183 protein-coding genes and 25 pseudogenes (2 of these 208 only partly in view) are annotated in these 230686 nt (G+C 60.1%); 93 read left to right on the top strand and 115 right to left on the bottom strand.

From position 1 onward, the window contains the following. The 3 genes and pseudogenes from A9K65_RS33835 to A9K65_RS33825 all read left to right on the top strand — a co-directional run. Window positions 1-857: the 3' end of an adenylate/guanylate cyclase domain-containing protein gene (locus tag A9K65_RS33835; RefSeq protein WP_064994108.1), read on the top strand. Its footprint begins 868 nt before the window's first position; 857 of the gene's 1725 nt are visible here — the last part of the coding sequence; its start codon lies off the left edge, out of view; the stop codon is at window positions 855-857. Window positions 858-1469: 612 nt separating this feature from the next. Beyond that, window positions 1470-1961, top strand: coding sequence for a hypothetical protein (locus tag A9K65_RS33830; RefSeq protein ID WP_245322212.1), 492 nt, complete (start codon window positions 1470-1472; stop codon window positions 1959-1961). A 37-nt stretch (window positions 1962-1998) separates the two neighbouring features. After that, a pseudogene (locus tag A9K65_RS33825) lies at window positions 1999-2354 on the top strand (IS5 family transposase); the annotation flags it as partial. Here A9K65_RS33825 and A9K65_RS35815 read toward each other — a convergent pair. Beyond that, window positions 2330-2752: a hypothetical protein gene (locus A9K65_RS35815; protein WP_198327717.1), complete on the bottom strand. Its 423-nt coding sequence runs from the start codon at window positions 2750-2752 to the stop codon at window positions 2330-2332. The pseudogene A9K65_RS33825 and the gene A9K65_RS35815 sit on opposite strands and share 25 nt — an antisense overlap. 1 nt (window position 2753) lies before the next feature. Continuing rightward, window positions 2754-3332, bottom strand: a complete 579-nt coding sequence (locus tag A9K65_RS33820; RefSeq protein ID WP_084015876.1) for an adenylate/guanylate cyclase domain-containing protein — start codon at window positions 3330-3332, stop codon at window positions 2754-2756. Between the two features lie 357 nt (window positions 3333-3689). On the opposite strand from A9K65_RS33820, the pseudogene A9K65_RS33815 reads away from it, so the two are divergent. Then, window positions 3690-4122 (top strand): annotated as a pseudogene (locus tag A9K65_RS33815) (adenylate/guanylate cyclase domain-containing protein); the annotation flags it as partial. A gap of 181 nt (window positions 4123-4303) precedes the next feature. Here A9K65_RS33815 and A9K65_RS36720 read toward each other — a convergent pair. Continuing rightward, window positions 4304-4450 (bottom strand): annotated as a pseudogene (locus tag A9K65_RS36720) (phage integrase N-terminal SAM-like domain-containing protein); the annotation flags it as partial. Between the two features lie 435 nt (window positions 4451-4885). Here A9K65_RS36720 and A9K65_RS33805 point away from each other — a divergent pair. From A9K65_RS33805 to A9K65_RS33780, 7 genes and pseudogenes are all read left to right on the top strand, one after another. Then, window positions 4886-8047 carry an AAA family ATPase gene (locus A9K65_RS33805; protein WP_064994111.1) on the top strand — a complete coding sequence of 1054 codons (3162 nt, stop codon included), beginning with the start codon at window positions 4886-4888 and terminating at the stop codon, window positions 8045-8047. A gap of 19 nt (window positions 8048-8066) precedes the next feature. Continuing rightward, a complete protein-coding gene (locus tag A9K65_RS33800; protein WP_064994112.1) occupies window positions 8067-9221 on the top strand; it encodes a YcaO-like family protein in 1155 nt (384 codons plus the stop codon). Between the two features lie 5 nt (window positions 9222-9226). Then, a complete protein-coding gene (locus A9K65_RS33795; RefSeq protein WP_064994113.1) occupies window positions 9227-9949 on the top strand; it encodes a TfuA-like protein in 723 nt (240 codons plus the stop codon). Between the two features lie 78 nt (window positions 9950-10027). Then, the gene (locus tag A9K65_RS33790; RefSeq protein WP_064994114.1) at window positions 10028-11209 is read left to right on the top strand and encodes a hypothetical protein; all 1182 of its coding nucleotides are present in this window, start codon (window positions 10028-10030) and stop codon (window positions 11207-11209) included. 33 nt (window positions 11210-11242) lie between these two features. Next, window positions 11243-11956, top strand: coding sequence for a hypothetical protein (locus tag A9K65_RS35545; RefSeq protein WP_157678609.1), 714 nt, complete (start codon window positions 11243-11245; stop codon window positions 11954-11956). Between the two features lie 217 nt (window positions 11957-12173). Beyond that, window positions 12174-13122, top strand: a pseudogene (locus A9K65_RS33785) (3-hydroxyacyl-CoA dehydrogenase). Further along, a pseudogene (locus A9K65_RS33780) lies at window positions 13119-14076 on the top strand (3-keto-5-aminohexanoate cleavage protein). The pseudogenes A9K65_RS33785 and A9K65_RS33780 overlap by 4 nt, the downstream one beginning before the upstream one ends. A 130-nt stretch (window positions 14077-14206) precedes the next feature. On the opposite strand, the gene A9K65_RS33775 reads toward A9K65_RS33780, so the two are convergent. Together A9K65_RS33775 and A9K65_RS33770 are read right to left on the bottom strand one after the other, a co-directional pair. Beyond that, window positions 14207-14455 carry a conjugal transfer protein TraD gene (locus A9K65_RS33775; RefSeq protein WP_064994115.1) on the bottom strand — a complete coding sequence of 83 codons (249 nt, stop codon included), beginning with the start codon at window positions 14453-14455 and terminating at the stop codon, window positions 14207-14209. Between the two features lies 1 nt (window position 14456). Further along, complete coding sequence (locus A9K65_RS33770) at window positions 14457-14783, bottom strand: conjugal transfer protein TraD (RefSeq protein ID WP_198327700.1); 327 nt, start codon at window positions 14781-14783, stop codon at window positions 14457-14459. A 172-nt stretch (window positions 14784-14955) separates the two neighbouring features. Here A9K65_RS33770 and traA point away from each other — a divergent pair, with 172 nt between their 5' ends. Next, entirely contained in the window at window positions 14956-18003 is a 3048-nt protein-coding gene (gene traA, locus A9K65_RS33765) for a Ti-type conjugative transfer relaxase TraA (RefSeq protein WP_064994117.1), read from the top strand. A 130-nt stretch (window positions 18004-18133) separates the two neighbouring features. After that, window positions 18134-18349 carry an AlpA family phage regulatory protein gene (locus A9K65_RS33760; RefSeq protein WP_084015884.1) on the top strand — a complete coding sequence of 72 codons (216 nt, stop codon included), beginning with the start codon at window positions 18134-18136 and terminating at the stop codon, window positions 18347-18349. Between the two features lie 201 nt (window positions 18350-18550). On the opposite strand, the gene A9K65_RS33755 is transcribed toward A9K65_RS33760, so the two are convergent. Together A9K65_RS33755 and A9K65_RS36385 are read right to left on the bottom strand one after the other, a co-directional pair. After that, a complete protein-coding gene (locus A9K65_RS33755; RefSeq protein ID WP_064994118.1) occupies window positions 18551-19195 on the bottom strand; it encodes a hypothetical protein in 645 nt (214 codons plus the stop codon). 196 nt (window positions 19196-19391) lie between these two features. Further along, the gene (locus A9K65_RS36385) at window positions 19392-19802 is read right to left on the bottom strand and encodes a LysR family transcriptional regulator (protein ID WP_084015886.1); all 411 of its coding nucleotides are present in this window, start codon (window positions 19800-19802) and stop codon (window positions 19392-19394) included. On the opposite strand from A9K65_RS36385, the gene A9K65_RS33745 reads away from it, so the two are divergent. Next, entirely contained in the window at window positions 19785-20615 is an 831-nt protein-coding gene (locus A9K65_RS33745) for a methyltransferase domain-containing protein (protein ID WP_157678607.1), read from the top strand. The genes A9K65_RS36385 and A9K65_RS33745 overlap by 18 nt on opposite strands. A 195-nt stretch (window positions 20616-20810) precedes the next feature. Here A9K65_RS33745 and A9K65_RS33740 read toward each other — a convergent pair whose 3' ends face one another. After that, complete coding sequence (locus tag A9K65_RS33740) at window positions 20811-21056, bottom strand: helix-turn-helix transcriptional regulator (protein ID WP_031252501.1); 246 nt, start codon at window positions 21054-21056, stop codon at window positions 20811-20813. A gap of 118 nt (window positions 21057-21174) precedes the next feature. On the opposite strand from A9K65_RS33740, the gene A9K65_RS36380 reads away from it, so the two are divergent. From A9K65_RS36380 to ampH (A9K65_RS33705), 7 genes are all read left to right on the top strand, one after another. Continuing rightward, a complete protein-coding gene (locus tag A9K65_RS36380; protein ID WP_245322210.1) occupies window positions 21175-21549 on the top strand; it encodes a hypothetical protein in 375 nt (124 codons plus the stop codon). A 365-nt stretch (window positions 21550-21914) separates the two neighbouring features. Continuing rightward, window positions 21915-22442: a helix-turn-helix transcriptional regulator gene (locus A9K65_RS33730; RefSeq protein ID WP_157678605.1), complete on the top strand. Its 528-nt coding sequence runs from the start codon at window positions 21915-21917 to the stop codon at window positions 22440-22442. Window positions 22443-22800: 358 nt separating this feature from the next. Next, window positions 22801-23028 (top strand): hypothetical protein, encoded by a 228-nt coding sequence (locus tag A9K65_RS35535; RefSeq protein WP_064994121.1) that lies wholly within the window; start codon window positions 22801-22803, stop codon window positions 23026-23028. Then, the gene (locus tag A9K65_RS33720) at window positions 23025-24719 is read left to right on the top strand and encodes a recombinase family protein (RefSeq protein WP_084015878.1); all 1695 of its coding nucleotides are present in this window, start codon (window positions 23025-23027) and stop codon (window positions 24717-24719) included. The genes A9K65_RS35535 and A9K65_RS33720 overlap by 4 nt, the downstream gene beginning before the upstream one ends. Before the next feature lie 161 nt (window positions 24720-24880). Then, window positions 24881-26137 carry a M23 family metallopeptidase gene (locus A9K65_RS33715; protein WP_198327713.1) on the top strand — a complete coding sequence of 419 codons (1257 nt, stop codon included), beginning with the start codon at window positions 24881-24883 and terminating at the stop codon, window positions 26135-26137. 61 nt (window positions 26138-26198) lie between these two features. Next, a complete protein-coding gene (gene ampH, locus A9K65_RS33710) occupies window positions 26199-27347 on the top strand; it encodes a D-alanyl-D-alanine-carboxypeptidase/endopeptidase AmpH (RefSeq protein ID WP_064994128.1) in 1149 nt (382 codons plus the stop codon). Window positions 27348-27392: 45 nt separating this feature from the next. Beyond that, the gene (ampH, locus tag A9K65_RS33705) at window positions 27393-28550 is read left to right on the top strand and encodes a D-alanyl-D-alanine-carboxypeptidase/endopeptidase AmpH (RefSeq protein WP_064994122.1); all 1158 of its coding nucleotides are present in this window, start codon (window positions 27393-27395) and stop codon (window positions 28548-28550) included. 27 nt (window positions 28551-28577) lie between these two features. Here the strand turns inward: ampH (A9K65_RS33705) and A9K65_RS33700 are convergent, their stop codons facing one another. After that, entirely contained in the window at window positions 28578-30293 is a 1716-nt protein-coding gene (locus A9K65_RS33700) for a ShlB/FhaC/HecB family hemolysin secretion/activation protein (protein WP_064994123.1), read from the bottom strand. 109 nt (window positions 30294-30402) lie between these two features. Then, window positions 30403-32565, bottom strand: coding sequence for a serine hydrolase (locus A9K65_RS33695; RefSeq protein ID WP_084015880.1), 2163 nt, complete (start codon window positions 32563-32565; stop codon window positions 30403-30405). A gap of 477 nt (window positions 32566-33042) precedes the next feature. On the opposite strand from A9K65_RS33695, the gene A9K65_RS33685 reads away from it, so the two are divergent. Together A9K65_RS33685 and A9K65_RS36375 are read left to right on the top strand one after the other, a co-directional pair. After that, window positions 33043-33273: a hypothetical protein gene (locus A9K65_RS33685; RefSeq protein ID WP_245268655.1), complete on the top strand. Its 231-nt coding sequence runs from the start codon at window positions 33043-33045 to the stop codon at window positions 33271-33273. 2349 nt (window positions 33274-35622) lie between these two features. After that, complete coding sequence (locus A9K65_RS36375; RefSeq protein ID WP_245322246.1) at window positions 35623-35823, top strand: hypothetical protein; 201 nt, start codon at window positions 35623-35625, stop codon at window positions 35821-35823. A gap of 669 nt (window positions 35824-36492) precedes the next feature. Here the strand turns inward: A9K65_RS36375 and A9K65_RS33650 are convergent. After that, window positions 36493-37380: an ankyrin repeat domain-containing protein gene (locus A9K65_RS33650; protein WP_245322245.1), complete on the bottom strand. Its 888-nt coding sequence runs from the start codon at window positions 37378-37380 to the stop codon at window positions 36493-36495. Between the two features lie 267 nt (window positions 37381-37647). Between A9K65_RS33650 and A9K65_RS35530 the strand changes: the two genes are divergently transcribed. Continuing rightward, window positions 37648-38190: a hypothetical protein gene (locus A9K65_RS35530; protein WP_157678603.1), complete on the top strand. Its 543-nt coding sequence runs from the start codon at window positions 37648-37650 to the stop codon at window positions 38188-38190. A gap of 190 nt (window positions 38191-38380) precedes the next feature. After that, the gene (locus A9K65_RS33640) at window positions 38381-38653 is read left to right on the top strand and encodes an ankyrin repeat domain-containing protein (protein ID WP_276325712.1); all 273 of its coding nucleotides are present in this window, start codon (window positions 38381-38383) and stop codon (window positions 38651-38653) included. A gap of 24 nt (window positions 38654-38677) precedes the next feature. Here the strand turns inward: A9K65_RS33640 and A9K65_RS33635 are convergent. The 3 genes and pseudogenes from A9K65_RS33635 to A9K65_RS33620 all read right to left on the bottom strand — a co-directional run. Next, window positions 38678-38824: pseudogene (locus A9K65_RS33635) on the bottom strand (conjugal transfer protein TraD); the annotation flags it as partial. Between the two features lie 241 nt (window positions 38825-39065). Further along, a pseudogene (locus A9K65_RS33625) lies at window positions 39066-39400 on the bottom strand (DUF5939 domain-containing protein); the annotation flags it as partial. A 210-nt stretch (window positions 39401-39610) separates the two neighbouring features. Then, window positions 39611-39913: a DUF2182 domain-containing protein gene (locus A9K65_RS33620; RefSeq protein ID WP_245322244.1), complete on the bottom strand. Its 303-nt coding sequence runs from the start codon at window positions 39911-39913 to the stop codon at window positions 39611-39613. A gap of 207 nt (window positions 39914-40120) precedes the next feature. Here A9K65_RS33620 and A9K65_RS33615 point away from each other — a divergent pair, with 207 nt between their 5' ends. Both A9K65_RS33615 and A9K65_RS33610 read left to right on the top strand, forming a co-directional pair. After that, the gene (locus tag A9K65_RS33615) at window positions 40121-41266 is read left to right on the top strand and encodes a PHB depolymerase family esterase (protein WP_064995301.1); all 1146 of its coding nucleotides are present in this window, start codon (window positions 40121-40123) and stop codon (window positions 41264-41266) included. 140 nt (window positions 41267-41406) lie between these two features. Next, a complete protein-coding gene (locus tag A9K65_RS33610; protein ID WP_064995298.1) occupies window positions 41407-41595 on the top strand; it encodes a tyrosine-type recombinase/integrase in 189 nt (62 codons plus the stop codon). 873 nt (window positions 41596-42468) lie between these two features. Here the strand turns inward: A9K65_RS33610 and A9K65_RS33600 are convergent. The 3 genes from A9K65_RS33600 to A9K65_RS33585 form a co-directional block, all read right to left on the bottom strand. Further along, the gene (locus tag A9K65_RS33600; RefSeq protein WP_013525235.1) at window positions 42469-42732 is read right to left on the bottom strand and encodes a hypothetical protein; all 264 of its coding nucleotides are present in this window, start codon (window positions 42730-42732) and stop codon (window positions 42469-42471) included. A gap of 123 nt (window positions 42733-42855) precedes the next feature. After that, window positions 42856-43047 (bottom strand): hypothetical protein, encoded by a 192-nt coding sequence (locus A9K65_RS33595; protein ID WP_082827649.1) that lies wholly within the window; start codon window positions 43045-43047, stop codon window positions 42856-42858. A gap of 517 nt (window positions 43048-43564) precedes the next feature. Beyond that, window positions 43565-44461: an Abi family protein gene (locus A9K65_RS33585; protein WP_245322243.1), complete on the bottom strand. Its 897-nt coding sequence runs from the start codon at window positions 44459-44461 to the stop codon at window positions 43565-43567. 298 nt (window positions 44462-44759) lie between these two features. Here A9K65_RS33585 and A9K65_RS36370 point away from each other — a divergent pair, with 298 nt between their 5' ends. Further along, window positions 44760-45101: a hypothetical protein gene (locus tag A9K65_RS36370; protein ID WP_013525238.1), complete on the top strand. Its 342-nt coding sequence runs from the start codon at window positions 44760-44762 to the stop codon at window positions 45099-45101. 127 nt (window positions 45102-45228) lie between these two features. After that, complete coding sequence (locus A9K65_RS33575) at window positions 45229-45570, top strand: hypothetical protein (RefSeq protein WP_013525239.1); 342 nt, start codon at window positions 45229-45231, stop codon at window positions 45568-45570. 71 nt (window positions 45571-45641) lie between these two features. On the opposite strand, the gene A9K65_RS33570 is transcribed toward A9K65_RS33575, so the two are convergent. Both A9K65_RS33570 and A9K65_RS33565 read right to left on the bottom strand, forming a co-directional pair. Continuing rightward, window positions 45642-46037, bottom strand: a complete 396-nt coding sequence (locus A9K65_RS33570; RefSeq protein WP_013525240.1) for a response regulator — start codon at window positions 46035-46037, stop codon at window positions 45642-45644. Between the two features lie 109 nt (window positions 46038-46146). Then, window positions 46147-46395, bottom strand: a complete 249-nt coding sequence (locus A9K65_RS33565; RefSeq protein ID WP_245265376.1) for a hypothetical protein — start codon at window positions 46393-46395, stop codon at window positions 46147-46149. Between the two features lie 463 nt (window positions 46396-46858). On the opposite strand from A9K65_RS33565, the gene A9K65_RS33560 reads away from it, so the two are divergent. Next, window positions 46859-47725, top strand: a complete 867-nt coding sequence (locus A9K65_RS33560; protein WP_086081394.1) for an RNA ligase family protein — start codon at window positions 46859-46861, stop codon at window positions 47723-47725. A 553-nt stretch (window positions 47726-48278) separates the two neighbouring features. Here A9K65_RS33560 and A9K65_RS36715 read toward each other — a convergent pair. Continuing rightward, window positions 48279-48524, bottom strand: a complete 246-nt coding sequence (locus A9K65_RS36715) for a hypothetical protein (protein WP_013525243.1) — start codon at window positions 48522-48524, stop codon at window positions 48279-48281. Between the two features lie 10 nt (window positions 48525-48534). Further along, window positions 48535-48768 (bottom strand): hypothetical protein, encoded by a 234-nt coding sequence (locus tag A9K65_RS33545; RefSeq protein ID WP_013525244.1) that lies wholly within the window; start codon window positions 48766-48768, stop codon window positions 48535-48537. Window positions 48769-48843: 75 nt separating this feature from the next. On the opposite strand from A9K65_RS33545, the pseudogene A9K65_RS33540 reads away from it, so the two are divergent. From A9K65_RS33540 to A9K65_RS33530, 3 genes and pseudogenes are all read left to right on the top strand, one after another. Then, window positions 48844-49559, top strand: a pseudogene (locus A9K65_RS33540) (SOS response-associated peptidase). 68 nt (window positions 49560-49627) lie between these two features. Further along, window positions 49628-49861 (top strand): hypothetical protein, encoded by a 234-nt coding sequence (locus A9K65_RS36710; protein ID WP_013525245.1) that lies wholly within the window; start codon window positions 49628-49630, stop codon window positions 49859-49861. A gap of 525 nt (window positions 49862-50386) precedes the next feature. Then, complete coding sequence (locus tag A9K65_RS33530) at window positions 50387-50671, top strand: hypothetical protein (RefSeq protein WP_013525246.1); 285 nt, start codon at window positions 50387-50389, stop codon at window positions 50669-50671. Between the two features lie 94 nt (window positions 50672-50765). Here the strand turns inward: A9K65_RS33530 and A9K65_RS33525 are convergent, their stop codons facing one another. Next, window positions 50766-51056, bottom strand: a complete 291-nt coding sequence (locus A9K65_RS33525; protein ID WP_063170623.1) for a hypothetical protein — start codon at window positions 51054-51056, stop codon at window positions 50766-50768. Between the two features lie 512 nt (window positions 51057-51568). On the opposite strand from A9K65_RS33525, the gene A9K65_RS33515 reads away from it, so the two are divergent. The 3 genes from A9K65_RS33515 to A9K65_RS33495 all read left to right on the top strand — a co-directional run bounded on the left by A9K65_RS33515 (window position 51569) and on the right by A9K65_RS33495 (window position 57919). Beyond that, on the top strand, window positions 51569-51847 hold the full coding sequence (locus A9K65_RS33515; RefSeq protein WP_082826764.1) for a DUF488 domain-containing protein: 279 nt from the start codon (window positions 51569-51571) through the stop codon (window positions 51845-51847). A gap of 126 nt (window positions 51848-51973) precedes the next feature. Further along, window positions 51974-53548, top strand: a complete 1575-nt coding sequence (locus A9K65_RS36365) for an alpha/beta fold hydrolase (RefSeq protein WP_245322242.1) — start codon at window positions 51974-51976, stop codon at window positions 53546-53548. Window positions 53549-54529: 981 nt separating this feature from the next. Next, window positions 54530-57919: a DEAD/DEAH box helicase gene (locus A9K65_RS33495; RefSeq protein WP_064994883.1), complete on the top strand. Its 3390-nt coding sequence runs from the start codon at window positions 54530-54532 to the stop codon at window positions 57917-57919. Between the two features lie 77 nt (window positions 57920-57996). On the opposite strand, the gene cyoD is transcribed toward A9K65_RS33495, so the two are convergent. From cyoD to A9K65_RS33440, 11 genes are all read right to left on the bottom strand, one after another. After that, window positions 57997-58407 (bottom strand): cytochrome o ubiquinol oxidase subunit IV, encoded by a 411-nt coding sequence (cyoD, locus tag A9K65_RS33490; protein WP_013525252.1) that lies wholly within the window; start codon window positions 58405-58407, stop codon window positions 57997-57999. Then, a complete protein-coding gene (locus A9K65_RS33485; protein WP_082826763.1) occupies window positions 58404-59090 on the bottom strand; it encodes a cytochrome (ubi)quinol oxidase subunit III in 687 nt (228 codons plus the stop codon). The genes cyoD and A9K65_RS33485 overlap by 4 nt, the downstream gene beginning before the upstream one ends. Next, complete coding sequence (gene cyoB / locus A9K65_RS33480) at window positions 59087-61090, bottom strand: cytochrome o ubiquinol oxidase subunit I (RefSeq protein ID WP_064994886.1); 2004 nt, start codon at window positions 61088-61090, stop codon at window positions 59087-59089. The genes A9K65_RS33485 and cyoB overlap by 4 nt, the downstream gene beginning before the upstream one ends. Before the next feature lie 2 nt (window positions 61091-61092). Continuing rightward, on the bottom strand, window positions 61093-62115 hold the full coding sequence (cyoA, locus tag A9K65_RS33475) for a ubiquinol oxidase subunit II (protein ID WP_064994882.1): 1023 nt from the start codon (window positions 62113-62115) through the stop codon (window positions 61093-61095). 357 nt (window positions 62116-62472) lie between these two features. Next, window positions 62473-63342, bottom strand: a complete 870-nt coding sequence (locus A9K65_RS33470) for an MBL fold metallo-hydrolase (RefSeq protein ID WP_064994881.1) — start codon at window positions 63340-63342, stop codon at window positions 62473-62475. Window positions 63343-63876: 534 nt separating this feature from the next. After that, window positions 63877-65508 (bottom strand): ABC transporter ATP-binding protein, encoded by a 1632-nt coding sequence (locus A9K65_RS33465; RefSeq protein WP_064994880.1) that lies wholly within the window; start codon window positions 65506-65508, stop codon window positions 63877-63879. Continuing rightward, complete coding sequence (locus A9K65_RS33460; RefSeq protein ID WP_064994879.1) at window positions 65498-66382, bottom strand: ABC transporter permease; 885 nt, start codon at window positions 66380-66382, stop codon at window positions 65498-65500. The genes A9K65_RS33465 and A9K65_RS33460 overlap by 11 nt, the downstream gene beginning before the upstream one ends. After that, window positions 66379-67425 (bottom strand): ABC transporter permease, encoded by a 1047-nt coding sequence (locus A9K65_RS33455; RefSeq protein ID WP_063173936.1) that lies wholly within the window; start codon window positions 67423-67425, stop codon window positions 66379-66381. The genes A9K65_RS33460 and A9K65_RS33455 overlap by 4 nt, the downstream gene beginning before the upstream one ends. 88 nt (window positions 67426-67513) lie before the next feature. Then, a complete protein-coding gene (locus A9K65_RS33450) occupies window positions 67514-69121 on the bottom strand; it encodes an ABC transporter substrate-binding protein (protein ID WP_063173935.1) in 1608 nt (535 codons plus the stop codon). 120 nt (window positions 69122-69241) lie between these two features. Further along, the gene (locus A9K65_RS33445; protein WP_023809364.1) at window positions 69242-69595 is read right to left on the bottom strand and encodes a Rieske (2Fe-2S) protein; all 354 of its coding nucleotides are present in this window, start codon (window positions 69593-69595) and stop codon (window positions 69242-69244) included. Window positions 69596-69606: 11 nt separating this feature from the next. Beyond that, entirely contained in the window at window positions 69607-70689 is a 1083-nt protein-coding gene (locus tag A9K65_RS33440) for an amidohydrolase family protein (RefSeq protein WP_027162027.1), read from the bottom strand. Between the two features lie 134 nt (window positions 70690-70823). On the opposite strand from A9K65_RS33440, the gene A9K65_RS33435 reads away from it, so the two are divergent. The 3 genes and pseudogenes from A9K65_RS33435 to A9K65_RS36355 all read left to right on the top strand — a co-directional run. Further along, window positions 70824-71681, top strand: coding sequence for a LysR family transcriptional regulator (locus A9K65_RS33435; RefSeq protein WP_027162028.1), 858 nt, complete (start codon window positions 70824-70826; stop codon window positions 71679-71681). 205 nt (window positions 71682-71886) lie between these two features. After that, window positions 71887-72843, top strand: coding sequence for a hybrid-cluster NAD(P)-dependent oxidoreductase (locus A9K65_RS33430; RefSeq protein ID WP_161491092.1), 957 nt, complete (start codon window positions 71887-71889; stop codon window positions 72841-72843). Between the two features lie 222 nt (window positions 72844-73065). After that, window positions 73066-73242 (top strand): annotated as a pseudogene (locus A9K65_RS36355) (peroxidase); the annotation flags it as partial. 323 nt (window positions 73243-73565) lie between these two features. Here A9K65_RS36355 and A9K65_RS33420 read toward each other — a convergent pair. The 8 genes from A9K65_RS33420 to A9K65_RS33385 form a co-directional block, all read right to left on the bottom strand. After that, window positions 73566-74027 (bottom strand): DoxX family protein, encoded by a 462-nt coding sequence (locus A9K65_RS33420; protein ID WP_348629622.1) that lies wholly within the window; start codon window positions 74025-74027, stop codon window positions 73566-73568. A gap of 97 nt (window positions 74028-74124) precedes the next feature. Beyond that, complete coding sequence (locus tag A9K65_RS33415; RefSeq protein WP_027162031.1) at window positions 74125-74604, bottom strand: tetratricopeptide repeat protein; 480 nt, start codon at window positions 74602-74604, stop codon at window positions 74125-74127. A 28-nt stretch (window positions 74605-74632) separates the two neighbouring features. Then, window positions 74633-75604 (bottom strand): MBL fold metallo-hydrolase, encoded by a 972-nt coding sequence (locus A9K65_RS33410; protein ID WP_027162032.1) that lies wholly within the window; start codon window positions 75602-75604, stop codon window positions 74633-74635. A gap of 94 nt (window positions 75605-75698) precedes the next feature. Then, on the bottom strand, window positions 75699-75926 hold the full coding sequence (locus A9K65_RS33405; RefSeq protein ID WP_027162033.1) for a DUF680 domain-containing protein: 228 nt from the start codon (window positions 75924-75926) through the stop codon (window positions 75699-75701). Between the two features lie 59 nt (window positions 75927-75985). Then, the gene (locus A9K65_RS33400; RefSeq protein WP_027162034.1) at window positions 75986-76231 is read right to left on the bottom strand and encodes a DUF680 domain-containing protein; all 246 of its coding nucleotides are present in this window, start codon (window positions 76229-76231) and stop codon (window positions 75986-75988) included. Between the two features lie 281 nt (window positions 76232-76512). Then, window positions 76513-77355 carry an anti-sigma factor gene (locus tag A9K65_RS33395; protein WP_063173933.1) on the bottom strand — a complete coding sequence of 281 codons (843 nt, stop codon included), beginning with the start codon at window positions 77353-77355 and terminating at the stop codon, window positions 76513-76515. Beyond that, entirely contained in the window at window positions 77352-77894 is a 543-nt protein-coding gene (locus tag A9K65_RS33390; protein ID WP_027162036.1) for a sigma-70 family RNA polymerase sigma factor, read from the bottom strand. Before A9K65_RS33390 ends, A9K65_RS33395 begins: the two co-directional genes overlap by 4 nt. Before the next feature lie 559 nt (window positions 77895-78453). Then, the gene (locus A9K65_RS33385) at window positions 78454-79035 is read right to left on the bottom strand and encodes a GNAT family N-acetyltransferase (RefSeq protein ID WP_198032098.1); all 582 of its coding nucleotides are present in this window, start codon (window positions 79033-79035) and stop codon (window positions 78454-78456) included. A gap of 132 nt (window positions 79036-79167) precedes the next feature. Between A9K65_RS33385 and A9K65_RS33375 the strand changes: the two are divergent. Further along, window positions 79168-79530, top strand: a pseudogene (locus tag A9K65_RS33375) (homospermidine synthase); the annotation flags it as partial. A gap of 682 nt (window positions 79531-80212) precedes the next feature. After that, window positions 80213-80437: pseudogene (locus A9K65_RS33365) on the top strand (cytochrome ubiquinol oxidase subunit I); the annotation flags it as partial. A gap of 371 nt (window positions 80438-80808) precedes the next feature. Here the strand turns inward: A9K65_RS33365 and A9K65_RS36595 are convergent. Both A9K65_RS36595 and A9K65_RS33360 read right to left on the bottom strand, forming a co-directional pair. Next, entirely contained in the window at window positions 80809-80940 is a 132-nt protein-coding gene (locus A9K65_RS36595) for a hypothetical protein (protein ID WP_276327777.1), read from the bottom strand. A 114-nt stretch (window positions 80941-81054) separates the two neighbouring features. Then, window positions 81055-81957: an ankyrin repeat domain-containing protein gene (locus A9K65_RS33360; protein WP_027162038.1), complete on the bottom strand. Its 903-nt coding sequence runs from the start codon at window positions 81955-81957 to the stop codon at window positions 81055-81057. Between the two features lie 228 nt (window positions 81958-82185). Between A9K65_RS33360 and A9K65_RS33355 the strand changes: the two genes are divergently transcribed. Then, window positions 82186-82662 carry a helix-turn-helix domain-containing protein gene (locus tag A9K65_RS33355; RefSeq protein ID WP_157678601.1) on the top strand — a complete coding sequence of 159 codons (477 nt, stop codon included), beginning with the start codon at window positions 82186-82188 and terminating at the stop codon, window positions 82660-82662. Between the two features lie 2058 nt (window positions 82663-84720). Here A9K65_RS33355 and A9K65_RS33345 read toward each other — a convergent pair. Both A9K65_RS33345 and A9K65_RS33340 read right to left on the bottom strand, forming a co-directional pair. Continuing rightward, entirely contained in the window at window positions 84721-84957 is a 237-nt protein-coding gene (locus A9K65_RS33345; protein WP_063173931.1) for a hypothetical protein, read from the bottom strand. Window positions 84958-85179: 222 nt separating this feature from the next. Beyond that, a complete protein-coding gene (locus A9K65_RS33340) occupies window positions 85180-86571 on the bottom strand; it encodes an FAD-binding oxidoreductase (RefSeq protein WP_063173930.1) in 1392 nt (463 codons plus the stop codon). Window positions 86572-88070: 1499 nt separating this feature from the next. On the opposite strand from A9K65_RS33340, the gene A9K65_RS33320 reads away from it, so the two are divergent. After that, window positions 88071-88967 carry an ATP-dependent DNA ligase gene (locus A9K65_RS33320; protein WP_338039912.1) on the top strand — a complete coding sequence of 299 codons (897 nt, stop codon included), beginning with the start codon at window positions 88071-88073 and terminating at the stop codon, window positions 88965-88967. Between the two features lie 44 nt (window positions 88968-89011). On the opposite strand, the gene A9K65_RS33315 is transcribed toward A9K65_RS33320, so the two are convergent. Beyond that, window positions 89012-90430: a caspase family protein gene (locus A9K65_RS33315; RefSeq protein ID WP_245322250.1), complete on the bottom strand. Its 1419-nt coding sequence runs from the start codon at window positions 90428-90430 to the stop codon at window positions 89012-89014. 227 nt (window positions 90431-90657) lie between these two features. On the opposite strand from A9K65_RS33315, the gene A9K65_RS33310 reads away from it, so the two are divergent. The 4 genes from A9K65_RS33310 to A9K65_RS33295 all read left to right on the top strand — a co-directional run bounded on the left by A9K65_RS33310 (window position 90658) and on the right by A9K65_RS33295 (window position 97305). Further along, window positions 90658-91383, top strand: coding sequence for a hypothetical protein (locus tag A9K65_RS33310; RefSeq protein ID WP_013525277.1), 726 nt, complete (start codon window positions 90658-90660; stop codon window positions 91381-91383). A 238-nt stretch (window positions 91384-91621) separates the two neighbouring features. Further along, window positions 91622-94801 (top strand): autotransporter domain-containing protein, encoded by a 3180-nt coding sequence (locus tag A9K65_RS33305; protein ID WP_064993472.1) that lies wholly within the window; start codon window positions 91622-91624, stop codon window positions 94799-94801. 132 nt (window positions 94802-94933) lie between these two features. After that, complete coding sequence (locus A9K65_RS33300; protein WP_013525279.1) at window positions 94934-96043, top strand: OmpA family protein; 1110 nt, start codon at window positions 94934-94936, stop codon at window positions 96041-96043. Window positions 96044-96063: 20 nt separating this feature from the next. Beyond that, window positions 96064-97305, top strand: a complete 1242-nt coding sequence (locus A9K65_RS33295) for a caspase domain-containing protein (protein ID WP_245322249.1) — start codon at window positions 96064-96066, stop codon at window positions 97303-97305. A 45-nt stretch (window positions 97306-97350) separates the two neighbouring features. On the opposite strand, the gene A9K65_RS33290 is transcribed toward A9K65_RS33295, so the two are convergent. Further along, the gene (locus A9K65_RS33290) at window positions 97351-97962 is read right to left on the bottom strand and encodes a hypothetical protein (RefSeq protein ID WP_244507016.1); all 612 of its coding nucleotides are present in this window, start codon (window positions 97960-97962) and stop codon (window positions 97351-97353) included. Window positions 97963-98110: 148 nt separating this feature from the next. On the opposite strand from A9K65_RS33290, the gene A9K65_RS33285 reads away from it, so the two are divergent. Continuing rightward, window positions 98111-98641, top strand: a complete 531-nt coding sequence (locus tag A9K65_RS33285) for an OmpA family protein (protein ID WP_013525282.1) — start codon at window positions 98111-98113, stop codon at window positions 98639-98641. 101 nt (window positions 98642-98742) lie between these two features. Here A9K65_RS33285 and A9K65_RS33280 read toward each other — a convergent pair whose 3' ends face one another. From A9K65_RS33280 to tagH (A9K65_RS33250), 7 genes are all read right to left on the bottom strand, one after another. Further along, a complete protein-coding gene (locus A9K65_RS33280) occupies window positions 98743-101073 on the bottom strand; it encodes a M23 family metallopeptidase (RefSeq protein ID WP_063173928.1) in 2331 nt (776 codons plus the stop codon). After that, window positions 101070-101480 carry a DUF1036 domain-containing protein gene (locus A9K65_RS33275; RefSeq protein ID WP_024504491.1) on the bottom strand — a complete coding sequence of 137 codons (411 nt, stop codon included), beginning with the start codon at window positions 101478-101480 and terminating at the stop codon, window positions 101070-101072. Before A9K65_RS33275 ends, A9K65_RS33280 begins: the two co-directional genes overlap by 4 nt. A gap of 84 nt (window positions 101481-101564) precedes the next feature. Continuing rightward, window positions 101565-103973: a serine/threonine-protein kinase gene (locus A9K65_RS33270; RefSeq protein ID WP_027163198.1), complete on the bottom strand. Its 2409-nt coding sequence runs from the start codon at window positions 103971-103973 to the stop codon at window positions 101565-101567. Window positions 103974-103978: 5 nt separating this feature from the next. Next, window positions 103979-104752, bottom strand: coding sequence for a protein phosphatase 2C domain-containing protein (locus A9K65_RS33265; protein ID WP_013525286.1), 774 nt, complete (start codon window positions 104750-104752; stop codon window positions 103979-103981). Between the two features lie 166 nt (window positions 104753-104918). After that, entirely contained in the window at window positions 104919-108482 is a 3564-nt protein-coding gene (tssM, locus tag A9K65_RS33260) for a type VI secretion system membrane subunit TssM (RefSeq protein WP_064993474.1), read from the bottom strand. Between the two features lie 19 nt (window positions 108483-108501). Then, the gene (gene tssL / locus A9K65_RS33255) at window positions 108502-109998 is read right to left on the bottom strand and encodes a type VI secretion system protein TssL, long form (protein ID WP_063173925.1); all 1497 of its coding nucleotides are present in this window, start codon (window positions 109996-109998) and stop codon (window positions 108502-108504) included. Between the two features lie 292 nt (window positions 109999-110290). Continuing rightward, window positions 110291-111331, bottom strand: a complete 1041-nt coding sequence (gene tagH, locus A9K65_RS33250; RefSeq protein WP_064993475.1) for a type VI secretion system-associated FHA domain protein TagH — start codon at window positions 111329-111331, stop codon at window positions 110291-110293. A gap of 365 nt (window positions 111332-111696) precedes the next feature. Here tagH (A9K65_RS33250) and tssI point away from each other — a divergent pair, with 365 nt between their 5' ends. Genes tssI through A9K65_RS33235 form a run of 3 tightly spaced genes read left to right on the top strand, consistent with a single transcriptional unit; the run spans window position 111697 to window position 115538 of the window. Beyond that, window positions 111697-114024 carry a type VI secretion system tip protein TssI/VgrG gene (tssI, locus tag A9K65_RS33245; protein ID WP_064993476.1) on the top strand — a complete coding sequence of 776 codons (2328 nt, stop codon included), beginning with the start codon at window positions 111697-111699 and terminating at the stop codon, window positions 114022-114024. Window positions 114025-114027: 3 nt separating this feature from the next. Beyond that, the gene (locus tag A9K65_RS33240) at window positions 114028-114453 is read left to right on the top strand and encodes a DUF6484 domain-containing protein (protein ID WP_013525291.1); all 426 of its coding nucleotides are present in this window, start codon (window positions 114028-114030) and stop codon (window positions 114451-114453) included. Beyond that, window positions 114450-115538: a hypothetical protein gene (locus A9K65_RS33235; RefSeq protein ID WP_164752018.1), complete on the top strand. Its 1089-nt coding sequence runs from the start codon at window positions 114450-114452 to the stop codon at window positions 115536-115538. The genes A9K65_RS33240 and A9K65_RS33235 overlap by 4 nt, the downstream gene beginning before the upstream one ends. Window positions 115539-115583: 45 nt before the next feature. Here A9K65_RS33235 and A9K65_RS33230 read toward each other — a convergent pair whose 3' ends face one another. The 18 genes from A9K65_RS33230 to tssA all read right to left on the bottom strand — a co-directional run bounded on the left by A9K65_RS33230 (window position 115584) and on the right by tssA (window position 135900). Beyond that, window positions 115584-116381: a hypothetical protein gene (locus A9K65_RS33230; RefSeq protein ID WP_013525293.1), complete on the bottom strand. Its 798-nt coding sequence runs from the start codon at window positions 116379-116381 to the stop codon at window positions 115584-115586. Then, the gene (locus A9K65_RS33225; RefSeq protein WP_013525294.1) at window positions 116369-116938 is read right to left on the bottom strand and encodes an SMI1/KNR4 family protein; all 570 of its coding nucleotides are present in this window, start codon (window positions 116936-116938) and stop codon (window positions 116369-116371) included. The genes A9K65_RS33230 and A9K65_RS33225 overlap by 13 nt, the downstream gene beginning before the upstream one ends. A gap of 15 nt (window positions 116939-116953) precedes the next feature. Beyond that, window positions 116954-117715 carry a PAAR-like domain-containing protein gene (locus A9K65_RS33220; RefSeq protein ID WP_013525295.1) on the bottom strand — a complete coding sequence of 254 codons (762 nt, stop codon included), beginning with the start codon at window positions 117713-117715 and terminating at the stop codon, window positions 116954-116956. After that, a complete protein-coding gene (locus tag A9K65_RS33215; RefSeq protein ID WP_164753876.1) occupies window positions 117715-118647 on the bottom strand; it encodes a beta-ketoacyl synthase N-terminal-like domain-containing protein in 933 nt (310 codons plus the stop codon). Before A9K65_RS33215 ends, A9K65_RS33220 begins: the two co-directional genes overlap by 1 nt. Before the next feature lie 115 nt (window positions 118648-118762). Further along, window positions 118763-119824, bottom strand: a complete 1062-nt coding sequence (locus A9K65_RS33210) for a DUF2169 domain-containing protein (protein ID WP_013525297.1) — start codon at window positions 119822-119824, stop codon at window positions 118763-118765. 3 nt (window positions 119825-119827) lie between these two features. Continuing rightward, entirely contained in the window at window positions 119828-120370 is a 543-nt protein-coding gene (gene tagF, locus A9K65_RS33205; protein WP_024504484.1) for a type VI secretion system-associated protein TagF, read from the bottom strand. Then, complete coding sequence (tssM, locus tag A9K65_RS33200; RefSeq protein ID WP_064993478.1) at window positions 120352-123891, bottom strand: type VI secretion system membrane subunit TssM; 3540 nt, start codon at window positions 123889-123891, stop codon at window positions 120352-120354. Before tssM (A9K65_RS33200) ends, tagF begins: the two co-directional genes overlap by 19 nt. Before the next feature lies 1 nt (window position 123892). Further along, window positions 123893-125215 carry a type IVB secretion system protein IcmH/DotU gene (icmH, locus tag A9K65_RS33195; RefSeq protein ID WP_027163187.1) on the bottom strand — a complete coding sequence of 441 codons (1323 nt, stop codon included), beginning with the start codon at window positions 125213-125215 and terminating at the stop codon, window positions 123893-123895. Between the two features lie 4 nt (window positions 125216-125219). After that, window positions 125220-126554, bottom strand: coding sequence for a type VI secretion system baseplate subunit TssK (gene tssK, locus A9K65_RS33190; RefSeq protein ID WP_013525301.1), 1335 nt, complete (start codon window positions 126552-126554; stop codon window positions 125220-125222). A 40-nt stretch (window positions 126555-126594) separates the two neighbouring features. Further along, window positions 126595-127047 carry a type VI secretion system lipoprotein TssJ gene (gene tssJ / locus A9K65_RS33185; protein WP_024504481.1) on the bottom strand — a complete coding sequence of 151 codons (453 nt, stop codon included), beginning with the start codon at window positions 127045-127047 and terminating at the stop codon, window positions 126595-126597. Between the two features lie 3 nt (window positions 127048-127050). Further along, a complete protein-coding gene (gene tagH / locus A9K65_RS33180; protein ID WP_064993504.1) occupies window positions 127051-128523 on the bottom strand; it encodes a type VI secretion system-associated FHA domain protein TagH in 1473 nt (490 codons plus the stop codon). Continuing rightward, window positions 128520-129587 (bottom strand): type VI secretion system baseplate subunit TssG, encoded by a 1068-nt coding sequence (gene tssG / locus A9K65_RS33175; RefSeq protein WP_024504479.1) that lies wholly within the window; start codon window positions 129585-129587, stop codon window positions 128520-128522. The genes tagH (A9K65_RS33180) and tssG overlap by 4 nt, the downstream gene beginning before the upstream one ends. Next, window positions 129551-131425: a type VI secretion system baseplate subunit TssF gene (tssF, locus tag A9K65_RS33170; RefSeq protein WP_013525305.1), complete on the bottom strand. Its 1875-nt coding sequence runs from the start codon at window positions 131423-131425 to the stop codon at window positions 129551-129553. The genes tssG and tssF overlap by 37 nt, the downstream gene beginning before the upstream one ends. A 1-nt stretch (window position 131426) precedes the next feature. Further along, a complete protein-coding gene (gene tssE / locus A9K65_RS33165) occupies window positions 131427-132182 on the bottom strand; it encodes a type VI secretion system baseplate subunit TssE (protein ID WP_013525306.1) in 756 nt (251 codons plus the stop codon). Then, on the bottom strand, window positions 132169-132627 hold the full coding sequence (locus A9K65_RS33160) for an Hcp family type VI secretion system effector (protein ID WP_013525307.1): 459 nt from the start codon (window positions 132625-132627) through the stop codon (window positions 132169-132171). The genes tssE and A9K65_RS33160 overlap by 14 nt, the downstream gene beginning before the upstream one ends. A gap of 46 nt (window positions 132628-132673) precedes the next feature. After that, window positions 132674-134179, bottom strand: a complete 1506-nt coding sequence (gene tssC, locus A9K65_RS33155; RefSeq protein WP_024504477.1) for a type VI secretion system contractile sheath large subunit — start codon at window positions 134177-134179, stop codon at window positions 132674-132676. A 2-nt stretch (window positions 134180-134181) separates the two neighbouring features. Next, complete coding sequence (gene tssB / locus A9K65_RS33150; RefSeq protein WP_013525309.1) at window positions 134182-134721, bottom strand: type VI secretion system contractile sheath small subunit; 540 nt, start codon at window positions 134719-134721, stop codon at window positions 134182-134184. Window positions 134722-134727: 6 nt separating this feature from the next. After that, window positions 134728-135900 carry a type VI secretion system protein TssA gene (gene tssA, locus A9K65_RS33145; RefSeq protein WP_064993479.1) on the bottom strand — a complete coding sequence of 391 codons (1173 nt, stop codon included), beginning with the start codon at window positions 135898-135900 and terminating at the stop codon, window positions 134728-134730. A 327-nt stretch (window positions 135901-136227) separates the two neighbouring features. On the opposite strand from tssA, the gene tssH reads away from it, so the two are divergent. Further along, window positions 136228-138993: a type VI secretion system ATPase TssH gene (gene tssH / locus A9K65_RS33140; protein ID WP_064993505.1), complete on the top strand. Its 2766-nt coding sequence runs from the start codon at window positions 136228-136230 to the stop codon at window positions 138991-138993. A gap of 421 nt (window positions 138994-139414) precedes the next feature. Here the strand turns inward: tssH and A9K65_RS33130 are convergent, their stop codons facing one another. Continuing rightward, a complete protein-coding gene (locus A9K65_RS33130; protein WP_064993480.1) occupies window positions 139415-139630 on the bottom strand; it encodes a hypothetical protein in 216 nt (71 codons plus the stop codon). A 118-nt stretch (window positions 139631-139748) separates the two neighbouring features. On the opposite strand from A9K65_RS33130, the pseudogene A9K65_RS36350 reads away from it, so the two are divergent. Beyond that, window positions 139749-139958 (top strand): annotated as a pseudogene (locus A9K65_RS36350) (terminase small subunit); the annotation flags it as partial. A gap of 200 nt (window positions 139959-140158) precedes the next feature. Here A9K65_RS36350 and A9K65_RS33120 read toward each other — a convergent pair. Beyond that, window positions 140159-140341, bottom strand: a pseudogene (locus A9K65_RS33120) (helix-turn-helix domain-containing protein); the annotation flags it as partial. A 458-nt stretch (window positions 140342-140799) separates the two neighbouring features. On the opposite strand from A9K65_RS33120, the gene A9K65_RS33115 reads away from it, so the two are divergent. Together A9K65_RS33115 and A9K65_RS33110 are read left to right on the top strand one after the other, a co-directional pair. Then, entirely contained in the window at window positions 140800-141000 is a 201-nt protein-coding gene (locus A9K65_RS33115) for a hypothetical protein (RefSeq protein WP_064993483.1), read from the top strand. Between the two features lie 491 nt (window positions 141001-141491). After that, on the top strand, window positions 141492-144047 hold the full coding sequence (locus A9K65_RS33110; protein WP_032809299.1) for an EAL domain-containing protein: 2556 nt from the start codon (window positions 141492-141494) through the stop codon (window positions 144045-144047). Between the two features lie 262 nt (window positions 144048-144309). Here A9K65_RS33110 and A9K65_RS33105 read toward each other — a convergent pair whose 3' ends face one another. Continuing rightward, the gene (locus A9K65_RS33105; protein ID WP_245265372.1) at window positions 144310-144516 is read right to left on the bottom strand and encodes a hypothetical protein; all 207 of its coding nucleotides are present in this window, start codon (window positions 144514-144516) and stop codon (window positions 144310-144312) included. Between the two features lie 236 nt (window positions 144517-144752). Between A9K65_RS33105 and A9K65_RS33100 the strand changes: the two genes are divergently transcribed. After that, window positions 144753-146966 carry an EAL domain-containing protein gene (locus A9K65_RS33100; protein WP_064993484.1) on the top strand — a complete coding sequence of 738 codons (2214 nt, stop codon included), beginning with the start codon at window positions 144753-144755 and terminating at the stop codon, window positions 146964-146966. Between the two features lie 202 nt (window positions 146967-147168). Here the strand turns inward: A9K65_RS33100 and A9K65_RS33095 are convergent, their stop codons facing one another. The 10 genes from A9K65_RS33095 to A9K65_RS33050 all read right to left on the bottom strand — a co-directional run bounded on the left by A9K65_RS33095 (window position 147169) and on the right by A9K65_RS33050 (window position 157165). Beyond that, window positions 147169-149064 carry a hypothetical protein gene (locus A9K65_RS33095; RefSeq protein ID WP_245322241.1) on the bottom strand — a complete coding sequence of 632 codons (1896 nt, stop codon included), beginning with the start codon at window positions 149062-149064 and terminating at the stop codon, window positions 147169-147171. An 80-nt stretch (window positions 149065-149144) separates the two neighbouring features. Beyond that, window positions 149145-150239 carry a sn-glycerol-3-phosphate ABC transporter ATP-binding protein UgpC gene (gene ugpC, locus A9K65_RS33090; RefSeq protein ID WP_064993485.1) on the bottom strand — a complete coding sequence of 365 codons (1095 nt, stop codon included), beginning with the start codon at window positions 150237-150239 and terminating at the stop codon, window positions 149145-149147. Between the two features lie 12 nt (window positions 150240-150251). Next, complete coding sequence (locus tag A9K65_RS33085; protein ID WP_064993486.1) at window positions 150252-151100, bottom strand: carbohydrate ABC transporter permease; 849 nt, start codon at window positions 151098-151100, stop codon at window positions 150252-150254. Then, entirely contained in the window at window positions 151100-152041 is a 942-nt protein-coding gene (locus tag A9K65_RS33080) for a sugar ABC transporter permease (protein WP_013525322.1), read from the bottom strand. The genes A9K65_RS33085 and A9K65_RS33080 overlap by 1 nt, the downstream gene beginning before the upstream one ends. Window positions 152042-152145: 104 nt before the next feature. Beyond that, window positions 152146-153801, bottom strand: coding sequence for an extracellular solute-binding protein (locus tag A9K65_RS33075; RefSeq protein WP_024504468.1), 1656 nt, complete (start codon window positions 153799-153801; stop codon window positions 152146-152148). 114 nt (window positions 153802-153915) lie between these two features. Continuing rightward, window positions 153916-154923, bottom strand: coding sequence for an NAD(P)-dependent oxidoreductase (locus tag A9K65_RS33070; protein ID WP_224673562.1), 1008 nt, complete (start codon window positions 154921-154923; stop codon window positions 153916-153918). Window positions 154924-154982: 59 nt separating this feature from the next. Continuing rightward, complete coding sequence (locus tag A9K65_RS33065; RefSeq protein ID WP_013525325.1) at window positions 154983-155759, bottom strand: aldolase/citrate lyase family protein; 777 nt, start codon at window positions 155757-155759, stop codon at window positions 154983-154985. A gap of 50 nt (window positions 155760-155809) precedes the next feature. Then, complete coding sequence (locus A9K65_RS33060) at window positions 155810-156115, bottom strand: putative quinol monooxygenase (protein WP_013525326.1); 306 nt, start codon at window positions 156113-156115, stop codon at window positions 155810-155812. After that, a complete protein-coding gene (gene nanR, locus A9K65_RS33055; protein WP_013525327.1) occupies window positions 156112-156822 on the bottom strand; it encodes a transcriptional regulator NanR in 711 nt (236 codons plus the stop codon). Before nanR ends, A9K65_RS33060 begins: the two co-directional genes overlap by 4 nt. A 52-nt stretch (window positions 156823-156874) precedes the next feature. After that, complete coding sequence (locus A9K65_RS33050) at window positions 156875-157165, bottom strand: hypothetical protein (protein ID WP_064993487.1); 291 nt, start codon at window positions 157163-157165, stop codon at window positions 156875-156877. Between the two features lie 431 nt (window positions 157166-157596). On the opposite strand from A9K65_RS33050, the pseudogene A9K65_RS36345 reads away from it, so the two are divergent. The 6 genes and pseudogenes from A9K65_RS36345 to A9K65_RS33015 form a co-directional block, all read left to right on the top strand. Next, a pseudogene (locus tag A9K65_RS36345) lies at window positions 157597-157882 on the top strand (type IV secretory system conjugative DNA transfer family protein); the annotation flags it as partial. Between the two features lie 939 nt (window positions 157883-158821). Then, window positions 158822-160024: a plasmid partitioning protein RepA gene (gene repA, locus A9K65_RS33035; protein WP_013525328.1), complete on the top strand. Its 1203-nt coding sequence runs from the start codon at window positions 158822-158824 to the stop codon at window positions 160022-160024. A 77-nt stretch (window positions 160025-160101) separates the two neighbouring features. After that, the gene (repB, locus tag A9K65_RS33030) at window positions 160102-161067 is read left to right on the top strand and encodes a plasmid partitioning protein RepB (RefSeq protein WP_013525329.1); all 966 of its coding nucleotides are present in this window, start codon (window positions 160102-160104) and stop codon (window positions 161065-161067) included. Between the two features lie 153 nt (window positions 161068-161220). After that, a complete protein-coding gene (gene repC, locus A9K65_RS33025; protein ID WP_064993488.1) occupies window positions 161221-162426 on the top strand; it encodes a plasmid replication protein RepC in 1206 nt (401 codons plus the stop codon). A 186-nt stretch (window positions 162427-162612) separates the two neighbouring features. After that, window positions 162613-163002: an MbcA/ParS/Xre antitoxin family protein gene (locus A9K65_RS33020; RefSeq protein ID WP_013525331.1), complete on the top strand. Its 390-nt coding sequence runs from the start codon at window positions 162613-162615 to the stop codon at window positions 163000-163002. Then, a complete protein-coding gene (locus A9K65_RS33015) occupies window positions 162999-163517 on the top strand; it encodes an RES family NAD+ phosphorylase (protein ID WP_064993489.1) in 519 nt (172 codons plus the stop codon). The genes A9K65_RS33020 and A9K65_RS33015 overlap by 4 nt, the downstream gene beginning before the upstream one ends. A 23-nt stretch (window positions 163518-163540) precedes the next feature. Here the strand turns inward: A9K65_RS33015 and A9K65_RS33010 are convergent, their stop codons facing one another. Beyond that, window positions 163541-164713 (bottom strand): site-specific integrase, encoded by a 1173-nt coding sequence (locus A9K65_RS33010; protein WP_063170581.1) that lies wholly within the window; start codon window positions 164711-164713, stop codon window positions 163541-163543. A gap of 125 nt (window positions 164714-164838) precedes the next feature. Between A9K65_RS33010 and A9K65_RS33005 the strand changes: the two genes are divergently transcribed. The 3 genes from A9K65_RS33005 to A9K65_RS36590 all read left to right on the top strand — a co-directional run bounded on the left by A9K65_RS33005 (window position 164839) and on the right by A9K65_RS36590 (window position 167003). After that, window positions 164839-165792, top strand: a complete 954-nt coding sequence (locus tag A9K65_RS33005) for a DUF1403 family protein (protein ID WP_064993490.1) — start codon at window positions 164839-164841, stop codon at window positions 165790-165792. Between the two features lie 2 nt (window positions 165793-165794). Next, entirely contained in the window at window positions 165795-166517 is a 723-nt protein-coding gene (locus A9K65_RS33000) for an SMC-Scp complex subunit ScpB (RefSeq protein WP_064993491.1), read from the top strand. Window positions 166518-166841: 324 nt separating this feature from the next. Then, window positions 166842-167003, top strand: a complete 162-nt coding sequence (locus A9K65_RS36590) for a hypothetical protein (RefSeq protein WP_198327721.1) — start codon at window positions 166842-166844, stop codon at window positions 167001-167003. A gap of 265 nt (window positions 167004-167268) precedes the next feature. On the opposite strand, the gene A9K65_RS32990 is transcribed toward A9K65_RS36590, so the two are convergent. The 5 genes and pseudogenes from A9K65_RS32990 to A9K65_RS32970 form a co-directional block, all read right to left on the bottom strand. Beyond that, the gene (locus tag A9K65_RS32990; protein WP_064993493.1) at window positions 167269-167520 is read right to left on the bottom strand and encodes a GlsB/YeaQ/YmgE family stress response membrane protein; all 252 of its coding nucleotides are present in this window, start codon (window positions 167518-167520) and stop codon (window positions 167269-167271) included. An 88-nt stretch (window positions 167521-167608) separates the two neighbouring features. Next, a complete protein-coding gene (locus tag A9K65_RS32985; protein WP_064993494.1) occupies window positions 167609-168058 on the bottom strand; it encodes a DUF4112 domain-containing protein in 450 nt (149 codons plus the stop codon). Window position 168059: 1 nt separating this feature from the next. Further along, on the bottom strand, window positions 168060-168551 hold the full coding sequence (locus tag A9K65_RS32980; RefSeq protein WP_064993495.1) for a YidB family protein: 492 nt from the start codon (window positions 168549-168551) through the stop codon (window positions 168060-168062). 105 nt (window positions 168552-168656) lie between these two features. Next, complete coding sequence (locus A9K65_RS32975; RefSeq protein WP_064993496.1) at window positions 168657-168959, bottom strand: addiction module antidote protein; 303 nt, start codon at window positions 168957-168959, stop codon at window positions 168657-168659. A 2-nt stretch (window positions 168960-168961) separates the two neighbouring features. Next, window positions 168962-169248, bottom strand: a pseudogene (locus tag A9K65_RS32970) (type II toxin-antitoxin system RelE/ParE family toxin). 582 nt (window positions 169249-169830) lie between these two features. Between A9K65_RS32970 and A9K65_RS32960 the strand changes: the two are divergent. Continuing rightward, on the top strand, window positions 169831-170070 hold the full coding sequence (locus tag A9K65_RS32960) for a hypothetical protein (protein ID WP_086081392.1): 240 nt from the start codon (window positions 169831-169833) through the stop codon (window positions 170068-170070). On the opposite strand, the gene A9K65_RS32955 is transcribed toward A9K65_RS32960, so the two are convergent. The 3 genes from A9K65_RS32955 to A9K65_RS32945 all read right to left on the bottom strand — a co-directional run bounded on the left by A9K65_RS32955 (window position 170067) and on the right by A9K65_RS32945 (window position 171508). Continuing rightward, the gene (locus A9K65_RS32955; RefSeq protein ID WP_064993508.1) at window positions 170067-170780 is read right to left on the bottom strand and encodes a Crp/Fnr family transcriptional regulator; all 714 of its coding nucleotides are present in this window, start codon (window positions 170778-170780) and stop codon (window positions 170067-170069) included. The genes A9K65_RS32960 and A9K65_RS32955 overlap by 4 nt on opposite strands. A gap of 120 nt (window positions 170781-170900) precedes the next feature. Then, window positions 170901-171155, bottom strand: coding sequence for a hypothetical protein (locus tag A9K65_RS32950; RefSeq protein ID WP_064993498.1), 255 nt, complete (start codon window positions 171153-171155; stop codon window positions 170901-170903). A 113-nt stretch (window positions 171156-171268) separates the two neighbouring features. Then, entirely contained in the window at window positions 171269-171508 is a 240-nt protein-coding gene (locus tag A9K65_RS32945) for a hypothetical protein (RefSeq protein ID WP_027162342.1), read from the bottom strand. 145 nt (window positions 171509-171653) lie between these two features. Between A9K65_RS32945 and A9K65_RS32940 the strand changes: the two genes are divergently transcribed. The 3 genes from A9K65_RS32940 to A9K65_RS36335 all read left to right on the top strand — a co-directional run bounded on the left by A9K65_RS32940 (window position 171654) and on the right by A9K65_RS36335 (window position 174111). Continuing rightward, on the top strand, window positions 171654-172796 hold the full coding sequence (locus A9K65_RS32940; RefSeq protein WP_245322240.1) for a DUF2213 domain-containing protein: 1143 nt from the start codon (window positions 171654-171656) through the stop codon (window positions 172794-172796). A gap of 199 nt (window positions 172797-172995) precedes the next feature. Further along, a complete protein-coding gene (locus A9K65_RS32935; RefSeq protein ID WP_064993500.1) occupies window positions 172996-173220 on the top strand; it encodes a hypothetical protein in 225 nt (74 codons plus the stop codon). Between the two features lie 747 nt (window positions 173221-173967). Beyond that, window positions 173968-174111 carry a DUF982 domain-containing protein gene (locus A9K65_RS36335; RefSeq protein WP_245322239.1) on the top strand — a complete coding sequence of 48 codons (144 nt, stop codon included), beginning with the start codon at window positions 173968-173970 and terminating at the stop codon, window positions 174109-174111. Window positions 174112-174525: 414 nt separating this feature from the next. On the opposite strand, the pseudogene A9K65_RS32910 reads toward A9K65_RS36335, so the two are convergent. The 6 genes and pseudogenes from A9K65_RS32910 to A9K65_RS36585 all read right to left on the bottom strand — a co-directional run bounded on the left by A9K65_RS32910 (window position 174526) and on the right by A9K65_RS36585 (window position 178247). Further along, a pseudogene (locus tag A9K65_RS32910) lies at window positions 174526-175043 on the bottom strand (Hsp20/alpha crystallin family protein). Between the two features lie 27 nt (window positions 175044-175070). Then, a complete protein-coding gene (locus tag A9K65_RS32905) occupies window positions 175071-175547 on the bottom strand; it encodes an Hsp20 family protein (protein WP_064993502.1) in 477 nt (158 codons plus the stop codon). Between the two features lie 354 nt (window positions 175548-175901). Continuing rightward, window positions 175902-176036: pseudogene (locus A9K65_RS36330) on the bottom strand (Crp/Fnr family transcriptional regulator); the annotation flags it as partial. 649 nt (window positions 176037-176685) lie between these two features. Beyond that, window positions 176686-176994, bottom strand: a complete 309-nt coding sequence (locus A9K65_RS32900; RefSeq protein ID WP_064993509.1) for a hypothetical protein — start codon at window positions 176992-176994, stop codon at window positions 176686-176688. A gap of 659 nt (window positions 176995-177653) precedes the next feature. Beyond that, on the bottom strand, window positions 177654-178115 hold the full coding sequence (locus A9K65_RS32895) for an SOS response-associated peptidase family protein (RefSeq protein WP_084015728.1): 462 nt from the start codon (window positions 178113-178115) through the stop codon (window positions 177654-177656). A 9-nt stretch (window positions 178116-178124) separates the two neighbouring features. Further along, the gene (locus A9K65_RS36585; RefSeq protein WP_280953821.1) at window positions 178125-178247 is read right to left on the bottom strand and encodes a hypothetical protein; all 123 of its coding nucleotides are present in this window, start codon (window positions 178245-178247) and stop codon (window positions 178125-178127) included. Window positions 178248-178657: 410 nt separating this feature from the next. On the opposite strand from A9K65_RS36585, the gene A9K65_RS32890 reads away from it, so the two are divergent. The 4 genes from A9K65_RS32890 to A9K65_RS32870 all read left to right on the top strand — a co-directional run bounded on the left by A9K65_RS32890 (window position 178658) and on the right by A9K65_RS32870 (window position 184292). Continuing rightward, complete coding sequence (locus A9K65_RS32890) at window positions 178658-179608, top strand: hypothetical protein (protein ID WP_086081390.1); 951 nt, start codon at window positions 178658-178660, stop codon at window positions 179606-179608. A 1428-nt stretch (window positions 179609-181036) separates the two neighbouring features. Then, window positions 181037-182332, top strand: coding sequence for an efflux RND transporter periplasmic adaptor subunit (locus A9K65_RS32880; RefSeq protein ID WP_064995502.1), 1296 nt, complete (start codon window positions 181037-181039; stop codon window positions 182330-182332). Next, entirely contained in the window at window positions 182332-183054 is a 723-nt protein-coding gene (locus A9K65_RS32875; protein WP_064995503.1) for an ABC transporter ATP-binding protein, read from the top strand. Before A9K65_RS32880 ends, A9K65_RS32875 begins: the two co-directional genes overlap by 1 nt. Next, window positions 183054-184292 carry an ABC transporter permease gene (locus A9K65_RS32870; protein ID WP_064995504.1) on the top strand — a complete coding sequence of 413 codons (1239 nt, stop codon included), beginning with the start codon at window positions 183054-183056 and terminating at the stop codon, window positions 184290-184292. The genes A9K65_RS32875 and A9K65_RS32870 overlap by 1 nt, the downstream gene beginning before the upstream one ends. Before the next feature lie 621 nt (window positions 184293-184913). Here the strand turns inward: A9K65_RS32870 and A9K65_RS32865 are convergent. The 4 genes and pseudogenes from A9K65_RS32865 to A9K65_RS36325 form a co-directional block, all read right to left on the bottom strand. Next, a pseudogene (locus tag A9K65_RS32865) lies at window positions 184914-185143 on the bottom strand (hypothetical protein); the annotation flags it as partial. 232 nt (window positions 185144-185375) lie between these two features. After that, window positions 185376-185660, bottom strand: coding sequence for a DUF1330 domain-containing protein (locus A9K65_RS32855; protein WP_064995506.1), 285 nt, complete (start codon window positions 185658-185660; stop codon window positions 185376-185378). A 356-nt stretch (window positions 185661-186016) separates the two neighbouring features. Further along, window positions 186017-186613 carry an ankyrin repeat domain-containing protein gene (locus tag A9K65_RS32850; RefSeq protein WP_245322238.1) on the bottom strand — a complete coding sequence of 199 codons (597 nt, stop codon included), beginning with the start codon at window positions 186611-186613 and terminating at the stop codon, window positions 186017-186019. Further along, window positions 186610-186915 (bottom strand): hypothetical protein, encoded by a 306-nt coding sequence (locus A9K65_RS36325; RefSeq protein WP_245322237.1) that lies wholly within the window; start codon window positions 186913-186915, stop codon window positions 186610-186612. The genes A9K65_RS32850 and A9K65_RS36325 overlap by 4 nt, the downstream gene beginning before the upstream one ends. 363 nt (window positions 186916-187278) lie before the next feature. Here A9K65_RS36325 and A9K65_RS32845 point away from each other — a divergent pair, with 363 nt between their 5' ends. From A9K65_RS32845 to A9K65_RS32820, 5 genes are all read left to right on the top strand, one after another. After that, window positions 187279-187485, top strand: a complete 207-nt coding sequence (locus tag A9K65_RS32845) for a hypothetical protein (RefSeq protein ID WP_064994385.1) — start codon at window positions 187279-187281, stop codon at window positions 187483-187485. A 466-nt stretch (window positions 187486-187951) separates the two neighbouring features. Continuing rightward, window positions 187952-189307, top strand: a complete 1356-nt coding sequence (locus tag A9K65_RS32840; protein ID WP_064994412.1) for an FAD-binding oxidoreductase — start codon at window positions 187952-187954, stop codon at window positions 189305-189307. Window positions 189308-191474: 2167 nt separating this feature from the next. After that, entirely contained in the window at window positions 191475-193739 is a 2265-nt protein-coding gene (locus A9K65_RS32830; RefSeq protein WP_064994388.1) for a hypothetical protein, read from the top strand. A gap of 77 nt (window positions 193740-193816) precedes the next feature. Then, window positions 193817-195580 (top strand): type I secretion system permease/ATPase, encoded by a 1764-nt coding sequence (locus A9K65_RS32825; RefSeq protein WP_064994389.1) that lies wholly within the window; start codon window positions 193817-193819, stop codon window positions 195578-195580. 3 nt (window positions 195581-195583) lie between these two features. Beyond that, on the top strand, window positions 195584-197125 hold the full coding sequence (locus A9K65_RS32820; protein ID WP_064994390.1) for an HlyD family type I secretion periplasmic adaptor subunit: 1542 nt from the start codon (window positions 195584-195586) through the stop codon (window positions 197123-197125). 353 nt (window positions 197126-197478) lie between these two features. Here the strand turns inward: A9K65_RS32820 and A9K65_RS35505 are convergent. The 3 genes and pseudogenes from A9K65_RS35505 to A9K65_RS32795 form a co-directional block, all read right to left on the bottom strand. Continuing rightward, window positions 197479-197790, bottom strand: a pseudogene (locus tag A9K65_RS35505) (terminase gpA endonuclease subunit); the annotation flags it as partial. Between the two features lie 577 nt (window positions 197791-198367). Beyond that, window positions 198368-198891, bottom strand: a pseudogene (locus A9K65_RS32805) (Tn3 family transposase); the annotation flags it as partial. 1356 nt (window positions 198892-200247) lie between these two features. Beyond that, entirely contained in the window at window positions 200248-201084 is an 837-nt protein-coding gene (locus tag A9K65_RS32795) for a methyltransferase domain-containing protein (RefSeq protein WP_084015960.1), read from the bottom strand. A 575-nt stretch (window positions 201085-201659) separates the two neighbouring features. Between A9K65_RS32795 and A9K65_RS32785 the strand changes: the two are divergent. Further along, window positions 201660-202331, top strand: a pseudogene (locus tag A9K65_RS32785) (DUF4158 domain-containing protein); the annotation flags it as partial. A 271-nt stretch (window positions 202332-202602) separates the two neighbouring features. Here the strand turns inward: A9K65_RS32785 and A9K65_RS32780 are convergent. Next, window positions 202603-203073 (bottom strand): OsmC family protein, encoded by a 471-nt coding sequence (locus tag A9K65_RS32780; RefSeq protein WP_064994396.1) that lies wholly within the window; start codon window positions 203071-203073, stop codon window positions 202603-202605. A gap of 30 nt (window positions 203074-203103) precedes the next feature. Further along, on the bottom strand, window positions 203104-203418 hold the full coding sequence (locus tag A9K65_RS32775) for a DUF1272 domain-containing protein (protein WP_084015962.1): 315 nt from the start codon (window positions 203416-203418) through the stop codon (window positions 203104-203106). A 62-nt stretch (window positions 203419-203480) separates the two neighbouring features. Here A9K65_RS32775 and A9K65_RS32770 point away from each other — a divergent pair, with 62 nt between their 5' ends. The 3 genes and pseudogenes from A9K65_RS32770 to A9K65_RS36705 all read left to right on the top strand — a co-directional run bounded on the left by A9K65_RS32770 (window position 203481) and on the right by A9K65_RS36705 (window position 205008). Next, window positions 203481-204503: a GlxA family transcriptional regulator gene (locus A9K65_RS32770; RefSeq protein ID WP_064994397.1), complete on the top strand. Its 1023-nt coding sequence runs from the start codon at window positions 203481-203483 to the stop codon at window positions 204501-204503. An 81-nt stretch (window positions 204504-204584) separates the two neighbouring features. Further along, window positions 204585-204755, top strand: a pseudogene (locus A9K65_RS32765) (leucine zipper domain-containing protein); the annotation flags it as partial. After that, window positions 204673-205008: a CGNR zinc finger domain-containing protein gene (locus A9K65_RS36705; protein WP_084015966.1), complete on the top strand. Its 336-nt coding sequence runs from the start codon at window positions 204673-204675 to the stop codon at window positions 205006-205008. The pseudogene A9K65_RS32765 and the gene A9K65_RS36705, both read left to right, overlap by 83 nt. Window positions 205009-205374: 366 nt before the next feature. Here A9K65_RS36705 and A9K65_RS35500 read toward each other — a convergent pair whose 3' ends face one another. Further along, a complete protein-coding gene (locus A9K65_RS35500) occupies window positions 205375-205659 on the bottom strand; it encodes a hypothetical protein (RefSeq protein ID WP_157678599.1) in 285 nt (94 codons plus the stop codon). 156 nt (window positions 205660-205815) lie between these two features. Between A9K65_RS35500 and A9K65_RS32750 the strand changes: the two genes are divergently transcribed. The 6 genes and pseudogenes from A9K65_RS32750 (at window position 205816) to A9K65_RS32720 (ending at window position 217411) form a co-directional block, all read left to right on the top strand. Further along, entirely contained in the window at window positions 205816-206208 is a 393-nt protein-coding gene (locus A9K65_RS32750) for a low affinity iron permease family protein (RefSeq protein ID WP_064994399.1), read from the top strand. Window positions 206209-207079: 871 nt separating this feature from the next. Further along, window positions 207080-210075, top strand: a pseudogene (locus A9K65_RS32745) (TrlF family AAA-like ATPase). 298 nt (window positions 210076-210373) lie between these two features. Beyond that, a pseudogene (locus A9K65_RS32735) lies at window positions 210374-211632 on the top strand (DNA repair exonuclease). Then, window positions 211629-215096: an AAA family ATPase gene (locus A9K65_RS32730; RefSeq protein ID WP_064994402.1), complete on the top strand. Its 3468-nt coding sequence runs from the start codon at window positions 211629-211631 to the stop codon at window positions 215094-215096. Before A9K65_RS32735 ends, A9K65_RS32730 begins: the two are co-directional and overlap by 4 nt. 227 nt (window positions 215097-215323) lie before the next feature. Beyond that, window positions 215324-216212: pseudogene (locus tag A9K65_RS32725) on the top strand (tyrosine-type recombinase/integrase). Between the two features lie 32 nt (window positions 216213-216244). Then, window positions 216245-217411: an IS91 family transposase gene (locus A9K65_RS32720; protein ID WP_245322248.1), complete on the top strand. Its 1167-nt coding sequence runs from the start codon at window positions 216245-216247 to the stop codon at window positions 217409-217411. A gap of 449 nt (window positions 217412-217860) precedes the next feature. Here A9K65_RS32720 and A9K65_RS32715 read toward each other — a convergent pair whose 3' ends face one another. The 5 genes from A9K65_RS32715 to A9K65_RS32695 all read right to left on the bottom strand — a co-directional run bounded on the left by A9K65_RS32715 (window position 217861) and on the right by A9K65_RS32695 (window position 224256). Beyond that, window positions 217861-219519: an ABC transporter substrate-binding protein gene (locus A9K65_RS32715; RefSeq protein WP_064994404.1), complete on the bottom strand. Its 1659-nt coding sequence runs from the start codon at window positions 219517-219519 to the stop codon at window positions 217861-217863. 102 nt (window positions 219520-219621) lie between these two features. Continuing rightward, window positions 219622-220761: an aromatic ring-hydroxylating dioxygenase subunit alpha gene (locus A9K65_RS32710; protein WP_198327709.1), complete on the bottom strand. Its 1140-nt coding sequence runs from the start codon at window positions 220759-220761 to the stop codon at window positions 219622-219624. Between the two features lie 31 nt (window positions 220762-220792). Beyond that, window positions 220793-221581: a 2OG-Fe(II) oxygenase gene (locus A9K65_RS32705; RefSeq protein WP_064994405.1), complete on the bottom strand. Its 789-nt coding sequence runs from the start codon at window positions 221579-221581 to the stop codon at window positions 220793-220795. An 86-nt stretch (window positions 221582-221667) separates the two neighbouring features. Next, on the bottom strand, window positions 221668-222723 hold the full coding sequence (locus tag A9K65_RS32700; RefSeq protein WP_064994406.1) for an Ldh family oxidoreductase: 1056 nt from the start codon (window positions 222721-222723) through the stop codon (window positions 221668-221670). A gap of 69 nt (window positions 222724-222792) precedes the next feature. After that, window positions 222793-224256: a trimethylamine methyltransferase family protein gene (locus tag A9K65_RS32695; protein WP_245322247.1), complete on the bottom strand. Its 1464-nt coding sequence runs from the start codon at window positions 224254-224256 to the stop codon at window positions 222793-222795. A gap of 234 nt (window positions 224257-224490) precedes the next feature. Here A9K65_RS32695 and A9K65_RS32690 point away from each other — a divergent pair, with 234 nt between their 5' ends. From A9K65_RS32690 to A9K65_RS32670, 5 genes are all read left to right on the top strand, one after another. Beyond that, window positions 224491-225387, top strand: a complete 897-nt coding sequence (locus tag A9K65_RS32690) for a LysR substrate-binding domain-containing protein (protein WP_064994407.1) — start codon at window positions 224491-224493, stop codon at window positions 225385-225387. Between the two features lie 665 nt (window positions 225388-226052). Beyond that, window positions 226053-228020 (top strand): hypothetical protein, encoded by a 1968-nt coding sequence (locus tag A9K65_RS32685; protein ID WP_157678593.1) that lies wholly within the window; start codon window positions 226053-226055, stop codon window positions 228018-228020. Continuing rightward, window positions 228017-228781, top strand: coding sequence for an AAA family ATPase (locus A9K65_RS32680; protein ID WP_157678591.1), 765 nt, complete (start codon window positions 228017-228019; stop codon window positions 228779-228781). The genes A9K65_RS32685 and A9K65_RS32680 overlap by 4 nt, the downstream gene beginning before the upstream one ends. A 375-nt stretch (window positions 228782-229156) precedes the next feature. After that, on the top strand, window positions 229157-230416 hold the full coding sequence (locus A9K65_RS32675; protein WP_064994410.1) for a DNA repair exonuclease: 1260 nt from the start codon (window positions 229157-229159) through the stop codon (window positions 230414-230416). Continuing rightward, window positions 230413-230686, top strand: partial view of an AAA family ATPase gene (locus tag A9K65_RS32670; protein ID WP_064994411.1) — the 5' end (the start) only. Its footprint extends 3194 nt past the window's final position; only the first 274 of its 3468 coding nucleotides appear in the window; its start codon is at window positions 230413-230415; the stop codon falls past the right edge of the window. The genes A9K65_RS32675 and A9K65_RS32670 overlap by 4 nt, the downstream gene beginning before the upstream one ends.

Here is a 230686-nt window from a genome sequence, read left to right as displayed (position 1 = left end):
GATTTGACCGCGAAACACACAACATTTTCGCGGTGCAGGATGAGGTCGTCTCGGCGATAGTTGCGACGCTCGAAGGGCACATGATGAGCACCGCCGTAGCGCAACTGCGCAAGAAGCCAACGTCGAGCTGGACCGCCTACGACTTCTTCATGCAAGGTAGAGAAGTCGCCCGCCGGGCCAGCGACAGGGAAGCTGCACCCTTCTTCGCTGGTGCAATTTCCATCGATCCGGGATTTGCCCAGGCTCATGCCTGGCTCGCAATCGGGCACCTCGGCAACTACTGGGCCGATGCCGATCCATCGACTCTGGAAGAGGCCCGCCTTGCCGCGCAAAGGGCCTTGGAACTGGACAGCAACGATGCAGCCGTTCAGCAGGCCAACGCGATGGTCGCGCTCTGGCTGGGACAGCACGAACGTGCGAGCATGCACTTCAACCGCGCCGTCGATCTCAATCCCGCTGACGCGGAGATACGCTCCGACCGGGCGGAAGGGATGCGATTTGCCGGCCAGCCAGAACAGGCGTTGATCGAGATCGACGATGCGCTGCAGAGGAGCAAATTTCCACCGAATTGGTTCTGGTGGATTCGCGGTGGAATCTTGATCGACCTGGAGAGATACGACGAAGCGATCGCCGCCCTCGGCAATATCGCACAGAAAGAATACGGCGCCTGGCTTCAGCTTGCTGCCGCTCACGCCCAACTTGGCCATGCATCCGAGGCTGCCCAGGCCTTGGCGATGGGACGGAAACTCAAGCCGAACCTCTCTTTGCGAGATGTCGTCGCGATGAGCCCGTATGCGCACAGGGAAGCGGGCGATCCGCTGTTCAACGGATTGCGGAAGGCCGGTCTAGCGGCGTGAAGCGGGCCACCGCTGTTTGAACGGCTGTCTTAGCGCCCCCCATTTGCCCAGCTTACCCCCTGTAAGGATTAGGGTGCCGAGCCGCGACGCCTGTTGATCCGGGCATCCGTGCCAGGCCGGATCGGTTTCCGGGGAGCCTCGGGGGAGCGGCAGCTCCTTTTCAGCGACCATGGCCTTCCCTGGGAGGGGTCAGGTGACTGCCTTGCCATTAATCCGGAGCGCCATGGGGGCGCGGCCCATTCATCGCGTGCATCGCGACAAACGGTCCGGTCCGATCAGTCCGATCATTTTCTATTTCTAAGCGCGAACGAAACAGCCGACTAACGACGATGTATTGGGCAGGGGTAGTAAGGAAGAGAATAGGGATTATGTTGGACCGACCGGACCGGACCGCGCTCCTGCCTGGGCAGCCGGAGCCGTTTCTCAGAAGCTGGTACCGAAAATCTGACGATACGATAGGCTGATTTCAAAGACGACATCTGCGGACGCTCGCGCCGACCTAGGCCGTAAACTCATAAACTGTGGACCAGCGACGCAGGCGATGGCAGGTGGTGTTTGATTGTGAGGCTTTGGAAGGTAGGATACCCTGATGCTCTCACTTGAAGACCACCGATGGGGCGAACTGCAGCACGCATACGGCCGCGCCGTGAAGTTCCAGGTCTGCTGCGGGAATTGCGCTCAGCCACCAGTCCTAAGAATGGCTATCAGGAAGAGCCGTGGTATAGCCTCTGGTCGAGTCTTGTCCATCAAGGTGACGTTTATACAGCCTCTTATGCAGCTGTTCCGCACATCGTGGAAATCGCAGCTGAGACGCGAACGCCCATCGACTCTTCATTCTTCCAGCTACCTGCAGCTATTGAAGTTGCCCGGAGAACAGGGCGCGGACCTGAGATCTCCACCGAATGCGCCGACGACTATCACCGCGCTTTGGCGAGCCTTGGAGAGGTCGTAAGTCTCCATCGAAATGATGCTTGGGATCAATCGATGCTTTTGTCGGCGATGGCTGCTCAGGCCGTTGCTAAAGGTCATGTCGATGTCGCGGAGGCCATGCTGAATTTGGACAGCGATCTGATCGCCAAAATCAACAGGCTTGAGTTCAATTAGACTTTCCTTCGACCGCTCAAGCTGATTCATCGTTGGCATGAGCCGATACGACCTGACCGACTTCGAGTGGCGCGCAATCCAGCCTCACCTTCCCAACAAGCCACGTGGTGTGCCACGCGTGGACGATCGGCGCGTGCTCAATGGCATCTTCTGGGTGTTGCGCTCCGGAGCGCGCTGGGCCGACTTGCCCGGCCGCTACGGCCCGCCAACGACAATCTACAACCGCTTCAACCGATGGCGCAAAGCTGGCGTTTGGGACCGCCTCATGGACGTGATCACCAAAGCCTATGACGGCAAGGTGCAAATGATAGATACCTCAATCGTCCTCGTCCATCAGCATGGCGCGACAGCAAAAAGGGGGATCGCGATCACTGTCTCGGTCGTTCCAGAGGAGCGGCATTGTTGGCGATATCCATCCTCAAGCGCGATCCGAGCGTCACAACGATGGTCCGGACAACTTCGTCTTGGACGACGAAGATACCTTCAAATTCGCGAGCATAGCGTTCGGCCCAGAGTTCCTGACCAGTAGTGCTATGGATAAGTTGTGCCGCCACGCGGACGCGTTTGCCGATACGCCTCACGCCACCGGCAACGATATATTCGACATTCAGTGCCTTTGCGATTTCCTGAGTACCGAGGTCCTTCCCCTTGAATGAGAAAGATGAATTTCGGGCAATCACGAACAGGTTTCGGAAGCGCGAGAGCTCAGTCAGAATGTCTTCCGCAATGCCTTCGGCGAAGTAATCCTGTTCCGGATCTCCTCCCACGTTGGAGAAGGGCAGCACGGCCACGCTACCTTTGGTCCGCGTTCCCGAACCGTGCGTCATGGCGGCAGTCTTGGGCAACACAGCGTCCAAAACGACGTTGTACACACGTATCGGCCGTTGGATGTTCTTGAGGCTGTGCTTGCCGGTATCCTCGAAAACCAGTTCGAGCTTGTTGGCGATTTTTTCCCGGACGGTAGCGGATCGACACGCCGCCGGGCTTGGCGATAGCCTCGATCCGCGCGGCGATGTTCACGCCGTCACCGAAAATGTCATCGCCCTCAACTATGACGTCGCCAAGATTGATGCCGATGCGGAACTGAATTGGGACGCCAGCGATGAGATTGCGCTGGCCCATTGCGCGCTGGATCGCCGCCGCGCATTCCACAGCGCTCACCACACTTGGAAATTCGGCTAGCGCTCCGTCGCCCATCATCTTTACGATTCGGCCGTGACGCGCGGTGAGAGCGGGATTGAAGGTTTCCTGCCAAACCTGTCGCAGCGCCGCAACGGTACCTGCCCCGTCGATTCCCATCATGCTGGAGTAACCAACAACGTCGGCTGCGAGGATGGCCGATAGCCGGCGCGTCGTCTGCTGTTCCGCCATACCGATCCCACAGTCGATGCGCTGAGGAGTGCTGTACACTACGAACTATTCTTCGTGTCGGGAAGTGCGGCACAAGCCCCTTCGTGCCGTCTGACTCGAAAAGACTCCATCCTACTCAAAAAGGGGCATGGACGGCGTGCGGCAAACGGCGGCCGCTCAACGCCTCGTCTGCCACAGCTGCCGTGGTGGCACCGCAGTAAGAGGCATCGACTGTCTCAGAGTGTAAGGTCACTGCTCGTCGATCCGAAGTCCCTTGCTGCTTCGTTGGTTTGCATATGGATTGCAATCCTTTCCCGCATGCCACAAAGTCCGCGACTATCCCGACCGCAGCTGTGTTAGGCTTGGGTATGGCAGGCAATTATCGAACTACGCAAGCTCGCGGCAATCCTGGTGGCGGACGTCGTCGGCTTCAGCCGTCTGACGGCTAGCGACGAGGATCGTACGCTGGCACGCATCCGCGCGCTGCGAAGTGATCTCGTCGATCCGAGCATCTCAGTTCATCGAGGCCGGGTGGTGAAGGGCACCGGCGATGGCGTGCTATGCGAGTTTCGGAGCGGCGTCGACGCGGTTCGCTGCGCTATGGATTTCCAGGCGGGGATGATCGAGCACAATTCCGGATTGCCGGCAGAACACCGAATCGAACTGCGCATAGGTATCCATATCGGAGATGTTGTCGAGGAGGCTGATGGCGACTTGATGGGAATAGCGTCAACATCGCTGCCCGTCTGGAGGGCATAGCGAAACCAGGACCCATAGGCCCGAAGATGCCTACCTTCAGGTGCGGAGCCGGACCCGCAAGCAGCGCTGAGAGCTTGCGCAGAGGCGCTGCGCTGCGCCGCTTCCTCCACGCTCAGCACGTCCGGCAGCTTGCGTGGATAGCGCATGATCACCAGCACACGTGCCAGATCCCGCCGCTTCAGCGTCACCAGGAACAGGAACCGCAACGCTGAGACCGCGCCGTTGATGGTCGCAGGCCCGACGCCGTTCTCATGCTGATACAACTGGAAGCCACGGATGTCCTCGGGCGTCGCAGTATTGGGAGAGCGTCGGAGGAAGGCTGCGAAGCGCCGGACGTGACGAACGTAGTCCTGCTGGGTATGGGACCCTAGGCCCCGCATGAGCATATCTTGCTGCATGCGCTGGCGAAGCGGCGTGATCGGTGCATCGGTCGACAGAGTATCCATGGCAAGTTCCTCTCGTTGAAGGACCTCCATGGTCGGATCGCAGCTTCTACCAGCTCAAGACCAATGCCTGTCGTACCATCTCAGAATGAGGCGCCCCTCCCGCGAAGCGGGTTCCTGCATGAGAGGCTTTCGTACGCCTGACGGCACCCGAAACCCTTCAGCATGTCAGTCATCGAAGTCATCCCGGCCGCCCACCAAAAGCGGTCACAGCTGGTGTTAACGCCACGGGGAGTTTGCGCTGTGAGCATTTCTCTCCATAATGATCCCAGCATCGGCTTTTTCCTGCCATGCCCACCGATCAAGTGTTTTGTGAACAGCATCGCACTTTGCTAGTATTGCCGTCACTGTGCGCGGCGAGGAAATCGCAGGATGTCGGAGAAGAGTCCGGTCGCGTTGCCGGCGGCGTCGGTGGCAACAGGTTTTCTGGGCGGCAACGGCAACAATACGTCCGAAGCCCGGCATGAGCGCCGGATCCTGACCGCGCTCTGCTACGACCTGGTCGGATCGACGGACCTTCTTGGCATCCTGGACATTGAAGAGTTCGAGGAACTGATATCAGCCTTCCAGCGGGCAGCGAGACAGGCGGTCACGTCGTGTTCGGGTGCCGTTGAGGTCGAGGTCGGCGATGGCGGCGTTGCTTTGTTTCCTGCCAAAATAGATGCCAAAGATGCGGCATCGCTGGCGATCCGGGCCGGGCTTGAAATCATCGACGCCTGCAGGCGCGTCGGTTCGGACCAAGGCCGCGCCGATTTGCATGTCCGGGTCGGAATCGCAACATCGATGACCCTGATCCAGAAGGGTGACGCAGACACGGGTCGTGACAATGTCACCGGCCCTGCCTTCGCGATGGCCACGCGGCTCCAGGCCATAGCGCAGCCGGATACGGTGGTGGTCTCGGACGCGACGCGTAACCTGGCGCGACGGTCACATGTGTTCAGCTTTAGGGGCACCCATGCGATCAAGGGATTTGCCGAGCCGGAGCTGGTCTGGCGCGCGCTGAGTCACAAGCGCGAGGTCGACCGCTTCTTCGCCTTTGGGCGGCTGAGCAGTCCGCTCGTCGATCGCGAGGCTGAGCTCGCCACGGTCGCCGAAGCATGGGACAGCGCCGTTGCAGGAAACGGCGGCGTGGTAGTGATCGAGGGCGAGGCCGGGATCGGCAAGTCGCGCATTCTTCACGAAGTGCGCCGGCGCACGCGTCACCAGCGCGCGAAACTGCTGCTTTTCCAGTGCACGCCCGGCGGCTTGCGCTCGGCGCTGCATCCGCTGCTACAGAACGTACGCGGCGATCTCGCCGGCAACGAAGGACAGCTGAGCGCTGCGGCTGTGGCCGAAGTATTCCGCGATAATGACGTCCGCGATCCCGAAACCATCGACATCTTCTCGTTCCTGCTCGGCGCTGCGGGAGCCAATCCGATGCTCAAGGAAATCGACGCCGAGGCGATGCGCGCGAAAGCCAATTGGGCGGTTCGCCGCTCGCTCGAAGCCCTATGCGCCAGCGGACCGATCGTCCTGGTGGTCGAGGACATCCATTGGATCGACCTGACGTCGAGACAATTGTTGGCTGAGCTTGCACAGTCGGCCCGTCACTTCCGGGCGCTTGTCATCGTGACCACGCGCCCTGAATCCGGGAGCTGGCTGGCAGCATCGAATCCAAGGCATATCTCGCTAAAGCCGCTCAACCGCGAGCAAACGCGGCTGGCGATCGCGGCCATGTTGCCGCAAGGCAAGCCGTCAACTTCCCCCGAATTGCTCGACGTGGTGGAACGCGTGACCGGAGGCGTCCCGCTGTTCATCGAAGAAATCTGCCAGTGGATGGCCGAGAACGCGGCCTCGGCAACGGATGTGCTGGCGCAGACCGCGACGCGCAGTCATGCCTCGGTGTTTGAAAGCGTGATCGAAGCCAGGCTCGAAACGCTGGGGCCGGCACACGAAGTCGCGCGTGCCGCGGCCGTCGCGGGCAATCGTTTCAATCAGGAATTGCTGCGGGCGCTGTTGCCGGAGCTCGACGACGAAATCATCGCAAATGCGCTGGATTCACTGAGCGAGGCCGGGTTCCTGATCCGCGTGCGGCCTTCCGTCGTTCCGGTCTATGGCGTGCGCCATGCGCTTATCCAAGAGACGATCTACAACGCAACGCTGCGCAAGAGACGGCAGGCCTTCCATCGCCGCCTGTTTGCCGCGGTGAGCCGCAACCGAAACCTGGCCGGGTGGCTGGGCACCGCCGAGGTCGCCGAGCACGCTGAGCGCGCAGGCCTTCTGGAGGACGCGATCGCTCAGTTCGTGATCGCAGGCACGGAAAGCTCGTCCCGCTCGGCAATGGCGGAAGCGAGGCAGATACTCGAGCATGCATTGGCGCTCTGCGAGCGCGTTGCGGCAGCCGACATGCGAGACGCGCTGCGGCTATCGGCCATGATCGTGCTCGGTCCCATCCTGACCGCTGTCGAAGGTCCGAACTCGGCGCCCGCCCGCCAATTGTACGAGGACGGCGTGGTGATGGCCCGGCGGCGGCCGGTAGCCGAGCGGGCCAAGTGGTTTCCGATCTACTGGGGCTGGTGGTTCACGGATACCGTGATGGACGGCGAGCGCGCGGAAGTCGTGCTCAGCGATCTCAGGGATGTGGAGGATGCCGAAGTGCAACTCCAGGCCAGGCATTGCGTGTGGGCAATTGACTTCAATCTTGGCCGCCACGACCGCTGCATCGCGGCCGTCGACGCCGGACTGTCGCTCTATGAGCACGGCCAGGGCAAAGCCAATGCTGCGTTGTTCGGCGGGCATGACGCGAGGGTCTGCGGACTCGCCCACCGCGCCTTGTCGCTTTGGTTCGTCGGAAAGCCGGCAAGCGCGATCCACTCGATGTCGGAAGCTAGGAGCTGGGCGCAGCAAACCGGACATGCCGGCAGCATCGCGCATGCCTATCTCAACGAGGCGATGCTGCATTGCTATCGCCGCGATTTTTCGAGGCTACGAAGCGTGATAACGGATCTGCGCCAACTGACGGAGCGCCATTATATGCCCGCTCTCGCCGCCGCAGCACAAATCTTCGAAGGCTGGTGCGACGGCAACGCCGGCCAGGTCGAGAGCGGCAGGGAGAAAATGCGGCAAGGCCTTGGCCTCCATGGTGAGTTCCAGACGCCTGAGGACGAACCGGTCTATTGCGGCATGCTGGCAGAGCTTTTGACACGAACTGCCGAGGTCGATGAGGCGCTCGCGCTGCTGGGCTCGGCTGTGGCGCAGGCCGAGGCCGGCGGCAGCCGCTTCTGGCTGGCAGAGCTCTACAGGCGAAGGGCGGAGCTACTTCTTCTCAAGGGCGATACGGAGGTGGACGTAATCGCTGCCCTCGAAAAGAGCATCGCCATAGCCGCGGAGCAAAGTGCCGTGCCTTTCCTCGTCAGTACATACGAGACCCTTCAATCATCAGGCCTGTCGCCTGAACTGTCGTCGCGCTATCGCGATCGGGTCGAATGTGCGAAATCCGCTCTCGAGCCGGGCGCCGCGCTGATCGTCAATCCCGAATCGGCCGTTCGGCACTAGCCCTGCAAGAGCATCCGCGATGCTGGAGCGATATCAACGCCTTGGTCCGCCGCCCGACGAGGCGCTGGCGAGGCTGATGAAGATGCGCGAAGGCCTCGGCATCACGCGGATCGCCGACATTACCGGGCTCGACCAGCTCGGCATCCCGGTCGTGCAGGTGACAAGACCTTTCTCGCTCTCCAACGCGGTCGCGCAAGGCAAGGGCGCCACCCTGGCGCAAGCCGCGATATCGGCCATGCTGGAATCGGCCGAGAGCTTCTTTGCAGAGCAGGTGGCGAATTTCGAACCAGTCGTCGGCTGCGCCGATCAATTGGGCATCCCGCCAGATCGCTTCGAAAGGCATCTCCAGGGGGGCACTGCGCCCGGATGGCGCGGCAGGGAGACGGCGTGGTTAGCCGCAGACAATCTTCTTACCGGCAGCCGCGACCTGGTCCCGTTCGAGCTCGTGCACACCGCCTATGTGTTGCCGTCACTGCCCCATGACGGGATTTTCGCGGCATCGACGAGCGGTTTGGCAGCAGGCTTCGAGGAGCCGGATGCCATCGTTCATGGCATGCTTGAATGCATCGAACGCGACGCGATCGCCACGGCATACCGGACCCACGGGTTTTTCCATCGTCAACGCATCGATCCCGAGACGATCGATGATCCGTCGCTCCGCGATCTCCTGGAAACTTTGGCGGCAAAGAAAGTGCTGGTCGGCCTTTGGCAAGCTTTTTCGCCGTTGGGCATACCGGTGGTGTGGTGCCATCTGCTGGAAGACGAACCGACGGAAACGGTCATTTTGGATCATCCGGCTGATGGTTCGGCTGCCGGTTTCAGTCCCGCCGGCGCGGCGGTACATGCCATCTACGAAGCGGCCCAGGCCCGTCTGGCGGCGATCTCGGGCGCGCGCGATGACCTGACGCGCGCGTCCTATCCGAAATACCCCGATCGGCAGATGATCGCAGCGCATCGCCGACTCCTCCGCGATGGCCCGCGCAGCGTGGATTTCCGCGCGTTCAACGAGCAGAAGTTCAACCCGGCGTCGGGAGGGCTGTCGGTCCTCTTGGCAATTCTCGAAGAGAGAGGGTTCGATGCGGTTCACCTAGTCCGGGTGGGAACGAAACCGCTCGACGCCCTGTCGGTTGTCAGGATTGTCATCCCTGCCTTACAGCCGCTCTTGCAGGGGTAAGGATTATGCGCCCGAAACTCGTCTTCACTGGCCCCACCGTGTCCCATTCCGACGCGTTGAAGGTCATCGATGCGGTATGCCTTCCTCCGGCCGTGCAAGGTTCGATCGTTTCGGCCGTGCAGCAGTTCGACCCGAGTGCGATCCTTCTCATAGATGGCGGTTTTCAGACCGAGCCAGCGGTTCGGCACAAGGAAATCCTGTGGGCCCTCAGCCGCGGCATTCATGTCGTCGGCGCGGCCAGCATGGGTGCCCTTCGAGCAGCCGAGCTGTTCCCCCATATGCAAGGCGTCGGGCTTATCTACCGATGGTATCGCCGCTTCGCCTTTGCACCCGACGACGCAGTAGCGGTATTGCACGGACCGGCCGAGGTGAATTTCGCTCAATTGACGCATGCGCTGATTGACCTGCGCCGGACCCTTCGCGCTGCTTGCCGGCGCGGCGTGATTTCACCCGATCAGCAGGCGAGGTTCGAGGGTGCGGCACAGGCCGTCAACTTTCGCGAGCGCACCCTAGCACGGATGGTCCGGGATGCGCACGATGGCAACGGCGACGTCGAGAATTTGTGCAGGGAACTCGGCGCGGCTTTCGTCCAGCAAAAAAAGCTAGATGCCCTGCGGGCACTCGAACTTTTGCGGGAGCAAGCATTTCAAAAAGCACACCCCATGCCGGGATTACAGCTAACCTCGGCCTTCTCCAAGGATATGGATGATGCGGGGCTGGCGCTGTAGGCCCAGACCTCTTGACGGTCGACGTTTACGCAACGTAAGCGCCGTGATAGCGTGGTAGCGTCAGAGGGGGCCAAGCGATTGGACGCGGTCGATCGTGTCGTTGCGCAAGATCCGTCGCTGGGAACGCGATTCCTGGTCTACCCGCAGGTCCCCCACCTTTTGGGTTACGGAACACCCGAAACAGTATGGATTTCTACTCCACCTGATTTGATCCGCTCCGGCCCGGAAGATCACCGCATCTACGTTCGCGATCCGGTCCTCGACAAGGAGCCTTACGACTACCCTTATCTGCCACCGTTTGTCGGCGAAATCTTTCCGCCTGCAGAGGCTGGCTTTGACGGCCATTTCGATCAGCTTTCCCTGACATCGCGGCAGTTCCTTTCTGCGCACGCTTTCGCCTCGGTCAGCCGCGTGCTGGATGTCTGGGAAAGCTACCTCGGCAAACCGATTGTCTGGTATTTTGCCGAGACGTACGAGCGGCTTGAAATCATCCCCTTCGTCGACTGGGAGAATGCGCAATCGGGCTATGGCTATCTGGAACTCGGCCGGGAGCGCGGCATCGACGGAGGCAACTATCCCTATGCGCTCAACTTCGATGTGATCGCACATGAGGTCGGCCACGCAATCTTGTTTTCGCTGTTCGGGACACCAGCCGGCGGCCTGACTAAAGGCGATTTCGGACCGTTCCACGAAGCCAACTCTGATCTGGTCTCGCTCTTGTGCTTCTTGAATTTCGACAGCGGCATGGACCGGCTGCTGCGGCACTGCGATGGCAACCTGCTTGTTCTCAATGAATTGAACCGGATTGCCGAACTGACTGGCGACCGGCAGATCCGCCTCGCCAGCAACGCACGCCGCATGTCGGAGGTGACGGCGGAAATCCATGACAGGTCACGGCCATTTACGGGGGCTGTGTTCGACACGATTGTCGACGTCTACCACGCGGCATTGGTGCACGAGGGGCTGGCCGACGAGCGGCTGCTGGGGATCGATATCAAGGATGTCGACCAGTCCGACATGCAGCGCATCTCGGATTTCACGTCCCGCGCCTTCCGCGCTCGGCCCTTCATGTTCAAGAGCATGCTGATCAGAGCAAGGGACGAAGTGGCCCTCGCACTTGCTCAGGCATGGCCGCGCCTCGATGCAGATGACCTGACCTTCGAGAATGCCGCAGCCACGCTGGTCGATGTCAGCGAACGGGTGGCGCCCGCGCTTGCGGAAAAGTTTGAAGAAAACTTCAGTTGGCGAGAGATTCTATGAACTGATCGATTGCTAAAAAAAGGAGCAAACAAAATGAGCGACGACTATCACCGACCGACACTAACGTTTCCATCAGGCGCTTACAACGCAACACAGGTCAGGCTTTACGGTATCGCACCGGGCGGCGGAGATCTTGTTTACCCCAACCATCCAAAAAACCTTGAGAGCGCAGACTTCGCAATATCAGTTCGATCACAATCGGATGATGTAAGTCAAAATGACCAATTTCTGCAGCAATTGAGTGATTCAAAGGTTACAAAGGAACAATTTCTCAACCTGATTGCAAATCGAAGAATCAGCGGATTCCCCGATGAGTTTGGGTACGCCACTCAGATTTCCTTAGCCGTGCGAAATATCGGATTCATTGTAATTTCTACGGTGGTATCGTTTGATGAAGCATATAACAGCGGAAAGGTACTGTCTTCTGGGATTATTGTCGGGTATTCATATGAGGGACATTGCTTTGACCTTCCAAAACCGAAGATCATGCTTCTTCCCGTTCTTCCTCAAATGATACCTCTCGACGATTGCGGATACGACAAGAAATTTAATAGACAGGATGAGAATGGCCCAGAAAAATATATGCTCTGGATCGTCGATAAGCTTGACGAATGCGTGGAATTCGAAATGAACCAGGGGTTCATCGAGCAGATCGTCCTCGATGCGAACCTTCCCGGCAAGCGTTCACCGACGATGTACGCATCCAAGATGACGATGGGACACCGTGGCGGAAAGCTGACCGAATAGTCTCTAATGTTCCCTGCCAAGGTTGAAGGCAAGCAGGCTCGCCTGCTTGCCAGGTTTGCCATCCAGGCTGATCGGCCGAAGCTGCACAGGGCTGGGGTGGAGATCAGAGACGACGGTTGATCAGACTCTCATCCGCGGACGGACGCCGGCATCAACATTTCGGGCCAGTCGCTCGGCGTCGACCGCAACGTCGAAACGCTTTGAGGAGGGCCAACCCATCGCAAAGGTCGCGATTGTCGGCAGCGGTTTCATCGGGAGGGCCTGGGCGATCAGTTTCGCCCGCGCCGGTCATGACGTGCGCATGTGGGACCAGTCTCCCGCCGCGACGGGCGGTGCCCGCGACTATATAGCGGGTGTGCTCGGCGACCTCGCCGCGAACGACCTGCTGCGCGGGCAGTCCGTCGACACCGTGCTTGGCCCGCATCGCCATCGCTGACGGACTGGCGGAGGCGCTGGCCGATGCAGCCCATGTCCAGGAGAACACGCCTGAAAACCTCGATGTGAAGCGGGAGGTGTTTTCCCTGATCGATAGCCTTGCCCGCCCGCAAACGGTCATCGCCAGTTCCACCTCGGCGCTGTTGCCGTCGAAATTCACTGACCATCTGCAAGGGCGGCACCGCTGCCTGGTCGTGCATCCGATCAATCCGCCCTATCTCATCCCGGCAGCGGAGGTGGTGCCGGCGCCATGGACTTCCGCCGAGACAGTCGAAAGGACTCGCGCCTTCCTCATCGACGCCGGCCACGCGCCGCTGGTGATGAAGCGCGAGCTCGACGGCTTCATCATGAACCGCTTGCAAGGCGCGTTGCTCGAGGAGGCTTTCAGGCTTGTCGCCGACGGCTATGCCAGTGTCGAGGATGTCGACATCGGCATCCGTGACGGGCTGGCGCTGCGCTGGTCGTTCATGGGACCGTTCGAGACCATCGATCTCAATGCACCCGGCGGCGTGCGCGACTATGTCGAGCGCTATCAGTCGATCTATTCGAACATTTTTCCGCAGATGCTGCGCCGCGTCGACTGGGCGGGCGAGGTGATGAAAACCGTCGAGGCCGACCGCCGCGAACGTCTGCCGCGCGAGAGCCTCGGCGAACGGCAGGTGTGGCGCGACCGCCGGCTGATGGCGCTGGCGGCGCACAAGAAAAAATCGGACCAGGAGTACGGACAATGATCGAAACGAGCCGCAAGCCCGGCGCCCCGCAGACGAAGGGCAAGGTCATCATCACCTGCGCGGTGACGGGCGCCATCCACACGCCGACCATGTCGCCCTATCTGCCGATCACGCCGGACCAGATCGCGTCTGAGGCAATCGCCGCGGCCGAGGCCGGGGCGGCGATCCTGCATCTGCATGCCCGCGGCCCGGAGACCGGCAAGCCAGACCAGACGCCCGAGGCCTTCGCTCGCTTCCTGCCGCGCGTCAAGCAAGGCACCAATGCCGCCATCAATATCACCATCGGCGGCAGTCCTTACATGAAGGTCGAGGAGCGTGTGCGCCCGGCCGCCCAGTTCAAACCGGAAGTCGCCTCGCTCAACATGGGCTCGATCAATTTCGGGCTCTATCACCTCGCCGACAAATACGAGACCTTAAGTTCGACTGGGAAAAGCCGCATCTGGAGGCGACGCGCAACCTCGTCTTCCGCAACTCCTTCAAGGACATCGAGTACATTCTGGCGACCTGCTACGACAACGGCGCGCGCTTCGAGTTCGAGTGCTATGACATCGCCCATCTTTACAACCTCTCGCACTTCGCCGACCGCGGGTTGGTGAAGCCGCCTTTCTTCGTGCAGTCGGTGTTCGGACTGCTCGGCGGCATCGGCACGCATCCCGAAGACGTCGCCCATATGAAGCGCACTGCCGACCGGCTGTTTGGCGACCAGTTCCGGTGGTCGGTGCTGGGCGCGCCAGCCAGCTGCGCATCGCCGCGCAATCGGCGGCCCTTGGCGGCAACATCCGCGTCGGGCTGGAGGACAGTCTGTGGGCCGGCAAGGGTCGTCTGGCTAAGTCGAATGCCGAGCAGGTGGTGCTCGCGCGAAGAATAATCGAGGGGATTGGTATGGAGGTCGCCACGCCGGACGAGGCGCGCGCCATCCTCGAACTCAAGGGCGTCGACAAGGTGGCTTTCTGATCAGCATAGGGTGGGGATATACGCTGCGGCTAAAGCGCTGAATGACCGGCCGGATCAGCTCGCGAGAGACCGCCATAGGCGGAAGTCTACTGTTCGGGCTCGTGCCGACCGCTGCTCGCTCCAACTGTGGCTACGTTCGCGGTCCCATCTGCTCTTCACGCCGTTCAGCATCGAACGCCTGCCTGCCCTTCGCAGTCCATAATCGTTGGGCTTGCTCGCCTTCATGGCTTTGCAGCTTGGCGGCGATCCAAAGCAGCGCGCCGTAGATGGTAGCGCGATCGTCATTGGTGAGCTCAACAATGCCTGCCTTGACGACGAGACCTCCGAGTTCGATCAGATGTCGGGTACGCTTGCGGCGCTCGACCTGCCAGGTGCGCATGTCATTGCGAGCCTGTGTCGCTTGCCGGCGATTGCGGGCTGCCCGGTTGCGCTTGAGCGCTGCGAGGGTTGCGCTGAGATCCCGGAGCAGTTCGCCGAGACCTGTTTTCGAAAAACATCACTCCACGCTTGGCCCATGCCTCACGCTTTGAGGTGTCTTTCGTCTCGGCAATTGCGACGAGTGCGCCGGCCAATTCGTCGGTGCTAAGCTGATCGGCGCCTGTGGCGATCACCATCTCGCCAAGTTGCTGCACCTTTCGCGTTTTGAGCTCTCGCGCCTTGTCTTCCAGTGCCTTCAGTTCGGCGTCGAAGTCCCTTGGTTTGCGCATGGCTGTCTCCATTGATTGTCGATCTCTGGATGATAGTTGAGCGTCCGCCGGAAGGCTTCAGTGTTGCCGAGACAGCCCGGGACGGGCTGGTCCATCCTGAGAATTTTTCGAGGGAGGGCGCGCTTATACGTCGTGCCGACGTGTGCTTTGCCGTGCAAACGATATTGTCGCGATGGCGATCTATCATCTTCACGTCAAGGTCATTGGCCGCAAAGCAGGCTCAAGCGCTGTCGCGTCAGCCGCCTATCGTTCAGCATCGCGGTTGCGCGCTGAGCGCATCGACCGCACGCATAACTTCTCGGCCAAGCGCGGTGTCGTCCACTCCGAGGTGATGCTGCCGGAGAATGCGCCGGAGGCGTGGCGCGACCGCGAGAGGTTGTGGAACGATGTCGAGGCCTTCGAGGTCCGCAAGGACGCGCAGCTTGCCCGCGAGGTCGAGTTTGCGCTCCCGCGTGAACTCAGCCAGGCGCAAGGCATCGAGTTGGCGCGCGACTTTGTGGAAGCCGAGTTTGTCAGCCGGGGCATGGTCGCCGATCTCAATGTCCATTGGGACCGGGCAGAAGATGGCAGCCCAAAACCGCATGCTCATGTCATTCTGACCATGCGGGCCGTGGACGCGAACGGTTTTGGGTCAAAGGTGCGAGACTGGAATGCTACCCAGCTGGTCGAGCGCTGGCGCGAGCGATGGGCGGAGCTTGCCAATGAACGCCTTGCCGAACTCGACATCGACGCGCGCATCGATCATCGCAGTCTGGAAGCGCAGGGCATTGCCCTGGAGCCGCAGACGCAGATTGGTGCACCGGCTCAACGCATCGAGGGCAGTGGCCTTGCTGCTGGCGACAGTGAAGCAGATCGCGCTGAACTGCACCGCGAGATCGCGCGCAACAATGGTGCGCGCATCATTGCCGATCCATCCGTGGCGCTCGATGCCATCACCCATCAGCAATCGACTTTCACCCGAAAAGACATCGCGAAGTTCTCGCACCGGCACAGCGATGGAATGGAGCAGTTCAACGAGGTGGTGGTAGCCATCAGCAATGCACCTGATCTGGTCGAACTCGGCAAGGACGGACGCGGCGAAGACCGCTTCACCACAAGGCAGATGATCGAGACCGAACAGCGCCTTCACCGCGCGGCAGAGCGTATCGATTTGGACGAGCGCCACGCGGTGAGTGATGCGCATCGCGAGGCAGCGCTGGCGCGGGCCGCGCAACGCGGGCTTATTCTTTCGGAGGAGCAGAGCGATGCGCTTGCGCATATCACCGATGGCCGCGGTCTGGGTGTCGTTGTCGGTTTTGCCGGAACGGGCAAGAGCGCCATGCTGGGCGTTGCGCGCCAGGCATGGGCAGCGGCGGGCTATGAGGTTCGAGGCGCTGCACTCTCAGGTATTGCGGCCGAGAATCTCGAAAGTGGTTCCGGCATCCCGTCACGCACGATCGCCAGTATGGAGCATGGCTGGGGACAGGGCAGGGATCTGCTCACCGCGCGCGATGTGCTGGTGATCGATGAGGCCGGCATGGTTGGCACGCGCCAGCTGGAGCGCGTGCTTTCCCATGCGGCGGACGCTGGCGCAAAAGTCGTCCTCGTCGGCGATCCGCAGCAGTTGCAGGCGATCGAAGCTGGCGCCGCATTCCGCTCTATCCACGAGCGACACGGCGGCGTCGAAATCGGCCAAGTGCGCCGGCAGAGCGAGGACTGGCAGCGCGATGCCACGCGCGATCTGGCAACCGGCAGGATCGGCGCCGCGATCAGCGCCTACGACGCGCAAGGCATGGTGCATCACGCTGCAACGCGCGACGCAGCGCGGAGTGAACTCGTCGAGCGCTGGGATCGCGACAGGCAGGCGCATCCAGAGGCAAGCCGGATCATCCTTACCCACACCAACGACGAGGTGCGCGCCCTGAACCAGGCAGCGCGCGAGCGTATGCGCGCTGCCGGCGATCTCGGCGAGGATGTTCAGGTGAATGTCGAGCGCGGCCCAAGGAACTTCGCCAGCGGCGACCGGGTCATGTTCCTGCGCAACGAGCGCGGGCTTGGCGTCAAGAACGGCACGCTCGGCATCGTGGAGGAGGTCAGCACACAAAGCATAGCCGTGCGCACCGATGACGACAGATCGGTTCGCTTCGACCTGAAAGACTACGCGCACATCGACCACGGCTATGCCGCGACCATTCACAAGGCTCAGGGTATGACGGTTGCCCGGACCCACGTCCTGGCGACGCCGGGCATGGATGCGCATGGCAGTTACGTGGCACTGTCGCGGCATCGAGACAGGATGGAGCTGCATTATGGCGGCGACGACTTTGCCAATAGAGAACGGCTCGTCCGGACGCTGTCACGGAACCGCGCCAAGGACATGGCGTCGGATTACGAACAGATCGACCCGGCGCAGAGCTATGCCGAGCGGCGCGGCATCACGTTCCGCGAGCGCGTGGTCGAGATCGTGCGCCGGATAGTTCCGGAGAAGCTGCGCGACAGGATCGGCGAGTTTCTGGACGGATTGCGCTCGCCTGCAGACGCCGAGCCCGGCAACGACCGTGGGCGCGGGCCGGAAAGGGAGAATGTTGGGGCGTTAAGTGCAGACGGTGGCGCGGCGCCTGAAAGAGATGTTTCGGTCAGGGGAGCGCAGCGCGACACGGATGCGGCGGTGAGCCCCGAAGCGGCGCTGCGCCGCGCTCGCACGAACGCGCTTGTGCGTCACGCGCGCGCCATTGACGCGATCCTGAGCAGCGGAAATGTGGATGGGCAGGGCAGCCCCGAGCAGATGCGCGAGTTGAGGGATGCCCGTAGCGCTTTCGAGAAGGTGCGGCCGCATGGCTGGCGCGATGCCGAAGCGGCTTATGTGAAAAATCCCGAGCTGCTTCGTGAAGCGGGTGCCGGCCGCGTCAATCGAATCGTGCTTGCTCTCCAGCTTGAAACCGAAATCCGCACCGGCTTGGACAGTGATCCGGCAGGCCGAGCGGAACGTTTCGTGGAACATTGGCAAAAGCTCCATCGGACAAGCCAGGACCAATACCAGGCTGGCGACATGTCCGGTTACAAGTCCACGCGCTTGGCCATGTCCAATATGGCCAAGAGCCTTGAACGCGATCCGCAGCTTGAATCCCTATTGGCAAACCGCAAACGCGAGCTTGGCATCAACGTGGAGTCGGGTCGCCGCTTTGGCGCGGAACTCGCATTCAACCACGGCATCGGCAGGGGCCGTGGCATTGGGATCTGAACATGTCCGATTCGCCGCCGTTTCCACGCCACAGATCGACGCGATGACAAATCTGATTGCGCGGCGACGTTGGGTTGTCCTGTCTGGAACCACTAAATGCCAAATGCTCTCACCGAAACGCAAGGCAGCCATGTCTGAACCGGATCGTATCATTCGCCTTAAGACCGTCCTAGCGCGGACTGGCTTGTCCCGCTCGACGATGTACCGAAAAATCGGCGAAGGCACGTTCCCGACCCAGGTCAAGATCAGCTTAAACGGTGCGGGATGGAGGGAGTCCGACATCAATCGGTGGGTCGCTGATCCTGTCTCATGGCACACCGGTGCATCACGAAAGAACAGCGACTAGTGGCGGTGGAGTGGCACGTTGCGCCCATCGTTGAACAGCCCTCTGATGTAAATTCAACGACTGGGAAGGGGCCGGAAGTGGGTAGGCAGCTTCTGGCCTCAGAACGTCAGATAGCGGACAGTCAGGGGTGCGTGGCGGTGACCCGTTGGAGAACGTCTGACAAGTCTTGCGTGTCAAACGGCTCTCAGACCGCTAACGCTATCAGACAACGTTCTCCACGACGTTGAGAAGCTCGATCGCTGTTTGCACCTCGGCATAGCGTTCCGCGTTCGTCTCGCCGGCGTCGATTTCCCCGATCAGGGCAAAGCGCGCAGTAGTGTCCTTCGGATCGGGGACGGTCTTGGTTTTCCACCAGCCGGCAACGGGATGCACTGCAATGAGATTGCGGGGCGCCAGATCGGAGGCCGGGCACACCAATTCATCGATGTGCAGCCTACCCGACATCACGGCGATTGCGGCCGAAGGTCCAATTATCATCTTCCTCGATGGCCGAGCCATCCGGTTGCTCGACCGCCTTGCTGATGCGCGCGAGAAGGCGGTCTGGTTCTCGTTGGGCCGGTTCAGCTTGAAGCGCAGATTATGTGAGGTATATCGGAATTTCGAACCGCGTGCCGGCTCGGACGGGTTCGGATCAATGAAGGTGCTCAGCGTCACGCGCAGGTTTACCGGCGCACTGACCAGCTTGCGCAATTCCGCAACCGGCCACGGGAGCTGAAAGACTTTCATCTCGTTGTGAACATTCTGCGCAGATGGTTTGTCCGCCTTTCGGTAGGGCTTGATCGTGTCTTGGACTTGCGTTGGAGGCACTGCGCCGCGCGCGATCGAGGTCGGGAACGCCAAAGCCATAGCGGTTGAACAGGAGCGCGTAGTCTCCCTTGGCCGGGCTGGCCGGGAGATGGCTCTTCATTCGAGGGCTCCAGCGCGCGGACGAGACGAACAGCGCGCGGATGGTTTCGGGCCAAAGGTTGACGTGGACGTCACGCCGACGCATATCCGCCCCTGCTCACCCCGAGCGGTCCGCCGCATCGACTCTACGGCACGATCAAGCTGCGCAAGGGTTGCACGCGCATCGTCGGAAACCTCGAGCCCGCATCAGACATTCGAAGCCGCACGCCCTGCGCCGAAAGAGCTGTACATCCAGCTCGCGTTCGAGCGCGTTGATCTGTTGACTGAAGGGCGGTTGCTGCATGCCAAGCCGTTCGGCGGCAGCGTAATGTGGCCCTACTCGGCGACTGCGATAAAATAGCGCAAGTGCCTCATTTCCATTGTCATAGCCAAAACATATGGATTCAACGTCTGGTATATTGTGGCTTGAACAAAGATCAAATGCTATGACCGGCGGATCGACCGAGGTCGGGGAAGGCCCGATGGGACTGACGGAAGCGATCCGTAGGGCGGGGATGATCCGGAGGCTTGCACCAAAGGGGCGATGATCATGGAAGCAGCGCCGCATTCACAGATTGCTGACCACTACGCGCGAGGCAGCCTAGTCGCAGATATTCGCGATGGTCTTGCCGCCATGGGGAAGACCGAAAGCACGGTCACCGCCGAGGACCTCTCGCCGGTTGACGAGTTTCACATTGGCGGCCGCGCCGCCACGGGAGAGTTGGCAGGGCAACTTGCGCTCAACCCGAGGGATCGAGTGCTCGACATCGGCTGTGGCCTCGGCGGACCGGCGCGACAGATCGCTGCGCACTACGACTGCCAGGTGACCGGCATCGATCTCACTCGCGACTACGTCGAAGCCGGCAATATCCTCTCCGGCTGGCTCCATCTCGGGGAGCGCGTCTCGTTGCAGCAGGGTAATGCTTTGGGTATGCCGTTCGCAGATGGATCGTTCACTGCCGCGTATATGTTGCACGTTGGAATGAACATTGCCGACAAGAGCGCACTATTTTCGGAGGTTGCGCGGGTCCTGCGCGCGGGTGCGCGTTTCGGTGTCTTCGACGTCATGCGCACCGGAGTCGGCGAGCTGTCTTATCCGCTGCCATGGGCGAGTACGGCAGATACGAACGCGATCGCCGCGCCTGAGCAGTACCGCGACACACTTTCCGCGGCCGGGTTCGAGATTTTGTCGGAACGCCAGCGGCGCGATGCTGCGCTTGAGTATTTCGCGCGGCAGCGCGCCGAGGTGGCCATGGGGCGGGCAGTACTGGGCGTCCAAACTCTCATGGGAGCGCGGCGGCCCCAGATGGTCCGAAACATGAGCGAAAGTATTTCAGCTGGCCGGATTGCGCCGGTCGAGATTATTGCCCGAAGGCGGTGATGCCTGCGGTCGATTTCAACTGGGTCTGGCGGGAAACGCAATGTCTGCTTCGGGTCAGGAATTGAACTAACGCGCCCGTGCAAGTCCGCTTTTGGCGAGCAGCAGCGCCGACCTCAACGGCCGAAAAGGGGGCGCATTGCTGACATTGATTGATAAACTGATAACCTTGAAGGCGCCTGTAGATGCCGCCTTCCTCTAAGTGTTCGCGGTACCGCGTGACAAGCGCACACCGGGGCCGCCGCCATTCTCTGGAATGAATTCTATTCCGGCTGCTTCGAGCGATAGCTTCAGCGCTTGCAGGATTGATTCAGATGCTGGTTTCGAACCACGTTCGAACTGCACGATCGTCCTCAAACTTACCTTGGATAGGTCCGCCAGTTCCTGTTGAGAAATGTCGAGAAGCCCACGGGCCGCGCGAACTTGGGCCGCACTTACCTTCATTATTCAAATGCCCTGTTGCACAAAAAGTGCAAATATGCTTGTTTTGGTAACGGCCGTTGGAGGTGGTTCCCCCGCTTCCAACAGTCTAACCACGCCCACGCTTTGCGGAGCTCGGATCATGGCTGATTCCGACAATAACACGACTTTGCCTTTCGTCACCCGCAGGAAGGTGCTTTCGGGAACAGCAACCGCAACGGCGGCGACGCAGGCTACATCGTTTGCTCGCATCGACTTGGAGGGTGATGACGCCATTGATCCTGCGGTGGCGGTGTGGAGACGATGGCACGCGGCGTGGGAAGAGGCTGAACGGCTTTGCAATCAGCAGCAGCGGCTGGAGAGGGTACTTATCGAGACCGTTGGCTTCCCTTGCACGACAGTTACCTTGTCCGACGGCGAGAGCGTGACAGTTCACTCCGTTGAAGCCCTCCGGAATTGCTCGGTGTTCGTCCGGCTAACACAGTGGCCCGCACCCAAGCTGAAGCTGAAATCGTAGCCAATCAGGCGCGCTGGGATGCCGCCGCTAGGGAGATTGGTTATTCGACAGCCTTACTTGCTGAGCGCGAAGCTGGCGAGCGGGCGAAGGAATTACTCGAAGCCTTATCCCAAGTTCCTGCAACGTCGCTCGCCGGTATCGCGGCCAAGCTAAATGCAGCGCTTAGGGAAGGGGAGTATTCGCTACATGACAGTGAGCCCCCGTGGCCACAGATCCGCTCGGCCTTAGACGATATAGCTCGGATTAGAGAGCAGAAAGTCTCGAGCTGAACTTCGGCAATAAGATACTGAAATCGCGATCATTCGTCGGTCTGGTGATTTTCGCGGGGGCCTACCGAGACAAACTCTCTACACATGGAGCGACTGATGCAGTTCCGAAAAGCATTTGGGGAGCCAGAGCGCCGCAGCGTCTTCAACGCACCGGTAAACCATGGAATCGAGAGTGGCCCGCACCCTGCTGATCAGTATGTCGGCAGGCAGATCGCCGCGGTTCGCGTTCAGTCGGACGTATCGCAGGCCCAGCTTGCCCGATCTATAGGCATCAGTTTTCAGCAGCTTCAAAAATATGAGAACGCGAGAAACCGCGTTAGCGCATCTATGCTCGTCGAGATCGCCAAGGCGCTAGGCGTCCCAGCGAGCCGTTTCTTCGCAGGACTGCCGGACAATGAGACCGATCGTGACGCTCCGCCGCTGCCGGCCGACGAGCGAATCAATTTTATTGCCAGCGCGGAAGGTCGACGCCTGATTGAAAGGCTTATGCATCTCCATCCGCGAGTGCGAGGTCGGGTGTCGTCTCTAATCGCAGCATTAGGAGAGGAACTGGCAGTCATCGACCCAAAGCAGGAGAGCGCAAGGCCCAACGAACCAATGCCAGTCGAATGCAGGCTGACTTGACCGGCAGTTATGGCAAAGCTCAACGAGTTCCCTTCGACGGCTGGAATGGCGAAGTTCGCGCTTTCGCTTCGATCCGCACCGCCAAGGAGGGGATGGTCGAGCGAGCGTTTCCCGAAGAGACCTCGACGAGGGCTACATCGCCGCAGGCAGGGAGACTGGCCCTGTCGTTGCCTATGGCGATGATGGGAGCGTTGCATGAAAAAGCTTCCGAACGCATCCCAAGTTCCTGCCATAGGCTTGCGGCTGCACCCCGTGCGATCTAGGTTCGCCAGTTCGGCGACTATCCGATTTCCGCGCCGCAGGGTCCCAAGTGCACGATCGAAGGGGTGTGCCCCTTTTATCGCCGGTGGTGTTAGTGATGCTCGGCTTCGTGAAGTCGGCACGACACAGACGCGATGGTGCATTGCTGCGCGAAACCGCCCCAGCGGTAACGCCGGAGGAGCTTCGCACAGCCATGCTTAAGTTTGTCGAAGCACTCGCCATCGCCGATGCCAGAGGCGATCATCTCAAATCCGTCGGCGCTTCGGCTGACCGAAATGCTGCCATGGATGCAGATCGCTGCAACAAGAAGGCTTCCGATACATGAGGCGGGCCGCTGTCTATGCACGCTTTTCGACCGAGCTGCAGAACGAAAAATCCACTGAAGACCAGATTGCGCTGTGTCGTGCTTACGCAGCGCGCAACGGTCTGGCTATCGTTGCGGTCTACGAGGACAAGGCGCGCTCCGGCTCATCTATATTGGGTCGTGACGCGCTGATGCGCCTGATGGAAGCTGCGGGCCAGAACGCGTTCGACATCGTCGTCGTCGAGGCGCTCGATCGCCTATCGCGCGACATGGCGGATCTCGCAGGTCTACACAAACGTCTCTCTTTTCTCGACATTGAAATCCAGGCTGTTCATGACGGTATCGCCGACGCGGTACTCATTGGTATTCGTGGGCTTGTCGGTCAGATGCAAAGGGAGGACGGTGCCAAGAAGGTGCGACGGGGCATGGCTGGCGTGGTCCGTGACGGACGTCATGCCGGAGGCCGAGCTTACGGCTATCGACCTGTCTTCGGCCGACCTGGCGAACTGGAGATCGTAGAACAGGAGGCAGAAGTTGTACGGCGCATTTTTGCCGCTTATGCGGCCGGTCGAACTCCACGAGACCTAGCGGGTGATCTCAACCGGGATGGAATAGCGCCACCGCGAGGAATTCACTGGAACGGTTCTACCATCAATGGAAATGCGCAACGCGGGGTAGGACTGCTCTTCAACGAACTCTATGTCGGTCGGATCGTCTGGAACAAGGTCCGGATGCTGAAGAACCCCGATACAGGCAAGCGTGTCTCCAGGCCAAATCCAAAGGACCAATGGCAGACGAAAGAAGTTGCCCATTTGCGCATCATCGAAGACGAAACTTGGCACAAGGCGCAGGCTCGCAAAGCAGTGAGGGTGAACGCAACCTCTCATGTCAAGCGTCGGCCAGCTCACCTGTTGTCCGGTCTGCTCCGCTGCGGCGTTTGCGGTTCAGGTCTGTCGGTTCACGATCGTGATAAGACAGGCAAGACGCGTATTCGGTGCTCGGCAGTTCGAGAAAGCGGGAGCTGCTCCAATCGGCGCATCATCTATCTGCCCGAGATCGAAAAGGCGGTCCTTGATGGCATGCGCGACCAACTGAAAGCCCCCGACCTCATCGAGGCATACATCCGCAGATACAACCAAGAGCGCCGAGAATTGTCCGCACAGGCGAATGCGATGCGCACAGCGCTGCAAGGCAAGCGCGATCGGATAGAAGGCGAACGGCAGCGCACGATCGATCTTGTGATCAGGAGCGTCATTGCTGAAGAGGATGCCAAGCAGCGTATTGCAGAACTCAAGACGCAGCTTTCCGAGGTAGAGGCACAGCTCTCCGGTCTTGATGAGCCGCCGTCACCCGTAGCTCTCCACCCTGCGACCTTGCAGCGTTACATCGAAACCGTCGACGGCCTTTCAAAGGCGTTGGCCGACCACGCAACTGCTGCTGACGACCGTGGCCCGCTGATCCAAAACCTTCGAGGACTTGTTCATAGTGTCACCGTGCACCCCAAGCGGGCACGTGAGGGCTTCGAAATTGAGGTCAAGGGCAAGCTTGCCGCCCTTATAGGCGGGGCCGCATTTCCCACTGCACGGTATACTGAAAAGCCCACCGGACTAGGCAGCCGCTTCAACGCTGCCGTTACGTACGATAGTGGGTTGGAAGTGGTAGCGGGAGAGGGCTACCGCCAATTCACCGCTGCTACCGAGTTCGTCTGTTGAATGTACTCGCAAGCAGGGACGACAGAATCACATCCTGTCCCCTGGCTGTGGTGGCCGGCTGATTTGAACTGTCATCAGAGGCCCGCAAAGTTCCCGTAAACCAGACATGCAAACGATAACACTTGAGGCCGCGGTTGCGCCAGGTTCGGTGAATCTTCCATGTGCCGCACGCCACCTTGGCTCCCGGCCTTCATTGTCGTACCCTCGCGTCGCAAAGTCAGCGTGTGCAGAGGAGGCGCGTTCGAATGCGGGTTCCAATTTGGCTCCTTTCGACCTTTGTGCTTTTGTTGGCAACATTTCCATCCGGGGTGCACGCTGCCAGCGACAATCCGAAGCTCACGCCACTCGTTGCGGAGATCATCGCTCCCCCGCATGTGATTCCAGGCTCGGACGGCAGGCGTCACATCGTCTACGAACTGGCAGTGACGAATATCACTGGCGGCGATGTCCGTTTCGAGAAGCTCAAGGTCGTCGATGCCGACAGCGGAGCACCGCTTGCAGAACTCGGCCCGGATGAATTGCGCACGCGCGTCACGCCGGGCGCAAGCCGCGGCAACGAAAACCGCGAGTTGGCCGCCTATCAGTTCGCCGTCATCTTTCTGCATGTCGTGCTTGCGGACGGGGCGGCGGTTCCGGCTCGCATTACCCACGAGATCACGGCGTTTTTCGCGGTCATCGGCGCCGACATGACGGTGACGATTGGCGAGGGTGCCGTCGTTGCGAAGGCACCGGTGGCTCTTGGGCCGCCTTTGCGCGGCAAGGGTTATGTCGCGGCTGACGGCTGCTGCGATTCCATCCGCCATGTCCGCGCCCTGCTGTCGCTCGACGGCAAGTTCTACCTTGCCCAACGTTTCGCTATCGACTGGGAGCAAATCGACGACAACAACACGCTGGTCGTGGGCGACCTTAAGGTTCCTGCGAACTACCACATCTATGGCAAGCCTATCCTTGCCGTTGCCGACGGCACCGTGGTCGGGACGCGCGACGACTTGCAGGACCAAGTGCCCGGTGCGCTGCCCGCCAACTTGCCGATTGACGAGGCCGACGGAAACTTCGTCGTGCTCGACATCGGCTCGGGCTTGTTCGTCAACTACGCCCACATGCGGCCGGGGAGCATTAAGGTGAAGCTCGGAGACAAGGTGCAGCGCGGCGATCAGATTGGCGAAGTCGGCAATACCGGGAACAGTCAAGCGCCGCATTTGCACCTGCATGTCATGGACAGCGCTTCTCCGTTGGCCTCGGACGGCCTCCCCTACGTGTTCGACAGCTTTACCATCACCGCCGTCGGCGAGGCCACCGAGGATTTTGACATGGCGGAAGCGACCGGATCGCCGATGACGCTTACGCCGCGCGTCCCGCCCCAGAAACTGGAAGACGTGCTGCCGCTTGACCTCTCTGTTGTTGACTGGCCACAGTGATCGCCTTGTAAAAGGCAGTGGACAGTCCGCCCTGATTTCCGAAATGGTGAGCTCGAAGCCGATGACCGCCACCCGCACAATACCCTTACGTCTTTTCCTTGCCGCTGCCGTCCTTACCTGCGCAAGTCCTGCAAACGCCGATCGGCTGCTGGACGAAGCGGTCGAATTCACCGGTACATTCGCTTTTGTGAGTTCAGGCGCGCCGGGCCTGGTGATCGCCGGCGTTCGCAACGGCGAGACGGCGTTTGCCGGTTTCGGCGAAACGGTCCGCGGATCCGGCATAGAGCCGAATGCCGACACAATGATGCGAGTGGCATCCATTTCGAAGGCATTTTGCGGAGACGCTCTCGCCAGTTTGTTGGTAAAAGGAGAGATCGGCCTGACTGACCCTGTTCAGACGCACCTGCCTGACGGTTTCGTGGTGCCGGAGAAGGATGGGCGGACCCTAAGGATCATCGACCTCGCGACACAGACATCCGGCCTGCCGCGCGAGATGGCCCAGGCAGGTGGAACACCCAACGATCCCTACGCCGGCCACACAAAGGAAGCGATGATCGCAGCCATGCACGGGGAGCCGTTTCTGTTTCCTCCCGGAACTGGCGCGCTCTATTCGAACCTGGGCTTCGACCTCCTGGGACTGGCGATCAGCGGAGCGGCTGGCAAGCCGTACGCTACCGTCTTGGAGGAGCGCGTGTTGCGGCCACGCGGCATGGTGGACACGGTCTTCAATCCGCGACCTGGTGACGAGGGCCGGCTGATGCAGGGCCACAATTTCGACGGCACGCCGCTTCCCTTCGTGCCGACACCGATGACGATGGAATGCGCCTCGGGGCTTTATACGACGCCCAACGATATGCTGAAGTGGATCGCCTGGCACTTGGCTCAAGGCGGCTCCGAGGACGATGCACGCCGCATTATCGACCACGCCAGCCTAGTCAGGAGGGATGGGCTCTCTCCGGCGCTGGGCCTCGACGACGGTGGCGCGCCGATGGATGCGATGGCACTCGGTTGGGTTGTGGTAGAGGCTGACGGCAACCGTCCGCTGGTGCTTCACAAATCCGGAGGGCGACAAGGCATGTTTACATATGTTGCCATCGCGCCGACGCGCGGCGTCGGCGTCTTCGCGGCGATCAACCAGTTCAACGCCGGGGGCTTTGAAGCAATGGTGCACGCAGTAAACGAACTGATCTATCAGCTCGCGCCCCGCTGACTGCGCTCTCGTCTCACAATCAGATTTCTCGTCGAGGACATTCCAATGACCGGTTCAGGCCACAGGCGCTTGCTCATCCTCTGCTTCACGGCAGCCTGCGTCCTTGCGGCTCCTCACGTCGCCGCCGCCAAAGATCGTCTGCTTGAGGAAGCCGTGGGATTTGCCGGCGGCATCGCCTTCCTGGGCTCGGGCGCTCCTGGCCTCGTGATCGCCGCGGTTCGCAACGGCGAGACGGCCTTCGCTGGCTTCGGCGAAATCCGCAAGGGCTCGGGGCAGGTGCCCGACGAACATACGCTGATGCGGATAGCCTCGATCTCCAAGACCTTCTGCGGCGATCTGATGGGCTCGATGATTGTGGATGGCGTCATCGGCGCGACCGATCCCCTTGCCAAACACCTCGGGAAGGACTGGACCGTGCCTGGGCTCGAAGGACGAACGCCGAGGCTCATCGATCTGGTGACGCAGGCATCCGGCCTGCCGCGCGAGGTACCGAACCAGACAGGCGGCACGCCGGACGACCCGTTCGCCGGCAATACCTTCGACCTCAGCCGCGCTGAGCTTGCGAAGCCAGAACCCTATCTTTTCCCTCCCGGCACGGGTGCCTTTTACTCGAACTGGGGTTACGATCTGCTCGGCCTCGCGCTGGCCAATGCCGGTGGCAAGTCCTATGGCGATCTGCTGGCCCAGCGGGTGCTCACGCCCCGCCAACTGACCGACACCAAGCTCAACCTGGCGGAAGGCGATGCGGCGCGGACCATGCAGGGCCATTTCTTCGACGGCACACCGTTGCCCCTCGTTCCTTCGCCGGAAACGATCGGATGCGCGGGCGGGCTCTACACCTCCGCCGCCGACATGATGAAGTTCATGGCCTGGCACCTTCGCAAGGATGCGGCCGGCGATGCGGAGCGTACCGTCGACCATGCGGGCTGGCTCTGGCGCGACGGTCTCTCGCCGGTAATCGGCATCGACGATGCGGGGCCGATGGGAATGATGACGCTTGGCTGGGTCGGAGTTCTGGCCGACAAGGACAAGCCCATGATGCTCAACAAGACCGGCGGATTGCAGGGGCAGTTCAGTTATGTGGTGTTGGCGCCAACGCGCGGTGTCGGTGTCTTCGCCTCGATCAATCAGTTCAGTGTCGGCGGGTTCAAGGCGATGGTCGCAGCAACGAATGATCTCGTCGCGCAACTTGCGCCAAGATAAGGGCAGTTCAGGCGGGAGCTACGCCACCTAATACGAGCTGATTAGCTGGAACAAAAAACGCGTGCCGGTATCAGTCAGACCTCGGTTATCTCTGAACGGTACCGCAACAAGCGCCCTTGCATTGAGGTGTTGCCCAAATGCAGCCTTTGCACCTATTCCGGCCGAGCCGAGTTCCGCCTCGATGTAATCCACGCCCGTATCGTGGTTCCAGACCGCACCGTAATCGACATAAGCAAACACGTTCAGATTTGGGATCGGCAAAGCCTCCGGGAGTTCGATGTTGCGTCCCAATTCCAGCGAGGCCGCTATCCCGCTATCGCCTGAAGCGGCCGAGCCATCGAAAGCCAGGCCATAGGGATCGCCGCCGAGCACCAACTGGACCGACGATGGCACCGCCGTCGGCGCATATTGCGCAGCCACTCTGAGGTGGGCGACGGCCAGCGAAGCGATCTCCTTGGTAAGGTCGAGGTCGCCCCGAAAATACCTGTAGTCATCAGGAACGCCTGGACGCGGTGCAAGCGGATCGGTGCTGCTGCTCGCGCCAAAGCCGTCGAGGCCTTGGCCGAAAGTACCTGTCAGCGTGATGGCGCCGTTTTCCAACTCACCGGTATACTTAAGGGAGGCCGCCAGCCATCGGAGGTCCTCATCCGTCTGCGTTTCGCCGCCCAACGCCAGCGAGTTGTCCTTGAAGTTCAATTCAAGGCGGCTAAACAGGCTGTGGTCAATTGTCCGCAGCAGTGGGTAGTTGACATACGCGCTGCCGAACCTAGAGGCTATGTCGACATCGAGAGGCTTGAGGTCGGCGCCCGGCTGGGAAGAGACATAACCGATGCTGTATCCTACATGCAGTCCGTCATACCCGATCGGGACATCGTGCGAAGCCAGCACGAACTTCAACTCCTCGGGACTGTCCGGAATGGTCACCAGGGCGATGTTCGCCACATCGAACAGCCTAAGCGCATCGTTGAAGGTGCCGGTGCCGGTCAGCTGAAATGGGCCGACGGCTTTGCTGCCGAGATTGTCGACTATTGTGTTTGCGCCGGCCCGCTTGAAGCCAATGTCGAGTTTCAGATCACCGCCGGCGGAGGGCGTTTCGGGCCGAATGAAAGTGCCTTCGATGGTCAGGCCGCCAAGATCGCTCATCAGCAACAGCACGCGCTCGGCCTCCTTGATCCGGATTGGCCGCATGGCGACGATGCGATCGATGTAAGGTTTCAAACGCCGCTCAATATCAGGGATGGCGCTGTTGATGGTGACCCGGCGCACGTAGGATTCGTAGAGAACGATGACGACGTTGCCGGATGAAAAGTCCTGCTCGGGAACGACGGCCCACGAGAAATATCCGGCCTTCTGGTAGATCTCGTCGATCCGCTCGGCGATGGCGTAAAGGTCGGCGGCGCTTATCTTTTTGTTCCGCTGCGCGGCCCACGCTTGCTCCAGCGTAGCGCTGGGCACCGTCACCGCGCCTCGAACGGTTATCGACCTCAAGGTAAACATTGTTTTTTCGGCTTGTTCCGAGCTCGTTGCCTTGCGTGCATCCGGAACTGACAGGTCAATCGTGCCGGGCTTCCTCGGAGCGGAATAGCGTCGGATGATCTCGTTCTGATCCGAAACCACCGAATCGATCCGCTCGGGGATCGTCTGGCTAAGGCTCGGTCCGACCATGAAGGCACTGGTTGCAAGACTGATGGACACGCGACGTACTGCGTCGAACCAGTGGGACAGCGCCTTGCGAAGAGGCATCAATCAAACTCGCTGACATGTCGTGGCAGGGAAAATCAACGGTTATTCGAAACTTGGTTTAGCAAATTAGCAAATATGTCGGGGTCCGTCATCCCGCGATGCACACCCGTCAGTGCCCCAACAAAGCGCAGACCGCCTGAGCCTGAACCTCCCGCAAGCGGTCGAGCAACGCGCCAGCCGGCTCAGCGATGTTCAGCGTGGTGGTGACCGAGCGCGTCCCGTCGGCGGTTGATGCCGCCCACTGCGTGTAGCCCGGGAAACTGCCGGTGTGGCCATAAACGACACCGCACGGCGTGGTGTAGCGGAACAGTCCGAGACCGGCCTCGTTCGTCCCGGGTCCGGGCGGACTGGAATTGCCGGCCACGAACTTCATCTGTTCAATCTGCTCGGCAGCGCCGAAGAACTTCAGTCCGAGATCTGCCCGTATGAACATCGACAAATCATCAGGCGTCGACACGATCGCGCCCGACGCCCACGCACCGCTCGGGCTGACGAAGGTCGTGACGTCTTTCGGCTCGGATCCGGGCGCGACGACATAGCCGTGGATGGCGGGCCCAGGCAGCGCGATGTCGCGCGTGGGGAAACTCGTCCGGGCGAGGGCGGCAGGACCAAACGCGATGTTCTTCAGCAGCGTCCCGTAGGGCATTCCTGTGACCGCCTCGGCGATCAGCCCGACGACGACGTTGTCCGTGTTGGAGTAGGTATACTGGGTGCCGGGCGTAAACTCGAGCGGGTCGTTGCGGACCCAGCCGATGATCTCAATGGGCTGCACGTAACCTTGAGGATTTGTCGCGACCTGCTCGGCCAAGCCCTTGGACTGCAAGTAGTCGGGCAGGCCGCTGGTGTGGTTCAGCATCTGGCGGACCGTGACGGCCGACCATGCCGCCGGCAGATCAGGCAGGTGCTGGCCGATGGTGTCGTCGAGGCCGAGCCGGCCCTTCTGGACGAGGTGCAGGGCAATGGCGCCGTTGAATGCTTTTGAGATGCTGGCGATGCGCATGTATTGGTCGACCCCCAGCGCCTCACCCGATATGACATCGGCGCGCCCCGCTGTGAGTACGGTCATGCGACCGTCGCGGTAGAGCGTGGCGATCGCCCCGGGAGGTCCATCCTCTGCATCGAGGAGCTCCTGTAGGCCGGCCTGGACCTTTGCATCGGCCGTTCTCAACTGAGCCGCGGTTAAGCCGGTCGAGCGTGCCGGGCCTTCGCTATCAGGATGTTTTACATAGAGATCCGGATTCATCTCTTCAGAAGACACGATGACTTCGTCATTGACGCCCGAGTCAATATAATCATCGGTAATTGAAAAGCCTGCCAGAAGCTGTTTGTCCGTGAGAGGATACCAGGAGCCGAGTTCGTGCGAGTAGGCGGCAATGGCCAGCATCGCGAGTTCACGATTGCTATACAGGTCGACTTCATAATCTTCGACCAATTTGCCATCCGAATATTTCTTATATCCATCAATGTAAGGATCGCGGGAATTGTCGCCTCTATACTTATCCACAATGTCGCCGACGGTGACCTTAGACTTGTTTCCGTGGAAATAGATCTTGCGGAGGAGAAAACCCCAAGCAGCTACCCCATACTCTGGGGTTTCATAAATGGCAGTTTGGTTGCCGTACCGGTCTGGCAGAGTGCAACCCACATATCCTCTCATGCTGTCTCGCTGCCATTTCGAGATGTTTATGGCGCCGGGATTGTTTGTTCGAAGGGCCCTCCGAGTAAGCGCATTTGAGGAACTATAGTCAGCGTCCGGCAGGCTGCTAAAGAAATTGCCGATCCCGACCAGACTTCTGAAGTTGAATTCAGTAGCTTCAGGATATTTCGCATCGTCGCGAAATGGCGGGGCTAGACTGCGCGCCTTGTTCGCTTGCCAAAACGGCAGCCCGAGTGCACTACCGGTCTGCATCCCCACTGTGCCGTCAACGGGCATTCCATATGTGCTCTGGAAGGACTTCACAGCGCTTGCTGTCTGCGAACCAAACACTCCATCAATCGCTGAGGCGTAAACAGATTTGTCCGTGAGTACGCTCTGTAGAAGCGCAACCCTACGATCAAGAACGTTGCTTCGTGTTTGCTGAAAGACCGGACCGACGGGTTGACGCTTGTCGCTGATGCTGAAGTTGCTGACCCATTCGCTCGACCCGGAATAATCGTCAGGTGCTCCGCATTTCAGGGGATTCGCTGCGCTAACTTCATCCGGGCTTTCAAAAGCGAAGGCCGGACCGGAAGGCAAGAGGGCCAGGAGCGCAATGCCAAGCCAACCGCCCATCCCCGGCCTGAAACAACCGCCTATCATTTGGCGACTTCACCGCATGCGTTGACTGCATCGGTCTTCGACATGCATCCTCCGATCTTCGGCGAATGTCAGTTCGCCTCCTTAACCGACCTTCTCGTCTCCCGAGCACTTTTTCCATATCATCCAAAGAGTGGATGACGGAAGGTGAACTCGATTCTGATATGGCGAATCTTTGTCAGAAACGCCGCTATCGCCGCGGCAGCCTGCAACTTCAGCGCCGAGAGCTTCCGCTTGTCCGACGTGAACTCGGAGGGAGCCATGTTTACGAGCTCGTATCGGCGAGAAACAGTCCTTTCCGGCGAATGGTTGAGCCGTGCGGTCTCCGATTGGAGCAGACCCTGACATGCGGAATTTCGATCCCCTATCAAGGGGTGCGCTTACGCACCTTCGGCGACCAGCGCGCATTTGCAGCCAAGTGGAGTCACTTGGCGTCGCGAAAGTGCGGCTGTGTTGAACGATGCCGGCCTGTCTGACTTCGTCGAGCTGCGCAAGGCGATCACACGACGGCAGCACGACCTCTACTTTGTCGCCTTCGACCTGCCGCACCTCAACGGTCATGACCTGCGCGACATGGCACTGGAGGAACGGCGTGAGATCCTTGAAAGCGTGATCCCCGCCAAAATCCGCATCCAATTCAGCCAGGCGCTGCCCGGCGAGGCCAATCCATCACCTGATCGATGAAGCCGGTCTGGAGGGGATGGCATCAAAGCCACGCCAGATCGGCGCCAAAAGGCATGAAGCGTGAAGCATGTGCGTGGCGAGGCAGACTCTTGCCATGCATCGCTGCAGGACTTTCGGGAAGAATGAGCAAGCGGGGAAGCGGTTTTCTCTCCCATTGGATATCGGATCATTTGGAGGACGATCCGATCAACGACCCTGTGTTGATGGTGATCGACATGGCTGTGGACGCAAAACGGGCAGCGCGAGCCAGGGCATTCCGGGCCAGGAGATCGATGAAGAGATCGGCCCGATCTTCGAAGACATCATGCAGGGTTGCGGGGCGCCACGCTTCGCCGCTGCGAGGAGGACTAATGCTCGGCAGCCGAGGGTTCGACAAGGTGTTGCTAATATGCAGCACCGGCGGCATCTCTGACGGCCACCGCCTGGAACCGCTTCTCACGGCTGGCTGTAGACGTCAAAATGAGAACGAAAAACGGGAGGTGACGAAGATGGATAAGCGAGAAAACAGGATCATTGAGACGTGTTGCCTTATAGCCGTTCCGGTATCGATGGCTCTCACTATGGTACTAGCTCAACTGATCCTTGGCTGAACCCAAGGCACCGACCAGGCAAGACATAAGCCGTATTAGGCGACCGCTAAACCGGCAGGCGATCTGGCTACGCTAGCTATCGTTGCTCGGGTAATGTCCCCTGTAACTTGCCGCGCTGGCAACGCATTGACGGCTTGCTGCACTGGTCCCCATATTCGGCTGGATGAACGGTGCCTTCTTGCCGGTGATCTTCTCGATCGATTTCAAGAGGGGGTCATGGACCTCACCAGCGCGCGTAGTGCTCGCAATACGGGGATATGAAGGGCTTGATGATGCTCAAGTGCGGCGCTTCCGCTGCCGCCACAAAGCGCTCAATTTCAGCCTGCGATGGCTTCTGCGAACCTTTTGACCTAGCCATTTGGCGAACTCCGTTTTGAGGGGATCGCTGCAACGAGGATAAAATCCTATATTCTGAAGTGGGTGACAAGCGGGCTCGCCGGCGTCACCTCTCAGCATGACTTGCGTAATTACTAATTTAGTGAAACGTTAAATGCTTCTAGGGAGTAGACGCGAGAGACCCGGTCGGTCCAGTTATGGGGCGGCATTGAGCATAAATGTTTTTTCCGCGATTCCTGATTGGGATGTTCGCCACTTCGACCGTGGCGGCGATCTGGATTTATCTAGCAACAGGCTCGTTCTGGAAGTCGCTTGCATGGACATTGCTGATCTTGATCGTTTTCCAGGTGGGATATCTCATATTGTCATTCGCGCTTTTTTACCAGTTTGGGACGAAGAGAACCGAAGAAAAACCAAACACTGCCGAGCCTACCCGTCGGGAGGGTGGTGTCTCATCTGAAGGCGGCCGATGATGGTCCCGGCTAATCCAGTACGGGCACATAAATTAGTGTTTGGTTGAAAGCGCCGCCACACAGTCTTCCAGGATGGCCAGGCGAAACCGGAGCCACTTTAATTCTTGGCCGACTTGCGCCAGCTTTAACATACCGGCCGAGCTCGCCACTCTTCGCCTCTGCTCCTCTTCCAAGGACGCGATTTTCACGCTTAACTCGAAGGCTTCTGTAGCCTTCGAGTTCCTAACTAACATCCGGGCACGCATATCCAACCCCACGCAGAAGAAACGTCGCCCTGAAATCGCACGGGCTGCGTTAAACTCTGGCGTTCAAATCATCGAGGATTTTAGTGATCACTAAAATAATGATATGCACCGGGGTATGTAGATTTCCATTGCATTGTGCGCCATCCATGAACTCCGTGGAAAAAACTCACAGTTGGGAAGACGACGAATGAGCGCAGGGGATCGTGCGCAAGCTTCGCCCCCGCAAGGCCCAGCGATGGTTGCGGGCGACCCTTCAACATTGACAAACCGTATTGGTGAACTCGCCGGGCGAGGCCCCCCAACTACTGCCTCAAGCCCGAGGAGCTGCCGGGGATCAGCCGGCAACCGCCTTCGGTGCAAGACGGGTGCCAGCACTTCCGATATTGCGAGCACTACCAGCAGACGCGCGTCCTCATGAGGCGCTGTCTAAAGCCGTGCGGGAAGTGACCGGGAAGGAAGTCCCGTTCATCCGGCGGAACACCACAGGACCGGTGAGCCCGCCCCATCCGGACTCCAAGCCTTAGGAGTCGCATTCTCCCACCGGGGAGAAGGGGCGTGGGCATACAGGGGCAGAAGGCTTCCAAGCCTATAAGGCGACGTAGGCGTCCGCTGTTAGAGCAGCGGGCGCTAATCCCTGTCTTGCTTTGCGGCGTTGCCGGGGCAAGCTACCTTTTACCGCAGTCCGTACAGCATCCTCTCCCCACAGTGCATCGTCAGGGCGGCGGCATTAGCGCGCTGAGCGGCTGCGCCATCAAGGGCAACATCAGCGTGGCAGGCGAGCGCATCTACCACATGCCCGGGCAGCGACATTACAACGAAACGGTCGTCAACTCGGCCAAAGGCGAGCGCTGGTTCTGCTCTCAATGGCAAGCATGGTGGGCAGGATGGCGGAAGTCGAAGGTATGATGCGGCCTTATACGGCGGAATCGGCAAAAACGTCTGGTTGGGTGACGGCGCGCAGAGAATTTTAGCAATCGGGAACGTACGGCTCCTGCCGGAGTTTCTCGGGTGAAAGGACCTCAGGGAGGGCTTGCAGTTGCGCGCACACATACGCGTCCACCGAATGTGACAATAGTGCAACCTCATTGAGCTAACGAACACGCGAACAGAACAGTCGCTTGACGATCAAGGCAGACTGCGACAGCGTTTGCCGTCCGGGGGTAAGCGGCGCACGGCTCGTCGAGAGCTAGTAAAAAGGGGCAGGGGCCTTTCTCGACGAGCCTGCCTCGGACATACCCGCTCGCTAAGGGAGATCGGCGACAAGGTGCGGGTCGAGGAGATCACGCCGAAGGTGAAGAAGCGCTGACGTCGTCCTAACTTCAAATTAGCCCGGAGAGGTGGAATAGCCTGGCAACTCGCACGCCAAGGCCAATAATGGTTTGGCCATCATTGGCGGCGAAATCCCAACCGCAAAATGCTGCCCAGCCAAAAAGCAGGATTGAGAAGCGCATTAGCACATTCTAAAATAGATAAATTGAATAAGCGTTAAAGGCTTCTTTTGCGCGCTGGCATTGGCAGGGCTTCCCCAGTGCGCTTTTACAAAGGGGCGATACTGGGGAGGGACCAGGGTAGGGTTCAGGGCAGCGGAATCGGCTTGTCGCTGAGTGTGCGCAAGTACGCGATCACGTTGACCCGTTCGGTCTCGTCCGGGACACCGGGCGTCTCCATCTTGACGCCCGGCGTTGTGAGCATGGGCCCGAAGAGATATGTGTTCAGGTCCTCATACGTCCATACACCCTCCCAGCCCAGCAATGTGTCGGAGTAACGCATACTTGCCATGGATGCCTTGTCGCGGCCGACGACGCCCCACAAGTTGGGCCCCGTCTTGGTCTCTCCCTGTGGCTCGGCATTGTGGCAACCGTGACACACATGGGTGAAGTAGGTTCGGCCTTTCTCGACATCCGCATTTGACAATTTCATCGAGATAGGGGCTGGCGTTGGCAAGACGACGCCGTGCGACAAGAGATAGGCGGCAACTTCATGTTGCCCCTTGAATTTTGCCATGTGGAGCGGTGTCTTGCCGTCCTTTGTCTTCGCATTCACATCGGCGCCGGCCTCGACCAGTGCCTTCACGCAATCGAGACAGCCGGATCTGACGGCGATGTGAAGGGCGGATTCACCGCCGCGCTGCGCATTTGGATTTGCGCCCCCCTGCAGCAACAGATTGATCAAGTCGACCCTGCGTTTTGCCAAAGCCGGCATGAGGGGAGGTCCCAAAAGCGGCGTCGGGGCAATGTTGGCGTCGGCACCTCGTTCCATGAGCAGTTTTGCCGCCGCAAGATGCCCGCCCCTAACCGCAAGATAGAGCGGCGTTGCTTTTCCATCGCTCTCGTCGACGCCGGCACCGGCGTCGAGCGCTGCCGTAATTGCCGCGACATCTCCCTTCACGGCGGCGTCGTGAATGGCGGCATGCGATACAATCGGGATGTGTGCAATCAGCAGTGAAATGAAAAGCAAGGACATGCGCATTCGGCACCCCTGTGTCAAACCGGAGGACGCGGCACGCTGCGAGAACGGATGACTTTAGTCCGAATGCTTAGTCGCGGCAATGTATTTCAGCAACTGCTGTCGTAAGCACATAAGTTGTCCGGATTTGGTAGCACGCGAGTTGTCCGGTTTTATCGCCAGCGAATGGAGGCTGGGGATGAAGCGGGCAGCGTGGCTAGAGGACCGGAGAATGCAGAAGTTTCGGGATGTATTGCGAGCCGCTGGAATGGCGGCGATCTTTCGATGATGGAGGCAGGCGAGTTGCTGGGCATGTCGGAGCGGAAATTCCGGCGTGACCGCGACCGTTACGAAGAGGCTGGGGAGGCTGGGTTGCTCGACCGGCGTTTGGGCAAGCTTTCGACGCGCTGGGTGCCCCGGAGGCCATCGAGGAGATGCTGGAACTTTATCGCACCGCTACCTTGGCTGGAACGTGAAGCAATCCACGAACACCTGCTGCGCGATCATGGCTTCAGCTGGGGCTACACCTTCATCAAGACGCAGCTTCATGCGGCTGGGCTGGTGGAACGGGCCAAGCTGCGCGGTGCTCACCGGCGCAAGGAAGCCGAGCGAGGGGATGATGCTGCATCAGGATGGCAGCCGTCATCAATGGCTGGCGGGTGGGCCGATGCTGGATCTGATCGTGACGATGGACGATGCGACGAGCACGATCTATTCGGCCTTCCTGATCGAGGAGGAAGGCACGTCGTCGAGCTTTCAGGGACTTCTGGAGACATTCGTCGCCAAGGGACTGCCGGGCCGGCGGTGCTGTCGACAAGATTCGCTTGACCCAGGTTGGCCGGGCGCTCGATCGGCTCGGCATCGAACATATTCCAGCCTATTCGCCTGAAGCCAGGGGCCGCTCCGAGCGAATGTTCTCAACCTTGCAGGACCGACTGCCTAAGACAATCTGGTGCTTGTCCAGAGCCTCGTGACGAACGGCGCAGATGTGAACGAATAAGGTGACGAGGGAACGCCGCTGCACGCGGCCGTTCTCCAGGGCGATATTTCAATGGCAGCCTTCCTGCTGGACAAAGGTGCCGATATCGAAGCTGTAAAGCCCCCGGCCGGCTACAAGCCTTTGCATATTGCAGCGAGCTACGACAAACCGGAAATGGTCGCCTTCCTTTTACAACGGGGAGCGCAGGCAAATGGCAGAGATTTCGAGGAGCGGACGCCCCTCCATCTTGTGGCGCGACTGGGCTTCATGCCGTTCCGCATCGAACGCCTGCCTACCCTCCGCAGTCCATAGTGCTTGCTCGCATTCATCGCTCTGGAGCTTCGCGGCGATCCAGTGCATCGCGCCGTAGATGATTGCGCGATCGTCGTTGGTCAGTTCCACGATGCCTGACTTGACGAGGAGACCGCCGAGCTCAATCAGATGTCGGGTGCGCTTCCGGCGCTCGACCTGCCACGTGCGCATGTCATTGCGAGCCTGTGCCGCCTGCCGGCGATTGTGAGCCGCCCGGCTGTGTTGGAGCGCTGCGAGGGTTGCGCTGAGATGCCGGAGCAGCTCGCCGGGACCGCCGCGTTGACCAGAGCGAAATGCTCGCGGACCAAAGCATAGGCGTTGAGAGTCACCCAGGCGCTCATACATGGCGGTCGAACCCTTGAGGTCCGTGCTGCCGGATGCCCCTCCTTCTCGTCGACGCGCTCGGACCGGAAGAGAAGGTGACCTCGATGAAGTCGTCGAGGTCGGTGTCGCCCGATACGTCGCACAGGCCGCAGACGTAGTGGGTCTTCAGCGTGCGCAGGGCACCGAAGCTATCGAGCACCATCCCGGACTGGGGACACAGCACATCCCAGCTCATGTCGAACAAGCCACAGCGGGCGGCGTGAAGGAAGAGGTCGATTGCTTCAGGCTCGGCGATTGCGCGGTCGCGAGCAAAGCTCAGCGGATTGAGCGATAGAGTGAGTGGTCGTCGGCGCTCCTGATCAGCGTCTCGAATTTCGAGATGATGCGTGGGCTCCAAGCTCGATCTTGCTCCACCTTGGTCATCTTGCTTTCGAGAAGACGATCGTCGACTATCGTTACGCCGGATCCTCAACCTTTCCTCGCGACAGCCTACTAAAAAACCAGCACGATGCGAATGGATTGCCGTCGAAAGCGTCTGCCGTCCCAGCAGCGATGCTTTATGCTCCTGCTCGTCTAGCCACCCATCCAAGCCTTATCGATCGCCCCGAGCGATACAACGATCCCGAGGGCCACTCAAGCAACGCCCAAACCACCTTCGAAGCGGCGGCTACGGGGCAGCAGCTTCTCGACGAAGACGAGCAGCGTCAAAAGCAGCATCCAAGCGACGCTCATGATGCCGGTCGCGACCAGCACGGCAAACAGCGCCCAGCAGCAGCCAAAGCAATAGAGACCGTGGCGCAGCCCCATCTTGAGCGCCCCAACACGCCCGTCGCGCCAGTGCTGAGCAACGAAAGCGAGCGGCGAACGGCAATGGCTGAGGCAAATGTGCTTGAGGGTCGTGAATTGGTAGAGCCCGGCGACGTAGCCGGCTTCCATGCAGCAGTTGGCGGCGAAAGTGAGAGAAATCCTTAGCGCATAAACTAGGCTTAGACTAGCGCTGGGCCTCTGAGTTCGCGTCACCGAGCGCGCAATTCAATCTATAGGTTCACGGACGGGACGGCTTGTTCTTGTGCATCGCAGCAACGATATTGCTGCATGCGCGTTGTGCACGACCGTGCCATTCCGGCGCACAAGGACACCGACTTGCGAAATATATCCGATACGATCGCTCGCCTGAGCGCGATGCACGCGCGGCCAGCAGCTGGATCCGGGGAACGGAACGACGCTCACTTGTCCGAAATTACAGGGTTCGGGTCCAATCCCGGAGCCTTGCGCGCGAGGCTTTATCTTCCGAAGAACCTGGCCCGGCAGGCGGCGCTGGTCGTCGTGCTGCATGGCTGCACCCAGAACGCGGCCAGCTATGATCATGGCTCCGGCTGGAGCGAGCTCGCCGCCGAGCATGGTTTTGCGGTGCTGTTCCCAGAGCAGCAGCGCGCCAACAACCCCAATCTTTGCTTCAACTGGTTTGTACCAAGCGATATCAGGCGCGACAGCGGCGAGGCACTGTCCATCCGCCAGATGATCGAGGCGGCAGTGGTTACGCATAGCCTCGATCGCAAGAGGATCTTTCTCACAGGTCTATCCGCCGGCGGCGCTATGGCGGCGGTGATGCTGGCGGACTATCCCGAACTGTTTGCCGGCGGCGCGATCATTGCCGGGCTCGCCTATGGAAGTGCCTCGACGATCTCCGAAGCCTTCGACCGCATGCGCGGCCATGGCGGTCCGTCCCAAGCCGACCTCCAGCGGCTGTTGCGGGCGGCCTCGCCGCACAGGGGTCCGTGGCCGCGTATTTCGGTATGGCAGGGCTCGGCCGACACGACTGTTGTGCCTGCCAATGCGGATGCAGTCCTGGCGCAGTGGCAAAGCGTGCACGATCTCGGCGAAAAGCCAACACGCATAGAGAAGGTCGACGGCCAGACGCGGAAGGTCTGGAGCGACAGCAACGGGCGCGAGGTAGTCGAGACGTTCACCATTGCCGGCATGGGCCATGGAACGCCACTGCAAACTGGCGGCGGCGATGGTCTCGGCGACGCAGGGCCTTTCATGCTGGATGTTGGGATTTCCTCGACACGCCACATCGCCCGCTTCTGGGAATTGACGAAGCCGGACGTGCGACGCAAAGCCAAAGCCGAGGTCGCTTCAGGCGCATTGCAGTCCTTTGCACCAACGGAAAACCCGCGGGCAGTCCGTATCGATCCCACGCCGGAGCGAGCCAGTGCGCGCGGTCCGGCAAGTGGGATTTCCAAGGTCATGGAAAATGCTCTGCGCGCGGCGGGGTTGATGCGCTGAATTGTTGTGGCGGAGGAGCTCTTTGTCTGGACCCTGCTGAACCAAGAGCCCACCATCGATAAGGCAGTGAGCCCCTGCTTACCCAAGACAGCGGCGTCGTTTGGGCCAGGGCTGTTTACCATCGGCCCTGGAAAGCGCTCTTGAAACAGGCCGGCCTGGCGGATGTGACGCTGCATGAGCTGCGGCATACCTATGCCAGCACGATGGTTCGAAATGGCGCTCCGTTGATCATCGTGGCGCAGGCCCTTGGTCACAGCGACACCCGAATGGTGGAGAAGCACTGTGCTCATCTAGCCCCGTCCTATGTAGCGGACATCATTCGCCGATGACGCCGCTCGGCGCGTGGCCGAGGCATTGGGGCCAACCGTGCGAGAAGCTGTGGCACGGCGATGGCAAAGCCACGGCGCTCCGAAACCTATTAAGCCCAACTCGAGCTACGCCATTGCCGTGAGGCGCTTGCCCGCGCGCTCGTGCACGAAGGTGACCATGTGAATAATAGGACCGACGGCCCCACCTTCCGTGTCGTTACAGCTTTTCAGAGCGATCGACAGTTCCACGCATTTGCGACGCCGCTTGGGCTTCGAAAAAGCTGACCGGCTTATCCGACGTCGCCCAGACGCAAATTCCGTAGGCAATCCCGAAGGAGATCAACAGGGCGGGCAAGATGGGTAAGCGGTGCATGGATCGGCTGGGCCTCTTTGTTGCAGACCCGCCCACAACCTCCTGCAACCCGATCGGTTCGACATAAAATATTTACCGTGTTGGCATGGTTTACGGATGGTTTCGCAGGCCATCGCGGATGCTTGCCACTGTGTCTGCTGGCGAAGACAAAAAAAAGCCCGCTGCCGGGAGGAGGTGGCAGCGGGCTCGATTTTCGAATGTGGCGCGGGAGGAGGTGCGCCTCATTCAGCGCCGGCATCGCATCTGGGAGGAGTAGATGGCCGACAATCAAAATCTACCCGCTGCCCAGCGATTTCTGCAATCGTGGATCGTGCATAGCTGCTGTGCAGATTCGCTTGTGCCGACACACGTGTAGCATCAGGCCTCCGAATTGGGCAATTTTGTAAGCTCATCAATCGAGGGAAGGCCGGTCCCGATCCTTGGAGGCGACACCAAGGCCATTCGTGACGCAGAGGAAGAGGACGTGTTCGACAAGATCGCCGCCCGGCCCCGGAAAAAGTTTGCCAGCGGGTCGGAACCTACTACTGCTGCTCCGGCATTTCAGTATTTTCCTGAGGGTCTTTTTTCACGCCCGGGCTGGGTGACGTATCCACTGGCGCATTACCGCCCTGGTTTTGCACAGGAGCACGCTTGAACGGTGCCGTCTGCCAAGAGCCGTTCGATAAAGGCGTGAGTACAAAGAATGCCATTAGGCCTAGGAAAATGACGGCAATAACCGCCACGCCCCACGCCATGAGTCTTCGCGTGCCGCGTTGTTCTTCCCTGCGAGATAGATTGTCCACCATTGCTCCGGCCTCTCGTGAAGTGGCGCCTGTTGCGAAAGCATCTCCTTCCTCGAACTTCGCTATTGCATCAAAGTTCCGGCCCCGGTGCAGCATCCGCGAAAGAGCATTTTTAAGCTTAGCGCTCTAACGGCGTCGCCGGCGCATTGGGGGAATAGGCTTCGGGTTTAGCCTTAGCCACTGACCGGCGGCGAAGTTCCTCGCGAATTCCTCGGTCTCGAAAAGATGCTGGGTGGTTTCACCATTCTCGACGAGTTGTACCGCCCACTGGCCGTCGATGTGTTCGATACGAACACCAGCCCTTTGGTCATCGTCCACGGCCCGCACTCCCACACACGACGAAGGCACCAACAAATCATAGCACCCAAAGCGCTTCAACGTTCGAAATGTACAAAGCGAAGGAGAAGTTCCTGGACCGGCGTGGTGCGCACACTTCTGGAACGCTGGCAACCGAAGGGGCGATCACGAAGACGGTCATAGGCGAAAATGCGACTGACGCGGCATCCCTGGATTGCTCGGTCGCGCTCGGTACGCTCGGCCTGGAGGTCACTGTTACCGGCGTTGCAGCAAATCCTACGGCTGGAATGCCGTCGTGCGGATGATAATAGGGCGCACTCGTTGGATACCAGGGTCACCGGCTTCATCAATATAGGCTACGTATTCGTAGTCTGGCGCGTCAGGAAAAACAGATAAATGACCAAAGACTCAAAAGAGACTCAACACGAAAAGTTTCAGAGAGTAGCACGGGAACTTGAAACCGATGAGGCAGAGGAAGCCTTTGACCGCGTGTCGAAAAAGGTGGTGAAGTCGCGGCCGCCGAAGGGCGAAAAGGTCGCTAGTTCCAAAGTGGCAAAGCGGCCCAATTCGCCGGAAACCCCGCGTGACCGATCTTGATGTTTGGTGCTGTAGGAAATTGCGCCATATGAGTCTTCAACCGATCGGCCCAATTGGTTCGCGGATTAATTTGTTTCAGTAGCAGCCTCATTATGGCCAAAGCCGCGTAGAGCCTGCGGTTAGCCCCAGCCATCTGCGATAGGTGGTCGAGATCAGGGATTTCCCCATGGTTCGGCAAAGCCGGTTGATCCACGAGCGGCTTATTCCAATGCCGAGAATGATGCGCGCAAACGTTCCGTATACCGCTGAGTGACCGCGTCCATGACTTGATAAGGAGTGGGCGCAGGCCACCATAGCTCGCAGAAATTGCTTGTACGTCTGAGTACCGCATCCCCGACAAGAAGGGGGATAGTGGGCCGAAATCCAACAACTCGACTGCGATCCAAACGGGCATCGTTTCGCCCGGATTCTTGGTTCTGAAATGGACGGCAAATTCCTCTTTGGAAGTCGCCGCTCGTTTATCTAGCTTTCTAAGCCATCCCGTATGCATCGAGTCCACAAAGGCGGGGTTTTTTGCAGTCGTGAATCTCTTATCAAGCAGAGCTGGTTCGCATTGGGCACGAGGATCGTGCCGGCCAATTGAAAGCGCCACCTCTGTTCGAACGGAGATTTCGATGCGTTCGATTGCATCGAGTACCAAAAGCCGAAGTCCCTTGTCGAAGGCGTACAAGTCCGTCGAGTGCTTGAACTGGGTACCCGCTTTAAACGCATTGCCGAGTGCGAAAGAGTTGTCTTGCTGCTGAACCAGTTTGCGAAACGGATACCAATATGCGCTGAGCCGGTAGTACCCTATTTGCTGTAAATATTCCTCAGCTTTCGGCACATCAGGTACGGCCATATCCCTCGATTCCAGCAGCGTACGCCGCTGAGGGATCGTCAAATATGGCTTGATATGGCATGAAAAATAAAAAGGCCGACGCTTGCATTGCAGGGGCGCCGGCCGTGTCGACCTTGTAGGTGGGTGATTTGACCGGTAATGTCAAGTCACGCGATTTCCCCTCCTACCGCGTGTTCACGAAATAATACTTAGCTGGTTACTGACCAATTGCCAATGGCCCTGCCATTCCCCCACAGCTGGGTAGCGCCATCTGGACTCCAACAAGCAAGAGTCGCATTCTTCCCAAGGGGAGAGGGTTATGGGCGTCCACAAACAGAAGCCTATAATGCGGCGTAGGCGTTCGCTGTTAGAGCAGCGGGCGCTGATCCCAGTTTTGCTTTGCGGTGTTGCCGGGGCAAGCTATCTCATGCCGCCGCAAGCCAAACAGCATCCCCTTCCCACAGTGCACCGTCTGGGTAGCCCTAGCTCGCCAAGTGGATGCAACATTAAGGGCAATATCAGCGTAACAGGCGACCGTATCTATCACATGCCAGGTCAGCGCTATTATGACGAAACGGTCGTTAACCCGGCCAAGGGGGAGCGCTGGTTTTGCTCTCAATGGGATGCTTGGTGGGCTGGCTGGCGAAAGTCGAAGGTATGACGGCAACTGAGGCTGCGGAATCGGCAAAAACGTCTGGCTAGGTGACGGCGCGCAGAGAATATTAGCAATCGGGAACATTCGGTTCCTGCGGAAGTTTCTCGGGTGAAGGCACCTCAGGGAGGTTGCTATGAGAAAACTGTTCCTTGCTTCCGTGATTGCCATCGCCTGCGCCGCAGCCGCGGTCGCGCCTGCGGATGCACACTTCGGTTCTGGCATCGGCTTTTTTGGTCCGTTCGGCGGCTTCAGCCCGTTCGGCGGCGGCCCGTTTTACGGCGGTGGCCCCTTCTACGGCAGAGGTCCGTTTTACGACTATGGCGGCCGCTACTACGGCCCCCGCTATCCTGGCTACGTGGCCCGCTACCCGCATCGCTACTATTTCCGGCATCGTCACCATTGCCGCGTGAAGTGGGTTAGGCACTGGCACCATCACCACCGGGTGCTGGAACGCGTTCAGGTTTGCCGGTACTGACAAGCCGGATTGGCCTACCGCCCGTCTTTGGCCTTGGCATAAGCATTCGCCTGCCCCATGCCCGAATGCTTCTAAGCCACCTCGTCCCCCGGTCGGGTCGGATGCTGTCGATTTAGCAGGATAGACAAGGCCGTGATGATCTGAGGTATCGCAAACGGCTTGCTGATCATTATGCTTTCCGGAACGCCTTCAGCACTCCAATAGGGCGCGCCATCGCCGCTGATGTAAATCACGGGGATGGCGGGGTTCACTCCCCGAAGATCTCTGGCCAACTGCCACCCGTTTTTACCAGGACCAAGTCGAATATCCGTAATCAAGCTGCTAACCGGCGCTTCGTCAAACGCCTTTATAGCCGCTTCGGCTGTTGTCACCCCGACAACCCGGAAACCAGCCTCTTCCAAAGCCGTCTCAAGGTCCAGCAGGATTAGTGGCTCGTCTTCAACGACCAGAACCGGGATTTCGTCCATTCCCCACTTAGCACAGCCCCTGTTGCAGGCGCAACTTCACTTTAGCCACAGCTAATAAACGAGCAGAAGCATACGCCTGTGCTTAGGGCACTGGAAGCAGGTGGCTTGGTCAGCGCCCGTCCTTAGCCATGGCGTAAGGATTCGAAACGCCCATGCCGGAATGCTTCGTCGGGTCGAGCGTGTAGCTGAAACCGACGCTTCGCTGTTCGCAATTCGAGCAGCGCATCTTAGGCGCGAGATCAGCGGCCATCGCTGGCGCATCAGCGCCGCACCGCTCGCGCAGCGCCTCCAGGTCGAGCGTGCGGGAATGATTGCAGCGGGCGCAATGCGCCGTCACCCGCATGCCGCTTTCGATCAATGAACCAAACGTCCATCCCATGGCGTGAACATAGCAAGAGCGGGAGCGGCGATCAACGATATCTCAGTGGCCGGCGCCCTTTGGCGGGGTGCTTCGGAGATGGACGCCGGCCTGGCGGGCGGGGTTGGCACGCCACAGGATGGTGGTCGACACGGTCAGATACCAAGCGACGGTGACAGAACCGTGCCGACCAATCTGGGCACGAGGGTGGGCCTAGTGCCCAAAGTTTACGCTACTCGCAAAACGACAGCGCAGCAATTAAACCTCATGGACTAGTTCGCGCAGTACGATCTTCGAACAGCCGGAACTATTCTTATTGGCACAGTGGCGGTCGATTCTCAGGATGTAGCCGCCCTAATTGCGACCCGTCGTGCTTGGCCAACGCGTCGGGTTCTGCGCGTGTCATCCCTTTGCAACCATTTTAGCTTAATCTAATTTAACCTCGGTCAGTCCGAGTTCGCGTATGTTGAAGTTCATCCGGCCAATGTTCCCCACGCTTGTCGAGGTGCCGCCGACAGGGGACAACTGGATTCACGAAATCAAGTACGATGGCTACCGGACGCAAATCATAATCGAGGACGGCACGGCCCGAGCGATCACGCGAAGAGGCTATGACTGGTCATCGACGTACAAGATGATTGTCGAGGCGGCGGCAACCCTTTCCCCCAAGTCGGCAATCATCGACGGCGAGGCAATCGTCCTCAATGGGAAGGGCGTGTCGGATTTCCATTCGCTGCGGTCCGCAATGCGATGGGCGCCGGATCGGATCATCTTCGTCGCCTTCGATCTACTGCACCTGGACGGGGTCAACCTGCGCCCAGCACCTCTGCTGGAACGTCGGGAAAAGCTGCTCGAACTCGTCGGGCCTGCCAAGGGCGTGATCCAGTACAGTCACCATGTGCATGGCGGCGGGGCCGACTTCTACGCTGCGGTTGATCGCATGGGCCTGGAGGGCATGGTGTCGAAGCGGCCTGACAGCGTTTATCGGTCAGGCGACACCGAAGCGTGGCTGAAAACCAAATGCTACGAGGAAGTCGACTTTGAAGTGGCAGGCGTGCAGCTAAAACCGGGATCGGCACCACTCGCTTTGATGGCAACCCGCGATGCGGAACGCCGCTATGTCGGATCGGCTCACATCGCGCTGACCAAAGCCATGCGAGAACGCCTGTGGGCCAAGGTGCAGGAGGGGAAAGGCACGCCCCCGAAAGGCGCGGACAAGCCCGACGCTGAATGGATCAAACCTGGCCTTGTCGGACGAGTGAAGACCCTTAAGCGCGAGGACAAGCTACGCCATGCGACCTTGCGGGCGATCCGCGAGGCTAAGGCATGACGCCCCGGCCGCTCCACCATGTGAACGTCGAACCCAACTCCCCTGTGGCAGTCGATCAGCGTGCAGCCTTGAAGCTCGTCCGAATGGCCATCGAGCAGGTATGCCGTGCCGGCGTGCTGCTTAGCGAGGAATGGGTGACGGGCTACTATGGCCCAGAGCCCGATCTATGAAGGCGAGGCATTGGCCAAGGCGATCATTGAGACCGTGGAGCGCCTGACGAAGTAAGCCCGCCGCTGAGGACACAATTACAGCGGCGGGCCTTGCACTTGCACCAGAGCTTGGATTTGAGGAGGGGAATCTCAACCAAGCACATTTCCAACTTCGATCTCAGAAACAGGTTCCAGCCCTACGAAAAAGATTCATCGCGGGTGGCCCGCCACCGGGTCTCGAAGCCAGCGGCGGGCCTTGCTTGGCTGTTTCAAGGAGATTTCCTTACCAAGCGCATTCCGAACTTCGACTGCGGACGCATGTTCCTCCCAGGTCGGTGCAAGAGTTTATGCACCCGGTGGCAATCGACGCATTGGCCAAGGGACGCCCAACAGGTCAACAGACCTTAAATCGGCTTTCCAGCGCGCAACATGGCCCGCGCAATTGCGAGTTGCGTTTCCAGCCTGGCGTTCTCTTTCTGAGCCATATTGTCGGCCGCTATGAGCCGTTTCAGCGCCCGCAATGTCTCGCCTCGCGTCCATCCCGCCTCCAGCATGCAATCGACAATCACCTGAAAGCCTGGCTCCATGGCCTCCTGGCAGTCGATGGCTCGGTCCTGATAATCGTCCTGTCGCTTGGGCGGATTGACCATATCTGCGTTCTCAGTTGGCGGGGCCTTTGGGCTTTGTCTCGGACGTAGATCCGTCGAGGAGATCGAGAAATGAGTGCAACGCCTTCACCATCATCCGAGCGCCGTTTTCGCTCAGGGTGAAGGATCGCTTCCCCTCGGCAGTCAATAGCCCGACAAGGCAGACCTCGGGATTATCGCGGTCATCGATTTCGATTGTGACGCCCGAGACCGCTGGCAGCATTACGTCCTTTGGCTTCTTCGGCATCACCACAACCTTGATACGTTCTCACTCCGTTCCCATCTTGGGCGGGCCTCGATCCTTGTCAATGAGACGACCTGAATGTGTGGACGCGTTTTTGTCAAATCGACCATCCCGGACATGGTGCGGCGCTTCGAGTTCGCGCACCTTGGCGACGTTGAGCGGGCAACGGGTTCCCGGTCTGGAATGGCGCGCCCAGCCTGACCTATCCAATCATTGTACGTGAAGAGCTTTCCACGAGCATGGCCGGTTTCCTTTCTGCGAAGTGGGGGCTGGTTCCCGGCTGGGCGCGCGATGGCGGCGGGCGGCCACCGCCTGTCAATGCGCGGTGCGAGACGATTGCCAGCAACGGCATGTTCCGAAAAGCATACGCCGCGCGCCGTTGCCTGGTGCCCGTCGACGGCTATTTCGAATGGCAAAAGCTCGATGGTTCGGGCACGAAAAAGCAGCCTTACGCTATCGCGATGACGGAGGACGAGCCTTTTGCCATGGCTGGAGTATGGGAAGAATATGCCGACAAGGCGACCGGCGAGTTGATCCGGACCTTCGCTGTCGTCACCTGCGAGCCCAATACGTTGATGGCGACGATCCATGATCGGATGCCGGTTATTCTGGCGCCTGCCGATTACATGCGCTGGCTCGGACCGGAACTGGATCCACGCGACCTCATGAAGCCATATCCTTCGGAGCTGATGAAGATGTGGCCGATCGACAGGAAGGTCGGAAGCCCGCGAAACAACACGCCGGACATCATTGACGAAATTGGCGTGGGACCAAACGACCTTTTCGACGTTTGAGCCTTTACACTGAACGGTCGCGGTAGGAATATTGTCCTCAGGTGGGGCGACTCTCAAAAGGTGTCGCAATGGCTAGGTCAAAACCCTCAAAGCAGTTATCACAGGCTGAAATCGAGCGCTTCCTGGTGGCAGCGGAAGCGCTGCACCTAAGCATCATCAAGCCGTTCATATCACCACATTGCGACCACTACAGGCAGACGCGCGTCCTGCACGAGGTGCTATTGAAGGCCGTGCGGGACGTCACCGGGAAAGAGGTCGAGTTCATCCGGTGGAACACCACTGGACCGGTGCTGCCCCCCTAAGGCTGGGTAAGCGCCTGGCTGCCGGGGATCGATCAGGCCGAACCCGCAGAACTGACAATGCCAGCGATGCGGATAGCGACGGCATCAAGTCCGCCGTCGTAAATTCTCGTGAGGACGTGTTCCGCAGCTTCAGCCCGTTGGGCAGTGCAACCGCGAACGTCGCCACCGCCCAACCTTGCCGGCCTGTTGGCGACGCAATCCCGAACTCCCCACAATCCGTCGCGCTCAATATGACAATAGAATCTGTGCTTGTGATTTTCCATGCAAGGTAAACTCCCCGCATCCCCATTGGGGTCCGATCTATCCAGGAAGGTGGTTAATGGGCCCGCGTTCGCCGATCGCACTTTAGGCTGGCCGCAGTGGTCCGTCGCCGCACGATGGACTGCTCACTGCACCGGCCACGACATCAGCGCGGTCAGACGGCTGCCGATGCGGAATCGGCGAGATGCGGGAACAGAGTTCAGACGCCGACGTTTTTTCCCCAGGTCACGCGATTTTGCGCGTGTAGAACTAACGGAGGTAAAAATGAGCATCAAAATGCTTACGATGGGCGCGATGGCGCTCGCAGTGATGACGGGCTCAGCGCTGGCTGGCAGCAGCACCACTTCCGCGCTCGATGATCCTGCAAAGATGTCACCTTTCTTCACGGATGCCGGCATGAAAACCTTGAGGTCGGAAGCGGATTTCAAGACCGCATGGATGTCCATGAAACCGGATGAACAAAAGGCGGTGCTGAAAGACTGCGGCGACACCACGCTCAACAAGTCGCACGCTGATTTCTGTGCCATGGCCAAGAAGATGGGCGGCTGAGAATAACCGCTCTAGGCATTGTTCCCGAAACGTATTTGGCCCGTCCTTAGGGACGGGCCTTTTTCTGCGGGCCATTCCCTTGCGAGCCATGTTGCTAAGCGCTCCCGTCGGTCTCGCTTTCCTCGTCAATCATCCGGACTGGTAGATAAGCATTCGTTTCCAGCCACTCACGCAAGACGATCTGAATGAGCTCCGACCGGCCGATTTTCATTTCAGCGGCAATGGAGTTCAGTGCGTCCTGTGTTGCTGGCTCTAGCGGGAGGCCGGCGACGTTCCGGAGCATCAACGCAGCGCGCCGAAGCATGATCGGAAGATCCGCTCGCGACATGTCGGCGATGCTATCGGCGGCGTTCTCCAGTTCTTTGGCGAAGGATGATAGGGGCATGGCTCTCATCCTAAAGACAACAGCGGAATAATACACAGCAATTCAATTGAACAACGGGTGTATCGGGGAACGCCGCAAAATTATCTTGGTTGGATTGGCAGCAGGGATCACGGTTCACCTGGGCGGGCATCAATGGATGAGACGGTGATCCGAATATGCAGGCGGAACCTGTCGAAGAACAGCATGACCGCGAAGCCGTGGACCTCAGCTCTGTCATTGAACGCGTAACTGCGAGGGTTATCCACAGGTCACCAAGATTGGTAAAACGCTCCGAGCTTCGTTAAGGTTTCGTTAACACTCTGAGAGCATCGTTCGCGTGGGTTCTGAACCCCTAATCGCCTACGAAGCCCGCTGCCTAACCCCAAGCCCCCCGCCCAGGCAGCGGGCTTACTTTTCCAAAGAGAGCCACGTTGGCAGACAGCGCTCACCGGTTCAATTGAGCCTGAAAGCGTGTACGAACGGCGAACAAAGACCGCTTTGGGTCCGATTCGGCGGAGCCGTTCGCCAAAGGCTTGGCGGAACTGCAAGAGCTTAGCAGCCGGCATCGCTGCCCAATCATGTGCGCGGAAGCCGTCTGGTGGCGGTGCCACCGCCGCATTATTTCCGACTACCTGCTCGGAGAAGGCGAACGCGTCATGCATACTCTTGGGGCCGGTCATGCCGAGGAGGCCAGCCTGACGCCAGGCGCTGTGTGCGCGATGATGGAACGATCGTTTATCCCGGGAGCATCTCCTCGGGACGCAAGCATGGATCATTGCAAGATCGCGGCCATGGCGATCGCCAGGCGTTGAAAAGCCTTCCACGCCAGGCACAGGGTCTGGCGGAACAAGCTGTGACCTCGAAGGTTGGGTCACGCAGACAGCTTCTAAGGCACGCGAATGGCGTTGGACAGAGACGGGGCGAAACTAGCGGCCGGATTGTCCGTCGCTGCATTAGCGGCACTAGCGGGATACAACGCCATCCGCGCCAAACGTGCGATCGCCAGCCTGACATGCGGACGTATGATGGCAATTGATGGTCTGCGCCTGCATTTTATCGAAGCCGGAACCGGCATGCCGCTGCTTCTCCTGCATGGCAATGGATCCATGGCGGAGGATTTCAAGTCGAGCGGCGTCTTCGATGAGGCGGCAAAGACCTACCGGGTGCTCGCATTTGACCGTCCCGGCTTTGGGCGAAGCTCACGTTCGCGCACCCGGCGCTGGTCCGCTTGCGACCAAGCCGACCTCATACATGCCGCCGCCGGCAGATTGGGTATTAAGAAATATCTCGTCCTTGGACATTCCTGGGGAGCCTGGATCGCCCTCGAGTTGGCGCGCAGGCATTCTTCATCGGTCGCCGGCATTGTGCTTGTCTCAGGCTATTACTATCCGCCACCGCGGCTGGATCTTGCACTGGCCGCACTCCCGGCATTGCCGGTGATCGGAACGGGGTTTCGCCACACCTTGTTGCCGCTGCTTGTGAGGCTTGCCTGGCCTTGGGCAATGGAAAAGATATTTCGACCCGCTATGATCGCCAGCGACTTCGCCGCATCCGCCAAGGATGCCGCCAGCCGCCCTTCCCAACTGCGGGCGGTTTGTTCGGAGTCAGCATCTATGCTGGCCGCGGCCCTGTCGAAGAAGGCCAGCTATAAGGACATTTCCGTACCGACCGGCATCCTGGCGGGATCTGGAGACCGGTTGTTCGATGCGGAACGGGATGCACGGCGCCTGCATGCCGAAGTTGGTGGGTCTCTCCTCGAGGTGATTCCGGGCGCTGGCCATATGGTTCATCAGAGCGCCCCGCAGGCAGTAGTCGGTATGGTGCACACGATTTCAGCACGGCACGCCCTTTCCCAATCGAACCGTCGGCAGCGAGGTAAGCTGCGTGCCGACGAGTTCAAGCCAGGTCCGGCTCCGCAAATGTCCAGGCGGGCGACAAGTGACGCCGCTTGCACGAGATCGTCGTTCAAACGAGCTTTTCAAATGAGCGACCAACGTCCAGCCAACATGCATTCGGTGCTCCACCAGAACATAGAGGCACTGGTCGAGCACAGGCGACAACAGGAGGAGCACCAAAGCGTTCAGGTGCGGATTGCCGGCGCTATTTCGCGCTTCGCGGGGAGCATGACTTTCGTCTATCTGCATCTCGCAATCCTCGTCGCCTGGATCCTTGCAAACCTAGGCGCGATACCAGCCATCCCAGCTTGGGACCCAACTTTCGTGATCCTGGCCATGGTCGCTTCCGTCGAGGCAATCTTCCTGTCTACCTTCGTGCTGATCAATCAGAACAGAATGGCCGAACACAGCGAGCGCCGAGCGGAACTGGATTTGCAGATCAGCCTCCTTAACGAACATGAAACCACGCGGCTGATCGAGATGGTGGCTGCCTTGGCGGCGCGTCTGAATGTCTCCACCCCGGCCGACAAAGAGCTGCGGCAACTGGCAGAGAATGTCGATCCCCGAAAGGTGATGACCCAAATCCAGCAGGCTTCTGAAGATCAGCAGAAAGCTTGATCAAAGCGACCGCGCCGGCAAGCCGCCGCAGCGTACCAACCCGACACGAGCTTACAGCGAGAAACCATTCGCGCGGCTGCTGTAGGCCTGCAATCGTCCTCATCGTCTGGGCACTTGGCTGTCGAAGCACCAAGCCCGTCTTGGCGTTGTCCAAGGCGACCTCAGGACGTCAATCGATCGCGGCAGCGTATCAGCGGCGATAGCGAGGTACACTGGGGAGCCGAAGGTGTTCCCAACAGCATAATATGATCACCAAGCCCTTCTTTCTGCCGCAGATCATAACGGCCGTACCTCAACTCTTAAATGCTCAGCAAGGTCCAGAAACTCACATCCAGGATTCGGATATTGGCCCGAGCTGCTGACTGGATCGCAGCCGGCAAGTCTTACATGCCGTATCCTGCGCCGTGCTTCTGGCTCTTAGCCAATTATTTTCGCCTCACCAAAACTCCCGGAACATTCTGTCCATCCTGCGTTGGGCCGCGCCGGACAATCCCTCTTGCACAATCGCCTGTTGCCCGGCATCGGAAGCTGGATCCCCACAGCTTCAGCCCGCCTCGGCTCCCCACCCGAGGCGGGCGGCGCGGAGTTGATGCAATGCATAGAGACGCCTTCACCCCATCAGAGCTGGCCGTACTGAGCCGCGTCTTGGCGCGCAGCAACCCCAAAAAACGAGACCGAAACCGAGAGAGAACGGAGTGCATCGCGCATCCTGGCTTACTACCAAGCTGGGATAACGGACGAGGACGAACTCGAACAGCTTTCTCGACAATCCCTCGCGTGGTTATCGTCATTTCGGCAATTCAGCATGTGCACATACTAACTCCGGCGGACGGGCCACCGCGCGGCATGGCCCGACGCACCAGAGCGTTCTGCCGGCGTCGAGCGTGATTCAAGGTGACAGAATCACAGCCGCCAGTTCTTAGGGCAGCTAGGAAGCAATGCATCAACGCCGCACCGGCTGCCCCGTCCTGGAACACTTTAATGCGCGCCGCCAGGAACGGGGTCGCTGTGCTGACGTTCTTCTGGGGACAAGGTGAGATTTCAGTGAACAGGCATATTTCGCGGACGGATGTCGAACAAATCGATCACCCGGATGACAGCGGGTTTACGATAGAGCACGGCGTCCCGCCATCTTCAGCTATCGCGGCAGCGCTGGCCGGTGGGCTGGAGGCCAGCCGGCACAAGCACATTATCCATATAACTGCCTCGGAACGCAGCGCCGACGAGATCGTCGGGGCTTTGCGTCAGTTCCTGCCGCACGCGGAGATCATCTTGCTGCCGTCCTGGGATTGCCTGCCTTACGACAGGGTGTGGCCCACACGCGCCAATATGGGGCGGAGGCTTCGTGCGTTGTGTCACATGGCAACGAAGCCCGATCGTGCGCGCATCGGTGTAATGTCGATCGAAGCCAGTCTGCAGCGGGTGCCGCCCGCCCAGGTCATTGCTGGCGGTTTCGCAATTCTGGAGGTGGGACAAAAGTTCGACCGGGATGATTTCAGAACAAGGTCCGAAGCTTTTGGCTATCTCGTCGACGAGAGGGTCGACGAACCGGGTGAAATAGCTTTTCGGGGCGATCTCATGGACATCTTCCCCGCTGGCGCGGAGGACCCCGTTCGCGTCGTCCTTGGCCCAGACAGCTGCATTCGAGAGCTCAAGACCTACGATCCGATCAGTCAGCTCAGCGACCAGGTTCGAGACTCGATTGCTGTCGGACCGGCATCCGAGCTGATGTTTAAAGCTCGTGATCATCCTGAGCTGACAGCGATGCGCGCGACGTCGATGGAAGAGCGCCTGGTCGCATTATATGGCGCGATGCCATCTGTCTTCGACAGTGCGTCGAGCGCCTCGATCTCCTTCCTTGAAGGGATCGACGGGCAGCCGCTCGACAAAATTCTGGACCTGATCGAGGATGCACGCCGTGCCAGGCAGGAGGCTGCCGGGCGCGAGAAACCTTTGCCGGAACAATTCTATCTGTCGCGTGAAGAGTGGGATGCTTCCGTGCGCAACCGCTCCACGAGACTTGCCGTTTCTGCCGAGCGAGTTCCCAAATTCTTTCGCCAGGCCCGGCCCGGGTACGAAATCGCTGAATTCGTGACAAGGCAGACAAGCGCCGGGGCCAGGGTGGTGTTGACCGGCGATGCCTCTGAACTGCAGCGAGCAGATCGCCTGCTCAATAGAAAGCTAGGCCGGAGGGCTGAGGAAGCGGTCGACTTACCGCAAATACTTTCGGCCGCGAGAGGCTCTCTTCTCAAGGCTGGCTTCGTCCTCGATGAAGGGTTTGTCGACGCGCAATCCGGTATCGCGATGGTCGCCGCAGCCGACCTGTTTGGCCCTGCGTTGAAGGCGGATGCCGGCATGGCCGCAAGCATACTCGAACCCGAGTTGCGCATCGGCGACGTCGTCGTCCATGAAGACCATGGCCTGGGCGTGCTCGCGGCGGTCGAACAGGTCGACTTGGCTGGTCAGCACCAGGATGTTGTCAGGCTGGAATATCATGGCGGGGCTTCCTTGCTGGTTCCGGTCGACGACTTTGGGAAAATATGGCGCTACGGCTCGGAACCGGAGGCAGTGTCGCTCGATCGCCTCAACGGCGAGGGCTGGCCCAAGCGACGCGAGGCTGCGTTGCGCGAGATCGACAGGCTGGCCAAGCGCCTGGTGGGCCTTGCCGAGATGAGGTCCAGCCAGCCCGCCGAGATCATCAAGCCCTCCCGCGCGGACTTGGCCCGTTTTGCGGCGAAATTTCCCTATACCGAGACTCCTGACCAGGCCGCCGCCATCCGCGCTGTGCTCGACGACCTTTCCTCGGGGAGAACAATGAACCGGCTCGTCTGCGGTGATGTTGGCTTCGGCAAGACAGAGGTGGCTTTGCGTGCTTGCGCCGCCGCCGCCCTCTGCGGGAAACAGGTTGCGGTCATAGCGCCGACAACCGTGTTGGCACGACAGCACTATGAGACGTTCAGCCGCCGTTTCGCAGGAACGGGCCTGCAGGTCGCCCACCTGTCAAGGATGGTCGGGGCAGCAAAGGCAAAAGCGGCAAAGGAGGGCCTGCGGAGCGGCCAGGTTGCGATCGTCGTGGGTACTCAGGCCTTGGCGTCCAGGAGCGTCACATTCGCCAATCTTGGACTGCTGGTGATTGACGAGGAGCACCGGTTCGGCGTCAAGTTGAAGCTGGCCCTGCGGAAGATGGCGCCCTGCCTTCACACGCTGAGCATGAGCGCCACGCCGATACCGCGGACGCTGCAATCGGCGCTGTCGGGCATCCAGGATGTCAGCGTTCTAAACTCTCCGCCCGCCAAAAGACGTCCCGTCCGCACGATACTGGCGGCGTTCGATCCAGCATCGGTGCGCGCGGCCCTCTTGCGTGAATTTCACAGGGGTGGACAGAGTTTCGTCGTGGTTCCTCGCATCGAGGACATTGGCCCGGTCTCTGACCAACTGAACAGGCTGGTGCCGGAACTCGGCGTCATGACGGCGCACGGTGAAATGAAAGGGAGGCAGCTGGACGAAGTCATGGTCGGATTCGCTGACGGTGATGGCGACATTTTGTTGAGCACCGACATCATCGAGAGTGGGCTCGATGTGCCTCGAGCCAACACCATCATTGTCTGGCGCCCGGACCGGTTCGGTCTGGCGCAGTTGCACCAGCTACGGGGTCGGGTCGGTAGAGGAGCGATGCAAGCGGCTGCGTTTCTTCTGACGGAACCTGGCGTTGAGCTGGCCGACGGCACCAGGGCCCGGCTTTCGACAATGCTTGCGCTCGATCGGCTTGGCTCCGGCCTGGCAATCAGTCAAAGGGACCTCGACCTGCGCGGCGCCGGCGATCTGTTCGGCGAAGATCAGGCTGGGCATATGAAACTGATCGGAGTGGGCCTCTACGAGCACTTGCTGGAGCGGGCGGTCTCGGCGGCTGGAGAAGGGGCCGACCCCAACAGGCAACTTGCCAACATCAACGTGCCTGCAAAAGGGGCTTTTCCCGAAAGCTATGTAAACGAGCCTACTGTCCGTGTTGGCCTCTATGCGCGGCTCTCTCGTATTCGTTCTGACTTGGACCTTGATGCATTCAGCGAGGAGCTCGAGGACCGCTTTGGCGACATGCCTGGCGAAGTGACCGTTCTGCTGGAACTTACCAGGTTGCGGATAGCAGCGTCGGAACTGGGTGTCGGCAAAGTTGATGTTGGGCCCGAAGCCGTCGCGATCACCTTGCGCAACAAGCCTCTGGCGTCACGATGGCGGGACAGGAAGGTGTTGGGCCTGGAGTACCGAAACGGCCGCGTGATTTTCAGGCGGATCGAGCCCCGCGTCTCAGACATCGATGCCGTCCGCTTGGCGCTAGATGCCATACGTGCAGTTCAGCCAAAGCACGAGGTCTGACGAGCCTTTTATCTCCACCGCGGCGGTACAATGTACCAGCTTCATATTCACCTCAGCCAAGACTAGCAGGGCGAGGTTTAAGGCATCGTTCCGGCTTGATGGGCCGTCATGGCGGCCATGTTCTCGTTCAGGTGGGCCATGATCCAAACCGAGCCCAGGACCACCAGCGCAACGATCAGCACGCCGAAGGCCAAGGCCAGGATGTTGTTGGTGTTGTCCGGCCCGGTGGTCAGGTGCAGAAAAAAGACTAGATGCACACCCATCTGCGCAACAGCGAGCACCACCAGGGCCGAAATCACCGCCGGCTGGTAAATCAGATCGGTTTGAGCCGCCAGGAATGACGCGATCGTGAGCAGGATGGCCAGGCCGTAGCCGATCACATAGCCCAACAGCCCTCCAGCCACTTCGTGCTCGGTTATACGTTCCTCGCCCGGTGCGGAATCGCGGCGGTCCTGCATCTCGCCGGGCCTGCTCTCGGTGTCGGTCATGGCGATGCTCCCAACAGATAGACCAGGGTGAAGATGGCGACCCAGATGATGTCGAGTGCGTGCCAGAAAAGCCCGAAGCAGTGGAGCCGCCGCAAAATATCCGACCGAAAACCCTTGACCCATAGCTGCGCCATCATTGTGCCCAGCCAGAGCAGCCCCAGCCCGACATGGGTGCCGTGGCAGCCAACGAGCGCAAAGAAGGCTGATAGAAATGCGCTGCGCGAAGGCCCCGCCTGCTCGCCGATCATCGCGGCGAATTCCTGTACCTCCAGAAACAGGAAGGCTGCCCCGAGCAATCCGGTGACGAGCAGCCAGGCCTGCGTGGCAGCCATCGATCTGCGATGGGTCGCGAGTGTCGCCAGGCCACCGGTGAAGCTCGACGTGAGCAGAAGGCCCGTCTGCACCGCAACGCGGGTGGGCTCGAACAAATCCTTGCCGGTCGGTCCGCCGGCGGTCGCCTTGGCAAGCACGGCATACGCCGCGAAGAAGGCCGAGAATATGATGATGTCGGACAGCAGAAAGATCCAGAAGCCATATGCCACGGTGACGAATTTCGAGGCCGGGCCGCCTTCTCCGTGGCCGGTCGCGGAGCGCACGCCATGTCGGCCGCCCTGACCAAGCCGATAGGGGTCTCGGGCCTGGGTGCCCGCGCCGAAGTCGCCGGGTAACGCGTGATCGCTCATGCCGGCCGCTCCCAGCGCCGCAGCCGGGCTGACTGTGCGGCCTTGTGGTCATCGTCGATGCGCGCGACCTTTTCGGCGGGAATCTCATAATCCCCATGATCGCGCCAGGCGAAGACGACGAAGGTCGCGTAGGCGCCGATGAAGCCGACGATCGCCAGCCACCATATGTGCCAGATCAGCGCGAACCCGATCAGCGTGCTGAAGAAGGCGGTGACGAAGCCTGTCGGGCTGTTGCGCGGCATCTCGATAGGCTCGTATCCTTCCTCCGCACCGGGCCTCTTCTCCTCCCTTGCCCGTTGCTTGATGCGCCAGTAGGGCTCTTCATCCTCGACGAAAGGCAGCCGCGCGTAGTTGAAAACGGGGGGAGGGGAAGACGTCGACCATTCCAGTGAACGCCCGTCCCATGGGTCGCCTGTCTCATCGCGAAGCTTGTCGCGATGTCGGATCGAAACGGCGAGTTGCATGATCTGCAGTGCGGCGCCGGCGATCATCACCAGCACGCCGAACGCGGCCACCACCAGCCATGGCGCCCAAAGATCCATGTCGATATGCTGCAGGCGCCGCGTCATGCCGAGCAGACCGACGATATAGAGCGGCACGAAGACCAGCATGTAGCCGGCCAAGGTGACCCAGAATGCGGCCTTGCCCCAGCCTTCGTGCAAGCGGAATCCGAACGCCTTGGGAAACCAGTAGGTGAAGCCGGCGAACGCGCCGAACAGCACGCCCGAAATGATGACGTTGTGGAAATGCGCGACGAGGAAAAGGGAGTTGTGCAGCACGAAGTCGGCCGGTGGAACGGCAAGCAGAACGCCGGTCATGCCGCCGACGGTGAAGGTGGTCACGAAGCCCAGCGCCCAAAGCATCGGCGTGTCGAAGCGGGTGCGCCCGCCATACATGGTGAAGAGCCAGTTGTAGATCTTCACCCCGGTGCCGACGGCGATGACCGACGTGGCGATGCCGAAGGCGGCGTTGACGTCTGCTCCGGCGCCCATGGTGAAGAAATGATGCAGCCAGACCATGAACGAGACGATGCAGATGAACATCGTGGCCGCGACCATCGAACGGTATCCGAACAGCGGCTTTGACGAGAATGTCGAGAAGACCTCGGAGAAGATGCCGAAGGCGGGAAGCACCAGAATGTAGACCTCGGGATGGCCCCAGGCCCAGATCAGGTTGACGAACATCATCTGATTTCCGCCGGCTTCGTTGGTGAAGAAATGGAAGCCGAGATAGCGGTCCAGCGTCAGCATCGCCAGCGTGGCGGTGAGGATCGGGAAGGCTGCGACGATGAGCAGGTTGGACGCGAGCGAGGTCCAGCAGAACATCGGCATTCGCAGGTAGCCCATACCAGGCGCACGCATCTTGAGGATGGTCGTCACCAGGTTGACGCCGGTAAGCAGCGTGCCGACGCCGGAGATCTGGATCGACCACAGATAGTAATCGACACCGACGCCCGGCGAGTAGGTGGTCTCCGACAAGGGGGCATAGGGCAGCCAGCCGGTGCGCGCGAACTCACCGATGACAAGCGAGATGTTGACCAGCAGGGCTCCGGAAGCCGTCAGCCAGAAGCTGACGGAATTGAGTGTCGGAAAGGCTACATCGCGTATGCCAAGCTGCAGCGGTACGGCGAAATTCATCAGGCCGATCATGAAAGGCATCGCCGCGAAGAAGATCATAATCGTGCCGTGCGCGGAGAAGATCTGGTCGTAATGCTCCGGCGGCAGGTAGCCCGGCCCGTGGATCGCCAGCACCTGTTGCGTGCGCATCATGATGGCATCGATGAAGCCACGCAGAAGCATGAGCATCGCCAGCACAATGTACATCACGCCGATGCGCTTGTGGTCGACCGAGCTTATCCACTCGTTCCACAGATAGGGCCAGTAGCCCTTCACCGTTATCCATCCAAGCACGGCGACCGCTGCCAGAAAGACGCCGAGAGCCGCGACGAGCGGGATGGGTTGATCGAAGGGAATGGCCGACGAGTCGAGCTTGCCCAGCATCGTCATTCCGCCCCTTCTGCCTGTGGATGATGCCCCGTCGGCGGCGCCGCCGCGGGCAATGCCTTTGGGCTCACCTGTGGCTCGCCGCCGGCGGCACTTTCGGCCGGCCCCGGACCCGGGGGCAATATCTGCTGAGCGACGGCATCGAACAGCCCGGGCTGAACATGGCCGAACGTGGACGGCGGCACGTTGGTGCTTTGCCGGGCGAGCTCGCGATAGGCATTCGCGTTGAGCACGCCACCGCCGCCGCGCAGCGACGACGTCCAGCGGGTGAAGGCATCGGCTGAAACCGCGCTCACGCTGAAGTTCATGTCCGAGAAGCCGTCGCCGCTGAAGTGCGCCGACTGGCCGAAAAAGCTGCCCTCGCGGTCGGCCTGCAGATGCAACTCGGTCTGCATGCCGTTCATGACGTAGACCATGCTGCCAAGCTGGGGCACGAAGAACGTGTTCATCACGCTGGCCGAGGTCAGCTTGAAATGAACTGGAACGCCGGCGGGGATGACCAATTGATTGACAGCGCCCACGCCCTGCTCGGGATAGAGGAACAGCCATTTCCAGTCGAGCGCCACCACCTGGATGTCGAGCGGCGGCTGCGCGGAAGGGATCGGTTTGCGCGGATCGAGCTGGTACGATCCGTAATAGATCAGCCCGCCAAGGAAAAGGATGGTGAGCGTGGGGATCGACCAGACGATCAACTCGATGCGCCCCGAATAGGTGAACTCCGGGTCATAGCGCGCGTCGCTGTTCGAGGCGCGGAATTTCCATGCGAAGGCCAAGAGCGCAACAAGCGTCGGAACAACGATCACCAGCATCACCGCCAGTGAGTTCAAGAGGATCGTGCGGTTGCCCGAGCCAATGGGTCCTTGCGGGTCGAGCACACCCCCCGCGCAACCGGGCAAGAATGCGATTGCCGGGATCCAGAGCAGTTGCCGCCCCGGCTTGGGGCTGGATGGCAACAACACTTGCTCGGCCACCAATCCTGGAGAGGACGCGTTCTTGGGGCACGCGCTCTTGGCACTTCTCATCTGAAGCCTTCCTCTGAACCAACTTCAAGGCGCGTGGCCGGGGTGCCGCCCTCCGCCGGACGAAGGACCTAACTGGCGCTTCCTAGGTTTGTTCCTCCTCGCTGGCTCGTGCACAGACTCCATTCGGCGGCACGGCGATGGAGCACAGCTAAGTCGATCACCCCATCAAGCTGGTGGAGCCGGGACGGGGCTGGCCGCAAGTCGCCCAAGCGTGCGACGCCTAACTGGCACCTCCCGGGATTGTTCCGCTTGTCAGTGTTTGGGCGACATGGGCGCGACCCGAGGGGGAACTCTACCTGCTCGAGAGATGGAGTTGTCCAACGTGACCATATTCACAACGACGGCGGCTCGGTTACCTCAGCTATTTGCAGCCATCGCTGGCTCGCGTACGAATTTTGATTTCGGCGGGACGGCGAACACCGTGAAGCGCTCAGCCAGACTGTCAAGAGCTTTACGCATGCCCACTCCAGCGGCAGCCGCACCGTGTCCAGTGATGACCATCTGAGGGTTCAGGGCAGCCAGACGCTTCACAGATCTTTCCGCCGCATCCCAGTCCGGCGTGAAGTAGCGCGGCGGACCGTGCATCTCGAGATCCTGGACGGCGACCTCATAGACCGACTCCTGACCGGTGGTGATGAAAGCGTCCCCTACGATCAGCGAGCGGTCTTCCTCGCGCCAGAGCGAAATGTGACCAGGGGCGTGCCCGGGTGTGTGCAGCCATTGCCATCCGGGCATTCCGGGGACCGATCCGTCGGAGGGCAAGAGTTCCAATCGGTTGCCAAGATCGATCGGCCCGCGTGGAAAGAGCGGCGAAAGCAGCGCCATCAGTCCGCCCCCGACCCAGGGATCCGGTGCCGGATAACATTCAGTTCCGTCCAAATAGGGCCGCTCGAGTCGATGCGCGAAGACGGGCACCTCCCACCTATTCGCGAGGTCCAGAACCGTTCCCACATGGTCAAAATGGCCGTGTGTCAGGATAACCGCGGCAGGCCGTGCGTTGGTGCCAAACCGCTTTTCCGCGACCGCAAGAATACTGCTTCTCGACGTCGGCAACCCCGTATCTATTAGCACCCAGTTCCGATCTCCGCTGCGCGGTGCGCCGAAGAACACGACATTGACGATTGCCAGCCGCAAATAACCCAGGTCCGGTGCGATGCTCCAGGCACCGTCGCCATGATCTTCGCGCCTGGCGTGGTCGATCTCGGAAAGTCGAATCTGAACGGTCATGATCCCGTGCCTCGGTTGTTGCTGCGCAGCCGCTCGAGTTCATCGGCGGCGGTGGTACATGCCCCGAACTTGGGCACGGCCCCCTTGTTCCTTCCTTGATCCTCGTTCGCCACCCGGATTGCAGACAGCGCGACTAACCCGACGTTATTTATTAACTGGTTACGAGGCGGTTCGCCCAAATTGAGTCAAGAAGCTAGGCCACCCATTCGCTGGCTGCATTTATCTTACACCCCTTGGCAGCTTTGCTGCCCAATCTTGGTCATTGAGAGATTAGCAGCCGCTTCCAAAAAGCATACATCACAGGGACTGCGTCGTAGCTCTGATGTGCCTCAGAGCGCTTCTTTTAAGCAAACAGAAGCTGCTGTTCGTGAGCTAATACCGAGATCTCCTGGGTCGCCAGCTTTCTTAGCGGCGAAACGGTAAAATGGTTAGCTCCGTTTGTCGGGCTGGCCAGCCCGATTGAAGCGGAGCACGATCATGCCCTTCAAAGCACGTGGAAGGATGCCAGGGGCCTAGGTGGACGGGGTCCCCCTGTCAGACTTTCCGGCTGGCCAGCAGCCTTGTAAGCCAGTCCGGATCCATTTCCGGTACGGACGACAAAAGCCGTTCGGTGTAAGCGGCATGGGGAGGTGTGAGAACTTGGCTCTTCAGTCCCTGTTCAACGACTTTGCCCTGGTGCATGACAACGATTTGGTCGGCTATCGCCCTTACGGTAGCAATGTCGTGGGTAATGAAGATGTAGCTCATTTCGAGTTCACGCTGCAGGCGCATGAGAAGCTTGAGGATTTCCTCTTGGACGATCTGGTCGAGCGCGGACGTGATCTCGTCACAGATGATAAGCTCTGGATCGGCTGCCAACGCCCGGGCAATGCAGACGCGTTGCTTTTGGCCGCCCGATAGCTCGCCAGGCAGGCGTTCCAGAAAATCCTCGCTCATCTCGACCATGTGCATAAGTTCGCAGATCCGGCGATCCTTCTGCGCGCCCTTTAGGCCGAGGTAGAATTCGAGCGGCCGAGCTATGATTTCTTCGACCGTCTGGCGCGGATTCAGGGCGTTGTCGGGCATTTGGTAAATCATCTGCATGCGGCGCAGGACCTCCTTCGGCCGCGTCTTCAGGCTCGTGGAAAGGGGCTGCCCGGCAAAAGAAATCAAACCTGAAATTGGCGGCAAGAGACCGGTGACGACTCGCGCGAGCGTCGATTTGCCCGAACCGGATTCGCCGACCACAGCCACGGTTCTTCCGCGCGGAACCTTGATGGAGACATCCTGGAGCACCTTGACCTTTCCTGCATAGGCCGCGGTAACGTTGTCTATCGTCAGCAGATAGTCATCGGCTGGAACTTCGGGCTTGTCGAGCTTGCGTACGGCCCAGAGCGTTTTGGTATATTCTTGGCTGGGCGAGGCCAGCATCTGGCGTGTATCAGCCTCCTCCACGGTGCGTCCGTGGCGCAGAACCATGATACGATCCGCCATTTGCGCCACCACCGCCAGGTCATGCGTCACGTAGATTGCAGCGGTGCTGAATTCCTCCACGATGTTGCGAATGGAAGCTAGAACTTCAACCTGCGTGGTCACGTCGAGCGCGGTTGTTGGCTCGTCGAATATTATGAGGTCCGGACGACAAGCCATTGCCATCGCTGTCATTGCCCGTTGCAACTGCCCGCCGGAGACCTGATGAGGATAGCGAAAGCCTATGGTCTCCGGTTCTGGGAGTTGAAGGCGTCGATAAAGATCGACGGCGCTCCGGTTCGCCTCTTCCCGGCCGGCAATTCCATGCGCCACCGCTGTTTCGACGGTTTGTTCCAAGAGCCGATGTGCCGGATTGAAAGAGGCAGCCGCGCTTTGTGCGACATAGGCAATGCGGGAGCCCCTGAGGCGACGGCGCCCTTTTTCATTGACTGCCAGAAGATCAATCCCGTCGAACAGGACCGAGCCTTGCATGATCCGGCAGCCCGGCTTGGCATAACCCATTGCGGCAAGGCCAATGGTGGACTTGCCGGCGCCTGATTCGCCGATCAGGCCAAGAACCTCGCCCCGCTTCAGCGTCAGATCGATCCCGCGGACAATCGGATGCCAGCGCTCGTCCGAGAACCCCTCCACATGCAGATTGCGGATTTGAAGTAGATCCTTGCCTTTTTCGCGTGAGCCTGGACCGCTACTTTTCATCCCGCAACCCGCTTGTTGCGTGCAGGAACCAGTCCACAACGAAATTCACGGACACGGTAAGGAGAGCAATCGCGCCGGCCGGAAGTAGCGGGGTGACGTCGCCGTAGGTGATCAGGGTCGCGTTCTCGCGCACCATTGATCCCCAATCGGCCGTCGGCGGCTGAATACCGACGCCGAGAAACGACAGCGCCGCGACTGTCAGGAACACGAAGCAGAATCGCAAGCCGAACTCGGCGACCAGTGGCGGCATGACATTGGGAAGGATTTCCTTGGCGATGATCCATTTTGGTCCCTCACCGCGTAATCTTGCCACCTCGACATATTCCATCACCGCCACGTTAAGCCCGACGGCGCGAGAAAGCCGAAAGACCCGGGTGGAATCGAGAAGCGCAATGATGACAATCAGGCTCGTGATCGAAGAGCCGAAGATCGTCAGCAGCACCAGCGCGAAGATCAGACTCGGGATTGACATCAGCACGTCCACCGCACGTGACAAGATCTGGTCGAGCCACCCCCTGTACAATGCGGCAAGAAGGCCGAGCGAGACGCCGACCGCGAAGGACAGCAACGTGGTCGCGACCGCTATAGCGATGGTGTTGCGCGCACCGTAGATCAAGCGGGTGAGCATGTCGCGGCCGAGCTGATCGGTTCCCAGTTTGAACTCCTGGCTCCACGGCGCGAAGGCTTCGCTGAAAACCTGCGTCTCGCCATATGGGGCTATCCAGTGCGCGAAGACCGCAACAAAGACGTAGCCGAGGATCACGACGATGCCGAACCACGCGCTGAACGGTGCCTTCTTCAGCGCAGTTTTCGCCCGGGTGGCACGCGAGCGCCTCAGCCTCTGAAGCTCCGCGACAGTTTCGGATCTGGTCATCGTGGGTGCAAGAGCCTGGGATTGGTGGCGATGGAAATAATGTCGGCTAGCAGGTTGAGAAGGATATAAGTTGCGGCGAAAATCAGGGCGCAGGCCTGGACAACCGGAACATCCCTGGATTTTACCGCGTCAACCATCAGCTGGCCGATGCCGGGGTAAACGAACACGACCTCGACCACGACCACTCCGACGATGAGATACGCCAGATTGAACGCGACCACAGTGACGATCGGAGCCCAGGCATTGGGCAGGGCATGCCTCAGCACGATCACCATCGGGGACATTCCCTTGAGGCGCGCCATATCGATGTAGGGGCTTGACAGCATGTTGATGATGGCCGCTCGGGTCATGCGCATCATGTGGGCCACGATTACAAGCGTAAGGGTGATTGCCGGCAGGGCGACTTTCCAGAGATGCTCCCAAAATGGCGTCTGATCGTTCACATTCGACAATGTCGGAAATTTGGGAACCGCATTGAGCGCCCAGTTCAGCGAGACAGTGAGCCAATGAGGCAGCGTTTGAGCGAAATCGGATCCGATGAACGTGTCGCGCGAGATCACCAGGTAGGCGAGCATATAAGCGACGAAAAATTCCGGGAATGAAATGGTTGTCAGTGTCGCGACATTCACCAGCCGGTCGAACCAGCCGTTGCGGTACAGCGCAGCCAGAATGCCAAGCCCCAAGGCCAGGGGAACGGCTATCAGCGCCGTCACCGCTGCAAGGAACATCGTGTTGTAGAGGCGGGGTGCGATGATCTCGGCCACGGTACGCCGATATCCGGTGCGGCTCGCAAACGAAGAGCCGAAATCGCCATGGAGCATCTGGGCGACCCAAGCGAAGTAGCGCTCGACAGGCGGACGATCGATGCCGATCTCCCGCTGGAACGCGGCGACCGTTTCGGGCGTCGCCGACTGCCCGAGCGTGGCCTTGGCGAAGTCGCCTGGGAGCATCGCGATCGCAGAGAAGATGATGATGGACACGATGAACAAAGTGACCAGACCGAGGCCAAGGCGCTGCAGGACCGTTCTTGCGACGGGGTTCATGTGCGTGGCGTTTCCCTTTGGGCGGCAACCCTGCACTCGGAGCCAGCTGACCGGAGCCTCAAAACCATCGCGGCTCCGGCCCGCCATCTCATGCCGTGGCGATCCACCAGCGTTCGGCCATTTTCAGTCCATCGTTCTCCCAGTTGGGCGCCACATCACCGTGTGCGAGCTTTTTGGATTGGGCGCTGACGAAATTGTTGAAGACCAGCACGATGCTGCCGCCGTCATCGTGGGTTAGTTGCTGCATCTCGGCATACATCGCCGCTCGTTTGGCTTCGTCCGTCTCGGCGCGTGCCTGGACAAGCAATTCGTTGAAGTGGGGATTTTTCCAGAACGTTTCGTTCCAGCTGGAGTCCGCGGCAAAGGCTTGCGTGAACATCCAGTCGGCGGTTGCCCGACCGCTCCAATAGGAAGCGCACCAGGATTTCTTCAGCCAGACATTGTCCCAATAAGCGTCCTCGGCCTCACGCACGACATTGACGTCGATGCCGCATTGGGCTGCCGTTTCGCGAATGAGCGAAGCCGCATCCACCGCCCCCGCAAAGGCGGCATCGGCCACCGAGAGGTCCACCTTCAGGTTCTCCATTCCGGCCTTTTTCAGGTAGTGCTTGGCTTTTTCCGGATCGAAGCTGTGTTGCGGTTGCGGATCCTTGGCGAATTTGATGGCCGGCGCGATCGGGTTGTCGTTGGCCACAGTGGCGTGGCCAAGAAAGATCTTGTCGACGATTTCTTGGCGATTGATCGCCCATTTCAATGCCATTCGCACGTCCGGATTATCAAACGGCGCCATCGTGACATTCATCGGCAAGGTATAGTGCCCGTAGCCAGTGACCTCGACGATTTCCACCTTGGGATTGCGTTTCAACATGCCGAGGGTCTTGAGGTCGGCGCGGCCGATATAGTCCACCTCCCCCGTGGATAGCGCCGCCATGCGAGCGGCGAGATCTGTGATGGCGATGAACTCCACCTCGTCGAGATAGGGCTTGCCATTCTTGAAGTAGTTTGGATTGCGCTTGAGCTTGGCCGAAACGCCGGGCTGGAAATTCTCGAGGACGAAAGCACCGGTGCGAACGCCTGAAGCCCAATCCGCCTTGCCGTCCTTGGCCGGCATGATGACCAGATGGTAGTCACTCATGATGTAAGGGAAATCGGCGTTGCCGCTCTTGAGCGTGAAGACCACCGTTTCCGGGCCGTCCGACTTGACATCGGCGACGGAGTCCAACAGCGACTTCGCCGCCGATTTGGTGTCCTTGCCCATGTGATATTGCAAGGAGGTCACGACGTCATCCGCCGTCACGGTCTTGCCGTTGTGAAAGGTTGCGCCTTTGCGCAGCTTGAAAGCCCAGGTTTTGGCTCCATGCGAAGTTTCAAAGCTCTCGGCGAGGTCCGGTTGGACATTGCCTTTAGCGTCGACCTCAGTGAGGCTGTTGGACAGCGAGCCCGAAAATGCGGTTTGTGTGAACGTGTCGGGGTAGCCGGCCGGATCGATCGAATCCGTCGTCGCGCCATGAGCCATGCCGAGCTTGGCGAAGCCGCCCTGCATCGGTTCGGCCCGCGCCGTGCTCACGAACAGCCGGTCGGCGGCGGCAACGGTCAGGCCCGCGGCCAGCCCAAGATGAATGAAGTCGCGGCGGGAAACCTTGCCGCCTCCGACCAGGCTTTGCGCGATACCAAGCTTGTATTCAGATTCTGACATTTGACTCTCCCATTGCGGAGTTCCCCGCGTTATTTCTCGTCAAGCACCGGCGAACAAATCTGCTTATTGGCTCCGCCACCTTTCCTTCGAATTTTTCCAATCCCAATCGGCTTGCGCCAATCAGGCCGTCACGTAGATGCCGCCGGCTTCGACGGTGACTGGAAATGTGCGCGCGCGAACGGAGGGATCGACCAAGGCCGCGCCTGACTTGATGTCGAACTCCCACCCGTGCCAGGCGCATCGAACGATCTCGTTTTCGCGATGATAGATGAATTGCGCCTGTTCAACGGGCGCGGTTGTGCCGCATTGCGGCCCCTCGCAAAGCGGAGCGCCGCGGTGCGGACAGACATTCAGCAGCGCGTGGAATGAATCTCCGATGCGGAAAATCCCGACCGAAAGGCTGCGGATCTTGGCGATGAACGGAGACCCTGTTTCGATCTCGTCGACGCGGCAGATATATGTCTTCTCGGGCATCGTATGCTTCCTCAGGCGGCATTCGCGGCTTGCGCGCGGGGGATGCGTTTGTAGACTTCCAGCGCGTTCAGTCCCATGATCTTGCTCTTCCATGCAGGAGGGATTTGCAGCGTGTTGGCATCGTCGTAATCCCAGTGCGGATAGTCTGATGCAAACATCAGCGTGTTTTCGCCGTCCATCGCTTCGAGCGTGGACCAGAGATGTTGGATGTTTGCAGGCTGCTCCAGCGGCTGCGTGGAAAAGCGGATGTTGCGCCGGCAATATTCAGACGGCAGCATCTTCAGCCATGGCGTCTCCTTGCGCAGCGCTTTGTAGTCGGCGTCCAGGCGCCAAAGGACCGACGGAACCCAGGCGACGCCGCACTCGATGATCACGAAGTAGAGGTCCGGCCATTTCTCGAAGACGCCATGGGCGATCATGCTTGCCACGTGCGACATCGCCGACATGTGCAGAATGGCATGCGTTTCCCAGAAGAATGTCGTCGGAGCAGGAGCAATGGCAGTTGAATTCACGCCGCCATGCCCGCCCAGATGAATGGCGAATGGCAACCCCACTTCCGCGCAGGCTTCGTAGATCGGATGGTAAAACGGGTCGCCATACGGCTTGACGGACCCCTGGGAGGCGAGAACCTGGACCATGCGCGGATGGCGGCCAAGACGGCGTATCTCGGCGGCAGCGAGCTTCGGATCCTGTGGCGCGATGATGATCGAGCCCATGAACCGATCGTCTTTCGGCAACCACTGATCGATCTGATAATCGTTGTAAGCGCTGACCAGAGCGCTGGCATAGTAAGGGTTAGCCAGGGTCGACGCCTCGATAGGCTCATCGCCGGTCAGGATCGCCACGTCGACTTTGTATTTGTCGAGGTGCTTCTCTTTCATGATGAGATAGTTGTCGGCTTCCGTTTTCGGACGGATGTCCTTGCGGGAAAAGTCCTGCGGGTGGAACCAGGGCCGATGACCATGCGGAAAGGCCCCAACGGGCCCTGTTTTCTCGCCCTCGATGAACATGTCTTTCCACAAGCCGGAGAGATAGGGCTCCAACACAGTGGCGCTTGACCAGTAATTATGACAGTCGCAGTCGACTATGAACACTTCTTCCGCTCCGTATCCGTATCTCGTCCCGGCGGCGCTGCCGGCCGCTGATGTGCTACAGCTTCCGCCTTGAGTATTGTTTGATCAAGCTTATGATACGTGGAATATGATCGAGTTTTTCGATTGGAGATTTCATGCAACTTGATCACATCGAGACCTTTCTGGACATCATCGAATCGAGAAACTTCAATCGCACCGCGGATCGGCTAGGATTGACCCAGTCGACGATCAGCACCCGCATCAAGAACCTCGAGAGCGCAATCGGGTCCGAACTGTTCCAGCGCGGACGCGCCGGGGCGGAACCGACCGCCGCAGGACGCCGGTTCGAAGCTTACGCAAGATCCCTGCTGTCTACATGGTCGCAGGCTCGCCACGATGTCCGGGCGTTCAATCGTTTCGAAGGCACCTTGCGCGTCGCCGCGCAGGTCGGGATGACCCGCTCGGTTTTGCCGGGTTGGGTGGAGACGCTGTGTCAGGCTCTTCCCAAATCGTCGATCCATGTCGAGTCGGATTATTCGAACCAGATGGTCAGCGACCTAAGCATGGGAAATCTCGACATCGCAGTGCTTTACGCCCCGCGATACCTACCCGAAATCTCCTATGAACATTTGATGGTTGAGGAATATGTGATGGTTTCCACGGTAGCCAGAACCCTCTCCGAGGTCGATCCTGAAACCTATATTCGTCCTGGCTATACGGTCCTGCTGGAGAAGGCCCATGCCGAACTGCTTGGCGAGTTGGCGATCTGTCGCCTTTCCATGGGATCAGAAACCTTGGCGGAGATGATGCTACGGCGCGCGGGCGGGACCTGCTATATGCGAAGTGACGATGCGCGCAGGTTTGCCCTCGAACGCCCATCGTTCATCGTCGAAGGCGCTCCGACCCTGCATCAGCCGGTACACACGGCCATCCTGGCGCGCCGCAAGCACGAACCGATCATCCGCAAGGGAATCCGCGCCCTTCACGTTGCCGTGATGTCACTGGATATGTGATCGAAATAATCGATCATAACTCGCGAGGGAGGCTCCTGTTATGGCGGGCCCGGAAATGGCATCTTGGCTCTACTTCAAACCGAGATGAATGATGAACGCACACGTTGGGACCCCCGGCCTCCTCCCGATGATGCGTCATCGGCAATGGGCACAAACCACATCGCAGCTCGTACTCTGCCGTCGTGTAATCGAGGAGACGCCCGATGTGAAAACTTTCGTTTTCACATCCCCGACGGATCGGATGTTCTGCTTCAGCGCGGGCCAGTATGTGCTCGTGCACCTCAAGATCGAGGGTGCCGCGGTGACGCGCTCCTACTCTGTTTCCTCACCACCGACGCGACCGCTCGACCTGCAGATCACGGTGAAGCGAACACCGGGCGGCCTGGTTTCGAATTGGCTCCACGACAATTTGGGGGCGGGCGACGAGATCGAAATCGAAGGGCCGCTCGGCTCATTCAATCTCGATGACCTGCCATATGAAACGCCGCTCTTCCTTTCGGGCGGCAGCGGGATAACGCCCGTGATGTCGATGTTGCGTGCGCTTACCGACCGCGCAACCGACCAGGATATCTCCTTCATTCATAGTGCCAGAACGCCAGGTGATATAATCTTTCGAAGGGAATTGGACGCACTTGCCTCTCGCTTCCCCAACGTGCGGGTAACGTGCGTTTGCAGCCAGGAAGATCGCACCTGGAGGGGGCCAACTGGCCGAATAGACAGTCAGATGCTGCTGACCCTCGTTCCCAATCTCCGCAGGCGCACCGTTTTTGCCTGTGGACCCGAAGGGTACATGAAGACGGCACGGGCCTGCCTTCACGCAATAGGCTTCCCGCCGGCGCAGTATCACGAGGAGAGTTTCGGAGGCAGCAATGGTTCGCGGTCGGAATTGGCTTCAGCGATTTCGTCTTCGGTCCGTTTCGCCCGCTCGGGCGTGGAGCATCACTGCGCGCCCGGAGAGACCCTGCTTGAAGCGGCACGGAACTGTGGCATCTACATCCCAACCGCCTGCCAGCAGGGCGTTTGCGGAACGTGCCGAATAGCCAAACTATCCGGCGAAGTTGCCATGGACGATCTAGGCGGGCTGAATGCTGAAGATAAATCGGCCGGCTATGTCCTGGCATGTTGCAGCCGCCCGCAAGGAACGGTTTTGCTCGACGTTTAACTCGGCGTTGTTGACCTTTGAAAAGGCCGCCTTGCGCGCGCTTGGCCTCGAGGGTCTGGTCTCAAAATGTTGCCGCCGCCTTCGAAATGGGAGCAGAGCCGCCCCCTTCCTCCAGGTTTTCGGGTTTACCACCCGCGCACCCGTGGCACCGTTCGACTTATTCCAACCCTTACTGAGCTACAGACGCGAATGTCAGCTTTAGGGCTCGAAACGTGGCAGCGCATTGGCCGGCCGCTAGGCAACTACGATCGGTTGCTGGACTTCAGCCGCGCGGTCACCGGCACATTGTTCTTCGTGCCGGCGACGACATTTCTGGAGAACGTTGCGACCCGGGAAGCAGTCACCTCGACCGCTGGTCCGGCCCTGTCGGACGGATCTATTCGGAGTCATCGTAAGTAGGTCCGCCAGACCATACAGTACGAGGAAACGGCTTGGCGACCCGTACAGAGAACGCTGACCCTCAGCGACTAGCACATCGTTATCTGTCAACTGGTTACGAGGCGGTTCGCCCAAATTCAAGAAGCTAGGCCCCCCATTCGCTGATCGCATTTATCTTACACCCATTGGCAGCTTTGCGCCTCAAATCGGCCGATAGGGCGGCCCTATCCGTGCCGTTAAGCGGACGTCGATGAACGGCACGCCACGAACGGCTTGCGCCATCTGGTCACCCGAGGCGTTTGTGGCGTGCCGAGTTGATATGAGACCCAGCGTCTTGGTCGAAATTAGAACGGGAGCTTGATATCGCCCACCGACAAAGGGCTACCGGCCGCTATGAGCGCGGCAACCGTCTCTCTGTCCTGTTGCCGGCGCCTCATGAGTCCGTTCAGCACCCTGTCGAGAGATATCGCGCCGGCTCCGGCGATGGCGAGGACGAACATGCCGCCCGCTATGGCGAGATCCTTTTCCAAATGCAGAAATTCGTTCTGGCTGGCGAAATTGGTGTGGAACAGGGCTGCCGTTGCCAAACAGAACAGTCCGAGCGCGACCGCGCCCAGACGCGTCAGCAGGCCCAGGCCGATCGAAAGACCGGCTCCCAGCTGCAGCGCTATGGTGGCCATCAGAAGCGGCAGGCTGACGCCGAGGGCGGCCATGGCTTTTGCGGCACCGTCGAAATGGATCGCCAGCTCAACGCCTTCATGCACGAAGAGCAATGAGAGCAGCAGGCGACCCGTCAGCAGGGTCAAGTCGGTGAGATGTAGTTTCAAGGCGATTTGTGTCGTTGTCACGATTGGCTCCAGATAGGAAAGAGGGCAGGCGCCGCACGAAGGCGCCCGCCTGGCTTCATTGGGTCACTTTGGTGTCGATGGCCTTCTGCAGGTCTGCGCGTTCCTCGCAGCCTGCCGGGCAGAGCTGGGTCAGCGATGCCAGCTGCTCCCTAGCTTTGGCCATGTCGCCGGTCTCGACATAGAGTTCGCCGAGATATTCGCGCGCCGCCTTGTGGTCCGGCTTCAGTTCGAGCGCCTTGGTGTAGTAGGTCAGTGCCGTCGTGTAATCGCCGGTCTTGCGCAGCGTGAAGCCGAGCAGATTGTAGACGTCGGCCTGCTGCGTGTCCTGCGCCAGGTCACGAAGATCGGCCAATGCACCCTTATAGTCCTTGGCATCGATCTTGGCTTTTACTGCGGTGAGGTCGGGCGCGTCGTCGCCTTCAATGTTGTCCACGGCATAGGCCGGCACGGTGACGGCGACCGGAACGGCAGTCAGCACGGCAACGGCGCCGAGCAGCCCGAACAGGTTGTGCCTGTTGAAGAGGGAAGGTTTCATTGTCTTTCTCGCTTTGGGATTGCCGCGCTTAAATTTGCACGGGGGTGAAGCCGTAGGCGTTGCCGTCCTTGACGAAGGTGCCGGTGCCCGGGAACGGGAAGTGCGAACCGGAGATGCGGATGTTGTCGGCAATCACGCGATCGATCAGTTTGTGGCGCGTGGTAATGGCCGTCGGCCCATCCTGGTCGTAGGTGCCTTGCCAGTCCGGATGCGGCGCCAGCAGTGCCGGCACATACATTGTGTCTGCCGAAATCATGATCTGCTCCTTGCCGGAGTTTGCGAGGTAGACCGAATGGCCTGGCGTATGACCGGGCGCGGCGATGATCTGCATGCCAGGCGCCACTTCGGCGCCGTCCTCGACCAGCTTCCAGTTCTTCCATTTCGGGAAGTTTTCGGCGATGCGCTTGCCCGCCGGCTTGCGCCCTTCGGGCAGCTTTGCCAGTCGGCCGGGGTCGGTCCACCACTTGTATTCCGTGGCGTTGACGATGAGCTCGGCATTGGGGAACACAGGCGCGCTGGTCCCCTTTTCCATCAGGCCCCAGACGTGGTCGGGATGGAAATGCGAGATCATGATGGTGTCGATAGTCTTGTAGTCGATGCCAGCGGCGGCCATGTTGGCCGGCAGATGGGTGGCATTGGTTTGCCATTGGCCGACGCCCGAACCGGCATCCATCATAATCACCTTGCCGTTCATCTTGAGGACGACGACGGTGAGCGGGATAGGCATGAAGTCTGTCGTCAGGCCGGCCTTGGCAAGGGCTGCCTTGGTGTCCTCGACGGAGACATCCTTGATGAAAGCTGGGTCGTGCGGCTTGCGCCAGATGCCGTCATAGATGGCGGTGATCTCGATATCGCCGACCATGTATTTGTAGAAGCCAACGGCCGGCTCGACTGCTGTTTCGGCGAAGGCAGGACGGGTGAATTCCAACCTGCCGGCGAGGCCGAATGCGGCAGCGGCAGTTGCGGACCCAAGCAACGTGCGACGTGTCATGTTAAACATGATGATCTCCTGTGTTAAGAGGTGGGGGTGGCGGAAAGCCAAGCGTGGCCCTCCGTCCTGATTGCCGAACCTATCGGTCCTGACCGGATGAAACTCAGTTGCCCCAGGTGCCCTGGCCGTACTGCGCCGGCACGCCGGCATCGGCACCACCATGGATCTTCTTGACCTCTCGGATCGAGCTGGTGTGCGAGGTGTCGATTTTTGAAGCCGAATGGCTGGCGACCGGCTGGCGGGAAGTGTTCGAGCCGTAGTGGTCGCTGCCGGCGAAGGCCGTGCCACTGGCAACGAGGATGGCGGCAGCGGTAAGGACGATCTTTTTCATTGAAACAGTTCCTGATCTTGAGGATTGAGAGAAGTTGTTGTTTGGAGGTCGAGGCGCGTTCAGCGGCCCCAGAGTCCGTCGTTGTTGTGCCGGTTGATGATGTCCTGAACCGACCCCTGGCTCGGCCCGGTCGTCACCTTGGAGTCGACGCTGTCCTGACGCGGCGTGGAGCGAATGGAAGCAGTAGCGTTGGTGTCGACGCTGGTGGCCGGCTGGTTGGAGTTGTTGGCGCCATGGTCGCTGCCGGCAAAGGCAGCGCTTGAGGCAAGCAGCATGGCAGCCACGCTGAGAGCGAGCTTGGTCATTTTGGTAGATCCTTGTTTCGTTTCTTGGTTGCGTGCCGGGAAATTGGCCCCGCTAACAACAAGACTCGCCAAGACATCCCTTTATTCCCGGGTGGCGCGAAATTCTTTTGGAGGTTCCAAAATCAGGGACGGCGGCTGTCGGGAACTGGGCCAGCCGACGCTGCACGCGCACGTCCGAGGTCGGCACCATCTGGTGCCGTGGGTCTGTCTGACCGCGAAGTAGCCGAGCCAGCGGTGACGTCGCACTTGATATTGGCTGAAAAGGTCTGGGCGGTCGGCTATCAGCCGGTCACGGTGGCGGCGCGGAAGCGCGCTACGAAATCGTCCAGCTCCGGCCGCTCCATGTCGGAAATCGCCCAGTAGGAGAAGGCGCCGTCGCTCCACTGCACCAGCGAAAAACCGCCCTCAGAGAGATCGACAGGGTCGGTCACAGCTCCGGCATTTTGAGGCTCGGCTACAAGGGTGATCAGATGCTCGCGGTGGCGATAGACCAGTGCCGGCACCGCCCGGCCGCCGATGACCTCGACCCTGCCACCGATGAGTGCAAATCCATCCTTGGCCATGTCCGGCGCCGGCGGCGAAAGACCGAGCCTTGCGTCGAGCCAGGGCTTCACCGTGTGTCGGTCCGACGAGACGACATCCACCGGGCTCATCGCCAACAGGCTGCGCTGGTGACCGCTGGCTACCCCTGCGGCAAAGCCATCGGCTACGCCAGGCTGCATCGCCCATTGCGTTGCACCGCTGGCCAGCACCGCGCTGAGCATGATAGACGCCGCCATGGCGCGCCAATCGAATGAGCCGAAGTTGCGCGCCGACCACCCCGTTCGATTTGCCTTCGCTGGTGCCGTCGGCGCTGTGGGGCGCAGTACCTCGACATTGCCGGCAGCAGCCATGGCTGCGATGCGCGCGCTGAAGGCGTCGCTTACTTGCGGCTTCGGAAGTCCGGCCACAGCCCCTTGCAAGGCGATGACGCGGGCATGTTCGGCGGCCAGCTTGGGGTCGGCGGCTATGCGCCGCTCAACGGCTATGGCCGCGGCGGCGTCAAGCTCGCCATCGACCAGCGCGTGCAGCATCAGGTTCATGCCTGCGGCATCCTCGGGCAATCCGTCGTTGTGCGCGCTCATTGCGCCCTCCCAAGGCCAGAGATCAGCAGGCCACGCGCCCGCGCCAGCCGTGACATCACCGTACCCATCGGCACGCCTAGCATGGCCGCGATATCGCGGTAGGCGAGGCCATTGATGTCGCGCAGCACGAGGGTCTCGCGAAACGGCTGCGGCAGGGCGGCGATCGCGGCTTCGAGTGCCACGGTATCTGCCTTGGCGATCAGGGTCGCCTCCGGGCTCTCGCTGTCGGGTGGATCGGCTGCGTGAGCGGAGCTCACCTCGTCGAGATCGGCGAGATCGCCCACCGAGACGATGCTGCGCGGGCGGTTCCGCGCCAGCCATGTGTAGCACGCATTGCGCACGATGGTGAGCAGCCAGGCGCGTGCATTGCCGCCGGCATAACTGGCGATGCTGGCATGTGCCTTCATGCACGCGTCCTGCACGACATCCTCGGCGTCGGTGGCATTGCCGGTTAGCCAACGGGCCAGCGAAAGCGCGTCGGCGAGATGAGGCATTACCACTTCGCTGAAGCGGTCGGCCTGCGCATTGCTGCTTAGCATTGGTGTACCGTGATATGCGCCTCGCCTTGAGTGCCAGGAAGCGAAGATGGTTCTGTCTTGCAAGCGAACCCAGCGGAAGTATTTAGGGTCGCCAGCTGCGGTGAATGTGAAGGCAACTGTTTCATCGATGTCAATCACACACTGGACCGCAACGATGCATCCACCCCGATGCGTTCTCGCATCCGCGGCGTCTGAGCTCTCTCGATCCCGACTGGGCAGGACGTTTAAGGCAGACAGGCTGGGAGCCGCAGGCGGCCAACGCGTCGCCTTCACCAGGGAATGCGTCGACCATTGCCGTCGCGGTCGTCAGTGTGTGGGGTTGCAGGGGGACGTTCCTTCAAGGTCAATCAGCAGCGTATGCATGGAAGACCAGGGCGGGCGGCGTTTTATTCCCGGGTAGCGAAAAATCTTCTTCGCAATGTAAATTGGTCCGGCCGAGCCAGCTTTTCAACGCTCTTTAGCCTGCGATATCAACCTTCCAGCTCAGCCGATCAGAGCCGGTCGAAATTCGGGCATTGCCAGAGCAAGGGTTTTGTCCATCACTTTAGCCAATTTCCGTCTAGCCGAGAATGAGGCGCATGGCGCAGCGCCTGCTTGCCGGCATCCCGTGTTCGATCTCCCGACGCAGTATTTGACGAAGCCGGTCTCCCGCATGCGTCTCGCCCAGCACCTGAAAGCCCAGCTTCTGATAGAAAGGCGCGTTCCAGATCACATCCCGAAACGTTGTCAGGGTGATCGCGACAAGGCGGCGCTCCCTCGCATCTGTGATTGCTTTTTCGAGCAAGGCGCGTCCGATACCTGAGCGTTGTCGGTCAAGGCGCGCAGCTAGTTCCCAGATGTGCAATGTGTCGTCCTGGATCTCCGCGCTCAGGAATGCGACCGTCCGGCCATCCTGCTCCACCGCTACCCAGCACGTGCCCTTAGCGATAAGTTCACGGTGACGCTCGACGGTCTGGTTTTCGTCATCGGCAATCCAGGCCAGCTCCGCAACTTCGCGGTAAGCGTCACCCTCCGACTGTTCGATATCGGGTAGTGCGTCCGCGTCAGCTACCTGCGCTAAATGGTGGTCATGGAGTTGCCGTCGTGGCTTCCAGGGTTCTGCAGAGAATAACGTTGGAGTGTCCCTCCGGCCAATCTGCAAACTCAGCTACACGCACAAAACCGGCCTTTTCATGCAATCCTGGCGCCTGGAAATCGTGGCTCTGCACCCAGATCCCTCGAACACCCCTAATGGCAGCCTCCGCGGCGAAGGCGTTCAACAACTTTCGCGCATATCGTCGACGGGATAGATGAACTTGGCGTGCTTCTTTAGGGCCATTCAAGAAACGCGTTTTGGTACGGTTCGCAGCTCGCGATTGAAGACACGACAGCTCGTGCCCCATCACAATGCTACTGGGCTTCAGGTCACGTCGGCTGTGCTCGCAGGCATGTCTGGGCGCTTGAAAACCCCGAGGCCGGCATCGTGGAAGTTGAAGATCTGGACTTCCGGCGCTGCCTGGAGATCCAGAAGCCCTATCTTGGCTCTCTCGTTGGTGTCTATACGGACTGGACGCCTCTGGATGGCCGGCCTGGGCTCTTCCCGGAGGACATCGACACATCCGATCCCTGGCAGTTCCGGAATGTGCTGGTTTCATGATAGCCGCCGGGCAGGGCAGCGGCGCAACGGGTTTCTGCTCCGGCAAAGCTGCCGACATGGTTCTCTCCCGGCGCGGAGGCAATTGGCGTGGACCGACGATTCCGTACGGAAGGTCTCGTCCAACTCGAGACGTTAGAGTTGGCAATAAGGAAATTGACCTGATGGATCTCACCACACGGCTTGTCGTCGCGATCGGGCTTGGCGCGCTTCTTATCGGGGCGTTCATTCTCATATAGCCGAATGTGACGTTTCAAACGCCTTTCACGCGTTACATTGCCTGTCGTGCGGCAATTCTGGCGGGACTGGACGGCAGCATCGATTTCTCGTCCTGCCGTCGCTTGTCCGTTGGTCGGATCGCCCTGTGCCTACCCAGAGAAGCGCTTTGACTAAGCGAGCTGCAAGCACACCGAAGCATGGATCGCCGCAGACGGTTCCCATCGCCCCCCGGGGGTCGTTGCGCAGCTAAGCAGCACAAGCACGCAAGCTAGGTGCGTGCTCTATCGCCTCTGGCGCGGTCACGCCTGAGAGTTGCAAGCCGTACGACGCGGCAGAACAGCTGGTTTCAAAATCCGGCATCGACACCGTCGCCAATTCCCATAGCTTGACCACGGCACTGAAAACGCGCTCCCGCCACAGCCGCCGCTACTACGGAAGGTGATGCGATTCTCGCCGGCTCGCCTGCATCCAGAGGGACGAGGACTTCGATCCTGTATTGCTATCGCGACTGCAGTTCGGCTGGGTCATCGGCTGGCACATCCTGCTGCCGGCTATTACTGTAGGATTGGCCGCGTTCATCGCGATGCTGGAAGGCCTCAATTTCTTGACCGGAAGGGACATCTATCTCCGCATCTCGACGTTCTGGATCAAGATATTCTCGATTGCGTTCGGAATGGGCGTCGTCACCGGTGGCGATGGCCCAGGACGGCGTGAAGGCGCGGATCGAGGAGATCATGCCGAAATTGAAACGGCGGAAGGGTGAATGAGACGGCTTGCAGTTGCGCGCACGCGTACGCGTCCACCGAATGTGACATTAGCGCAACCTGATTGAGCTAACGAACACGCGAACAGAACAGTCGCTTGACGATCAAGGCAGACTGCGACAGCGTTTGCCGTCCGGGGGTAAGCGGCGCACGGCTCGTCGAGAGCTAGTAAAAAGGGGCAGGGGCCTTTCTCGACGAGCCTGCCTCGGACATACCCGCTGGCTAAGGGAGATCGGCGACAAGGTGCGGGTCGAGGAGATCACGCCGAAGGTGAAGAAGCGCTGACGTCGTCCTAATTTCAAATTAGCCCGGAGAGGTGGAATAGCCTGGCAACTCGCACGCCAAGGCCAATAATGGTTTGGCCATCATTGGCGGCGAAATCCCAACCGAAAAATGCTGCCCAGCCAAAAAGCAGGATTGAGAAGCGCATTAGCACCTTCTAAAATAGATAAGTTGAATAAGCGTTAAAGGCTTCTTTTGCGCGCTGGCATTCCCAGTGCGCTTTTACAAAGGGGCGATACTGGGGAGGGACCAGGGTAGGGGTTCAGGGCAGCGGAATCGGCTTGTCGCTGAGTGTGCGCAAGTACGCGATCACGTTGACCCGTTCGGTCTCGTCCGGGACACCGGGCGTCTCCATCTTGACGCCCGGCGTTGTGAGCATGGGCCCGAAGAGATATGTGTTCAGGTCCTCATACGTCCATACACCCTCCCAGCCCAGCAATGTGTCGGAGTAACGCATACTTGCCATGGATGCCTTGTCGCGGCCGACGACGCCCCACAAGTTGGGCCCCGTCTTGGTCTCTCCCTGTGGCTCGGCATTGTGGCAACCGTGACACACATGGGTGAAGTAGGTTCGGCCTTTCTCGACATCCGCATTTGACAATTTCAATTTCATCGAGATAGGGGCTGGCGTTGGCAAGACGACGCCGTGCGACAAGAGATATGCGGCAACTTCATGTTGCCCCTTGAATTTTGCCATGTGGAGCGGTGTCTTGCCGTCCTTTGTCTTCGCATTCACATCGGCGCCGGCCTCGACCAGTGCCTTCACGCAATCGAGACAGCCGGATCTGACGGCGATGTGAAGGGCGGATTCACCGCCGCGCTGCGCATTTGGATTTGCGCCCCCCTGCAGCAACAGATTGATCAAGTCGACCCTGCGTTTTGCCAAAGCCGGCATGAGGGGAGGTCCCAAAAGCGGCGTCGGGGCAACGTTGGCGTCGGCACCTCGTTCCATGAGCAGTTTTGCCGCCGCAAGATGCCCGCCCCTAACCGCAAGATAGAGCGGCGTTGCTTTTCCATCGCTCTCGTCGACGCCGGCACCGGCGTCGAGCGCTGCCGTAATTGCCGCGACATCTCCCTTCACGGCGGCGTCGTGAATGGCGGCGGCATGCGATACAATCGGGATGTGTGCAATCAGCAGTGAAATGAAAAGCAAGGACATGCGCATTCGGCACCCCTGTGTCAAACCGGAGGACGCGGCACGCTGCGAGAAGGGATGACTTTAGTCCGAATGCTTAATCGCGGCAATGTATTTCAGCAACTGCTGTCGTAAGCACATGAGTTGTCCGGATTAGGTAGCACGCGAGTTGTCCGGTTTTATCGCCAGCGAATGGAGGCTGGGCATGAAGCGGGCAGCGTGGCTAGAGGACCGGAGAATGCAGAAGTTTCGGGATTATTGAGCCGCTGGAATGGCGGCGATCTTTCGATGATGGAGGCAGGCGAGTTGCTGGGCATGTCGGAGCGGAAATTCCGGCGTTACCGCGAGCGTTACGAAGAGGCTGGGGAGGCTGGGTTGCTCGACCGGCGTTTGGGCAAGCTTTCGACGCGCCGGGTGCCCGCGGAGGCGATCGAGGAGATGCTGGAACTTTATCGCCACCGCTACCTTGGCTGGAACGTGAAGCATTTCCACGAACACCTGCTGCGCGATCATGACTTCAGCTGGGGCTACCCCTTCATCAAGACGCAGCTTCATGCGGCTGGGCTGGTGGGACGGGCCAGGCGGCGCGGTGCTCACCGGCGCAAGGAAGCCGTGCGAGGGGAACCTCTACAAATCCGACGGACCTCACGGTCGTCTCGAACACTGCACGAGACAGATTTGCGGGCATTCGGAACTTGCGTCGTATCTCGGCCTTCAACTCACCCCGCTCTGTAATAAAGCAGGCCATTGCTGCGTCCTTCCGCGAATCCAGCGCGAGCTTCTATGAAGCCGGAGCGGTTCTCAATTACTGCGGATCCCACCCGAGGTTCGGTTTCTCCGCCGTCAACACTGGACGACAGGTTCTGGATTTTGAGAGCGTGCTCTCTTTGGATCAGGAGGCCGCCATTCCGTCCAACCCAAGCAAGTGGTTTGGTTAGACCAGACGGACCCTAAGCTGTCGTTCTCATTAGGTCGCGATTTCTGAGCAGTGCTCAGGAACGAGCGCTGCCTTCGGCAGCACGATTTTCTACGCGAGCCGATCCAGGTACATCTCGAGCGCCGAGATGGGCCGATGATCGAATTGCAAGACGCCAGGTCAGGCGAATTGTCACTGATTTCATCGCTGGTGTTCCTAAGCACCGCGGAGCGAGGCCATCAGCCTGTTTTCCTCATCGACGAACCCGAGCAGCCTTCACCCGAACTGGCAGCGCGAGTATGTCGAACGTGTAATGACCTCCACATACTACAGGCAGACCCATGTGGTCATCGCGACCTATGCGCCTCTTGTCGTTACAGGCGCCTTGGCGTGGTCCAAGGACGTCGTTGGGTCTTCCAGATGGTCAACGGCTGGCCGCTGCGCATTCCGCTCGTGGATTCGACTCCCGAGTATAGAAGAGGTCCTTTGGCGAGCCTTCGATGTGGTTACGCCTGCTAACCATTTCGCCGTGAATGAGGCGAGGCGGGCTTCTTGCTCTACGTTGAAAGCCACTGAGGGTAAGCCCGCCGCCTATTGGGGCGCCGGCGGCGGACCCTGTGTAAGCGGCTACATCCTTTTGAATCGACCGCTCAGAGGGTCAATGTGCCACTTGAAGGTGAGTTCCCTTTAGGATTCCAGGCAGTGCGGTTTGCGTAGCGTCCAGATCGCCATGCGACTTCGATTTTCAAGCGCGACATAGGCCATCAGGCGTAGTTGTAGCAAGACCGGTGTACCGGTAGCATATGGAGCCTGGACATTAGGCCCACCCTCGTGTCCAGCTATGGTCGGCACGGTCGCACAACCCGTTTTTGGTCTGCCTGATCGTGCCGACTACCGCCCCCCAGGGGCCCCTTCCAAGGGCTTGTGCTTTGGTGGCGATTGTCCGCAGTCGGACAGGAACGTAAGGTGAAACTAGCGAGGACTTTGCGCGGCTCCGCTACTGCGGGATTGCGCCTAGTTGCAACGGCCAGAACAAATCAAGGCCAAAAGCGAGCCGCTAGGCGCTACCCAGCCGTAGACCCAAAAGAATGGCCGGTGCGGGGATGCTTAGGTTGAAGCGTGGGCCGCACCTGCCATTGCGGGATAGCTCATAGGGATCATCCCCCGCGCTGCCTAAGTTATAGGCATATTTGCGATTGCTCAATTGAGACTGACGTCCCTACCCAGCCGTAGGGGGATAGCTAAATCCAGCTAGGGGAAAGACCGTTGCGCAGAAAACCAAAGGAGCCGCTAAGCAGTTAGACCGTTGCACGGCTGGCGATCTGTGCACATGACGCCGACCCATCCAACGTCTATCCTTAAGCCGGTGAGGGAACACCTGAACCGCCAAGGGGCGGCGGACATGAAGGCGTACCGCCCGGCGGGCAACGCCTGAATCCAACATCCTGTTGAATTGGCCCGCTGCCGAGAGGTGGCGGGCCTTATTCTTTGTGTTGAACGATGTAGCTATTGCTGACGGCGTTGCTCCCAACACCGCGCGTGACAACAACGGTGGTGTACCCGGCGGGCAGGGAACCGGTGACAGTCTCGTCGAGGGGATGACATCGTCCGACGATTTCCCCATTTGGCGCACCTGCGAGCCTGTCTTTCAGAGATGCCTTACACACGTCAAGCGACGCATATGTGGTCGGCGCGGCATCAATGGGCCTGCAGACGACAGCCTCGCCTGGGCTGCAAGAGAGTAAAAGCAGTACTGCTGCGGTTGCCGGATCCATTGTCGAAGCTCCACTGAGACGAGCCTCAACGCGCATCGACGGCCTTTGTTGCACAGGCAGCCCTGGCGGCGGCCCGCTGCCGAGAGGTGGCGGGGCTAATCCCTATTTCGCAAGCGAGTTGCCGGACAGCTCAAAAACCATCGGCTCGCCTCTGAAATCGGAATAGCGAATCCATCGAGGCGAAATCGTAAAAAGTTGTGCCCCTTGCTTTAGAAACTCCGCTTCAAGCGGACAGTTGGCAACGTGGACATCTCTCAACCGCTGTGATTCGTTAGCCTTGGCAGGTCGGGCCCGGCCTTCGATTTGAACCGTGACATTTTCATCCCAGCCGATCACCATGGCGATCCGGCTGTCTCGTTTGATATTTGCCAGCTTCCGCTTCCGGGAAAGCTGTCGAACACGATGTTGAGGTCGTCGCCCAACGTCACCTGTATGACGGCTGCCTCTGGAGACCCGTCCGGATGCACGGTGCTGATAGCCCCGAGCTTATGCCTAGGTGCCCGCGATCATGCTGACCCCAAGGGAACTTTCGATCAGTTCGCCTCAGTTTGTCGAAGGCGCTTAATGTGTCGCGGCCGAGATGTTTTGGTTGACGCTAAAAAAGTTGGTCGGGTCGTATTTGCTTTTCACTTCCGCAAGCCGTCTGTAGTTTTCGCCGAATGAGGCGCGGATAACTTGGTCCGCGGGCTCGCTCTGAAAGTTCAGAAGGTGCATTCCGCTCGAATGCGGCTCGAACGCATCATACATGGCGCGTACCCAGGCAATATGCCTTTCGCTTTCGGCCGGATCCACCCACTGCGCGGTCATTCCTATGTTGTATTCCGCGCCGCGCTGGGCGAAGGCGGATTCAGCGCGACTGATCCTGCCTGGCGCGCCGCCATAGAACTCTACGATGCAGGCCGAAAGAGGCGACTTCATCCGATTTCCATGCTCGACAAGCAGGTCTATGATCGTGTCGGTAAGTTGCGGAACGAAGCTCGCCTTCCAGAAATTGTGGGTCCCGTCCGGGAAAGCGCCGTCAAGCAGCTTCTGCATCGTCGGGAAGGGCATTAGCTGGATGGCATCGAGCATTGGGGGACCGAAAGCTCGCAGCGGCGCCAGCACACGTGCGCCTTCTACCACGTCACCGCACCAGCATGCGATTACGCCGACCGCCGGCATACCGTCCGGCGTCGTCAGCATGGCCGCGTAGGCAGTCAGTTCCTCCGGTGCCGTGGCCATGAAGTCACGATAGAAGCGCAACACCTCACCGGACTTGTCGCGTGCGTGAACGATCAGGCCGCCGAGCACTGAAGATATTTGCTGCGCTCGGAAGGTGAAGCAGGTGACGATGCCGAAATTGCCGCCGCCGCCGCGCAAAGCCCAGAACAGGTCGGGGTGTTCTTCCATGCTGGCCGTCAGCAGGTTGCCCTCCGCTGTCACCAGCTCAAACGAAATCACATTGTCGCAGCTCAGTCCGTGCTTGCGCACCAGCCAGCCTACGCCGCCGCCGAGCGTCAGACCGGCAACGCCGGTCTTAGAGACGACGCCGACCGGCACCGCCAACCCATGCAAATGCGTCTCTCGGTCGAGATCGCCAAGCGTCGCGCCGCCCTGAACTCGCACGGTCTGGGTCTTGGCCTCAACCATCACGCCACGCATGGCGGAGAGGTCGATCACGATGCCGTTGTCGCAGAGCGCGCGCCCGGCGACATTGTGACCGCCCCCACGTACCGCGACAAGAAGGTCGTTTTTAGAGGCGAATTTCACTGCGTGGATTACATCAGCAACACCGAGGCAGCGTGCGATGAGTCCAGGGTGTCGATCAATTGCCGCGTTCCAAATACGGCGTGCCTCGTCGTAATCGGCATCAGCGAGCCGGATAAGGCGGCCAGCCAACCCCGAAGCGAACTCATCGATGAGGTCGGCGCCAATCGGCATGCCATTGCGACTTTGAAGCTGCGTCTCTAACATATCCTCCTCCTCAACTTCTCACCGCGTAAGCTCAAGCCTCGCGGTGAGAAGTAGCATAACACCAGTTGGCGGGCCTGTGACGCCGAAAACACCTTCGATCCGATAACTGGCGCTCGGTGCGGAATGGCCGCTTTTGCCAACTGGATTCTAGGAAGCTGCCAGTCGGCTCGCGGCCCCATTACAGTCACATCAAGCAACGGAGAGGCGCACGCCACCAGCCGAGCAGCTCGCACACCACGGTATACCTCGACTAAGGTAACACCGCCGCCGGTTGCGGCGTAACATCTGGGTGGATATCGACTATCTGTGACAGGGTAGCGTCAGGCCTAAACCTTGAGGTGACAGGGCCGCAGAGTAGCGAGCCATCGGGCAAAAATTGAAAGGCCGGAAGGGTTGCCGTACGGGTTTACCAAGGCAACGACGCTAGGTCTGTTCGCGGACGGTGGAACAAAAACCGCGCTGTCGAGATTCGGTCGTTGCACTGTTCCCATTCGGTGCTTTCCCCATGAGAACTGCCCACTGGCCTGACGGCTGGCGGGCTTTTTTGTATCAGCGGAACCTTATTACTCATGCTCAGTTCTTGGCGGCAGCGCCCCGCACGCTGCTGGCCAAGGAAAGGCAACCCTTGGCCGGGCCCGCATCGGTCCTCACCCAAGCGGTGCGGGCCCACTGTCGATGCTGCCGAGCCCGTCTTCACACCCTTGGGCGTATCTTTCGAACAGTTCCACCTTTTCTGGATAAGGAAGGCGGTGTAAACGCTGGCAACCTTCGCACCGATAGTGGGCGGCAACGATGAACCAACGCCCTGGCTTGGTGAACTCGTTTCCACATCCGGGGCATTTGAGTGTCATCTCAACCGAAGATAGTTTCTGGGAGAGCGGCATCAGGTCGCGTAACTCAAACTGCCGACGCCAGAATCAGCGTTATCCCCACCACCGTCGACGCATAGATCGTGGCTAAAGCACGATCGGTCGAGGAATACTCGGCGGGTGTGCGAGGCCGGCGAAGTCGGGGCCTCGGAATGTTTCGGTGCCCACGGGACGTTGGCGGAAGCGTTGTCATTGCAAGCGCGCAAAGATAGACGCTGGGCTATATCGGCGGCGATCAGAGAATAGTCCGCCACCAATTTCGACCTGTCCGAGACAATGGAGATTTCACGTTGCAACATCGCGCGCCTCCCATGAGTTCTCCCAACTGACGGGTCTAAATTATGTTCCGCCAATTTTGAGAGGGGTGCTGCTGCCGATGTGCTGGCGCGGCTAATCTACCAGCAACAGGAGCGGCTTGCTTTGGCTGCTCGTGCCAAATCACCTGCCGCAAGTCGCGCATGTCGACCTGCTGTCCGCACGTCGGGCAGGTATAGAAGTTGTCGTCCTCATCGGCTGGTTCGCCGCCGTGCTCCTTGCCGGGAATGGATGGTCCACGTCGGACGGCCTCGCCATGACTGTCAAACAGTCAATTCGTCTAAAATGTTCCGGAACCATTTTAGCGCATGCTAAATTGAAACGCAGTCTTGCGGGTCAGTTCATGCGTCTGAAGTTCATCAGGCCAATGTTTCCCAGGCTTGTCGAGGTCCCCCCGACAGGAGACAACTGGATTCACGAAATCAAGTACGATGGCTATCGGACGCAAATCATAATCGAGACGGCACGGCCCGAGCGATCACGCGAAGAGGCTATGACTGGTCATCGACGTACAAGACGATTGTCGAGGCGGCGGCAACCCTTTCTCCCAAGTCGGCAATCATCGACGGCGAGGCAATCGTCCTCAATGGGAAGGGCGTGTCGGATTTCCATTCGCTGCGGTCCGCAATGCGATGGGCGCCGGATCGGATCATCTTCGTCGCCTTCGATCTACTGCACCTGGACGGGGTCAACCTGCGCCCAGCACCTCTGCTGGAACGTCGGGAAAAGCTGCTCGAACTCGTCGGGCCTGCCAAGGGCGTGATCCAGTACAGTCACCATGTGCATGGCGGCGGGGCCGACTTCTACGCCGCGGTTGATCGCATGGGCCTGGAGGGCATGGTGTCGAAGCGGCCTGACAGCGTTTATCGGTCAGGCGACACCGAAGCGTGGCTGAAAACCAAATGCTACGAGGAAGTCGACTTTGAAGTGGCAGGCGTGCAGCTAAAACCGGGATCGGCACCACTCGCTTTGATGGCAACCCGCGATGCGGAACGCCGCTATGTCGGATCGGCTCACATCGCCTTGACCAAAGCCATGCGAGAACGCCTGTGGGCCAAGGTGCAGGAGGGGAAAGGCACGCCACCGAAGGGAGCCGACAAGCCAGACGCCGAATGGATCAAACCTGGCCTTGTCGGACGAGTGAAGACCTTGAAGCGAGAGCACATGCTACGCCACGCGACTTTGCAGGCGATCCGTGAGGCGAAATCGTGATGTTACGAACGCCAATGAAGTAGGCCCGCCTGACAGCCCACGTCCTAAAACACACCACCGATGCCTATCCCCCCACTAATGTCTGGTGGGGGGGCTATGGGGCGTTGCGGGACGGCCTGCGCGCGTTTCGCCGCCTTGCGGCTGGGGCCGGTTTGCGAAGGGCCGTTGTCCGACGCGACTTTAGCCGGCTTGGCCTTGACGATGACCGGCTGCTTGCAGATTCTGCCGGAACGCAAAAAGAGATCGCCGAGCAATCCGACGGTCGGCTCGGTCGTGGGTGCGATCTGTTTGGTGTTTTTGTAGTAGTCGGTGAGGGCACGGATGGAGCCTGTGCCCCAATCGCCATCAACTTGCATCCGGTAGCACCCCAGGCGACGAAGTTCGGTCTGAATGCTGCGCGCAAGATCGCCTGCCTTGTCCTTTTCCGCTTCGCCCGCCGAGGCGCCGACAATGAGAGTTTCGAGGCCGGAGACGACGCTCTGGCGAGCGACTGCAACGCTTTCGGTTGAAGACAGATTGGCGACCCGAGTGCCGACCGGCTCCGCTGAACCGCCTGACGGTGCCGGAATCTCGACGGACCGCAGCGTCTGTCCGACGATGAGCACGGCGGTCTGCAGGTCGTTGGAGGCGAGCTCTATCTGCAGCTTCTTCTTGGCGTCTGGATCGGACAGGATGCGCGACAGGCTCGCGCTCAACTGCGCCGGATCGAGCATCTGCTGTTCGGTGAAATAGAATTGTTCACGCAGGTTCGACTGATCCCACGGCACCTGGCGGCCGACGGTGAGCGCCTCGGTCTCGTTGCGGACGCGGATCATCATGTCCGAAATGCTCAAGCCAGGAATTTCGACGTTTTTTAGAAGCGCAGTGGTGAACGGGCTGTTTTCGCCTGTCCCGTCGACGGTGACGTTCCCGGGCTGGGTGGCGAAGGCGACAAACGTGTTTTCGCCGACCTCGACCTGCGCCAGACCGTTGGAGATGTTGGCGCCGCTGCCCAGCGGATTGTTGCGGCAGGCATCAAGGAAGATGAAGGTCTGACGGCCGCGACTGGCGAATTTGGCGATCACATCATTCAGCTTGACGGCGTGCGCCGTCAGCTTGTCCAGGTTTTCCGGATCGGGCGTATCGATCGGTAGCAGGTAGTTTTCGCCCTGCACCTGCATGCCGTGGCCGGCGTAGAAGATCAGTACGGCGCTGCTTTCGGGCAGCTTCGCCTCGGCGTCATGGAAAAGCTTGACGAAGCCATCGGCGGTAAGATCGGTTCCAGTCAGAACCTCAAAGTTCAGCCGCTTCAGGCTGTCGGACAGTTTCGTCGCATCGTTGACCGCGTTGGCGAGGTGCTCGAGACGCCTGCTCTGGTAGTTCGTGTTGCCGATGACGATCGCCAGCCGGTTGCGCGGCTGTAATGAGGCGTTCTGTTCGACCGCGGCGCGAACGTCGATCGTGCTCAAAATCGCGAAAAGCATGAGCAGCGGGATGCGCAAGTATCCGTGGCGGTGGGTCATATCGGCATGCTCGTTCCAGCCTGCGTCAATCTTGATCCGGCGGCCTTCGAACGCACCAGACGCAAACGCAATCCTGCCCGAGCGTTTGGACCCCGTGCCGCCAAAGGCCCGCAAATTTTTATACCAAGTATCCTGTCAAAGATAGGAAAAAGGGATTTGTATGCAGTCACTGGACCGTGGAGGGCTCGATGCCGACCAAGATCAACCTCGCGCTGCCGGTTTACGGAGCAGCCTACAAAAGCGTATTCGTTCGCAGCCTTTTTGCGGCCCTGACTCACGAAAGCCTTTCCAGCTACGCGTTCACGCTGTCGGAAATCGAGTACACGGATATACCGTTTTCCCGGAACTATCTGCTCACGAATTTCTACTACAAGAAGCTGGACTGCAGTCACATCCTGATGATCGACAGCGACATGGGCTTTTCGCCCGATCTCATTGCCGCGATGCTGGCGCTCGACAAGCCTGTAGTCGGCACTTTGTATCCGCGGCGTCTGGTCGACCTTCGCAAACTTCACTCGCTGTCGAAACTGCCGTTCGACAAGGCCTTTGCGCAAAGCCTGGAGTTCCTCGGAACCATCATCGAACCGCGGCAGGAGATGGGCGGCTTTGTCCGGGTATCGCTATGTGGCACGGGTATCTTCTTGGTTTCGCGCGACTGCGTCGCCAGGATAATTGAGAAACTGCCCGAAACGGTGAACCGGTCGCGCTACAGAAAAAACAAATACGCCGCACAGTTCGAGAGCTTTCTGACGCCATTTTCGAAGATCGTGACGCCGGACGTGGACTTGCCTACCGATTTTTCTTTTTGTCATCGCTGGGCCCAGCAGTGCGGCGGGGAAATATGGGCAAGTTACGACCGCAAGGTTGCCCACGCGGGAAGCCTGACCGTTTCGGCAGCCTATTCTGACCTCTAGATGTTCCCGTCCTTGTACGGCGTTGTACTGCATCCCAGCGGTTCAATCTGAGTTCGATAGTGACCTTGTCGCCACACATGACCTTATAGTGGCCTGAGAGCGAACGCCTAACCATTGCCGACGAGCAGCGCGCTGCGTACACTGCCTGCAATCAAGTCAACGAGCCCCATTGAAGGGCCGGTGATTTATTGTAATTGCCTTAACTGTGACGGTATCGATTCTCGTAAGGTGGGATCGAATGAGAGTGCCGCGCGAGGCCTATCAATTGGCGGGTGTTTCGTTGCTTGCGTTAGCGGCGGCATCCACGTTGCAGATATCTGGCGCGGAAGCGTGCTCGGCTATCGCAAGCGGTGCTGGTACAACAGTCGGCTCAGGCATCTCGGCCGAAACGACGTTCGAAACGACATCGGTCACGGTCGAGTGCAGCACAACTGGAAACGTCCAGGATGTCGGCGGCGTATTCACAACGGGGTTCGCGGGATACAAGGGGCAAGCCAACGACTCGTCGACAGTCATCGTCAACGATTATGACGGAAACGGCGATGACATTGTTAGCATCTTTGGCGGTATCCTGGACAACAGCACGCCTACCCCCGTCATAAGTGGCCTGCCGCCGGTAACGTCATCGGCAACGACATCCTTGCAGTCGGCAGAGGGGACCCTCGAACTCTTTGGCGGCAACGACCGGTTCGAGATGTCCTATGGGGATTTGTCGGGCGATCCGTTCGCCCCAAATGTCGACGCCAATCTCGACGCCGGGGCGGGCGATGACACCGTTATCATCCAGGCCGGCAGCATCCACGACATCGATCTTGGAGATGGTGTCGACAGTGTCGTGATATCCGGCAGCGGCACACAGGTCGGCAATGTGACCGGTGGCATCGGTGACGACCTGATATCGGTCGGTATCCTCGAGGTCGAGGAAGGCGTTTTTTTCAGCGAGCCAATCGTCGGTATCATCTCTGGGGGTGAGGGCGGTGATACCATTACCATAGGGGGAGGCAACGTCGAGGCCGTGGATGCCGGGGCCGGCGACGACCAGGTCAGCATCGGCGGCAATACCGCAATCGAATTGGATATCGATGGAGAGGCCGGCAACGACACAATAACGGTCAGTGGCAACGCCACCATAGGCGGCAGCATTTTCGGCAACGATGGCAACGACACCGTCAACATCGACGGTGGAACCGTCGGCACAACCATATCGCCGGGCATCGTTGATCTTGCGGGCGGCGCCGACATTTTCAACATGACCGCGGGCCATGTGACCGGCTCGGTGTTCGGCGAAGGCGGCGGCAACACCTATACCGTCAGCGGCGGCACGGTCGACGGCTCGATCTATGCCGGCAGCCAGGACGACAGCGTATCGATCTCGGGCAACGCCAGTGTCGGCATCGACCCAGGTGAGGGTGGGGAGGGCACGGATTCTGTCGGGCTGGAGGATGGTGACGACACCTTCGACATGACCGGCGGCACTCTTGCGGGTGCGGTAAGCGGTGGTGCCGGCAATGATGTTATTACGCTGCGCGGCGGCACCATAAACAGTTTTCTGGAAGGCAACGACGGCAACGATCAGATATTGGTCTCCGGCGGCGTGCTTGCGGGAGAGGTCACCGGCGATGTCGGTGACGATCTGATTGTCATCAGCGGCGGCGCCATCGGATCCAGCGTTTCCGGCGGCGCCGGCTTCGACAATGTCTCGGTCACCGGCGGCACCATCACGGGCGGCATAGACGCCGAGCATGTCCATCTGTCGGGCGGCACGATCGGCGGTAACATTACCGGTCTTGGTCCCGACACGCTCGTGATCGACGGCATCGGTGCGGTTGACCCCCTCAATTTGAGCGATGGCGTTCTGTTCAGCGGCACGGGCGCCAACGGCACCATCACCGGCACCGATCTCGCTGCCGGCGGCAAGAGCCAGAACTTTACCGGCTTCGACAATTTTTCCTCCGACAATTCCACGCTGCGCTTCAACGGCGGCATACAAGGCATCAACCACCTCAACCTGGGCAGTGGCTCGACGCTGTTCATCAACGGCAACGTCACCATGCCGGGTTCGATCATCGCGACGAATTCGCTGATCGACATGACGAACGGTGTCGCTGGCGATGTGTTGACGCTAGGCGGCCTCACCCTCAACGGTGCCAGCATCGGCCTCGACATCAACCAGCAGACATCTCAGTCGGATCAGCTCATTGCCGATGCGTTTTCGGCAACCGGCGCCAATACCATCATCGTCAACCTGCTCGGCACGCCGCAATTTGCCGAGCCGACCGACATACCGCTGATTGTTTCGACCAACGGCCCGGTCACCGGGACGTTCAGCGTCGCAGGCGTGCCCGGCACACCGGGTTCGCTTTTCACCTATGCGATCGTCACAGGCCCGAATGGCAGCGTGTTCCTGCGTGCCACGCCAGTCAATTTTGGCATTGCGGCGGCGCCGACCAGTGCCACCAACGCCGGCGCGGTCGCGGTGGCAATCGAGGCTCTCTACGGCATAAACCGCGACGCGCTCGATGCTGACCTGCATCTCTCGCCCGCATCCGGTTCTGGAATGGTGCAGGTTTCGGAAAGTTTCGGGGTCTTTGCTTCAGGCCAGTTCGCCCATACCGAGCATGACGGCTACAACATCAGCGGCGGCGGCTTGAACGGCTCCGGCCCGAGCTTCGATGCCAATGATTTTTCGGCTGCCATCAGCCTGGATTTCAATGCCGCCAAACACTTCCAGTTCGACAATGAGTACGGCCTGAACATCGGCGTTTTCGCCGGCTACGCCTCGACCGACGTCAACCTCGGCGCGTTTCGGGGATTTGATGCCATCGGCGAAGGGACCAACAAGGCCGGCCTGTTCGGCGGCTACGCGCTGTTTCGCAAGGACTACAATTACGCGCTCGTCTCGGCCTCCGGCTTCATCGGCGGAAGCGACGTGACGAACGGCGTGCTCGGCACCACCGGCAGCTATGATACCAAGGGCTATGCAGTGACGGCATCGGTCGGCCATATCTTCAAGCTGGGCGAGCGCACCCGCTTCGATCTGCGTGGCGGCCTGCTTGGCGTTTCCTTCCGCGGCGATCCCTATAAAGACAGCGGCGGCAACGAGTTCGGCAAGAGCCAGCTTTCTTTCGGCGCGATCAAGCTCGAGCCCGGCATCTATGGCGACTACACGTTGAGCAACGGCATGGTGATCAGCCCCTATGCGCGAGGCGAATTGCAGCAGCGTTTCGGCTACAAGAACACCACCGAAATCGACACCAGGGAGATCGACTTCGACGATGCCGATTTTTCCGCCGCGCTGTCGACCGGCTTCAACCTGAAGATGTCGGCCGCGACCACCGTCAACGGCGAAGTTCGCGGCAAGGTGTCATCGGACAGTTCCACCATCGGCGCCAAGCTCGGACTGAAGATCGCCTTCTAACCAAGACGATGAACCCGAGATTTGCATCGCTCGGGAGTGGTGCACCGCACCACGCGAGATGCTCGCCAAGCGACAGCAAGTGTTCTATGCTCCTCGCTGAGAAATCGTGAACTGCTCTAGGCAGGGGGTTCCATGTTCGAAGTCGTGGGAGTCTGGTGGAAAACACGGGCAAGAGGCTGGCTCGTTATAAACGCGCTTGGCTTGGTCGTTGCGTTGTTGGTGTTGATTTGGCCCGGACTGGGAACTGCGAAGGCAGAGACGAACTGGACGCTGGACTCGACCGCTTCGGTCCTGACCTATCAGTCGGTCAAGAAGAACACGATCGTCGAAACCAACAAGATCAGGAATATTTCCGGTAGCCTCACCTCGGCGGGTGATGCGAAAGTCACCTTCGACCTCAATTCGGTCGATACAGGGGTTGACCTTCGCAACGTCCGCATGCGGTTCCTTTTCTTCGAGACATTCAAGTTTCCCTCCGCCGAACTGACCGCGAAGGTAGATCCCGCCGCATTTGCCGACCTGGCGACCAAGCGACGTGTGAAGGCGGTTCTTCCGTTCCGTCTCAGCCTGCACGGGGTCGACAAGGATCTTCAAGCCAACATCGTGGTCACCATGATCAGCGACACCATGGTGTCGGTCGCTTCGGAGGCTCCTGTCGCCGTGCATGTGGAAGACTTCGGATTGCTGCCGAACGTGGATAAACTCCAGCAGGCGGCCAACGTGACCAATATTGTTCCCACGGCATCGGTTTCATTCGATTTCGTTTTCATCGCTGACGGCAGCAAGCCGGCTGTTGTCCAACCGGTTGCGGCGAGCACTGCCGATGTCGGGCCTGTCACCACCGATGCGGCGAAGACCAGCTTCAGCGACGAGGAGTGCCTCAACAGGTTCGCGGTGCTGTCGCGCACCGGAGCCATCTACTTTAGAACGGCGAGCGCGCGGCTCGATAGCCAAAGCCGGCCGCTGCTTGCTGAGGTCGTCGGCGTCGTGGGCAAGTGCCCGGGCCTGAAGGTCGAGGTTTCTGGACACACCGATTCCGACGGGTCGCCCATCGAGAACAAGCGCCTGTCGGAGCGAAGGGCCCAGGCGGTTGCCGACGCCATAGTTGCCGCTGGCATTCCGCGCACCCAGATCGCGGCGACTGGCTATGGCGAGGAGCGCCCGGTTGCCGACAACGACACGCCGAAGAACAAGGCGCTCAATCGGCGGATCGAATTTTCCGCCACTAAGCTCGTCAACTGAGGGACGACCTGTTGTCCCGGGTGGGTTTTGATCGTATCGGCCATTGCGGTGGACTTGTGGGCGCCATTGCGCTTGTAGCGCTGGCACTGCTTTTGACTTTGTCGGCCGCCAGTGCTGAACGCCGTGTTGCGTTGGTCCTTGGCAACTCCCAATATGAGCATGCGCCGGCGCTGACCAATCCGGTACGCGACGCCCACGCCATGGCCGAACGCCTCGAGAATCTGGACTTTGAAGTCGTTTCCGGCTTCGATCTGACCAAATTGCAGACCCAGACGACGATTGCGCAATTCGCAAAGCAGGTGCGCGGCGCCGATATCGCCCTTTTTTTCTACGCCGGCCACGGGTTGCAGGTTTCAGGCAGCAACTACCTTCTTCCGGTCGACGCAGCACTCGAGGACGAGACTTCGCTCGATTTCGAGGCGGTGCCCGTGGACTTCGTTCTGCGGCAAATGTCGCGCGAGACCAGCATAAGGCTGATTTTTCTCGACGCTTGCCGTGACAATCCGCTTGCCGAAGTGCTGGCAAAGACCGCCGGCGTGAAGGGAGCAAGAAGCGGCCTTGCCGAAATTCCCATCGAGAATGGTGGCGCCGGCACGCTTGTCGCGTTCGCCACCAGTCCCAATCAGGTCGCCTTTGACGGGTCGGGCCAACATTCGCCGTTCGCTTCGGCGCTGCTGGCGCATATGGGCGAAACAAACGTTTCCATCACCGAAGCCATGAACCGCGTTACCGCCGATGTCTTCAAGGTAACCGCCGGCAAACAGCGCCCCTGGAGCAATGTCTCGCTGACCACTGAGGTCGTCCTGCACAAGATCGACCTCAACGCACCGCTGATCGTCGGCGAGGCGACCACTCAGAAATCGGAAGCCGGTTCGGATGGGCGAAACGTTGCGGCAAACCCGTCGGGCGCCGACGACGCCCAACTTTCGCTCGATATGCTTCGTCAGAAAATCCCAAGGCTTGCCTCCGACGAGCCTATCTTTTTTGACGATCCTGTCGATTTCGGCGATCCGGAAATCGACGGCAAGAGCATTGCGGAGCTGATCAAGGGCAAGCCACGCTTCAGTCCTGTGGAGGGGCTCGACAAGTCGGTATGGGAAGGAAAGCACTGCGACGGTTGCCATGAATGGAACGAGGCCCGGCTGTGTGAACAGTCGAAAAATTTCGCCGCCAACGACGTGTCTGTCTTACGGCTTCAACATCCGCTTGGAACGCGCTTCAAGGTGGCGCTCGCAAAATGGGCGCAAGGTGGCTGTAAGTAAGCCAGGATGATGACGGCATCCATCGGTTTCTGCCGGGCGAATGCTCTAATCCGCATCCGCTGCTTGGCTCAGGGCCTCGATCTCAGCCATCTGGATGCCCATTTCGACAAATGCCGAAAGAACGGCGAACCGGTCAGCCAGTGCGACACGCGCCAGTCCGGCCAGAATCCCGGCATTGATTGCGTGGGCGGCTGGAAACGGCAGCAACGCCGGTGCCATCGTCGCGGCCCTGGCCGAACCATTGTCACGCCATCCCGCGGCCAGAGCAATCCAGCCGACCGGCGTTGTTGGCGGCGTCGCGCCGGCTGTGCTGAGCGCCGCCTGGTGGCGGAGACTGTCCGGTTCGCCCACCCAGTTGTGGACCAGCGGGAGCAACTGATGATCGGTCTCATCCAACAGGTCGGCCAGGTGGCTCAGGCATTCATGGGCCCACCAGACCGCGGCTCGCTCGGGAAGCAGGTAGGCACAAAATGTAACCGCTTCCTCGGGAACGCGCCCTGCGAGAAGGTCGCGGCAAAACTCGATCGAGCGCTGGTCGGTTGGAAGGCTCCTCATGTCCCGCGCAATAGCAGGACACGCCGCGAAAAGATCCCTTGCCGTTTTGAACCGGAGCCCATTGGCCATGACCGCCACGCTTTCATCGAGAAGCTTGGCCACTCAAGCCTTAGGCGCGGCGCGGGTCAAGTCTCAACCGGTGACGCGGCAACAACTGTCACGCCCCCGGCGATTGCAGACAGACAATTGCCTGCGAATTTGCTATGATCCCAACATCGAAAATCGGAATACTCAACCAGGAGGAGCCGCTATGCAGTGGAGCAGTTCAGCTTTTGTGTTGGCGGTCGTGCTTTTCTCGACCCACGCTTCCGCCGACCCCGTTCAGAAATCGGAAGACATCGTGAAGTTTTTTGCTGGTGCGGCCGATCTCGGCAAGTCCCGCGGGATTTGTGTTGGCTCCGCGGAGGAGTGCAAAAGCAAGTCCAATGACGCGTCGGCAGTGAAAACCGGCCTCGACATGCTGATCAATTTCGGCTTGGATTCGGCCGAACTTGACGCCACCGCGCGCGCTGAACTCGACGAGTTCGCCAAAGCCCTGAAGGACAACCGGCTGAGCACGTTCAGCTTCGTCGTCGAAGGCTATACCGATGCCACCGGCACGGTGCACCACAACGAAGGCCTGTCGCAACGACGAGCGAAATCGGTAGCCGCCTTCCTCACGGCCAGCGGCATCGAGCCTGATCGCATCAACGCGGTCGGCATGGGTGAAAAGAACCCGCGCAGTTCCAACCCATACGATCCGCTCAATCGCCGCGTGGAAATGCGGATAAAGACACAATAGCCACGCAAAGCTGCGCCGCAGCCTGGGGATGGGGCGAAGATTGTTCTACCCGATGGAACTTGGACAGGGGTGAGCATCTGATAGAGCAGCGCGAGCGTGGTTCAAAGCGTATTCTGAATTGAGCTTATGACGGCGGTGACGGCCTGCTTGTATTTTTCAAACTCCGGTGACGTCTGGCGGACCTCCGTGGTCGTTGTCTGCTGGGCGGCGCCAGTGGCCATGCGGCCCAGCTTCTGGCCCATTTTCCTTTCGGCCCAGTCCACGACGTAGCTGGCGGTCTTGCCGGTGAGAAACGGGTTGGCCTGGATGACGGCCGACCCCAGCACGGCGCTCAGTTGCGCCGAACCTGTGGCCGACAGCACCTGGTGCGCGCCTTCCATTCCCAGGAAATGACAGAGATAGAGTCTGCCCGCCGTAATCTGGTGACCACGCTCCCGAAGATAGGCCTCGCCTTCGCGAGCCAGGTTGCGAACCATCTCACGCGAGATCGTGGCGTCGTAGCGCAGTGCGAGCAGGTCGGCTGTCGACAGCGTGCGCGCAAGTTCCGGGCGGTAGGTGTTCATCATCCTGATCCAGGTCTTGCTTATGAATTGCCCTGCACCGGTTGCTGAGGAATTTGGGTTCTTGGCGCGAGCGCTGCCGCCGCTTTCGACATGAACGATACGGTCGGTGAGCGTCTCGACCGCGGAATCGTCGGAAGCGACCGCGGTGACCGTGCCGAGTGGGTCGATCGCTGCGCCATTCTGGTAGAGTTCGAAATGCAGGTGGGGCCCGGTCGAAAGGCCGGTGGTGCCGATATAGCCGATCACATCGCCGGCTTTCACCCTGGTTCCGACACCGGTCCCGATTGCAAATCTCAACATATGCGCATAGCGCGTCTCGCGCCCGTTTGGGTGCGAGATCTTCACCAGATTGCCATAGCTGCCGCCATCGCCCTGGAAGGTGATCTCACCATCGAAGGCGGCTGCGATCGGCGTGCCAACGGGAGCCGCCCAGTCGACGCCCTTGTGGATGCGAACGGTGCCGAGAATTGGATGCTTGCGTGGCCCGAAGGTGGATGTCATCACCCCGTTGACGGGCGTGACCATGCCGTTGGTGACCGTCAGCGAGCGGACCTGATCGTCACCGGTAACGCACGCAAACTGGCCCTCGCTCAGCTGGAAGACGAAACAGTCGAGGCTCTTTTCGGTGCCCTGCACGCCGACATACAGCACACGCCCGTCAGTCTCGCCCTTGCCGCGCGGCGTTTGCGAGTAGATCAGCACAAGGCGCTGGTCCTCGCTGGCGAAGGCGTCCAGATCCTGCCCTCGCGATAGGTACATGATCGCTTCGCCGATCACGCCGGTTGGAACACTGTTGCGAGCCGCCGTCGAGTAGATCGCGTCGAGCAGGCGATACTGCCGCTTGTGCGTGCCTTCCCCCTGTGCGCCCGAATAGTTGAACAGATCTTCACGGACCCAGGGATCGACACCCGATACGAATGCGCCCGCCGCATTGCGTGTCAGCGTGCCGACAAAGACGTTCTTGGCGTAGATGGACACCTGCATCAGCGACATGGTCGTCCTCTCGCGCCTCGGCCTGAAACCACGCATGGCGATGACATAGCCCGGTTCCAGGCCGTCGCGGTTGAAAAGCGCCTTCAGCGCTTGCCCTGCCAGCTTGGCGTCCTCTGCGGAGAAATGCGCATCGAGCGCGACGCTGTCCAAAGAGCGGTCGTTGAGGATTTTCACGAACGTGTCTTCGGTCGCCTCGAACCGCTGATACTCATTCGAGACGGTTGCGACACTCGTGTTGTTTTCGATCTGCGTCTTCTGGAATGCGGGAAGGGCTGCATCGCCCGCATCGATGGTCTCGCCCCAGCCGGCTTCGGGATCATCGGCGTCCGCCCTTTGGTCGGGCGCTGCGGCTGGTTCCCCCTCTATCGGCGATGGCTCAAGATCATTCTGCAGATCACCGGATGGTGGGGCAGCAGTCTTTCGTTGCGCCTGGAAGAATGCAAAATCCTCTTGCGTCGACGGTATCGTTGTCATGAATTTTTCGCTCGCGCTAAGCATGACGTCAGACAGGATTTCGATCTGTGGAGAAACGCCGGCCTGGTTGAGTTCCGCCGGGCGCGGCATTGTCCGGCCTTTGGTTGCGGCGCTGGCATCGGGCGCCAGCGTGATCCACATCGGGTCCCCCGCCAGATCGATAATGGCTGGCACATACACGGATGCGTCCGCCGGCATATCGTCCGCCCCTTCGACCGCATGCAACTCCTCGTCTTCGTCTCCGAACGACCAATACTCGGCGGTGAGGTAGAAACCGGCGGCGATAGAGAGCAGCACAGCCACCGCGAGACCGGCAACAAGCCTGCGCCGAAGCGTGCGCCTGCGAAGGGCCGCGCGCGCCTGCTTTTTCTGCCTGAAGCTCGTGTCGATACCGTGCGTCACGGATTGCTTCCCGTAAGGAAGAACGTCCACCGCGCCTGTTCGAGGGTATCGACTTCAAGAAATTGTGCCGCGATATGGCCGCGCTGCCAGCACTCGTCGATGCCGCGTATCGAAAAACGTCGCCGCTCAATGCACATTTCGGTCGATCCTGTGAGGATCGCATGACCAAACACGTCCGTTGCGTAGATGTAGATGTAGCGGTTCGTGAGTTCCTCACGAATGACGTTTACGCATTGATTGGCGCCGATGGTCCACCAGCCATCGGTCTGGTCCGCATTGTCGACCTTCTGGCCGACGGCGAGATTGACGACATCCAGAGTCTGATTGCAGACCGTGAACTCGGCGCGCGCTTCGCTGGATGACAGCACGGCCAACAGGGCCGCCCCCCCCATGACCGCAAGCCTCATGCTGCCACGCAGGGCAGGGGCCCGAACCGGATCAAACTGCTTTATCGGCGGGTCAGAGCGGCTGAGTTGCATCGGGCGCCCATGCTATCCGCCGAGCCGGAAATACTGGGCGGTGGCCGAGAATTGAGACCCGTCGGTCTCGATTTCTTCGAGAATCTTGGGGAGCAGCACCGAGGCTGGCATGGGCGTGGAGAACGCGGCTGCCTGGATGTCCTGAGGGCCCGTGATCACCATTATGATCTGCGGCACCGCCTTTCCGGCGGCTTTGTCGGCGGCCCCGAGACCAATCGGGATGCTGAAAGTAGCCTTGCCGGGTTCTACGACGATGCGGTCGTCGAGATTGAACACCATGCCTTTATGGTCGATCAACAGCACGCTGGACCTGAGCCCGCCACGCGTCACCAGCGTTCCGCTGATCGGCGTACCGTTTGGCACCGATGTCCGATCGAGAACAAGCTGCGGCTTGTCTGATGCGGTCTGCCCGATAAAGCGCAGAAAATTGGTGACTTCGCATTGGCTTGGTTCAATGAGCCGGACGCTGATGTCCGGCTCGACATGGAATTTGGCCTGGAACTCGGCCAGCATGCCTTCGAATGGCTGGACCGATGTTCCAAAGCCTTCGATCGCGGCAGCCTTGTCGGTTGCTGAGGTCATCGTCGCATAGAAACAGTCGCCGCCGCCGAAGTCGCGAACCCATGACACCCGTTGGGCGATGTCGTCGACGGCCGGGGGAATCTCTGGTTTGGGCACGTTCAACGCGACAGCAGGTTGGTCCGGCTGGTTGCTTGTCGGCAAGGCAGGGCTCTCGGCGTTCGCGACAGCCGGCGGGGCCGCAGTGGGATTGGGCTCCCGCGTTGCGGGTGCCGCCGGCTTGCTGGCCTGCGGTTCGGGCTTTTGGCTCTCGCCAACCTTGGGCTCAGCGGGCGGCAGCGTCGAGGCTTTCTCTACCGGCGGCGTCGGGGCGGTTGTCTCACTGGAAGCGGCCAACGTTTGACTGTCGCTGGTCATCGTATCCGGCTGGATTGGCGGCGATGCCTTTTCGGGTGGCGGCCTGGCGTCCGTTGCGGGTGGCTTCGCGACGACGTCGTTCTGCGAGGGGACTTCGGCGGGCTTGGTTGGCTCCGGCTTTTGAACCCCCAACGTATCTGCCGGATTTTCAGCCGCCTGTCCGCTGGCCTGCACGGGCGAAACTGCCTTTGCCGGCTCAGGGGCGGCAGAGTCCGCCAGGGGCGGCTTTGACAAGCCGGGCGGGAGCTTGGACGGCTCCGGTGGCAAAAGCGATGTCTTGCCGGCAGTCGGTGTGGCAGGCGTCATGAAGCCGCCCAGGTAAAGGCCCGCGCCGGAGGCCACGGCCAGCATCGCCAAGCCAGCGATCGCCAGGGTTCGGGTCTTTGTGGACCTTCCAGGCAAACGCGCCGTGGCCTCGCGCGGCATCGGCGCCGGAGGCGGCCGTTCGAACAAATGCGCGGGCCGCACGTGCTCTACGAAGGGCTGTCCGCCTGGGCCCGCTGCGGCTGCGTCGTCGTGCCTCTCAACATTGTGTGATCGTGCCTGGGTTTTGCTGCCGGATGCAAAGGTTCGCGGCAAAGCCGACCGATCGCGGGGTGTGATGGACGCCGGCGGGGTTGTCTCCTCGTTTTCGTCACGCGTCATCCTGGCGATTTCCGCCATGCTAACCGGTCGGTCCTGCGGATCCGGTTGCAGCATGGGTTCAACGATGTCACGAAAATCATCGTCGATGTCGGTGAGATCAGGCACGGTCCGGCGCTTTTCGATGACCTCGAATTGCGATCCGCTCATATCGATTGGCTTGCCGCGCAAGGCGGCAACCAGCACCAGCCCCAGGCTGTAGATATCGGATTGCTCACTGACATCGCCGCTGTAGAGCCCGAGCTGTTCGGGTGAAACATAGTTGTATTTTCCCGCAAACTTTCCGCCGATCAGGGTCTCACCGCCGACACTCGCCGACCGGGCGATACCGAAATCTATGATCTTCGCGCGGTCGACCCGGCCTCCCGGCAAGATGATGTTATCGGGCGAGAGGTCGCGGTGTATTGCTCCCGCCTGGTGCACGGCGCTCAGGCCGGAGGCGAGGCGGTGGCAGAGCTTGCGCACATCAGCCGCCGGCATCGCGCCACGCCGCATGATGTCGAACAGCGACTCACCGTCGACGAATTCCATGGCAAGGTAGGGACGGCCGATCCCGGGATCGATCGTGAAGACGTGGTAGCGCACGACCGCGTCATGCGACAGGTGATTGAGGATCAATGCCTCCTTGCGAAACAGCGACAAGATCGTCTGGTCACGGGCGAACTCGGGCAAGACGATCTTGATCGCGACATGGTCACCGGTCTGGATATTATGACCACGGTAAACCTCGCCCATGCCACCGAATGCGATGCGTTCGTCGAGCTCGTAGATGCCGCTGAGTTGCGTGCCTACGACGGTGTTGGCCATGCCCCCCGATATGCGCGTCTTGTCGTCGGAGCCCATCAACCTCAGGCCTTCGCTCTATGCAGATATGGAGGAGGCAATTGGCCATCGCGCTCGTGTCCTATCTTTACGAGGACGATCGTGACGTTATCCGTTGCGCCGCGCGCCAGCACCATGTCGAGCAGGTTCTCGCAGGCTGCCTGAGGTGTCGCCGACACCGTCGCCGCCTCGATCTCGGCGTCGGTGACATGCGCCGTCAGACCATCCGTGCTCAACACAAAAATATCCCCCGGCATGATTTCTCCCTGCTGGAAATCGATGACAATCTCGTCGCTGACGCCGATCGCTTGCGTGATGACATTGCGGCGCGGCCACGTGCGTGCTTCGGCTGCGCTGATGATACCGCGGTCGATGAGCTCCTGAACTTCGGTGTGGTCTCTCGAGATCTGCGAGATCGAGGCGTTGCGGACAAGATAGACGCGGCTGTCACCCGCCCACAGGCAGGCAAACCGCCCGTCCATCGCCAGCAGGGCGGCAACGGTGGAACCGATGGTTATGCCGCGGGATTCAGATATGCCTCGGATCTCGGCATTGGCCCGGCCCAGCCTGTCCTCGAAGCGGGCGCGAAGATCGGGAGCTGAGCTCGCAATGCCGATTGTTGACAGATGATCGACGATACTGGCGGAAGCGACCTCTCCGGCGTCATGTCCACCCATTCCGTCGGCTACCACCCAGACGCCAGTTTGTGGCTCGACCAGATAGCTGTCTTCATTGAGCTCACGGACACAGCCTTTGTGGCTCACGCCGAAGCTCTCAACGGAAAGGGCGACAGTATTCAATTTGCCACCAAGCGCTTTTCAAGCGTCCTTCTGCGGCGCACCTTTGGACGCTCGCTGGCGCCACTTTGCCACAGGCTCGAACATTAAAGTATCGAAAACTAAGGAAAACCAGGCTTTGAACGCCGTGGTCAGCGGACCGACGCCATGTTCAGCAGATGAACCCTGTTCAAAACGCCTTGGGACAGCTGAATCCGGACAGGGCCGGGAGGAAGAAGGGGTTGGAGCCTGAGCCTGTCTGGAGAGCATAAGTAACGTCGCGTCCGCCGATCACGAAGCGCGCTTGCATGTTGCTGTCGTCGCCGGTGACGGCAGCCTTGTCCAGAAGTCGTTTCAGCGCCCAGGGCCCTTCGAACTTGATGGCGGATTCGCGGCCTGGCATCTCCGGCGTCAAGCTTAGGCTGGCGGACGCGGAAGCTGCCTCGCCCGGCCAGGTGACCGCGCTCGGCGCGTTGCCCGTCTGATTGCTCCAGACGATCTGGCCTTCGGCGTCGAGTATCGCCGTATCGACATCGCCATTCAGTGAGAACGGTGTGAAAGTGATGCTGACCGAAGGCAACGAACCGCCCGATGGGAAGAAGGCGCTGCGGATTTCCGCCGCAAGCTGGAAGTCTTTCAGGGTCGATTTCGACAGGTCGCGTCCAAAGCGCGCATCCTGTTTCCAAGTCCAGTCCTGGCTGGTCATGTCGATCAGCGATGCTAGATTTTGTGCGAAGAACCGGTCCAGCAAGCCGCCAGGGGCGAACAATTTGGCGAAATCTGCCATCGCAACATCCTCGGTGGCGTCGCGGGCGAAGGGATAACGGCCGCTGATTGCGGCTTCACAAGGGGCTGTGACCGTCTGGTCAAGTATCTGATTTAAGTTGGTCACCGAGGTTTCGGCAACGTTGCCTTCGAACTCATCCGCCGTCGCGTTGACCATCCGGCCGAGTTGCTTGGGCAGGCGCGAGACATTGGCGCGAAGCGTGGCTATCTGCAGCTGCAGGTTCGAATTGACGCGTTCCGTCTGCGAAGGAACTTCGGCCGCCAGTTGCAGGCTCTGATAGATATCGCTGAAGTTTTGGGTCAGAGCATCGATCGGGCGATGTCCGGCAGGGCCGTTCACCAGGGCCTGGAATGGTCTGAATTGCGCTTCGATGTTTGCTCCTGGACTGAAGTTCCGTGCGTCGGCGGCCCCGGTGCCGGCGCGGCTTTGCGATTTGCCGCTGGCGATTGTTATGCCGATGCGGGCCAGGCCCTTGGCCAGATCCGCGGGGTTGCGCGGCGGGTTCTGGACCGTGCCTTCGATCTCGGTGCCGGGATCGGGGCCGTCACCTGAGTCCCGCGTCAGAGCTGTTTCATCGGCGATTGCCGCAAAGAGCTGATTCATCGGTGAGCTTGGGGAGGCAGCGGCCGAAAGCGCGATGTAGTGCGGCTTGTCCGTCAGCATCGCCTTGAATTTCAACTGGCCGAGAACGCCGTTCCACGCGGCCGCGAACTCCTTGCCGTAGCGATCAAGAAGTTCGGGGCCGAGCTTGAGCAATTGCTGGTTGATGTCGCCTTGTTCGCCGCCGCCCCCGAGAACCCACTGCTCGTCGACAAGCATCTGCGCAATGCGCGACAGTTGCCGGAGATAGAAGGTGTTGAAGCCGGAATGAGTATAGATGCCGGGAATACGAAGCCCTGACAGATCGCCGCCATCGATGCGCTCGAACAGCAGCTGCGCTTCCGGCCCGCCTTTCTGAGACAGTGAAAAATCGTCCAGCACCGCTGCGTATATAGCCGACTTGATCAAGGCCGAAGCGCGATCGGCAAGGCTCATACGCCCGAGTGAACGTTGAGCGGCTTCGACAAGCGGCTGGTTGAGTTCGAAGACCGGATCATAGGCGTCGTCCAATGCAAGCATGGCGCGCAGGTGCTTTTCGAGCTGCTCGCGTCCTTCGCGATTGTTTTCGCCCGGATATCGGTTCTGCTCCCAGTCCCGCTTCATCCACGAAACGATCAAAGCGTCATCGACCTTCGGTGCCTTGCCGCCAAGCATCAGATAGATTTTCAACGGTTCGTAGAGTGCGACGGGATCGGCCATCTTGGCCTGGATCGTCCGCTCGGCCTGGATCAACAGGCGCGATCGGAGCAGTCGCTCCAGCGCCTGCCGATAGGCTGTTTTGGATGCCGAAAGAAGTCTCTCCCTCTGGCTGAGGCCGAACGTCTCCTCTAACGGTGTCGGCAAGTCACCGGTTTCATACCCGGCCGGCAGATCGCGCAACTGGTCAAGCGGGCCGATGACGTTTTCAAGGTCGACATCGGTGACCGTGCTGGCCTGGAGCAACGGGGCCGCCGTCTCGCGATACTGGCCCATGGCCAGCGTTGTGGAGGCGATCAGCGACCGGTTGGAAGCAAAGCTCAGGGCGAGCGTACCCAGTGCGGCGGCGGCGATCAGCGTTATGGCACCCAGGCCACCAAATCTGACGATCGCCGCACGCCTTGCAGCCGATTTGTCATACGAAACCCAGCCCGATTCGGCAAAAATGACGTCCGTCAGCAGATCATGCAAAAAGAAGCTTTTGCCGGTTCCAGAAAGGTGAGGGCGGGAATTGCCGCCGAAATTGCGGCCGATCGCGCCCAGCACCTGATCGATAGGCGTGCCCTCTTGCGTGCCGGACGAAAAATACAATCCACGCAGGCTGACATTCACCTGGCTGCGTCCGGGATCGAACAGAGCGGCGACAAAGCTGGTAACTCGGCCCTTTAGTGCGCCGAACTGTGCCGGAAAACCGAAGATGGAGATGCGCGTGACGGGATCAGCCTCTTCCTGGAGGCGGTCGGCCATCTCGTCGGCCAGTCGTTTTGCCAGCGCATCGAATTCGGCAGGGGCTCCAGCGGCCATGTTCCTGTCGCGCTCCGCGGTCTGGAATGTCGCGCCCCACACCTTGCGCCTTCGTGACTCGTCGAAACCGCCGAAGTAGTCCAGGAAACCGGAGACAAGATCGGCCTTGGTGAAAATCAGATAGACTGGAAACTGAACTTTCAGCGTCTCGTGGATTTCCCTCAGCCGGTTGCGTATCTCGGCGACGTGGGTATCTAGCTGCCGGTCGTCGAAGCTCATCAGATCGGCAAGGCTGATGGCCAGGATGACGCCGTTTATCGGTTGCCGGGCGCGGTGCTTCTTGAGCAGTGACAGGAAGGAGAGCCAGCTCTTCTTGTCGCTCTCAGCATTGGAATCCTGCGTCGTGTAGCGACCTGCGGTGTCGATCAACACGGCCTGGTCGGTAAACCACCAGTCGCAGGCACGTGTTCCGCCAATGCCGGCCACCGGTTGGGCGTCTCCTGAACCGGCAAGCGGAAAATTCAGCCCCGAATTGACCAGTGCCGTTGTCTTGCCGGCACCCGGCGGGCCTATGACGACGTACCAGGGGACGTCGTAGAGGAAGTTGCGCTTGCCGCTCGACCCTTTGAGCGCCGCCAAGGCCTCATTCATGCGGGCTTCGAGCAGCCGCCCATCGTCATGATCGCGGTCATCATTGTGCGCAACGACGGTTTCGAGCGCTTTTTGCGCCTTCCTCGCCTGCCAGAAACGAAGCCCGTGAACAAGCGCCAGCGTCGCCACGATTACACCGATGATCGTTGCACGCAGCCAGACAGGCCCGAGCGGCCGGCTATCGGCAAAGCGGATCAAGGGGCCGGCAAACCATATGGCGGTCGCGAAGCCGATCAGCGCGGTCATGCTGAATATCCGCAGCAGCCAACGCGTCATGGATGCTTCCAGCAGGTCGTCACAATGTCTCCTCCCTGGGGATCATCACATCGACACGGCGGTTCCTGGCGCGGCCTTCCGGCGTCGCGTTTTCGGCGATCGGTTCGTCCTCGCCCTTGCCGTCCACCGTCAGTCGCGAGGGATCGCTGAATTTCGCGGCCATCAGGGCTTCGACGGCTTTGGCCCGGGCCAGCGAAAGGTCGAAGTTGGATTTGAAGGCGCTCGACCGACGCGGTTTGACATTATCCGTGTGGCCGACGATCCGGATCGGTCCAGGCTCGTGCTCAAGAGCCGCGGCGATGTCGGCGGCGATGGGCTGAAATTCCGGCTTCGTCTCGGCCCTGCCGGACTGGAACAGCAGCAGATTGTTGATTTCCACGACGATGAAGTCGCCCTTGGTGCCAATGGCCAGTCCGCCGCCTTCGACGTCCTTGGCCAGCGCCGCACGAATACGATTGATCTGAGCGTTGGCCGCCGGTGGGGCGACTTTGGCTGGCTCGACCAGCGGCGCCACGCTGGCGCGCTCGATAGCGACGGGTATTGATGGGTTGAGTGCCAGCAATTCACCTGCGGCGGCGTCGCCTTCATTGGAGATGAAGACCCGCAATGCGAAGAACGCTGCCGCCAGCAGCGCCGACGCTGACGCGGCAACCACCCAAAGCGGCAGGCGGGCCGAGGACTGCGCCATCGTCTCGGCCAAGCCCTGCCAGCGCGGCGAGATGTCTTCACCCGCACGCGTCCTGAAGTAGCGAAGCGTCTCGTAGACGTCGCGTCGAACGCGCTCGAGATTGTTGTCTTCGCGCCTCACGCCGCGATACTGGCCCTCGAACCCCAGCGACAGACAGACATGCATCAGTTCGAGCAGATCGTAATGTGTCTCGGGATGGGCCAGGATCTTGTTCAGTGCTTCGTAGAAGCCTGTGCCGGAGGACTGGGTATGAAAGAACTGCCACGACATGCTGCGTTGCGACCAGTCGTCTTTCCCAGGCCAAGGCAGGTTGCCGATAAGATCGTCGGCTGTTTCGCACAGAACATAACGCGCAATCCGCGCATCCTCTTCGGCAACGTCCGATTTCTCCACCGTCCGGTCGAATTTTTCGATGGCCTCCGCGACATGTTGCGCCAGTGGCTCCGCCTGTCTTTCGACAGGCATCAGCCTGAGTTGCCCAAACAGCATCAGCAAAGGAGCGGCCGCAGCGAGAATAGTGTTTGCCGCGCAGTATCTGACCACCTCGGCGGCGCCGAGCAGCATGCGCTGCTCGATGGGCGGCTTTGATGCGGCGGCCGAAGAGCTGGTACCTGCTGGGGCACCCAGGGCCGGGCCTTGATAGATGACGGTTCCTGATACCCAGCCCGGTGGCCGCACGACGCCAGGATCGAACACGGTTGAATCCTCGATCCTGGAGGTGTCCGCGATGGATTGCTCCGGAACCGGCGGCGGTTTTTGCGTGCGCCGTGGATTTGCGCGAATGACGGTCTTGCCCGCCGGACCGAAGGGGTCGTCCTTCGAGCTCATCGCCGATCACCCGTGCAGGCGGGATACCCGCGATTGGGCGAGACAGGCGCAAGACGGTTTCTGGTCGGGTAAAGGGGCAGCTCCGGTCGGCCGCGGCAGTGTCCGCAGAAGGATTGGCCAGAAAATCCTGTCCCGCCGTAGCATGACATTGCCGCAGACCCCCAGGTCAATGAGTCTTACCCGCTTGGCGAACTGTCGTACGCGATTGTAATCTCAGAAATTGTTTATTGGAACCGGATGCCGGGCGTCGGAGGACTTTTCTGATTGGCCTGCCAGGCGTTTCCTGGATCGCCTATTTTTGCTTGTCGGCTTTGGCGTAGGCCTCGCTGAAATACGCCAGGAAGATGTCCAGCATGCCGTTTTCATGTGCCTCCTCCATGGTCCGCCATGTCGCGACATAGGCGTCCCAGGCCTGCCCCTTCTTCGATGTGAACGACGTAGGCGGGAGTTTCCTGCCGATCGCCTCGGGCGACAGGTCGTCAAGCAGTCGGGAGAGCGCAGCTTGCATGGCGGCATAGGTGGCGAATTCGTGCGTCTTCAGATCGCGGAATGCGTCCTCGATACTGCGCCTGGCATCAAGATAGCCGGCCCTGCGACGGGCGAACATGATTTCGAGGATGTCGTCGGTTCCTGGAACGAACTTCAGCGGATTGTTGTCGGCGGAGCTGATCATCGTTCGTTGTGTGCTCTTGGCCAGCATTTTCGCGGCCGCACGTGCTTTCAGCAGCAACGTCAGTTCCTCGACCACCGCCCGCAGGACCGCGCCGATTTCGGCGGCAACTTCATGCGGGTCGCGTAATTGAAGCAATTCCGGCGAAATGCCGGCTCCGATCGCGATCTCCCGCAAGACCTCGTCTCTGGTCGAAGGCAGGGGTGGGGAGTGCGGCGGAATGCGCTGCCCGGGCCGTTGCTGCGCGGGATCGAAGAAAGGTGCATCTTTGAATTCCAGCGGTCGGCCTGTCGCGGGCGGCATGTCTCGCTGCTCGGATTTGTAGCTGCGGTAGCCCGCCGTGGCGCGCTCTTCGTCGATCGATACCAAGATGACATAACGGCCGATCAGTATCCGGTCGCCATGGCCAAGCCGGTGTGGCCCGGTCATGCGCTGGCTCGATCCGTTGATGAAAGTCCCATTGCGCGAGATGTCGTGCAGCCAGAACGCGCCCGCCTCGTAACGAACCTCGCAGTGGCGGCCCGAGATGAACTTGTCGGGATCCGGCAAGGTCCAGTCGCAAGCATCGCGTCCGATTTCGAAGCCGCGATCACGCGCCGCGTAGCTGGTCGAGGTACCAGCGGGCAAGGCGTCGACATTGTTGATTTCCAGACTGATGTGCATCCGAGATCGCCGTCGATCGTTGATCGGTACTCCGCCATTCTAGCAGCTTGCGGGTAAAACAGGACAGAAGCGTTTCAAGCCGATGAACCGGCTGGTTAATGCATGTCGCCCAAAAGTGCCCTCCGTTTGAGAAAACGACATTGCATGAAACAAGACCTGAAGGTGCAGCGCGTGAATCCGACCAACCGCGACACGGTTTGGGTTTCTGTCGCCCCATGTCCTCTTTGGCCAGCAGGAAAACATGTGGTAGGCTCAACATGGCCTGGCGTGGCGGATCTAAGAAGTTCCTGAACGGAATGCTGTTAATATAGCGGGAACTTCAAATCCATCACATTGGCGGCCGCGTCCAGGAGGGGGCTCGACCCATGCCCAATGAACGTGCCACCGTTGTCCGCACACCGGTTGGCTCCGAGCTGTTGACCTTCACGCATCTTGTCGGACGCGATGAGATCAGCCGTTGTTTTGCCTATACGGTCGGATTCGTGAGCACCGACTCCGATATCGATCCGTTGAAGATGCTGGGCGGGCCGCTCTCGATCGAAGCTGAATCCGATCCGAAACGCTGGTTCAGCGGCATCGTCTCCGAGTTCCGGCTCACCCGGCTGGAAGATCGGCTGGCCTACTATGAGGCGGTCATCAGGCCGTGGCTCTGGTTTCTCGGCAACACCACCGATTGCCGTATTTTCCAGAACAAGAGCGTCCTCGACATCGTCAAGGACATCTTCAAGAAATACGGTATCGCGGAATTCGATCTGCGCCTGCAAGGGTCCTATCCCCCGCGCGAATATTGCGTGCAGTACGACGAACCCGATCTGGATTTCGTGCAGCGGCTGCTGGAGCATGAAGGCATCCTGTATTTCTTCGAGCATGATGACGGCAAGCACACGCTTGTCCTGGCCGATGCGATGAGCAAGCTGAAGCCTGCGCCGGGCTACGAGAAAGTGCTCTATAACTTTGAAGGTCAGGGTTCGCGGCGCGATGTCGAATACATCACTGAATGGATACCGGGCAGTTCGGTGCGCCCAGGCGCCTATGCCCACACTGACTATGATTTCACGAAGCCGGGCGCCGATCTCATGGCCAAGTCGGCCCAGCCGTTCAGCCACAAGGAGGCAGCGGGCGAGAACTACCGCCAGCCCGGCGCGCATCTCGAAACGGGCCGGGGAGACAGCCTGGCCGCGATCCGGCGTGAGGAAATCCAGGCCGTCCACCAGCGCATCGCCGCCGTCGGCACCGTGCGCGGCCTCTATTCGGGCTGCACGTTCAAGCTGGATAGCTTTCCGCGCGAGGACCAGAATCAGGAGTATCTGGTGGTCAGCGCCGAATACAGACTGTTTGATCCAGGCTACAGAGCCCATGCTGACGTCGACAGCGAGAATTTCAAGGTGATCCTCGGCCTGGCGCCGACAGCCTTGCCCTATCGTCCGCCGCGGATCACGCCACGGCCGATCATGCGCGGCCCCCAGACGGCGACGGTGGTCGGCCCGTCTGGCGAAGAAATATTCACCGACAAATATGCGCGGGTGAAGGTGCAGTTCCATTGGGACCGTCTGGGCAAGAAGGACCAGAACAGCTCCTGTTTCGTGCGGGTGTCGCAGACCTGGGCCGGCAGCGGCTGGGGCTTCATCCAGATCCCGCGCATCGGCCAGGAGGTGATCGTCGACTTCATCGAAGGCGACCCGGACCTGCCGATCATTACCGGCAGGGTCTACAACGCCTCCCAGATGCCGCCCTACGGGCTGCCGGGCAGCGCCACGCAATCGGGCTGGAAGTCCGACTCCTCCAAAGGCGGTGGCGGCTACAACGAGCTGATGTTCGAGGACAAGGCCGGCTCCGAACTGGTCAATTTCCAGGCGCAGAAGGACCACATCCTTCTGGTCAAGCACGACCGCACCAAGCTGGTGCAGCACGACCAGTCCGACCGCATCGACCACGACGCCAAGCATTCCGTCGGCCACAACCTCGATGAGGACGTCGGTAACAACAAGACGGTCAAGATCGGCGTCGACCAGACCACCAACATCGGCTCGAACGACACCGAGACAGTGGGCGCCAACCGCTCGCTGACGGTCATGGCCAACGAGACCATCCATGTCGTGTCGAACTCGACGGAGAACATCGACGCCAATCACACGCAGACGGTGGGGATTGTGCAGACGGTGAGCGTTGGCGCTGCGCGTGTCGATACGGTCGGAGCATCGGAGACCAGAAGCGTCGGCGGGCCGCAGACCAACACGATCGGCGCGACACGGTCCGTGACGGTTGGGGCAGCGCAGGACCACAGCATAGGTGCGAGCGACAGCTGGACGATTGCTTCCGATCAGAGCGTGTCCATAGGCGGCGGCCACACCGAGAGCATCGCGAAGGATCAAGGTTCGACGGTCGGCGGAGGACGCACCGCTTCGGTAGGCAAGGACGATTCGACATCGGTGGCCGGCGCGCATTCCCTCTCGGTCGGCAAAGACAGTGCCATTTCTGTCACCGGCAATGGCACGATCAAAATCGGCAAGAAGCTGGTCATCGACGCCGGTGACGAAATTCTCATCACAACCGGCTCGGCCAAGATCATGATGAAGAAAGACGGCACGATCGCGATCGAGGGCAAGGACATTTCGGTCAAAGGGTCAGGAAAGATCAGCATCAAGGCTTCTAGCGACATCACGATGAAGGGTTCGAAAATAGGGGAGAACTAGAGCATGGAAAAGGTTCGTGATCGCGTCGATGGCGTCGTAATTGGCCAGTTTCTCGGTTTCGGCGAAGACGGTCCTCTGGTAGTATTTCCGGGCAATTCGAAAGAAACCGCACTAGCGGCGCGCAGCCTTGCCGAACTGTCATCCGATATGATCGGCCAGGAGATCGCCTTGTTGTTCGAGGACGGAGATGCGCGGCGGCCGCTCATCGTCGGGCGCATCGTGGAACTGGTGCGCAAGCATGCGGCACCTGCAGTTATTCGCGATGGAGACCGCGTGCGGATTCACGCCGAAGAACGGATCGAATTACGCTGCGGCAAGGCAACGATCCTGATGGAGAAAGACGGTCGCATCACCATCAGAGGTACTTTCGTTACCAGCCACGCCAGTGCCGCCAACCGTATTCGCGGCGGTTCGATCGACTTAAATTGATGATGGTCGCGGGGAGCTACGGCCAACAATCGGACGGTACCGTTGAACATCGCATCGTCAAGGACATTGTGCGTCAGCACGCCGAGCTGGCGGCTTTCTTGTGGGCGCAGCGCGACACGTTGGCCGCCGAGGACCCACCTGAGGGAAACGTGGTCGACGGCGTCGGCAGGCGGCTTGAGGCAAACCTTGACGGCTTGCGTATTGCCGGGGTAGCCGCATGGCCGTTCATCGAGGCTGCCTATGAGGACTTCCCCGAAAAGGGGGAGTTGTTCCTTTTCACATGGTTGGCAATTGAGCAGGGTAGCGATAACAAGATCCGACAAGCCGTTGAACTTGGCCGTGCTTCGGATGACGATGCGCGGGGCCTGGTCGGAGCACTGGCATGGCATAAGGCCGAAACGATTAGTCCCTTGGTACGGCGTTGGATCAGCGCGCAAGACGCGTTCCTACGCTATCTCGCTGTCGCGGCCTGCCGCGAACATGGGGTCGACCCAAAAGCTCTGTTGACGAATCTGATGCGCGATCCTGACGTCCGCGTGCGGGCAAACAGCCTGCATTTGGCGGGGGTACTGCAACGCCTCGATCTGGTGCACGAAGTTGCTGGCGCGCTAGATGCCGACGACGGAAGCGTGCGGCTATGGGCAGCCTGGACACTGAACGAACTTGACCGCGGGGATTTGGCGAGGGCGGAGTTGCGAAAGGTTGCGGCCACCAATGGGCCAAATGCACCGACGGCTTTGCGAGCCTTGATCAAGGCAGGGCCACAGGACGACGTCCGCGCCTTCATGGGTGGCTTGCTCAAGTCGCCCGACACGGCGTCGCTAGCCGTGCGTGGCGCCGGCATGCTGGGCGATCGTTCGATCCTGCCTTGGCTGGTGCAGCAGATGCGCATTCCAGCGCTCGCTGCGGCCGCTGGCGGCGCGCTGCTCGAGACCTTCCCGGAAGCACGCGGCATCGACGGGTTGTTTACGCTCGATCCGACCACGCTTGGGCCTGACTTTGAGGATCACTTCGGCGATTTTGCGATGAAGGTGCCTGTGGCAGAGAACGTTAGGATGTGGAGCAACAGTGTGCTCCAAAAATAATCAAGAAACGCGCCGAGACCGCGACTCGAGCCACGAGCCGATCGATCAGGATCCCCGTGGGGTATCGAGAATTTCGGCGCAGCGCACCGCGGTCATGATCGGTGCCAATGACGCGTCTGTTAGAAGCACAACCGGCGCAATCTGGGTTTCCTCCACCGGCCACCAATCGCTGATTCCGCCCCTTATGACCGCCCATGCATCGTCTGAGCGCCCGGCTTTGGCCAGCGCGGCGGCGAGGAACACCACGTTGTCGAAAATACCGGGCAGGGTGTTGTCTTTTTCAAACATCTGCACCGCACCCTCATGATACTCATAGACACGCGCCAGTCCGATCATATGATCGGCCCGTGTCTGCGGATCCGAAAACTTTTTCTTGCTGCCTTCAACCTTCGCCACCGCCTCAGCAAAGCGAACTGCGCCACCAAGCTGCACACCCTGCGGTAAGCGAAAATCCTCCGAACCGTGTGATGCGGCGAACGCAGCCAGCCTTGCGAGTATCTTCAGAAGATCGGGATCGCCCTTCTTTCCCAAACTGCGGCGGCCGATCTCCGCTGTCTTTGCGGCTCGATCCCAGCTTTCGGTTTGGCGTGCCGCTAGCGAGCAAAGCGTGATCTGATCAATCTGGACGTCGAACGTCTCGAATTGGTCTAGTGCGGCGACGGACGTCTCGACATGTCCGAGCACTTCGTGCCATTGACCGCGGTACGCCGAGATCTCCGCGAGAGCCGCTGCGGCCCGGGCCGTACCCTTCTTCACCAGGTCGGCGAACGCCTGTTCCGCTTCTTCGATGTCCCCACCCAGAGCCTTCTTTTGTGCCGCCTCAAGCTGCGTTAGTTTTGCCATTCGGGAATCTCCGGGTTAAACCTGTGAGCGATGTCGCGATGAAGTTCGTCATCGATTTCAAGAGTGTTGTCTTCGTCGACAAAAAAAGCGCCTTCAGCGTAACACGCGTCAATCGTTTTGATCATTGCCGTAAGGCTCTCATACTCCACAGGCTGCTGGGGCTCCCCATGAATGAAGCCGATTATCTCTGCGGTTTCCTTCTTCTCATGGCCGCATGAGGCGAGGTAGAAATCCCCGCCTCCGTCAGCAAACACCGGAAACCACCCTTTGCGCCACTGCGGTGCGTCCCTTCGTTCCATGAATATTTCGACAGCTTCTTCGAGCGACAGCAGGTAGAAGCCGGGGAAAAAGTAAACGGTGTCCAACTGCTCGCCTTCGTTCACCCTGGTTCCGTCGCGCCAGCGATATAGTTGCTCCAACTCCAACGGAAGCGGGAAAGGCAACCGTGCCTCCCAGGCACGGATGTCCATGGTGGACAGCCCGGGCTGGAGCAGAGTTGGCGTTACGCGTCCGAGACGCGTCAGAAATTGAACGATCCGGTCCAGTTCTTCGATCATTGCAGGAGCCTGACTCTAGATGACTTCCACCCAATATGAATCGCCGTTGCCAATATTGTTGTTCTGATAAAACGACGAAAGTTTGCCGCCTTGGGCGTTCTGCTCCGACACCGGAATCGCCGCGACGGCGGCTTTCGGCTTACCCGGAGGTTTTCCACCCTGGGTCGAAGAGGCGAAGGGAAACTCGTCGAGCGACGTCTTTTTCTTGCCCTTTTTCTCGCCTTTGAGCGCGGCTCGCCGGTTCTTGCGGATGGCGCTTCGGCTTGTCTGGCGCGTCAGCTTCTTCTTGCCGGAAGCGGGCATCCGCTTCTTCATGTTGGCTACCTTGTTAGGAAAGGTTGCCGAATCGAAAACGACCGTAGGCAGCGGGGCTGGATTTGCATTCCCCTGCAGGTCGACCGTATTTTTGTTGTTGTGATATTTCTTGTCGGTGTGGCGGCAGGCGTTCTTGCCATCCATCTTGACGTCGAACGAGTAGAGTATCCAATCTGTTGCCTGTTTGAACGTATTGGATTTGACGCCGCCAACCGTTCCGGGTTCGTCACCCGTACTCATCCCGTATTGCGAGCCTTTGTTAGCAATCATGGCGCCGCCCTTAGCGAAGACGGTTGTCGTGCCATTCTGCAATGTGCTGCTCATTGCGAAGTTGGGATAAGGCAAGGGAATGGGGCCGCCCGGGCTCGGAGTCTTGCAAACGTCGGGGATTGTCGCCTTGGAGAATCCGGTGGACGATTTGTGGGTTAAGCCGAGGCCATTGACGGTGATATGCGTCGGCATCAGGCAGCCTTTCGCCTGCCGCCGAGTAGTGCGGCTGCGCGAACGCCGTTCTCGGAACTGGTCCAGATCAGGGACAGGGGTCCGGTCTGATAATTGCGGGCTTCGGCTTCCGCCACAAGGCTGACAAACAAAGGTCCGCTCGCCGCACCCACATCGCCCCAGCAATCGGCAGGGGTCTCGAAATCGGCCGCATCCCTGAACCGACCGGGATTGCGGATGGTTGCGAAGCCGTACTCGTTGGCTCGATAGCGTTCGCCGTTCATGTCGCAGATTATCCGATCGACTGGATCTGTTACGGCCTTTTCGAACAAGTTACGGAACGCAGCACCAAGTCCTTCGCCAAGAACGACGGTCTCGGTTCGGATGCGTTTTTCCTCGTGCGCGCCTTCGATGCCGATCAGTTGGAGCCGTGGCGGGATAGCATATTTCCGGGCGGTTCGCAGAGTTGTCATCAGGCAAAATCCCGCCGCCTCTCCAGGGCAGAACCCATAGATGTTGCCCTCTGAATGCAGTTGTTCATTTTCGTCCAACCACACGAGTGTCTCGGTCTGCAGATAGGTATCGACGCCGCCAGCCAGGCAGAACGTTACGCTGCCCTCGCGCAGGCTTTTTGACGCTTGCAGCATGGCGATCATACCGCCGGCATGGCCTCCAGCAATGGATCCGCCGCCCTGGAACACGGCGTATTGTGACAGACCACTGCGAAGTTGAGCATGCACTTGGACTGCGAATTCGCCATCCTGGCCAGGCCTGGGTTCGCCTGTCGCCACGATTAACGACACCGGTGCGTTTCCGAGGGCGCCAAGCATCGGCCGCAATGCCTGCACGGCCGGATCGAAAGCGATTGCGACAGCGCGATCGGGACCCCGCATATGAAGGTCAATACCCATGTCGCGGGTGACCTTCATTTGCTCGCCGAAGCGGTCGACCATCGTGGGATGTTGCTGGATTGCGGAAATGCCAGCGCGAACCGCGGCCGCACTGGAAGCAGCGTCGAATCCCAACGGCGTTCGCGCGCCGATGCCGACGATGACGATGGCGTCGTCTCTAGCCATCGACGAATTCCTCCGTCCAGATACCCATGCGCGTGGCGGCCGCCGAAACAGTCTGACGACGTAGGCTTATGGTGGTGCTCTTCAGCCGCTCCTCGTCATAAGGAACATACAGCGTGGTCATCCATGTAATGGAGAACTGACGCTTGTCTGGTTTGATCCGTAGCGTATGGATCGTCGGCTCCTCATGCTGCCGGGAGGGTCGGTTGTTGAACTCCGTATGTATGTCGAAGCCGATACGAGGCAGTACGAACTGGAAAAACCCGTCGCCAGTGAAATTGCCCAGCCGCACGGTTTCATAGCCGACAAGTGGCGTCCTGGTTTGCTGATCTTCCGGCGCGCACTGGTAGTATGTTCGGCTGAAATCCAAGGGCAGCAGCGGATCACGCCTCTTTTGCCATTCATCGCCATAGGTGCCCGCATATTTGGCGCGCGGCATCCAGTGCCGCGCCACTGGACCGAAACCTGCTGGCCGGCCGCTTTGGTGATCGCGATAGGGTGCGTCAGGATACTCGAAGTTGGGGCCGGTCCTGCCGATCAAATGTCGTGCATCGACGGCGAAGCCGGTTCCTACGGGGTTTCGTCGGTCCCAATCGGGCGTGGAGGCCTGAGTGTCCGTGCCGCCAAAAGTTCTCCGCCAAGAAATCGGAATCCGAATGAAAGGCTCGGGTCGGCTCATACGCACCAGTACCGGCCCCGGCATAAAAATACGGTCGCCAATCGCACGCACGCTCTTGTCCAACACGTTGCCTATCTTGATACGCGCCATCGACTCGATATTCGGTCGCTGATCAGGCGCATATACGTGGCCTTCTACAAGGACATCGGTGTGCTTCTTTTCAATGACGAGATCGTCGTCATCAAGTAATTCCAGGGCGTCAGCGCTGTGGATAGGGGCCATATTAACAGGAACCTGATCCTTCAGAAGCTGCTGCTTACCGTCGAGGTCAAGTTCGAACGATGCTTTGATCGCGATCAGCCACCATTCGTGGCCGTGTTCGTCGCGGGTCCAAGCTTCCTGGGCCGCAAATGGCGTCTCGTTCCAGAGATTCCACATCGGTCAACAGATCTCCCCACTGACGGCAAGGAGAGATTCGAGGATTTTGGTGGGTTCCTCCGGATCGACGTCGTAAAGGTCGGAGGTTGCGGTCCACACGACCATGCCGTCGATCGCTTCCCCGCGTTCGTCGCGATCAGGGAAGGGAAAAACCAGCAGCGCCTGGTCGAGCGCGTCCGGCGTCAGCCCGGTCTCCTGGGTTTCAAAACAAAGCGCTTCCATGTCGCGGAACCAGTCGGCCCTACGCGTCATCGTCTCGTCCGCAGAGGACATCATCGCGACGATGCTAAGAGGAAAGCGCCGTCCAACCCGGTCGGCCGAGGGCAAGATTACCCCCGCCGCGTTTCCGAATGCCGCAGGCCCTGAGATGAAACGTAGTGGGATTCGTTCGTCCCAGGCTTTCGAGCCCATCAGCGGGACGAGATGCTGCGCCAGCCAGCGGTCCCAAGCGCGCACAAAGTCGCCCGGCAGCCGCCTCGTCACGAAATCGCCGGTGGCGGGCATTTTTCCGTAAAAACCGGGCACATTCATATCTGCGGCGGACATGTGAACTTCTTGAACATTTCGAGGTTGTACGGATTTTCGACGCTGGCGGCCTTGAGCTCGAAATCGGCGTACATGCCTTTCGTGCCCAGACGCAGGCTGTAGACGTCGGTCAGCGAAGTGCTGGCGAAGCGGCCACTGCGGAGCATCCTCAGCCACGCCCAGCTGCCGGTTTCGTTGAGCATTATTTCAGGCGATCCGTCGATCGGCTGGAAGGCGAGCGAGATGACGCCCGTGCCGTCCTTGCCGGGCCATGTCATGGGTTGCGGCCGCGTTGCGTTGTTGTAGTAGACGAGGCTCTGGCCATCGAGATTGAGCGTGACGCGCGTGACGTTGGGAGACAGGTCCTTCGGTTCAAGCGTGAAGCTCATCACGGGTCCGCTGCCGCCCGCAAATAGATCGTCGCGGATGTGCCTGGCCTGCTCGAACGCCGCCAAGGCCGAACCGTCAAGGCCGAAATCGGCGCGCCATTTCCATGGCTGGCTGGTCATGTCGACATAGTTGATCAGATGGTCGTTGATGAAACCGTCGATCAGCCCGGCCGGCCCAAAGAGGCGGGCGAAATCCCGTACGTTCACGTCCACCGCGCTCTCGGCGCTGAACGGATAGCGGTCGTTCAGCGCCGCCTGGCAGAAAGGCAGGATATCGGCCCGCCAGATGGCGTTGAGCTCCGAAGTGACCGCCTTCTGAGTCAAATTGCTGGTGTCGCCGGCAATCCCGCCCAGCCAAATGCTGATAGGGTCGGGCAGGATCTGTGCCTGCCGGGCGACCGCTCCCGTCAGTTCGGCAAGGCCGCCCTGCTTCTTGATAGCATCCTGCGGATTGGGGTTCGCGGTGACCGTCTGCAGCACGTTGGATAGCGCGGTCAGCGCGACGACCGCGGCATCCAGTGCCGGCGGCTGGCCATCGACCTCGGCAATGGTGCTCTTGAGTGGTTTGAAATGTTCGGCCACAAGATTGCCGGTCAGGTCCACCTCGCTGGCCGAACCCGCCCGTGGCAACAGTTTTGCCCCTGTTTTCACTATCTTGCCAAGCTTGCCCAGTTTGCCGAGCAGTTTCGAGCCGCCTTTGGCTGCCGCCTTGTCATCTCCGGCGGGCGCGTCATCCGAACGGGTGAGCTCCGTCTCTTGCACCACTGCCGTCAGCAGGCGCTTCAGCGCGGAATCGGCGCTCGAAAGATCCTTGAGGTTCTCACTGGCGACGATGAGATCGGTCAATGGCGCGAGCCTCATGTCGCGCAGGAAGCTGTCCCATTGCGCGATATAGTCTTCATAGTAGAGCTTCAGAATATCCTCGGACAGCGCCGAGACCGAGGTTTCGGAGTTCTCTGAGCAGCCGCCAGCGAAAACGGCACGATCGAGCGCCGCCTGTGCGGCGACATCGTCGATGCGATCGAGAATGACGTCGTGAAAGCCGGCATAGGTGAATGCTCCGGAAATGCCGACGCGAAGCGTCTTGGCGGAACGCCGCGCGAACACCTTGCTGCCGTTGGGGCCGGCGAAATTCGCCGGGATCCACTCCTTGAGCCCGGCCACTGCCGGATCGGCCAGCAACTGTTTGTAGGCGCGCGCCGGCAACGAAATGGTACACACCGTTTTCAGCGCTTCGGCAACCAGGGCCTGGTCGGGCGCGACATAGCTCTCGTCGACCGTCATCCGGCGGATGGCGGCAAGCTGATGCTCTTCGGCATCGGCGGTCGGAAATGGTGCCGCGGCCGCGAATTCGGGCAAGCTGTTCGCCCACCAGTCTTGGGCGTAATCGGGATCCATCTGAGACAGGCCCGTCATCATGCGATAGGTTTTCAGCGCTCCGAGCATGAAATCCGGGTCGCGGATCTGCCGCCACATCGTCGCCTCGAGCAAGGCGATCATGCGTGGCTCAAGAATATTGCGCAGGGCATGATCGTACGTGTCGGTCTGCGCCCGCACCATTTCCGCGGAGGCCGATGGTCCCAGCAGATCCTGTGCGGCGCCAGGCGGTGCTGTCCGGGCGGTTGCGACCGCGTCCATCGCACCGAGCGCGCCGTCCATGGCGGGCTGCTCCACCGATGCCGGCGTTGCAGCGACGGAGGTCAGCGGCGTCTGCAGCGCTTCGAACTGGCCTGCCTGGGCCGTTATCGCGTTGCGGTTGTCAAAATAGGACCAGGTGAACAACCCGCCGGCCAACAATGCCGCCGCCGCGCAAGCGGCTGCCGCACCCCGCCAGATCCAGGCGCGGCGCCGTTGCGCCAGCGGATCGAACGTGCCGAGGCCCGCTTCCTTGAAGATGACTTCGGTCAGCAGGTTCTTCAGGAAGAAGCTGCGTTTTTCGACCCTTGGTGCGGGCAGCGCCCGTCGCGGCGGCAGGCCGAAGGACGAAGACAGCGCCGCGGTCAGCCGGTCGATGGGCGCTCCTTCCTGCGTCGCCGATGTCAGATAGAGCCCGCGCAGCCAGGCGACCTCTTCATACCGGCTTTCGCCGAACATTGCCTCGACCAGCACCTGTATCGGTTCGGACAGGCTTGCCAGTTGGGCGGGAAAGCGGAAAATCTCGGCACGGGCGGCGAGTTTGTCCTCATCTTCCAGCCGCGGCACCAGCCTCCGCTCAAGTTCCGTCGCCAGCGCGGAAATTTCCCGTTCAATGGTCTTGGCATCGACACGCGCTTCCAGCGCGAAGGTGGTCCCCCACACCTGCTCGCGCGAAGCCGTGGACAAGCCGCCGAAGAAAGCCTCGAAGCCCTTGATCAGATCGGCCTTGGTCAGCATCAGATAGACCGGAAGGCGGATTTCGAGCCGGTCGTTGAGTTCGGCCAACCGGCGGCGGATCTTGCGGCCGTGCGCCTTGATGGCTTCATCGCCCTCCCAAAGCACGTCGATCGAAAGCGCGACGATTACGCCATTCAGCGCGCGGCGTCCGCGGTGCTTTTTCAACAGGTCGAGGAAGCCCAGCCATTCAACCGCGTCCACATCGGGCTGGCTCTCCTGCTGGACATAACGGCCGGCCGTGTCGATCAGAACCGCATGTTCTGAAAAGAACCAGTCGCAGTTGCGCGTGCCGCCGACCCCCTGCAGGTCGTCGGTGAGGTCGATCGGAAAATTCAGCCCGGACTGCCGCAAGGCCGTGGTCTTGCCGGTGGCCGGCGGCCCGACGATCACATACCATGGCATTTCGCGCAGAAACTTTCGTCCGCCCAGCTTGCGGCGCTTCAGTTCGGCCATCACCTCGGCGAACTTGGCACCGACGGCCGCGACATTCTCTTCGCCGGGTCTGAGCGGCTTTTCCACCACCGGCGCGGCAATCTCGGCGACGAACATGCGGTTGGCGCGGATCGCCCGGCGCTGGGCGACGATCAGCCAGATCAGCCAGAAGATGACCAGCAGCGCAATGATGACGATGCGCACGTTATCAGAGGCGAACGGTTCATAGGGACCGACCCTGACGATCGGACCGAACACCCAGATGACCAGGGAAAGCAGCGTGAGGCCGATCAGCGTCCATAGCCAGCGTGATGTCAGGACAGCCCAAAGGAAGCGCAGGATGAACATCTCACAGCCTCTTTTCGACAAGCACCTCGACGCGGCGGTTCAAGGCCCGCCCCTCGCGCGTGCTGTCGGTGGCGACTGGATCGGTGGCCGCGCGGCCCTCGGAATGGACGCGATCCCGCGGCACTCCGTTCTGGACCAGCATGTCGGCAATCGTCTGGGCGCGAGCCTCCGACAGTCGCTGGTTGGTCGACAGCGGATTGGTCTTTTGCAGGGGAACGCTGTCGGTATGACCGACGACGGTGATGTTTCCGATCAGCTCCTGGTTGGCGAGGATCACCTTGGCGAGCGACCCGATCAGGGGCTCGAAGCCTTCGGTCAGTTGTGGCCGTGACGACTGGAACAGTTCGGGATTGGAGGCCTGGATCGTCAGCTTGGCCAGCGAAACGCTTTCGGTGCCGCTGAGGGCGGATTTGAGGTCGGCGGGCGCCCCGGCCTGAAATTCCGGCAACAGCGCAAAATCCACCTTCTCCGGCGGCGGGGCATCGACTTTGGGCGAGGTGCGGGTGATGTCGCCGCGCGCGGGCGGCGGCAGCGCGCGAACAAGTGCGGAGAGCTCGACCGCCTGGCTGCTCAGTGCCATCGAGAGCCCGACATGGATTGTCATGGCTGCAACCGCCGCACCGAGCGCCATGACCCAGATCGGAACGATGAAGCGCTGCGGCTCGTCAGATGCGATCACGCCTTTCCAGTTTGGCGACAGTGGCGCGCCTTCGGCGTCGGCATCGCGTAGGAAGCGTGCCGCCGCCACGCGAACGGCATTGAGCGAGCGGTCGCCGGATCGGGCCGACACGCGATATTTGCCACGAAAGCCAAGCGCCATGCATTGATACTGCAGTTCCAGCAATTCGCGATCACGGTTGGGATGGCGCTCGAGTTCGTCGAGACGGGTGAAGAACTGCGTGCCGGCATCGACATCGCCGCGCAGCATGACCACAAGCGGCTGCCGCGGCCAGGCGCTGGCACCGCCCCATGGCGTGTTCAGGGCCAGATCGTCGAGCAACGCCGCCACCACCCAGGCCGCCTGGTCGGCGCGCTCCATTGAGGATCCGACCGACATGGCCGTGTCGCGTGCCCGGACCAGTTCTTCGAGCAATCGGGTACGCAATGCTTCCGGATTGTCCGGCGGCAGCGCACTTTCAAGCTCGGGAGCGAATTCGAGCAAGGGCGCAAATGCGTTGACGAGTGCGTTCGGATGGGTGCGGGAGCGCTTTACCGACGCGCTCGGCAAAGGTGGCGCCATCGGCCGCGGCATCGGCGCGCCGGTCAATCGAATGCGGGTGCGTTCGCGATCCTCCGACAGTCCGAACGGATCATCGCGGCTCATGATCTCACCTGTTCACCGAATAGCAGTCCACCTGCGGCTCGCTTGGCAACACGCCCGAAACGCCGATGACGAAGCCGGGAGCGTCGAGCAGCGACGCCCAGTGCTCACTTTTCTGGTCCAGTTCCAGACATAACCGATCGCCATCGTAAGGAATCTCGCGCGGCTGAGAATGAAGCGGTTTCAGCGGAATGCCGGGCAAGCGCGATTTCCACAGGCCCTCGAACTGGTCGGCCGAGCCGACGGTTGCCTGATTGACGAATATCTTGCGCAGCGCGTCTTCCGACAACTCCGAACCGACCCGGATGACGATCCGGCTGGCCACCAGCAGCTTCGGATTGTCGATACGGATCTTCCAGACATTGGTCGAATGCCGCATGACAGGCAGCGCACGCGATTTGGGCTCGATGTAACGCAGGCTGAGGATGAGCGAGCGCAGCGCATCCGCCAGCGCCGAATAGGCGGGGCCAGGCGCCATGTGATCGTAGGCGGGCAACTCGCCCAGCCGCCGCGCGCTCGATCCGTAGGTCGCCATCGAACCGGCGAGACCGGCAAGTTCCAGGTAAAGCTCGGCTGGATGGAACACATCCTGAGCCAGCATGTGGGCCAGCCGCGGACGTGCCGCATTGGCGAGATTGAGCATCAGCAAATCTTCGACGCTGCGCCCAGGTCCGCCCATGACCATCTTGCCATGCGCCTCGGCGATCTGGTCGAGGCCGGTGACAACTTCCAGCAGCAATTGCCGGTACCAGGCCACGGCGCCCGTAACCAAGGTCGGTGGCAGGAAGGTCTCGTCCAGGGAGACGCCGCCATCGGCTCGAATCCCCTTGAGGTCGGCTATCGGCAGGGCCGTGTAGCCACCGACCGACTTGCCGGGTGCGAGGAGCAGCGCCTGCGGCCGGGCAATTTCGATTTCTTCAGGGTCTGAACCGCCCTGGACGGCGTCACGCACCGAAACGATCCGCCCATGATATCGCGCACCCGAGGCGGCAGCGTGTGCCGGATCGAAGCCGACACCGCCCGGAGGCTCCAGCGGCAAGGCGATCAGGACCGGTCCGGCGCCCGTGTCAGGGGTGACCGGCAGCGGTCGCGGCGCGTCCATCATGTCCGGGATGGAAAAAGGTGTCCCATCCGGAAAGATGCCCCGCGCGGACAGGATCGAGATCTGGCCGGCTTCCAGCAACGCCTGGTCCAGTGTCAGCTGTTGGAAACCGAACGTATGCAATTGCCCGGCCTGCAACGCGCCGCGCACCGTCGCCTCGAAAAAGCGATCCTGCTGCTGGAAATGCTGGGTCCGCAGGAAAAGCCCTTCGGACCATAGCACCCTGTTTGCATTGCTCATGCCGCTACTCTCTGCATCGAGCTCCCCTTGCCCTTTGCCGCTAGGCGGAAATGCCGCCGCTGCCAAGCGTGACGTTGATCGTGAATTTCGATCCCGACGACACCGACTTGGTTGTCCGCCAGTTCCGGCCGCCGGGCTCGCGGATCAGAGCAACAAAGCCCAGCGCCGTCGCGTCCGGCTCGACCGTGATGGTTTTGGATGCGGATTTTCCCGGCCCGACGGAAATCTGGTCGGATCCGATGAGATCGCCCGCCAGCGCCGTGCCGGCATCCCCCTGCAGCGCGAAATAGTCGGCGGAATTGAATTTGCCGGTGCTTTTCAGCCGCATCACCAGGATCGTTACCGGCCGGTCGCCGCCGCCTGGTCCCGGGTTCATGCCAGCACCGCCGTTTACGTTGACGGTGATCACCGATGGTTTCGGCGGACCACTCTGGCAAGCCGCAAGCAACCCTGTCGCGCCCAAGGCAACAACAAATTCACGTCGATCAATCATCTCTCACTCCTCCTCATATGCATCTCGAAAATCAGCGCCGATTTCGCCAAGGAAGCTCTTTTCAGCACTCTCGGCGATTTCACGATGGCGCTTCTGGTAAAGTTCCCACAGCTTGGCGCCCCGCCCCCCAGAGAGAAGGGTTCCGATCGCGGAATTCGATTTCAGCTCTTCCTCGATCACTACCGGGTCAAAACGGTCGATCATCCGCCGCATGGCGGTCTGTATGCCTCGCCAGGCGCGTACGTGATGTTGCGCGAGATCGCGCACCGCATCGGTGATTGCCGCTTCACCGCCGAGAAATCCTGGGCTGCGCTCAGCGATAAGCGTTATGATGGCGTCGTCGACGGTCGGCAGGAACTTGAGCGGATTGACTTCGGAGGCCCCGACCATGGTCTGCGCGACGCGCGCGTTTCCCTTTTCCTCGGCCCGCTTGCGCAGAAGCTGCATCAGGCCTTCCATCATCATCCGGTATTCGCGACCGAACTTCTCCATTTCCGCGATGCTGTCGCGTCCGGGGAAATCGGCTTCCTCGACACCCATGCCATGCAGGAATGCGGCGCGAAGCGCCATCTCCTCCGGCCGCGCCGCACCCAGCGCCGGGGCGGCTTTGGGAGCAGCACCCACACGTGGTGAAGCAGGGGTAGCTGCGGGCTGCACCGGCAAATCCCAGGGATTGGCTGATTGGGATCGCTGGGCGATGCGCTCGCGCTGTTCGATCGAACTGGCGCCGTTCGCCGAACTGAGCGTGGCGGCTGGTCCGAAAGCAAAGTCATCATGGGTTCCGGACGGCTTGTCACGGGCGGCTTGGGCTGCGCGGTCGGGGGACGGTACCGCGTCGAGGCTGAACGGGTTCGCTTGGCTCGCCGCGCCGCCCGGTTCGCGATAAGGGGCGGGATTTTTCGACACCGGCGTCGAAACCGGATCGAGGCTGAACGGGTCATCGAAAGCGGCCGAGTGGCGCTGGTCGGAGTTGGCACGTTCGAATGCACCCGCAACCGGCTGCTCGAAAGGGTTCGGCAGATCGGCCGGACGTGGCCGTCGCGGCTCTTCTTCGACCTTGGCGGAAAAGAAGTCATCGCGACCGATGCTCACCGGGGCCCGGGATGCTGGCGGCGCGCGTTCCGAAACCGGCTGGCCGGCCGCTGGTGCTTGAGTGGCTGGCGTTTGCAGGTCGACATGGACGACGTAGTCGCCCAATCTCAGCCGCATGCCACTTTGAAGGCGCGTCGACTTGCCGGCACCGAGCGGGCTGTCGGAGTCGTTTATGAACAATCCGCTGCTCGACGTGTCGGTGACGAAATATCCATCTCGCCCGCCAGAGATCTTGCAATGTGCCCTTGAAACGAACATGTCGGGATCGTTGATCTGCCAACCCGCGTCCGCGCTGCGGCCGATCACCAGCTCACCCTCGTCAAGCCGGGCCTGCCGCACCGCCTGGGTGCGTGGCCCTTGCTCCAGTGTCAGCAGCAGGCTCATGCCGCGACCCCCGTCATTTCCGGCCGCCATCCGACGATTGTCCGCAGCCGCATGTCGTCAGCATCGCCCCTTTCGATGGGTCGCGCAAGCCAGGCGGTCCGCCCGAGCCGAACCGCTCCGATTTGGGGCGGCGGTACGGCTTCACGCGCAAGCACGATGCGCAGATCGACGTCGAGCGACTCCCCGACCATGTCGCGAACGGCCTGCTTGAACAGCTTGAGCCGCTCGCCGCCAGGCAGGAACGCCTTGAACTCCTCATACCCCAGCGGGCCGACACGCAGTTCGATCCTGCTTTGGCGGCTGAAAACGCGTGGGCCGATCGTCGCGCCCTTGCCGAGCCCTGCAAAGGCCTTTGCAAGACGGGTCTGGAGACCGGTTGGTACTGTTATCCAGGCGGAGATGAACTCCTTGATCTGTACCGGCGCCTTGAACGCTTCCGCCAGGAACAGCGTCAGCCGTTCCGGGCCGTCGACCTGATTGGCCAGCGAAGCCGCCTGCCGAAGCTTCACCGTATCGAGATTGGGGTCCTGCGTGCCGGGAAGTCCGATCCCGGCCATGGCTTCAAGCATGGCGCGAACGCGCCCGCCGACCGCGCGTTCGGCCTGCACGGCCGGGTGCGCATCCGCCCACGCCCGATAGTAGAGGGCGATCATACGGTGCTGCAGAATGTTGACGAAGTCGACGAACGTCGTGTCGCTGGTCAGTTGTGCCTCGGCGCCGGCGAACCAGCGTTGCGAGAGCCGGTCGAGCACCCAGCGCGTCAGATGCAGCGGCATTGGACCCTCGGGTCCCAGCAGACCAAAATTTGCCACCGTGACCCGGGCCGGTGCCGCATCGCGGGCTTCGCGGAACACAACCAGGTCGCGTGCGGAAAAGGCGAGGCGTACATGCTGGCCGAGCCGTGCCGGCTCACGGTCGGGACGGCCGGAATGGCCGAACAGACCGTTCCGTTGTTCGAGGCGGCGCAGCAGTTCGAAAAAGTCGAACGTCTCGGACAGACCTTCGGCCCTGTTCGGGCCGGGCGTGTCTAGATCAGGTAGCGATTGCCGGGCGTCATCGGCCATGGCACATCCTCCTGCTTCTGCAGCAGCCGCGTGCGAGTTCGCACGAAGCCGTTTATCCCGGCGTGACGAGCAAACAACCGCGCCAGCAAGGCCGAAAGCAGCAAGGTACTTTGGCCGGCCAGGACCGATTGATCAACATGCAACGTGACTTCGGTACCGCGTCCAAAGCACATCGGTCCATCGATTTGCAGACGTTCGATGACCGGCTGCGAGTCGATACGCACGATCGAATGCACATTTCGGGCAAGGCTTGGATCGCCGCGATCGGCATAAAGGTCGAGTAGCGCATGCAGGGGATCGATGCCGCGGCCTTCTTTGGCAAGACTGAGAAAGTTGAGCGCGAGCTGCGCCACCAGCCGCCAGGCGAGATCATCGGCCCGCGATTCCCCGTCGGCCCCAGCAGGCAGTGCCGCAGGAATAGCTGGCTGCGGCGCACGCAAGGCGCCAAGAAGCCTCACGGTTTCGACCGGGTCGCCGGCCTCTAACGTCAACGTCGGATTGTCATCGAGGATCGGCAGATCACGATTGGTGCAAAGCGCCATCACGTCGAGCCGCTTCAGCGGCCGGGTCGCCGGCCTTACGAGCGGCCGGGACACGGCCAGGAAAACGTCATCCCCGGTATAGGACGTTCGCGTCAGGCCTTCGCGGCGCTCCTCCTCCATCGCGCGGCGAGGGCGCCTTTCGGTCGAATAGACCCAACCACTACCGCGGTTCTGACCCAGGCTGAAGAGCTCGGGGATTTCAGCGTCGTTGCCTTCCGTGTCGGCGTCCTCGACGCGGATGACCCGGTAGATTTCGAAGTCACGCGCCCGCGTCCGGTCCGCATGCAACACCTGGCGCGTCTTGCGTTCATCGACTTCGACGACGTTGCACTCGCGTTCGAACAGATTGATGATCGGTGTCGCGAAAAGTTCGAAGTCCGCCGGCGTCAGATCGGCCAGCTCGGGAACCGTGCGTTTGAACAGGAAAATGATCTCGAGTCCGGCCGCGCATTGGCGCACGACAGGCTGCAATCCCAAAACCCGTGCATAGTGAAAACGCTCGGGCATCATGAAGTATTCGCGCAGCAACCGGTATCCTTCGAATGTCGGGCGGGTGCGCGGCATCAAGGCCTCGTCGTCGCTGATGCCGATCATCTCGGGTGCCGGCAACGGCGACAGCGGGTTGGTCTTGCCTTCCGGTCGCGCTGCTGTGGCCGCGCAGGCGCCGAAAATCGCATCGAACAGTAGCGGCGCCTTGGTGCGTCCGGCAAAATAGAGGTCAAGCCGGTCGAGAGCCAGTTCGTCGAGCTTGCCTTTTCCGGTCCTGGCCAGCGTGAGGCGGAGCGCCGACTCGCCGCTGACACCGCCGATCGGTCCTATGCCGGCCATCGCCATCGCACTGCGGTCCTGAAAAAAGCTGACCGAAGTGACCGCGATCGGCCATAGAGTCATTTCCTGGGCGGTTGAGAAAATGCAGCGCGTTGACAGGCCTGGCTGCAGGCTGGAAACCAGCCGTGTGTTGCGCTTGACGACGTGGCCGGCCAGCATGGTCTGGACCTGCTGGCCGGGTTTCAGCACCGCCATCGCCGTTGCCGGCGCCGGCGTGACCAGGTCGGGATAGAGAACGTCGAGCACACTGCGGGAAAATCGCGAGCGCTCGGCATCGACCTTTAGCCGGGTGCGCGCGGCCAGGAAGGCTACGCCATCGAGCAGGCGCTCGACATATGGGTCCGGACACGGCACCGTATCGAGGGAAAGGTTGCGCGCCACCGCCGGATGCATGTCTGCGAATTCCGATGCAAGAGCGCGGATATGGCTCAGTTCCTCCTCGTAATATTCGACGAAGACCCGATCCATCTCAGGCCTCCCCAATTTCGGTCCGCGCCAAACCGTTGTCGAGATTGATCGTGGTGCGCAGGCGCATGCGTTCGGGAGTCGGGGTCATGATCAGAACGGCGTCTATCTCGATCTTCAGGCCGACGGTGTTGTCGCCAAGCGTGACCGTTACCTTTGTTGCGCTTTCCTTCAGGCGGGGCTCGAAGGTCGCGAGCACCATGCGGATCTCACGTGCCAACACCTCGCGATCGAAGTCGCGCGACGAGCGGCCCGAGAAGGAGGGCACGCCGTAATTGACCACGCTGCGGCGGACCTCCGGGAAATCGGCAAGCGAAGGGGGATTGTCCGCAACCTGTTCATTTTCCAGGTCGGAAAGAAGCGGCGTCGCCTCGAAGCGCTCTGTGTTGAAGAGCGCCTCGATGTCACGCCGTACCGCTTCCCTGAGCACGCGCGCCGATACCACCACGCCACGGCTTTCGATTTCGACGCGGTGCTGGGTCTGAACGGCCAACCGATGCAGACGGCGTTTCTGATCCGGTGTCAGTACCACATCGGCGTCGATGGCACGCGTGCTGCCGGCAACGAGTGTGTCGAGACGGTCCGCGCCAAGCTCGTCGAGCAGGACATGGCGCAGCCCGTCTATTTCCGAGGTCAGGCCCGGCAGATCATTGACGAGACGATCCCAAAGCGACGGCTGGACGGCTTCGCTTTTCGCCCGCAAGCTGCCAGTGGTCTGCTGCATGCCCGCGCCGGGTCGCCGAACCTCACTTGCCGACATAGACATCCATTTCGGCTTCATCATTGCCGTCATAGACGAATTTGATCTTCTTGTAGGCGAAGCTGACCTCTTCCTGGATCAGGTCTTCCTCATCCTCGGCCTGCGACATGTCGTATTCCATGATCGAGGCGTCAGTGAGGGTAACGACCAGGTAATCCTTGGTCTCGCCATCGATGGTCCGGCGGGCCGAGAACACCACCTCATCAAGGGCCTTGTTTTCGAACAAAGCCTTTTTCAGATAGGGCGATGATTTGTCGTAGTGCTTGGTGAATTTGATCATCCCCATGGAGACGCGGCCACGGCGTGACAGCGAATTGGGATCATAAGGTGCGACCATCTTGTAGTCGACGCCATGGATTTCAATCTCGTCATCGTGGCCGTCGCGGGTGCTGGGGCCTTTGATATCGGGAACCTTCAGGAAGCCATCAATCTTCGTAGTCGGCATTGTGTTTCTCCACCGCTTTCAAAAAACCAGGTTGTCGTTGCTGCGATCAAGTCTTAACGGACGGTAGTTCCGAGACCAGTCGGAGCGACGCATTGATGCCCTCCAGCTGGTAATGCGGGCGCAGATAGAAGCGGGCATTATAATAGCCCGGCCGCCCCTCCACGCTGTCCACCTGGACCTCGGCGGCGGCAAGCGGGCGCTTGGCGCGCGCCTTATCGTCGGCAAAGGCCGGGTTGGCCAGCACGTATCGATTGATCCACTCGGTCAACCAGATCTGCATGTCGGCGCGCTCCTTGAACGAGCCGACCTTGTCGCGCGCGATCGCCTTGAGGTAGTGCGCAAAGCGCGAGACCGGGAACAGGTAGGGCAGGTTGGCGCTCAGCCGCTCGTTCGACTGTGCATCGGGGTCGACCAGCCGCCCCGCCCGCGTTTCGTCGTCCTGCAGCGAGTGTGCTCCGATGAAGGCCGCGAGATCGGTATTCTTCCGGTGCAGGATGGGCATCAAGCCAAGCTTGGCCAGTTCCGCCTCGCGCCGGTCGTCGATGGCGACTTCCGTGGGACATTTCATCGCGATCGAGCCATCATCGGTCGGGAAGCTATGCACCGGCAGGTTGAGCACCGTGCCACCATTCTCCACGCCGCGGATCTGCGTGCCCCAGCCGAAAAGCTTGTGACTGCGGTTGATGTTGACGCCCATCGGGAAGGCGGCGTTCATCCAGACATATTTGTTGTGATCGCCCTCCACCTCTTCCTCGAAGGTGAAACCCTTCACCGGAACGGTATCGGTGCCGTAGGGCAGCCGCGCCAGGACGCGGGGCATGGTCAGGCCGATGTAGCGAGCGTCCTCACTCTCGCGCAACGACTGCCACGAGGCATAGGCGGGGTTGGAGACGATCTGCTGCAGGTCTTGCGGGTTCGGCAGTTCCTGCCAGCTGTCCATGCGAAATAGGCGCGGCGAAGCGGCCGCGATAAACGGCGTATGCGCGGAAGCGCAGATGCCGGAGATGTTGCGCAGCAGGCCGACGTCACGTGGGTGATTGGAGAACTCGTAGGCGCCGATCACGCAGCCGATTGGTTCGCCGCCAAGCATCGAATACTCGTCTGTGTAGACTTTCTTGAAGATCGGGCTCTGGTCCCACATCTGACCTTCATAGTCTTCAAGCGTATCGGCCAGCTGCTCTTTGGAGATGTTCATCACCCGGATCTTCAGCTTCTGATCCGTCTCGGTGTTGTTGACGAGATACCACAGCCCTCGCCATGTGCCTTCCATCTCACGCACTTCCGGCGCGTGCAGGATTTCGTTGACCTGTGTCGTCAGCATCTTGTCAATGCCGGCGATCAGCGACTTGATCGATTTGATGGCATTGGAAGAGATGGTCGTGGTGTCGGAACGGGACTGCGCCGCGAGCGCGAGATTGCGCACGAGCTGTTGCAGCTTCTCGCTGTCGTCCTTCTTGACCTTGAAATCTTTTTCGAGGAGTCCGCTGAATTCATCGAGGTTTATGGCTTCGGCCTCCGCGGCGACTGAGGCGGTCTTTTGCTGTTCGGCCATGATCATTCCCCAACCTTGTCGTCGTCGGCCAGCGCCTGGCTGGCAATCTTGCCAAGAAGCGGTTCGTTGTTCAGAAGCTGCGCGATGCGCTTTTCAGCATCGACACGGCCATCCATGAAGCCGAGCAATTCCTCGAGTTGTCGACGCATCTTGAGGATCTCGGCCAGTTGCGGAACTTGCTCGGCAATCTTGTCGGGGGCGAAATCACCCATCTTGGAAAATGTAAGATCGAGCGCCAGTTCCTCGTCACGCTCCTGGCCCTCGGCCTGCGGCAGCGTGTTCTTCACCCGCGCTTTGACGCGGGGGCCGAGCGCCTCCATGAATTTTGGGAAGCGGTTCGCGTCGGTCTCGACAAAGGAGCGGTCCAGCACCGACTTTGACGCTTCCTTGGTTTGCGAAGCACCGGCAAGGTCGGCCATCACGCCCATGACAAACGGCAGTTCGATCGTCGTCGGGCTGCCGTAGGTTTCCACATCGTAGGCGATCTGCACCCGCGGCGCGCGATTTCGTTCGATGACCTTGGCTTTGCTTTCGGCTGGCATGTGTTGTTACCTTTCATCCTTCTGAGCCGTCTTCTTGGCATCGGGAACGCCGGCCAGCAGCCTGAACTCCTTCAGCCCCGAAGGGGCGAGATCTTCCATCAGTTCAACGAAATCCATGTGCACCATCCGACGGACCCGCCGAGCCAGGTGCGGAATTGGGCTCGACGGTTCGGTACGGTCATAGAAGGCGACGACCAGGTCGAGGCATTTCACCACGTCGTCGCGCGAGGAGATCCGGTCGGGGAGTCCCGTGCTCGAGTCCGCATAGCTTGCCATACTTGCCATAGCATCGGCTCCATGACCGTTTCGAGCAGGCGTTGCCAGTTCCGTCGGCACCGCCTGCGTGGCTGCGCCATTCGTCACCGCGCCGGCCGCTGAATTCCGTTCAAGTGTCGTCAGCAAACGCTGCAGGAACCGTTTTAAGTCCGGAACGGGAGTGCCACTGCCCTCGAGACGAGCGTTGAGCGCAGTCTCGAGCGCATCCAGTGCCGTGATCGTCGCCCGGGCGTCGGCGATGAGCTGGACCATCTCCGCATTGGCCTGATCGATCTGTGCCGCACATGCGGCACGCACCCGATTCAAGAGTTGTCCGTGCGCACTGACCAGCTGCGCTTTTTCCGCCGCATTCAGCCCCGAGGCGGCTTCCTGGAGCACGACGCGATCGTCGAGCGCACCCTTCTCCAGGTCCTTGCCCTGAACCGGGCCGATTGCGCGCGGCGCGAAGAACGTCATTTGCCGCAGATTCGCCAACAACCCGTCCTGACCATTCTGCAGGTCGATCAGCGCGTTGATACGGCGCAAGGCGGCATCGCGCGGCGAAGCGTTGGGCCGCAGAGCCGGATGCATGGTGTCCCAATGCTGATCGAAGGTCTGCGCGATCAGCGTCAGACCTTGCGCCAATCCGGCCAGCCCGTCTTCATTGGCCAGCGCGCGCGTGACGATGACAAGCAGGCGCAAGTCCCTGCCATGCGCGCGCAATTCCTCCGCCTTTGCGAGCACAGCGGGCCAGTCGACTGGAATCGTGCTTTGCGAGCCGGCCTTATTGTTGCCGTCGTGGACGACCTTGAGTTGGGCTTCGGTCAGGCGCTCCAACTCATGGAAAGCCGGGTCGTTGCGCAAATCTTCCCCGGACGGATTCTCACCGTCTAGCGAAGAAAGCCAGAGTGCGAGATCAATCACACCAACCCCCAGCGAAGGCCCTCAAACCTTATGTGACCCTACGTTATCACACCGGTGCACTTTACCACAATTCAACGAGTGCTCCAAAATTAACAGAAGCTGAACACCGCCATGAGTACCGAACTCCGTGGCGCAATTGTCAATCCGTATGAGAAATGCATCGCGCAGGGCGCGCAATTCCGCTGTTGTTTGCAGCCGGTGGTGCAAGACTTCCACAATACGAGGAAGCTGGCTGAACCAGGCATTGAGGCCTCGTCCACAACGCACTTTGTCAAGTGGCGGCATCTGTGGCAGTTTATCGGCTGGCAGATTGCAGGAGCACGTTCGATGGAACAGCGCCGGTCGTCGCAGAGCTTCAAGCGTAAGGAACTGGTCGGCAAGCTTGATCCTGTCGGGGTGCGCGCCTTCAAGGCCGCGGCCGATAGCGCCAAGCTGCGCGGCAATCCTTACGTCGAACTCGTTCACTTCATCGAGCAGCTGGTGCTTTCCGACCGCTCCGACGTGCAAATGATAATCGCCGATGCGGGACTGGATGCCAGCCGGCTCACGGCAGATATGACCCGTGCCGTCGACAAGTTGCCCTATGGCGCAACCTCGATCGAGGAATTCTCCGATCATATCTTCCATGCAATCCAGGAAGCCTGGAACCTCGCGACGCTGGAGTTCGGCGTCGAGGAAGTCCGCAGCGCCCATATTCTGCTTTCCTGCCTGAAAACCCCGGTTTTGGAAGGCATGCTGTCGAAGATCAGCGGCGAGTTCGACAAGATCGACGCCGACGCTGTTGTTGCGCGGTTCGCCGATGTCGTGGAAGGTTCGCTCGAAGACGGCGCAGCCATCGCGGTTCCCGCGGCCGAAACGCCGAAGCGGACCATGGGCGGAGATTCGGCCTTGGCGAAATTCGCCACCGATCTGACCCAACGCGCCCGCGAGGGCAAGATCGATCCGGTCGTCGGCCGCGATCCGGAGATCCGGCAGATAGTCGACATCCTGATGCGGCGTCGGCAAAACAACCCGATCCTGACCGGCGAGGCCGGGGTCGGCAAGACGGCGGTCGTTGAGGGCTTTGCCTTGCGTATCGCTCAGGGCGATGTGCCGCCCACGCTGCAAGGCGTCAGCGTGCGCATGCTCGATGTCGGATTGATGCAGGCGGGCGCCAGCGTGAAGGGCGAATTCGAAAAACGGCTGAAGGCTGTGATCGACGAGGTTCAATCGTCCGAAACGCCGGTCATCCTGTTCATCGACGAGGCCCACACCTTGATTGGCGCCGGCGGTGCTGCCGGAACCGGTGATGCCGCCAATCTCTTGAAGCCGGCGCTGGCACGGGGCGAACTTCGCACCATCGCCGCAACGACCTGGGCCGAATATAAGCAGCACATCGAGAAAGACCCGGCGCTGACCCGCCGTTTCCAGGTGGTCAAGATCGATGAGCCGTCGGAGGCGGTGGCCGTTCTGATGTTGCGCGGTGTGGCAGGGGTTCTGGAGCAGCACCACAAGGTGCAGATACTCGACGAGGCGATCGAGGCAGCAGTCGGCCTGTCGCATCGCTACATCCCGGCACGGCAACTGCCTGACAAGGCGGTGAGCCTCCTCGACACCGCCTGCGCCCGTGTCGCCATATCGCAGCATGCTACGCCAGCCGAGGTCGAGGACATCATGCGCCGCCGCCAAGCTCTGGAGGTCGAGCGCGGCATCATCGGGCGCGAGGCCGCGATCGGCATCGAGGTGGCTGAACGGCAGGCGCGCGTCGACACCGGGCTTGCCGAAAGCGAGATCGCCCTGGCTGCGGCGCAGCAGCGTTGGGATCGTGAAAAGGTGCTCGTCGCCGAGATACTCGAACTGCGCGCCAGGCTGCGCGGCGAGGGTGTGGCGCTCGATGCGGCCACCGTTGGGGCCGATGCCGAACCGGCAGCGGCGAACGCAGAAAAGACCAAGGTAGCGGAGTCGTCAGAGACTGAGCCGCCCAAGGCCGCCCAGACGGACGCGGAGACACAGGCCGCTGCCGATCCTGCCGCCGATCTCGCCCGATTGCGCGCACTGATGGCCGAATTGGCAGCGGCACAAGGCGAGACACCGCTGATTCTGCCCTCGGTTGACCGCAATGCAGTGGCCGCCGTGGTCCAGGACTGGACCGGGATCCCGACCGGACGGATGCTGTCCAGCCAGACCGAAAAGGCGCTCAAGCTCGCCGCCACGCTTTCGGAACGGGTTGTGGGGCAGGATCACGCCATGGAGATGATCGCCAAACGCGTGCAGACCAGCCGCGCCGGGCTTGGCGCGCCTGAAAAGCCGGTCGGGGTCTTCCTGCTTTGCGGCCCCTCGGGCGTCGGCAAGACCGAAACGGCATTGGCGCTGGCCGAAACGCTTTACGGTGGCGAGCAGAACCTGATCTCCATCAACATGTCCGAGTTCCAGGAGGCGCACACCGTCTCGACACTGAAGGGCGCACCGCCCGGCTATGTCGGCTACGGCAAGGGCGGCATCCTGACCGAAGCGGTGCGCAGAAAACCCTATTCGGTGATCCTGCTCGACGAGGTCGAGAAGGCGCATCCCGACGTCCACGAAATCTTCTTCCAGGTCTTCGACAAGGGCATGATGGACGACAGCGAGGGCCGCCGGATCGATTTCAAGAACACCCTGATCCTGCTCACCTCGAATGTCGGCTCCGAAGTTATCATGGACCGCACAAGGAATGGCACGCTGCGGACCGGGCTCGACGATCTGGATACCGCCTTGCGCAGCCCATTGCTGAAGGTCTTCCCGGCTGCCTTCCTTGGCCGGGTGGTGACCATTCCTTACTATCCGCTCTCTGATTCGATGATCGAGGCGATCACTGGCCACCAGTTCGCCAAGATCGCTCGCCGGTTGCGGGCAACCAACGATGCGGAACTGGTGATCGGCGACGGTGTCATGGATCTGGTCAAGGCCCGCTGCACCGAGATCGAATCCGGCGGGCGGATGATCGATGCCATCCTCACCAACACGCTGCTGCCGGAACTGAGCCGCGGCGTGCTTAACCGGTCGCTCGAGGGCGAAAAGATGACCAAAGTCACCGTCGGCGCCTCCAAGGAAGGTTTCACTTATTCCTTCGAGTAGGTTCTGATCGTGTAGAACCTCGTCGCCCTCGGCTGCCGGCCCGCTATTCGCGATCCCCCGTGGCGCCGCAATTCGAGAGGTGGCGGTCTTGCCCGTGCGCGAGAACGACGTGCGCAGCCGGTAGCGGATCGTCCACGACAGCACCGGCCCGCCGGTAGCATCGACGATCGTCCATCTATTGAAGGTTACCGACTGTCCCGCGCATTTCCAGCTGCGGGGACGCCTGGGCTTGAAAGAAGCTCACTGGCTTATCCGATGTCGCCCAGACGCAAATTCCGCAGGCAATCCCGAAGGAGATCAACAGGGCGGGCGAGATGGGTAAGCGGTGCAGGGATTGGCTGGGCCTCTTTGTTGCAGACCCGCCCAAAACCTCCTGCAACCGGATCGGTTCGACATAAAATATTTACCGTGTTGGCATGGTTTACGAATGGTTTCGCGGGCCATCCACCTCATGGCCGCTTTGGCTTTGGCCGGACCGGTTAAGGTTGAGCCGGATGATTTGACCGGCTGCGAAACTCCTCGCAAATTCCTCGTTGTCGGAAAGCTGTTGGGTGGTCACGCCATCCTCGATGATCTGCACCGCCCATTGGCCGTCTATGTGTTCTACCCGAACACCGTCCTTCTGATCGTCGCCCACGCCCGCACTCCCACACAACGATGTGGGAAAAAAACCATGTGATCGGCAATCCAGCAAGTCACAAAACCGTACGAATCCGGCCGCTGGTTAACTTTGTAAAAGCGTCGAAATTTCGCAAATGCCCGCACCCGCAGGAAACCAATTTTGGAAGGCCCGTAGCTCACACGGCCGCAGCCCGATCATCATCGATCCAGAGAAGCTGTGGACGGCATGTTGCGAGTACTTCGAATGGGTCGACGCGCACCCGCTCTATGAGGCCAAGCCCTTTGCGTATCAGGGCGAGGTGAAGATAGAGAACGTGGCGAAGATGCGCGCCATGACGATTTCACCAGCCAGGTCGAGGAAATCATCCGCACCCAGAAGTTCGAATCGGAACTCACCGGCAAAGACGGCGAACCGTTGCCGCTGGTCCCCGTGGTCAATGTCACAGTCCGCAGTTCTTGACCTGGAGCTGCATCCCAAGCAGGGGATAGCATTCAACACCTAAGCGACCGAAACGCTGTATGGTGGCGCGGCCGGCGGCGGCGGCTCCTCATCATGGCGCCGATTGCTCGGTCGGCCGCGCTCCTTCGACACCAGCCCGCCGGCGCCGTCCTGGTCATAGGCTTGCAACAGCCGGTGAACCTGACTGCGGCTGAGATGAAGAAGCTCCGCCGCCTGGACGCTCAGCCGCCGGTCGCGGATTTTCTGGATGGCTTCAAGACGATGCAGCTCTCTTTTGCGACAAGGTGATCAAAGGCATGCCGGCTCCGCAATACGCCCGGTCTCACGCCAGGCAGTGTGAAGTCGTCAGCCTTCCTTTCCAGCTTCGAGTTGGCCAGAGCATGAGCTGTGAAAGTCGGGGACTGTCGCATCTCTAAATTGCTCAAGTGTCGCATCTCTATATAACTGCTACATCCAGAAGTCGCATAACATACATTATGGAACATGAAATTATGATTTGAAATCAATGTGTTGGCAAAATTTATCGGCTGTTAGCCACCCGCTCCATCATGCTTTCGCCGCACAAGAAAAGCAAAATGCGTTTCATCGTTGGGCCACCGGGCCCCTTTTGTTGCGAATAGCTGCTTTGTGCCGCGAGGACCTTGGGAAGCTATTTCCTTTCGAAAAAACAGATTTTTCCTTTCGGGTAGAGGTTGGGATATGATTGCGCGACAGGAGTGCGATCTATGCAGAGTTTCACCGTCGAGCTGATACGCGACGGCAAAGCTGTGGAACGTGCCGAGGTTCAGGCCGAAAATGTTGTTGAAGCTGCGAAGACGTGGGGACCAGTAACCATCCCGTACGCCGAAGAGCCTGACATCGGCGAATGGATCAGGGTAACGCACCCTTGCCGCAGCACGACAAGTTGGTTCGAGCCGGATCGTTAAGCGCGGCCAATTTAGAGCTCACTGGCCAGGATGCGTCAGGGCTGTGGGTAAGAGCCGTGACGAACGTCACGGCGTCGGGATCATAGCAGAAGATGGACGGATGACCCGGTGCGAACCAGCGATGACAGCATGTAGTAGGCTAATCCATCTTCCTGATGTCGATCTCGCCCCTCCCCTCTCCCAGGCTGTCCGTCTCGCTTTCCCTACCCTTCTTCCGCCCGAGCAGGACGACCCTGCTGTTCGGCGCAGCAGGACTGGCCGGCACAGGCCCAACGGTACTACGCGCAGCGCCCAAGCGCAGCCTTTCGAAACTTGGTGGCACAGACCAGAAGCTTTTATGCAGATTGGAAGTCCAAATTTAAACAGTTCATCCTACGTTGGCCGATGGGCTTTTTGTCAAGGAAACGCAATTGAGCCGGTCGGGCAGAACGGATTTTGACTTTGATGGTGCAAGAAAGGCGGTTTTTTCGACCGCCAACTTGCCGGCGGCAATTGCGTTGGCCGTGCTTGTGATCTGCGCGGTCCTTGCGGACTTGCAGAACACGAAAGTGTCCGATCAACTCGCGCGCGCCGAAGTCCAGGCCAAGGTCAACATCATAAGGGCCAAGCTCGAAGGCAATGTAAACGGTAATCTCCAGCTTGTTCAGGGCCTCGTCTCGGCCATAGTTACAGAGCCGTACATGGGACAGCAGAGATTTGCGTCCCTGGCAAGCAACCTGTTCCGACAGAGATCGCAACTGCGCAACATCGCCGGTGCGCCCGATCTCGTCATCTCGCTGATGTACCCGATGGAAGGCAACCAGAAGGCGATCGGGCTCGATTACCGCAAGAGCGAGGCGCAACGGACGGCGGCGCTTCGCGCGCGAGACCTCGGCGTTCTTGTGTTGGCAGGCCCCGTCGACCTGGCCCAGGGAGGGCGGGGCTTTGTCGGGCGCATTCCCGTCTTTGTGCCGACGGCGGGCGGCGGCAGCCGATTCTGGGGCATCCTCTCCGCTGTCATCGATGTCGATCAGCTTTACGCGGCGAGCGGCTTGAATGACCCCGGGATTGATATTGATGTCGCCCTGACGGGGACCGACGCGCTTGGCGGTGGCGGCAAAAAATTCTTCGGGGGAGACAATGTCCTCGCCGGCAAGCCGGTGTCGGCCGATGTGCAACTGCCTTCGGGCTCCTGGCTGATTTCGGCTATACCGAAGGGAGGCTGGCCGGCCATTCCGAACAATGCGTGGATGTTGCGGGGGCTCATAGCCTTTGCCGGCGCGCTGGTGGTGCTGCCGATCCTGGTGGCCGGGCGACTGTTCGGCGAACGACAGAAAAACTATGCCGAGCTCAGACGTCTGTCTGGCCGCCTTGAGTTGGCCCTGGAAGCTTCTGGAATTGGCGTGTGGGAGCACGACCTGGCCACAAAAGAACTGCTATGGGACGACCGCGTCAACCAGATCTACGGCAAGCCAGCCGATGGCAAACCGCGCGGTTATGAAGACTGGGCGATGGCCATTCATCCCGAAGATTTTGACAGGGCGCGCCAGGAGTTCGACGCGGCCGCCGAGAGGGAGGGACCGTATTCTTCGCAATATCGAGTCCTGCTAGCGGACGGTACCACGCGCCACGTGCGCACGCGCGCAGCCTTCTTCCAGGACATCGGCGGCACGCCGAAGATGATCGGCGCCGAGTGGGACGTCACCAGCGACGTGCTGCTCAATGAGACGCTCATTCGAGAGCGCCAGCTGTCGGAATCGAAAAATGCCGAACTCAAGGTCGCAAAGGCGCATGTAGAGCATGTTGCGCTGCACGACCCGCTGACCGGCCTGCCCAACCGCCGCTATCTCGATGAGTTGCTTGCCGAAAAAAGCGTAACGGGGACCCGCACAGCGCTGCTGCATCTGGACCTCGACCGCTTCAAGCAGATCAACGATACACTCGGCCACGCAGCCGGTGACGCCATGCTGGTGCACGCCTCCAAGGTCATCAAGGTCAACACGGGTCCCGGTGATTTTGTTGCACGCATCGGCGGTGACGAGTTCGTCGTGGTGAGCCATGGACGTGATGACAAGCAACTTTCCGCGCTCGGCGACCGCATCATCACGCAGATGCGCCGACCGGTCGATTTTCAGGGCAACCCGTGCCGGTTCGGGGTGAGCATCGGAATTGCCGCCGGAACCGACGCCAAGCAACTGCTCGTCAACGCCGACCTCGCTCTTTACCGGGCGAAAGGAAGCGGTCGCAACCGACACGAATTCTTTGACGAAGAGCTGCAAAGCGAGATCGTGCGGACCAAGCAAATTGCCGACGAAATCCTGGGCGGGTTGGAGCGCGCCGAATTCACAACATACTATCAGCCGCAGTTCGACGCCAGGACACTTGAGATCGTCGGGGTCGAGGCGTTGTCGCGTTGGAAGCATCCCGAACGCGGCATCCTGGCCCCACAAAGCTATCTCAAAGTGGCCGAAGAACTCAACGTCGTGGCAATCATCGATCGCGCTGTCCTGGAACAGGCGCTTGAGAATTTCGACCAATGGTCGAACAGCGGTCTCAAGATCCCGCACGTCTCGGTCAATGTCTCCGCCAAGCGGTTGGAGGACAAGGATCTGATCGATGGCTTGCGCAAGCTTGCCATCAGGAAGGGCACGGTGTCGTTTGAGCTGGTTGAGTCCATCTTCCTCGATGAGAATGACGACCTGGTCACCTGGAACCTGGAGCACATTAAGGAACTCGGCATCGACATCGAAATCGATGACTTCGGCACCGGCCATGCCTCGATCGTGTCCCTGCTCAAGCTGCAGCCGCGCCGGCTCAAGATCGACCGCCAACTGATCACGCCCGTCACCCAGTCGATCCCGCAGCGTCAGCTGGTCTCGTCGATCATTGAGATCGGCAAATCGCTCGGCATCGAAGTCATTGCCGAGGGTGTCGAGACGAATGATCACGCGCGCATCCTGAAGGAGCTTGGTTGCGATATTCTGCAGGGCTATGTTTTTGGCCGCCCAATGGACGCCAAGGCCTTCACGGCGTTTGCCCAATCGCGCAAATGGTTGGCCGTGGGGTAAGGTCATGCCTCGCGCGGTAAGGCAGGCAGGCCGAGCGGTTCAACCGGCGCCCAGCCGCCGAATTGGCTCGAGCACACTGCACTTGCATCGGCAAACCCACCGCCACCCTTGTCCCCAAAGTGCCCGACCGGCTCTGCGTGCCGGTGAAGTGACCGAAAGCAAATTTCTCGTCAGGTCTCTCAGATCTCATGATCCGACGGTCCGGTGGCGCGGCATGGGCTGTTAGCTCCAGACAGCTGAAGATAGCCAAAAGCGTCCGGCGTTATGGGCGAAGGAGCGCGGCACCAAATTGCGCCCACAATCGATCGCAGTCATTTGCCCTGAGGCTTGGCGTTCCCGGTTCGCCGTAGAAGACCATCGCCGAACGGACATCGTAACCGAGCACCGAGGCATTGGCCACGAACTGAATTGCCATTCCCAAATTCATCGCGTTGATCCTTACCTCGGCTTTAGTGCTGAGATCGACCACGCCGAAAATTTCCGCACCCCCACTTCTGCCGGCCATAACCGTCGTCGAGAGCGCGTTCCCCAAAGCGAGTAGCATTCGTGTTCAGTCCCCGCAAAGGCCGCTCTCGAACGCGCGCGCGGCGAATTTGTTCCTTGGCAGTTCAACGCCGGGCTATCGAACTGGCCTTTTCAAACGTGCAGCTTGCCTGATGCCGCGCCTTTAACGGTCCAGCAGTTTTCTTAGCGTAAAGCAGCCTCATGACGCTGCTCCGGCATTTCGGCGAACCAACACGTCGCCTTTTTTTCAAGCGAACGGCTTTGCCCATCATTGTCGTGACGCTGCTTGTTGCGACCCTCACCACAGGCCTTTTGCTGTGGTCGGCGACCCAGTCCGATGGTGTTGCCGTGTCGCGGCAGAAAAGCTTGGTCGCCTTGATCATATCCAAGCTGGAGAGCGGAATAGCCCACGATCAGGAGAGCGTCACCGTCTGGGACGACGCGGTCAGCGCCCTGCGGAGCCAGGATGCCAAATGGGTCGACACCAATCTCGGCACCTGGATGCACACGTATTTCGGCCACGATGAGGTCTACATTCTCGATCCGAAGGACGCGCCAGTCTACGCATTCGCCGATGGATCGGCGGTGGATCCGGCGAGCTATCAATCCATACGCCCGACCACTGCGCCTCTCGTGGAGAACCTCAGGGCGAGGCTGAAACAGGGGGACACCGACGGCGTCACCGAGCAGGTGCTCACGATAGGTGCTTCCGACATGGTCGTCATCTCCGGCCATCCTGCCATTGTCAGCATCAAGCCAGTCGTTTCCGACAGCGGCCACATTGCACAAGTACCAGGTCAGGAATTCCTACACGTTGCCGTTCGCTATCTGGACGGCAGTCTGCTTGCCTCCTTGCGCCAAGACTATCTGCTCGACGACGCACACTTCTCCTGGTCAAACATGCTTAGCTCTGAAGAGGCGTCCTATCCCCTCGTCGGTCGCTCTGGTTCGACTGTCGGCTTCTTTGTGTGGCAGCCATATCGGCCCGGGGCGTTTGTCCTTTTTCAACTGGTGCCAACACTCGTGGCGGTGTTCGGACTGGTACTTGGCGGAATTATTGTAGCTCTGGCCGCTTTGCGCCGGCGGACTTTGAGGCTGATTGAGACCGAGAATCACATCTATCACCTGGCCCACTACGACCTGCTTACAGGGCTGCACAGTCGCGGCCATTTCAACAGTCGTTTGGCTGATGCGCTGACACTGCTGCCCGCGACGGGCGAGCAGCTCGCGATCCTCTATCTTGACCTCGACCGGTTCAAGCAGGTCAATGACAGCTTTGGCCACCCTGCCGGTGACGAGTTGCTCAGGGAGTTCGCAGACCGGCTGAGGCGGCTGACCCTGGAGTTGGACACGGTGGCGCGCCTGGGCGGTGACGAATTCATTATCATCCAGCGCGCGGTCGCAGGCGAGAATGAGGTCAAAACATTGTGCGAGCACTTGATCGAGTCCGCGCGCCGGCCGTTCGAGGTCGCCGGAGTTCAGGTTTTTGTCGGGGTGAGCGTCGGCGTAGCTCTTGCTCCCAGGGACGGGGTGGACCAGGTCGAGTTGGTGCGGAAAGCCGACCTCGCCCTGTATCACGCCAAAGCCGGCGGTCGCAGCGGCTATGCTCTGTTTGAACCCGAGATGGACCAGACGCTGGCAAAGCGTAAGGGTCTCGAACAGGACCTGCGCAAGGCGCTGCAAACGCCCGGCCACATCCGGGTGCATTATCAGCCGCTTTACACCGCCGACACCAACAGGATGACGGGCGTCGAAGCCCTCGCGCGCTGGTCGCACGCAGAGCGTGGTTGGGTCGCCCCTGACTTGTTCGTACCATTGGCAGAGGAAACGGGGCTCATTGAAGTTCTAGGCGAGCTGGTTCTGCGCCAGGCCTGCCTTGACGCGGTGCATTGGCCGATCGAGACCCTGGCAGTGAACGTATCGGGGTTGCAGCTGAACAATCCGAGCTTTGCCATGAAAGTGACGAGCATCTTGTTGGAAACGCAAATGGATCCACGGCGGCTCGAGCTGGAGGTTACGGAAAGCACGCTCTCCGAGCGCCCCACCGAATGCCAGCAGAACATGGCAGCGTTGCGCAGTGTCGGGGTGCGCTTTGCGCTTGACGATTTCGGTACGGGATTTTCCTCATTGGGCCGACTGCAGAGCCTGGAAGTGGACAGGATCAAGATCGACCGAAGCTTCGTGCAGGGCTTTGGCGGCTCGAACGGTGACGAGGCCATCGTTCAGGCGATTATCGACCTGGCTCGCGCGACTGGCCTCAGCACCACAGCGGAAGGGGTCGAGACCGAGAGCCAGTGCAATTATCTGCGCAAGCTCGGCTGCGACCAGCTACAAGGCTTTTTGCTTTCAAGACCGGTGCCAAAAGAGGACCTTCAGGAACTCCTCGACGGCGGATCAAGGCGGGCGACCGCATGAAAATGCGTCTATGTGATTCCCGACGGTCGACGATGCCGCACGCGGATGCAAGCAGCGAATCTTGGCGGCCTGGGACAAGGTGCGTCGACACTCCCCTGGCCAGTGACGCCTGACGATCTGTGTCACCCGCTTCGGGCCAGAGCGATTGATGCGGCTGCGCATGACGCTGGGCTCAACTCTCAACCTCAGCGCACATCGGGCTCTAGGTCGAAAATGGTAGGTCGAGATCAACTCGCGCGACGGCGTAAGCGTCAAGCGAGATGAATTGGTCATCCAGCGGTCTTGCGGTACTTTCCATGAAGTTGGGATCGGTTGCCGCCCGTTCGAACTGCTCGGCGCCAAGAAGAGCTATACGGGCACTGCTCGGCGCATCCGGAAGTTTCACAGATTGCGCCTTGGAGGTGAGGTTGGCGACCCACAGTGTCACGCGCCAATCTTTTTCAGCTGCGATCGTCGCAATGGCGTCAGCGCCGGAAGTTCCTACGGACAGCAGGGTGGCTCCGCCGAGCCTTGAGAGACCCGCCATGACATGGAAAGCGGGATAGACCGTTCGGCCGTCCTGCTGGTCATACCATGGTTGGACGAAATCAGCCTTCCTGTGGATATGGCCAAAGGGGCCGGTGAAGTCCCCTACCGCGACGGCCTCGACCCCTTCGCGAGCGCAGGCCGCGAAATAGCCGAGCGTCCATGCCGCATTGAACAGCCCGCGCTGCCGCGGATCGATGCGGCTCAGACATATGCGGGCGTTCGCTTTGTTCGGCGCGGTGCCCTTTCCGTAGGGGTTCTCGCGGCAGCCGAGCTGACTGGGACCTATGCGCAGCGGCACGCGGTCGCCCGTGAAAGCATGTGCCGAGCGTATCTGATGAGGGATAGCCTGAAGCGTTTCCATCACCGAAATATCATCCGCCGCGTGCACGCTTGGACAGGTGGTGAAGGTCACGTAGTCGAGCGCTTCGGCTGGCGGACGCTTGCGATTGAGTTCGGTGAAGTAAGCGGCCATGCCTCCGCCCAGCCCGATCCCCGGGAAAGCCCGGCGAGCGGCGGAGTAGCATTCGTGGAAGCTGGGCATGACCGGCCGCGGTGCTCCCGGCTGAACGGATTTCATGTCCTGCGCCGGAAAGACGGAGACAGCTTCCAGTTTGAGGCCGATTGTATGGACCGCATCAGCGACGGGCGCCAATTCGCCGAATGGGTCGAGCGTGCCCTTGGTGATGATCTCGAGGACCACGCCTGCGCCGGTCAGCCGTGCAAGCGCGGCGTAGCTTTCGAGTTCATCATGGCCGTGTCCGAATCGGAGATCGACTTGGCAGACCATCCACTGCGGAGCCATTCGTCGTAGAAGCTCGGGGGATTCAAGCGCGTGCCTTGCCTCGTCGCCAGCAACGCCGACGCCAACGCGAGGCACTTGGCCGACGGGTCTGCCGATCGTCAGGTTGATGAGTGGATTGCGGTTTTCAGACGCCCCGGCACGAAGCGTTCCTGACACGTGAAGCCGGACGACCTGGGTGAATTTCTGGCCCTTGGGCAGTCGGTAAGGCCACGGGCGACGCAGAGGGCGGACATAGGTTTTATAGGAAGCGTCAGACCAATTGCGTTGATCCTCCATCTCGAAGGCATCACCGTCCATGGTGCATGTGGCCCAGATCCCAGGCGCGATCTCATGCGACAACGCCCGGATATCGGTGAACGGACATTTAGGGTCGATGTGGTCCGGAAAGAGCGATAGCTCATCATGACCATCCTCATGCAGCACCTTTACCGGCTTGCCCGCCAAGGCTTCGATCGGATGAAGGACGATGAAGCCGGTCCGATTCGTCAAAAGGTCAGTCTCGGGCTCTGCCTCGGCCGCAAAAGCCAGCGCACCATCACTACTGCCCGAGATCCGTACCTGATAAACCAGGCGACCGGATGTTGCGGAACATGTTGCACGGTATGCGATGCTGAACACATCCAGCCCTTCATCGATGTGGAGATCATCGAGAACGGCTGTAGCGGTTCCCCAATTTTCGTCCCGCACAAGGAACGAGATTCCGCGCAGGATCTCAATTCCGTCAAGGCGGATGTAGCGTAACGCCCCATTGTCGAAGTCGACCGACAACGGTCCCGCGCGAAGTGTGCGCAAGGGTGGCTCGACCTGTTCGGTTCCACACAAGCGGATGGCTCGAGATGCTGCCAAGGTCAAATTGCTTGCTCCGTCGCAGCGTCAAAAATCGACGCCCGGTTCATGTTGATGTCGATCGGCAGTCTCTCGCCGGGACGGCTGACGTCGTGCGCCTGAAGCTCCGCCACCACTGGCGCGCCGGCAAGGCGGAAGGTCGCATAGCTGCGCGAGCCAGTCGGCTGCAGCAGGTCGATGGTTGCATCATAGCGCAGCGTGCCCGGCTCGGGGGTAGCAGCGTGCGCGCGTGTCAGATGTTCCGGGCGCAGCCCGAGCAGCACCGACTGCCCATCTATAGCGCCATTTAGAGTCCGCCCGGGGGCGATCGGCAGCAGACCATCGGCCAGCCGGATGGCGGCGGCGCTCCCGTCCAAAGCCAGCGTGCCCGGCAGGAAGCTCATGCGTGGGGAACCGAGAAAGCCCGCGACGAAGATCGAGGCGGGGCGCTCGAACAGTTCGAGTGGCGCGCCCTGCTGCTCGATCAACCCGTCGCGCATCAGCACGATGCGGTCAGCCAGTGTCATCGCCTCGATCTGGTCATGGGTGACGTAGATCATCGTCGTGGCGATGTCCTGGTGAAGGCGCTTGATCTCGCCGCGCATTTCGTCGCGAAGCTGGGCATCCAGATTGGACAGCGGCTCGTCGAACAGAAAGATGCGGGGGTTGCGGACTATGGCGCGGCCGATGGCGACGCGCTGACGCTGCCCACCGGATAACTGGCGTGGAAATCGCCCGAGCAAGGGGATGATGCCGAGCATACGCGCAGCCTCGGCAACGCGCGCCTCTTTTTCGGGCTTCGGCATCTTGCGCGCCTTGAGACCGAAGCCGATGTTCTTCGCCACGCTCATATGTGGATAGAGCGCATAGTCTTGAAACACCATCGCCACGTCACGATCGCGCGGCCGCAAGTCATTGACCACCTCGCCGCCAATCTCGATCGTGCCTTGCGAACTCTCCTCCAGTCCTGCAATCGTCCTCAAAAGGGTACTCTTGCCGCATCCGGAGGGGCCGACCAGAACGGTGAACTCACCGTCGCGAATGTGGAGGTCAATGCCGCGCACCGCATGGAAGGCGCCGTAGCGCTTGTGCAAGCCGGTGATCCTGACTTCAGCCATGCCTGCCTCTTTCTATCCGCGAACGGCGCCGAGCGTCAGCCCGCGCACGAGATGTCGTTGAGCAAGGACTCCCAGAGCGATGGATGGCACGAGGGAAACAATGGCCAGGGCCGCCGCTTCACCATATTGCGCGCCCTGGAAGCCGATGAAGGAGCGGAATACGGTTGGCAGCGTGAACGCAGTTCGACTGGTCAAAATGAGCGCGAAGAAGAACTCCGTCCAGCAAGCGATGAAAGCGAAGACGGCCGCCGCGACGATGCCCGGGGCGGCAAGCGGCACGGCAACGCGCCAGAACGCCTCCCAACGCGTGCAGCCATCGACCAGGGCCGCCTCCTCCATCGACTTCGGCATGCCGCGGAAATACGCGAACATCATCCACACCGACACCGGCAGCGTGAAGACCGTGTAGGCGATGATCAGACCAATATGGGTGTCGTACAGCCCGACGCCACGATAGATAAGGAATACCGGCAGGACGATGCCGATTGGTGGCAGGAAGCGCTGTGACAGCACCCAGAAAGACAGGTACTGGCCGCCCGTGTTGTAGCGCGCCAGACTATAAGCCATCAGCGTGCCCAACAACGCTGAAAGCACGGTGGCCGACAGCGAAATGATCAGACTGTTGATGAGCCCGTCGAGGCCGCGATAAGCGAACAGCGCAGCTTTGTAGTGTACAAGGGTCGGCTCGGCAGGGAACCAGACGGGCGGCACGGTGAGGTAGTCGTCGCTCGGCTTGATCGAGGTGTTGAACATCCAGTAGAGGGGCCACAGCACGAACACGAGGAAGAAGCCGAGCAGCAGCATGCGACCGATCGGCACCGACCGGCGTTTCCTGCGGCGGGCGGGCGCGACGGCGGCCATCAGACCGGCTCCACCTTCAAGAGCCGCCGCACCAGCAGCGTCACTACCAGCGCGGTGAAAATCAGGAATAGCCAGCTTCCGGCCGTCGCCTGCGACAGATGAAACTGGGTGAAGCCGACCGTGTAGAGATAGTAGGAAGCCGTGTAGGTTTGCGTACCCGGGCCGCCGCCGGTCATGATAAAAATGGTATCGAACATTCGGATGGCGTCAAGCAGGCGGAAGGTCAACGCCAGCAGCATCATAGACCCGAGATGCGGCAGCGTGATCGCCCAGAAGGCCTGCCAGGCATTGACGCCGTCGAGTTCCGCCGCCTCGTAGAGGTTCGGAGGGATTGCGGTAAGCCCGGCGAGCAGGACGACAAACATGAACGGAGTCCACTGCCAGACATCAGCGATGATCAGCGAGACATAAAGCCATGGGCGCTCGGTCATCCAGCCGATCGTCACCTCCTGCCCCAACAGTTGCGTCAGGATGTAGTTGGTTGGCCCGAAAGGCCGCTGAAGCAGCAGCGTCCACGCTTGGCCGACTATCACCGGGCTGATGAAAAGCGGCACGATCAGGATCGACATGACGACACCGCGCCCCGGAAAGCTGCGCACCATGGTGAGCGCCACCAGAAGGCCCAGCACGAATTCGATGGCGACGCTGATGCTCGACAGGCAGGCCGTCAGCAAGAGCGACCACCGTGCCACGGGATCGAACACCACCCGCTCGAAGTTTTTCAAGCCGACAAAGGCGTGGCCTGGCACCTGGAAATCGTAGTTGATGAAGGACACGACCAGTGAGAACAGCAGCGGATAGATCGACAGCGCCAGTATCAACAGCACCGCGGGCGCGACCAGAAGCCATTTGAAGTGGCGGTCCGCCCACTGTGCGAGGGTCGAAAGCCGAGGCGGGGCGCCGGTGGTCGTCATGCGACTGATCGTGGTGGTGTGCGGCATCGATTTATTCCAAAGATCGCCACGCGGTTGAGCCAGGGTGTTGCGAGCGAAGCGCCCGCAACACCGGTCTGGTGCTAGAAACCCGGCTCCCCTCCAGGCGAGTCTCAGAGGGTGACTGCCATGCCAAGCTTCTCCACTGTGTTGTCAGCGGTGGCGCCGGGCAGTTTCAGGAACTCGGTGTAGAATGCCTTTTGCGACTCCATCCCGAGCCGATCGGTCGTCTCGTTCCACTCGGCGGCCGCCGTTTCCAGCGATGCTTTCGGATCCGCACCAGCCCACACTGCGGTGCACATGCGGTCGATGCTCAAGAAATAGTCCTGCGCACCTGGCATGATCGGGTCGAGCAGGCCGACATTCGCCGAGTTGTTGAGGTTGGCCAGGTACTCCTTGGCGCTCGGGAACAGTGCTCCATAGAGCTCCGACTTGAAATGCGAAATGCGGTATGGGTCGCGCAGCGCATAGGGCAACATGCAGCGCGCCAGTGAGACGGGAGGCGAGCAGGCCCACTGCATGAACAGATACGCCGCCTCCGGATTGGGCGAATCCGCCGACAGCGCCTTGTTGTAGCCGGTGGCATGTTCCGGATTGCCCGGCACGACGGCATAGCCAACCTTGCCAGCGATCTGCGACTGGGGAATGAAGTTGATCGCCGTGGCGGATTGCGAATAGTTCGCCGCCATCCGGCCGCTTGGAGGCCAGGAATAGATCATCGCAACCTTCCCCGTCAGGAATGCCGCCCAAAGGGAGACGGCGTCGAGCTCGTTGTTACCGGGGATCGAGGCCTTGTTGGCCGCGAGCATGTTCGTCAGCGTCTTGACGCCCGCATCCGACACCAAGCCGGCCTTCATGTCGTCGCCGAACAGTTTCCCGCCATTGGCACGGTACTGCTGCAGAAAGTCGAACTGATTGCCCGGGCTGCCCGCCTTGCGGAAGTGGCCTGCACCATAAACCTTCGGTGCCATCTGGTCGGTGATGAATTGGGCGATCTGAGCATATTCCTCCCAGGTCTTCGGTGGTCCGAGCTTCGCGTTGAACTTGGTCTGGTAGGCCTCCATCATCTTCGGATCCTCGAAGATGTCCTTGCGGTAGTAGAGAGCGAACATGTCGCCGTCGTCGAAGAAGCCCCAGATCTTTCCCTTGTAGGTCGGCAGCGCCTTGTAGAGAGGATGATAGTCCTCGAGGTCTGCAGGGTTCATATATTTGGCGATATAGTCGTCGAGAGGTGCGATGACGCCGCCATCGGCGAGCGACGGTGTCCAGGCTGGCGAGATGTCGAGCACGTCATAGGCGCCTGAGCCGGCAATGTGCTCGGCGACCGCCTTGGAGTATTGATCGGGATTCGACAGTTCGACCACATTCGACTTCATGCCCGTAAGCTGCTCCCACATCGGCCCACTGAAATTGCGTGGATCGAGCGCCTGCAGGCCTGCCTCGTAGGTCATGTTGATCGTGACGCCCGCATGCGCCTTGGCCGCCTCGACCGCGCGGAAGGCGGAGCCCTCCGCCGGTCCTTCCTTAGATGCTTTCAGCGCAGCGGCCTGCGCCTGTCCCAGCGGCGACGTGGCGTCGGCCAGTTCGAGCTTCTGCTGCGCCAGCGCCCAATCGGTCATCATACCCAAAATGGGTGCAGACGCTGCCAACATACCGGTCATCTGGCCGAAGCGGGTTATGAAATTCCGGCGGGTCGTTTCGCCACGCATGAAGGCGTCGACCTCTGCTTCGAGACCGGCCTGAAAGTCACGTTTTTCACGATCGTTCATAGTGCTTGGTCCTCCCGTTTCTCATTTGCTCACTCGTCCGCAGGCGCGGCGGTCGAGCATTCCTCCCGTAAGGCCCCCGCAATGGCCGCGGCGGCGCGCCAAATTCTCGCACTCCTAGCTTCCGAAGCGGCCCGCGAAAACGGCCAGCCTATCCTTCCACCGCTCGCTCGAAAGCACCTCGCGATTGACCACACCGCGCGGCTCGCGACCATGTTGAACCTCGATTACCGCTTTGACGTCTGCAGCGCCGTTGCCGGCAAAGCACTGGTCGGTCCAGCACAATGCGTGCGGCGCAAGGATGACGTTGTCGAGTTTGAGGATTGCATCGTCAGCATCCGGCGGCTCCTGCTCCAGCACGTCGAGACCGGCGCCGGCGATACGACGCTCCCGCAGGGCTTGTGCCAATGCCTTCTGGTCGACGATCGGGCCGCGCGCTGTATTGATCAGGTATGCAGTAGGCTTCATCAGGGCGAGCCGCTCGGCATTGACGAGATGGCGCGTGTCAGGCGTCAGCGGGCAACTTACCGACAGCACGTCGGCGCGACGAAACAGATCTTCCAGTCCGACCAGCTCCACGCCTAGTTCGGCAGCGACCTTCTTGTCTGCAAATGGGTCATGGGCGATGAACCTCATATCGAAGGGCTTTGCCAGGCGAAAAACTTCGGCGCCTATGTTGCCGATGCCGAGCGACCCCAGCGTACGCCCCACGAGCCCGACACCCATATGTTGGGAGCGCTCCTGGAAGCCATGAGGTCCCTTACGGGTGAGGGCGTCCTTCGTGAACAGCTTGCCGGTGAGTGCCAACATAAAGGTGATGACGGATACGGCGACCGGCCGTCTTACCCCATCGGGCGTGATGACCAGAGCGATGCCGGCGGCAGTGCAGGCCTCGACGTCGACAGTATCGTAGCCGACGCCGAATCGGGCAACGACGGCCAGCCGACCGCTCTTGGGGACACTCGTGGAAACGAAGCGATGAGTGAGAAGGATCAGCGCATCGAAGTCCTCAAGCTGGTCGGCGCGAAGCGGGTTATTCGATTCCAGGAATGTCATCTCGAGGCCTGGCGCCTTGCGCAGAGGCTCCAGGTCAAAGTCGGGATAGGTCAGCGAGCCGTCCGGCATGCGGAAATCACCGGAAAGCGCCACCTTGAACTTTAGGTCGCCCATTCTCTCCTCCGTTCTTACTGGCACCCGGCCCGGATTTTGGAGACCGCGTCGGCGATCGCGTCGTGCAGTATCCAGACGTCGCCCGAATAACAAATGAAGTCGAAGCCTTGTGCGTAGAACTCGTGGCCCTGCTGGACGTTGGGCACCAGGCGCCCGAGCGACTTGTTGTGCCTTTTGGCGGCGGAAACGATTTTGGCCATCGCGGCGATGAAGGTCGGGTGCGCGAAGTCGCCGGGAATGCCGAGCGAGACCGACAGATCAAAGTGACCGACCCACAGACAATCGACGCCGTCCAATCCCGCAATGCCGTCGATGTTCTTGACGCCGTCGGCGGTCTCGATCAGGCAGATGAACACCGAGCGCTGGTTGGCCGCCTCGAACTTATCTGCAACCGAGCCCGGACGGTAACGGTCATGCGCGATCTGCAGCGCCACGCCGCGAGCGCCAGCCGGATGGTATTTCATGGAACTGATGATGTGCTGCGCCTGCTCGACGGTACTCACCATCGGCGCGATTAATCCTTCGGCCCCCATATCCATGGCGCGGGCGAGGAAATGGTAGTCCTGCGATGGCACACGCACCATAACCGGCAGGTCGGCCGCCTCGAAATAGCGGATCGCGCTCTTGACCGTTTCCAGGCTGAAGCCCGAATGCTCCATATCGAAAAAGGCGAAGTCACAGCCAGCGGACTTCAGGATGTGGCCTATCCCCGGCGTCGCGAACTCGGCGACAAGGGTCCCGAGCTTGACGCGTCTGTGAGACGCTAGCGCCTTGAGACTTGGCTCCGACATGAACTTCCCTCCCGTTCGCCCACAAGGGGCGCATTGCGCCTATGCGTTCTTCAAGACGAAGCTTCGACAACAAGGTCGCAGATCGTCACCAGCTTGGTGTCGACGAGCGGCGCGCTCTGCGAATTGAATTCCTCGAAATGGGCTGTCCGGCAGTGGAGCTTGAATGCCGCCTCGCTGTCGTAAATCTCGTAGAGCAGGACCCGGTCGGGCTCGCCGCGCGCCTGCGTCACATCAAAGCGGCGGCAGCCGGCTTCGCGGCGTACCGACGCGGTCGCGTTGGCGTCCACGAGCTCTCGGAATCTGCCCCGGGCACCCGGCTTGAGGCGGAAATCGACCCAGACCACGAAGCCGCTCATCCCTTGCCACCCGCAATTTCAAGATAGCGTCTGGAGACATATTCCAGATGCCTGCGCATAGCCGCTTCGGAGGCGTCTGGATCGCGCGCGGCGACGGCATCAAAGATTTCGCGATGAGCCTCGTAGGCCTTTCGGTCTTCACCTTTGGCCAAAGTTGTGCGCCGCTGTTCCAGCAGCCATTCGGCCAACGCCGCGTGAATGGCTGTGAAGATACGATTGCGGGTGATCACAGCCAGCACGTAGTGGAAGTCCACATCAGTGCGCTCGAAGCGCGTCAGGTCCCCGATCGACTGCCGGTTGATTTCGAGCGCCTCCTTGAGGCCCTCAATATCCTCTGACGTGGCATTGATGGCGGCGTTGCGGGCAAGCCCGACTTCGAAAAACAAACGCGCGCTCTGGAAGTCATGAACCCCGCCAGGGGCCGAAATCATGTGGCGCGCCGGCCCCGAGAGGGCGTCGATCACGAATTGGGGGGTTGGCCGAGTGACGCGGGCGCGCTCGCCGGATTTCACCTCGACAAGCCCCATCTTGCTCAGATGCAGCAGGGCCTCGCGGATTGAAGGGCGCCCGACCCCGAACTGCCGCATGAGTTCCCGCTCGGATGGGAGCCGGTCGGCTTCGGCCAGCTCTCCCCTGCGGATCATCCGCTCGAGGTGCGCTGCAACCTCCTCCGAAAGCTTCCGCGGTTTGATCAGAACGCCGATCATGTGGCATACCTGTTATACCAGTCAGATACGCTAGGCTCCCAGAGCGCCTCTGTCAACGATCACTTGGGCTGGATAGAGACCGAACAGAGATGCCCAGGCTCGCGCGGCCCGCCTCTTGGATGGCAAGGACGACGATGGGCTGCTCGTAGCAGATCAGCGGCGCAACCTTCACGCCCTCGACCTCGACCACGGGAGTGGCACAGACATGTGCCCTCGCCCCGCTGCGCTGCCTGACCCAGGCAAGCCAGGGCTGCCAAAGGGCGAGCGGATTTCCGCTCCAGCCGATCGCGCCAGCGGCCACACCGCCGGTGATGAAACCAAGCGAATGCAGCGCTTCAAGCATGAAAGTGAGGATAGGCCTTCAAGGCCGAGAATGCCGTCGACCTGAACCCGTCCAGCGTGAGTCATATGAACCTGGGAATCTGGAGTGAAGGAAGCCGTCGCCCGGAGGAACCACACCGCCGACGAAGGCTGTGATGATCCTACCCTCGGAATAGATTGTGCGAAGTTCGGAATTCCCAAAGCGGACCGGCTCCGCGGGCGCACAGACCTCGCGGGAGATAGCCGCGCACAACCGCAAGGTCGGAGGCCTGCGACCGGGGCGGACAGATAAGGCGATGTCACCGACTCTGGGCTCGTGCTGAATTGCTTCGATTCGGCGAAGGCCAAGCGGATAGCTCGGTGTCATGTTCAGCCGACACCCACTCCATGCGACGTCGTCGAACCACTGCTGCGCGGCGTGACGCAATGGGTTCCGGAACCAAAACTGCGACCCGATTGCAGGATTGCGACTCGTCGCCAGGCGCATTTGTCCGCGAAAACGTCGCCCGCTTCATCAACATGACACCGGAGACATTCTATGGGGCCGCATCCAGGGAAACGCACTGGCTGTCCTACGAGAGCTACGCCGCGCTCGTCTCGGGCAGAAGTTTGCGACCGACGAGGTTGCAGCGGGCAAAATCGACATCTTCATCAACGTCGACTCAACACACTCGAGAACCATCCGGACCTCGCCCGGGTCATCATTGGCTCACTGATGAATGCCATCTACAATCGCAATGAAGCAGGCCAGTTCGGATCTTGTCGATGAGCTGATTTCCATGAAATTCGTTCAGGAGATGAAATCCACCCAACAGCGCGTTGGCAATCCTCCGACCCCGCTTGAAGATGAGCCCCCCTCCCCTTCCCGAGATCAGCTGTTCAACGGTGTCCGCGGCAGCCTACGGCGACAGCGACCTCAAGGGCCAAGAGTGACACCATAGAGCCGGGAATGATGGTCTTGGTATCGTTGTTCCCGAGCCGACAAATTCGGTTTCTACCTCAGGCCGGATTTCATCACCAAGCGTCTGCTATCAACGCTCGGGTGGCACCCTCGTCGGTTGCGAACGCTCCCTTGGCGAGCAGATAAAGGAAGTTTCGGGCGCTCGCCCGCACCGCTCAAAACGATGGTGCGCGAACTGCGGTCTCCAGCGATCGGCTTTCAGTCGGGTAACGGTTGACCTCCGCATGCAAACGCACCTGCAGGAGGCACGCTGACCTACCCTATGTCAGCGAATATCGTTTGAGGCCGCTAGAGACGAATTGGGGTCGGTCCGAGCTTTGGACGTTTGCGTCTCGTCAGGATGGAGGAGGTCGGCCATTGCTTTTGATGCCTTCGACCAAGCCTCAGCCGGCAAAGCGAGCCCGCCTACCGCCTTGAGCGGGTGGAAGCGCCCTCCCCTCCCCTAAGCCGCTCCGCTGATGGGGCGGTTTTTACTGCCGTAAAGACTGCTCTTTGTGTCAGAAAAACCAGGCGTTTAGCCAGATGAGCGGGAGAGTTCCAGTCGAACGACAACCCGCCATTATCCGACGACAGCAGGAATCGGCCGCAAGGAAGCCCGCTAGTGCTGTTCACCTTCTGTTAACCTAAAACTTCTTGCCGGGCTTTCCGAATCGGAGCTTAATGGCGCTTGTTGAATAATTTCATCGCAAAAAGCGCCAATTCAGGTTTTCGACGAGAATGAATATCGCCATGCGGCTACCGAGCTTCGAGTTCGATGAGAAAATCCTCGAGCAGGGTGCTGAGATATCACGGCGCCTTAACCAGCTTCGGATGGAGAAATTTCCCCCCGATGCGGCGAAGACGCTGCGTTCGTTTTCGATGGCAGAAGTCGCTCACTATCTTGGTGTCTCGCAGAACAATCTGAAGCGCCTTCATCTGGAGGGCAAGGGCCCCCTGCCCGAGCAGATCCCATCGGGACGCCGGTCCTACACTGCCCAGCAGATGCTTGAGCTGCGCCATTTCCTGGACCAGCATGGCAGGACCGAAGTCAAGAAGTATGTCCCGCACCGCAAGTCCGGCGACAAGCTCCAGGTCGTTGCTGTCGTCAACTTCAAGGGGGGCAGTGGCAAGACAACGACTGCCGCCCACCTCGCCCAGCATCTGGCCTTGACCGGCCACCGTGTTCTTGCAATCGATCTCGATCCTCAAGCCTCACTGTCGGCCCTGCATGGCTTCCAGCCGGAACTTGATAACAACCTCTCGCTCTATGAGGCGATTCGTTACGATGACGAACGCCGCTCGATTGCGGACGTAATCCTTCCGACGAATTTTCCAGGTCTCGATATCATCCCCGCCAATCTCGAATTGCAGGAATACGAATACGACACGCCCCTCGCCATGCAGGATAAGACGTCAAATGCCGGGCGCCAGTTCTTCACGCGCATGGCGAAGGCGTTAACGGAGGTCGACGATCGCTATGACGTTGTCGTGGTTGATTGCCCGCCCCAGCTTGGCTACCTGACGTTGACGGCCATGTCGGCGGCGACGTCGGTTCTCATTACAGTTCATCCGCAGATGCTCGACCTGATGTCTATGAGCCAGTTCCTGCTCATGCTCGGCGGCATATTGAAAACCATCAAGGCCGCCGGTGCGGCAATCGAGCTCGATTGGTTTCGATATCTGATCACACGCTACGAGCCGACGGATATCCCGCAGGCGCAGATGGTAGGCTTCATGCAGTCCATGCTTGCCGGCCAGATCCTGGAGAACCCGATGTTGAAGTCGACGGCGATTTCGGACGCGGGTCTCACCAAGCAGACGCTCTACGAGGTGGAGAAGTCGGCCTTTACCCGTTCCACCTACGACCGTGCACTGGAATCCCTCGATGCGGTCAATGCTGAAATCGCGACGCTGATCCATCGTGCGTGGGGACGGTCATGACGGCGAAGTTTACGGCAGTAAAAACTGGAAATTTTGTCTTTGAAATCAAATCGCTAACCGCGATTGGAGGCGGTTAAATGGCACGCAGGGACATTTTCGGCAGTGTGTTGGGCCCTGCGACGGCAGTGGCTGATGCGAAGGACGTATCCGGGTATGCCGTTCGCGGGGCGTCGCGCTCCATCATGCAATCCTTCGAGGAGCTCTCCAAGAGCTCGGTCGTGGATCTCGATCCGGCATTTGTGGACACCTCCTTCGTTTCGGATCGCCTGGACGAAGACGATGAGGCATATCAGGAGTTGCTTGCGGCCATTCGGGAAAGAGGACAAGATTCTCCGATCCTGGTCAGGCCTCATCCTGAGCTCTCCGGTCGCTTTCAGACCGTCTTCGGGCATCGGCGCGTCAAGGTTGCCCGCCAGCTGGGACGGCCAGTACGCGCGGTCGTCAAGAAGATGGGCGATGAGGATCATGTTATTGCCCAGGGGCAAGAGAACGCCGCAAGGGCCAATTTGTCCTTCATCGAAAGGACCCTGTTTGCCGATCGCATTCTCAAGCGCGGCCACACGCCCGACACGGTGAAGTCGGCTTTGGCGCTCGATGACACGACCTTCTCGAAGATGCGTTCTGTTACCAGCAACATTCCAGAGCCAGTCATTGTGGCCATTGGCGCCGCCAAGACTGTTGGTCGGGACAGGTGGTGGCAGCTCGCCAAGCTCATGGAGCATCCGGATAGCGCGGGCAGGGCGGCCGACTATGTGGCAAGTCCAGAGTTCGCCACGTCAGGCAGTGACGCACGATTTGCGCGTCTGTTCGACTTCATGAGCGCGCCGGCAAAACGCGCGCCAGCAGCATCGAAGACACAGGAAAAGGCTTGGGCACCGCACGACAGATCCGTGCGAGCCAAGATCACCGACACAGGAAAAGTGTTTACGCTTGCCCTGAAGGCCAAGGAAGCCTCGCCGTTCGGAGCGTTCATAACCGATCGGCTGGACGAGCTTTTCGAGGCTTTTCGGCAATCGGAAACAGCCAAGAAAACAGGAGACTGAAACCGCAAAAGAAAAAGGCCCCCGAACGTCGCCGTCGCGGAAGCCCTTCTCGTCTGTAGCAAGCTGAGAATCGCACTTCCCCGAATCACTGTCAAGAGTCGTGGCGCCATTTCGGCGAGCAGATTTCTTTTGCCTGATTGAAAGGTGAGGGAAATGGAGAGTGGGTTTGCGACGACGCCCTTCGGGCGGCGGCCGATGACGCTTGCGTTGGTGAAAGCCAACACGGCGTCAAGGCAGATACCTCAGGGGTCTGTCGTCGAGAAATGGCAGGTTTATCGGTGGCTGTGCGAGGGCAAGTCGATTGTCGGCGTCGGCGATCGCGCCCTGGCGGTGCTCAGCGGGCTTTTGACGTTTTATCCAGACGACCAGATCAGCGAGGAAAACGGGTTGATGGTCTTTCCGTCCAACGCTCAGCTATCGCTGCGGGCGCACGGCATGGCCGATTCCACGCTGCGCAGGAACCTGGCGGAACTGGTAAGTTGCGGCCTCATCATCCGCAGGGACAGCGCCAACGGCAAAAGATTTGCCCGCAAAGGGCCGGGCGGGGCTGTGGTGGAGGCCTTCGGCTTCTCCCTGGCCCCGTTGATCACCAGGGCAGCGGAGTTTCAGCAGGCGGCCGACCAGGTTCGAGCCGACGGTCGGGCGCTCAGACTGATGCGGGAGCGCATCACGCTGCACCGCCGCGACATCCATAAGCTGATCGAGGCGGCTGTCGAGGAGGATGTGCCCGGGGACTGGGGAACGCTGTGGAAGCGGTTCCGGGCCATTGTGGACGCAATTCCACGCCGGGCAGGCCTGTCGGAGCTGGAAGGGGTCGTCGCCGAGCTGGTAGAGCTGCACGAAGCGGTCAACAAGATGCTGGAAAGCTTCACAAATGCCAAGAATCCTAGCGGCAATGAGTCCCATAATGAGCGGCAGCAATCTGATTCAAACACAGACTCCGCTTTTGTATTTGAACCGGCTTTCGAAAAAAGCAGGGCGGAGGCCGAGCCAACATCCCACCCCCCCGAGAAGCCGAAAGGCTACCCGATTGGACTGGTGCTGCGGGCCTGTCCCGATATTGCCGACTATGCCGTCAACGGGATCGGAAGCTGGCGCGACTTGATGATGACCGCCACCCAGGTGCGAGGATACCTTGGCGTGTCGCCTTCAGCCTATGAGGAGGCTTGCCATGTGATGGGCCAGGAAGTTGCCGCGATCGTGATCGCCTGCATTCTGCAAAGAGCGCAGCATATCAACTCGGCTGGCGGTTATCTGCGCGTGCTGACCGAAAAGGCAAAAGCGGGTGAGTTTTCTGTTGGACCTATGCTCATGGCGGCGCTGAAAGCCAATGGCGCGTCAGCACGGATGACCGGATGAGCGGCAAGATATCGCGGGGCAGCGGCGTAAGGATGTGACCGGTGCTGTTGAGGTGGCCTGGCACATTCCCACCTGTCGGCGGGGTTTGCGGCGCGGCCACTGAACGGGTTCGTTCTTGAAAACAGTCTACAAGTGCCATATCTTCTGCACACGAAATATGACTCCCGATATGGTAGGATGAACACCATGGGCCAGGCACTCAAGATAGCCGAGCAGAATGGACCTCTCATCTTGTCCTACATGGACCGGAATGGGAAGATTGCGATTGGGCAGGTCGCGGACGGTTTTGGCATGTCCAAAGGCCAGTTGGCCCAGACTGCAGGTCTTGCACGCGAGACGCTTTATCGGTCAGAGCGTAGCGCCACGGTAAAGACCCAGGGGCGTCTGCGAGAAATGCTCGAGATCATCAGCCGAGTGACGGAATGGGCGGGTGGCAAGGAGCAGGCGATGGCCTGGTATCGGGCTCAGCCGCTTCCGGCATTTGGGGGACGCACCGCTGAGGCGCTGGTGAAGGACGGCAAGGCAGCAGCGGTCCGTGATTATCTCGATCACATGGCCGTTGGCGGGTTTGCGTGAGGTTCGTCGGAACCTGCTACCGCGCACATGATCCACGTTGGGCATTCAAGCCGACTTCCGGCGAAGGAGCGGCGATCCGAGGGGCTCGATTCAATCCCAGAGGCGTGCCGGCGCTCTATCTGGCGCTGACCATCATGACAGCGATCAAGGAAGCCAACCAGGGCTTCGCACAGCGGATCGATCCCTGCGTGCTTTGCTCCTATGAGATCGATTGTGACGACATCGCGGATCTGACAACGGAAGAGCGGAGAGGAGAGTTTTCTGTGACGCTCGAAGAGATGGCCTGTGCCTGGGCGACGGCTCTCAGCAACGGAGAACGTCCAGCGTCCTGGTCCATCTATGAGCGGTTGCAACCCCGAAATGTTGCCGGCATCGTGGTTCCGAGCTTCGCGCCGGGGGCCGAGATGGAGGATCGCAATCTGGTCCTTTGGAACTGGGGCCCCGATCTCCCGCACAAGGTGGCTGTATTCGACCCCAGTGGTCGGCTGCCGAGGGATCAGCTGTCTTGGCGATAGACCGATCCGCCAGGGGAGGGGGCCTACAGTCCACTGGCCCTGGTGAGATTGACGCGAAACCGGTCCCTGCGCCGCTGGTAGCGGCGGGTCATTTCGGCCGACGTATGGCCAAGCTGCTTTTGAACGTAACGCTCGTCGACCTCAGCCGATGAGGCAAGACCGGCGCGCAAGGAATGACCGGAAAATTTCTCTGCACGATCGCCTTCGGACAGGTCGCCACGAACCCCGGCTGCGAGGGCGGTGCGTTTGACCAGCCGCGCCACTTCCTGGTCGTTGAGCCGCTCGGCTGCAACTGCTTTGCCGTTTCCGGTGACGCGTCGAAACAACGGCCCATGGCCGACCCTCGCCAGTTTCAGCCAGGTTTGCACCGCCACAACCGGGCATGTGGCATCGGACGAGCCACGGCCGATCTCGACCTCGCGCCAGCCGGTCTTTCCGCGCAATGCGACGAGAACGCCTTTGTCCAAAACCTCGATCCAGCCGCGGCCGTCCTGGGTTTGGTCCCTGGCAACGTCCAGGCCAACGATTTCAGAACGCCGCAGGCCGCCGGCGAAACCCAACAGGAGCATGGCGCGGTCGCGCAGGCCGCGCAACGTTCCACGGTCAAGGGTCTCGAGCATGGCAATCAGGTCTTCAGTCAGAATGGCTTCCTTTTGCCGGGGAGGGGAGGCGTGGGTGTTGCGAATGCCGGCCAGCACAGTGGCGATATGCCGGTCCTTCCTGTCCAATGGCTGGCCACGCTGAGAAAAATTCCAGGTCATCGAGGAGAGACGTCGCTCGATGGTCGAGACGGCGTTCGGCTTCTTGTCGCCCGTCACCTTACCGGAAGCGCAGGCCGTGATGTAAAGGCCAACGACCTGCGGGTCGGGCGGCAACACATCGAGATGCTGGCGGCGCGCCCAGGCGCAAAAATGCTTCCAATCGGCGGCGTAGGCGCGCCGGGTGTTCGCCGAGCTTGCTGCCTCGACGTAATCGCGCGCGCGCTCGGCGAGCCCTTCCAGGTGCGCCGGCAGGGGAGGGGCGTTTTGCGGCTCGCAGGGTGCCTGCGCCATTTCCATGACGATATCGACAATATCAGGCAAGTCGTCGGCTGGAGGCGAGGGAGGGGAGGTGCTGGCGATCGCGGTCGTGCTGTGGGACGGCACTGAGCTGTCCTCAGGACGATTTTCGCGGCTCAGGTCGACGATAGGGGCCATTCTGCTAGCATGGCTTGTAACGAACGATAATGCAACATTATCATTCATTTTGTGGTTTCGACAGGCTGTGCGTTTCGGTGCGAAAATCATAGCGCAAAGCGCACGGGCGCTTTACGCTCGAAAGCATGATTCGCCTCGATCCCGCGACCGCCAGCCTCGCCGCGCCGCCGACCGTACCGGCCTGGGCGCTCGCGTCCGGTCGTGACGCCAGCGAGATCGACGCCGCCTTCCAGGCCGGCGCCGCCTTGGCGTCGCTGGACGCACTTGCCCGGGCGCAGCCCGCCTGGGCCGGCGCCTGGCGGCATCGGCTGGCGCTTCGCTGTGCCGCCGCCAGCATGCGGCTCGCCGGCCGGGCCGTGGACGCGGCCGCCCTGCGCGACGCCTGGCACCTGCGCCCGGCCGGCGCCGATCCCGGCCCCGCCGGCGCTATTTTGGGCGGCTGGCGGCAATTGGCAGCGCAGCCGCCCGTTGCCAGCGCCGATCGGCTCGAAAAGATCGTCGAGATGCTCGGATTCCACTGGGACGGTTCCGCGCTCGCCGCGCTTTCTACGGAGATCGATGAATTGGGGCGGTCCCAGCGGCCAGCGCCATTCGCTGCCGCGGCCGTCGCCGCGCACGTCGTCGCCATGCGCCCCGACTGCGAGCTTTTGGCCTGGTGGCTGGCCGACCTGGTGCTGGCGCACAGCCTGCGCTGGCCGCGGCCGCTGCCGCTGCTCATGGCCCTGGCTTTTGCTCCGGCCTTCCGCGCCGAGGCGGGAGGGACCAGACTCCGGCCGGGCGGCGAAGCGTTCGAGCGGGCACTTTGCCTGGCGCTGGTTCAGGCGGCGGCGGACGCGTGCCGGCTGGCGGCCGAGCTGTCGCGTCGCGCGGAGCGGCTCATCGCCGCCGCACCGAAGCTCAGGGCGAAGGGGGCGGGCGATGTGATCCAAAGACTGCTCGACGACGACGCCGTCTCCGGATCGCTAACGACCAAAAGCCTGTCGCGCTTTGCATCGCGACGGCTATTCGACCGGCTGCAACAGCTGGATACCGTGCGCGAGCTTTCCGGCCGCGCCAGCTTCCGGCTGTTCGGGCTCTAGCGATGAGCGAAGCGTCTGCCCGCCGGAAGCCAAACGTTCAGCCGGCTTTGCTGGATATCGAGCTGGAACATCTGCCGGCCGAGCTGCGCTGGCGCGAGTGGATGGGCCGCGTCGAGGCGGTGATTTTTTCCGCCAGCGAACCGGTGACACGCAGTGTCCTCGCGCGGGTGGTGGGGAAGAACTGCAATCTTGAGCTGATCATCGACGACATCCGCGCCGAGCTCGCCGGGCGCCCCTACGAGCTGGTCGCCGTCGCCGGCGGCTGGCAGCACCGGACCAAAAAGGTTTTTGGCGACGTCATCCATGCCGCGTTCGGCACAGCGGCGGGGCAGGGCACAAAAGAGTTGTCGCAGGCGGAGGCGCTGGTGCTGATGTGCATCGCTTATTTTCAGCCGATTACCCGTGGCGAGCTGTCTTCCTTCTTCGGCAAGGAGGTGTCGCGCGATCTGATCGGCGTGCTGCGCGCGCAGGAGCTGATCGCCTCAGGGCCGCGCAGTCCGCAGCCGGGCGCGCCCTATACCTATGTAACGACGAAAACTTTCCTGTCGCAGTTCGGGCTCGACACGCTGCGCCAGCTGCCGGATTTCGAGGCGCTCGAGGACGCCGGGCTGCTGTCGAAGGAAAAGCTGCTGGCCGGGGATATACCGATCGGACTTGGCCGGGGGGAGGGCGACGGCGAAGAGCGCGAGCCCACGACAGGCATCGTTGAGGATGAGGCGCTCTGAACTGATCGGAAACCAGATTGCTTACGACAGCCAGCAACTCAGGGCCAAGATGACTGGTCGTGCGGCAGCCGTTCATCGCCGAAGGGGATGAAGCGGGCGGCGATACAGTGGGTCAAGCCGGGCATCATCGGCCGCGTAAAGCGAGGAGGGTGCTTGGAATTCTACCAAGACTTCAACAGCGCGAGTTTCCAAGTGTTCAACGATCACAAACTGAGAATGTTTGAGGGCGCTCTGGCAGCCGTTCTGCCTGTCGCGCTCGTGGCACTCCTCCTCTCAATCGGGGTTTCGTGACCATCAATCGTCCTAGCTAGAGCTTCAGCTCGGTTGAAGCCGACCTATTCGTTCGGCGGCCTGTCGCTGTCGCAGATGGTGAAACCCTATGTCGACAACTGGCTGGAGACACGCCAGTCGGTGAACGACATTATCAGTGCTACAACAAGGCGACGGCGGCCTTCAACACGGCGCGCCAGCTCGAACTCGGCATAGACGAAGCCGAGTGGCACCACAGCGGCGGCGGGAAAGAACCTCGGCCCTCGCACGTCCAGGCTGGTCGCGAGAAGGTCCGCTACAAGATTTCGACTGGCTGGTACGACCCAGCGCTAAAGCGCTTCATCCGACCAGGCGAGGAGCCCAGTTGTCGATGCGTGTGCAAGCCGGTCATCAAGGGCGTCTATTAGGAGTAATCGCGCGCGTGACCTCCGAGGTCACGCGCTCAATCACTAGTGAGAATGTGCAGAAAGTCGATCGTTGTTCAGCGCCTAATCATGCGGGCAACCGCAATCAAAATACAGGCACCGATGAAGCCTGCGATTAGATACCCAAGCCAACCGGCCAACGATACGCCCAGCAGCCCGAGAAGGACGTTGGCGACGATGGCGCCAACGATCCCCAAAACAATGTTCATCAGCACGCCCATATTGCTTTTCATGAACATCTCGGCGAGCCAGCCGGCGATACCGCCGATCACGATAGCAGCTATCCAACCGACACCTGGATTTTCCATTTTTTCCCCTTTGCGTGAACCGAAATTGGTTCGGCCGCAAAACGTGCGATCAACCGATAAAGTTCCTTGGGTGAATACCGAGCTGCAATCAGGCAGTTCGCATCGCCTGGCCGCTGCCATTGTCCGCTTTACCAAGGTGGCGGCGAAGCAGCGTGATGTTGCGATTGTTGGCCTTGAAATACACGTCGAAGATTGAGCCCAGAATAGGGACGCTTCCTACAATCGTATCCAGCAATACGTTCCCTAGCATTCTGGCGACCAACGTCTTTCCAGCGCCGCAGCTTCGGGCTCGCATTACGATATAAGCCGAAACGATACCCGTCGCCGCATCTCCGAGCACAGGCACCAGACCTACCAGGGCATCGAGGCCGAAACGAATTGAGGTCCCCGGAATGCACCAACGGGAATCGAGCAAGGCCGCCAACAAATCCAATTCGGCAATGACGCATGCTGCCTCGGCGCTCTGAACGCTCCTCCGAGTTGTCCCAAAGGCTGAGTCTGTACGCCTCAGCAGGTATTCCTGAGATATGGCCGTCATCCTAGACATCGTCTGGGGTCGATTTGGCTTGCGGCCTATTTGGGGGAACGTCGTCGAGCAGTGTTGTCGGATCGGAGCCTTCGGCTGGCTCGGGGGGCAGTTCGCCATTTGGCGTCATCTTGTTGACGGCCTCTGGCAAATCCCGGGTGATCCTGCTGATGAGTTCCTCCCGCGAAAGGCCTGTCTGCATCGAGAGTGAAGTCAGCGTGTCTTCGTCTATTGCCGCTTCCACCTCATTTGGCTCGATGGGTTGGTTCGGCCCAGTGCCTACCCAGGAGTCGACCTTTGAGCCGGCCCCCGCACCTCTGAATCGATCTAGGATATCGCCAAGCGCCGTCCCCGACACGCCCTTGGAAAGCTGATCTATAATCCCGCCTTGCGGGTCGTTCGGATTACGATTTCCCGCCCCGCGGATCAATTCGCCAATTTTGTCGCGATTTTGGTAGGCCAGAACGCCGAGCATCGCGACCGCCAGTCTTCCGAGATTTGCCATTTGGACCTCCACTGTTCGAGAGGAGAAGGTCCTAACCTTGCAAAGGTTCCGCCAGCCGATCAAACTGAGGAAGCCCGATCCCCTACAGCCCTCTTTGGCTGATCGTCAGGCAGCGCGCTCATGCTCGCGCGGGGCGACTGACAAGCGAAGCCCCATCGCGTCGAGCACTGACACGACCGTGCCAAGGGACGGGTTCCCACCCTCGCTGAGGGCCTTGTAGAGGCTTTCGCGAGACATGCCGGTTTTCTTGGCGATTTCCGTCATGCCCTTGGATCGGGCGACTTGGCCGAGTGCCTTGCACAGAAACTGGAGGTCGCCTTCCGCCATGACAGCGTCAAGAAAGGCGACGATCTCCTCTTCGGTGTTGAGGTAGTCGGCGGTGTCCCATTTGCTGGTCGTGATTGCCATTTCTAAACCTCATTTGCGATGTCCAGCGCGCGCTTGATGTCGCGGCTCTGGCTGCCCTTGTCGCCGCCGCACAGCAGTATCACGACGACGTCGCCGCGTTTGAGAAAGTAAATGCGGTAGCCCGGTCCATAGTCGATGCGAAGTTCGCCGATGCCGTCTAAGAACTTGGCATCGCCGAGATTGCCGTCCTCGACGCGGCTGATGCGCGCCATAATGCGCGCCTTGCTCTGCCGTCACGAAGCCTCTCGAACCATGCGTCAAAGATACTGGTTTTGATGACTTCGATCATGCCCAGTTGTATCCTAGGGGATACATTTTGGCAAGGACATAATTGAAAAGACGACCGCAATGCCAGTCACCTCTGAGGCTTTCGCGAGCCGAGGCGTGCTGGGCATTCCGAAGCCCGTCGGCGAAGAGTTCGCCATGGACAGCGCGGGCCAGGCAGCCTCACTGATGCTGGTTGCGCCTGATGGCGATGTCCTGGTGCTCCGGCGCTCTTCGACCGACACCAGCTGGCCCGGCCATTGGTGCTGGCCCGGTGGCAACGTTACATCAAGAAACCGCAGGCGGTCGCCCATGCACGACTGGATTAGCCGCTGATCGAAGCTGATGTCCTTCCCCTGCCGCATGAACAATCAGAACTAGTCCTTCATCTTGCATTGGGCAGGTAGGGAGCCGATTTTGAATGCCGGCAATCACAACGGCCGTCGAGATGATGCCGCTGCTGCGGTAGTCAGAAAGCACTTTTTCGGACTATATTCAGTACTTGGGAACAGCGCTGTCGACGGCAAAAGCGACTGTTGGGACGATCGCAGACGCTGTTTCCTAGCCTACACCCTAAGCGGCGGACTGCCGCTGGCGGAGACTCCGGTTGCCACGCTTTTTCCTGCACCTTGTACTTGCCGGACGCCGGCGCACCGATCCGGAAGGCAGTGAGCTCCCTGATAACGAGAGCGCCGTTCGAGAGGCAATTTGGGCTGCCAAGGACTTGATGGCGGAGGAGTTGCGCGCCGGGAAGCCGTTGATCCGTGATGCCACGTATGAGGTTGCGCTCCACGACGGAACGGTCGTCGCGACCGTCACCTTCGCCGCTGCTGCCGACTATGGCTAGATTTTGCCGAGCAGCCGCTCGTATTCATGTTCCGGCTCGCTGTAGGTGCCATCGGCGATCTGAAATAGGCCATCGCGATCGCGGATAAGGATCTCACCCCGGTTTGCCCTGATCAGTCCTCTGCCCTCAAGTTCCTGGATGGCGACGGTCACCCCAGGTCGCCGCACACCGAGCATAACAGACATGAACTCATGGGTGATCGCAAATCTGTCACTCCTTACCCTGTCCTGGCACATCAGCAGCCACCGGGCCAAGCGTTCATCCAATTTCGATCGGGCATTCACCAGCGCGGTGTAGCTGGTCTGAATGAAGAGCGTTTGTACATAGAGAAGCAGCAGGGCCTTAAGCGTTGTGCTTTCCAACATGGCTGCCGATAACGCTGACGCAGGCACTTGGAACGCATCTCCGGCAATCTGCATGTAGGTATCATGTGCGGCACGATCGCCGCCAAGCACCAACAGCGCGCCGGTCATGCCTTCCAGACCTATCAGGCCCACTTCGGTATCGCGGCCCTTCGGTATCTTAGCAACGACCGACGCTATGCCGCTTTCGAGAAAATAGACGTGTTCGATGAGAGACTTCGCCGTCTCAAGCGGGGCCCGCAATGGCAAAACCACCCGCTTCAGATGCGGCTCTAATAAGTCCAGGTCTGCGCGAGAAAGCCGCTTCAACAAGGCATTGCGATAGGTGATATTTGGCTGATTAGACATGTCTCCACCCTCCATGGGGCAAGAGCTCTGTGATCTCCCAGCCGTTCACGCCCGTGAAAACGTGCGAACGATAAGCCACATATAGGTGCTGCTGGCACCAACACCTAATCACGTTACGCATTATGGCCGGGCACCGGGCTTTTCCGCCGCGCGCGAAAAGGGGAATTCCAGGACCAAGAGTTCGCGATCATCGAAGATTTCGAAGGCATCGCCGGTTAGTACCGGCTTCCCGGCCAGCAGCCCTTCGGCCAGGATTTCCTTGGCAGACGCCATGGCATCGTCCTCTACCTCTTGCAAGTTTGCAAACTCCTGCCCCTCTGGATCCTTGAGGAGCTGACCGTCGCGGGTTCGAATGTGAAAGAAGAATCTCGGCATGGTTGCTCCACCTTGCTCGACTTTTTAATTGCAGCGCGCTTGATGGATAGCGTCGGAAACGTACTAAATGGGGATATTCACGCGCGGCCGCATTAACGGGCTCAACAGCTGCGTCAGCGAGCGCTCTCCATTGAGGCCGATCGGTCAAACCGTACGCCAAGACCGTGTGCGATGGCGCTGGCTGCTATCAGGTCATCAAGGGCTTTCCCGGAAATCGGACAGTTCGGGAGCACCTCCCGAATGGCGGTTTCTGCCGTCGAGGTAGAAATGAAGTCATGTCGCCTTTTTCTGTTTTCGACATATTGCTCGACCAGCATTTTCAGGCGTCTTGCCGCAATATCATCTGCAACCATTGGGTTGCTCCCACCGGTAGGTCGCGTTCAGTCGCGGCCCCAAACTTCGATTGGTGAACCCGCGACACGAGCGTTAACTCGATCGGCCAAAGCTGCTGTTGGGTAATTTGTTCCGGTTAGCCGGGACTTGGTAATTTCCAGACAATTGGGTGGTCGGCGGCTTTTTGAGGCACACGCTTTGAAGCGCCATTGTGTGACTCTGCCTAGAGGATTGAACATGCTTGCCACTTCTGAGGAGCCCAAGCCCGTTGCGGTCAAGGACGCGCTGGCCATGGATCGCAACAGCATCCGCACATTCGACCAGGACGGTCATCTGCGCGTCGAGATGACGCCGATCTCGAAGGCCAATGTCTGCCCATACTACGGCCGCGAAATCCCGGATTTCGAAGCGCTCGGACTAGATCCCAAGCGGGTGTACCGCCTCTATCGCGACGCCGACGAGCTGGCGAAAGCCGCCCCTACCTTCGTCGGCAAGCCGCTGCTGCTCAAGCACATCCCGGTCAGCGCCAGGGACCATCCGCGCGAAGCCGTGGTCGGCGCGCTGGGTGACGCCTTGGAGTTCCATGCGCCCTACCTCATGGCGCCGCTCAGCATCTGGGATGGGGCGGCAATCGCGCTGATCGAATCCGATCGGCAGAAAGAACTTTCGAGCAGCTATCGCTATCGGGCCGACATGACGCCCGGCACGCTGGCTGGAGAATCCTACGACGGCGTGATGCGGGACATTTCCGCCAATCACGTCGCCTTGGTTGAGGAAGGCCGCGCCGGGCCTGATGTAGTCGTCGGCGACAGCAAAATGGAGATCATCACGATGAAGAAAACAGCACTGCTGTCGCGCATGGCGTCTGTCGCCCAGGGCGCGATCCTTGCCCACATCATGCCCAAGCTCGCCAGCGATCAGAAGATCGATGTCAGCGGCGCTCTCGCCGGCGTCACGGCCGAAAACTTCAAGGCCAAGCGGCCCGCCATCATCGAGGCAGTGGGCAAGGCGGCCACCTTCGGGGTGCTCACGGCTGGCGGCACCATCGCCGGCGTGTTCGGCGTCGGTGATCTTTGCCGGGGGGCACCGCTGGTCGCCTTTGCGCGGCCCCAGTTCAAGCAGACGAAATTGCAGGCCCGGCTAATCCGGGCCTGCATGCTGCGCTTGTGCGGGTCAGGTAGCCGAGAACCGGCGATTACTTGCAAACCAGAGACTCGTGGCGGCGAGGACCGCGACGATCGGGGTTGTGAGGCCGTGGTATGGCGTTGCGCGTTGGGTGTGGGATGTTTGGGAGAACGCCCGCGATGACGCGCGCATCAAGCCCCACGCGGACGTGGATTAATGCCGGCCGCGGAAGCCCCCCGGGGGGAGCGCGCGTGCTTGGCATCCAATCAACTGCTCAGAAATTTCTGCGAACTATTCCCACTCTGGTTGGTACGTTTCGATCATTGATTTTTCGCACACCTTGTCCCCATAGTGCTTGCGTGAGGGCTTGGGAGGTACCCGCATGGAACGCCTGTTGAAATCCACCGAAGTCATTCAAAATGCCATAGACGCGGCCATTCAAGGCAACGTCATCTCCCTTAAGAAGGCCGTCGCGTTTATCCGAACGAAGCGCCCTGATCTTAAGGACGAGCTGGACGAACTGGGCGACGACAACCCACTATGTGAAAAGGTGGTCCTAATGGCCTCAAAGACTGGAAAGGCCGTCCTGTTCGATCTCCACGAATAAGGAACCATCAAGATACCCACGAGTTCGGTCTAACCGACCACTCGTGCAGGCTCCCTGGAAGAACGTCACCGAACCCGACAATCAGCCATAGCCGGGCTTATTCGCCGTTGGATCAATTCGAAGGTGTTTCGCAACCACCTTCGACAGTTTCTGCGCTTGAAGATTGACGACGATCTTCCCCAGAAGCATCGGTCCTTGCTCGATGAATTTAAGCGCAGATACAACAAGGCATCGAATGGGACCTAGGTACGAACTGAAGAAGGACCCGAAGGGGTGGACAGTGGTCGACCGACAGACCGGCAAACCCGCTGAGCCCGAGGGACACCCAGCAGTCGGCCTGGAGATTACCTATGCCACCGACCTTTCGGTGCGGCTGAGCATCGCTCATTTGACGAGTAGGCGTTCCCCGCGTCGAAGCCATTGAAGAGGCCCATAAGGGAAACCTAAATTACCCTGTATGGCACAGCAGCGGTATGACCTAAGGCGAGAACCGGACGAGACCTGGACGGTGTTCGACGTGTTCACCGGGCAGCGGTTTCTCATGATGGTTGGCCAGCTACAGGCCTCGCCATGGAGTATGCCGACGATCTGGTCGACCTACTGAATGCCGAAGACCTGAAGCGCAGGGTCTCGACCGGGAGGTTCATCTAATGGCACTCCATTGGTTCAGCCCTGTGGTTCCCGTCAGGACCGAGAAGGTTGGCATCACGCTAGGCGTTTAACGTCGAGGCTGCCGCTGAGGAACTCATGAAGTGGCCCGAGAAGGGACCGAAATGGAACAAGGCTGTGCAGCTCTGCATCGACTGGTTCGAGCACCGAGCGTCACCCCAGGATGTCCAGAAGGCCTTTGAGGAGGCTGCTAAGGAGCAGGGGATGCTTCGGTCTTTGTAGGGGCTAGTCAAAAGTAAAGACCCGCTACCGGAGGGAACAGGCAGCGGGCCCCTTTGAGCGGCTACATCCCCTTAAGGAATCGACCGCTCTGCATGGTTAACTCACATCGCACATGATCGTTCCGATAGGTTCCTCGCTGCCCGCGCAGCCGCAGGAGCGGTGCTGGCATTCTGCCAGTATGAGCCACGGCCTCAGGTCAGACGCTGAACTCCAACGCGCCCAGATCGCGGCCTACAACGCAAACCACGTAGGCCCTTTCGCCCGGCATAGCCGAGCAACCAGCGAGAGAACACGATCGCGAGCCTGCGACGATAGTGGCGAAGTCCAGAGCCGGCCGATTTTTCTGCGAAGTGAAGTTCCTCTCCTGCCTGAAGAGGGATGCTGGAGGCGGCAAGACCGCCTCCAGCATCGTAGTCAATGCTTGCCGTTGATGGCGATGCGTTTCGCCTTCGCCTGCGCGCGCTCGGTCTTTGGCAGAGCGACGGTCAGCACGCCATTCTTGAAATCGGCGCTGACCTTGTCGTCCTCGACCTCGTGGCCGAGCGAAATGCGGCGCTCAAAGCGGCCGTAGAAGCGCTCCGAGAACTGACGGTTTTTGTCCTCCGTTTCGGAGCGTTTCTCACCCTTCAGCGTCAGCACTCCATCTTCGAGCAGGACCTCAACATCGTTCTCCTCGAGGCCTGGGACCTCGGCCGTGACACGTATTTCTTTCTCGCTGTCGGAGATTTCCACGTTGGGCCAGCCTCCCCCGCCGAAGGAGTGGAAGGCGTCGAGAGCCGGCAGGCGACTGTCGAAGCCGCGGAAAACGTCATCGAACAGCCGATTCACTCGCGGTGCAATGACAGGAACGGGTCACGATCGGCATCGCGCAAGACGCTCGGAAGCTGGTTGCCGTTGTTGCGGCTCCAAGGGATCAGATCACGTACGCTCATCGTATTCTCCTTTCATGTCTTCAGTTGTCAGGCAGCGTGTTGTTCGGCCTCGATTTTGCGCTGCGCGACCTTCGGCGTGGCTTTGACGCTACCGATTTCGATCCGGCGCGGCTTCATGCCTTCGGGAATTTCGCGCTTGAGATCGATCGTCAGCAGTCCGTTTTCCAGTCGTGCGTCAGTGACCTTCACGTGGTCGGCCAACTGGAAGCTGCGCTGAAAACTGCGCCCGGCAATGCCACGATGCAGGTATTCGCCGGTGTCCTCGCCAGACTTCTGGCCCGATACAACGAGCATGTTCTGCTCCTGCGTCATCGAAAGTTCGTCGGGGCTAAAGCCGGCCACCGCCATGGTTATGCGGTAGTTGTCCTCATCGGTCCTCGCGATGTCATAAGGAGGCCAGTTGTCGATGGTGGTCACTCGGCTCGCATTTTCGAGCAGGTCGAAGACACGATCGAAGCCGATGCTCGACCGATAGAATGGGGAAAAATCGAATGCTGTTCTCATAGCCATATCCTCCATTGAGCAACATGGGTACGCGGAGCGCCAAGAAGCGGCGCTCCCTGACCATACCGGCCCTGTTTAGCGGCCGGCTCCAACGATCTAGGAATCCCTTTTCGGAGCGTCAAGACCCATCCACGACGGGGTATCGGCCGAAGCTCACCGAGAATGTGTCACTGCTTCCCTGCCCGTATCGCGCGGTCGAAGATGCGCTTGCCTGTAACCACTTTCCATCAATCGGAGTACAACAATGTCCGCCACTGTCATAGTCGCCTGCAAGCTTCCGCATGGCCTTATTCTTCGCCTTCACGAGATGGTCGAAATGAACGAGCTCTTGGACGCCACGCATAACATGCAGCGCGACATCGCCGTCTCCAGATTCATTCTCAAATTGAGACCACATCGCTCAAGATGTGGTTGCAAAAGCGCTAGGTCATCGGGGTTGAGCCGACGCAGCAATTCGTTTTTATAGGAATCATTCACTGGATTGGTGATAGCTCAATGGGGCAAGAGCTTTACAATCTCCTTGCCGTCCGCGCCCGTAAAAACGTGCAGACGATTTAATGAGCCTACGCCCTATAGCGCGCGATTGACAGTGAAATGCGATTCGATGTACGGCGTCCCCTCAGCCGGCAAATTACAAAACATGGACGTTCAAAGTTAAAGGGTTGGAATCGTACAGAACTCTGCTTCGTACGAAACCGACAATTCTTGATCGCAGCCAACAGGCGGCATGATGTACACCTGGGAAGGAAGTCGAGTTCATCCGGTGGAACACAGCCGGGCCATTCGACCGCCGACGGCGGAATAATGCCCTCAGCCACAGGATCATTGCGCTACAAAACGAAGACCTAAAGCCCTCGGCGCAGTCGGTGACATATCCGATGAAACAGAATGAGCTTTGCAGGTCTCGGTCCGCATGGGTGAACAGCAGCACGATGAGCAAAACAACCACTGCAGATGCAAACCCGGTGACAAGAGCCATCCCAGCGAACGTCACCAGCGTCTGGAAGTTCCCGCGCGGATAAAATGGCCGGCGCGCCAGGTGGGAGCTGTTTGGACTGTGCGGCGCCGGCCAAGCGGACGATCAGGTCCGCCGCATTCGAAGACATGGGCCGATTCGGCGTTGTGCGTTATTGCGTGATCACGGAAGTACGGGCCTATGCGCTGCCCTCCGTCTCGCTTTCTCCTCATCGATCATCTGAACCGGCAGATAAGCGTTCGTTTCCAGCCACTCACGCAACACGATCTGAATGAGATCCGACCGGCCGATGTTCATCTCTGCGGCGATGGAGTTCAGCGCGTCCTCGATGGCTGGCTCTAGCTTGAGGCCGGCGACGTTCCGGAGCATCAATGCAGCGCGCCGAAGCATGATCTGAAGATGCGCTCGCGAAATGTCGGCGATGCTGTCGGCGGCGTTCTCGAGCTCTTTGGCGAAGGATGTTCGGGGCATGGCGCCCATCCTGAAGACAACAGCGGAAATACACAGCAATTCAAATTAAACTCTGCCAGTTCGAGACATAAGCGAGTAAAAAAGCGTATGCTCGCCCGGCGTGCTGCCATCCGCGGAAGCCGTCCTTGGCCTCTATGGCCCCTAACGGATCCACGAAGGCGAAGCTCTAGCTAAGGCGGTCATTGAGAAGTCGAGCGTCTGACGAAGCACATTCCGAACGTCGATTGCGGATGCATGTTTCTCAAGGCTGGGTAGCGCCTAGCGGCAGAGATCGATCACGCCGAACCCGAAGAACTGACAATGCCCGCGATGCGGATAGCGACGGCATCAAGTCCGCCGTCGTAAATTCTCGTCAGGACGTGTTCCGCAGCTTGAGCCCTTTGGGGAGTGCACCCGAGAAGGTCGCCACCGCCCTACCTTGCCGGCCTATTGGCGACGCAATCCCAAACTCCCCACGATCCGTCGCGTTCAACATGACAGTAGAATCTGTGCTGGTGATTTTCCATGCAACGTAAACCCCCAGCATGCCTTTTGGGGTCCATTCCATCCAGGAAGGTGGTTAATGGGCGCGCCGATCGCACTTTGCGGCATCCGAATGCGGGGATCCTGTTACACCCCCGGCGGGGCCGATCGGCAGTCTGGTCTACTCAATAGGCATTTCAGGGTGGCCGGCGCCTGTGGCGGGTGTGTTGGGACGTTAGGCGCCGGCCGGGCAGGCGGGGTGGGCCGCCGCAAGCAACGTGGCCTGGTAGATAGATATGCCAAGGATCCTTCTTGCCGTCGGCCGGCGAGATGGTCCATTCGTAGAAGCCATAGGCCGGGATCAGACAGCGCTTCGACTTGAACGCGTCCCGGAAGGCCGGGGCCGTATCGACGCCTTCGATCCTGGCGTTGAACATCGCCGCCTTGGGCATCTCTTTCGCCCAGAAAGGCACGAGCCACCAGCGACCTTCGCGGAGCTTGTGATTGCCTTCCTCGCCTGCGGTGACGAAAGGTACTTCCTCGGTCGGCGCGATGTCATAGCGAGGAGCGTCGTTGCGGCCGATCTCCGTCGGCGTCGTCAGACGGTATAGCCGGTGGATTTCGGACCAGGTCAGGTATCTGGTGTAGCGACCGCACATTCCTTGCCCCTAATTGCGCAGGATCTCGGGAACGGTGAGCGGACCGAGATCAAGGATGCGCCTATACTCACCGGTGCGGCGCCAAACGCCCCGTACATTGCCGTTTTCCCGATCACGCTTCGGGTCGAACATGACGCCCTCGAAATGATCTCGGGACGCTGCCGCCGCTGTAGCGTCGGCGAAGCAATAGAGCCGGTATTCTTTATACTTTCCATTCGGCCATATCCCAGCAAAAATCCTCACGAATTGCCCCGCGTCGACGCCAGGTTGCTAGCTATGAGTGAGTGGCTGCCCACAGTTGAGTTTGCTGCGCTGGTCGGCATTGGGCGACAAGTCGCTCACCGCGCTCTTCGTCAGCGTCGCTGGCGAAAGAATCCGCTCGAAGTGCGGAAGGACAATGGTCGGCGCGGCGGGAACGCCGGGGAGCAATATCAGGTGAATTCCGCGTCCCTGCCGCTCGAATACCAGCACTGCTTAAAGGTCTCTCAAACCCTCGTTGAAAACCACTCGAAACCAATCACCGGCAGGACGGCAGAGCACACATGGTGGCTCGATTACCTGAGGCCAGCGCTTCAGCATCCGGTCAAAAGACTGCCCGCACCGACGCCCTGGCCGAGCTAGCAGACAACCCAACGCGGAACTGGGAGGGCACGGCGGTCAGCTATTCCCTGCGGACGCTGCAGCGCCATGCCGCACGTTTTGACGAAGGCATGAAGGTCGGACGGCATGGTCGATCGGACAGGGGCAAGAAGCGTGTCGTCGTAAGCCGGAGGTGGGACAAGCTGGTCCCCTTCGACGCATCTACCAAGGCAAAGATCGCGGAGGACCTAAAGCAGGAAATCCGCGGCCTGCTCAAAGGAGGCATGTCGTGGGGCCACACCCTGCAAGAAGCCGAGAAGTTCCTGATCTACGCGACTCGGGCCTGGGGCCTCCGTCACGGCGATCCTGACGTGCTGGAGCGCGCTTGTTCTATCCCAACCGGCCTCGTCTCAGCGGAACTCCACTTCCGAAACGTCCACCGGTTTAAGCGCGACCATAAGGCTTATGATGATCGCCGGCTGCGCATCCGCCGCACCGTCGCCTGCATGCAGCCGATGGAGCTGGTGGTCGGCGATGTTCACCCTGTCGACATTCACCTCACTCGTCCTGACGGCACTGTCGCCACTGCTAGGCTGATCGGCTTCCTAGACTGGGCGACGCAGCGCCTCTGGATGGGGCTGATCTTTTTCGAAAAGCGCGGCGGCGTGCAAAACCGCGACGTGATCGAAGTCTTCGCGGCCATGATCGAAGCGTGGGGCATGCCGCAGTCGCTCTATATCGACAACGGCAAAGAATTCGCGGCACACGGACCCAAATCTCCTCGTACTGGTAAGCCTGCGATTCCGGGCATGTCCAATGACGGCCACCGACCGATATCGCACCCTGAACAACCGACCGCTCTTCAGTTCGCGCACATTCCTTTGAGCGCGCTCTTCTTGCCCTGCGCAGTGTGATTATAGGTGCGCACGAAGCCTTCTATGGCTGGCACCACGTCTTCGAACGCACCGAACGGAGCGACCGTCCTGCCGATCGCCTCCTGCTTCTTGCTCATTCGGTTGCCGCCGATGTGACCGAGCGCCGTGCTGAAATAGCGCGTCTCCAGGTCACCGATAAACGCTCAATCGGCTTTGCGGAGGCGCTGCTTCGCCGCCTTTCTGGACGATGCCATGCAGCTTACCGTGCCGGGCTTCCATGGTTCGCGCACCGCATTCCGGCGGGCCTTTTGCCGAGCGCTGCTAGTCTAGTTCTGTGCAGGAGCCGACTGCAAGTCCTTGGCGTTGATTGGGATAGGACTGGTCGGGCACCGGAGCTCGCCTCCATCCGCCTCACGATCAGAGCTCTGCGATCCCTGAAGAAGTGTCCGGACACTAAACAAACGAACGGGTCGGGTCGGGGCGTTGCCTCGACCCGTGTTTGAATTCATCCTGACGTGGACCAACCATGCATGTCTGAACTACTTTGTGCGCTCCAAGTTGGCGCCACCACCTTTGCACAGTCCCAACGTGCCCGGGGAGCCCTTCGGCAAATCATAGAACTTCCAAGAGTCGGCCGCAGTCTGAACCTGCGACTCGATCTGCCCATCTGGGTCGGAAAGGTCGAAGTCATTCAATCCACTAGCGGCACAAGCCGAGTTAGCGTGATCCAGAGCACCCGTTTGATTGGTGTTGTTTAGAGTGCCCGGAGGACCCTTCACCTCGCCAGCGAGCGCCGCACTTGCCGAGAGATCCAAAAGGCCGGCTGTACAAACAGTGATCACCAACATTCGCATCTTGTTCCTCCCTTTGACTCGACGTCGTTATTGACGCCATCGGCAGCCTATGCCGGCTGAGTCGGGGTGCCTAGTGGAATTTTGTCCCAATTGCGTCGTACCGCTTTCGGGGTAGTTTCACCCTCGTGGATTCACCATTGGGATGATACCTTAGACAGTAAAGGCCGGGGTGGACCGAAGGACAGTTTGGTGCATGAGAGCTCAACACGAGCGGCGCGACGTTAACCGCACGCACGTGCTTGTGACACCGTCGATGGGCGCTCGATGCGATCGATCGCGGCTGCTATTATTGTGGTTCCTTCTCAAACCAGACTTTCGCCGGGCGGGGTTGAATGCCGGAAGAGCGGATCGAGTCGCGGCCGAACTCGTCTACGTTGACGAGCAACAGGATCGATCTCGGCGACCCCGACTTCGTCGCCGAAAGCCGGCTGATGTGGGCGGTCTCTACGTGACTCCACCGGGGCGACAGTCATCTGGTTCGACGAGAAGCCCTCCAAGTGCCTAAGCTTGCGTAGAGCTACCTCGAGAGTCGCGCAGATGCTACCCTCGGATAAGCGGTCAACTCCGTGACAGGGTGCAAAAAGATGATTTTCGCGTTTCGGGAGGGCCCGGTGTGACCACAAGCCGACAAGCCGGTTATGACGAGAAGAGGATTTTTCCAAAGCGTTCGCAGTTCCTAATTGTGGTCGCGACCGCGCTTATTCTTGCCGGAGGGCTTGTTGTTCTGAGCCGGACCTATGTCGGTGCCAGCACGCCGGGTAACAGCCCTTATCTTTTCGCCAGTGTTCAGCGAGGCGACCTTGAGGTCTCCACAATTGCCACAGGACGGATCGACGCCATCGACGCGGTAGAAGTCAGTTCACAGTTGTCTGGCCAAGTAGTTAAACTTTACGCGACCTTCAATGACAAGGTGGCGGCGAACGCACCACTGGCGCAGCTCGATGACAAACTTCTGCAGGCAGCGGTCGCTCAAGCTAAAGCTCAATTGGCTCACGCCGAGGCGTCACACGAGTCGGCGCTCGCCACGCTAGCGGGCGCTAACGCGCGCTACGAGGAGGCCTTCCAGGGTCATCAACGCAAGCAAACTCTTGCGGAACAAGGAAACATATCTACCCAAGAGATTGACCAAGCGCGGGCCAAGCTGTTGACAGCGAAAAGCGAGCTGGACGCGGCACGCGCCAATATTACGGTCGAAAAAGCAACGATTGACATAGCCGGGGCGGCACTGCGCACGGCGGAGATAAACCTCGAGCACACTGTCATCCGCTCGCCGATCGCCGGCATCATCATCGGGCGCAGCGTAGAACTTGGGCAGACCGTCGCCGTCAGCATGCAAGCGCCGACGCTGTTTACCATTGCTCACGATCTCAGTGAGATGCGAGTCCACGCGCATGTCGACGAAGCGGATATTGGGCAGATCCAGATAGGGCAGAAGGCCCGGTTCTCGGTCGACGCTTATCCCGATCGCTCGTTTGCCGGGCATGTAGTCGAGATTCATAGCGCGCCGGAAACAGTCCAGAACGTCGTCACATACAGCGTCGTCATAACGGCTCCGAATTCTGATCTCGCCCTTTTGCCCGGAATGACCGCTGTTGTGCGAGTCTCAACCATCGAACGGTCTGGCGTACTTCTAGTGCCGAATACCGCCCTTCGCTTCGAACCCGAGAGCGAGCCTGTGAAAGCGTCAAATCGGGATGAACCTGTTATCGCATCGGCAGGACGGCCCGCCCATGTCTGGGTGCGCGGCGAATCCTTGGATCTGCAACGGGCAGCGATCGGAATCGGAGCGAGCGATGGCGATATAGCCGAAGTGGTTTCCGGGCCGCTTTCCGAGGGTCAAGAGGTTGCAATCAGAAGTCAGCCCATTCCCGATGGAAGAACGCTGTTTGGACTACGGCTGGGCTTTTGATGGCACCCCTAATCGAAATAGCAGGCATTGGGCGCGTCTATGGCGCCACGAACGCCCCTGTACGAGCTCTCAACCATGTCGATCTAACCATCGAACAAGGCGAGTTCGTCGCCATCATGGGGCCATCGGGCTCAGGCAAATCAACTTTGATGAATATTCTGGGCCTTCTCGATCGGCCGACGGGCGGACGCTATTGGTTTGACGGCGAAGACGTTGCCACTTTTGGTCATGACAGATTGGCGGCACACCGCAACCGGCATTTCGGTTTCGTCTTTCAGGGTTTCAATCTGTTGCCCCGAGCCACCGCGGCGGAGAATGTCGCGATTCCTCTCATCTACCGCGGGCTGAGCCGGGCAGAGCGTCACCCTATAGCAGTAGCGGCACTAGCGTCAGTCGGCCTCGCGCACCGGCTCCGTCACAGGCCGCAGCAACTGTCAGGAGGAGAGCAGCAACGGGTGGCAATTGCACGCGCTCTAGTCGGTGATCCACTCATACTGCTCGCTGACGAGCCAACCGGCGCACTTGACACCGAGACAGGCAAGGAGATCCTCAAGCTGTTCAAGCTCATACATGGAAGCGGGAGAACCATTGTCCTCATCACACATGACCTCTCCGTTGCCCAACACGCCAACCGAATTGTTTCCATGCGCGATGGGCGGGTCGTCAGCCACAATATGATCGGCGAAGCCCGATCAGCCCTCGTCAGCAGAATGCCTGGGTGATGCCGTTGAGCGAGAGCCTTTTAATCGCGCTGGGTGCGTTGAGGGCGCACCCGATGCGCAGCCTTCTTACAATGCTGGGCATCGTCATTGGCGTCTCCGCGGTTATAGCAATGGTCGCCGTTGGCGCCGGTGCCCAATTGCGTGTTGAAGAACAAATTCGCACGTTTGGCGCCAATCTGTTGATGGTGCTCCCAGGGGCTGCTCAGGAGGGGGGCGCCCGCCTTGCTGGCGGCACTCGCCATACGTTGACCGAAGACGATTCGGTTGCGATCGGCGCTCAAGTTCCTGGAGTTGTCTCAGTCGCCCCCTCCGTCCGCGGCACTCTGCAAGTGGTACACGGAAACCGCAACTGGAACACAGTCGTCGTCGGAACCCTGCCGGCCTATTTGACAGCCCGAGAATGGCAGGCCGAGGAGGGCCGCATGTTTACTGACATGGAAATCCAGAGCGCCGCGAAAGTTGCTACACTGGGCGCCACCGTCGCCGGAGCTTTATTCGCGGATGCCGATGCACGAGACGATATCATCCGCATAGGTGACGTGCCCTTCCGTGTTGTTGGCGTGCTCGCCGCCAAAGGGGGGCCCTTCGGCGCCGGAAACGATCAGGACGATGTGATCTTCGTGCCGATATCGACTGCCAAGCTGCGGTTGCTCGGCGGAGCGAGCCAAGTCAATCGTGGTTCCTTGAACTCCATCCTGGTGAAGGTGGCCAATGCTGACGTGATGCTGACTACAAAGGCCGAGATCGCGGGACTTCTTAGGGACCGTCATCACCTCTCTGTAGACGCACCCGACGATTTCCGGGTGTGGGATCCAGCTGCGGCCATGGCAGCCCAGCACGAGGCAACAAGGACACTGAGTTTTCTGCTGGCGGCCATCGCATCAGTGTCCCTGTTGGTCGGCGGGATTAGCATCATGAACATTATGCTCGTTTCGGTCACCGAGCGTACACGCGAAATCGGGCTGCGCCTTGCGCTCGGAGCGCGTCGGCGCGATATCCGGCGGCAATTTCTGGCCGAAGCCCTCGTATTAAGTCTAGGGGGAGGCGTCCTTGGCACGGTGCTTGGTATCGTGGCCGCCGCGATGCTTTTCTCGCTGGCTAGCTGGGAAGTCTTTATTGGGCCGGAGGCGGTCATCGCCGCCGTGCTTTTCGCTGCACTTGTTGGGACTTTTTTCGGTTACTACCCCGCCGTGAAGGCTTCTCGTCTCGATCCGATTGAAGCGCTTCGGATCGAGTAGTCGAGGCACTTCGGTGGCTGCTGGTCGTGTCGGGCCCAAGTACTTGCCCCCGCGACATGCCTTCGCCGCACTGCGCAAGACCTCACGCATCTGCGCCATCAGCTTGTACGAACGCCTACGGCCCTCACCGCCCTAGTCCTAGCCAAGACGATGAGGGCTGTCGCATCCTGACGGCTGATCGAAGCAGCACCGACAATCAAAATAAACCGGCGCCGAAACGCCGACTTCCCCTTTTCGCGTCTCGGCATTCCAGCAGCTCGCGGGAACGGCAATTCGGAATTCCCGCCGGGTCGGGGTCAGGACAAGAGCTGTCCAAAATCTTGCTTAAAACGGATCGGGAACTCCACGCTGCTCGTGGGGAACCCAAGGATGTAGCCTAGTCGGGATTGGGTAGTGGGTCAGTCGTCTAATCGCGGACCGAAATGCAAGCCCAAATTTGTATTGAGGCGTCGTTTGCCGGGAGCACGGACGTCTTCGCGGTCAACATGAAGCCGCCGCATGATGGGCTTCGCGAGGGATGGAGCCTTCCAAGGTTTGAAACGCAATCGCGAGCGTTGTGACGCCAACGATGCAACTGACACAGCGGAATGGCTCCGCCCACGTCCTGGCAGGGACGTCTCGTTACGCCTCGGGTAGGCGCATTCGAACTTCCTTATGGTCAGGCCACTTAGCTTCTTCCCGGTTGAACAACTTACCGGATTCTAGCATCGCATGCATGATGACAGCGAGCTTGCGGGCGACAGCGACAGTTGCCCCCTTGAAGCCGCTCTTCTCACGCAGCTTTAGCCCCATGTGCGCAGACTACTGTCCGCCCGGCTGCGCGTCAGGATCACGAGTGGGGCCTCATAGAGAGATACATCATCAATCGCGGGGCGTGATCGCGACGGGTTTCTTCTTTCTGTGCATAGAGCGCGAACGTTCCGACGTCGGCGCCGATCTGATCGACAACATGCCGACGACCGAGCTCAAGTGCAAGGCGACCAATGTCGCATTCGGGTTCTCGCTCCGTTCGCTCTTAGCGGACGATTTTGCGCAGTTCTTGTTCCGACCCCGACCCCGCCGCACCTACGATCTCGCTCGCGGCTATTTGCCTTCGACGATGACTGAATCGTAATCTGGGGCCGAAGTGCCGCGCGTATGCCGCAAAGCTAAGTAACCCGCTGCCGCCGCGCGAGCCGCTTCGATGCTATCGAACTCAATGACCACGATGCGGTTATGGAACGTGCCTTCGATAGCTTCAGTCCGGCCGCCGTTCACCAGCAATGTGCCGCCGGTCTCCTTTCTAACTTTCACTGCCGCGTTTTTATATTCTTCGAAACCGTCTTGATCGGTGACGTTGATACTCGCGACGATATACGCCTTGGGCATTGGTGCGAATTCCTCTCTGGAAATTACCCGTGATTGCGGGCGAACGCGGCCCTTACGTGAAGGCCGCAGCGTCACCGAGCCGCACATCCCTGATCCAAGTTTGAGCACGCATCGAAGCATCTCCAATCAGAAACCGCCCGATAATGGCATGCGGTAGTTGAGCTTCGACAATCCAAATGTCTCGAAATTTAGCAGTTACTAAATAGATGCTAACGAGGTGCGCCAGGCTGCTCCAGGTTATCTTTCAGCAAATGCTAACGGAACTGAAACGACCATGCGAATCCGTGGGGTCCGATGCGCTTCGACGGGCTTCTCCGGTGCGGTTTTACAAAGGGATCTGACCGGGATGACGGGATTCAGGGCCGCGGGATCGGCTTATCACTGAGTGTGCGCAAGTACGCGATCACGTTGACCCGTTCGGTCTCGTCCGGGACACCGGGCGTCTCCATCTTGACGCCCGGCGTTGTGAGCATGGGCCCGAAGAGATATGTGTTCAGGTCCTCATACGTCCATACACCCTCCCAGCCCAGCAATGTGTCGGAGTAACGCATACTTGCCATGGATGCCTTGTCGCGGCCGACGACGCCCCACAAGTTGGGCCCCGTCTTGGTCTCTCCCTGTGGCTCGGCATTGTGGCAACCGTGACACACATGGGTGAAGTAGGTTCGGCCTTTCTCGACATCCGCATTTGACAATTTCATCGAGATAGGGGCTGGCGTTGGCAAGACGACGCCGTGCGACAAGAGATATGCGGCAACTTCATGTTGCCCCTTGAATTTTGCCATGTGGAGCGGTGTCTTGCCGTCCTTTGTCTTCGCATTCACATCGGCGCCGGCCTCGACCAGTGCCTTCACGCAATCGAGACAGCCGGATCTGACGGCGATGTGAAGGGCGGATTCACCGCCGCGCTGCGCATTTGGATTTGCGCCCCCCTGCAGCAACAGATTGATCAAGTCGACCCTGCGTTTTGCCAAAGCCGGCATGAGGGGAGGTCCCAAAAGCGGCGTCGGGGCGGCATTGACGTCGGCACCGCGTTCGATGAGCAGTTTTGCCGCCGCAAAATGGGACCGCCCTTGACCGCAAGATAGAGTGGTGTCGTGCGCCCGTCGCTCTGATCGACGGCGGCACCAGCGTCGAGCGCTGCTGTGATCGCCGCGACATCGCCCTTCGTGGCGGCGTCGTGGATGGCGGAGGCATGCGATACAGTTGGAAAGTGTAAAAGCACCACCAGGATGAAAAGCAAAATATCGCGCATTCGGCACCCCTGTGTCAAACCGGAGGACGTGTAACGCTGCGAGAACGGGGTAGTGCGAATCCTTAATCGCGGCAAGGTATTTCAGCAACTGCTAACGGAACCCAAATGACTGTGCGATATTGAATCAAATTCGAGTTGCGTGGGCTGCCATGCGCATGCGTGCCGGCAGGGATCGGTTCTCGTTCATTCAGCCCTTGACGCCGGTCGTGCTGCCGCTTTGTGATCGCCTTACGAAGTTCCCGAAATCGGACAGGCCGGCGTCGTTCAGAACGATCTCGCCGTCGGTGATGGCGCTTTCGACGTCGAGCTCGCGCGCAGCCTTGGCGAGATCGCGGCACTTCGACGTCCAGTCGAGCCTAGGCGATGATCGCCAAGTCGGAGCAGATCAGCCAGCAGGAGGACCACTGGTGGTCCGATCAGTTGAACAATGTGGATTGGGCCGATGGTTATTCAGGCGCATCGTGGCCACTGAAATCCGCCAATCCGACCGGCAGCACGCTTTGCGATGCTGGCCTACGGGCCATGATCGCCGATGTGCCCAGCGACAACAAGAAGATCACCAAGAGCTGATCCAGGTCGTGTGCTGCTGTCGGGGACGATCCGCCGCAATTCGACCAGAGGCGTGTTGCCTTTCGAGAATATGATGTTGGCGGTCCATAATCGGTTTTACCTCGCAGGCGGTCCTTTCACAACGTCCCCCGGAAGGACCGCCTTAGGGCGCGAGGTCAAGCGCGGGAACCACCCGGGTGTAGGGGAGTCCGGCGTCACGTTCAGCCGCTTCACCTCCGCGTCGGAGGCTGCGTCGAACAGGCACATACGCGGCGGCCCATCCTCGGGTGCGAAGGTCGAGCGGATATAGCGGATGGAATGAGCGGCCTGCTCGAAGGGCTTCCAATTTAGGTCACAGTTGCATCGGGCCCCTGCTGAGATCATGATCTGTTTGGTCGGCGCTCAACCGTGCGGAGGGCACGCTTTGTTCCCCGGCGTCACCGTGGCCTCCGTAGGAAAGCGGTCGCCCGACAAGAGGGGAAGCGTCATGGAAGTCCCAACACAACTTGCGCGCAGTTTTCTCGGATCAGTTCTCCAGCCGGGTACGCCCACCTTCGATGAGGTCAGGAGGATCCACAACGGCCTGGTGGACCGCCGCCCCGCAGTCATCGCCCGTTGCAGGGGTATCGCCGACATCGTTGACGTCGTCCGGCACGCCCAAGCGACCGGTTTGGAAATCTGCGTACGCGGCGGCGGCCACAACGTCGCGGGTCGTGCTGTGGTCGACGATGGCCTCATGATCGACCTCTCCTTGATGAAAGGCGTGCACGTGAATGCTGCCGCCCGGACCGCCGTCGTCGAGGGCGGAGTAACCTGGAAAGAGTTCAATAGAGAGACCCAACTCCATGGTCTGGCGACCACTGGAGGTGTGATCGGAAGTACGGGGGTTGCCGGGCTTACCCTCGGCGGCGGCCTTGGATGGCTTATGCCAAAATACGGAATGGCGCTCGACAATCTGATTTCTGTCGATCTGGTGCTCGCCGATTGTTCCGTGGTGAAGGCGAGCGCAGACGCAAATCCCGATCTCTTCTGGGCGGTACGTGGCGGCGGTGGTAACTTCGGTGTTGCCGCTTCCTTCGAGTTCCGCCTGCATTCCGTGGGACCAGTCGTGTACGGGGGAATCGTTGCATTTCCGTTCAAAGAAGCGAGGCAAGTCCTTCGCGGGTTCCGCGACCTCGCTCATAATGCTTCGGACGACCTCATGCTGGTCGCTGGCTTAACGACTGCGCCAGACGGGTCGGGCACCCCGATCGCTGCAATCGTTTCCTGCCATATCGGGTCCGCAGAAGATGCTGAGGCCATTGGGCGCCGGATTCGGAGCCTTGGAACCGTTGCGGTGGACGCGCTTGGGCCGATACCTTATGTCGAACTCAATGGAATGCTGGACGCGGGCTTTCCTTCCGGAGCATTCAACTATTGGAAATCCACTTTTCTTCCGCACCTTGAGGACGACGCGATTGAGGCTTTGGTAACCGCATATGAGTGCTGCCCAGTTCCAACAAGTTCGATTTTGCTGGAAGGTTTCCACGGCTTGGCGGCGCGCATTCCAGTAGATGCTACCGCCTTCGCGCTCCGGGACACCGGCTTTAACGCACTCGTGCTTGGCCAATGGATGGACAAGGCCGATGGGGATCGCACCACCGCTTGGGGACGCGCTAGCTTCGATGCCGTGCAGCCATTTGCTGGCAAGCGCCGCTATGCCAACTACTTAGGCGCAGACGAGGAGGCCGGCGCGGCAGCGTTGGCTGTCTATGGGCAAAATCTCGCAAAGCTCCGGCAGTTGAAAACGCGTTATGACCCCAAAAACATTTTCCATCATAACGTGAATATCCCTCCAGCTTAGCCGGGGGCGACGCTCCATAATGCCGGCGCTATATCGGCCGCATGGGCCACCAGCAGTCCGCCGCGTGCCCCCACGCGACGGACCTCGATGGGAGCGGCTACATCCCTAAGGAATCGACCGCTTGTAGATATATTGTTTACTGCCGGGATCGCGCTAGCCTATGGCGTGATCGCAGAAGTCCGAAGGTGCGGATCGGGAGATCACGCGCTTCGCCCCCCGCAAGAGGCTACAGCGAGGCGGCATGGGCCTAGATCAGCCGCCGACCAGAGCGGATGGCTGGGGGGACCTGGGGGGAGGTCTCTACCGGTAGAGCGACGGCAAGATCTATGAATTCCATTTTAATGATTGGCTGATCGTCTGAACCATGGTCACCTTTTACCCACTCAAACATTTAGCCCTAGAAACGAGACGCCGCGACAGAGATGCACCTCCTACTGCGTCAGCGCCGTTGTCGCGGGGCGCTTATTGAGGTTGTACTTGCCGGCGACCCGATCTATGGTCGCATTCAACGTGCCCGGGCGACTACACGCGCAACGGCCTTGATGGACGGCCAAAAAGGCCAGCCTGTCCGCCTTCGGCGAGTTGCGAAAGACGATCAGCCGCCGGCAGCACAACCTCTATTCGTCGCCTCCTATGAACAGCCGAATCCTATTCTCAGGAGATCAATCGAGAGCAGCACGCGCCCTACTCAACTTGTCGCAGGCGCCTTGTCGCAAAGGCCAATCTTAGCGAAATGACGATCAGCGATTTTGAGAACGGCTATTAGAGAACCGCGTGCCCACAACATAGCGGCCATCGCCATGCGTTTGAGGACGCCGGAATTATCTTCACCTTGGAAGGACACCATCGCTAGCCCGCCCTGAAAGTGATAGCGGTCTCGCCATCGACAATATAATGTGGCGCCGCCGGCAGCCGCCGCCACAGACGTGTGCTCGCTACAGTGACGCAGCAGCTCACGATAAGGCTGGATCCCGCGAGCATACTGGCATCATGTCCTTTTGTAAGGAATAGGCCGGATGCCTTTTGGGCTGGAAAAAATTCATTTGAATGCTCTACGCTTGTGGTTTTGGAACCCGACGCCGAGCACCCCAGCGAAAATGTGGTCATCGGTCATCTCGGAGACTGGCCAATATTTGCAACGGTCGCAGACTGCGGTGGCAATCGCTATCACTATCTTGGACTTCTACCGCGGCTTGCCGATGGGCGTTATGATCTCGAATCGCTTCACCCTGGGGAATGGGTTGTAGAGCCAGGTTTGATCTATGTATCAGAGGATGCGTTGCTTCACTCCACGCGTTCCCGTAGTAGGTCGAAGCCCTTTGAGCGCTCAACCGGCGTGATGATCGCGTCCAACCCGGCGGCTTCGGGGTCCGTTTGATGAAGACGCCGGAACTGGTGGTGACTGCGTGCTGGTCTGCCCGGTGATGATTTGCACCGCCTTCATCCATCGCGAGGACCGTCTTGCACGCTCTATACCGAGACGGCGGCGGCGGTCTCATCCTGAAGCGCGAGCGGTTGCTCGGCTTCGACGATCTGAAAGCCTGGCCGAGGCGGTGAGGATCGGCGAGGCGTTCGGCTAAAACGCCGCAGTGACGGTTGAAAAACCGGCAATGCCCCTGTTCACTCGATCATTTTTGGTGCTGCGGCGAGTCTGTTCGTTGTTACGCCAGCGCTGCAGTCAAGTCAGCCGCCGCGAGCTAACGAACGACTTGGACTAAAGCCCCTGTTCCAGGGGGACTATTGCTACTTCACAATTTTTTCCGAAAATCAATGCATCGCGTTGTATTTTCCACAAATTGGCGTAAACTTTTTCGTGCTGATTGCGGGAACGTGCTCGTGCGTGGGCTATGGAGATACAGGCAGTCAATGCCTGTTGGGAGGGGCGGTGTTAAGTATGCCCTCATCGCTGAGTCTTGGCGCCCGCCGTGGGCGGGTTCCCGATGCGCACAGGACGCATCCCCCCAGAAATGCCTAATGGGGCATGGGAGGGGGAGAGTGGCGGCTCCCCCGCAATATCCTCTGCCCCTGAGCCAATTCACTGATCAAAATTCGTTTTAACTGAAATGCGTGGCGCTGACGCAAGTCAGCGGATGCGCGTTCGCGCGGCCGGGTGGCGAGCAGCGTTGGGGCTGCATTGCGCCTGTCGCATTCCAAGTGGAGAACGATCATGGCTGTTACCATCAACGTGCTTGGCACGACATCAATCGATGAAACGCCTGGCTTGCAACAGGACGACATCACCCTTCTCAGTTTTCAGACAAACCATGCCAGTGCTCTTGCCGCAATCAACGCGGCTCTGGCTTCCGACTCCTTAACGGTAGACGCCGACGCGATCCAAATCGCTGGCGACGAGGATGTCGATATCACGCTGACCAATGCGACGAGTCCGGTTCAAGGCCTCGGTTTCGTGACGCTCGATTCGAACGGCCAAAACCCAGCGCCGGTCGACGGCCTCGACAGCGGCCAGCGGACGCTCGACGGCAATGAGATTTTCCTCTACACCGATCCCGACAACGACAATGTCCTCCTCGGCCGTGAGGGCTCCGGGACAACAGCAGATGCCGGCGGCCAGATCGTTTTCGCGGTCTATCTTGAGGAAGTCACCGACCAGAACAACGTGATCACCGGTGGCCAGCTCTGGACAGTGCTGTTCGAACCGTTGGCGCATCCCACCAATCCGAATCCCGACGATATCGTGACGCTGCCAAATACCTTGGGCGCTGCCGCCACCGGGGAACAGAACTTTAGTTTTGCCGGCGCGCCTTCCGGCAACAATCTTTTCATGGCATTTGGCAACGCCTCTAACGCATTGCTGGTGAGTGGCACCTCAATCAGCCACACCGTCAATAGCAGCAAGGGCGGCGGCGCCACCACGCTCGGCACCGACGCGCAGGATGTGCGCGCCGGCACAGGTCTGTATTTCACTTACGTGACCGGTATGAATGCGGACTTCCTCGCTCCGAACCTGACGCACAAAGAAGCGATCAATACCAACGATATTCAATTCACGGGCCTGCAGGAATCGGATGCGGCATCGCTCACCATCGTCAAGCTGACCGGCGGTACCAGCGTCTCGGTCAAGCTGACGGCGTACACTACGGATGTCGAAGCTAGAGCCAATTATTTCCCGGGGCTCGGCGACTCCGATGATGTTAACGTCACGATCACTCATGTCTACATCAACGGCAGCGAGGTCCCATTCACGCTCGACGGCGACGGCACGGGCGTGATCGTGGCGGGTGTGCATGATGGCGACGTGATCAAATTCGAGACCGACGGTGATCATAACCGCGTTCTGGTCGAGAATGCCCAGCCTCTCGGCTCGAACATTCACTTCAGCATCGGCGGGTTCGCGGTCGACAATGCAGTTACGGCGGCGGTGCCAGTCGGTGCGCACCTCGAGTTCTTCGACGACGGGCCGGTGATCGCGGTCGCGGACGTTGCACACGGTGACTACACGAACGGTGCCCAGGGCACCTGGACCCACGATCCAGGCGCCGACGGCCTCGGCTCGTTAAGCGCGAGCTTCGACAGCTTCCAGATCGATAGCCACGGCATCGTCACGACAACGGCCACCAATAGCTCGTTCACAGATAATTTGGACGGATCCTTCGACGGCTCGATCACCGCCGACTTCAATGGCGACGGCACGAACGACACCGTCGAATTTACGCTAACGATGAATTCAGACGACACTTACGACCTCACCGTCACAACCCCCCCAACGACCACAACCACCTTCTCGACGGACCAGGGAAGTCTCGATGCCGGCGGGCCGGATCCGGTACGGACCTTGACGATCGGCAGCGAGGACGTCGTGTTCTCAGCGGTCAAGGCCACAACCAGCCCGGATGCCATCAAGGCGTTCCTCGATCACACCGAGTCTGACATCCAGTCACATGCAACCTACCTTAGCCCAGCCCAGATGAACGTCAGCACCGCGGGCATCGGACTTGGTGACAACCTGTTCGAGGGCAACTCCATCGCCGGGATCGACGGTGCCACGACCTCTGGAGGTAAGTTCGACGAGAGCTTCGTGATCGACCCGAACGGCGACGTGAGCAGCATGACCGTGATCATCAACAACAAGACGAACGGCGGCTACACACCGAGCAATGAGGATCTCTTCTACCGCATCTTTTATGCCAACGGCGACGTAAGCGAGCCGGTGAAAGTACTGGCAGGCGATCTCACCGTTACGAGCTCAACGGCCAGCTTCACGGTCGGCAATCCGCTTGGCTCGAACGATATCGACGCGGTCCAACTCGTCATGGGCAGGGGCACCATCAAGGTTCCCACCGTCACGTTCTCCGTATCGACCGAGTTCTCGCCGCAACCGCTCGACCTGCACTTCACTGCCGATCTGTTCGACGGTGACCACGACAGCATTACGGATCCGTTCGCGATCCATCTGGATGCTGCCACCGTTTGAACTCTCTCAACGAGCCCGGCCCATGTGGGGCGGGCTCTCACCCTTGGGATCAAGGTCGGGACCGGAGCCCAAAACCGATGCCTAAGCAAACCAGCAACTCCCGCCTTGCGCAGGTGAAGAGCGCTGTCCGCCGGGAGTTCCCGCTGCTGATAATCCTCAGTTGCCTGCTCAACCTGCTGCTTCTCGTCTCCACGATCTACATGCTCCAGGTCTATGATCGCGTGCTTTCGACCGGATCGCTGGACACACTGTTGTGGTTGACCGTGATCGCCCTATTCGCCACCGCCATCTACGGCGTGCTCGAACAGTCACGGCGCATGGTCCTGGGTCGCGTCGCGGCTTGGGTGGACTGCGAGTTGAATGCTCCGGTACTCAAGCGCGCGATGGAAGCCCGCCTGGAAGGAGAGAACCTCCCGGGCGGGATTCGGGACGTCGGCAATCTCAGGAACTTCTATGGAAGCGACGCTGCCCAGGCTTTTCTCGACATGCCCTGGAGCATCATTTTCCTGGTTTTCATGTGGGCTCTGCACCCGGCCATCGGCATTGTCGGCACGCTCGGCGCGGCTCTGCTCTTCGGGCTGGCCATAACCAACGATCTGTTGACCCGAGAGCGCCAGAAGAAAGCCTCGGCCGAGGCGCGCGTCAGCCAGGACAACGCCATTCGCTTCGTCGACGCCGGCGAGACGATCGGCCCCCTCGGCATGGCGCGGCAAGTGTTCGAGAACTGGCGCCTCCGCCATGCCGAGATCGCTGCCGAGCAGCAGTCGCTCCACGACAAGACAACCGTGATCCTTTCCCTCTCCCGCAGCGTCCGCATCGCGCTTCAGGTGGCGATTCTGGCCGTTGGCGCCTACTATGTTCTTGCCGGCGAGATCACGGCCGGCGCGATGATCGCGGGTTCGATTACAATGGGGCGTGCGCTCGCGCCGATCGAACGCGCCACCGCTGCCTGGCGGGCCTTTGTGGCCGCGAGAGGAGCGTATGCCAATCTGCAACAGCTATTCGAGCGCATCGATCGTGATGGCAGCGAGCGCGTTGCGCTTCCTCGGCCAAAAGCCAGACTGGCCTTCGAGGATATTTTCTACGTGCCTCCAGGCAGCACGGAGCCGTTGCTCCAAGGTGTTCGCTTCGCCCTGGAAGCCGGCGAGAATTGCGCCGTGGTGGGTCCATCCGGTTCCGGCAAATCGACCCTATGCCGCCTGGCTGTCGGCGCCTGGAAACCCGCGAAGGGCCACGTCCGGCTCGATGGCGCGGACGTGTTCGACTGGCATCCCGAGGATCTTGGTCCCTATATAGGCTATCTGCCGCAGCAGGTCGAGTTCCTTCCGGGCACCGTTGCGCAAAACATCGCTCGCTTCCGCGAAATCGAAAGCGGGGCGCTGGTTCGCGCGGCCCGGATGGCCGGTGTGCATGAGTTGATCCTCGCTTTGCCTGCCGGTTACGAAACCGATATCACGCTGCATTCACGGCGCATCTCGCTGGGTCAGCGGCAGCGGCTGGGCCTTGCGCGTGCTTTGTATGGCGATCCGGCGCTTGTGGTGCTGGACGAACCGAACGCGAACATGGACGAGGCCGGCGATAGAGCGCTGATCGAAAGCTTGGCCACTCTCAAGCAACTCCAGGTCACGGTCCTGATCGTCACCCACCGCGCCTCCGTGTTGAAATCCGCCGACAAGATAGCCGCGCTGGATCATGGTGCGCTTGCGGCGTTTGGTCCGCGCGACCAACTCATCAGGCCGGTGCCGTCTTTGGTGCCTGCGAAGTTGCCTTTACAGGCGGTTCCGTCTCAGCAGCCGGGTTCGCCCCCTGCCTCTAAAGATACAATTTCCGCAGCGGAGTGAACCATGCAGGACCACCCCAACCCCATGCATGCGATGATCACCTGGTTGGGAACCCAGCTTTCCGACATAAGCAAAGTTTTGCAATCGGCTTTCATCGCCCTTGTCGCTGCCATACATCGCCAATTGGCGGTCTACGGCGTCGAGCCGAACGACACCGTCATCATGCTAGCGGTTAGCGGCGCGACGCTTCTCGCGATTGCGGTGCTCATACGGCTGTTCCGTTCAGGAGCTGCATCCCGGAGAAGAGGTAATGCGATATCTCTCGCCGGCATCACGCGCATCCCACGCCGGCTGGGCGTTGTGGCGATGGCCCTCTTTGTGCTGGTCCTTGGCGGCTGGAGTGTCTTTGCCCCTTTGGCCAGCGCAGCTCTGGCTCCGGGCATTTTCAGTCCCGACGGACATCGAAAAACCATCCAGCATCTCGAAGGCGGGATCATTCAAACCATCCATGTTCGGGAGGGTGACCTTGTGAAGGCCGGAACGCCCCTCATCACGCTCGATGATACCAGAGCAAAGGCACTCAATGCGGAGCTTCAGGAGCGATTGTTGAATCTGCTAGCAAGCGAAGCACGGCTCGAGGCGGAACGGACCGGTGCCGTCGATATAAGCTTCCCCGAGGAAGTTTTCCTCAAGAACTCGAACCGAATGCAGAAGATAATCGACGGACAACGGCAGTTATTTGTCAGCCGGCGCGCGGCGCATCAGGGGCGCACACAGATACTCGACGCCCGCGTTCGTCAGTTGCAGGAGCAGAACACCGGACTTCAGGAGATGATTGCTGCGGAAGACGAGCAGGTCGCCCTTATCGATGAAGAAATATTAGGTGTCCAGACACTCGTCGACAAGGGGCTCGAACGCAAGCCGCGGGTGTTGGCGCTGCGGCGCGGGCGCGCCGAGGTTACTGCCACCAAGGCGGCAAATCATGCGAAGATCGCCGAGGACGAACAAGAGATCGGAGAAACGCGTCTGCAACTGGTCACGCTTGGCGAGGAACGCCAGGAGAAGATCGGTGCGGACCTTGCCGAAATTCGCCGGGTTATGGCGGAAATCAAGGGGCAGTTGCCATCGCGCGAAGACATGCTCGTTCGCACTGTCATTCGTGCGCCGATCGACGGCACGGTGATGAATCTGCGGGTCAATACTGAGGCGGGCGTCGTGGCACCCGGACAGCCACTGCTCGATATCGTGCCGGACGGCAACCATTTGGTGGTGGACGCCCGGGTGCGTCCCACGGACATCGAACGCATTAGACCCGGAATGTCGGCCCGCGTGGTGTTGACCGCCTATAGGCAACGGAACCTGCCGCTCATTCATGGCAAGCTGCGCTCGATCTCGGCTGACGCGATGGCCGATGAAAAAACGGGTCAGCTATATTTTCTCGCGAAAGTAGAAGTCGCTCCTGAAGATTTGGCAGCCTTGCGTGAGGTGAAGATTGTCCCAGGCATGCCTGCCGAGATAATGCTTATGGATGGCGAACAGAGTGTATTCGCCTATCTGCTTAGCCCCATCCTCGACAGTGCACGGCGAAGCCTTCGAGAGAATTGAAGTTGCTGTCTGGCACCAGCCGCCGTGTCGGCCACGGCACCATCCGCTGTGTCGGCCACAGGACCATTGGTCCACAGTCGATCGAACCAGCGCCCCCAACGGTGGTGACGTGCCATCGACAAGTCAAGCTGCATATCATCACACCCTGCTTGCATTGGGATCCTGATCAAGGTGCTATTTTGTCATCCATGCAGGGACGCGGGCCGCAGCGACCGGAACCTCGCCTTCACCAACCGTGCCGTGACGCCGGACCTGCGGCGCAAATTAAGAAATACCTATCATGTCCACCAGACACGGTAGACTTTTGATGCCTAAGAACTGCGCCCGCGGCCGAGCACCTCGTCGAGCGCCTTCCAGCAGGCTTCGTCTCCTGGCCCCCCATCCAGCACGACGTGCTCGAGCCAGCTTTCCAGACCGAGGCCCCATGCCCAAACGTCAACCTCAATGCGGTCCTTGGTGTCGGCGCCGGCGGTGAAGACAGGCCGCCGGCAGGAACGCTGCCAGCTTGCCATCGCTCGCGCCGGTTGTGGAGGCGTTGCCAATCTTCTGCCTCGCCGGTCTCAACCCAGGTCTCGCCGAGAACGGTGTTGCGAAAGGCTTTGAGCGACTCGTCCGACCCGTGAGCCGTCTCAAAAGCCCGAGCGATCGCCCTGCCATGAGAGCCAGTCCGAACTTCTGGTCCCTGAGGTTGCGCAGCCGAGGCGCCGACAGTCGGATCTCGTCGACGGAATCGAGGAAAAACCAAGCCTCGCCGGACTCGACAAGCCAGGCATTGAATGCCTCCTCGGTTCCTACCTCGAAGGCTTTTCCAAAAGTCTCGTCAATATCCTCGATGCGAATGAAGAACGCGGGTTTGCCGTTGGCCGCAAGGCGCTCGGCCGACGCCCTCAGTTCATGGGTTTTGCCAGCACCGGCTTCGGCGAGGATGACAACTCGGTATTGACCGACAAGGCCATCCCATTCGCTACGATCACCTTGTCCAAGGCTTGGCAAGACCTCGTCGAGTGGCGCGTCCTCGCATTGGTAAGGCTCGGGGATCATCGTGAATTGCGCGTCAACGGGACAGCCCGCATTATCGGGCGATTTCCGCATCTAATGTCGGTTGCTCGTCATCGACGTGGATGCGCGCTTCGAACCAAGCAGGAGAGAACCTAAATCGCATGTTACCTCCAAAAGCCATTTATGGGGTAAGGAACAAGAGCAGTGCGAAATCGTACGCTAAGGTCGAAGGGAGCAGGAACGTTATGCGGCACGCCGTAGCCCAGCCGGGAGGCGAAGCGACCGGAAGCCTTCCGGAGATGTTGCTCGCTGTCCCAGGTGTAGAAGCCCGTCAGGTTGATGTGCTCACAACTCAGCAGCGAGATATGCTTCAACAGCAGATCTGAGATGTTCCTTCCCGCTGTTTTGAGCTCTGTGACCGGGCGGTCGAGATTGACCGTGTTCCAATGGACGATCGCGCTGACGACAAGATTGAGGCTCGATGCGCGGAATGCCTGACTTTCGAACGACCGATCGCGGAGTTCCCCACGCTCATGGAAGAAGACTGAGCGTTTGAGTTTGTGCGCTGCCTCGCCCTTATTGAGGTCGGCTTGGCAGCGCCGGCGCAATGTCGAACTCGAGTACCATTCAATCATGAAAAGCGATCGCTCGATGCGGCCGAGTTCCCGAAGAGCCTTGGCCAGTTGGCTTTCCTTCGGTGATGCCGAGAGCTTCTTCAAGATCGTCGAGGGCACAACGGCACGTATCGATGCCGCCAGATGAAGCACATGGGGCGGCCAGCCTCGAACTGGCTGAACTCTCACAACGCGCCTCGTCAGGCGAAGTTTCATCGACGGGCATCACCCTTGCGTGAACCACAGCGCCCTCGAGACTTCAGAACGGCGCGGGACAATTTACGTCATTGGGGATCACGGCGCCACCACCGTGAGTAGTCCTCACCTGTTCTATCACCCGTCAAGCTCACACTGACCTTTATGTCGAAGGAGATCACGGCGGTGATGCCCAAGCGCTTCAGACGCCACAAGCGCGAGGGCCGGTGCGAGGACCGGTTCATGCCGGACGAGCCTTTTCAGCTCTCCCACTTCTCGTTCAAGAAGATGGCGTCACTTCTGCATTGCTGAAGAACGCGATCTGTCAAGCTTGAACCAACCCAGGATAACCCGTCGTGGAGGTACCTCAGGCGTCGACCCGGAGTTCGCAAAGAAGGTCAAGACCTTCCTCATACAGCCCGACGGCCAAAGGATCGTAGAGGAATTCGTGAGGAGCGGGCTCATCACCTTCCGCGACATCGTCAACATCGGCTATCGAAAGGCGCGGTTGGAGCATTTCAAGCGCATGCTCGCGACGCCCGGGAGGTCCAACGCCTGTGCTGAGAGGCAGCGCGTCAAGATGAACCAGCCCGAGAAGGCGTGGCAGCACTTCCTTGGGCACAACGAGTGGATACTCGGCTTCGGCCTCGACTGCCGGTTCCTCTGCTTACTCCAGGACGAAGCGGTGCTGGCAGTGCCGGACGCGGCTGGGCGGGACTCCTCCGGTCTCGGACTTCCTCCTGGACGCGAGCCACTTAACCGTGCTGGCCGAGCTCCGGCAGCCAGGCACGCAGCGGTTCGGCGGGAGCCGGGCGCGGTCCGACGCATGGCGCCTGTACGGACCCGATGGAATCGGTCTCGCAGGCCCTTCAGCAGAAGGCCCACTGACAGGTGAAGGCGGAGACCAATGCCTCGAGCAACTACGACCGCGAAGGGGGACGCTCATCCGCCAGCGCACCAATACCCCAAATGCATGCTGGTGATCGATAGCGACGGGGCCTCTCGAAACATCAACATCCTGACCTGTAGCGGGCTCCATGAGAGAGCAGCGCTACGCTCGGCGCGGCTTTAGAGCTAATAACGTAGGGCGGCGTTACGCCAAACCGGCCTTCGGTAGGGGCCCCAGAAGAGGCGAAACGTGCAGTTTGGCATCGACAGCCTTGCATTCGGTAGATAGCAGAACGTTATCAACTGAAATATCTATCGGGACACCAGCGGATGCGGCCAGCAGAGCTCTGCGAACCTCAGCTTGCGGCAAGCGGTGGCAAGCAGTCATTCGTTTCCCGCCAGACCAGTTGAAGTCGACCGCAGGTATCACCGCCGTCGCGCAATAATCTCAACCGGCGCAATCCGGCCATCTGAAATACTTTCGCTCATGTTTCGGATCATCTGTGGCCGCCGCGCTCCCATAAGCGTATGAACGCCCAGTACTGCCCGCCCCCCCGCCGCCTGGGCGCGCTGCTGCGCAAAATGGTCAAGCGCAACATCGCGTCGCCGGCGTTCCGACAAAATCTCGAATCCAACTGCGGAAAGCGCGTCGCGGTACTGGTCTGGCGTGGCGATCGCGTTCGTATCTGCCGTACTCGCCCATGGCAGCGGATAAGACATCTCGCCGGCTCCAGTGCGCATGACGTCGAAGACACCGAAAGGCGCACCGGCGCGCAGGACCCGGGCAACCTCCGAAAAAAGTGCGCTCTTGTCGGCAATGTTCATTCCGACATGCAACATGTATGCGGCAGTGAACGATCCATCTGCGAACGGCAGCCGCAAAGCATCGCCCTGTTGCAACGAGACGCGCTCCCCGAGATGCAGCCAGCCGGAGAGGACATTACCGGCTTCAACGTAGTCGCGAGTGAGATCGATACCGGTCACATGGCAGTCGTAGTGCGAAGCGATCTGTCGCGCCGGTCCACCGAGGCCGCAGCCGATGTCGAGCACTCGATCCGCGGCGGTGAGCGCAAGTTGCCCTGCCAACTCTCCCGTGGCGGCGCGGCCGCCGATGTGAAACTCGTCTACGGGGGAGAGGTCCTCGGCGGTGACCGTGCTTTCGGTCTTCCCCATGGCGGCAAGACCATCCCGAATATCTTCGACCAGGCTGCCTCGTGCGTAGTGGTCAGCAATCTGTGAATGCGGCGCGGCTTCCATGATCATCGCCCCTTTTGGTGCCAGCCTCCGGATCCTTTCCGCCTACGGATCGCTTGCGTCAGCGCCCTGTCGATCCACCGATCATAGCATTTGCTCTTCGTTCAAACAATAATAGGCCGGCTTTGAACCGATATGTTTGGATGTCGCACAAAGCCATTTGTTGCGCGGCCGCCACGAACAAGCCCTCCGAGCGGCCTACAAGTCCGTCCAAGCCAATCCGGCGCCTAGTATGACTTATGTGCAGTTGACCGCGGCGCTTGCCAAGCTTGGCCGGCTGGACGAAGCGAGGGCGGCCGCCGCTCGTGTCCTCGAGCTTCAGCCCGGCTTTCGTTACAGCCGCCAGTTTACTGGCGTGAATTGCGCGCCTGCGCGCGGAGGCTTGGCGACGTGCTACGGGCAGCAGGATTGCCAAGCTAGCTCTCACAAGCTGGGGACATCACAGAGCTGCTCAGAATCTTGCGCTAAGGTCGAACGGAGAGTGAACGCCCGGATGTTCGCTGTGGATACGCCATTTGCCTCCTGTACCGTTAGGCCGCTTTGGACAGAGGCTTTGCCACGACCGTTCTGGAGTGGAGTGGAAAGTGGCCCGACGAGCGCTTCTCAAAGAACACGAGCGAAAGACGCTATTCGACATTCCGGTCGATGAAGACAGTCTGATCCGCCACTACTCTCTTTCGCCGGCCGATTTGCTGGAAATCCAGCTACGGCGCCGTGAACACAATCAGCTCGGCTTTGCGATCCAACTTTGCCTGATGCGCTACCCCGGCCGGCCACTGTTGCCTAACGAGGTTCCGCCGAAAGCGATGCTCGACTATGTTGCCAGGCAAATAGGTGCAAGCTCGACCGCATTCAGGTTGTATGCCCGTCGTGAGGAAACCCGGAGCAATCACATTGCTCACCTCCTAGGTTATCTGCAGAAGCGAAACGCAACAGCCGAAGATCAGCGTGCCGCATTGCTGTCGGCAATCGAGATGGCCTCAACAACAGACGCGGGTGCTTCGATAGCTGGCGCCATTGTAGCGGAGTTCCGCAATCGAAATTCGCTACTCCCGGCAGCCAACATCATTGAGCGGATGGGGATCGCGGCGCGGGCCATTGCCCGGCGACGGGCAGAGAGGGCGCTGATCGAAGCGATACCAGCTGATCGGCTTGCATCATTGGACGGGCTGTTGGAGGTTGACCCGACGATCGGTCAAACGCGCTTTCATTGGTTGAGATCAGCGCCAGAAGCGCCTGGCGGTTCAAATCTGGTTACGGGGTCACCTATGATCAGATCGACGACTTCCTCGAAGGTAAGGAAATCGACGAAGCGGCGCGACAACGTATCCTTGATGCGTATTTCAGCACCGCTCACACCGCTCGCTTCCGGTGGCCCCCGATCTCTCGCTTCGCTAGCGGCGTTTGGTCCGTGCGACCGTCGGACCGACACCCGGCGCTGGGCGGCATTGGGCGGCCGAGCCGCCTGAACATCAATGCATTTGAAGTTGAAGGGTGAGACCGCACGCTGGGGTGCCGTTCTCTCGTTCACAATTTTTGGTAATCGGCCTCAACAAGAATTGGGAAATTGACGGAACGCGCGATGTAGCAAACCTCATGAATTCGATGATGGATGGCTTCAGCCTTGTGGAGATCGATGCCGGTTTCGACCTCAATCCTGGGCCGCAATGTGATGCCCACAAAACGCCCGGCTCCGTTTGGCTCGCTCTCGCCATGGCCCACCGGTTCATCAGTATATGAGTGGACGACAATTCCCGCGTCGCTCCCCAGATGCAGGTACCAAAGCATGTGGCAGGCCGAAACTGATGCGAGGAGGAGATCTTCGGGATTGGGTAGCGCCGGATTGCCCCCAAGCAGCGGGTCGTTGGAGCACTTTATCACAGGCTTTCCAATCGTGGTTATATCCCATGTCCGGTCGTAGCCCCGATACGTTCTGGTGCCGTCGCCGCGATTGCCGGTCCATCCTATGCGGCAGGTGTAGTCGTGGAATTTAGGCATTGCTATATCTCTTCTGTGTTTGGATTTTCTCTATCGGCCCTCCGGGGCCACGTCGCGCAGGCGCCTCGCCAGCTCTGCGGCCTGGTCTGCTGTCCACTTCGAGTGTGTTCGTCGGCTGCTCGCTGGATCGTGCTCAAGCCCGAGACAGGAGCCCGCGCGCCACTCACGACTGGGCCGGATCGGCCTTGCTGAAAAATTTCCGCCGCAAGTCGGGCAGACGTCGTACAGGACCGTCGAAACGCACTCTGCACAATAGGTGCACTCGTAGCTGCAGATTCGGGCCTCCGAACTGCCCGGGGGCAGATCACGGTCGCACCATTCGCAATTCGGCCTGAGCTCGAGCATGGACCATACCTCCTTTCACCGCCGTCTGGATCGCACAAGGTTCTCGTGGCATAAATGCCATTATGACCTCGAATTCTGCCAATGCGCACCGCGAAAGACTGATCGCCTTTCTGCTGTTCGAGCGCACGAAGCTTCTCGATGTCACCGGCCCGCTGCAGGTCTTCAATGACGCCAAGCGAGCAAGCGGAGAACCTGCATTTCGTACCATTCTTGTCTCGCAACGAGGCGGGCCGATCGAGACGGATGCTGGCGTTGCTCTCCACACCGTCAGTTTCGATCATTGCAGTAAGTTCACAATCGACACACTGCTGATTTCAGGCGGGGGGACGGCCTTAGAGGCTGCAAGATCCAGTTCTCTTCGGGGTTGGTTGATCAAACAAGCAAACGACGTGCGTCGGCTTGGCTCCATTTGTCTGGGAGCGTTCATTCTGGCCGAGTGCGGCCTGTTGGATGGCCGACGCGCCACGACCCATTGGGAGCGTTGCGCGGAACTTGCAGAGCGATTTCCTGCGATCGACGTCAGGCCGGATCCCATTTTTGTACGATGCGGGGCCGTATGGACATCGGCAGGGGTAAGCGCCGGCATCGACATGGCCCTGGCAATGGTTGAGGAAGACCTCGGGCACACGACAGCCTTGGCAATCGCACGGGAGTTGGTCCTGTACCTGAAACGCCCCGGCGGACAATCCCAATTCAGCACTGCGCTTCGTCAACAAATCAGAGACCGCGTCGGCCGCTTCGAGCGCCTGCATGCTTGGATTAGGGAAAATCCTGGCGCCGATCTGTCCGTCCCGGCACTTTCATCCTTCATGGCCATGAGCCCGCGGAACTTCGCCCGGGTCTATTCAAAGGAGAATGGACAGACCCCAGGACGAGCCGTCGAGGCTCTGCGGGTTGAGACGGCACGAGACCTTCTGGAGACCAGCCGCCAATCTGTCCAGCAGATCGCACATGCGGTTGGGTTCGGCGATCCTGAGACATTCCGGCGGGCTTTTGTAAAATCGCTCGGGGTTGCTCCAAGCGACTACAGGAGCCGATTTGGCGGACCCCTCTTAATCGAGAGTGGAACCGACCAAGTTGGTTAGCTGTGAGCTTTCAGGAGGTTGTCCTCGGTTAGGGCGAGGCGACTGGAGTTACCAAGCTTCAGCACTCATCGGAGGGTCCGCATGAACATCCACAAGAATGCCCGTCTCACGCCGCTGCGTCGAGAGGAGATGGCGCTGTCGGTGATAGAAGGCGCTTTTTCCAAAGCCCATGCGGCGCGGGTGTATGGTGTGTCGGCCAAGATCGTGGCGCGCTGGGTCGAGCGCTATAAGGCCGAAGGGCGGGCCGGCTTGCCTTGGCGACATCTTGAACCTCCAATCCGCGTCGGCAAACGAAAGGCTATACCTGCCGCTGCGCCGGTCAGCAGCGGCCGCTGCCATGCTGGTGCTGTTCCCCTCAGGAAACGACATACGGCGATGTGAGGCTGACAATTGCGGCGGCTTTTTCATCGACGACAGCCGCTCCAAACCGAGGCGCTGGTGCTCGATGGACAGTTGCGGCAACCGCGCCAAGGCGGCCCGCTACCGCCTGGCACATCGGAAGTAGCGCAGAATGGAAAGGCCGGGCCGGCAGTTTTCAGGGCGACGAAGGGCCCCAGTGCGTCCCTTCGCCTCCTCAGCTGCCCTCAAACTCGTCGGAACGGTCGAGTGATATTCAGCGATAACTCGACCCGGCAAATACCCTGCGTGCCCGACGGCTGTACTTTAGCACACGACGGAGCAGGAACTCGGCGGCGGCGTCCCTGCTCCGCCGCAGGTTAGGCCGAGCGCACCGGCAGACCGCCCCAGACGCCGAAAAGTGGGGCTTTTGTACCGGGGAACCGATTCTGCTCCAGCGCCCGTCATGCGTTCCCGGATCCAGGCGCTGGAGAGTTGCTCGAGCAACTTTCAAACGCAGCCCGCCGCCGCTCATCTATCTTGCGGCAAAGTCGGCGTAGAACGTCGCGCGGTGCAGCGATTGCACGCCCACCGCCGGCGTCGGTCCATTAGCGATTGTTGATCCTGAAATGGAACCGTTTCCTGCCGCCGCGCATTGTTGGTCCAGTTCAACAGAGGGTAGTGCAGTGTCCATCATCGACACCATCACCGGCATTTTTTCCTCCAGCGAGGAGGCAGCGAAGAAGGGGCCTGCCAAGAAGGCCACCCCTAGGAAGGCAGCTACGAAGAAGGCATCGAGTGGGAAGGCGAGCGCGGCCAAGAAGACCGGAGCCGCCCCGGCTATGGCAGCCCACTTAAAGAACGCCGGCTCAAAAAGCCAATCTGGTCAGGCCAAATCGGCCGCTAGGAAAAAAGCGGCGGCGCAATAAATTGAAGAATTCCGCTTCGGCGGGGTTCCTACCGGCCGGGACTTTGAGTGGAAAAGACATTCGGAAAAATTGCGAACGCCGTTGCTCGTGGAGCGGGTCGGCCGAGCACATTCATACTTTGCATCGCGGTGATCGCGGTGTGGGGCTGCTCCGGACCTGCCCTCGGCTTTTCTGAAACCTGGCAGCTCATCATCAACACCTTAACGACGATCATTACCTTCCTGATGGTCTTCCTGATCCAGAACACACAGAACCGGGATGGGGCAGCGGTACAGGCTAAGCTTGACGAGCTTGTGCGCGTGAGTAACGGGAAGAACAGCTTTATCGGGATAGATTTTTTAACGGAGACCGAAGTTGAAGAGATCAGGGCGACCTGTGAGGCCGCAGTGGCCCGCGTCCACTCACCCGGGCAGGTACGCAGAGGAAGCGAGGCGCAATGAAAAAGAACATCGCCAACGGCAAGTAAGAGAAATGGCATTAAGCCGCTCCTCGCCAATGAAACGAAGCATGGGCAACATGCCCTGCGATCTGTGGTAGCTCCGTATGCCTCACATCCAAAACGGGCGAGCGATCACGCGGCCTACCTCCTCTTCCAAAAATTCTCCATGGAGAGGTAGGTGAACGAGGCCGTCCAGCTCAACGGCACCAGGCCAGTGAGCGCCTCTCATGAGGCAATAAGTCGGATCGGCCCTCCGGTCCTGATGTCGCCCACGCCCAGCGTCGTTGGTGACGGAGAAATACAGGAAATCGACCCATCCATCTGAGATTTTTCCGACGATTTCGCCCGAACAGCCGCTAGCTATGGAGCCCCCAGAAGAAGAAACCGTAGAACGTAATCTCGACAGTATGCGCGGCAAGCGCTCCGAAGATTACGATCAGAAGTCGTCCTCGGCTTGGGAACCCGCCGACCTCGGCTGAACGGGCAGAGCTCGCGACCATTTTGAACGCCTCGTAGTGGACCAGAACGCACGCTATCGCCAGAATGAGCGAACGACACTGACTGCGATGACGATGCACCGTTCAGGAGGCTCGTGTTGATCGCGCGATTTAGTGCCTGTGAGAAGGTCTGGTTTCCGCGGCTCAGACTTATTGCTGAATAGTCAGCGGCGGCTGCATGCCCGCCTTTATTTTCAGAACCGTCTTTTATCTTTCGGCGACAGGCGGCGACTTGCGCTATAGGTTCATGAGAACACGCCTTGATTGATTCTTTCATCCGACTAGATTGTGCCGGCGCTTGCGCAGATTCGTGATCCTGCCGACGATAGGCATGGCTTCTCCGGATCAGAAACCCCGTCACCTGGAGTGCTTTGGATGAGTGTGTCCTCGACGCCGCGTGCTGCCAAACGAGAGGCTCATCGAGGGTCGCAGTGGCTTAAGTGGGATCTGCATTTACACGCGCCCGGTACGAAGCTTTCTTGCGGATATGGCAAACCGGACGACGCGACGTGGAAACGCTTCGTGGATATTCTCGAACAATCCGAGGTCCACGCCTTTGGCATAACGGACTATTTTTCATTCGATGGCTACCTGAACACTGTCAAATGGTATCGCCAATTGCATCCGGACTCGGCAAAGCTGGTGATCCCGAACCTGGAGCTGCGTTTGACCGAGACGGTCAGCGTCGACGGCAAAAACGTCAACACACATGTTCTGGTTGACCCGGCTGTCGCGACGGCCGAAGCCTTGAGCAAGTTCCTCAACGACCTTGAAACGCACATATCCGTTGCTGGAAGACGGTTACGCTGCAGCGAACTGATGTCTGCGAATTACGCTGCGGCCACCGTCAGCATACATGATGTTAAGGACTCGCTAAAAGGATGCTTCGCGCCGGAGCAATACATTATCGTCACCGCCGCCGGAAACGATGGCCTGCGCGGTACCGCCAAAAATTCCCAGCGTAGCAAATCCATTTCCGATGAACTCGACAGGATCAGCAGCGCCTTCTTTGGGAAGTCGAACAGCACGGCGTTCTTCCTGAGCGACTCTCGGTACGAGGACGGGTCGAAGTCGGAGCCTAAGCCTATCTATGACGCCAGCGACGCTCATTGCTTCGAGGACCTTGGACGTTTGACAGGTGACGAACCGAGCTATCAATCGACCTGGATCAAGGCCAATCTGACTTTCCGAGGTCTCCGTCAGACGATCTTCGAACCGGAACATCGCGTCTTTGTCGGAGACCGTCCAACCGTTCTCGTCCGGCTCGAGCGTGAGGCCACGCAGTTCATCGACAGGCTGGAGATCAATCCACTCGCCAAGTATACCGGTCATAACGGCACTTGGTTCCGGAACGTCGAAATTCCGTTCAACCCTGAGCTGACTGCCATAATCGGGAACAAGGGAAGCGGCAAAAGCGCTGTCGCGGATATCGTGGCGCTGCTCGGAAATACTCGCCAAGCGAAATATTTCTCATTTCTAACCGACAGCCAGACGAACAGGAAATTCAAGCGGCCCGGGTTCGCCGAGAATTTTTCGGGTCGTCTCATATGGAAGAGTGGGAGCGTTGTAGAGCGGACTCTAAACGATGATGTCGATGAACTTTCGCCGGAGGCGGTCAAATACCTGCCACAGAACTACTTCGAGAGCCTGACGAACGAAATCGAAGTGCAGGCGCTGCGTCGGGAAATCGAAGACGTCGTATTTTCGCACGTCGACATCAGCGACAAGATGGACGCCAAGAGCTTCCACGACCTCGAAGAACGCAAGACGTTGAACAGTCGACAGGAAGCTAGCCAGATCAAAACGAATCTGCGTGAACTCAACATCAGAATTCTCGAACTCGAGGACCAGAGCGAACCTGTATTCAAGACCAAACTGCAGGCGGAACTAGGAGTCCTTCAGAAGCAGGTGTCTGCACTCGAAGCGTCGAAGCCTCCAGAGGAAGCTGCCCCGGCTGCTCAGAGTGCGGAACAGGAGGCGGCGACAGAGGAAATCGCGTCACAAACCCGGTTGCTGGACGACCTTGCCGCGCGTGAAAAGAGCGCAGTCACGCGGCTCGGTCGGCACAAGACTACCTTGCAAGATGCCAGCGAATTCAAGGACGCCGTAAATGCCCTGAAAAGCCGTGTGCAAGGCGACAAGGAGGTTTTCAAAACCAAGTATAACGGTCTCGGCTTCGATGTTGATCAGGTCATCAGTCTTACTGTTAACCTCGAAGAGGTCACGAGGAAGATTGTGGCTGTGAACGAAGAAATCGCGGCGATTGAACGCGAGAGCGCCATGGTTTTCGATCCAAAGACGGATCTTTCCAAAGTCGCCAGCGTACCCGACTTGCGTGCTGCGCAGAAGTATATTGCCGATCGCATTGCCGAGACACGCGCCGCTCTCTCGGCACCTCAACAGCGCTATCAAAGGTATGTGCAGGCCGTCCGCGAGATATCCGAGAAGGTCAGCGATATCGTAGGTCAAAAGGCCTCGCCCAAATTAGGGACGATCGCAGAACTGGAGGCCCGCATTGCCAGGATCGACAATGATCTGCCGGGTGAATTGTCCAAGGCGTTGGAAGACCGTAAGGCGCTGTGCTTGGCCCTCTTCGAAAGCAAGCACAAGATAAGAACGTTCTACGAGGGTTTGAAAACCAAGGTTGAGTCACGGCTCACCGCGGTGAGTACCGGGACTTCAAGGTGTCGATCGACGCGTCTTTTGTACCTTCTCCCAAGTTCGGTGATGAATTTTTCAACCATCTATACCAAAACGTGAGCGGCCCCTTCCGTGGAGTCGCGGAAGGGGCGCGCGCCCTTCAACAGAAGCTATCGATAGTCGACTGGAACTCCTTCGAAAGCATCTTCGCCTTTGTGGACGATGTGGTCGGATCGATGAAATCGGGTGGCATCAGACGGCAAACCAAAGACGTCAAGAAATTCTACGACTTCCTTTATTCCCTCGAATACTTCGAACACCGGTACGAGTTGAGACTGGGAGGCAAAGACCTGAACCAGCTTTCCCCCGGAGAGAAGGGGCTTCTCCTGCTGGTCTTCTACCTGCACCTAGATACAGACAGCTCGCCCCTCATCATCGACCAACCCGAAGACAATCTCGACAACGACAGCATTTTCGCTGTACTCGCAAGGTGTATTCGCGACGCGAAGAAAACCCGGCAGGTCATATTGGTGAGGCATAACCGAAATCTCGCGATCGGAGCCGACGCCGAACAAATCGTCTATGTCCAGTTGGACAAGGTGAACGGTTACAGGTTCAGCTATGATTGCGGCGCGATCGAAAACCCAAATACCAATGGTCACATCGTAAGGGTGCTCGAAGGTTCGCGGCCAGCCTTCGTACAACGCCGGCTCAAGTATCAAATCACCTGATGGCGGGATATTGCAGCGTTGCTTGTTTGTAACGTCCGCTCCTGGTTGATTTCGTCGCCCGTTTGGTTGGCGCGCGAGCAGGTGAGCAACTCTACTTGATGCCATAGCCTGACGGGCACATTGAGGAACGTCCAGGAACGACGGTATGTCCGTCGCTTCCTGTATCGCTCGCAATGTCGTCGTGAGCAATTTCTAACCGTTGAAGGATCGGCGGCAAAATCAGCCAAAACCATCTATGGCGAAATTCATCTATCGAGCCGCAGCCGAACACCGTTATGCTCGGACCGGAGCCAGTCCCATGCCATTTCGATTCGTCCACACCGCCGACATCCACCTCGACTCGCCGCTGCGTTCGCTGGCGATGCGAAACGGCGACCTTGCCGAACTTGTTGGAGACGCCAGCCGCCAGGCGTTTGTCTCGATCGTCGATCTGTGCCTTGCGGAACGTGTCGATGCCCTGGTCATAGCCGGCGACCTCTATGATGGCGATCAGACATCGATGAAACCGCCCGGTTCCTGGCTACACAGATGTCCCGCCTTCATCAGGCGGGCATCAAGGTTTTGAAGATCCGCGGCAATCATGACGCCCTATCGCGGATATCCAAACAGCTGGTGTTCCCGGACACGGTCACGATCTTCGGCGGCCGTCCCCAATCGGTGCTGCAGTCGGCCGGCGGGCTAGACGTTGCGTTCCATGGCTTGAGCTTTGCCAGTCCCAAGGCGCCGGACAGTCTGCTCCCCAAATATTCAGCTCCGCGTGAAGGCGCGGTCAATGTCGGCATCATGCATACGAGCCTTGCCGGATCGCCCGGCCACGACGTCTATGCCCCCTGCAGCGTCGCTGACCTGCATGCCCATGGCTTCGAGTACTGGGCGCTTGGGCACATCCATGTTCGCCAAGTCCATCCCGGGGCGAGCACCGTGGTGATGCCAGGAATTACGCAGGGCAGGGACATCAACGAGGCCGGGGAGAAATCCGTCACCCTGGTGACGATACGCGACGACCGCACCATTGAGATCGAAGAACGGCTGACCAGTATCGCGCAGTTTGAGCGGGTGAACGTCGACCTGACCGAAACGGTCGAGTGGTCCGATGTCGTCGGCCGAGTCCGTTCCGCGCTCGAAGATGTTCGCGCCTCTGTCAAATCCCGTCATGCCGTGGTCCGTCTCGGCCTGACCGGCGCATCACCTCTGTCCTGGGCCTTGATCCGTGACCGCGACCTGCTGCTTGCAGAAGCCGAGCATGTCGCGGAGCACACGGGAGACACCTGGGTGGAGAAGCTCGAGCTCAATGTCTCTCCATCCACATCCCAGACCTCCGAGGAAGCCGCCGACCCGATTTTCGAACTCGCTCAGTCCATGCGCGCCGATGCCGGCTCGGAGGCTTTCCGTGCCGAGGCGAGGGCGCTCGTCCAGAAAGTGATCGCGGATCTGCCGCCTGACGGGCGCGATTTTGCGGGCAGGGACGAGGCTGAGCTGGAGCTGTTCCTTGACAGGGTGCTTGCCAACGGCGCCGACCTGGTCACCGCCCGCCTCAAGGCTGGTGGGTCACAATGAGGCTCCGGCGCCTTGATCTGATCCGTTACGGCAAGTTCACCGACGCGACGATCGACTTCGGGCCGAAACCGCAATCCGGACCCGACCTGCATATCGTCTTCGGCCTAAACGAAGCCGGCAAGTCGACAGCACTTTCCGGCTATCTCGACCTGCTGTTCGGCATTGAGGAGCGCAGCCGCTACAATTTTCTGCACGAATATAGCGCGATGCGCATTGGCGGGGCGCTCGAACTCGGCGGCGAGGAGCACATTTTCACACGCACCAAACAGCGCGCCAACTCCTTGCTGAACGCGGCTGGCCAACCGGTCAGCGAGATGGCGATATCATCCCATCTCGACGGACTGTCTCGCGACGCATACGAGACCATGTTCTCCTTGGACGACGAAACGCTGGAAGCAGGTGGAAAATCGATCCTGGAATCGCGCGGCGACCTGGGCAAGCTGCTGTTCACGGCGAGCGCAGGGCTTGGGCACGCGAGTGATACATTGAGCCTGCTCGAGGCCGAGGCGGACGAGCTCTATCGCAAGCAGGCACACGGAACCGAGCTTGCGCTGCTCAAGAAGCGGCTTGCCGAACTGAAGTCCAGAAGGGAGGCGGTCGATACCCTGGCGTCGACGTTTGAAACGCTAGAAACAGAACGCCTGGACTCCACGGAAAAGTACGACCGCAGCATCACCGAACGTTCAGTGCTGTCGGCCCGGCTTGGGACGATCGCGAAGTATCTTCGTGCGATCCCAGTCCTTGCCGATATCAGGCGCAAGCAGGCGCAACTGGCCGAGTTGCCTGAGATCGCCTCACCGCCACGGACCTGGACCGGCAGCGTTGCCGACATGATCGAGACAGACGCCAGTCTGAGAACGCGGCTATCCGCGAGCGAGGACGAGCTTGAGCGGGTGACGACGAAAATCGCCTCGGTCGATGTGGACGCGGTGATCCTTGCGATTTCCGAACGGGTTCGCGGCCTGGCCGACCGCAAGGTGCGCCACGTCTCGGCCGGCCTCGACCTGCCAAGCCGCAGGACGGAGCTGCAAATCCTCGACAATGCCGCGGCGGCCTGCCTTGCCGCTCTTGGCAGGCCCTCTGAACCCGCCCCTGCCAAGCTGCTCTTGCCTGCTGCAACCATTGGCGCGGTGCGCACCATGCTCGAGCAGCGATCCGGGATCGTGACCAGCGTCCGCGTTGCGCGCGAGGAGGCAGCGGCAGCAGCCGATGCGCTCCAGACGGCACGCGAGCGGGTCGGCGAAGAACGGGCCGTGCCCGAGCCTGCCAGGGCAAGGCTGGTTTCGGCTTTGTCGACAGCGAGGGGAAGCGGGCACCTGAGCGAAATCAATGCGGCGCGCGAGGCTACGGACGCGGCAGCAATTCGATGGCAGGCCGTGATCGCGCGCTTGCATCCCTGGTCGGGCGATGCTCAGGCACTGGCCCGGATCGCCATTCCGAATGCCGGACAGCTTGGCGCATGGAAGGCGCTGGCCGCGGAGCTCGCCAAGAGCAGGGGTGTCCTTTGCGAACGTCTTGCCGAGCAGCAGCGCAATCACGATATCCTTGCCGCGCGGCTCGATGCCCTTCGTGCCTCGGTCGATGCCACCGACGATGATGCGGCGGGCGCCATTCGGCGCGCCCGGGACGACGCCTGGGCAAGGCGTCGGGGTGACCTGACCGGCGAAACCGCGGATGAATTTGCGGCGGCACTCACCCGAGACGACAGCGTCGCAGCAGGCCGCCTGGCCAACGCGCGCGAGCTCGCCGAGATCCGCAGCACAAACCGCAACCTCGCTGAAGCCGCGGCCAACATCGCCCATAAGCGCGACCAGCTTGCACGCATCGGCTCCGACCGGAAGGCCGTGCTCCTGGAAATTCGCGCAGTGGCAAGTGACCTGCTCGCAAACCGCCAAGAGACTTCTCCCGAGCAGCTGATCGAAGTGATCGAGGATAGCATTGCTGCCCGGAACCATGCGCTCGCGGCATGGGAGGAGAGCGAGCTTTCCCGCAAGAAGACCGAGCGCGCGGTTGATGAGGAAGGCCGGATACGGCTGGAGCTGAGCGACGCGCTGGCGAGCGTCGGCGTGGGTTCCGATCCTGGTGACAGCCTGGAAACGGTTATGGCGGTGGCAGAGCTGTTCCTTGAGAGGCAATTCAAGGTGGACGCCGAGCGCACCGAGGCGCTCAAGACAGTTGACACAAGGCAAGAGGATCTGAACGCCAGGCGCCGCGCCATCGAGGTCGCGGAGCGGCGTGAGGATGAATGGCAGGCTGGCGTTGCCGAAGCGCTCAAGGGCACCTGGCTTGAGAACGGCATCTCGGCGCCCGGCATTGGCGGCGTCCTCGATCAACTAGCTGACCTGTCCAAATGTCTTCAGGACCGGGACGCCATGCAGCTGCGTATCGACAAGATGGAGGCCGACAGGGACAGTTTCCTGGTTGAGGTTACCGCCGTCGCTGCCGAAGCGGGCGAGGCGGCCGACGACGAACCCGAACAGCTCGCCATTCGGCTTGCCGAGCGCCTGGAGCGCGCCGAACGCACGCGCGAGGCCAAGGCAAGCCTCGTCAATGACCTGCGGCGCCTGCAGGATCAACGTGAGATCCTCGACGCCGAGATTTCGGCGCATGAGCGCCGCAAGAACGAGGTCCTCAGCGTCTTTGGCGTGGCGACGCTAGCAGACGTCGTCCAACGCGACGAACTGCTGCGCGACAGGGATCGCCTGCGCACAGCCGTTGCGGAACTTCAGGAACAGGTTTCGTCCGAGCTCGCTGTGGAAGGGTTCGAGCAGGCGCATTCGATATTGGATACCGTCGATCTCGACAGTCTTGCAATCGAGAAGGCCGAAGCCGAGCAACGGCTTCACGACCTTGACGAGGCGATACACCAGCATCTCATTCGACAGACGCGCGCAACCGACAAGCTGGACGCCATTGGCGGGGACAGCGCTGTTGCCCGCATAGATGCCGAACGGCGCACCGTTCTTCTGGAAATCGAGGAAAAGGCCGTCCGCTATATTGAGCTGAAATTGGGAATAATGTCGGCTGGAAATGCTCTGCGTCTCTACCGCGAGCGTCACCGCTCCGGGATGATGGAGCGAGCTTCTAACGCATTCGCCGTCATGACGCGCGGCCAGTACTCTGGCCTGACAACTCAACCCGTGAAGGGTGGGGAAGTGCTTATCGCGCTGCAGCGCGATGGGCAATCCAAGGTCGCCGATGCGCTGTCAAAGGGCGCCCGCTTTCAGCTCTACCTGGCGCTGCGGCTTGCGGGGTACTACGAGTTTGCGCAGTTTCGGCCCTCCGTGCCCTTCATTGCAGACGACATCATGGAGACTTTTGACCACGTCCGGTCGGAGGAGGTCTTCAAACTGTTCGGGGAAATGGCTTCAGCCGGGCAGGTGATCTATCTTACGCATCACCAGCACCTATGTGAGATCGCCAAGGCTGTTGTGCCGAGCGTAGCGGTCCATGAGCTCGGATGAGATTGCACTTCTTGATGCGCTGCGGAAACACCGTGCTGTTCGATTTCCCCCTAGCTAGTCTAATCGACATTTCCAAGCACCGGCTTTGGCGTCAGCTTTGCGCCTCAAGCACGAACCCGCTTCGCGGGAGGGGCGCCTCGGCCTGAGATGGCGCGACAGGCATTTGACTTGAGCGGGTAGAGGCGTCGATCTGACCATGGAGTTCCCTTCAACGAGAGGAACTCGCCATGGCTACCTTGTCGACCGATGCACCAATCTCTCCGCTTCGTCAGCGCATGCAGCACGACATGCTCATGCGTGGCCTGGGCTCCCATACCCAACGTCCGGCGCTTCGCTGTGTTCCTTGGCCGCTCGCCCGACACTGCGACGGCTGAGGACATCCGTCGATTCCAGCTGCATCAGCATGAGAGCGGCGTCGGCCCTGCAACGATCAATGGCGCGGTCTCGGCATTGCGGTTCCTGTTCCTCGTGACGCTGAAGCGTCGGGATCTGGCGCGTGTGCTGGTGATCATGAGGTATCAGCGCAAGCTGCCCGACGTGCTGAGCGTGGAGGAAGCGGCGCGGCTGCTCGAAGCCGCACCAGGCATCAAGTATAAGGCCGCACTCGGCGTCGCCTATGGCGCGGGCCTACGCGTGTCCGAGGTCGCGCATCTCAAGGTCGACGACATCGATAGCACACGCATGCTGATCCGCGTCGAACAGGGCAAGGGACGCAGGGACCGCAACGCCATGCTCTCGCCGCAACTGCTGGAACTGCTGCGGCTGTGGTGGCGCGAAGGCAAGCGGCGGGGGGTAATGCTCCCGCATGGCTGGCTGTTCCCGGGGCGCGGCTGCACGGCGCCGATCTCGTCGCGGCAACTGCATCGCGCGGTCCAGGAAGCAGCCGAAGTCGCCGGCATCCGCAAGCGCGTCAGTCCGCACACGCTGCGCCACAGCTTCGCCACCCACCTGCTTGAGCAGGATGTCGACATCCGCGTCATCCAGGTGCTGCTTGGCCACAGCAAGCTCGATACGACCGCGCTTTACACCAAGGTCTCGACCCGGACGATCCATGCGGTCGCAGGGCCGCTCGACCGGCTGATGGCGCTGATGGAAGGCAAGACGCCTCCCGGCTGAACCCGGTGCGCGCCGACCTGGAGGTCGCCGATATCTTCCGTGCTGCCGGCCCCGGATACCGGGTCGCCCACGCCGGGCATCTGAGCCTGCAGCAGCTCAAGGTCATGTCGGCGATCGAACACTGCCGCACCGCTGCATTGGGTGGTCATGTCGAAGCCTGTGCGGACTGCGGCCAATGGCGGATCGCCTATAACAGCTGCCGCAACCGGCACTGTCCGAAGTGCCAGGGCGCGGCCGCGCGCACCTGGCTCGCCGAGCGCGAAGCCGACCTGCTACCAGTCGGCTACTTCCACGTCGTGTTCACGCTGCCCGCCGAGGTCGCCGTCATCGCGTTCCACAACAAGGCGCTGGTCTATGACCTGCTGTTCAAGGCGGCATCGGAGACGATGCTGACGATCGCGGCGGATCCCAAGCACCTCGGCGCGCGCATCGGCATCACCGCCGTGCTCCACACCTGGGGCTCGGCAATGACCCACCATCCCCATGTCCACATGATCGTGCCGGGCGGCGGCATCGCGTTGGACGGGTCACGCTGGATATCGTCGCGGCCGGCCTTCCTTCTCCCAGTCAGAGTGCTGGGCAAGCTGTTCCGCCGCCTGTTCCTGACCCGGCTGGTCGCGCTGCACGAGGCCGGCCGGCTCAGCCTCTTCGGATCGGCGGCGCACCTGGCCGACCGTCGGGCCTTCCTGCGTCATCTTGCTCCCGTGCGGAAGAAGCGCTGGGTGGTTTACGCCAAGCCGCCCTTCGCCGGCCCCCAAGCGGTGCTCGCCTACCTGTCGCGCTACACGCACCGGGTCGCCATCTCGAACCGCCGCCTGATCGCCTTCGACGAGGCTGGGGTCACCTTCCGCTACAAAGACTATCGCCGCGATGGTGTCGAGCGCCAGCGCGCCATGACGCTTGCCGCCGACGAGTTCATCCGCCGCTTCCTGCTCCATGTCCTGCCGCGTGGGTTCCACCGCATCCGTCACTATGGGCTGCTCGCCAGCTCCGCCCGCAAGGCTAGCCTCGCACTCGCGCGCGAACTGCTGAACGTCGCTCCGCCGCCCGAAGACGACACTCCGGAAGAACCGGCTGACACCCGCCCGCCTTGCCCTTGCTGTGGCGGACGCATGGTCGTCATCGAGAGGTTCGAACGGTGGTGCCAGCCTCGTGCACCGCCTGCCTCAAGAGCGCCGAACCGGGAGAACGCCCCATGACCCGGCATGGACCGTTTGTCCGCACGGCCGCGCCACGACGGCGCCGGTCAACGGGATGTTATGTGCACGTTGCCGTGGCGCCGGTCGTCACGCACACCAATCCCGTCGGAAGCAACGCTACAGGCTCCGCGACCTGGCCCGAAAGCCGCTTCCACGACATGCCCACCGCATCCTATGCGGAAGTTCGCGACAGGCGCTGGCACACCCCGACGCACAAATCCCCATAGGCAATCGTCTGCGGCCCGCGGGTTCCTGCATGAGAGACTTTCGTACGCCTCACGGCACCCGAAACCTTCAGCATCACGGCCAAAAGTTGGCTGTTCCCCTGCCTTTAAGCAGACATTACCAGCGACCGCGCTGGACGTCGCGGTGCGCCATTTCGGGGAATTTGGACAAACGCACCGTCGTCACGAAGGTCGCTTCAGATCCAGATCGCCCAGCCGCTTGTTCTACACGGCGGCCTCCCGCAGGAAGAGATGGCTCATCGCTGTGGGTTGCACACCTGTCGTACCTTTCTTCGTGGCTGTCAGGAAGTCGTAGAAGTAGGTGAAGAGGATGGGGGTCTCATCTAGGAGCAGGGTTTGGATCTTGCTGGCGGACTCGCGCTGGGAATCAAGGTCCAAAGCGGCGACATAGCTTTTGACCAAGTTGTCGTATTCGGCATTTTTAAAGTGCGCTGAATTCCAGGTGCCGCTGCTGATGAGAGGCGCGGCAAGGATCACGTTCGGCACGCCGCGGTGACCGTAGTCGGTAATTCCCATGTCGCAGTCCAACCATGGCGATTTCCCGTAAATCGCATCACCATAGTAGGCGCCCTGAGCCATGATATTGATATCGATAGCGCCTCCGATTTCTTTCACTGCATTCTGAATCAAAACCGCATAGTCGGGGATTTCCAAATACTTTTCGGTCGTCAGCGTCGCCTTGAAACCTCCGGCCATGCCGGAGGCTTCCATCAGCTGCTTGGCCTCACTGATGTTCTTCTCGCGCTGTGGCACAGAGCGGTCTGTAGAGGGAAAAGAGGAGGCAAAGGGACTGTCGTTTCCGATCATCGCCCGGTCCTTCATCAGTCCCTTCACAATACTCGGTCGGTCAAGGCAGAGCGCAATCGCACGCCGGACGCGCTTGTCTTTGAAGGGATCCACATCTGTCCTCATATGGACCTGCTGGTGAGCCGTGGACGGCGTGCTGATGATATCCACGTCGGGATTGCTAAGTAGACCGATTCCCTGCAGCACCGGGATCTGGGTGATTACGTCGACCTCACCAGCCTGCATTGCGATAATCTGGGGCTGGTAGTCGTCATAGAAGTTGATCTCGACTCGGTCAGGGCCAGCGGGGCCACCCCAGTAGTCGGGATTGCGAACGAAGGAGGCTCCCGACTTCGCGGTGTATTTTTCGAGCTTGAAAGGTCCCGTGCCAATCATGGTCTTTTCATAATCGGCGTCAGAGTCGGCAGGGATGATGACGGCATTGTAGTTGTCGGTCGACACGGCATAGGGGAAATTTCCGTTAGCCGAATCGAGGTGGAACTCGACCTTGTGGTCATCGACCTTTCGCGTGCCGCCCTTGGAGAGAAGACCCGAAAATACCGAGAGGGCGTTCGAACCCATTTCAGGATCAGCCAGCCGATCGAATGTCGCCACGACGTCCTCGGCCGTCAACGGCCTGCCGTCGTGGAACTTGACGCCTTTGCGCAGGGTAAAGGTCCAGACGGTCCCATCCTTGTTGGTAGACCAGCTCTCTGCAAGCAGTGGCTGGACCGTCAGGTCCTTGGCGGACAGCACAAGCGTCTCGGCGACCTGGGAAAGGACCGTGATGCCCCCGGAATCGGCGATCTTCACGGGGTCGATGGTGGCTGCCGGAACGATCTGAGCAACCCGAATTGTTCCACCGGCCGTGGCGGCGCGCACATGGGCAGTCGAAGTCGAATAGCCGATCGCAGCAGCGATGCTCCCGAGAAGCGGTGCCGATAAGCCAAGCACCGAGCCATATCGCAAGAATTCGCGCCGGCTCACCGTTCCCCTTGCGAGGCCATCTATGAGGTGATTTTCATGCGCGCTGCGACCACGTCGCAACAGATCGACGAGAGTGTGGTTGATAGCCATTTCCGAATCCCCTGTGTGTTCTTTCTCTTCTCTGGTTCGACGAAAGTTCAGTCAGGATCGGCCGGCGGTTGCGTGGCCGATTGAATGGCTGCGCAGCGCATCTCACGCCCCGGCGACCAACTCCTTGCCCAGGCGACGGCTGTAGTACCGGTAGAAGTCGAGAACCGGCCCTTCAAAGGCAGCTGGCGCCAACGGCCCTCTTGCATGATGCGCCGAAGCCATGCCGCGCAGCATGTCCACAAGCACAGTCTTGTCTTCGGCCATGGTGGCGTTGAAAAGATCGACAGCGTGATCGACCGATTCCTTCGTCCACCCATCGCCGTAGAAGATCAGTCCCATCTTGGCGCGCACGCGATCAGTGGTTTCGGGTTGCACACAAATGAACGAGCTGTAGTCACCACCGCATCCCGAAACGAGCCCCGGCGGGATGGCGAACATCACGCAGTTGACCACCTCTGCGTCGCTGAGATCAGGATGGCCGCGCGTCGAGCGCGGGTAATCTGCAGAATAGCCGGCATTGTAGCCGAAAAAGGCATCACCTGGTTCGAAATGGCTGCAGAGCTTGGTTGGGTTAACCGGCGCCAGCGTCGTCTTGTGCAGCGGTGAAAGATGATACCCTTCCATGAAGTTTTCGATGAGGCATTTCCAGTTGGTGTGCCACACCTCATCGGCCACCCAGCGCAGCTTCTGCTGTTCCATATGATAGTTGCTGATCTGCCGATCGAGGCCTTCCAGCCGCGGCGCTAGAGGCTCGGGATCGACGCCAAGGTTGGTGAACAGAAAACCGCGCCACTCTTCGGACGCGAATTGCGGAAGGCGGCAAGTCGGTTTGTCGAAAGTTTCATGTGCATCCATGCGAGGCGCACCAGCAAGCTTTCCTTCAAGATCGTATGACCAATGATGATAGGGACATACCAGTCGACGGCTATGTCCGTTGCCTCGAGTCAGAATGGTACCGCGGTGGCGGCAGACGTTCGACATGACCCGGATCTTTTCGTCTTCGCCGCGCACCGCGACCAGCGGTTCGTCGCACAGCTGGAAGGCCATATAGTCGCCAGGGTTCGGAATCTCCTCGGCACGCCCGATGCAAATCCATTCCTTGCCAAACAGACGCTCACGCTCGATGTCGAGAAGGGCCGGACTGGTGTAGTAGATCTTTGGCATCGTCCAGGCCTGCTCGTAGCTCAGCAGTTCACTCTCCTGAAGTGCCATGCCGAGCGCGGCGAGATCGTTCAGGCCCATCCACGGTTCTCCCCTTGCCGACATTTTCGTTTCACGCAGCGCGGCCGTAGAAGCCGATCTGCTCTTCTTTGGAGAAGATCACGCCGGGTTTCTCGTAGTAGGAAAAGACGGCGATGTAGCGCTCCAGCGGCCCCTTGCACGGCGTCACGCGGTGTAAGGTGTTCTTGCCCTTGAACACATTCAGCGTGCCCGCCGCCAACTCCAAGGTCTTCACCGCCGGATCCTTGCCTTCGAGCAAGCGTGCGACGCCATCATAGTTGGGATCAGAGTCGCTGCGCAGATCGGAGCGATACTGGAAATCGCCACCGCCTGATGGCGCTTGAAGCAGCAAAGTGGTGGTGAATTCCGACCGGTCGAAATGCCAGTTCAATGCTTCGCCTTCGCGGTAGCACATGACGTTGAGGCGCGCCAACGGGTCGCCCATCGTGAACAGCGTGTCCCTTCCCATCGCTGCGGCGAGGAAAACTGCAAACTGTGGCCATTCGTAAATCCAGATGGGAACGCTGCGGGCAATCTGATCGCTGCACACCGTGTGATTGACTGTGTCGACCTTGCGCAGGGCGGGATGATCTGGCGCCATCCCGGGCATCTCGTCCCTGAAGTAGATATTGTGCGAGCGCTTGTGAACGAACGAGAGCGTTTCCATCACCGGCTTGATCTCGGCCATGGCTCGCGACAGGGCGTCCTGCCTAACCAGCCCTTCGAGATTGAACATGCCCTCGGCGGCCAGGTCGGTGCGGCAGCGCTCGACCAAAGCCTCCCACGCCGGCGTTCCAGGCTTGTCCAGGGGATAGCGGTCAAGGTCAAGAATATCACGCATAGGGGCCTCGTCTGTCAGGTTCAGAAATGTTGCTTCCCATCCGACCTTACTCAAGGTGGCAAAATCTTTGATTGGATAAGAATAACTTAGCCAACGGTCACGCCGCTTCGTGTTCGGCTTGCATTTACCGGGACGGCTGCGAAGCCTTCGAGCCTGTCGTAGACAGCGCGCTCGATCACCAGTCCCTCGCGCTTGAGGCGCTCTTGATTTGACATCCGGCGCGAATAGGGCAAGCGGGCGCCCTTTTGCGAAATGATGGACTTGATAAGCGCGCTGATCGTTGCGTCGAACGCCCCGCCGGAAAACTTCCTTGGCTCAAGCGCGATGAAGAATTGTCCGCAGCCGATCGGCTTGCCATCGTTGGCCATGAAGGAGCCCATTTGCGGTCCTCGGTTCGAACCGGTCAGCGCTGCGCACATCACCTCGACGATCAGACCCTGCCCGAAGCCCTTGTAACCCCCGGTGGGTGCCATGGAGCCTTCGAGGCCCTTGGCCGGCTCGGTTGTCGGGACACCGAATTTGTCGAGCGCCCGGCCAAGCGGGATAGTTTCATGGGCTTCGGCGGCGCGTTTCAGCGCGGTCCACGTTACAGCTGTAGCCGACTGGTCGATCAGGAACGCGATCTTTCCCCCGGGTCCAGGCACGGCAAACGACATCGGATTGGTCCCTATGACTGGCGTCGATCCGCCAACGGGCGCCATAACTGGCGTCGCATTGGTGTATCCCAGGCCCACCAGACCGTGCCGCGCCAGGTAGCCCGTATGAAACCCAAGTGTGGCGGCGTTGTACGAGTTATGGACGGCCATGCCGGCGATCCCGTATTTTGCGGCGGCCGGAATCAGTCTGGCGAAGCCCTTCTCGATCGCCGGATGGGCGAACCCGCCTTTGGCGTCAATCCTGAAAGAAACTGGAGATAGTCGCTTGACCGACGGCTTGGCCTTCCCGTCAACCTTGCCGCTATGAAGATGCTCGCAATAATATTGCAGCCAATAAAAACCGTGACCTTCGAGGCCCGAAAGTTCCGTGTCCAGAATGGCCTCGGTAAAATAGCGAGCATTCTCCGCCGTCGTCCCGGCTCCGGTCAGGGCTGCAAAAATCAGCTCTTCAGCTTTTTTCGGTGCTAGCTTCAAAATCTGTCCCATCGCTTTCCTACCTGACCGGATGTCCTTTTTTGCCGGGCCCTGCGTCCGACATTTTCCGTAGCGCGGTCCTTAGTCGGTGATCTGCCCGCCCTCGGCCACACGCCGGTCTACGAAAGCGTCGATCTCTTCCGAGATCGCGGCGTCCAGCAGTGGCTCCTGATATTCCGCCAACGCCTGCTTCCACAGCGCATTCGCTCTTTGCGGCGCCAGAGGTGATCCGGCTTCGGTCCATTGGCCGCTATTGCGCCAGTCCGAGATGAGCGGCTGATAGAACGCGGTCGCATAGCGAGCGAGCGTATGCTGGGCACCGAAGAAATGGCCGCCTGGTCCGACCTCGAGGATCGCATCAAGTGCCATTGTTTCGTCGTCGACGATCACAGGTTGGAGGAACCGTGCGACCATCTGCAGGAGGTCGGCGTCGAGGGCAAATTTCTCGTACGATGCGACAAGGCCTCCCTCCATCCACCCGGCCGCGTGGACTATTAGATTGCCGCCACCCATTATGGCTCCCCATAGGGAGAACACTGTTTCGTAGGCGGCTTGGGCGTCGAGACCGTTGGCGGCATTGGTGCTCGAGGTTCGATAGGGAAGCCCATAGCGACGCGCGAGCTGACCTCCGATGATGCACGCCTGCATGTATTCGGGAGTGCCGAACGCCGGCGCTCCTGATCTCATGTCGACATTGGACGTAAAGCTGCCGTACACAAAGGGCGCGCCCGGCATCGCAAGCTGTGACAGGGCCAGACAGGCGAGTATCTCGGCATTCTGCTCGACCAGGGCCCCCGCCATGGTGATCGGGGCCATGGCGCCAAGCAAGGTGAACGGCGTTACCACGCAAATCTGACCCCGCCTCGCCATCTCGATGATCCCCATGGCCATCGGGTTATCAAGTTTCAGCGGCGAGTTGGTGTTGATCACGGTGTAGGCCGACGGCTCTCGGCTCATTTGCTCAACGCTTACCCCACGAGCTAGGCGGGTGATCTCAAGGCTATCAAGAAGACGTTCTCGCCCGGTGGCGTAGACGAAAGGCACCTTGTCGGAGAAATGAACCTTGTTGCGCATAATGTTGAGGTGGCGCGTCGGCGACGGCACATCGAGCGCGTCGACCGAACCGTCACCGGATGTGTGGACACAGTTGAAGAACTGACTGAGCTTGAGGAAATTGCTATTGTCGGCAAGGGTGCCGGGCCGCCTCCCTCTATCAAGGTCAGAGCAATTCGGCGGCCCCCCGACGGGGCCGAATGCGATCCACTTGCCGCCTATCCTGATGTTGCGTGCCGGATTGCGGGCGTAAAAGGTGAATTCGGAAGGCGGGGTCGTCAATGCCGCCTCGATGATTTCTCGGCCGATCCGTACCCTTTCGCCGGTTACCCTGGCACCGGCACTGGCTAGGATCTCCCGCGCCTGGGGCAGCAGGATATCCATCCCGATCTCCTCTAGGACCAAGAGGGATTTGTTGTGAATGGCCTCTAGATGGTCGTCGGATAAGATCCGTGATGGCTCCAGCATCATGCGAGGCTGGGACCATGGCATCTGGTTGACGGGCATAAGCGCCGCCGGCATCCGGCGGCCCCGCCGCTCTCCGCTCACGACAGCACAATCGGCAGGCATTGGGCGCCCATCGACCGTCTCTCGGCCCGGCCCAACCAACAACATTTCCCTAGGTTCGCCATGCGATCTCCCTTTTGCGAGATCGTTGGCTAAACTCTTCTTCTTCTCAACGTGCCTAAATGTTATCCTAGCCTAGAAAAACTAAGGGTCGAATGCATGCCGCTGCCATTGCCGCCCTTAAATGCCTTGCGAGCCTTTGAGGCTGCGGCTCGCGCCGGCAGTTATGTTGGGGCTGCGCAAGAACTGGGCGTGTCAGCTGCTGCCGTGAGTCAACAAGTCCGACATCTTGAAGACTATTTCGGCAAGCAATTATTCATGCGTTTCAACAATCGGGTGGTTCTCACGGATGCCGGTCAGGCAATCCACGTCGGAACTTCCGAGGCATTGCAGCTGATTTCCACAATGACCGAACAGATAGTCACGGGTGCGGCGCGGTCGCGTCTCGTAATAAGCGTGATCACTTCCGTCGCAGAACGTTGGCTCGAATCCCGACTTGTTCTCTTCGCGCTACAGCATTCCAATCTTCGCCTTGATCTCAGGGTCGAGCAGGATCCGGTGAATTTCGGACGTCACAACATCGATCTCAGGATTTCGTACGGCTCCAGCCTCTATCCCGAAATGATTACACTGCCCCTTTGTCATGACGAGGTGCTGCCCCTCTGCTCACCTTCCTACTTCGAGCGTAATCCGGCCGCCCGGCTTCGTGGCATGAATGCAGTTTCCCAAGAGGATCTCATCCACACGAATTGGGGTCCGATGTTTTTTTCTCATCCCACTTGGGAGGCTTGGTTCGCCAAGGCCGGGCTTGGGCGCCCCGACGACTCGAAGGGATACCGGATCGGATCCTCGAGTTTGGTGCTCGATATGACCAGGGACGGTGTGGGCGTTGCCTTGGGGCAGAGAATGATGGCCGCGAACGACCTTGCCGCAGGAAAGCTCGTTGCTTTGTCCGAGATCACAATCGCGCTGGGAGAGCCGTATTGCTTCGTGTACCCGAAAAGCAAAGCTCGCAAACCTGGCCTGCAACAGCTGATTGGTTGGTTGTCGCAGTAGCGTGCTGGCGTTCCCGTAAAGGAAGGCAAGGAATCTCACAGCAAAGAATGTAGAGAGGCTGAATGGCCGCTTCTCATACTCCAAGCATCGAACCTGTCAGTCCGCTATCGGCCGCGTTGCGGCCATTTCTTGCTCCCGCACTTTGGCTTTTCCAGCGCTAAACCGGCCTTGGGTGATGAATAGAAACGGTCAGATGTTCCCGGTCTGTGCTTCGAAAGTCGCATAAATGGCAGTGTGGTATGACGTCCGGAATTATCTGTCGTCGTGAGGGCAAGAGTCCAGAATTATCTGCCGTCGGCCGGACTTCTAAGTGGATGATATCCCGCCGCTTTCGTCCAAAGAGGTTACCAATGCCCTTTGGACAACGGTTACCAATATGCCCCAACGACAATCAATTCCCGACTGACCTTAAGCGGATGTTTTGATTGAGCTATTGCAGCCACGATTGGGAACCTAAGGCCAACCAACACGCGCATTGGTAACCTCCAGCGACAGGTTTGGTAACCCTCATTGAGCGAGTGGCGCCCGCACTCGCCGGGGGTGACATTGATATTCTCTCCGCGAGGTGGTCTGGGACGATCGTCAAATAGCCTACACGTTCGCGATATAGCATTTCCCCACAAAATTCTCAGGAATTGCCCCGCGTCGACGCCAGGTTACTAGCTATGAGTGAGTGGCTGACCACAGTTGAGTTTGCTGCGCTGGTCGGCATTGGGCGGCAAGTCGCTCACCGCGCTCTTCGTCGGCGTCGCTGGCGAAAAAATTCACTCGAAGTGCGGAAGGTCAATGGTCGGCGCGGCGGGAACGCCGGAGAGCAATATCAGGTGAATTCCACGTCCCTGCCGCTCGAATACCAGCACCGTTTAAAGGTCTCTCAAACCCTCGTTGAAAACCACTCAAAATCAATCACCGGCAGGACGGCAGAGCACACGTGGTGGCTCGATTACCTGAGGCCAGCGCTTCAGCATCCGGTCAAATCGACTGCCCGCACCGACGCCCTGGCCGAGCTAGCAGACAACCCAACGCGGAACTGGGAGGGCACGGCGGTCAGCTATTCCCTGCGGACGCTGCAGCGCCATGCCGCACGCTTTGACGAAGACATGAAGGTCGGACGACATGGTCGATCGGACAGGGGCAAGAAGCGTGTCGTCGTAAGCCGGAGGTGGGACAAGCTGGTCCCGTTCGACGCATCCACCAAGGCAAAGATCGCGGAGGACTTAAAGCAGGAAATCCGCGGCCTGCTCAAAGGCGGCATGTCGTGGGGCCACACCCTGCAAGAAGCCGAGAAGTTCCTGATCGACGCGACTCGGGCCTGGGGCTTCCGCCCCGGCGATCCTAACGAGATGGAGCGCGCTTGTTCTATTCCAACCGACCTCGTCTCAGCGGAACTCCACTTCCGAAACGTCCACCGGTTTAAGCGCGACCATAAGGCTTACGATGATCGCCGGCCGCGTATCCGGCGCACCGTCGCCTGCATGCAGCCGATGGAACTGGTGGTCGGCGATGTTCACCCTGTCGACATTCACCTCACTCGTCCTGACGGCACTGTCGCCACTGCTAGGCTGATCGGCTTCCTAGACTGGGCGACGCAGCGCCTCTGGATAGGGCTGATCTTTTTCGAAAAGCGCGGCGGCGTGCAAAACCGCGACGTGATCGAAGTCTTCGCGGCCATGATCGAAGCGTGGGGCATGCCGCAGTCGCTCTATGTCGACAACGGCAAAGAATTCGGCTTCGCCGCCTTTCTGGACGATGCCATGCTGCTTACCGTGCCGGGCTTCCATGGCCCGTCCCGATCAACCCACGTCATCAATGCTTTGCCCTACAACGCCTCCGCAAAGCCGATTGAGCGTTTATTCGGCGATCTGGAGACGCGCTATTTCAGCACGGCGCGCGGCCACATCGGCGGCAACCGAATGAGCAAGAAGCAGGAGGCTATCGGCAGGACGGTGGCTCCGTTCGGCGCGTTCGAAGATGTGGTGCCGGCCATAGAAGGCTTCGTGCGCACCTATAATCACACTGCGCAGGGCAAAAAGAGCGCGCTCAAAGGTCTCTCACCTGAAGCCACATTCCGCAAACACCTTGGGGCCGGATGGGCACCGACTGCGATGAGCCGCGATGAAGTGCGCGCGGCATGTGCGCGAACCGAAGAGCGGTCGGTTGTTCAGGGTGCGATATCGGTCGGTGGCCGTCATTGGACATGCCTGGAATTGCAGGCTTACCAGTACGAGAAGATCTGGGTTCGTGTGCCGGCCTATCACACACCGGCCGAGTTGCTGCTGCTTGACCGCTATGGTGAACGAGTCGGCATAGCCTCTCCCGACGTCGAGTTCCATCCGCTCGACAAGCGCGGCGCAAAAGCATCAGCCGAACGCGCAAAGGTGCATCGGCAGGCGGTGCGTGACCTCGATCGGTCAGCGCCTGATATCGACGTGGCTGCACGCCTGATCGCACGCGGCCAAGCCCAGCCTGACACGGTCCCCAACGAGCCCGTCGGCATCGTCTCTTACGATCCGGCGAAGCGGCCGGCGCGGATCGTGATGCCGAAGAAGCCTTTGCTCTCCGAAGAGCGCCGACGCGAACAGGACGAGCGCATAGCCGCTCAGATGGATTTGGTGAAGAGGATCGTCGGATGACGATGTTCGTTGAAACCCGGGCTGCGCTCACCGTACGCGCTGCATTCGATACGGCGGTCAAGATGCGATATCCGGTGCTTGCGGTCGGCAAAGCCGGACTCGGAAAGACCGTAGCGCTCAACTGGATAGCCGCTCAAAGCGGAGCTGCCTATTGTGAGGTTACGCAGCACACCAAGGCTATCAGGCCGATGTTCCTGATGCTGCATGACGCCTACGGCGTCCAAAGGGACAGCAAGCACACATACGATCTTGCGAAGGATTGCATGAATTTTTTGGGCGCCCGATACGGCCCGACGCGTCCGTTGCTGGTGGACGAATATCAGAACTTCACACCCACTGTTTTGCGGGAGCTGCTGCATCTTCAGGAGCGGTGCGGCTTCGCTTTACTGCTCGCCGGCAACACTCATCGGCTAGCCGGCACGAGGCGTGATACCCACGCTATGGATCAGATTGAAAGCCGTATCGGCATGCGTTTCGAGATCGGGCAGCCGACGCGGGAGGACTGCGTGAGGATCGGCGCGGAACACAACGTTGAGGGAGCCGACGCCTACGAAGCGATTGTTATCTACGGTGAGAACACCTCCCTTCGCGCGCTTTGCCATCTCCTCCAGAATTGCGCTGCCCGGACCAGCGGCTTCGGCAGCATTCGTCTTCCCCGGATAGAGACCACGCTTCGCGGCATGTCGTGCGGTAGCGATGTGCTCAGGCTTCTACACGAGCACCGAAATGCCGCCGCGGACGACCTCCGCAGCCCGGCTTAATTCCGGACAGCGACAGATAATTCCGGACGGCACATTGAATTCGTGCAATAATTCAATCTGTTCGCTTGAGGTCGCCGGCGAGTTCCGTTGCGGCCGAGATTACCCGTAGCATCTGGGCATCCGGCGCTGCAGTCGCTCCGATAGATTGCCCCCAGACAGGCTCCCGGGTTCTAAGGATCAATCGCGATCCCGAGAATGTTCGACATTCGGGCGGTGTTTTGCAACTCCCTGTCAACGCGAAATGGCCTCACCCCGGCACATAGCCAAGAACCTTGCTCAAGGGCGACCTATACCCGAACACCAACACCCCTATCTTGAGATTTTCCTGTCGAGCCGCGGTCGAACACTCCTATAATTGTGACCGGAGACTTCCCCATGCCATTTCGATTCGTTCACACCGCCGACATTCATCTCGACTCGCCGCTGCGCTCGCTGGCCCTACGAAACGGCGACCTTGCCGAACTCGTCGGAGACGCCAGTCGCCAAGCGTTTGTCTCGATCGTCGATCTCTGCCTTGCGGAACGTGTCGATGCGCTGGTCATTGCCGGCGATCTCTACGACGGCGATCAGACGTCGATGAAAACCGCCCGCTTCCTGGCGTCGCAGATGACACGGCTGCACCAGGCCGGCATTAGGGTCTTCAAGATCCGTGGCAATCATGACGCGCTATCGCGCATATCGAAGCAGCTGGTGTTCCCGGAGACGGTCACGATATTCGGTGGCCGTCCCCAGTCCGTGCTGCAGACAGCCGCCGGGCTCGACGTCATGTTTCATGGCTTGAGCTTTGCCAGCCCCAAGGCGCCGGACAGCCTGCTGCCCAAGTATTCAGTGCCGCGTGAAGGCGCGGTCAATGTCGGCATTATGCATACCAGCCTGGCCGGATCGCCCGGCCACGACGTCTATGCCCCCTGCAACGCCACCGACCTGCATGCCCATGGCTTCGACTACTGGGCGCTTGGGCACATCCATGTCCGCCAGGTCCATCCCGGGGCGAGCACGGTGGTGATGCCGGGAATTCCACAGGGCAGGGACATCAATGAGGCCGGGGAGAAATCCGTCACCCTGGTGACGATACGAGACGACCGCACCGTAGAGATAGAGGAGAGGCTGACCAGCATCGCGCAATTCGAAAGGGTGAATGTCGACCTGACCGAAATGGAGGAATGGTCCGATGTCGTCGGACGAGTCCGTTCCGCACTCGAACGTGTTCGCGCCTCTGTCAAATCCCGTCATGCCGTGGTTCGTCTCGACCTGACCGGTGCGTCACCTTTGTCCTGGGCCTTGATCCGTGATCGCGACCTGCTGCTCGCAGAGGCCGAGCAGGCCGCGGAGCAGACGGGAGACACTTGGGTGGAGAAGCTCGAGCTCAAAGTGTCTCCATCCACATCCCAGACCTGCGAGGAAGCCGCCGACCCGATTTTCGAGCTCGCTCAATCCATGCGCGCCGATGCCGGCTCGGACGCGTTCCGAGCTGAGGCGAGGGCCTTGGTCCAGAAGATGGTCGCGGATCTTCCGCCTGACGGGCGCGATTTCGCCGGCAAGGACGAGGCTGAGCTGGAGTTGTTCCTCGATCGGGTGCTTGCCAACGGCGCAAATCTGGTCACCGCCCGCCTCAAGGCCGGTGGATCACAATGAGGCTGCGCCGCCTTGACCTCATCCGCTACGGCAAGTTCACCGACAGGACGATCGACTTCGGGCCGAAACCGGAATCCGGTCCCGATCTGCATATCGTCTTCGGCCTGAACGAAACCGGCAAGTCGACCGCGCTTTCTGGCTATCTTGATCTGTTGTTCGGCATCGAGGAACGCAGCCGCTACAATTTCCTGCACGAGTACAGTGCGATGCGCATCGGCGGGGTGCTCGAACTCGGCGGCGCGGAGCACACCTTCACACGCACGAAACAGC

The organism is Mesorhizobium sp. WSM1497 (assembly GCF_001672455.2).
Lineage (GTDB): Bacteria > Pseudomonadota > Alphaproteobacteria > Rhizobiales > Rhizobiaceae > Mesorhizobium > Mesorhizobium ciceri.
The sequence above is the reverse complement of the archived record's forward strand: the minus strand, read 5'-3'. Positions and strand labels throughout refer to the sequence as shown.

Excerpts from the sequence above, each read along its gene's own strand:
- A9K65_RS33830 (WP_245322212.1), top strand. The coding sequence starts at position 1,470 with ATGGGGCGAACTGCAGCACGCATACGGCCGCGCCGTGAAGTTCCAGGT.
- A9K65_RS33820 (WP_084015876.1), bottom strand. The coding sequence starts at position 3,332 with ATGGCGGAACAGCAGACGACGCGCCGGCTATCGGCCATCCTCGCAGCC.
- A9K65_RS33805 (WP_064994111.1), top strand. The coding sequence starts at position 4,886 with ATGTCGGAGAAGAGTCCGGTCGCGTTGCCGGCGGCGTCGGTGGCAACA.
- A9K65_RS33800 (WP_064994112.1), top strand. The coding sequence starts at position 8,067 with ATGCTGGAGCGATATCAACGCCTTGGTCCGCCGCCCGACGAGGCGCTG.
- A9K65_RS33795 (WP_064994113.1), top strand. The coding sequence starts at position 9,227 with ATGCGCCCGAAACTCGTCTTCACTGGCCCCACCGTGTCCCATTCCGAC.
- A9K65_RS35545 (WP_157678609.1), top strand. The coding sequence starts at position 11,243 with ATGAGCGACGACTATCACCGACCGACACTAACGTTTCCATCAGGCGCT.
- A9K65_RS33775 (WP_064994115.1), bottom strand. The coding sequence starts at position 14,455 with ATGCGCACCTGGCAGGTCGAGCGCCGCAAGCGTACCCGACATCTGATC.
- A9K65_RS33770 (WP_198327700.1), bottom strand. The coding sequence starts at position 14,783 with ATGCGCAAACCAAGGGACTTCGACGCCGAACTGAAGGCACTGGAAGAC.
- traA (WP_064994117.1), top strand. The coding sequence starts at position 14,956 with ATGGCGATCTATCATCTTCACGTCAAGGTCATTGGCCGCAAAGCAGGC.
- A9K65_RS33760 (WP_084015884.1), top strand. The coding sequence starts at position 18,134 with ATGTCTGAACCGGATCGTATCATTCGCCTTAAGACCGTCCTAGCGCGG.
- A9K65_RS33755 (WP_064994118.1), bottom strand. The coding sequence starts at position 19,195 with ATGGCTTTGGCGTTCCCGACCTCGATCGCGCGCGGCGCAGTGCCTCCA.
- A9K65_RS33745 (WP_157678607.1), top strand. The coding sequence starts at position 19,785 with ATGGAAGCAGCGCCGCATTCACAGATTGCTGACCACTACGCGCGAGGC.
- A9K65_RS36385 (WP_084015886.1), bottom strand. The coding sequence starts at position 19,802 with ATGCGGCGCTGCTTCCATGATCATCGCCCCTTTGGTGCAAGCCTCCGG.
- A9K65_RS33740 (WP_031252501.1), bottom strand. The coding sequence starts at position 21,056 with ATGAAGGTAAGTGCGGCCCAAGTTCGCGCGGCCCGTGGGCTTCTCGAC.
- A9K65_RS36380 (WP_245322210.1), top strand. The coding sequence starts at position 21,175 with ATGGCTGATTCCGACAATAACACGACTTTGCCTTTCGTCACCCGCAGG.
- A9K65_RS33730 (WP_157678605.1), top strand. The coding sequence starts at position 21,915 with ATGCAGTTCCGAAAAGCATTTGGGGAGCCAGAGCGCCGCAGCGTCTTC.
- A9K65_RS35535 (WP_064994121.1), top strand. The coding sequence starts at position 22,801 with ATGCTCGGCTTCGTGAAGTCGGCACGACACAGACGCGATGGTGCATTG.
- A9K65_RS33720 (WP_084015878.1), top strand. The coding sequence starts at position 23,025 with ATGAGGCGGGCCGCTGTCTATGCACGCTTTTCGACCGAGCTGCAGAAC.
- ampH (WP_064994128.1), top strand. The coding sequence starts at position 26,199 with ATGACCGCCACCCGCACAATACCCTTACGTCTTTTCCTTGCCGCTGCC.
- ampH (WP_064994122.1), top strand. The coding sequence starts at position 27,393 with ATGACCGGTTCAGGCCACAGGCGCTTGCTCATCCTCTGCTTCACGGCA.
- A9K65_RS33700 (WP_064994123.1), bottom strand. The coding sequence starts at position 30,293 with ATGCCTCTTCGCAAGGCGCTGTCCCACTGGTTCGACGCAGTACGTCGC.
- A9K65_RS33695 (WP_084015880.1), bottom strand. The coding sequence starts at position 32,565 with ATGGGCGGTTGGCTTGGCATTGCGCTCCTGGCCCTCTTGCCTTCCGGT.
- A9K65_RS33650 (WP_245322245.1), bottom strand. The coding sequence starts at position 37,380 with ATGTCCTTGCTTTTCATTTCACTGCTGATTGCACACATCCCGATTGTA.
- A9K65_RS35530 (WP_157678603.1), top strand. The coding sequence starts at position 37,648 with ATGATGGAGGCAGGCGAGTTGCTGGGCATGTCGGAGCGGAAATTCCGG.
- A9K65_RS33620 (WP_245322244.1), bottom strand. The coding sequence starts at position 39,913 with ATGGAAGCCGGCTACGTCGCCGGGCTCTACCAATTCACGACCCTCAAG.
- A9K65_RS33600 (WP_013525235.1), bottom strand. The coding sequence starts at position 42,732 with ATGGTGGACAATCTATCTCGCAGGGAAGAACAACGCGGCACGCGAAGA.
- A9K65_RS33585 (WP_245322243.1), bottom strand. The coding sequence starts at position 44,461 with ATGGCCGTACCTGATGTGCCGAAAGCTGAGGAATATTTACAGCAAATA.
- A9K65_RS36370 (WP_013525238.1), top strand. The coding sequence starts at position 44,760 with ATGGGCGTCCACAAACAGAAGCCTATAATGCGGCGTAGGCGTTCGCTG.
- A9K65_RS33575 (WP_013525239.1), top strand. The coding sequence starts at position 45,229 with ATGAGAAAACTGTTCCTTGCTTCCGTGATTGCCATCGCCTGCGCCGCA.
- A9K65_RS33570 (WP_013525240.1), bottom strand. The coding sequence starts at position 46,037 with ATGGACGAAATCCCGGTTCTGGTCGTTGAAGACGAGCCACTAATCCTG.
- A9K65_RS33560 (WP_086081394.1), top strand. The coding sequence starts at position 46,859 with ATGTTGAAGTTCATCCGGCCAATGTTCCCCACGCTTGTCGAGGTGCCG.
- A9K65_RS36715 (WP_013525243.1), bottom strand. The coding sequence starts at position 48,524 with ATGGTCAATCCGCCCAAGCGACAGGACGATTATCAGGACCGAGCCATC.
- A9K65_RS33545 (WP_013525244.1), bottom strand. The coding sequence starts at position 48,768 with ATGCCGAAGAAGCCAAAGGACGTAATGCTGCCAGCGGTCTCGGGCGTC.
- A9K65_RS36710 (WP_013525245.1), top strand. The coding sequence starts at position 49,628 with ATGGCTAGGTCAAAACCCTCAAAGCAGTTATCACAGGCTGAAATCGAG.
- A9K65_RS33530 (WP_013525246.1), top strand. The coding sequence starts at position 50,387 with ATGAGCATCAAAATGCTTACGATGGGCGCGATGGCGCTCGCAGTGATG.
- A9K65_RS33525 (WP_063170623.1), bottom strand. The coding sequence starts at position 51,056 with ATGCCCCTATCATCCTTCGCCAAAGAACTGGAGAACGCCGCCGATAGC.
- A9K65_RS33495 (WP_064994883.1), top strand. The coding sequence starts at position 54,530 with ATGCGCGCCGCCAGGAACGGGGTCGCTGTGCTGACGTTCTTCTGGGGA.
- cyoD (WP_013525252.1), bottom strand. The coding sequence starts at position 58,407 with ATGACCGACACCGAGAGCAGGCCCGGCGAGATGCAGGACCGCCGCGAT.
- A9K65_RS33485 (WP_082826763.1), bottom strand. The coding sequence starts at position 59,090 with ATGAGCGATCACGCGTTACCCGGCGACTTCGGCGCGGGCACCCAGGCC.
- cyoB (WP_064994886.1), bottom strand. The coding sequence starts at position 61,090 with ATGCTGGGCAAGCTCGACTCGTCGGCCATTCCCTTCGATCAACCCATC.
- cyoA (WP_064994882.1), bottom strand. The coding sequence starts at position 62,115 with ATGAGAAGTGCCAAGAGCGCGTGCCCCAAGAACGCGTCCTCTCCAGGA.
- A9K65_RS33470 (WP_064994881.1), bottom strand. The coding sequence starts at position 63,342 with ATGACCGTTCAGATTCGACTTTCCGAGATCGACCACGCCAGGCGCGAA.
- A9K65_RS33465 (WP_064994880.1), bottom strand. The coding sequence starts at position 65,508 with ATGAAAAGTAGCGGTCCAGGCTCACGCGAAAAAGGCAAGGATCTACTT.
- A9K65_RS33460 (WP_064994879.1), bottom strand. The coding sequence starts at position 66,382 with ATGACCAGATCCGAAACTGTCGCGGAGCTTCAGAGGCTGAGGCGCTCG.
- A9K65_RS33455 (WP_063173936.1), bottom strand. The coding sequence starts at position 67,425 with ATGAACCCCGTCGCAAGAACGGTCCTGCAGCGCCTTGGCCTCGGTCTG.
- A9K65_RS33450 (WP_063173935.1), bottom strand. The coding sequence starts at position 69,121 with ATGTCAGAATCTGAATACAAGCTTGGTATCGCGCAAAGCCTGGTCGGA.
- A9K65_RS33445 (WP_023809364.1), bottom strand. The coding sequence starts at position 69,595 with ATGCCCGAGAAGACATATATCTGCCGCGTCGACGAGATCGAAACAGGG.
- A9K65_RS33435 (WP_027162028.1), top strand. The coding sequence starts at position 70,824 with ATGCAACTTGATCACATCGAGACCTTTCTGGACATCATCGAATCGAGA.
- A9K65_RS33415 (WP_027162031.1), bottom strand. The coding sequence starts at position 74,604 with ATGAAACCTTCCCTCTTCAACAGGCACAACCTGTTCGGGCTGCTCGGC.
- A9K65_RS33410 (WP_027162032.1), bottom strand. The coding sequence starts at position 75,604 with ATGTTTAACATGACACGTCGCACGTTGCTTGGGTCCGCAACTGCCGCT.
- A9K65_RS33405 (WP_027162033.1), bottom strand. The coding sequence starts at position 75,926 with ATGAAAAAGATCGTCCTTACCGCTGCCGCCATCCTCGTTGCCAGTGGC.
- A9K65_RS33400 (WP_027162034.1), bottom strand. The coding sequence starts at position 76,231 with ATGACCAAGCTCGCTCTCAGCGTGGCTGCCATGCTGCTTGCCTCAAGC.
- A9K65_RS33395 (WP_063173933.1), bottom strand. The coding sequence starts at position 77,355 with ATGAGCGCGCACAACGACGGATTGCCCGAGGATGCCGCAGGCATGAAC.
- A9K65_RS33390 (WP_027162036.1), bottom strand. The coding sequence starts at position 77,894 with ATGCTAAGCAGCAATGCGCAGGCCGACCGCTTCAGCGAAGTGGTAATG.
- A9K65_RS36595 (WP_276327777.1), bottom strand. The coding sequence starts at position 80,940 with ATGCGCTTCTCAATCCTGCTTTTTGGCTGGGCAGCATTTTTCGGTTGG.
- A9K65_RS33360 (WP_027162038.1), bottom strand. The coding sequence starts at position 81,957 with ATGCGCATGTCCTTGCTTTTCATTTCACTGCTGATTGCACACATCCCG.
- A9K65_RS33345 (WP_063173931.1), bottom strand. The coding sequence starts at position 84,957 with ATGGTGATCGGCTGGGATGAAAATGTCACGGTTCAAATCGAAGGCCGG.
- A9K65_RS33340 (WP_063173930.1), bottom strand. The coding sequence starts at position 86,571 with ATGTTAGAGACGCAGCTTCAAAGTCGCAATGGCATGCCGATTGGCGCC.
- A9K65_RS33315 (WP_245322250.1), bottom strand. The coding sequence starts at position 90,430 with ATGCTTTTCGCGATTTTGAGCACGATCGACGTTCGCGCCGCGGTCGAA.
- A9K65_RS33310 (WP_013525277.1), top strand. The coding sequence starts at position 90,658 with ATGCCGACCAAGATCAACCTCGCGCTGCCGGTTTACGGAGCAGCCTAC.
- A9K65_RS33305 (WP_064993472.1), top strand. The coding sequence starts at position 91,622 with ATGAGAGTGCCGCGCGAGGCCTATCAATTGGCGGGTGTTTCGTTGCTT.
- A9K65_RS33300 (WP_013525279.1), top strand. The coding sequence starts at position 94,934 with ATGTTCGAAGTCGTGGGAGTCTGGTGGAAAACACGGGCAAGAGGCTGG.
- A9K65_RS33285 (WP_013525282.1), top strand. The coding sequence starts at position 98,111 with ATGCAGTGGAGCAGTTCAGCTTTTGTGTTGGCGGTCGTGCTTTTCTCG.
- A9K65_RS33275 (WP_024504491.1), bottom strand. The coding sequence starts at position 101,480 with ATGAGGCTTGCGGTCATGGGGGGGGCGGCCCTGTTGGCCGTGCTGTCA.
- A9K65_RS33270 (WP_027163198.1), bottom strand. The coding sequence starts at position 103,973 with ATGGGCTCCGACGACAAGACGCGCATATCGGGGGGCATGGCCAACACC.
- tssM (WP_064993474.1), bottom strand. The coding sequence starts at position 108,482 with ATGACGCGTTGGCTGCTGCGGATATTCAGCATGACCGCGCTGATCGGC.
- tssL (WP_063173925.1), bottom strand. The coding sequence starts at position 109,998 with ATGAGCTCGAAGGACGACCCCTTCGGTCCGGCGGGCAAGACCGTCATT.
- tagH (WP_064993475.1), bottom strand. The coding sequence starts at position 111,331 with ATGCACATCAGTCTGGAAATCAACAATGTCGACGCCTTGCCCGCTGGT.
- tssI (WP_064993476.1), top strand. The coding sequence starts at position 111,697 with ATGCCCAATGAACGTGCCACCGTTGTCCGCACACCGGTTGGCTCCGAG.
- A9K65_RS33240 (WP_013525291.1), top strand. The coding sequence starts at position 114,028 with ATGGAAAAGGTTCGTGATCGCGTCGATGGCGTCGTAATTGGCCAGTTT.
- A9K65_RS33230 (WP_013525293.1), bottom strand. The coding sequence starts at position 116,381 with ATGGCAAAACTAACGCAGCTTGAGGCGGCACAAAAGAAGGCTCTGGGT.
- A9K65_RS33225 (WP_013525294.1), bottom strand. The coding sequence starts at position 116,938 with ATGATCGAAGAACTGGACCGGATCGTTCAATTTCTGACGCGTCTCGGA.
- A9K65_RS33220 (WP_013525295.1), bottom strand. The coding sequence starts at position 117,715 with ATGCCGACGCATATCACCGTCAATGGCCTCGGCTTAACCCACAAATCG.
- A9K65_RS33215 (WP_164753876.1), bottom strand. The coding sequence starts at position 118,647 with ATGGTCGACCGCTTCGGCGAGCAAATGAAGGTCACCCGCGACATGGGT.
- A9K65_RS33210 (WP_013525297.1), bottom strand. The coding sequence starts at position 119,824 with ATGTGGAATCTCTGGAACGAGACGCCATTTGCGGCCCAGGAAGCTTGG.
- tagF (WP_024504484.1), bottom strand. The coding sequence starts at position 120,370 with ATGTCCGCCGCAGATATGAATGTGCCCGGTTTTTACGGAAAAATGCCC.
- tssM (WP_064993478.1), bottom strand. The coding sequence starts at position 123,891 with ATGTTCATCCTGCGCTTCCTTTGGGCTGTCCTGACATCACGCTGGCTA.
- icmH (WP_027163187.1), bottom strand. The coding sequence starts at position 125,215 with ATGAGCCGCGATGATCCGTTCGGACTGTCGGAGGATCGCGAACGCACC.
- tssK (WP_013525301.1), bottom strand. The coding sequence starts at position 126,554 with ATGAGCAATGCAAACAGGGTGCTATGGTCCGAAGGGCTTTTCCTGCGG.
- tssJ (WP_024504481.1), bottom strand. The coding sequence starts at position 127,047 with ATGATTGATCGACGTGAATTTGTTGTTGCCTTGGGCGCGACAGGGTTG.
- tagH (WP_064993504.1), bottom strand. The coding sequence starts at position 128,523 with ATGAGCCTGCTGCTGACACTGGAGCAAGGGCCACGCACCCAGGCGGTG.
- tssG (WP_024504479.1), bottom strand. The coding sequence starts at position 129,587 with ATGGCCGATGACGCCCGGCAATCGCTACCTGATCTAGACACGCCCGGC.
- tssF (WP_013525305.1), bottom strand. The coding sequence starts at position 131,425 with ATGGATCGGGTCTTCGTCGAATATTACGAGGAGGAACTGAGCCATATC.
- tssE (WP_013525306.1), bottom strand. The coding sequence starts at position 132,182 with ATGTCGGCAAGTGAGGTTCGGCGACCCGGCGCGGGCATGCAGCAGACC.
- A9K65_RS33160 (WP_013525307.1), bottom strand. The coding sequence starts at position 132,627 with ATGCCGACTACGAAGATTGATGGCTTCCTGAAGGTTCCCGATATCAAA.
- tssC (WP_024504477.1), bottom strand. The coding sequence starts at position 134,179 with ATGGCCGAACAGCAAAAGACCGCCTCAGTCGCCGCGGAGGCCGAAGCC.
- tssB (WP_013525309.1), bottom strand. The coding sequence starts at position 134,721 with ATGCCAGCCGAAAGCAAAGCCAAGGTCATCGAACGAAATCGCGCGCCG.
- tssH (WP_064993505.1), top strand. The coding sequence starts at position 136,228 with ATGGAACAGCGCCGGTCGTCGCAGAGCTTCAAGCGTAAGGAACTGGTC.
- A9K65_RS33115 (WP_064993483.1), top strand. The coding sequence starts at position 140,800 with ATGCAGAGTTTCACCGTCGAGCTGATACGCGACGGCAAAGCTGTGGAA.
- A9K65_RS33100 (WP_064993484.1), top strand. The coding sequence starts at position 144,753 with ATGACGCTGCTCCGGCATTTCGGCGAACCAACACGTCGCCTTTTTTTC.
- ugpC (WP_064993485.1), bottom strand. The coding sequence starts at position 150,239 with ATGGCTGAAGTCAGGATCACCGGCTTGCACAAGCGCTACGGCGCCTTC.
- A9K65_RS33085 (WP_064993486.1), bottom strand. The coding sequence starts at position 151,100 with ATGGCCGCCGTCGCGCCCGCCCGCCGCAGGAAACGCCGGTCGGTGCCG.
- A9K65_RS33080 (WP_013525322.1), bottom strand. The coding sequence starts at position 152,041 with ATGCCGCACACCACCACGATCAGTCGCATGACGACCACCGGCGCCCCG.
- A9K65_RS33075 (WP_024504468.1), bottom strand. The coding sequence starts at position 153,801 with ATGAACGATCGTGAAAAACGTGACTTTCAGGCCGGTCTCGAAGCAGAG.
- A9K65_RS33070 (WP_224673562.1), bottom strand. The coding sequence starts at position 154,923 with ATGCCGGACGGCTCGCTGACCTATCCCGACTTTGACCTGGAGCCTCTG.
- A9K65_RS33065 (WP_013525325.1), bottom strand. The coding sequence starts at position 155,759 with ATGTCGGAGCCAAGTCTCAAGGCGCTAGCGTCTCACAGACGCGTCAAG.
- A9K65_RS33060 (WP_013525326.1), bottom strand. The coding sequence starts at position 156,115 with ATGAGCGGCTTCGTGGTCTGGGTCGATTTCCGCCTCAAGCCGGGTGCC.
- nanR (WP_013525327.1), bottom strand. The coding sequence starts at position 156,822 with ATGATCGGCGTTCTGATCAAACCGCGGAAGCTTTCGGAGGAGGTTGCA.
- A9K65_RS33050 (WP_064993487.1), bottom strand. The coding sequence starts at position 157,165 with ATGCTTGAAGCGCTGCATTCGCTTGGTTTCATCACCGGCGGTGTGGCC.
- repA (WP_013525328.1), top strand. The coding sequence starts at position 158,822 with ATGAATATCGCCATGCGGCTACCGAGCTTCGAGTTCGATGAGAAAATC.
- repB (WP_013525329.1), top strand. The coding sequence starts at position 160,102 with ATGGCACGCAGGGACATTTTCGGCAGTGTGTTGGGCCCTGCGACGGCA.
- repC (WP_064993488.1), top strand. The coding sequence starts at position 161,221 with ATGGAGAGTGGGTTTGCGACGACGCCCTTCGGGCGGCGGCCGATGACG.
- A9K65_RS33020 (WP_013525331.1), top strand. The coding sequence starts at position 162,613 with ATGGGCCAGGCACTCAAGATAGCCGAGCAGAATGGACCTCTCATCTTG.
- A9K65_RS33010 (WP_063170581.1), bottom strand. The coding sequence starts at position 164,713 with ATGGCCCCTATCGTCGACCTGAGCCGCGAAAATCGTCCTGAGGACAGC.
- A9K65_RS33005 (WP_064993490.1), top strand. The coding sequence starts at position 164,839 with ATGATTCGCCTCGATCCCGCGACCGCCAGCCTCGCCGCGCCGCCGACC.
- A9K65_RS33000 (WP_064993491.1), top strand. The coding sequence starts at position 165,795 with ATGAGCGAAGCGTCTGCCCGCCGGAAGCCAAACGTTCAGCCGGCTTTG.
- A9K65_RS32990 (WP_064993493.1), bottom strand. The coding sequence starts at position 167,520 with ATGGAAAATCCAGGTGTCGGTTGGATAGCTGCTATCGTGATCGGCGGT.
- A9K65_RS32985 (WP_064993494.1), bottom strand. The coding sequence starts at position 168,058 with ATGACGGCCATATCTCAGGAATACCTGCTGAGGCGTACAGACTCAGCC.
- A9K65_RS32980 (WP_064993495.1), bottom strand. The coding sequence starts at position 168,551 with ATGGCAAATCTCGGAAGACTGGCGGTCGCGATGCTCGGCGTTCTGGCC.
- A9K65_RS32975 (WP_064993496.1), bottom strand. The coding sequence starts at position 168,959 with ATGGCAATCACGACCAGCAAATGGGACACCGCCGACTACCTCAACACC.
- A9K65_RS32955 (WP_064993508.1), bottom strand. The coding sequence starts at position 170,780 with ATGTCTAATCAGCCAAATATCACCTATCGCAATGCCTTGTTGAAGCGG.
- A9K65_RS32950 (WP_064993498.1), bottom strand. The coding sequence starts at position 171,155 with ATGCCGAGATTCTTCTTTCACATTCGAACCCGCGACGGTCAGCTCCTC.
- A9K65_RS32945 (WP_027162342.1), bottom strand. The coding sequence starts at position 171,508 with ATGGTTGCAGATGATATTGCGGCAAGACGCCTGAAAATGCTGGTCGAG.
- A9K65_RS32935 (WP_064993500.1), top strand. The coding sequence starts at position 172,996 with ATGGAACGCCTGTTGAAATCCACCGAAGTCATTCAAAATGCCATAGAC.
- A9K65_RS36335 (WP_245322239.1), top strand. The coding sequence starts at position 173,968 with ATGAAGTGGCCCGAGAAGGGACCGAAATGGAACAAGGCTGTGCAGCTC.
- A9K65_RS32905 (WP_064993502.1), bottom strand. The coding sequence starts at position 175,547 with ATGAGAACAGCATTCGATTTTTCCCCATTCTATCGGTCGAGCATCGGC.
- A9K65_RS32900 (WP_064993509.1), bottom strand. The coding sequence starts at position 176,994 with ATGCCCCGAACATCCTTCGCCAAAGAGCTCGAGAACGCCGCCGACAGC.
- A9K65_RS32895 (WP_084015728.1), bottom strand. The coding sequence starts at position 178,115 with ATGTGCGGTCGCTACACCAGATACCTGACCTGGTCCGAAATCCACCGG.
- A9K65_RS36585 (WP_280953821.1), bottom strand. The coding sequence starts at position 178,247 with ATGTTCGACCCGAAGCGTGATCGGGAAAACGGCAATGTACGGGGCGTT.
- A9K65_RS32890 (WP_086081390.1), top strand. The coding sequence starts at position 178,658 with ATGGTGGCTCGATTACCTGAGGCCAGCGCTTCAGCATCCGGTCAAAAG.
- A9K65_RS32875 (WP_064995503.1), top strand. The coding sequence starts at position 182,332 with ATGGCACCCCTAATCGAAATAGCAGGCATTGGGCGCGTCTATGGCGCC.
- A9K65_RS32870 (WP_064995504.1), top strand. The coding sequence starts at position 183,054 with ATGCCGTTGAGCGAGAGCCTTTTAATCGCGCTGGGTGCGTTGAGGGCG.
- A9K65_RS32855 (WP_064995506.1), bottom strand. The coding sequence starts at position 185,660 with ATGCCCAAGGCGTATATCGTCGCGAGTATCAACGTCACCGATCAAGAC.
- A9K65_RS36325 (WP_245322237.1), bottom strand. The coding sequence starts at position 186,915 with ATGCGCGATATTTTGCTTTTCATCCTGGTGGTGCTTTTACACTTTCCA.
- A9K65_RS32845 (WP_064994385.1), top strand. The coding sequence starts at position 187,279 with ATGATCGCCAAGTCGGAGCAGATCAGCCAGCAGGAGGACCACTGGTGG.
- A9K65_RS32840 (WP_064994412.1), top strand. The coding sequence starts at position 187,952 with ATGGAAGTCCCAACACAACTTGCGCGCAGTTTTCTCGGATCAGTTCTC.
- A9K65_RS32830 (WP_064994388.1), top strand. The coding sequence starts at position 191,475 with ATGGCTGTTACCATCAACGTGCTTGGCACGACATCAATCGATGAAACG.
- A9K65_RS32825 (WP_064994389.1), top strand. The coding sequence starts at position 193,817 with ATGCCTAAGCAAACCAGCAACTCCCGCCTTGCGCAGGTGAAGAGCGCT.
- A9K65_RS32820 (WP_064994390.1), top strand. The coding sequence starts at position 195,584 with ATGCAGGACCACCCCAACCCCATGCATGCGATGATCACCTGGTTGGGA.
- A9K65_RS32795 (WP_084015960.1), bottom strand. The coding sequence starts at position 201,084 with ATGATCATGGAAGCCGCGCCGCATTCACAGATTGCTGACCACTACGCA.
- A9K65_RS32780 (WP_064994396.1), bottom strand. The coding sequence starts at position 203,073 with ATGCCTAAATTCCACGACTACACCTGCCGCATAGGATGGACCGGCAAT.
- A9K65_RS32775 (WP_084015962.1), bottom strand. The coding sequence starts at position 203,418 with ATGCTCGAGCTCAGGCCGAATTGCGAATGGTGCGACCGTGATCTGCCC.
- A9K65_RS32770 (WP_064994397.1), top strand. The coding sequence starts at position 203,481 with ATGACCTCGAATTCTGCCAATGCGCACCGCGAAAGACTGATCGCCTTT.
- A9K65_RS36705 (WP_084015966.1), top strand. The coding sequence starts at position 204,673 with ATGCGGCGCGGGTGTATGGTGTGTCGGCCAAGATCGTGGCGCGCTGGG.
- A9K65_RS32730 (WP_064994402.1), top strand. The coding sequence starts at position 211,629 with ATGAGGCTCCGGCGCCTTGATCTGATCCGTTACGGCAAGTTCACCGAC.
- A9K65_RS32715 (WP_064994404.1), bottom strand. The coding sequence starts at position 219,519 with ATGGCTATCAACCACACTCTCGTCGATCTGTTGCGACGTGGTCGCAGC.
- A9K65_RS32710 (WP_198327709.1), bottom strand. The coding sequence starts at position 220,761 with ATGGGCCTGAACGATCTCGCCGCGCTCGGCATGGCACTTCAGGAGAGT.
- A9K65_RS32705 (WP_064994405.1), bottom strand. The coding sequence starts at position 221,581 with ATGCGTGATATTCTTGACCTTGACCGCTATCCCCTGGACAAGCCTGGA.
- A9K65_RS32700 (WP_064994406.1), bottom strand. The coding sequence starts at position 222,723 with ATGGGACAGATTTTGAAGCTAGCACCGAAAAAAGCTGAAGAGCTGATT.
- A9K65_RS32695 (WP_245322247.1), bottom strand. The coding sequence starts at position 224,256 with ATGCCATGGTCCCAGCCTCGCATGATGCTGGAGCCATCACGGATCTTA.
- A9K65_RS32690 (WP_064994407.1), top strand. The coding sequence starts at position 224,491 with ATGCCGCTGCCATTGCCGCCCTTAAATGCCTTGCGAGCCTTTGAGGCT.
- A9K65_RS32685 (WP_157678593.1), top strand. The coding sequence starts at position 226,053 with ATGAGTGAGTGGCTGACCACAGTTGAGTTTGCTGCGCTGGTCGGCATT.
- A9K65_RS32680 (WP_157678591.1), top strand. The coding sequence starts at position 228,017 with ATGACGATGTTCGTTGAAACCCGGGCTGCGCTCACCGTACGCGCTGCA.
- A9K65_RS32675 (WP_064994410.1), top strand. The coding sequence starts at position 229,157 with ATGCCATTTCGATTCGTTCACACCGCCGACATTCATCTCGACTCGCCG.